This window comes from Streptomyces sp. NPDC052682 (genome assembly GCF_040678435.1).
Lineage (GTDB): Bacteria > Actinomycetota > Actinomycetes > Streptomycetales > Streptomycetaceae > Streptomyces.
On the sequence record NZ_JBFATS010000005.1, the window covers coordinates 169,897 to 387,959 of the forward strand.

The 218,063-nt window shown below is 72.1% G+C and carries 193 protein-coding genes, 1 tRNA gene, 1 pseudogene and 2 riboswitches (1 of these 197 running past the window's edge); of the genes and pseudogenes, 69 read left to right on the top strand and 126 right to left on the bottom strand.

Translation table 11 applies throughout. The features are described 5' to 3' along the window. The 3 genes from AB0K80_RS09605 to AB0K80_RS09615 all read right to left on the bottom strand — a co-directional run. Positions 1–1,044: the 5' portion of an FUSC family protein gene (locus tag AB0K80_RS09605; RefSeq protein ID WP_365667581.1), read on the bottom strand. It extends 852 nt beyond the left edge of the window; only the first 1,044 of its 1,896 coding nucleotides appear in the window; it begins with the start codon at positions 1,042–1,044; the stop codon falls past the left edge of the window. 200 nt (positions 1,045–1,244) lie between these two features. Continuing rightward, positions 1,245–2,651, bottom strand: a complete 1,407-nt coding sequence (locus AB0K80_RS09610) for a cytochrome P450 (RefSeq protein WP_365667583.1) — start codon at positions 2,649–2,651, stop codon at positions 1,245–1,247. A gap of 175 nt (positions 2,652–2,826) precedes the next feature. Further along, positions 2,827–3,603: a nucleotidyltransferase domain-containing protein gene (locus AB0K80_RS09615; RefSeq protein ID WP_365667585.1), complete on the bottom strand. Its 777-nt coding sequence runs from the start codon at positions 3,601–3,603 to the stop codon at positions 2,827–2,829. Between the two features lie 157 nt (positions 3,604–3,760). On the opposite strand from AB0K80_RS09615, the gene AB0K80_RS09620 reads away from it, so the two are divergent. Both AB0K80_RS09620 and AB0K80_RS09625 read left to right on the top strand, forming a co-directional pair. Next, positions 3,761–4,168: a RidA family protein gene (locus tag AB0K80_RS09620; RefSeq protein WP_365667587.1), complete on the top strand. Its 408-nt coding sequence runs from the start codon at positions 3,761–3,763 to the stop codon at positions 4,166–4,168. Beyond that, positions 4,165–4,683, top strand: a complete 519-nt coding sequence (locus tag AB0K80_RS09625) for a GNAT family N-acetyltransferase (RefSeq protein WP_365667589.1) — start codon at positions 4,165–4,167, stop codon at positions 4,681–4,683. Before AB0K80_RS09620 ends, AB0K80_RS09625 begins: the two co-directional genes overlap by 4 nt. On the opposite strand, the gene AB0K80_RS09630 is transcribed toward AB0K80_RS09625, so the two are convergent. Together AB0K80_RS09630 and AB0K80_RS09635 are read right to left on the bottom strand one after the other, a co-directional pair. Continuing rightward, positions 4,629–5,351, bottom strand: coding sequence for an aspartate/glutamate racemase family protein (locus AB0K80_RS09630; RefSeq protein WP_365667591.1), 723 nt, complete (start codon positions 5,349–5,351; stop codon positions 4,629–4,631). The two genes, AB0K80_RS09625 and AB0K80_RS09630, sit on opposite strands and share 55 nt — an antisense overlap. Before the next feature lie 5 nt (positions 5,352–5,356). After that, a complete protein-coding gene (locus AB0K80_RS09635; protein ID WP_365667592.1) occupies positions 5,357–6,808 on the bottom strand; it encodes an NCS1 family nucleobase:cation symporter-1 in 1,452 nt (483 codons plus the stop codon). A 173-nt stretch (positions 6,809–6,981) separates the two neighbouring features. Between AB0K80_RS09635 and AB0K80_RS09640 the strand changes: the two genes are divergently transcribed. Further along, positions 6,982–7,653, top strand: coding sequence for a GntR family transcriptional regulator (locus AB0K80_RS09640; protein ID WP_365667594.1), 672 nt, complete (start codon positions 6,982–6,984; stop codon positions 7,651–7,653). Here the strand turns inward: AB0K80_RS09640 and pip are convergent. The 4 genes from pip to AB0K80_RS09660 are packed head-to-tail and all read right to left on the bottom strand — an operon-like array spanning position 7,650 to position 11,548. Beyond that, positions 7,650–8,627, bottom strand: a complete 978-nt coding sequence (gene pip / locus AB0K80_RS09645) for a prolyl aminopeptidase (RefSeq protein ID WP_365667595.1) — start codon at positions 8,625–8,627, stop codon at positions 7,650–7,652. The two genes, AB0K80_RS09640 and pip, sit on opposite strands and share 4 nt — an antisense overlap. A 32-nt stretch (positions 8,628–8,659) precedes the next feature. Then, the gene (locus tag AB0K80_RS09650; RefSeq protein WP_365667597.1) at positions 8,660–9,469 is read right to left on the bottom strand and encodes a uracil-DNA glycosylase; all 810 of its coding nucleotides are present in this window, start codon (positions 9,467–9,469) and stop codon (positions 8,660–8,662) included. Between the two features lie 34 nt (positions 9,470–9,503). Continuing rightward, a complete protein-coding gene (locus AB0K80_RS09655) occupies positions 9,504–10,838 on the bottom strand; it encodes an MFS transporter (protein WP_365667599.1) in 1,335 nt (444 codons plus the stop codon). Beyond that, positions 10,835–11,548 (bottom strand): helix-turn-helix domain-containing protein, encoded by a 714-nt coding sequence (locus AB0K80_RS09660; RefSeq protein ID WP_365667600.1) that lies wholly within the window; start codon positions 11,546–11,548, stop codon positions 10,835–10,837. The genes AB0K80_RS09655 and AB0K80_RS09660 overlap by 4 nt, the downstream gene beginning before the upstream one ends. 95 nt (positions 11,549–11,643) lie before the next feature. Between AB0K80_RS09660 and AB0K80_RS09665 the strand changes: the two genes are divergently transcribed. After that, the gene (locus tag AB0K80_RS09665; RefSeq protein ID WP_365667601.1) at positions 11,644–12,204 is read left to right on the top strand and encodes an RNA-binding S4 domain-containing protein; all 561 of its coding nucleotides are present in this window, start codon (positions 11,644–11,646) and stop codon (positions 12,202–12,204) included. Positions 12,205–12,380: 176 nt separating this feature from the next. Here AB0K80_RS09665 and AB0K80_RS09670 read toward each other — a convergent pair whose 3' ends face one another. From AB0K80_RS09670 to AB0K80_RS09680, 3 genes are all read right to left on the bottom strand, one after another. Next, positions 12,381–12,893, bottom strand: a complete 513-nt coding sequence (locus AB0K80_RS09670) for a DoxX family protein (RefSeq protein ID WP_365667603.1) — start codon at positions 12,891–12,893, stop codon at positions 12,381–12,383. 111 nt (positions 12,894–13,004) lie between these two features. Then, a complete protein-coding gene (locus AB0K80_RS09675) occupies positions 13,005–13,700 on the bottom strand; it encodes a class I SAM-dependent methyltransferase (protein WP_365667605.1) in 696 nt (231 codons plus the stop codon). Between the two features lie 80 nt (positions 13,701–13,780). Further along, a complete protein-coding gene (locus tag AB0K80_RS09680; RefSeq protein ID WP_365667606.1) occupies positions 13,781–14,707 on the bottom strand; it encodes an acyltransferase domain-containing protein in 927 nt (308 codons plus the stop codon). Positions 14,708–14,811: 104 nt separating this feature from the next. Here AB0K80_RS09680 and AB0K80_RS09685 point away from each other — a divergent pair, with 104 nt between their 5' ends. Further along, the gene (locus AB0K80_RS09685; RefSeq protein WP_365667926.1) at positions 14,812–15,117 is read left to right on the top strand and encodes a DUF6343 family protein; all 306 of its coding nucleotides are present in this window, start codon (positions 14,812–14,814) and stop codon (positions 15,115–15,117) included. A gap of 6 nt (positions 15,118–15,123) precedes the next feature. Here AB0K80_RS09685 and AB0K80_RS09690 read toward each other — a convergent pair whose 3' ends face one another. From AB0K80_RS09690 to rpsA, 4 genes are all read right to left on the bottom strand, one after another. Beyond that, entirely contained in the window at positions 15,124–15,504 is a 381-nt protein-coding gene (locus AB0K80_RS09690; protein ID WP_365667608.1) for a tetratricopeptide repeat protein, read from the bottom strand. Positions 15,505–15,554: 50 nt separating this feature from the next. Beyond that, positions 15,555–16,175: a dephospho-CoA kinase gene (gene coaE, locus AB0K80_RS09695; protein WP_365667609.1), complete on the bottom strand. Its 621-nt coding sequence runs from the start codon at positions 16,173–16,175 to the stop codon at positions 15,555–15,557. 51 nt (positions 16,176–16,226) lie between these two features. Then, a complete protein-coding gene (locus AB0K80_RS09700) occupies positions 16,227–17,165 on the bottom strand; it encodes a PAC2 family protein (protein ID WP_365667611.1) in 939 nt (312 codons plus the stop codon). A gap of 174 nt (positions 17,166–17,339) precedes the next feature. Beyond that, entirely contained in the window at positions 17,340–18,830 is a 1,491-nt protein-coding gene (gene rpsA / locus AB0K80_RS09705; RefSeq protein WP_365667613.1) for a 30S ribosomal protein S1, read from the bottom strand. A gap of 220 nt (positions 18,831–19,050) precedes the next feature. Here rpsA and AB0K80_RS09710 point away from each other — a divergent pair, with 220 nt between their 5' ends. Then, positions 19,051–19,968: a class I SAM-dependent methyltransferase gene (locus tag AB0K80_RS09710; protein WP_365667615.1), complete on the top strand. Its 918-nt coding sequence runs from the start codon at positions 19,051–19,053 to the stop codon at positions 19,966–19,968. Between the two features lie 75 nt (positions 19,969–20,043). Next, positions 20,044–22,572: an ATP-dependent helicase HrpB gene (hrpB, locus tag AB0K80_RS09715; protein WP_365667617.1), complete on the top strand. Its 2,529-nt coding sequence runs from the start codon at positions 20,044–20,046 to the stop codon at positions 22,570–22,572. 118 nt (positions 22,573–22,690) lie between these two features. Here hrpB and AB0K80_RS09720 read toward each other — a convergent pair whose 3' ends face one another. Next, positions 22,691–24,457, bottom strand: coding sequence for a lytic transglycosylase domain-containing protein (locus tag AB0K80_RS09720; RefSeq protein WP_365667619.1), 1,767 nt, complete (start codon positions 24,455–24,457; stop codon positions 22,691–22,693). A 340-nt stretch (positions 24,458–24,797) separates the two neighbouring features. Here AB0K80_RS09720 and AB0K80_RS09725 point away from each other — a divergent pair, with 340 nt between their 5' ends. Next, complete coding sequence (locus AB0K80_RS09725) at positions 24,798–25,661, top strand: DUF4184 family protein (RefSeq protein WP_365667621.1); 864 nt, start codon at positions 24,798–24,800, stop codon at positions 25,659–25,661. A 129-nt stretch (positions 25,662–25,790) separates the two neighbouring features. Here AB0K80_RS09725 and polA read toward each other — a convergent pair whose 3' ends face one another. Then, positions 25,791–28,517, bottom strand: coding sequence for a DNA polymerase I (polA, locus tag AB0K80_RS09730; RefSeq protein WP_365667623.1), 2,727 nt, complete (start codon positions 28,515–28,517; stop codon positions 25,791–25,793). Between the two features lie 1,103 nt (positions 28,518–29,620). Here polA and AB0K80_RS09735 point away from each other — a divergent pair. The 10 genes from AB0K80_RS09735 to AB0K80_RS09780 all read left to right on the top strand — a co-directional run bounded on the left by AB0K80_RS09735 (position 29,621) and on the right by AB0K80_RS09780 (position 40,668). Continuing rightward, positions 29,621–31,900, top strand: a complete 2,280-nt coding sequence (locus tag AB0K80_RS09735; RefSeq protein ID WP_365667928.1) for an FdhF/YdeP family oxidoreductase — start codon at positions 29,621–29,623, stop codon at positions 31,898–31,900. A gap of 57 nt (positions 31,901–31,957) precedes the next feature. Then, a complete protein-coding gene (locus tag AB0K80_RS09740; RefSeq protein ID WP_365667625.1) occupies positions 31,958–32,443 on the top strand; it encodes a hotdog fold thioesterase in 486 nt (161 codons plus the stop codon). 155 nt (positions 32,444–32,598) lie between these two features. Continuing rightward, positions 32,599–33,546: a trypsin-like serine protease gene (locus tag AB0K80_RS09745; protein WP_365667627.1), complete on the top strand. Its 948-nt coding sequence runs from the start codon at positions 32,599–32,601 to the stop codon at positions 33,544–33,546. 67 nt (positions 33,547–33,613) lie between these two features. After that, positions 33,614–34,024: a hypothetical protein gene (locus AB0K80_RS09750; protein ID WP_365667629.1), complete on the top strand. Its 411-nt coding sequence runs from the start codon at positions 33,614–33,616 to the stop codon at positions 34,022–34,024. Continuing rightward, the gene (locus AB0K80_RS09755; protein ID WP_365667631.1) at positions 34,021–34,677 is read left to right on the top strand and encodes a Tat pathway signal sequence domain protein; all 657 of its coding nucleotides are present in this window, start codon (positions 34,021–34,023) and stop codon (positions 34,675–34,677) included. The genes AB0K80_RS09750 and AB0K80_RS09755 overlap by 4 nt, the downstream gene beginning before the upstream one ends. Before the next feature lie 249 nt (positions 34,678–34,926). Next, on the top strand, positions 34,927–36,162 hold the full coding sequence (locus AB0K80_RS09760) for a branched-chain amino acid ABC transporter substrate-binding protein (RefSeq protein WP_365667633.1): 1,236 nt from the start codon (positions 34,927–34,929) through the stop codon (positions 36,160–36,162). Positions 36,163–36,273: 111 nt separating this feature from the next. Next, entirely contained in the window at positions 36,274–37,206 is a 933-nt protein-coding gene (locus AB0K80_RS09765; RefSeq protein WP_365667634.1) for a branched-chain amino acid ABC transporter permease, read from the top strand. 5 nt (positions 37,207–37,211) lie between these two features. After that, on the top strand, positions 37,212–39,041 hold the full coding sequence (locus AB0K80_RS09770; RefSeq protein WP_365667636.1) for a branched-chain amino acid ABC transporter permease: 1,830 nt from the start codon (positions 37,212–37,214) through the stop codon (positions 39,039–39,041). Positions 39,042–39,046: 5 nt separating this feature from the next. Next, positions 39,047–39,955 (top strand): ABC transporter ATP-binding protein, encoded by a 909-nt coding sequence (locus tag AB0K80_RS09775; RefSeq protein WP_365667638.1) that lies wholly within the window; start codon positions 39,047–39,049, stop codon positions 39,953–39,955. Beyond that, the gene (locus tag AB0K80_RS09780; RefSeq protein ID WP_365667640.1) at positions 39,952–40,668 is read left to right on the top strand and encodes an ABC transporter ATP-binding protein; all 717 of its coding nucleotides are present in this window, start codon (positions 39,952–39,954) and stop codon (positions 40,666–40,668) included. The genes AB0K80_RS09775 and AB0K80_RS09780 overlap by 4 nt, the downstream gene beginning before the upstream one ends. Before the next feature lie 75 nt (positions 40,669–40,743). On the opposite strand, the gene AB0K80_RS09785 is transcribed toward AB0K80_RS09780, so the two are convergent. Then, positions 40,744–41,400: a response regulator gene (locus AB0K80_RS09785; RefSeq protein ID WP_365667642.1), complete on the bottom strand. Its 657-nt coding sequence runs from the start codon at positions 41,398–41,400 to the stop codon at positions 40,744–40,746. Between the two features lie 97 nt (positions 41,401–41,497). On the opposite strand from AB0K80_RS09785, the gene AB0K80_RS09790 reads away from it, so the two are divergent. After that, positions 41,498–41,581: transfer RNA gene (locus tag AB0K80_RS09790), tRNA-Leu, on the top strand. 84 nt (positions 41,582–41,665) lie between these two features. Beyond that, positions 41,666–42,454 carry a helix-turn-helix domain-containing protein gene (locus tag AB0K80_RS09795; protein ID WP_365667644.1) on the top strand — a complete coding sequence of 263 codons (789 nt, stop codon included), beginning with the start codon at positions 41,666–41,668 and terminating at the stop codon, positions 42,452–42,454. Between the two features lie 39 nt (positions 42,455–42,493). On the opposite strand, the gene pyk is transcribed toward AB0K80_RS09795, so the two are convergent. Then, the gene (pyk, locus tag AB0K80_RS09800) at positions 42,494–43,930 is read right to left on the bottom strand and encodes a pyruvate kinase (RefSeq protein WP_365667646.1); all 1,437 of its coding nucleotides are present in this window, start codon (positions 43,928–43,930) and stop codon (positions 42,494–42,496) included. A 353-nt stretch (positions 43,931–44,283) separates the two neighbouring features. Here pyk and AB0K80_RS09805 point away from each other — a divergent pair, with 353 nt between their 5' ends. Further along, positions 44,284–46,089: a 5'-nucleotidase C-terminal domain-containing protein gene (locus AB0K80_RS09805; protein ID WP_365667648.1), complete on the top strand. Its 1,806-nt coding sequence runs from the start codon at positions 44,284–44,286 to the stop codon at positions 46,087–46,089. 112 nt (positions 46,090–46,201) lie between these two features. Here AB0K80_RS09805 and AB0K80_RS09810 read toward each other — a convergent pair whose 3' ends face one another. The 6 genes and pseudogenes from AB0K80_RS09810 to AB0K80_RS09835 all read right to left on the bottom strand — a co-directional run bounded on the left by AB0K80_RS09810 (position 46,202) and on the right by AB0K80_RS09835 (position 53,002). Further along, positions 46,202–47,620, bottom strand: a complete 1,419-nt coding sequence (locus tag AB0K80_RS09810) for a SidA/IucD/PvdA family monooxygenase (RefSeq protein ID WP_365667649.1) — start codon at positions 47,618–47,620, stop codon at positions 46,202–46,204. Further along, on the bottom strand, positions 47,617–49,011 hold the full coding sequence (locus AB0K80_RS09815; protein WP_365667651.1) for an aminotransferase class V-fold PLP-dependent enzyme: 1,395 nt from the start codon (positions 49,009–49,011) through the stop codon (positions 47,617–47,619). The genes AB0K80_RS09810 and AB0K80_RS09815 overlap by 4 nt, the downstream gene beginning before the upstream one ends. 258 nt (positions 49,012–49,269) lie before the next feature. Further along, positions 49,270–51,756, bottom strand: coding sequence for an aminopeptidase N (gene pepN / locus AB0K80_RS09820; RefSeq protein WP_365667653.1), 2,487 nt, complete (start codon positions 51,754–51,756; stop codon positions 49,270–49,272). Positions 51,757–51,929: 173 nt separating this feature from the next. Continuing rightward, a pseudogene (locus AB0K80_RS09825) lies at positions 51,930–52,166 on the bottom strand (response regulator); the annotation flags it as partial. After that, entirely contained in the window at positions 52,163–52,513 is a 351-nt protein-coding gene (locus tag AB0K80_RS09830; RefSeq protein ID WP_365667655.1) for a chorismate mutase, read from the bottom strand. The gene AB0K80_RS09830 and the pseudogene AB0K80_RS09825, both read right to left, overlap by 4 nt. A gap of 6 nt (positions 52,514–52,519) precedes the next feature. Further along, positions 52,520–53,002, bottom strand: coding sequence for a GNAT family N-acetyltransferase (locus AB0K80_RS09835; protein ID WP_365667656.1), 483 nt, complete (start codon positions 53,000–53,002; stop codon positions 52,520–52,522). Between the two features lie 121 nt (positions 53,003–53,123). Between AB0K80_RS09835 and AB0K80_RS09840 the strand changes: the two genes are divergently transcribed. Beyond that, positions 53,124–54,020: a hypothetical protein gene (locus AB0K80_RS09840; RefSeq protein WP_365667658.1), complete on the top strand. Its 897-nt coding sequence runs from the start codon at positions 53,124–53,126 to the stop codon at positions 54,018–54,020. A 9-nt stretch (positions 54,021–54,029) separates the two neighbouring features. Here AB0K80_RS09840 and AB0K80_RS09845 read toward each other — a convergent pair whose 3' ends face one another. Continuing rightward, positions 54,030–55,499 (bottom strand): MFS transporter, encoded by a 1,470-nt coding sequence (locus tag AB0K80_RS09845; RefSeq protein ID WP_365667660.1) that lies wholly within the window; start codon positions 55,497–55,499, stop codon positions 54,030–54,032. A gap of 123 nt (positions 55,500–55,622) precedes the next feature. Between AB0K80_RS09845 and AB0K80_RS09850 the strand changes: the two genes are divergently transcribed. Next, positions 55,623–56,123, top strand: a complete 501-nt coding sequence (locus tag AB0K80_RS09850) for a MarR family transcriptional regulator (protein ID WP_365667662.1) — start codon at positions 55,623–55,625, stop codon at positions 56,121–56,123. Positions 56,124–56,157: 34 nt separating this feature from the next. Here AB0K80_RS09850 and AB0K80_RS09855 read toward each other — a convergent pair whose 3' ends face one another. From AB0K80_RS09855 to hisI, 14 genes are all read right to left on the bottom strand, one after another. Further along, positions 56,158–57,810, bottom strand: a complete 1,653-nt coding sequence (locus tag AB0K80_RS09855; RefSeq protein WP_365667664.1) for a cytochrome bc complex cytochrome b subunit — start codon at positions 57,808–57,810, stop codon at positions 56,158–56,160. Between the two features lie 229 nt (positions 57,811–58,039). Further along, positions 58,040–59,503: a glutamate synthase subunit beta gene (locus AB0K80_RS09860; RefSeq protein WP_365667666.1), complete on the bottom strand. Its 1,464-nt coding sequence runs from the start codon at positions 59,501–59,503 to the stop codon at positions 58,040–58,042. Then, positions 59,496–64,088, bottom strand: coding sequence for a glutamate synthase large subunit (gene gltB / locus AB0K80_RS09865; protein ID WP_365667930.1), 4,593 nt, complete (start codon positions 64,086–64,088; stop codon positions 59,496–59,498). The genes AB0K80_RS09860 and gltB overlap by 8 nt, the downstream gene beginning before the upstream one ends. Before the next feature lie 376 nt (positions 64,089–64,464). Continuing rightward, on the bottom strand, positions 64,465–65,196 hold the full coding sequence (locus AB0K80_RS09870; protein WP_365667667.1) for a VIT1/CCC1 transporter family protein: 732 nt from the start codon (positions 65,194–65,196) through the stop codon (positions 64,465–64,467). A gap of 188 nt (positions 65,197–65,384) precedes the next feature. Next, positions 65,385–66,332 (bottom strand): prolipoprotein diacylglyceryl transferase, encoded by a 948-nt coding sequence (gene lgt / locus AB0K80_RS09875; protein ID WP_365667669.1) that lies wholly within the window; start codon positions 66,330–66,332, stop codon positions 65,385–65,387. A gap of 83 nt (positions 66,333–66,415) precedes the next feature. After that, positions 66,416–67,189: a thioredoxin domain-containing protein gene (locus AB0K80_RS09880; protein ID WP_365667671.1), complete on the bottom strand. Its 774-nt coding sequence runs from the start codon at positions 67,187–67,189 to the stop codon at positions 66,416–66,418. Positions 67,190–67,274: 85 nt separating this feature from the next. After that, positions 67,275–68,093 carry a tryptophan synthase subunit alpha gene (gene trpA / locus AB0K80_RS09885; RefSeq protein WP_365667673.1) on the bottom strand — a complete coding sequence of 273 codons (819 nt, stop codon included), beginning with the start codon at positions 68,091–68,093 and terminating at the stop codon, positions 67,275–67,277. After that, the gene (trpB, locus tag AB0K80_RS09890; protein WP_365667675.1) at positions 68,090–69,373 is read right to left on the bottom strand and encodes a tryptophan synthase subunit beta; all 1,284 of its coding nucleotides are present in this window, start codon (positions 69,371–69,373) and stop codon (positions 68,090–68,092) included. Before trpB ends, trpA begins: the two co-directional genes overlap by 4 nt. Positions 69,374–69,692: 319 nt before the next feature. Next, positions 69,693–70,502 carry an indole-3-glycerol phosphate synthase TrpC gene (gene trpC, locus AB0K80_RS09895; protein WP_365667677.1) on the bottom strand — a complete coding sequence of 270 codons (810 nt, stop codon included), beginning with the start codon at positions 70,500–70,502 and terminating at the stop codon, positions 69,693–69,695. 175 nt (positions 70,503–70,677) lie between these two features. Then, positions 70,678–71,112 (bottom strand): DUF2752 domain-containing protein, encoded by a 435-nt coding sequence (locus AB0K80_RS09900; protein WP_365667679.1) that lies wholly within the window; start codon positions 71,110–71,112, stop codon positions 70,678–70,680. Positions 71,113–71,201: 89 nt separating this feature from the next. Beyond that, positions 71,202–71,453, bottom strand: a complete 252-nt coding sequence (locus tag AB0K80_RS09905; RefSeq protein WP_365667681.1) for an HGxxPAAW family protein — start codon at positions 71,451–71,453, stop codon at positions 71,202–71,204. 142 nt (positions 71,454–71,595) lie between these two features. Then, positions 71,596–72,234, bottom strand: coding sequence for a TIGR02234 family membrane protein (locus AB0K80_RS09910; RefSeq protein WP_365667683.1), 639 nt, complete (start codon positions 72,232–72,234; stop codon positions 71,596–71,598). Positions 72,235–72,285: 51 nt separating this feature from the next. Beyond that, on the bottom strand, positions 72,286–73,797 hold the full coding sequence (locus AB0K80_RS09915; protein ID WP_365667685.1) for an anthranilate synthase component I: 1,512 nt from the start codon (positions 73,795–73,797) through the stop codon (positions 72,286–72,288). A 9-nt stretch (positions 73,798–73,806) separates the two neighbouring features. Then, positions 73,807–74,208: a phosphoribosyl-AMP cyclohydrolase gene (gene hisI, locus AB0K80_RS09920; RefSeq protein WP_365667687.1), complete on the bottom strand. Its 402-nt coding sequence runs from the start codon at positions 74,206–74,208 to the stop codon at positions 73,807–73,809. Between the two features lie 83 nt (positions 74,209–74,291). Here hisI and AB0K80_RS09925 point away from each other — a divergent pair, with 83 nt between their 5' ends. Beyond that, a complete protein-coding gene (locus AB0K80_RS09925; protein WP_365667689.1) occupies positions 74,292–74,927 on the top strand; it encodes a TIGR03085 family metal-binding protein in 636 nt (211 codons plus the stop codon). Between the two features lie 612 nt (positions 74,928–75,539). Here AB0K80_RS09925 and AB0K80_RS09930 read toward each other — a convergent pair. From AB0K80_RS09930 to hisD, 10 genes are all read right to left on the bottom strand, one after another. Then, complete coding sequence (locus AB0K80_RS09930; RefSeq protein WP_365667932.1) at positions 75,540–76,769, bottom strand: MFS transporter; 1,230 nt, start codon at positions 76,767–76,769, stop codon at positions 75,540–75,542. Positions 76,770–76,795: 26 nt separating this feature from the next. Continuing rightward, the gene (locus tag AB0K80_RS09935) at positions 76,796–77,386 is read right to left on the bottom strand and encodes a helix-turn-helix domain-containing protein (protein ID WP_365667691.1); all 591 of its coding nucleotides are present in this window, start codon (positions 77,384–77,386) and stop codon (positions 76,796–76,798) included. A 113-nt stretch (positions 77,387–77,499) separates the two neighbouring features. After that, positions 77,500–78,255 (bottom strand): imidazole glycerol phosphate synthase subunit HisF, encoded by a 756-nt coding sequence (gene hisF / locus AB0K80_RS09940; RefSeq protein ID WP_365667693.1) that lies wholly within the window; start codon positions 78,253–78,255, stop codon positions 77,500–77,502. Next, on the bottom strand, positions 78,252–78,653 hold the full coding sequence (locus AB0K80_RS09945) for a RidA family protein (protein WP_365667695.1): 402 nt from the start codon (positions 78,651–78,653) through the stop codon (positions 78,252–78,254). The genes hisF and AB0K80_RS09945 overlap by 4 nt, the downstream gene beginning before the upstream one ends. Further along, positions 78,650–79,375 carry a bifunctional 1-(5-phosphoribosyl)-5-((5-phosphoribosylamino)methylideneamino)imidazole-4-carboxamide isomerase/phosphoribosylanthranilate isomerase PriA gene (gene priA / locus AB0K80_RS09950; RefSeq protein WP_365667697.1) on the bottom strand — a complete coding sequence of 242 codons (726 nt, stop codon included), beginning with the start codon at positions 79,373–79,375 and terminating at the stop codon, positions 78,650–78,652. The genes AB0K80_RS09945 and priA overlap by 4 nt, the downstream gene beginning before the upstream one ends. Beyond that, positions 79,372–80,022 (bottom strand): imidazole glycerol phosphate synthase subunit HisH, encoded by a 651-nt coding sequence (gene hisH, locus AB0K80_RS09955; RefSeq protein WP_365667699.1) that lies wholly within the window; start codon positions 80,020–80,022, stop codon positions 79,372–79,374. Before hisH ends, priA begins: the two co-directional genes overlap by 4 nt. Next, positions 80,022–80,186 carry a hypothetical protein gene (locus tag AB0K80_RS09960; RefSeq protein ID WP_365667701.1) on the bottom strand — a complete coding sequence of 55 codons (165 nt, stop codon included), beginning with the start codon at positions 80,184–80,186 and terminating at the stop codon, positions 80,022–80,024. The genes hisH and AB0K80_RS09960 overlap by 1 nt, the downstream gene beginning before the upstream one ends. Continuing rightward, entirely contained in the window at positions 80,183–80,776 is a 594-nt protein-coding gene (gene hisB, locus AB0K80_RS09965) for an imidazoleglycerol-phosphate dehydratase HisB (protein WP_365667703.1), read from the bottom strand. The genes AB0K80_RS09960 and hisB overlap by 4 nt, the downstream gene beginning before the upstream one ends. Further along, the gene (locus tag AB0K80_RS09970) at positions 80,773–81,882 is read right to left on the bottom strand and encodes a histidinol-phosphate transaminase (protein WP_365667705.1); all 1,110 of its coding nucleotides are present in this window, start codon (positions 81,880–81,882) and stop codon (positions 80,773–80,775) included. Before AB0K80_RS09970 ends, hisB begins: the two co-directional genes overlap by 4 nt. Beyond that, positions 81,879–83,198: a histidinol dehydrogenase gene (hisD, locus tag AB0K80_RS09975; RefSeq protein ID WP_365667933.1), complete on the bottom strand. Its 1,320-nt coding sequence runs from the start codon at positions 83,196–83,198 to the stop codon at positions 81,879–81,881. Before hisD ends, AB0K80_RS09970 begins: the two co-directional genes overlap by 4 nt. 200 nt (positions 83,199–83,398) lie before the next feature. Between hisD and AB0K80_RS09980 the strand changes: the two genes are divergently transcribed. From AB0K80_RS09980 to ybaK, 4 genes are all read left to right on the top strand, one after another. Continuing rightward, positions 83,399–84,976, top strand: coding sequence for an oxidoreductase (locus tag AB0K80_RS09980; RefSeq protein WP_365667707.1), 1,578 nt, complete (start codon positions 83,399–83,401; stop codon positions 84,974–84,976). 122 nt (positions 84,977–85,098) lie between these two features. Next, positions 85,099–86,139, top strand: a complete 1,041-nt coding sequence (locus tag AB0K80_RS09985; protein WP_365667708.1) for a hypothetical protein — start codon at positions 85,099–85,101, stop codon at positions 86,137–86,139. Positions 86,140–86,150: 11 nt separating this feature from the next. Then, on the top strand, positions 86,151–86,891 hold the full coding sequence (locus tag AB0K80_RS09990) for an LON peptidase substrate-binding domain-containing protein (RefSeq protein ID WP_365667710.1): 741 nt from the start codon (positions 86,151–86,153) through the stop codon (positions 86,889–86,891). 11 nt (positions 86,892–86,902) lie between these two features. Next, the gene (ybaK, locus tag AB0K80_RS09995; RefSeq protein ID WP_365667712.1) at positions 86,903–87,403 is read left to right on the top strand and encodes a Cys-tRNA(Pro) deacylase; all 501 of its coding nucleotides are present in this window, start codon (positions 86,903–86,905) and stop codon (positions 87,401–87,403) included. Positions 87,404–87,475: 72 nt separating this feature from the next. On the opposite strand, the gene AB0K80_RS10000 is transcribed toward ybaK, so the two are convergent. The 4 genes from AB0K80_RS10000 to AB0K80_RS10015 form a co-directional block, all read right to left on the bottom strand. Further along, positions 87,476–88,135 (bottom strand): AAA family ATPase, encoded by a 660-nt coding sequence (locus AB0K80_RS10000; RefSeq protein WP_365667714.1) that lies wholly within the window; start codon positions 88,133–88,135, stop codon positions 87,476–87,478. A gap of 56 nt (positions 88,136–88,191) precedes the next feature. Further along, positions 88,192–89,013, bottom strand: coding sequence for an ABC transporter permease (locus tag AB0K80_RS10005; protein ID WP_365667716.1), 822 nt, complete (start codon positions 89,011–89,013; stop codon positions 88,192–88,194). 68 nt (positions 89,014–89,081) lie between these two features. Then, complete coding sequence (locus AB0K80_RS10010; RefSeq protein ID WP_365667935.1) at positions 89,082–90,056, bottom strand: ABC transporter ATP-binding protein; 975 nt, start codon at positions 90,054–90,056, stop codon at positions 89,082–89,084. A 135-nt stretch (positions 90,057–90,191) separates the two neighbouring features. Then, positions 90,192–91,400 carry an NYN domain-containing protein gene (locus AB0K80_RS10015; protein WP_365667718.1) on the bottom strand — a complete coding sequence of 403 codons (1,209 nt, stop codon included), beginning with the start codon at positions 91,398–91,400 and terminating at the stop codon, positions 90,192–90,194. 230 nt (positions 91,401–91,630) lie between these two features. On the opposite strand from AB0K80_RS10015, the gene AB0K80_RS10020 reads away from it, so the two are divergent. Further along, on the top strand, positions 91,631–91,792 hold the full coding sequence (locus AB0K80_RS10020; RefSeq protein WP_365667719.1) for a hypothetical protein: 162 nt from the start codon (positions 91,631–91,633) through the stop codon (positions 91,790–91,792). 132 nt (positions 91,793–91,924) lie between these two features. On the opposite strand, the gene dnaE is transcribed toward AB0K80_RS10020, so the two are convergent. Next, positions 91,925–95,464, bottom strand: coding sequence for a DNA polymerase III subunit alpha (gene dnaE / locus AB0K80_RS10025; RefSeq protein WP_365667721.1), 3,540 nt, complete (start codon positions 95,462–95,464; stop codon positions 91,925–91,927). 272 nt (positions 95,465–95,736) lie between these two features. Here dnaE and AB0K80_RS10030 point away from each other — a divergent pair, with 272 nt between their 5' ends. From AB0K80_RS10030 to AB0K80_RS10050, 5 genes are all read left to right on the top strand, one after another. Beyond that, positions 95,737–97,062, top strand: a complete 1,326-nt coding sequence (locus AB0K80_RS10030; RefSeq protein WP_365667723.1) for a DUF2252 domain-containing protein — start codon at positions 95,737–95,739, stop codon at positions 97,060–97,062. 82 nt (positions 97,063–97,144) lie between these two features. Then, positions 97,145–97,855 carry a hypothetical protein gene (locus AB0K80_RS10035; RefSeq protein ID WP_365667725.1) on the top strand — a complete coding sequence of 237 codons (711 nt, stop codon included), beginning with the start codon at positions 97,145–97,147 and terminating at the stop codon, positions 97,853–97,855. A gap of 98 nt (positions 97,856–97,953) precedes the next feature. Further along, positions 97,954–98,763 carry a DsbA family protein gene (locus tag AB0K80_RS10040; RefSeq protein ID WP_365667727.1) on the top strand — a complete coding sequence of 270 codons (810 nt, stop codon included), beginning with the start codon at positions 97,954–97,956 and terminating at the stop codon, positions 98,761–98,763. Between the two features lie 91 nt (positions 98,764–98,854). Then, a complete protein-coding gene (locus AB0K80_RS10045) occupies positions 98,855–100,537 on the top strand; it encodes an alkaline phosphatase D family protein (protein WP_365667729.1) in 1,683 nt (560 codons plus the stop codon). Positions 100,538–100,856: 319 nt separating this feature from the next. Beyond that, the gene (locus tag AB0K80_RS10050; RefSeq protein WP_365667731.1) at positions 100,857–101,846 is read left to right on the top strand and encodes a zinc metalloprotease; all 990 of its coding nucleotides are present in this window, start codon (positions 100,857–100,859) and stop codon (positions 101,844–101,846) included. 2 nt (positions 101,847–101,848) lie between these two features. Here AB0K80_RS10050 and AB0K80_RS10055 read toward each other — a convergent pair whose 3' ends face one another. Then, positions 101,849–102,472, bottom strand: coding sequence for a dienelactone hydrolase family protein (locus tag AB0K80_RS10055; protein WP_365667733.1), 624 nt, complete (start codon positions 102,470–102,472; stop codon positions 101,849–101,851). A gap of 62 nt (positions 102,473–102,534) precedes the next feature. Between AB0K80_RS10055 and AB0K80_RS10060 the strand changes: the two genes are divergently transcribed. Further along, positions 102,535–103,656, top strand: coding sequence for a mechanosensitive ion channel domain-containing protein (locus AB0K80_RS10060; RefSeq protein ID WP_365667735.1), 1,122 nt, complete (start codon positions 102,535–102,537; stop codon positions 103,654–103,656). Between the two features lie 112 nt (positions 103,657–103,768). On the opposite strand, the gene AB0K80_RS10065 is transcribed toward AB0K80_RS10060, so the two are convergent. The 6 genes from AB0K80_RS10065 to AB0K80_RS10090 form a co-directional block, all read right to left on the bottom strand. After that, entirely contained in the window at positions 103,769–104,509 is a 741-nt protein-coding gene (locus tag AB0K80_RS10065) for an SDR family oxidoreductase (protein WP_365667737.1), read from the bottom strand. Positions 104,510–104,570: 61 nt separating this feature from the next. After that, complete coding sequence (locus AB0K80_RS10070) at positions 104,571–106,154, bottom strand: Na+/H+ antiporter (protein ID WP_365667739.1); 1,584 nt, start codon at positions 106,152–106,154, stop codon at positions 104,571–104,573. A gap of 132 nt (positions 106,155–106,286) precedes the next feature. Further along, positions 106,287–106,781: a GNAT family N-acetyltransferase gene (locus tag AB0K80_RS10075; RefSeq protein WP_365667741.1), complete on the bottom strand. Its 495-nt coding sequence runs from the start codon at positions 106,779–106,781 to the stop codon at positions 106,287–106,289. Beyond that, positions 106,778–107,722: an RluA family pseudouridine synthase gene (locus tag AB0K80_RS10080; RefSeq protein ID WP_365667742.1), complete on the bottom strand. Its 945-nt coding sequence runs from the start codon at positions 107,720–107,722 to the stop codon at positions 106,778–106,780. The genes AB0K80_RS10075 and AB0K80_RS10080 overlap by 4 nt, the downstream gene beginning before the upstream one ends. 63 nt (positions 107,723–107,785) lie before the next feature. Continuing rightward, on the bottom strand, positions 107,786–108,424 hold the full coding sequence (lspA, locus tag AB0K80_RS10085; RefSeq protein WP_365667744.1) for a signal peptidase II: 639 nt from the start codon (positions 108,422–108,424) through the stop codon (positions 107,786–107,788). A 110-nt stretch (positions 108,425–108,534) separates the two neighbouring features. Then, positions 108,535–110,139 (bottom strand): TraR/DksA C4-type zinc finger protein, encoded by a 1,605-nt coding sequence (locus AB0K80_RS10090; RefSeq protein ID WP_365667746.1) that lies wholly within the window; start codon positions 110,137–110,139, stop codon positions 108,535–108,537. 603 nt (positions 110,140–110,742) lie between these two features. Between AB0K80_RS10090 and ileS the strand changes: the two genes are divergently transcribed. After that, positions 110,743–113,898 carry an isoleucine--tRNA ligase gene (ileS, locus tag AB0K80_RS10095; RefSeq protein ID WP_365667747.1) on the top strand — a complete coding sequence of 1,052 codons (3,156 nt, stop codon included), beginning with the start codon at positions 110,743–110,745 and terminating at the stop codon, positions 113,896–113,898. Positions 113,899–114,077: 179 nt separating this feature from the next. Here the strand turns inward: ileS and AB0K80_RS10100 are convergent, their stop codons facing one another. The 16 genes from AB0K80_RS10100 to rsmH form a co-directional block, all read right to left on the bottom strand. Continuing rightward, complete coding sequence (locus AB0K80_RS10100; RefSeq protein WP_365667749.1) at positions 114,078–115,178, bottom strand: DivIVA domain-containing protein; 1,101 nt, start codon at positions 115,176–115,178, stop codon at positions 114,078–114,080. A 53-nt stretch (positions 115,179–115,231) separates the two neighbouring features. After that, entirely contained in the window at positions 115,232–115,516 is a 285-nt protein-coding gene (locus tag AB0K80_RS10105) for a YggT family protein (RefSeq protein ID WP_115908676.1), read from the bottom strand. Positions 115,517–115,576: 60 nt separating this feature from the next. Continuing rightward, a complete protein-coding gene (gene sepF, locus AB0K80_RS10110) occupies positions 115,577–116,218 on the bottom strand; it encodes a cell division protein SepF (protein ID WP_365667751.1) in 642 nt (213 codons plus the stop codon). Positions 116,219–116,346: 128 nt separating this feature from the next. Next, positions 116,347–117,066, bottom strand: coding sequence for a YggS family pyridoxal phosphate-dependent enzyme (locus AB0K80_RS10115; RefSeq protein WP_365667753.1), 720 nt, complete (start codon positions 117,064–117,066; stop codon positions 116,347–116,349). Between the two features lie 5 nt (positions 117,067–117,071). Further along, positions 117,072–117,803 carry a peptidoglycan editing factor PgeF gene (gene pgeF, locus AB0K80_RS10120; RefSeq protein ID WP_365667755.1) on the bottom strand — a complete coding sequence of 244 codons (732 nt, stop codon included), beginning with the start codon at positions 117,801–117,803 and terminating at the stop codon, positions 117,072–117,074. Positions 117,804–117,813: 10 nt separating this feature from the next. Further along, entirely contained in the window at positions 117,814–119,007 is a 1,194-nt protein-coding gene (ftsZ, locus tag AB0K80_RS10125; protein WP_365667757.1) for a cell division protein FtsZ, read from the bottom strand. 289 nt (positions 119,008–119,296) lie between these two features. Then, entirely contained in the window at positions 119,297–120,091 is a 795-nt protein-coding gene (locus AB0K80_RS10130; RefSeq protein WP_365667759.1) for an FtsQ-type POTRA domain-containing protein, read from the bottom strand. 25 nt (positions 120,092–120,116) lie between these two features. Next, positions 120,117–121,214, bottom strand: coding sequence for an undecaprenyldiphospho-muramoylpentapeptide beta-N-acetylglucosaminyltransferase (gene murG, locus AB0K80_RS10135; protein ID WP_365667761.1), 1,098 nt, complete (start codon positions 121,212–121,214; stop codon positions 120,117–120,119). 6 nt (positions 121,215–121,220) lie between these two features. Next, positions 121,221–122,582 (bottom strand): putative lipid II flippase FtsW, encoded by a 1,362-nt coding sequence (ftsW, locus tag AB0K80_RS10140; protein WP_365667763.1) that lies wholly within the window; start codon positions 122,580–122,582, stop codon positions 121,221–121,223. Positions 122,583–122,665: 83 nt separating this feature from the next. After that, positions 122,666–124,108, bottom strand: coding sequence for a UDP-N-acetylmuramoyl-L-alanine--D-glutamate ligase (murD, locus tag AB0K80_RS10145; protein WP_365667765.1), 1,443 nt, complete (start codon positions 124,106–124,108; stop codon positions 122,666–122,668). Next, positions 124,090–125,181, bottom strand: coding sequence for a phospho-N-acetylmuramoyl-pentapeptide-transferase (gene mraY, locus AB0K80_RS10150; RefSeq protein ID WP_365667937.1), 1,092 nt, complete (start codon positions 125,179–125,181; stop codon positions 124,090–124,092). Before mraY ends, murD begins: the two co-directional genes overlap by 19 nt. Next, entirely contained in the window at positions 125,181–126,587 is a 1,407-nt protein-coding gene (gene murF, locus AB0K80_RS10155) for a UDP-N-acetylmuramoyl-tripeptide--D-alanyl-D-alanine ligase (RefSeq protein ID WP_365667767.1), read from the bottom strand. The genes mraY and murF overlap by 1 nt, the downstream gene beginning before the upstream one ends. A gap of 28 nt (positions 126,588–126,615) precedes the next feature. Further along, positions 126,616–128,136 (bottom strand): UDP-N-acetylmuramoyl-L-alanyl-D-glutamate--2,6-diaminopimelate ligase, encoded by a 1,521-nt coding sequence (locus AB0K80_RS10160; protein ID WP_365667769.1) that lies wholly within the window; start codon positions 128,134–128,136, stop codon positions 126,616–126,618. Positions 128,137–128,355: 219 nt separating this feature from the next. Beyond that, a complete protein-coding gene (locus AB0K80_RS10165) occupies positions 128,356–130,317 on the bottom strand; it encodes a penicillin-binding protein 2 (protein WP_365667771.1) in 1,962 nt (653 codons plus the stop codon). Between the two features lie 5 nt (positions 130,318–130,322). Continuing rightward, positions 130,323–130,805: a septum formation initiator family protein gene (locus AB0K80_RS10170; protein WP_365667773.1), complete on the bottom strand. Its 483-nt coding sequence runs from the start codon at positions 130,803–130,805 to the stop codon at positions 130,323–130,325. A 21-nt stretch (positions 130,806–130,826) separates the two neighbouring features. After that, entirely contained in the window at positions 130,827–131,783 is a 957-nt protein-coding gene (rsmH, locus tag AB0K80_RS10175) for a 16S rRNA (cytosine(1402)-N(4))-methyltransferase RsmH (protein WP_365667774.1), read from the bottom strand. Positions 131,784–132,106: 323 nt separating this feature from the next. Between rsmH and AB0K80_RS10180 the strand changes: the two genes are divergently transcribed. The 4 genes from AB0K80_RS10180 to AB0K80_RS10195 all read left to right on the top strand — a co-directional run bounded on the left by AB0K80_RS10180 (position 132,107) and on the right by AB0K80_RS10195 (position 137,827). Beyond that, positions 132,107–132,715, top strand: a complete 609-nt coding sequence (locus tag AB0K80_RS10180; protein ID WP_365667776.1) for a carbonic anhydrase — start codon at positions 132,107–132,109, stop codon at positions 132,713–132,715. Positions 132,716–133,056: 341 nt separating this feature from the next. Next, positions 133,057–134,073: a MoxR family ATPase gene (locus AB0K80_RS10185; protein WP_365667778.1), complete on the top strand. Its 1,017-nt coding sequence runs from the start codon at positions 133,057–133,059 to the stop codon at positions 134,071–134,073. Beyond that, the gene (locus AB0K80_RS10190) at positions 134,070–135,434 is read left to right on the top strand and encodes a DUF58 domain-containing protein (protein WP_365667780.1); all 1,365 of its coding nucleotides are present in this window, start codon (positions 134,070–134,072) and stop codon (positions 135,432–135,434) included. The genes AB0K80_RS10185 and AB0K80_RS10190 overlap by 4 nt, the downstream gene beginning before the upstream one ends. Beyond that, the gene (locus tag AB0K80_RS10195) at positions 135,431–137,827 is read left to right on the top strand and encodes a DUF3488 and transglutaminase-like domain-containing protein (protein WP_365667782.1); all 2,397 of its coding nucleotides are present in this window, start codon (positions 135,431–135,433) and stop codon (positions 137,825–137,827) included. The genes AB0K80_RS10190 and AB0K80_RS10195 overlap by 4 nt, the downstream gene beginning before the upstream one ends. A gap of 231 nt (positions 137,828–138,058) precedes the next feature. Here the strand turns inward: AB0K80_RS10195 and AB0K80_RS10200 are convergent, their stop codons facing one another. The 3 genes from AB0K80_RS10200 to AB0K80_RS10210 all read right to left on the bottom strand — a co-directional run bounded on the left by AB0K80_RS10200 (position 138,059) and on the right by AB0K80_RS10210 (position 140,324). Further along, complete coding sequence (locus tag AB0K80_RS10200; protein WP_365667784.1) at positions 138,059–138,448, bottom strand: DUF3040 domain-containing protein; 390 nt, start codon at positions 138,446–138,448, stop codon at positions 138,059–138,061. Positions 138,449–138,747: 299 nt separating this feature from the next. After that, positions 138,748–139,518: a methyltransferase gene (locus AB0K80_RS10205; RefSeq protein ID WP_365667785.1), complete on the bottom strand. Its 771-nt coding sequence runs from the start codon at positions 139,516–139,518 to the stop codon at positions 138,748–138,750. A 242-nt stretch (positions 139,519–139,760) separates the two neighbouring features. Then, positions 139,761–140,324: an SAV_6107 family HEPN domain-containing protein gene (locus tag AB0K80_RS10210; protein ID WP_365667787.1), complete on the bottom strand. Its 564-nt coding sequence runs from the start codon at positions 140,322–140,324 to the stop codon at positions 139,761–139,763. 187 nt (positions 140,325–140,511) lie between these two features. Between AB0K80_RS10210 and AB0K80_RS10215 the strand changes: the two genes are divergently transcribed. The 4 genes from AB0K80_RS10215 to AB0K80_RS10230 all read left to right on the top strand — a co-directional run bounded on the left by AB0K80_RS10215 (position 140,512) and on the right by AB0K80_RS10230 (position 146,101). Beyond that, positions 140,512–141,387 carry an ATP-binding cassette domain-containing protein gene (locus AB0K80_RS10215; protein WP_365667789.1) on the top strand — a complete coding sequence of 292 codons (876 nt, stop codon included), beginning with the start codon at positions 140,512–140,514 and terminating at the stop codon, positions 141,385–141,387. Next, a complete protein-coding gene (locus AB0K80_RS10220) occupies positions 141,359–143,443 on the top strand; it encodes a YhgE/Pip domain-containing protein (protein ID WP_365667790.1) in 2,085 nt (694 codons plus the stop codon). Before AB0K80_RS10215 ends, AB0K80_RS10220 begins: the two co-directional genes overlap by 29 nt. A 44-nt stretch (positions 143,444–143,487) precedes the next feature. Next, positions 143,488–144,117: a TetR/AcrR family transcriptional regulator gene (locus AB0K80_RS10225; RefSeq protein WP_365667792.1), complete on the top strand. Its 630-nt coding sequence runs from the start codon at positions 143,488–143,490 to the stop codon at positions 144,115–144,117. 490 nt (positions 144,118–144,607) lie between these two features. After that, positions 144,608–146,101: an NAD(P)/FAD-dependent oxidoreductase gene (locus tag AB0K80_RS10230; protein WP_365667794.1), complete on the top strand. Its 1,494-nt coding sequence runs from the start codon at positions 144,608–144,610 to the stop codon at positions 146,099–146,101. 50 nt (positions 146,102–146,151) lie between these two features. On the opposite strand, the gene AB0K80_RS10235 is transcribed toward AB0K80_RS10230, so the two are convergent. The 5 genes from AB0K80_RS10235 to AB0K80_RS10255 form a co-directional block, all read right to left on the bottom strand. Continuing rightward, positions 146,152–147,084, bottom strand: coding sequence for a hypothetical protein (locus AB0K80_RS10235; RefSeq protein ID WP_365667796.1), 933 nt, complete (start codon positions 147,082–147,084; stop codon positions 146,152–146,154). A gap of 56 nt (positions 147,085–147,140) precedes the next feature. After that, a complete protein-coding gene (gene metF / locus AB0K80_RS10240) occupies positions 147,141–148,064 on the bottom strand; it encodes a methylenetetrahydrofolate reductase [NAD(P)H] (RefSeq protein WP_365667798.1) in 924 nt (307 codons plus the stop codon). A 136-nt stretch (positions 148,065–148,200) separates the two neighbouring features. After that, on the bottom strand, positions 148,201–148,863 hold the full coding sequence (gene thiE / locus AB0K80_RS10245; protein ID WP_365667800.1) for a thiamine phosphate synthase: 663 nt from the start codon (positions 148,861–148,863) through the stop codon (positions 148,201–148,203). A gap of 410 nt (positions 148,864–149,273) precedes the next feature. Then, positions 149,274–149,639 carry an Rv2175c family DNA-binding protein gene (locus AB0K80_RS10250; RefSeq protein ID WP_365667801.1) on the bottom strand — a complete coding sequence of 122 codons (366 nt, stop codon included), beginning with the start codon at positions 149,637–149,639 and terminating at the stop codon, positions 149,274–149,276. 76 nt (positions 149,640–149,715) lie between these two features. Continuing rightward, positions 149,716–150,969 (bottom strand): FAD-dependent oxidoreductase, encoded by a 1,254-nt coding sequence (locus AB0K80_RS10255; RefSeq protein WP_365667803.1) that lies wholly within the window; start codon positions 150,967–150,969, stop codon positions 149,716–149,718. 158 nt (positions 150,970–151,127) lie between these two features. Next, positions 151,128–151,239: riboswitch (TPP riboswitch) on the top strand. Here AB0K80_RS10255 and thiO point away from each other — a divergent pair. The 5 genes from thiO to AB0K80_RS10280 all read left to right on the top strand — a co-directional run bounded on the left by thiO (position 151,237) and on the right by AB0K80_RS10280 (position 156,426). Next, positions 151,237–152,433: a glycine oxidase ThiO gene (thiO, locus tag AB0K80_RS10260; RefSeq protein WP_365667805.1), complete on the top strand. Its 1,197-nt coding sequence runs from the start codon at positions 151,237–151,239 to the stop codon at positions 152,431–152,433. Its footprint overlaps the riboswitch before it by 3 nt. Further along, positions 152,430–152,630, top strand: coding sequence for a sulfur carrier protein ThiS (gene thiS / locus AB0K80_RS10265; RefSeq protein WP_365667806.1), 201 nt, complete (start codon positions 152,430–152,432; stop codon positions 152,628–152,630). The genes thiO and thiS overlap by 4 nt, the downstream gene beginning before the upstream one ends. 2 nt (positions 152,631–152,632) lie before the next feature. Continuing rightward, positions 152,633–153,427 (top strand): thiazole synthase, encoded by a 795-nt coding sequence (locus AB0K80_RS10270; RefSeq protein WP_365667808.1) that lies wholly within the window; start codon positions 152,633–152,635, stop codon positions 153,425–153,427. A 98-nt stretch (positions 153,428–153,525) separates the two neighbouring features. After that, complete coding sequence (gene pknB / locus AB0K80_RS10275) at positions 153,526–155,475, top strand: Stk1 family PASTA domain-containing Ser/Thr kinase (protein WP_365667810.1); 1,950 nt, start codon at positions 153,526–153,528, stop codon at positions 155,473–155,475. 72 nt (positions 155,476–155,547) lie between these two features. Continuing rightward, the gene (locus AB0K80_RS10280) at positions 155,548–156,426 is read left to right on the top strand and encodes a deoxyribonuclease IV (RefSeq protein ID WP_365667812.1); all 879 of its coding nucleotides are present in this window, start codon (positions 155,548–155,550) and stop codon (positions 156,424–156,426) included. 2 nt (positions 156,427–156,428) lie between these two features. On the opposite strand, the gene AB0K80_RS10285 is transcribed toward AB0K80_RS10280, so the two are convergent. Next, positions 156,429–157,076, bottom strand: coding sequence for a sulfite oxidase-like oxidoreductase (locus tag AB0K80_RS10285; protein WP_365667814.1), 648 nt, complete (start codon positions 157,074–157,076; stop codon positions 156,429–156,431). A gap of 203 nt (positions 157,077–157,279) precedes the next feature. Between AB0K80_RS10285 and bfr the strand changes: the two genes are divergently transcribed. Then, entirely contained in the window at positions 157,280–157,756 is a 477-nt protein-coding gene (bfr, locus tag AB0K80_RS10290) for a bacterioferritin (protein WP_365667816.1), read from the top strand. Here bfr and AB0K80_RS10295 read toward each other — a convergent pair. Together AB0K80_RS10295 and AB0K80_RS10300 are read right to left on the bottom strand one after the other, a co-directional pair. Continuing rightward, the gene (locus AB0K80_RS10295) at positions 157,753–157,977 is read right to left on the bottom strand and encodes a (2Fe-2S)-binding protein (RefSeq protein ID WP_365667818.1); all 225 of its coding nucleotides are present in this window, start codon (positions 157,975–157,977) and stop codon (positions 157,753–157,755) included. The genes bfr and AB0K80_RS10295 overlap by 4 nt on opposite strands. Positions 157,978–158,147: 170 nt before the next feature. Next, complete coding sequence (locus tag AB0K80_RS10300) at positions 158,148–159,500, bottom strand: class II 3-deoxy-7-phosphoheptulonate synthase (protein ID WP_365667820.1); 1,353 nt, start codon at positions 159,498–159,500, stop codon at positions 158,148–158,150. A 112-nt stretch (positions 159,501–159,612) separates the two neighbouring features. On the opposite strand from AB0K80_RS10300, the gene AB0K80_RS10305 reads away from it, so the two are divergent. Both AB0K80_RS10305 and AB0K80_RS10310 read left to right on the top strand, forming a co-directional pair. After that, complete coding sequence (locus tag AB0K80_RS10305) at positions 159,613–159,669, top strand: trp operon leader peptide (RefSeq protein ID WP_365667939.1); 57 nt, start codon at positions 159,613–159,615, stop codon at positions 159,667–159,669. A 97-nt stretch (positions 159,670–159,766) separates the two neighbouring features. Then, a complete protein-coding gene (locus tag AB0K80_RS10310) occupies positions 159,767–161,644 on the top strand; it encodes an anthranilate synthase family protein (RefSeq protein WP_365667822.1) in 1,878 nt (625 codons plus the stop codon). Here the strand turns inward: AB0K80_RS10310 and AB0K80_RS10315 are convergent. From AB0K80_RS10315 to AB0K80_RS10330, 4 genes are all read right to left on the bottom strand, one after another. Continuing rightward, positions 161,614–162,642, bottom strand: a complete 1,029-nt coding sequence (locus AB0K80_RS10315; RefSeq protein WP_365667824.1) for a 6-phosphofructokinase — start codon at positions 162,640–162,642, stop codon at positions 161,614–161,616. The two genes, AB0K80_RS10310 and AB0K80_RS10315, sit on opposite strands and share 31 nt — an antisense overlap. A gap of 82 nt (positions 162,643–162,724) precedes the next feature. Next, positions 162,725–163,414 carry a response regulator transcription factor gene (locus tag AB0K80_RS10320; RefSeq protein ID WP_365667826.1) on the bottom strand — a complete coding sequence of 230 codons (690 nt, stop codon included), beginning with the start codon at positions 163,412–163,414 and terminating at the stop codon, positions 162,725–162,727. Then, entirely contained in the window at positions 163,411–164,655 is a 1,245-nt protein-coding gene (locus tag AB0K80_RS10325) for a DUF5931 domain-containing protein (protein WP_365667828.1), read from the bottom strand. The genes AB0K80_RS10320 and AB0K80_RS10325 overlap by 4 nt, the downstream gene beginning before the upstream one ends. 29 nt (positions 164,656–164,684) lie before the next feature. After that, positions 164,685–165,461, bottom strand: a complete 777-nt coding sequence (locus AB0K80_RS10330; protein ID WP_365667941.1) for a lysophospholipid acyltransferase family protein — start codon at positions 165,459–165,461, stop codon at positions 164,685–164,687. Positions 165,462–165,622: 161 nt separating this feature from the next. On the opposite strand from AB0K80_RS10330, the gene AB0K80_RS10335 reads away from it, so the two are divergent. Together AB0K80_RS10335 and AB0K80_RS10340 are read left to right on the top strand one after the other, a co-directional pair. Continuing rightward, positions 165,623–166,420, top strand: coding sequence for an alpha/beta fold hydrolase (locus tag AB0K80_RS10335; protein WP_365667830.1), 798 nt, complete (start codon positions 165,623–165,625; stop codon positions 166,418–166,420). Continuing rightward, positions 166,413–167,108, top strand: a complete 696-nt coding sequence (locus tag AB0K80_RS10340) for a hypothetical protein (RefSeq protein WP_365667832.1) — start codon at positions 166,413–166,415, stop codon at positions 167,106–167,108. The genes AB0K80_RS10335 and AB0K80_RS10340 overlap by 8 nt, the downstream gene beginning before the upstream one ends. 18 nt (positions 167,109–167,126) lie before the next feature. Here the strand turns inward: AB0K80_RS10340 and AB0K80_RS10345 are convergent, their stop codons facing one another. The 6 genes from AB0K80_RS10345 to AB0K80_RS10370 all read right to left on the bottom strand — a co-directional run bounded on the left by AB0K80_RS10345 (position 167,127) and on the right by AB0K80_RS10370 (position 172,276). Further along, positions 167,127–167,879, bottom strand: a complete 753-nt coding sequence (locus AB0K80_RS10345; RefSeq protein ID WP_365667834.1) for an endonuclease/exonuclease/phosphatase family protein — start codon at positions 167,877–167,879, stop codon at positions 167,127–167,129. 142 nt (positions 167,880–168,021) lie between these two features. Continuing rightward, positions 168,022–168,975 (bottom strand): ROK family glucokinase, encoded by a 954-nt coding sequence (locus tag AB0K80_RS10350; protein WP_365667836.1) that lies wholly within the window; start codon positions 168,973–168,975, stop codon positions 168,022–168,024. Positions 168,976–169,103: 128 nt separating this feature from the next. Further along, the gene (locus AB0K80_RS10355; RefSeq protein ID WP_365667838.1) at positions 169,104–169,604 is read right to left on the bottom strand and encodes a DUF5304 domain-containing protein; all 501 of its coding nucleotides are present in this window, start codon (positions 169,602–169,604) and stop codon (positions 169,104–169,106) included. A gap of 71 nt (positions 169,605–169,675) precedes the next feature. Continuing rightward, positions 169,676–170,845 (bottom strand): ArsA-related P-loop ATPase, encoded by a 1,170-nt coding sequence (locus tag AB0K80_RS10360; protein ID WP_365667839.1) that lies wholly within the window; start codon positions 170,843–170,845, stop codon positions 169,676–169,678. Between the two features lie 98 nt (positions 170,846–170,943). Further along, positions 170,944–171,387 (bottom strand): SRPBCC family protein, encoded by a 444-nt coding sequence (locus AB0K80_RS10365; RefSeq protein WP_365667841.1) that lies wholly within the window; start codon positions 171,385–171,387, stop codon positions 170,944–170,946. A gap of 133 nt (positions 171,388–171,520) precedes the next feature. Next, entirely contained in the window at positions 171,521–172,276 is a 756-nt protein-coding gene (locus AB0K80_RS10370) for a metallophosphoesterase (RefSeq protein WP_365667943.1), read from the bottom strand. Positions 172,277–172,628: 352 nt separating this feature from the next. On the opposite strand from AB0K80_RS10370, the gene AB0K80_RS10375 reads away from it, so the two are divergent. After that, complete coding sequence (locus AB0K80_RS10375; protein ID WP_365667842.1) at positions 172,629–174,425, top strand: AMP-dependent synthetase/ligase; 1,797 nt, start codon at positions 172,629–172,631, stop codon at positions 174,423–174,425. A 37-nt stretch (positions 174,426–174,462) separates the two neighbouring features. On the opposite strand, the gene AB0K80_RS10380 is transcribed toward AB0K80_RS10375, so the two are convergent. Continuing rightward, positions 174,463–175,608, bottom strand: coding sequence for a glycosyltransferase family 4 protein (locus AB0K80_RS10380; protein WP_365667845.1), 1,146 nt, complete (start codon positions 175,606–175,608; stop codon positions 174,463–174,465). Between the two features lie 120 nt (positions 175,609–175,728). Here AB0K80_RS10380 and AB0K80_RS10385 point away from each other — a divergent pair, with 120 nt between their 5' ends. Then, positions 175,729–176,964 carry a glycosyltransferase family 87 protein gene (locus AB0K80_RS10385; protein ID WP_365667847.1) on the top strand — a complete coding sequence of 412 codons (1,236 nt, stop codon included), beginning with the start codon at positions 175,729–175,731 and terminating at the stop codon, positions 176,962–176,964. A 29-nt stretch (positions 176,965–176,993) separates the two neighbouring features. On the opposite strand, the gene AB0K80_RS10390 is transcribed toward AB0K80_RS10385, so the two are convergent. From AB0K80_RS10390 to AB0K80_RS10410, 5 genes are all read right to left on the bottom strand, one after another. Continuing rightward, the gene (locus tag AB0K80_RS10390) at positions 176,994–178,202 is read right to left on the bottom strand and encodes a hypothetical protein (protein WP_365667849.1); all 1,209 of its coding nucleotides are present in this window, start codon (positions 178,200–178,202) and stop codon (positions 176,994–176,996) included. A 21-nt stretch (positions 178,203–178,223) separates the two neighbouring features. Further along, the gene (locus tag AB0K80_RS10395; protein WP_365667851.1) at positions 178,224–179,243 is read right to left on the bottom strand and encodes an NlpC/P60 family protein; all 1,020 of its coding nucleotides are present in this window, start codon (positions 179,241–179,243) and stop codon (positions 178,224–178,226) included. 223 nt (positions 179,244–179,466) lie between these two features. Continuing rightward, positions 179,467–180,507, bottom strand: coding sequence for an NlpC/P60 family protein (locus AB0K80_RS10400; protein WP_365667853.1), 1,041 nt, complete (start codon positions 180,505–180,507; stop codon positions 179,467–179,469). A gap of 301 nt (positions 180,508–180,808) precedes the next feature. Further along, the gene (locus AB0K80_RS10405; protein ID WP_365667855.1) at positions 180,809–182,158 is read right to left on the bottom strand and encodes an NYN domain-containing protein; all 1,350 of its coding nucleotides are present in this window, start codon (positions 182,156–182,158) and stop codon (positions 180,809–180,811) included. Positions 182,159–182,195: 37 nt separating this feature from the next. After that, positions 182,196–182,435, bottom strand: a complete 240-nt coding sequence (locus AB0K80_RS10410) for a hypothetical protein (protein WP_365667857.1) — start codon at positions 182,433–182,435, stop codon at positions 182,196–182,198. Positions 182,436–182,592: 157 nt separating this feature from the next. Here AB0K80_RS10410 and AB0K80_RS10415 point away from each other — a divergent pair, with 157 nt between their 5' ends. Together AB0K80_RS10415 and AB0K80_RS10420 are read left to right on the top strand one after the other, a co-directional pair. Continuing rightward, the gene (locus tag AB0K80_RS10415; protein WP_365667858.1) at positions 182,593–183,357 is read left to right on the top strand and encodes a rhomboid family intramembrane serine protease; all 765 of its coding nucleotides are present in this window, start codon (positions 182,593–182,595) and stop codon (positions 183,355–183,357) included. Beyond that, positions 183,354–183,635 carry an Lrp/AsnC ligand binding domain-containing protein gene (locus AB0K80_RS10420; protein WP_365667860.1) on the top strand — a complete coding sequence of 94 codons (282 nt, stop codon included), beginning with the start codon at positions 183,354–183,356 and terminating at the stop codon, positions 183,633–183,635. The genes AB0K80_RS10415 and AB0K80_RS10420 overlap by 4 nt, the downstream gene beginning before the upstream one ends. Positions 183,636–183,639: 4 nt before the next feature. Here the strand turns inward: AB0K80_RS10420 and AB0K80_RS10425 are convergent, their stop codons facing one another. The 6 genes from AB0K80_RS10425 to AB0K80_RS10450 all read right to left on the bottom strand — a co-directional run bounded on the left by AB0K80_RS10425 (position 183,640) and on the right by AB0K80_RS10450 (position 190,745). Continuing rightward, complete coding sequence (locus tag AB0K80_RS10425) at positions 183,640–185,007, bottom strand: aminotransferase class V-fold PLP-dependent enzyme (protein WP_365667864.1); 1,368 nt, start codon at positions 185,005–185,007, stop codon at positions 183,640–183,642. A 163-nt stretch (positions 185,008–185,170) separates the two neighbouring features. Continuing rightward, a riboswitch (SAM riboswitch) is annotated at positions 185,171–185,287 on the bottom strand. A 73-nt stretch (positions 185,288–185,360) separates the two neighbouring features. Further along, a complete protein-coding gene (trpD, locus tag AB0K80_RS10430; protein ID WP_365667866.1) occupies positions 185,361–186,425 on the bottom strand; it encodes an anthranilate phosphoribosyltransferase in 1,065 nt (354 codons plus the stop codon). Positions 186,426–186,547: 122 nt separating this feature from the next. Continuing rightward, complete coding sequence (locus AB0K80_RS10435) at positions 186,548–188,185, bottom strand: cytochrome bc complex cytochrome b subunit (RefSeq protein ID WP_365667868.1); 1,638 nt, start codon at positions 188,183–188,185, stop codon at positions 186,548–186,550. After that, positions 188,182–189,240, bottom strand: a complete 1,059-nt coding sequence (locus AB0K80_RS10440) for a Rieske 2Fe-2S domain-containing protein (RefSeq protein WP_365667870.1) — start codon at positions 189,238–189,240, stop codon at positions 188,182–188,184. The genes AB0K80_RS10435 and AB0K80_RS10440 overlap by 4 nt, the downstream gene beginning before the upstream one ends. Further along, on the bottom strand, positions 189,237–190,043 hold the full coding sequence (locus tag AB0K80_RS10445; protein WP_365667872.1) for a c-type cytochrome: 807 nt from the start codon (positions 190,041–190,043) through the stop codon (positions 189,237–189,239). Before AB0K80_RS10445 ends, AB0K80_RS10440 begins: the two co-directional genes overlap by 4 nt. A gap of 81 nt (positions 190,044–190,124) precedes the next feature. Continuing rightward, positions 190,125–190,745 carry a heme-copper oxidase subunit III gene (locus tag AB0K80_RS10450; protein ID WP_365667874.1) on the bottom strand — a complete coding sequence of 207 codons (621 nt, stop codon included), beginning with the start codon at positions 190,743–190,745 and terminating at the stop codon, positions 190,125–190,127. Positions 190,746–190,891: 146 nt separating this feature from the next. On the opposite strand from AB0K80_RS10450, the gene AB0K80_RS10455 reads away from it, so the two are divergent. Then, complete coding sequence (locus AB0K80_RS10455) at positions 190,892–191,293, top strand: hypothetical protein (RefSeq protein ID WP_365667876.1); 402 nt, start codon at positions 190,892–190,894, stop codon at positions 191,291–191,293. A gap of 43 nt (positions 191,294–191,336) precedes the next feature. Here the strand turns inward: AB0K80_RS10455 and AB0K80_RS10460 are convergent, their stop codons facing one another. The 4 genes from AB0K80_RS10460 to coxB form a co-directional block, all read right to left on the bottom strand. Next, positions 191,337–192,593, bottom strand: coding sequence for an Ig-like domain-containing protein (locus AB0K80_RS10460; protein ID WP_365667878.1), 1,257 nt, complete (start codon positions 192,591–192,593; stop codon positions 191,337–191,339). Between the two features lie 130 nt (positions 192,594–192,723). Beyond that, positions 192,724–193,122, bottom strand: coding sequence for a cytochrome c oxidase subunit 4 (locus AB0K80_RS10465; RefSeq protein WP_365667880.1), 399 nt, complete (start codon positions 193,120–193,122; stop codon positions 192,724–192,726). Continuing rightward, positions 193,119–194,855, bottom strand: coding sequence for a cytochrome c oxidase subunit I (gene ctaD, locus AB0K80_RS10470; RefSeq protein WP_365667882.1), 1,737 nt, complete (start codon positions 194,853–194,855; stop codon positions 193,119–193,121). Before ctaD ends, AB0K80_RS10465 begins: the two co-directional genes overlap by 4 nt. Next, positions 194,852–195,817: a cytochrome c oxidase subunit II gene (gene coxB, locus AB0K80_RS10475; protein ID WP_365667884.1), complete on the bottom strand. Its 966-nt coding sequence runs from the start codon at positions 195,815–195,817 to the stop codon at positions 194,852–194,854. The genes ctaD and coxB overlap by 4 nt, the downstream gene beginning before the upstream one ends. Positions 195,818–196,101: 284 nt before the next feature. On the opposite strand from coxB, the gene AB0K80_RS10480 reads away from it, so the two are divergent. Then, the gene (locus AB0K80_RS10480) at positions 196,102–197,481 is read left to right on the top strand and encodes an aminotransferase class V-fold PLP-dependent enzyme (RefSeq protein WP_365667886.1); all 1,380 of its coding nucleotides are present in this window, start codon (positions 196,102–196,104) and stop codon (positions 197,479–197,481) included. Between the two features lies 1 nt (position 197,482). Here AB0K80_RS10480 and AB0K80_RS10485 read toward each other — a convergent pair whose 3' ends face one another. Next, positions 197,483–198,457 carry a carbohydrate kinase family protein gene (locus AB0K80_RS10485; RefSeq protein ID WP_365667888.1) on the bottom strand — a complete coding sequence of 325 codons (975 nt, stop codon included), beginning with the start codon at positions 198,455–198,457 and terminating at the stop codon, positions 197,483–197,485. 132 nt (positions 198,458–198,589) lie between these two features. On the opposite strand from AB0K80_RS10485, the gene AB0K80_RS10490 reads away from it, so the two are divergent. Both AB0K80_RS10490 and AB0K80_RS10495 read left to right on the top strand, forming a co-directional pair. Then, positions 198,590–198,799, top strand: a complete 210-nt coding sequence (locus AB0K80_RS10490) for a hypothetical protein (RefSeq protein WP_365667890.1) — start codon at positions 198,590–198,592, stop codon at positions 198,797–198,799. A gap of 816 nt (positions 198,800–199,615) precedes the next feature. After that, complete coding sequence (locus AB0K80_RS10495) at positions 199,616–201,199, top strand: hypothetical protein (protein ID WP_365667945.1); 1,584 nt, start codon at positions 199,616–199,618, stop codon at positions 201,197–201,199. 94 nt (positions 201,200–201,293) lie between these two features. On the opposite strand, the gene AB0K80_RS10500 is transcribed toward AB0K80_RS10495, so the two are convergent. Continuing rightward, the gene (locus AB0K80_RS10500; protein ID WP_365667892.1) at positions 201,294–201,650 is read right to left on the bottom strand and encodes an iron-sulfur cluster assembly accessory protein; all 357 of its coding nucleotides are present in this window, start codon (positions 201,648–201,650) and stop codon (positions 201,294–201,296) included. Between the two features lie 332 nt (positions 201,651–201,982). Between AB0K80_RS10500 and nadA the strand changes: the two genes are divergently transcribed. Next, the gene (nadA, locus tag AB0K80_RS10505) at positions 201,983–203,167 is read left to right on the top strand and encodes a quinolinate synthase NadA (protein ID WP_365667893.1); all 1,185 of its coding nucleotides are present in this window, start codon (positions 201,983–201,985) and stop codon (positions 203,165–203,167) included. 216 nt (positions 203,168–203,383) lie between these two features. Here nadA and AB0K80_RS10510 read toward each other — a convergent pair whose 3' ends face one another. From AB0K80_RS10510 to AB0K80_RS10530, 5 genes are all read right to left on the bottom strand, one after another. Then, complete coding sequence (locus AB0K80_RS10510; protein WP_365667895.1) at positions 203,384–206,488, bottom strand: efflux RND transporter permease subunit; 3,105 nt, start codon at positions 206,486–206,488, stop codon at positions 203,384–203,386. Between the two features lie 168 nt (positions 206,489–206,656). Beyond that, the gene (locus AB0K80_RS10515) at positions 206,657–207,337 is read right to left on the bottom strand and encodes a response regulator transcription factor (RefSeq protein WP_365667897.1); all 681 of its coding nucleotides are present in this window, start codon (positions 207,335–207,337) and stop codon (positions 206,657–206,659) included. Next, positions 207,334–208,554, bottom strand: a complete 1,221-nt coding sequence (locus AB0K80_RS10520) for a sensor histidine kinase (protein ID WP_365667899.1) — start codon at positions 208,552–208,554, stop codon at positions 207,334–207,336. Before AB0K80_RS10520 ends, AB0K80_RS10515 begins: the two co-directional genes overlap by 4 nt. An 89-nt stretch (positions 208,555–208,643) precedes the next feature. Continuing rightward, complete coding sequence (locus AB0K80_RS10525) at positions 208,644–208,943, bottom strand: hypothetical protein (RefSeq protein WP_365667901.1); 300 nt, start codon at positions 208,941–208,943, stop codon at positions 208,644–208,646. Positions 208,944–208,965: 22 nt separating this feature from the next. Beyond that, the gene (locus tag AB0K80_RS10530) at positions 208,966–209,736 is read right to left on the bottom strand and encodes a PspA/IM30 family protein (protein ID WP_365667947.1); all 771 of its coding nucleotides are present in this window, start codon (positions 209,734–209,736) and stop codon (positions 208,966–208,968) included. Positions 209,737–210,029: 293 nt separating this feature from the next. Between AB0K80_RS10530 and AB0K80_RS10535 the strand changes: the two genes are divergently transcribed. Together AB0K80_RS10535 and AB0K80_RS10540 are read left to right on the top strand one after the other, a co-directional pair. After that, positions 210,030–210,629: a DUF3043 domain-containing protein gene (locus AB0K80_RS10535; RefSeq protein WP_365667903.1), complete on the top strand. Its 600-nt coding sequence runs from the start codon at positions 210,030–210,032 to the stop codon at positions 210,627–210,629. A gap of 83 nt (positions 210,630–210,712) precedes the next feature. Next, positions 210,713–211,414 (top strand): methyltransferase domain-containing protein, encoded by a 702-nt coding sequence (locus AB0K80_RS10540; protein WP_365667905.1) that lies wholly within the window; start codon positions 210,713–210,715, stop codon positions 211,412–211,414. A 91-nt stretch (positions 211,415–211,505) separates the two neighbouring features. Here the strand turns inward: AB0K80_RS10540 and AB0K80_RS10545 are convergent, their stop codons facing one another. Then, positions 211,506–211,718 carry a hypothetical protein gene (locus tag AB0K80_RS10545; protein ID WP_365667906.1) on the bottom strand — a complete coding sequence of 71 codons (213 nt, stop codon included), beginning with the start codon at positions 211,716–211,718 and terminating at the stop codon, positions 211,506–211,508. A gap of 557 nt (positions 211,719–212,275) precedes the next feature. Between AB0K80_RS10545 and AB0K80_RS10550 the strand changes: the two genes are divergently transcribed. Then, complete coding sequence (locus tag AB0K80_RS10550) at positions 212,276–213,475, top strand: bifunctional adenosylcobinamide kinase/adenosylcobinamide-phosphate guanylyltransferase (RefSeq protein ID WP_365667908.1); 1,200 nt, start codon at positions 212,276–212,278, stop codon at positions 213,473–213,475. Positions 213,476–213,486: 11 nt separating this feature from the next. Here AB0K80_RS10550 and AB0K80_RS10555 read toward each other — a convergent pair whose 3' ends face one another. Then, positions 213,487–214,554: a class I SAM-dependent methyltransferase gene (locus AB0K80_RS10555; RefSeq protein ID WP_365667910.1), complete on the bottom strand. Its 1,068-nt coding sequence runs from the start codon at positions 214,552–214,554 to the stop codon at positions 213,487–213,489. Positions 214,555–214,748: 194 nt separating this feature from the next. Here AB0K80_RS10555 and cobT point away from each other — a divergent pair, with 194 nt between their 5' ends. Both cobT and AB0K80_RS10565 read left to right on the top strand, forming a co-directional pair. Further along, positions 214,749–215,861, top strand: coding sequence for a nicotinate-nucleotide--dimethylbenzimidazole phosphoribosyltransferase (gene cobT, locus AB0K80_RS10560; protein ID WP_365667912.1), 1,113 nt, complete (start codon positions 214,749–214,751; stop codon positions 215,859–215,861). 141 nt (positions 215,862–216,002) lie between these two features. Further along, positions 216,003–216,746, top strand: coding sequence for a hypothetical protein (locus AB0K80_RS10565; protein WP_365667914.1), 744 nt, complete (start codon positions 216,003–216,005; stop codon positions 216,744–216,746). On the opposite strand, the gene AB0K80_RS10570 is transcribed toward AB0K80_RS10565, so the two are convergent. Next, positions 216,644–217,408 carry a hypothetical protein gene (locus AB0K80_RS10570; protein WP_365667915.1) on the bottom strand — a complete coding sequence of 255 codons (765 nt, stop codon included), beginning with the start codon at positions 217,406–217,408 and terminating at the stop codon, positions 216,644–216,646. The two genes, AB0K80_RS10565 and AB0K80_RS10570, sit on opposite strands and share 103 nt — an antisense overlap. A 60-nt stretch (positions 217,409–217,468) precedes the next feature. On the opposite strand from AB0K80_RS10570, the gene AB0K80_RS10575 reads away from it, so the two are divergent. Next, a partial coding sequence (locus AB0K80_RS10575; protein ID WP_365667917.1) for an adenosylcobinamide-GDP ribazoletransferase occupies positions 217,469–218,063 on the top strand: 595 nt, incomplete at its 3' end.

Genomic DNA, 218,063 nt, shown 5'->3' on the forward strand with positions numbered 1-218,063 from the left:
GACCCGCAGCCCGTACTCGCGCCCGGCGCTGCCGAAGGCGGTGCGCAGCAGGTCGCGGGCGGTGCGCCGCCGGGTGTGCAGGTCGCCGCCCCTGCCCCGGTCGAAGACCTCGGCGGCGTGCAGCAGGGCGTCGTCCAGGGCCCGCAGGGCGGGCGCGGACCGGGAGGGTGCGGGCAGCGGACCGGTGTGACCGTTCTCCCGTACGGCGGCGGCGAGCCGGCGGGGGCCTTCCGACGCCCGGGCGGAGACGGCCTCGCCGGCCCAGGCCAGGGCGGTGGCGGCCTCGGCGAGGGGCAGTGCGGCGGCGTACTGGGCGTGCAGGCGCCGCTCGGCGGCAGAAGAGGCGTACCGCCGCAGCCGGGGACCGGCGAGCGCGTCCTGGGCGTGGTCGAGGGCGGCGGTGAGCGCGGCGCGGCGGGCGGTGGCGTCGGGCCCGCCGGCCGCGTCGAGCAGCGCGGCGACGGCGTCGTAGACACCGGCGACGGCCTCCCGCTCCCCGTCGAACCGGAAGTCTCCGGCGAGGGAGCCGGGCGTGGGCAGCACCAGCCGCAGCACGAGCAGCCAGCCGGCCCCGGCGAGGAAGGCGAGGGCGCGCTGCCATCCGCTCTCCGGCAGCGGCATCCCGGCGCCGACGGCGGTGGCGACCAGCAGGTGCGTCCCGGCGCTGGAGGAGACGGGCCCGATGGCGCTGATGCCGCCGGCGACGAGACCGAGCGCGGTGCACAGGACCGTCAGCGCGAGGGGCCCCATGCTCTGCCCGGCGTACGTCCCGACGAGCAGTCCCGCGGCCCCGGCCAGCGCGGGGGCGCCGAGCCGCTTGACGGAGACCCGGCGGCTGCCCGGCCGGTCGTTGATCCCGGCGAGCATGGCGGCGATGGCGGCGACGACCCCGAGGGAGGTGCGGCCGGCGAGCACGGCGGCGAGCAGCAGCGGTCCGGCGGCGAGGGCCCCTCGGGTGACCGCGTTCCAGGGCACCGGTCCGCGCTGGGCGCGGAGCGCGTGGGCGAGCCAGGGCGGCGGTGCGAGGGTGACGCGGCGGGACACGGGGCTCCTGTCGTCTGGGGCAGGGTGAGCCTTCGGGCGACGGTGGCCGGGCTGGGGTGTGTCCACGGTAGGGCGCGCAGGGCCCGGGACGGGAACGGCTGTGTTGCCGGGATGTGACGAACTGGCCTGAGAACCGCGTTCTTTATGAACGCAATCGGTGCACGGGCAGGCTCAGGGTCCTGCCCGTGCACCGGGAGGGCTCAGCCGGCGGGTCGGGCCTGGTGGAACGTCATGGTCAGGGCGTCGGGTTTGACGGTGACCACGGCCTGCGGGCGCGGCGGGCGGGACGAGACGGGGGTGAACACCGGCCAGGTCCGCAGCACGGTCGCGAGGATGATCTGCAGCTCGGCCCAGGCGAAGTTCTCACCGATGCACTTGCGACGCCCGTCACCGAAGGCGAGGAAGGATCCGCGGGCGGCCGAGACGGTCTCGGGGGTCCAGCGGTCCGGATCGAAGGCGTCCGGGTCGGTGAACACCTCGGGGTCGTGCTGGTGGAGGTAGGGGCTCCAGACCACGTCGGCACCCCGCGGAATGCGGTGTCCGCCGAGGTCCATGTCGCGGGTGGCGGTACGGGTCACCAGCCAGGCCGGGCCGTACTTGCGGATGGCCTCCTGCAGCACCTTGCGCGCGTACGGCAGGTGCTCCAGGTCGGCGTAGCGCAGCGGGCGGTCGCCGCACACGGAGTCGAGCTCCTCCAGCAGCCGCCGTCTGATCTGCGGGTGGCGGGCGATCTCGCACAGCGTCCAGGCCAGGGTGGTGCCGGTGGTCTCGATGGCCCCGGTCAGCAGGGTGATCGCCTCGTCCTGGAGCTGCTGGCGGGTCAGCGGGTCCTCGGCGGTGAGCAGGGTGTCGAAAAGGCCGGCCTGCCGCTCCTGCCCCGCGGCGTGCGGGCATCCGGCGGCGGCCGCTTCCGTGCCGGGCGCCTGGGGGCGGGTCACCCGGCTCAGCCGGTGGTCGATGGCCTCGTCGATGAGGGAGCGCAGCCGGGCGACGCGCTGGGCGTGGGCCCGGTTGGCGGGCAGCGGCAGGCGGGTGACCCACGGCGGCAGGATGGTCTGCCGGATCGTGCCCTTCATGATGTCCGGCATGAGCGAGGTGAACTCGCCGGCGAGGTGCTCGGGCAGGTCCGCGCCGAACAGCGCGACGAGGAAGGCCGCGAGGGTGACCTCGTTCATGTCCGCGTACACGTCCCGGGGCTGCCCCTCGGTCCAGGCGCCGACCAGCGTCCGCACCTGGTCGATCATCGCGTCGCCGCGTTCGGCGATGTGCGCCTTGTTGAACATCGGCTGCATCAGCCGCCGGTTGCGCAGGTGGGCCTCGCCGTCGGCGATGGTGGCGAGGCCGTCCCCGAAGAACACCCGCAACGCGTCGATGATCTTGCCGCCCTTGGCGTAGTGCGCGGCGTCGGTGACCAGGACCTTGCGGGTCAGGGCCGGGTCGGTGACGACGTAGGCGGGGGTGGGGCCGATGCGTATGCACACCACGCTGCCGTGGGCGCGCAGGGAGTCGATGAACGGCAGCGGGTTGCGGGCGAGCTGGAGACCGTGCCCGATCAGCGGGAGACCTCCGGGGGCGGTGGGGGTGGACGGTGTCGCGAGAGCGCTCATGGCGCGCATCCTCCTTGTCGGGGGCCGTCGCCGAACGCCCGATGCATGCCCATGCCATATGGCTGGAATGCCGCCCCGCGGTGATCACTGCGTCACACCGGCGATGCCGGCCCGGCAGGTGCTCCGGGGCCCCGAGAATGTGCTGGGCTTCAGCCGCCAGCGGCGGATGAGCCGGTCACCGGCGGGCTTCCGCGACCGCCCGCGCGAGGAGTGCCTCGCTGTGCGTGACCGCCCGGGCGAGAACGCTCGGGTCCGGCGTCAGCGTGGCCGGCACGGCGTCCATGTCGCTCAGCCCGGCCCGCGCGACGATCCCCTTCTCGTTGGTGACCCACTCCCCACGTGCCGCCAGCACCGCGTGTGCGGTCTGGGTCGTGGCCAGCGCGATCGCGCCCGCGACCTGGGTGAGGGCGCCCTTCGGGGCGTGCCCGGCCCTGGCGTAGGCGAGGGTGGCGGCGGCCATGCCGTGCCAGTGCCCGGGGGCGGTCCGGCGCAGCGCCGGCGGATAGGCGGTGGGGCGCGGCAGGTGGCCCCGCAGCACCTTGTTGACGGCGAGTTCGGCGACGACCAGGTAGCTGGGTATGCCGGCCATGTGGAACATCAGCGGCTCGACCCGGAAGCGCCCCTGTTCCGCCTCGGCCAGCTCGTGCTCGACGACGTCGAGGTCGCGGTAGTGGACGTCCACGCGCCGCCCCTCGATCGTCAGCCACGCGCCGCCGTTGAAGACCCCGCCGCCCCAGGCCCCGATCTCGCAGACCTCGCCCTCCCAGCCGACGGCGCGCAGGTCGTCCGGGTCGAAGGCGCCCCGGTAGTAGACCGCCAGATCCCAGTCGCTGTCGGGCCGTTCGGTGCCCTGCGCCCGTGATCCGCCGAGGGTGACGGCCCGTACGGCGGGGAGCGCGGCGAGACGGTCGGCGGTGCGGTCGAGGAAGGCCTGGTCCGAGGGCACGGGCACGGGTGGGGCTCCTGGTGGTCGGGGGTCGTCGGCAGGGTACGTGGACGGGCCCGGCCCTCGCGAGGCATTAACCGGCGGCCCCTGTTATTCGGGTGCGCGAGCGGGCCGTGGCCCGCATGATCAGTGGGTTGTGCCTCCCCGCAGATCGGAGCCGTTCGTGGTGCAGCGCGTCACCGTCCCGGGTCTCTTCCCGCCGCCCACCTACTCGCACGCGTCGGTGGTCGAGGCGGGCACGAAGCTCGCCTTCCTCGCCGGGTCCGTCCCGCTCGACGCCGACGGAAACCTGGTCGGACCGGGCGATCCCGTCCGGCAGGCCGAGCAGGTGCTCGCCAACCTCGGTGCGCAACTGCGCGCGGCCGGCAGCGACTTCACCCATGTCGTGGCGACGGACGTGTACGTGGTGAGCGATGAGCCGGCGGTGCTGTCGGCCGTCTGGGAGGTGGTGGAGGCCTCCGGCCTGAGTACCGGCCCGCACTCCTCGACGCTGATCGGCGTGGCCTGCCTCGGCTACACCGGCCAGCTGGTGGAGATCACGGCGACGGCCGTCGTACCGGAGGGCACGTGACCGTCGGCACCCCGGAGGCCGGGCTGCGCCGGGCCGCCGGCGAGGCCGACGCCGACGCCGCGGCGGACGTCTGGCTGCGGTCCTTCGCCGCCGCCCTGCCGGGCGTGGTCCGGCCCCGGCCGGACGACGAGGTGCGGGCCTACTTCCGTCAGGTGCTGGTGCCGCTGCGCGAGACGTGGGTCGCGGACGCGGCGGGCGGCGTCGTGGGCGTGCTGGTGCTCGATGGCGAGGAGCTGTCCCAGCTGTATCTCGCCCCCGAGTGGCGCGGGCGCGGCCTCGGTGACCGGTTCGTCGCCCTCGCCAAGGACCGCCGCCCGCACGGGCTGAGCCTGTGGACCTTCCAGGTCAACGGGCCGGCCCGCCGCTTCTACGAGCGGCACGGCTTCGCCGCCGCCGAGTGGACGGACGGCAGCCGCAACGAGGAGCGCGAGCCGGACGTCCGGTACCTGTGGCGTCCGGATCACCCGGCGGACGGCGGCCCCCACATCCGGCGCTTGGGCAGCGGCTTGGCGTAACTCCCGGCGCGGCTGGTGGTCAGGCCCAGCGCCACCAGCGACTCGGCGAGCCGTACGGCCGCCGCGACCCCGTCGACGACCGGCAGCCCCAGCTTCTCCCCCACCGCCCGCCGCATGCCGGTCATCCCGGCGCAGCCCAGCACCAGCACCTCTGCCCCGGCCGCGCGGGCCCGTTCGGCGGCGGCCAGGAACGCCGCCTCGGTGCGCTCGTCGTCCCCCAGGTCGAGCACGCCCAGCCCCGTGCCGACGACGGCGGCACAGTTGCGGCCGACCCCGGCCGTCTCCAGGCTGTCCTCGATCTGCCCGCGGGACCGCTCCAGCGTGGTGACGACCCCGTAGCGCCGCCCGAGCAGGCAGGCCAGATGGGCGGCGGCCTCCGTGATGTCGACGACCGGTACGTCCACCAGCTCCCGGACGCCCTCGCGCCCGTGCTCCCCGAAACCGGCCAGGACCACGGCGTCGTACGGCGGCCCCTGGTACGTCCGCAGCACGTCCAGCACCGCCGCCGCGGACAGGTAGCTGTCCAGCCAGCCCTCCGCAGACTCGGGGCCCCACTTCGGGGTCAGCCCGGTCACGGTGGTGCCCGGGCCTGCGGCGGCCCGGGCACCTCGCACGATCTCCTCGGTCATCTCCCGCGTGGTGTTGCAGTTGGTGACGACGATCCGCACGCTGCTCAGCCCTCCGTGGCGGTGCGCTCGCCCCGGCACAGGACCAGGTAGAGGCCGGCCGCCAGGGCCGTGCCGATGAACCAGGAGTACGGCGCCACGTCGCTGAAGGTCTTCACCAGCGCGAGCACCGCCGCGACCCCCGCCGCCGGCAGGAACGCCCACAGGGCCTTCGGGTTGACGCCCTTGCGGTAGTGGTAGCGGGAGCCGGGCTCGGCGTTGAACAGCTGGCCGACGTCGATCCGGCCGCGCTTGATCAGGAAGTAGTCGACCATGATCACGCCGAACAGCGGGCCCAGGAAGGCGCCGAGGCCGCCGAGGAAGTAGTTGACGACGGTGGGGTTGGAGAAGAGGTTCCAGGGCGTCACCACCAGCGCCGCCACCGTGCTGATCATGCCGCCGACCCGGAAGCTGATCTTCTGCGGCCAGACGTTGGCGAGGTCGTACGCCGGGGAGACGAAGTTGGCGACGATGTTGACGCCCATGGTGGCGATGGCGAAGGTCAGCGCGCTCAGCACCAGAACCCAGGTGTTGCCGGTCTCGGCGACGAGGTAGGCGGGGTCGGTGATCTCCTTGCCGAACACCTCGTACGCCCCGGCGGTCACGATGACCGACACGATGACGAAGGCCGTGGAGTTGACGGGCAGGCCCCAGAAGTTGCCGCGCCTGACGCTGCGGTAGTCGGGCGCGAAGCGGGAGAAGTCGCAGAAGTTGAGCATCAGCGTGCCGTACGTGGCCAGCACCAGGCCGATCGCGCCGAACCACTGGCGCCACTGCTCGCCCACGGAGACCGGGTGCGGGGTGCTGGTCAGGGAGATGGTCCAGCCGGCCTTGGCGAGGATCCAGACGGCCAGCGCGATCATGACGAGCCAGATGGCCGGGCCGCAGAAGTCCTGGAACTTGCGGACCGACTCCATGCCCCGGCTGATGATCGCCGCCTGGACCAGCCACAGCGCGACGAAGGAGACCCAGCCGAGCGTGTCGAGGCCCAGGAAGGAGCTGTGCGTCCACGACTCAAGGCCCGGCCAGGCCGCCAGCAGCATAACGTTCACGGCGACGGAGGCCAGGTAGGTCTGGATGCCGTACCACATGATGGCGATGACGGCCCTGATCAGCGCGGGGATGTTGGCGCCCCAGACGCCGAAGCTGATGCGGCTGACGACCGGGAAGGGCACCCCGTGGCGCTGCCCGATCCTGCCCATCCAGTTCATCCCGACGTAGATGAGCACGAAGCCGGCGAGCAGGGAGGTGAAGATCTGCCAGACGTTCATACCAAGGAAGAGCAACCCGGCGGCGAAGGTGTAGTTGCCGAGGTTGTGGACGTCGGACATCCACATGGCGAAGAGGTCGAAGACCTTCCAGTTGCGCTTCTCGGCGGGCGCGAGGTCCTCGTTGGTGAGCCGGGGATCGGGGGCGAGGACGGGGACGCCGGTGACTTCGGCGCGGTCGGCGAGGGACACGGGGGCCTCCATGAGCAAGGGGACGACGGAGGAGTGCTCGGTGGGGGGCGGCAGGGGCTGGCAGGGGTTTGGTATACCAAACTGCCGACATGGTCCCGCCGTCAACCGTTCCGGCCGATATCGCCGCTGTTAACGCTCGGTAAAAGACTCCCGGAGTCGGCGAAGATGGCCCCATGAGCCCCTCGGCGAAGAGCGAACCCCTCGGAGCGGTACGCGAACGGGTCCTGGCCGCCCTGCGCCAGGAGATCATCGCGGGCCGCCTCCGTCCCGGCGACCGCCTGGTCGAACGGGAACTGGCGGACCGCTTCCAGGTCTCCCGCGTGCCGGTCCGGGAGGCGATCCGCGCCCTGGTCGCCGAGGGCTTCGTCCACTTCGAGACCCCGCGCAGGACGGTCGTACGCCGTCTGACGCCGACGGACGTGAAGGAACTCTTCGAGCTGCGCGAGGCGTTGGAGGTGTACGCGGCGGGGCTGGCCGCGTCCCGTGCGACGCCGCAGGACCTGGCGGAGGCCGCGGACCTGCTCGACCAGGCGGCCGCCGCGACCCGGGCGGGAGACGCGGAGGTGATCACGGACGTCAACAGCCGTCTGCACGACCGGATCATGGCCATGGCGGGCAACAGCCTGCTGACGGCCGCCCTGGAACCGGTCGCCGGCCGCCTGCGCTGGATGACCCGGCGGAACGAGGAGTGGCCCCACCTACTGGTGGAGCACCGGGAGTTGTTCGAGGCGATCGCCTCGGGCGACCCGGAGCGGGCCCGCGCGCACGCGCGCACGCACGTACGGACCAACTACCGCTCGACGGTGCGGCACCTGTTCGGCGAGGAGGCCGCCGAACTCCCCTAGCTCCTGCCCGCCCGGCGTTGTGCGTACCGGTCCGTGGCCGCCACCAGCGCCTCGGTCACCCCGGGCGCCCCCGCGTCGTGCCCGGCGTCGTCGACGACGACCAGCTCACTGCCGGGCCAGGCGTGGTGGAGCCGCCAGACGATGCCGAGGAGGTTGCCGAAGTCGAGGCTGCCCTGCACCAGCGTCCCCGGGATGCCCCGGAGCAGGTGCGCGTCGCGCAGCACGACGCCCTCGTCGTTGCCCTCGCCGAGGAAATGGTCCTGGTCCCAGTAGTGCGTGACGGTGCGGGCGAAGCCCATCCGGAAGACCGGGTCCTCGAACCGCTCCACCGAGCGCGGCGGCGCCGGGATGGTCGCCGTCTCCCAGTCGGTCCAGGCCCGCGCGGCCCGCTCCCGCACCTCCGGGTCGGGCGACTCCAGCAGCCGGTGGTACGCGGCGGCGAGATTGCCCTCCCGCTCGCCGTCCGGGAGTTCGGCGAGGAACCGCCGGAAGGCCTCCGGGAAGATCCGCCCCAGGCCCCTGGTCAGCAGGGCCACTTCGGCGTTCGACCCGGTGGCCACGCCGGTCAGCACCAGCTCGGACACCACCTCCGGATGCGTCTGCGCGTAGCGCAGCCCGAGCACCGACCCCCACGACACGCCCCACACCAGCCACCGTTCGATCCCCAGCTGCGCACGCAGCCGCTCCAGGTCGGCCATGAGGTGGGCGGTCGTGTTGACGCTCATGTCGGTGTCGTACGCGCTCGCGTGCGGGGTGGACCGCCCGCAGCCGCGCTGGTCGAGCAGCACGATCCGGTAGGCGGCCGGATCGAAGAGGCGCCGGAAGTACGGGGTGCAGCCGGAGCCCGGCCCGCCGTGCAGCACCAGCGCGGGCTTGCCGTGCGGGTTGCCGCAGGTCTCCCAGTACACGCGGTTGCCGTCACCGGCCTCGAGCATGCCGTGGTCGTACGGTTCGATCTCCGGATACAGGGCCATCCGGGCACCGTAGCGGCGGTTCGGCGGTCCGCTCACCTCATTTCGCGGGCGGCGGGCGTGGGTGGCAGCCCCGCCGCCCGCGCCGCCGTGCGCAGGACCTCTCGGAGCATGGCGGGGGTGAGGCGGCCGGTGAAGGTGTTGCGCTGGCTGACGTGGAAACAGCCGAAGAGGTCCAGGCCGTGGGTGCCGTCCAGGCCGTTCTTGCCGTGGGTGCCCTCCGTGCCGCCCGTGCTGTCCGTACCGTCCGTGCCGTCCGCTCCTTCGGTGCCGGTGAGGTGCACGTGCGTGCCGTGCGCGAAGGGCGGTCGAGGGCGCGGGACGGTCCAGCCGGCCTCCGTGAACGCGGGCAGCGCGGCCTGCCAGCCGAAGGCGCCGAGCACCACCGCGGCCCGCAACGTCGGCCGCAGCAGCCGCAGTTCCCGCACGAGCCAGGAACGGCAGGTGTCCCGCTCTGCGGGGGTGGGTTTGTTGGCGGGCGGGGCACAGTGCACGGGCGCGGTGACGCGCACGCCGTACAGCTCCAGACCGTCGCCCGCGTGCACGGAGGTGGGCTGGGAGGCGAGGCCGACGTCGTACAGCGCCTGGTAGAGCACGTCGCCGGAGCGGTCCCCGGTGAACATCCGGCCGGTACGGTTGCCGCCGTGGGCGGCCGGGGCGAGCCCGACGATCAGCAGCCGGGCGTCGGGCGGCCCGAAGCCCGGCACCGGCCTGCCCCAGTACGTCCAGTCGGCGAAGGCGGCGCGCCTGGTCCTGGCCACCTCCTCCCGCCAGGCGACCAGCCGCGGGCAGGCCCGGCAGTCCGCGATGCGCCGGTCGAGACCGGTCAGGCCGGTGGAGTCCATGCCTCCACGGTAGGGCCCGGCCCCGGTGCGTTCGTCAACGGACCTCGGGAACGCGGCCGGTGACCCCCGGCCCGGTGAGCTCCGGCTCGGCGTCCGCCGCGGGCCTGCGCAGCCACAGCAGGGCCCCCGACAGCAGTACGGCGGCTGCCGCCAGCCAGGGCACGGGGCCGGACCGCAGTCCACCGAGCACCAGGCCGGTGAGCGCTCCGGCCAGTTGCAGAGCGAGGGACTGCACGGACAGGGCGGTGGCGCGGCCGCCGCTCGGCACCCTGCGGTGCAGCAGCTCGTTCTCGCTCGGGCCCGCCACGCCGAGCCCGAGGTACACCAGGCAGAAACCGGCACCCGCGAGCACCATGACGTACGGCTGCGCGGCCTGCGCGGTGACGCCGAGCAGCAGCAGGCCGGCCGCGCCCGCGCCGAGCCCGGCCAGGACCGCCCGCTCACCGCTGCCCGCGGCCCGGGCGGCGAACGACCCCAGGTGGCTGCCGGCCCCGGCGCAGACGAAGCCCGCGCAGGCGAGCGCGGCGTAGAGCACCGCTCCCGACTCCGAGGTGCCGGTCAGGGCCACGGCCCGGGCGGGGGTGAGCAGTTCGAGCGCGGCGAGGGCGCTGCCGGTGGCGGCCGCACTGAGCAGGACCCGGCGCACCAGCGCGTCGCGCGTGCCCAGGCGCAGCCCGCCCGCGACGGTGGCCGGAATACCCCGCAGTACCGAGCGCCGTCCGGTCCGCGGCCGGGGCGGCTCGCGGAGGGCGGCCAGGACGTAGCCGACGAAGACGGCCTCGACCACCGCACCCAGCAGCACAGGTACGGCCAGCGGCGGCACCGCCCCGGATGTCGCCTCGCGCAGACCGGCACCGAGGCCGGGGACCACGCCCAGCAGCCACGGCAGGGCACCGCCGAGCAGGATGCCGGCCGCGAGCGCGCCGGAGGTCGCGGTGCTGCCGCGGGCCAGGCCGGTACGCAGCTCGGCGCCGGGACCGGCGTGGGCATGGACCGTGTCGACGTACCAGGCCTCGGCGGGGCCGCTGGCCAGGGCCCGGCCCGCCCCCTTGAGGACCATGCCGAGCGTCAGCACCCAGGCGGTGGTGCCCAGGCCGACCATGATCAGGGCCACCGTGCTCAGCGCGCCCCCCGCCGCCAGGACGGCACGGCGGCCCAGGACGTCGGAGAGCCCGCCCGTGGGCAGCTCCAGCGCGGCAGCGGTGAGCGAGTGGGCCGCGAAGAAGCCGGCGACGGCGGCGAGGGACATTCCGCGGTCGGTGCACAGGGGGATCATCGGCGCCAGTCCCAGCCCCGGCGGGAGCCAGAACAGGACGCAGACGGTGACATAGCGACGGCGGGCGGCCCGCACCTGCGGGGACTCGCTCACGGGCGGTCGCCGCCGTCGGCCGCGCCACCGGCCACATCGGTCTCCTCAGTCATCCGGCTTCCTGTCGCTTCGGCAGTCATCCGGCTTCCCGTCGCTCCGGTCACGTCGGTCACACATGCCTCTGAGGAACGGGCGGCGACGGGAAGACCGGCCCAGACGAGGACGACCCGCTCGGCGCGCCGGTCCCCGGCGTCCCGGGCGGTGAGGTCCGCCAGCTTCCCGGCGAACGCGTCCCACAGCTCCGCGAGCGACTCGGGCGTCAGACGGGCCATGTGGTCACTGATGCCGGACGGCTCCACCCACTCCCGGCCCAGCCGCCCGGCGGCGAGGTCCTCCTCGTGCCGGGCGAGGGACTCCTCCAGGTGCTCGATCTGGCGCCGCCGCGACAGGGTGACCCAGGCGCGCCCCGCAGCCGAGGACTCCATGGCCTCGTTGCTCCAGGACGTCACCGCGTGCACCGCCCGCCAGCGCCGCTCCCGCCCGTCGCGGTGCTCGGCCTCGGTGAGGAACCCGTACTTGGCCAGCACCCGCAGGTGGTAGCTGGTCGAGGCCGAGGACTCCCCCGTCCGGACGGCGAGTTCACTGGCGGTGGCGGGACCGTCCTGCCGCAGCAGACCGAGAAGCTGGATACGCAACGGGTGGGTGAGGGCCTTCAGGGCGGCGGTGTCCCGCTCGGGGTCGAGCACGCGCCTGGAGTCGTCGCTGTCCATGCGGGGAGCGTAGACAGCCGACCGATTCCGCAAAAGAGTTTTTGCAGAATATTTTTTGCGGAGTCCTGCCGCCGGGGAGGACTAAGGTCGGAGGCATGGCTGCTGAGGGTGCCGAGCACGAGGAGACACAGGGGAACGGGACCGGTCCCGGGGGCGACGGGAGCGCCACCGGCGAACAGCCCCTGGATCCGAAGATCGCCGCTGCCGTTGCCGCCGCCGAGGCGGCCGGTCCCCAGAACGGCGAAACCGTCCGCATCGACAGTTGGATCTGGTCCGTGCGCCTGGTCAAGACCCGGTCCCTCGGCGCCGCCGCCTGCCGCGGCGGCCATGTGCGGATCAACGGCGAGCGCGTGAAGCCCGCGCACGCCGTGCGCGTCGGCGACGAGGTGCGCCTGCGGCACGAGGGCCGGGAGCGGATCGTCGTCGTCACCCGCCTGATCCGCAAGCGGGTCGGTGCCCCGGTGGCCGCCCAGTGCTACATCGACAACTCCCCGCCGCCCCCGCCGCGCGAGGCCGTCGCCCCCGTGGCCATCCGGGACCGCGGCGCGGGCCGCCCCACCAAGCGGGACCGCCGCGAACTGGAACGCCTGCGCGGCCTGGCCGGACCCGGACCCGGTATCGGCCCCGGCGGAGGCGCCGGCAAGCCAAGGCCCTGACCCCGTGCCCCGCAGTCCCCGGGCCCCCGCCTGACACACGAGACGTGCGCAGGGCCGCGTCCGGGACGGCCCCTCGGCCCGCCCGGACGCCGCCGACGCCGCAGCGCCGCCGTGCTGCCGTGCCACCGCTCCGCCATATGAGGCAGTGGCGAACACCGTCGGCCCCGCGCAAGCCATCACCCCCGTCGTCGCACCAGCCGCAGCAGGTCCGTGTTGTGCCCCCGCCGCGCCCAGGCGATGAGGGCGAGCGGCACCATGAGGATCAGCGGCGTCGCCGCGTACTGCCCGTCGAAGACGGTGACCTGGACGACGAACGCCCCCACCATCAGCGCGCTCAGCCCCAGGGCCGCCACCGACTGGAGCACGGGAACCAACAGGGCGACCGCTCCGGCCAGTTCGAGCCCCCCGATGGCGTACATCCCCGCGCTGCCCCAGCCGATCTTGTCGAAGGACTCCACGGCTGACGCGTGCGCGATCAGCTTGGGCAGGGCGCTGGCGAGGCCGAAGAACAAGGCGAGCAGCACCTGAAGCCCCCGCAGCGCGATCCGGGCCCACCGCCCGCGCACGCTCACCGCCCCGGCGGCGGCACTGCCGGAGGAGGCGGACGAGACGGACGGCGGCGAGCCGACCGGAGAGGAGACAGCGGCCGTGGACGCGACGGAGGCGACGTGAGCGGTGGTCTCGGACATGGCGTTCTCCTGTGCGATGTGATCCGTGATGCGGTCACACAGGAAGACCGGCCTCCGCCGTGGAACTCATCGCTCGCCGACAGGTTTCCTCACCTGACCGCATCCACCGGCCTAGCCGTCCGTGGCCACCGCGCGCACCCATATCCGGTCCTCCGTCAGATAGCGGTCCACTCTCAGCCCCGTCTCCGCGAGGGCCTCCTCGAACTGCCCCTTCGTCAACGGCCGGGAGCGGAACGTCTGCGTCCACGTCGCGTCCGGGAACTCGTACTCCACGTGCACCGAGTTGACCCCGTCGCCGGCGGGTTCCGCCGACCGGACCCGCACGGTGAAGCCGCTGGGGTCGACCCGCTCGCGCGGCACGTTCGTGTGGTAGTCCTCCCCCTCCCGCTGGATCAGGACGCAGCCGCCGTCGGCGACGTGCCGCACGCAGGTGCGCAGCAGCCCGCGCCGCACCTCCACGTCCCCCGCGTGCACGAGGAACGACGCGAGCAGCACCACGTCGAACGTCTCGTCGAGCTCCAGGTCCTCGATCGGACTGCACACCGTGCGCGCTGCGTGCACCCGTTCCAGCATCTCGGCGGACTCGTCGACCGCCGTGACCGTGAATCCGCGTTCCAGCAGCGCGTGTGTCATGCGGCCGACGCCGCAGCCCAGTTCCAGAATCCGTGCCCCGGCCGGAACGGCCGCGGCGATGATGTCCGGTTCGTCTCCCACAGGCAGCCGCGCGTACAGCTCCACCGCGCAGCCGTCCGGGGTGATCGCCCCGGGTCCCGTTCCTTCGTACCCCGCACGCATTTTCAGCTCCATGCCCGTCCAACGGCCCGTTCCCGCACGCCCGTTCCCCTGCGCCGGGTATTCACCCGACCGAGTGAACCGGTCTCGGCCTGCTACAGCGGAAACCAGCCGTGGCCCAGGTACCAGTGGCCGCCCGCCCGCAGGTGGTCCCCCACGGCCCGTTCCAGCATGGTCCGCCTCGGCAGGGTCGCCACCGGCCGGTAGGGATCCCCGAAGACGAACCGGACGGGTTCGGTGTCGGCCGGCTCCGGGGCCTCGTAGGCGACCCGGAAGCGCTCCTGGAACCGGAGGATGTTGGAGTCGGCGGCGAGGTACCGCTGCAGTTGCGGGTCGAGCAGCCAGGAGTGGCACGCGGCGATCCGGTAGGGCTCCTGCGGGAAGTGCCGGGCGAAGAACGCGCGGGCCAGGGTCAGCGACCGGTCGCAGGCCTGCGGGGTCAGCGGTCCGTGGAAGTCGGGGATGTGCAGGTTCAGGCACGGATCGCCCGGGGCCGCGTCCAGCCCGGCCGCCGCGACCGCCTGCCCGGTGCGCTGCCCGAGCCGTGCCCGTTCGAACTGCAGCCGGCCCAGCTGGTACAGCTCCCCACGGAAGTGCTGCGCGAGCCACCGCGGGGCCTGGACCCCGGCCCTGCCGTGCCGCCGGCGGTGGCCCGCCATGTTCCGCCCGAGGTCGGCCAGGGTGCGCCGGGTGACGTCGGCCGGGATGCCACGCTCGCGGTGGTACGCGCGCGTGTGCGGCAGCGCGGCGACGAACACGTACACGGGAAAGCAGGGACCCAAGGCCGCCGGCGCCTCGGCAAGGAGCTCCACCAGGCGCTGGCCACGGCCACCGCCCTCGCGCCCGTCCCCGCCGGTCTCCCCGCCGCCGTCCAGCAACGCGTCGACGCACGCGCGCAGCAACCGCAGGGCACCGGGGTCCGCGACGAGTGTGCGCCGCAGGGCGACCAGATCGTTGATGTCCTCGTGGGGCACCGCGAGGTCGAGCAGGACCTCGGGCAACTCCTCGGCGTCCGGAACCACGGATCGTCCCCCTTGGTCGCAGCGATCAGTCTGGGCCCTCTCAGGGAGTGCCCGCGCCTTTGAGGAACGTGCGCGGCGAGGAGTACGTTTCCCACAGGAGTGTGATTCCCGTGCCGAGGCGTACAGGCAGTGAACCGGTGACCGCCCGCAGCGCGCTGCGGACGCGTTTCTGGCTGAGCGTCTGGGGACTGGTCTGGGCGGTCTTCGGAACGGTGGCGTTCGCGCTCGTCGGCCGGCCCGGGTGGGCGATCGCTTGCGGCGTGCTGTGGCTGGTCGTCACCGTCGACATGGCGGTGGTCCTCAGGCACATCCGGCAGGGCCCGCACTACCAGCCGGGCCCCGACATCCCGCCGTACCGCCCACCGGACACCCGGGGCACACCCCCGTACCGCCCGCCGGATCAGCCGTAGCCGAGCTCAGGAGTCGAACCGGGCCGCCTCGAGGTACTGGGGGTTCGGATCGAGGGCCGCGGCCAGGCGGAAGTGGCGTCTGGCCTGGTCGGGACGCCCCTGGCGCTGATAGGTACGGGCGAGCGCGAAGTGCGCGAAGGCGTTGTCCGGCTCGCGCTCCAGCACGATCGAGAACTCCAGTTCGGCGGGGCGCAGCTGCGCCGCCGCGAAGAAGGCACGCGCGCGCAACAGCCGTGCGGCGGTGTTCTCGGGGTGGGCCGCGATGACCCCGTCGAGCAGCTTCACCGCCCCCCGCGGATCCCGCGCGGCGAGCAGCTGCTCAGCGGCACGGAAGTCGATGACGTGCGTCTCCGGAGTACGTGCGTTCCATCCGCTGGTCTCGGGCACGGCACAGTCCTTCCCTCGCTGGAGCCGTTCAACGCCCCGCAAAGGGCGCGCTATTCCCGGGGCGGCTGAGACGTGGCGTGGGCCCGGCGGAGGAGTTCGGCCCAGACCTCCTTGACGCGGCGCTCGAGGTCGGCCAGGGGAACGTCGTTGTCGATGACGATGTCGGCGATCTCCCGGCGCTGCTCACGGGTCGCCTGGGCGGCCATCCGCGCGCGGGCGTCCTGCTCGGTCATGCCGCGCAGCCGGACGAGCCGGTCGAGCTGGGTCTCGGGGCGCGCCTCGACGACGATCACCACGTCGTACAGCGGTGCCAGGCCGTTCTCCGTGAGGAGCGGGACGTCGTGGACGACGACGGCGTCCTCGGCGGCGGCCTGTTCCAGCTCGCGGGAACGGGCACCCACCAGGGGGTGCACGATCCCGTTGAGGACGGCCAGCTTCTCCGGGTCGGAGAAGACGAGGGAGCCGAGCTTGGGCCGGTTCAGACTGCCGTCCTCGGCGAGCACGTCTTCGCCGAACGCGTCCACGACCGCCGCGAGCCCGGGGGTGCCGGGCGCCACGACCTCGCGCGCGATCCGGTCCGCGTCGATCAGTACGGCCCCGCACTCGACGAGCAGCCGCGACACCTCGCTCTTGCCGGCGCCGATCCCGCCGGTCAGGCCCACCTTCAGCATGGCCCGAAGCCTATGCCCTGCCTCTGACGCGCGACGGCCCGGCCTCCCGGCTCAGCCGTCGCCCTCCCGCTCCGCCAGGAACTTCTCGAACTCCCGCCCGATCTCGTCGGCCGACGGGATCTCCACGGGTTCGGCGAGCATGTTGCCGCGGGTCTCGGCCCCGGCGGCGGCGTCGTACTGGTGCTCCAGGCCCTGCACGAGCGCGGTGAGCTCCTCGTCGCCCTCCCGGATCTGCCGGTCGATCTCGGTCTGGGTGCGGTGGGCGTCGGTGCGCAGGGCGTGCGCGATCCCAGGCAGTACCAGCCCGGTCGCCGCCGTGATGGCCTCCAGGACGGTCAGGGCCGCGTCCGGGTACGGGGAGCGGGCGATGTAGTGCGGGACGTGCGCGGCGACGCCCAGCACGTCGTGCCCGGCCTGCATCAGCCGGTACTCGACTAGGGCCTCGGCGCTGCCCGGCACCTGCGCCTCCTCGAAGGGGCTGCGGTGGCCCGGGACGAGGTCGGTGCGGTTGCCGTGCGGGGTGAGGCCGACCGGGCGGGTGTGCGGGACGCCCATGGGGATGCCGTGGAAGTTCACGGACAGGCGCACGCCGAGCCGCTCCACGATCTGCTGGACGGCGGCGGCGAAGCGCTCCCACTCCACGTCCGGCTCGGGGCCGGACAGCAGCAGGAAGGGCGCGCCGGTGGTGTCCTGGACGAGCCGCACCTCGATGGCGGGCTCCTCGTAGTCGGTCCAGCGGTCGCGCTGGAAGGTCAGCAGCGGGCGGCGGGCGCGGTAGTCGACGAGCCGGTCGTGGTCGAAACGGGCGACGAGTTGGTGGGGCAGCGAGTCGAGCAGCCGGTCGACGATCTGGTCGCCGGTCTCACCCGCGTCGATGTATCCGTCGAAGTGGTAGAGCATGACAAGGCCGGCCGACTCCTGGGCGAGTGCCATGTCCACCACGGCCAGGCCCTTCGGCTCCCATGCGTACAAACCCTGCGGATCAAGCACAGTGACCGCTCCTCCTTGTGTCCGTACGTCACAACGTGATGCAGGGCACCCGCATTCCCGGCCGACGTGATCTTCGTCCGTCCGCGGCGTCGAGCGAGGGGGCCGGGAACGCGACTGTGGGCCCACCCCAGGGGGTGGGCCCACAGTTGTCAGCTAGTGCCTAGCGGTGAGCGTTCAGCTCTGGCCGCCGGCCAGCTTCTCGCGCAGGGCGGCCAGCGCCTCGTCCGAGGCCAGCGCACCGGAGTTGTCCGGGCCCTCGGAGGAGTACGAACCACCGGACGCGGCCGGAGCGGCGGCCTCGCCACCCTCGGCAGCGGCCTGGGCGTCCGCCTCGCGGGACTTGATGACCTGCTGCTGGTGCTGCTCGAAGCGGGCCTGCGCCTCGGCGTACTGGCGCTCCCACTCCTCGCGCTGCTTCTCGTAGCCCGGCAGCCAGTCGTTGGTCTCCGGGTCGAAGCCCTCGGGGTAGATGTAGTTGCCCTGGTCGTCGTAGGACGCGGCCATGCCGTACAGGGTCGGGTCGAACTCGACGGCGGTCGGGTCGGCACCGAAGGACTCGTTGGCCTGCTTCAGCGAGAGGCTGATGCGGCGGCGCTCGAGGTCGATGTCGATGACCTTGACGAAGATCTCGTCGTTGACCTGGACGACCTGCTCCGGGATCTCCACGTGGCGCTCGGCCAGCTCGGAGATGTGGACCAGACCCTCGATGCCCTCGTCCACGCGGACGAACGCACCGAACGGAACCAGCTTCGTGACCTTGCCGGGCACGACCTGGCCGATCTGGTGGGTGCGGGCGAACTGCTGCCACGGGTCTTCCTGCGTCGCCTTCAGCGACAGGGAGACACGCTCACGGTCCATGTCGACGTCGAGAACCTCGACGGTGACCTCCTGGCCCACCTCGACGACCTCGGACGGGTGGTCGATGTGCTTCCAGGAGAGCTCGGAGACGTGGACCAGACCGTCGACGCCACCCAGGTCCACGAACGCACCGAAGTTGACGATCGAGGAGACGACGCCGGAGCGGACCTGACCCTTCTGCAGGGTGGTGAGGAAGGTCTGACGGACCTCGGACTGGGTCTGCTCGAGCCAGGCGCGGCGGGACAGGACCACGTTGTTGCGGTTCTTGTCCAGCTCGATGATCTTCGCCTCGAGCTCCTTGCCGACGTACGGCTGGAGGTCGCGGACGCGGCGCATCTCGACGAGGGAGGCCGGCAGGAAGCCACGGAGGCCGATGTCGAGGATGAGACCACCCTTGACGACCTCGATGACGGTGCCGGTGACGATGCCGTCCTCTTCCTTGATCTTCTCGATGGTGCCCCAGGCACGCTCGTACTGGGCGCGCTTCTTCGAGAGGATCAGGCGGCCTTCCTTGTCCTCCTTCTGGAGGACCAGGGCCTCGATCTCGTCGCCGACGGCGACGACCTCGTTCGGGTCGACGTCGTGCTTGATCGAGAGCTCGCGGCTCGGGATGACACCTTCGGTCTTGTAACCGATGTCGAGCAGGACCTCGTCCCGGTCGACCTTCACGATGACGCCGTCGACGATGTCGCCGTCGTTGAAGTACTTGATCGTCTCGTCGATCGCTGCGAGGAACGCTTCCTCGTTACCGATGTCGTTGACCGCTACCTGCGGGGTGGAAGCGGTGGTCTCGGTGCTGCTCGTCATGTGGAAAAGGGCTCCGGTACGGACATTGAGTCGTAGGTACTGCTCACGCTGGAGCCCGTTTCGCTCTGCAGAAGCCGGACAGCCAAGGAAGCGCCCCACCAGCGAACCGGTGATGGCGCCTCGACAACCGAGGGGACATACAACAGATGCGAGCGCAGCCTGCTACGTCTGAGGTGCGCAGGCCCGCAGCGCAACTTGTAGCATACGGGGGCAGCCGGGCATGGTCAATGCGCGAAGCCGCACACCCGGGACGGATCACCGCAATCCCGGCACAGGAGTTTCTTCCCCCGCGTCGGATGGACGGAAGAGTACGACGAAGGAGCCGATCATCCAAGAGCCCGAAGCGCCCGAACCGGAGGCCACCCGCCGTGCCGCGGACGTCGCGGAGAGCGCCCGGGCCAACCGGGGCTGGTGGGACCGCAACGCCGACGAGTACCAGGTCGAACACGGCACGTTCCTCGGCGACGACCGCTTCGTGTGGGGCCCGGAGGGCCTGGACGAGGTGGAGGCCGAGCTGCTCGGCCCGCCGGAGGAACTGAAGGGCCGGGACGTGCTGGAGATCGGCGCCGGCGCCGCCCAGTGCGCGCGCTGGCTGGCCGCCCAGGGTGCCCGCCCGGTCGCCCTCGACATCTCGCACCGGCAGCTGCAGCACGCGCTGCGCATCGGCGGATCCTTCCCTCTGGTGTGTGCAGACGCGGGCGCGCTGCCCTTCGCGGACGGCTCCTTCGACGTGGCCTGCTCGGCCTACGGGGCGCTGCCCTTCGTCGCCGACCCGCGCCTGGTGCTGCGGGAGGTGCGCCGGGTGCTGCGCCCGGGCGGCCGTTTCGTCTTCTCGGTGACCCATCCGATCCGCTGGGCGTTCCCGGACGAGCCGGGCCCGGAGGGACTGAGCGTCTCCTCCTCCTACTTCGACCGCACGCCGTACGTCGAGCAGGACGAGCAGGGCCGGGCGGTGTACGTGGAGCACCACAGGACCCTCGGCGACCGCGTCCGCGACATCGTGGCCTCGGGGTTCCGGCTGGTGGACCTGGTGGAGCCGGAGTGGCCGGAGTGGAACACCTCCGAGTGGGGCGGCTGGTCGCCGCTGCGCGGGAACCTGATCCCGGGGACCGCCATCTTCGTGTGCGAGCGGGACTGACGCGGGCGGGACTGACGCGGGCGGGACTGAACCGGCGGGACTGAGGCACACGAAGGGGCGTACGACACTGGGGGCGTGATCCGTTACGACGCTCTGGACGCCCTGCCCGTACGCGGTGCTCTGCCGGCGCTGAACGACGCCCTGGAGGCTCACGGCACCGCCGTGCTCGTGGCGCCGCCCGGCACCGGCAAGACGACCCTGGTGCCCCCGGCGCTCGCCGGTCTGCTCGGGGACGGGCCGAAGCGGCGGGTGGTGGTCGCCGAGCCGCGCAGGATCGCCGCGCGGGCGGCGGCCCGGCGGATGGCGTGGCTGCTGGGTGAGAAGCCCGGCGAGAGCGTCGGCTACACCGTGCGCGGCGAGCGGGTCGTCGGGCGGCACACGCGCGTGGAGGTCGTCACGACCGGTGTCCTGGTGCAGCGCCTGCAGCGCGATGAGGAGCTGAGCGGGGTGGACGTCGTCCTCCTCGACGAGTGCCATGAACGGCATCTGGACGCGGACACCGCGGCGGCGTTCCTGTGGGACGTGCGGCAGGCGCTGCGGCCGGAGCTGCGGCTGGTGGCCGCCTCGGCGACGACGGACGCGGAGGGCTGGGCACGGCTGCTGGGCGGGGCGCCGGTGGTCGAGGCGCGGGGGGCCTCGTACCCCGTGGAGGTGGTGTGGGCGCCGCCGGCGCGCCCGGTGCGGCCACCGCACGGGATGCGGGTCGATCCTGCGCTGCTGGCGCATGTGGCGTCGGTGGTGCGGCGGGCCCTGGCCGAGCGGGACGGTGACGTGCTGTGCTTCCTGCCCGGGGTGGGCGAGATCGGCCGTGTCGCGGGGCAGCTCGGGGAACCGGACGGCGTCGAGGTCCTCCAGGTGCACGGGCGGGCCCCGGCGGCCGTGCAGGACGCCGTGCTGGCTCCCGGGGAGCGGCGCCGGGTGGTGCTGGCCACCTCCGTGGCCGAGTCGTCGCTGACCGTGCCCGGGGTGCGGGTCGTGGTGGACTCGGGGCTGGCCCGTGAGCCGCGGGTCGATCACGCGCGCGGGCTGAGCGCCCTGACCACGGTGCGGGCGTCGCAGGCGGCCGGGCGGCAGCGGGCGGGGCGGGCCGGGCGTGAGGCGCCGGGGGCGGTGTACCGGTGCTGGGCGGAGGCCGAGGACGCGCGTCTGCCGCGGTTCCCCTCCCCGGAGATCAAGGTGGCCGACCTGACGGCGTTCGCCCTCCAGGTGGCCTGCTGGGGGGATCCGGACGCGTCGGGGCTGGCGTTGCTGGATCCGCCGCCGGCCGGGGCGATGGCGGCGGCCAGGAGCGTGCTGACGGCGATCGGGGCGGTGGACCCCGCCGGGCGGGTCACGGAGCGGGGCGCGCGGCTGGCTCGGCTGGGGGTGCACCCGCGGTTGGGGCGGGCACTGCTCGATGCCTCCGGTGCGGCCGCCGACGTGGTCGCCCTGCTCAGTGAGGAGCCCCCGCGGGAGTACGGGGACGACCTGGCGGCTGCTCTGCGGGCGGCGCGGCGCGGGGGTGACGCCTACGCCGGGCGGTGGCGGGCGGAGGCGCGGCGGCTGCGGGCCGCCGCATCGGAGGTGTCCGATGCGTCCGCCCGCGCCTCCGTTCCGGCGCAGGCCGAGGCCGCAGGGGCGGGCGGCGGCTCCGATGACCGGCTGGCCGGGCTCGTCGCCGCGCTCGCCTTCCCCGAGCGGCTCGCCAAGGGCGACGGCGGGTCGTACCTCATGGTGTCCGGGACCCGGGCCGAGCTCGGGGAGGGGAGCGGGCTGCGCGGGGCGCCCTGGGTCGCGGTCGCCGTGGCCGACCGGCCCGTCGGCAGGGGGCACGCGCGTGTGCAGCTCGGGGCGGTCGTCGACGAGGAGGTGGCCCGGCTCGCGGCGGGGACGCTGCTGGAGCAGCGGGACGAGGTGCGCTGGAGTGACGGGGACGTGGTGGCCCGGCGCGTCGAACGGCTGGGCGCCGTCGAGCTCGCGGTGCGTCCGCTGAAGGATGCCGACCCCGAGCTCGTACGCGCCGCGCTGCTCGACGGGCTCCGGCAGGAGGGGCTGGGACTGCTGCGCTGGACGCCGGAGGCGGTGGGGCTGCGGCAGCGGCTCGCCTTCCTGCACCTCCACCTGGGCGAGCCCTGGCCGGACGTTTCCGACGGCGCCCTGTACGCGCGCGTGGAGGAGTGGCTGGAGCCGGAGCTCGGCAGGGCCCGGCGGCGCGCCGACCTCGGGCGGATCGATGCCGGTCAGGCGCTGGGGCGGCTGCTGCCCTGGGCCTCGGGTCAGGCCGCGCGGCTCGACGAGCTCGCCCCGGAGCGGATCATTGTGCCCAGCGGGTCACGGATCCGGGTCGACTACGCCGCCCCGGAGCAGCCCGTGCTGGCGGTGAAGCTCCAGGAGATGTTCGGCCTGCAGGAGTCGCCGCGGATCGCCGGGGTGCCGGTGCTCGTCCACCTCCTCTCCCCCGCCGGGCGTCCGGCCGCGGTCACCGCCGACCTCGCCTCTTTCTGGAAGGACGGCTACCGGGCCGTACGGGCGGAGCTGCGGGGCCGTTATCCGAAGCACCCCTGGCCCGAGGACGCGGCCGGCGCGGAGCCGACCCGGCACACCAACGCCCGGCTCAGACGGTGACCGGCGTCGGTGCGGCGGTCTGCGCGGGAGCCCGTCCCCGGCGGCGAGAACCGGCCGTTCACGCGGCGGCGCCCCCCCGCGGGGGGGGGGGGGGCCCCCGCCGCTGTCGTACGACGGACTAGGCGCTGGGGCTGGGGCTGGTGCTGGGGGACGGGGTGGTGGACGGGCTGGGCGAGGAGGTCCCGGCCGCCGCCACGGTCAGTTCCAGGGTGAGCACCGCGCCGCCCTCGGTGGTGATGCGGAGCAGGAACGTGCCGGTGGTGTCGTCCGCGTACAGCTGCGGCAGCTTCAGCAGGCCGTTCGCGTCGGTCCGCAGGCCCGTCAGGGTGCGCAGGGGCTTGCCGTCGGCGTCCTTGAAGTAGGGGCCCTTGTCGTTGGCGGTCGCGTCCTCGGCCGACTTGACGAGGGTGGCGGTGGCGGCGACCTTGTCCGCGACGGCGCCCTTGTACGTGGCCTTCACCTCGACGGCGGTGGCGAACTGGCCGCCCGGGACGCAGGTCAGCGGGGCGTCGCCGGTGCGGACGAGGGTGTCGGCGGCGCGTTCGGTGACGGTGGCCGTGTAGTCCAGGCCCCGCACCGTACGGCCCACCACGGTGGCGCGGACGACGAACTCGCCCGTCTTCTCCCCCGCTTGCAGGGCGGGCGCGACGGCCACGCCGGAGGCGTTGGTGAGGGCCGTGGCCACCTTCTCGCCGCCGGTGAAGGTGGCGTCGGTGGGGCCGACGATGGTGAAGCGGATCCGCACCTTCCCGACCGCCTTGCCGGCCTCCGTCTCCGCCCGGGTGCTGATCTTGGAGGTGAAGGCGTCGCCCGCCATGGCGGTGAGCTTGGCGGTGCCCGCGTCCTCGAGGTGGTGGACCGTGTCGGTCGGGGTGGAGGGCGCCGGGGTGGGCGGCTCGGGGCTCGGCGAGCCGGTCCCGGGCGGCGTGGGCCTGGGGCTCGGGGAGCTGCCGCCCGGGTCCTTGGGCTTGTCGCTGCTCGGCGGCTTGCTGCCCGGTGTCCTGGGCGCCTGCGGCGACGGCCTGGGGTTGGCCCTGTCCGTGTCGCCCCTGCCGTCGCTGCGCCCCACGGGGATGCTGCCGGTGCCGTCCGGGATCTCGTGGGAGCCCTTGCGGTAGAACTCCAGCCACGACAGGACCGTGTGCAGGTAGTCCTGGGAGTTGTTGTAGCTGAGGATCGCGCGGTTGAGGTCGGCCTGGACGGACAGGTCCCAGCCGTTGCGGCACAGGTAGTGGCCGGCGGCGAGCGCGGCGTCGTAGATGTTGTTGGGGTCGTCCTTGCCGTCGCCGTTGCCGTCGCGGCCCGCCCACTCCCAGGTGGACGGGATGAACTGCATCGGCCCCACGGCACGGTCGTACCGGCTGTCCCCGTCGTAGGCGCCGCCGTCGGTGTCCCTGATGCTCGCGAAGCCGTTGCCGTTGAGCTGCGGGCCGAGGATCGGGGAGAGCGTCCTGCCCTCGGCGTCGACCCGGCCGCCGCGGGCCTGACCGGACTCCACCTTGCCGATGGCGGCGAGGAGTTGCCAGGGCAGGTTGCAGCCGGGCTTGGAGGAGCGCAGTTCGGCCTCGGCCTTCTTGTAGGCGTCGAGCACGGTCGCCGGGATGCCCGCCTCCGAGGCGCCCGGGGACGTGGGGGTGGCGCCGGTCGTGGGTGACGGGTTCGGGCTGTTCAGTGGCGGCAGGTCCGTGTAGTACGGCGAGTTGCCGGTGGCGCTGCCGTCGGCGTCGGTCTCGGGTGCGGGCGTGGCGTCCGAGGCGGCCTGTCTGCCGTGACTGTCGGCCGTCACCTCCGGAGCCTGGGACGCGGACAGGGCCGCCACCGCGACCGCTGCCACGGCGGTGGTAGCCGCCCCCTTGCGCAGCCTCCTGCCGAAATGCGCCGCCATAGAGTGAACCCCTCCCGTGGACGCCCGGGCGTCCGTCTCCGTCTGCTGTTCCGACCTGTTGTGACGATCGACCCGCCGGTGGGGTTGCCCTCGGCGGGCACGTCTTTGTTCTGTTGCGTGGTGTTCCCGCGATATGCCGGGACAGCACGGCGCCGGCCGGCACATCGATCCTCGCGACCCTACGACAACTTTCTTTGCTCGGGCACCCGTTCGGGCCCGGATTTCACCCGTGGGTCACGCTCGGCCGGCGCGGACCGCGGGAGGGCGGTGTCGCGCATACTGGGCCGGGTGTTCCGCCCCGGGCGGGACGGCCCGTCAATGACCGTCGCGAGGAGCCGAGTTGCCGTTCACACTGAGTCATGCGGCAGCCGTCCTGCCCGCCGTGCGCGCCGACGGGACCGGCCGGGGCGCGCTGGTGCCGGCCGTGCTCGTAGCCGGGTCCTTCTCGCCCGACATGACCTACTACGCGGCGAGTGTCCTGTCCGGAGCGATGGAGTTCGGCGACGTCACGCACTCCTTCCCGGGGGTGTTCACGGTCGATGTGCTCGTCGCCTGGGCACTGGTGGGACTGTGGCTGCTGGTGCGCGAGCCGCTGGTGGCCCTGCTGCCGCGTAACCGGCAGGGACGGGTGGCGTGGTGGCTGCGCTGCGGTACGCCACGCGCGCGCCTCCGCCCGTCGCTGGTCGCACGCTGGTACGTGTCCGCCGCGCTGGGGGCGCTGACGCATGTCGTCTGGGACGCGTTCACCCACCTCGACCGGTGGGGAATGCGGCTTTTTCCCGTTCTGGGGCGGGAGGTGGCGGGCTCACCGCTCTACTGGTACCTGCAGTACGGCGGTTCGGCGGTGGCCGCCGTGGTCATCGCAGGGTTCGTGACGTACGCGCTGCGGCGGGCGCCCCGGGTGGAGCCCGCCGGGGTCGCGGCGCTGTCGGTGCGGGACAGGTGGGGGGCCGGTGTGCTGATCGGCGGCTGCGCGCTTCTGGCGGCGGCGCGGCGGGCGGCGGGCTGGTGGGAGTACTGGGGGGCGTCCGCGAAGCCGTGGGAGCTGATCCCGACGGTGTGCTTCGGGGCCGGCGCGGGCCTCGTCCTGGGGGTGCCGCTGTACGCGGTGGCGGTCCGGGTGTGGCGCCCGGCTCCGGCTCCCGCACCACCCGAAGGCCCTTCGGGCGCCGACGCGGAGCCGAGCCGGCCGGCCCTGCGCTGAGGGGGCCGGCCGCCGCACGCGAGTGCGCGTCGGCCGGGGCACCGGCCGGCCGCCCTGCCGAGCGGGAGGCCGTCCCCGGGACGGGACTGCCCGACGTACGCCGCCGCAGCGCCCCCGCCCCGCGAACGGCTAGTGCGCCGCCGACTCCCAGTCCGGCCCCACCCCCACCGACACGCCCAGCGGCACGCGCAGCTGGACCGCGTTCGCCATCTCGCGGCGGACGAGTTCCTCTGCCGCCTCCCGCTCGCCGGGGGCGATCTCCAGGACGATCTCGTCGTGGACCTGGAGGAGCATGCGGGATTTGAGGCCCGCCGTGCGCAGGGCCTGGTCCACCTTGAGCATGGCGATCTTCACGATGTCGGCCGCCGTGCCTTGGATGGGCGCGTTGAGGGCCATCCGCTCCGCCGCCTCACGGCGCTGGCGGTTGTCGCTGTTGAGGTCGGGCAGGTAGCGGCGGCGCCCGAAGAGGGTCGCCGTGTAGCCGGTCGCCCGGGCCTCGTCGACCGCGCGGCGCAGATAGTCCCGTACGCCGCCGAACCGCTCGAAGTAGGCGTCCATCAGGGCGCGCGCCTCGGCCGCCTCGATGTTCAGCTGCTGGGACAGGCCGAACGCGGACAGGCCGTAGGCCAGGCCGTACGACATGGCCTTGATCTTGCGGCGCATCTCGGCGTCCACCCCCGAGGGGTCGACGGAGAACACCTGCGCCGCCGCCGTGGTGTGCAGGTCCTCCCCGGAGGTGAACGCCTCGATCAGGCCCGCGTCCTCGGACAGGTGGGCCATCACCCGCAGCTCGATCTGGCTGTAGTCGGCGGTCATGAGGGACTCGAAGCCGTCGCCGACCACGAACCCGCGGCGGATGGCCCGGCCCTCGTCGGTGCGGACGGGGATGTTCTGCAGGTTCGGGTCGGTCGACGACAGGCGGCCGGTGGCGGCCACGGTCTGGTTGAACGTGGTGTGGATACGGCCGTCCCCGGCGATCGTCTTGATCAGGCCCTCCACGGTGACCCGCAGCTTGGCCTGCTCACGGTGCCGGAGCATGATCACCGGCAGCTCGTTGTCGGTCTGGGTGGCGAGCCACGCGAGCGCGTCGGCGTCCGTGGTGTAGCCCGTCTTGGTCTTCTTGGTCCTGGGCAGGCCCAGCTCGCCGAAGAGGACCTCCTGCAGTTGCTTGGGCGAACCGAGGTTGAACTCGTGCCCGGCCGCCGCGTGCGCCTCCTTCACCGCCTGCTGCACGGCTCCGGCGAACATCTGCTCCATGGCCTCCAGATGGGCCCGGTCGGCGGCGATGCCGTGCCGCTCCATACGGGCCAGCAGCGCGGACGTGGGCAGCTCCATGTCGCGCAGCAGGTCGGCCGCTCCCACCTCCGCCAGGCGGTCCTCGAAGACCTGGCCGAGGTCCAGGACGGCCCGGGCCTGGACCATCAGGGCCTCGGCCTCGGCGCCCTCGTCCGTGCCGAAGGCGAGCTGGCCGTCGGCCGTGGCGGCCGGGGCAAGCTCGCGGTGCAGGTACTCCAGGGACAGTGCGTCGAGGTCGAAGGAGCGGCGGCCCGGCTTGACCAGGTAGGCGGCCAGTGCGGTGTCCATGGTGACGCCCTCGACGCTCCAGCCGTGCTCGGCGAAGACGCGCATCGCGCCCTTGGCGTCATGGAGGATCTTGGGCCGGTCCGCGTCGGCGAGCCAGGCCGCGAAGGCCGTCTCGTCGGCCTCGTCCAGCTGGGACGGGTCGAACCAGGCGGCGGCCCCGCCCGGCGCGGCGAGCGCGACCTCGGCGACCGAGCCGGTGCCCAGCGCCCAGGCGTCGACCGTGGCGACACCGAGCACCTCCGTGCCGTGCTCGGCGAGCCAGGGAGCCAGCTCGCCGGTGCCGAGCACGGTGCCGTCCAGCTCCACGCCGTCCGTCGCGATCGGGGTGGTCTCGGCCTGCTCGGCGCCCGGGTCCACGGCGAAGAGCCGCTCGCGCAGCGAGGGGTTCCTGATCTCCAGGGTGTCCAGGACCATCGCCACGGCCTTGCGGTCGTACGGCGTGCGCGCCAGGTCGGCGACCCCCTTGGGCAGCTCCACGTTCCGCTCCAGCTCGGTGAGGCGGCGGTTGAGCTTCACGGACTCCAGGTGGTCGCGCAGGTTCTGCCCGGCCTTGCCCTTGACCTCGTCGACGCGCTCCACGAGTTCGGCGAAGGAGCCGAACTGGTTGATCCACTTCGCGGCCGTCTTCTCGCCGACGCCGGGGATGCCCGGCAGGTTGTCCGACGGGTCGCCGCGCAGCGCCGCGAAGTCCGGGTACTGCGCGGGCGTCAACCCGTACTTCTCGAAGACCTTCTCCGGGGTGAACCGGGTCAGCTCCGAGACGCCCTTGGTCGGGTACAGCACCGTGGTGTGCTCGCTGACCAGCTGGAAGGAGTCCCGGTCGCCGGTGACGATCAGCACCTCGAAGCCCTCGGCCTCCGCCTGGGTGGCGAGGGTGGCGATGACGTCGTCGGCCTCGTAGCCCTCGACGGCGAAGCGGGCGGCGTTCATCGCGTCGAGCAGCTCGCAGATCAGCTCGACCTGGCCCTTGAACTCGTCGGGGGTCTTGGAGCGGTTCGCCTTGTACTCCGTGAACTCCTCCGACCGCCAGGTCTTGCGGGAGACGTCGAAGGCGACCGCGAAGTGGGTGGGCGCCTCGTCGCGCAGCGTGTTGGCGAGCATCGACGCGAAGCCGTAGATCGCGTTCGTCGGCTGGCCCGTCGCGGTGGTGAAGTTCTCCGCGGGCAGCGCGAAGAACGCGCGGTAGGCCAGCGAGTGCCCGTCCATGAGCATCAGGCGCGGGCGGCTGCCGCCGGAGGTCTTGTCGGTCGTCTTCGATGCTGTCTCTGCCACGCCCCCGATCCTGCCACGCCCCACTGACAGCCCGCCCCGCCCCCGCGTGCCGCACCGGCCGGCCGGTGGCGATCAGGCGGCGGGGGCGTACGACGCGGGCCTCCCTGGCCGCGACGGCGGGACTCCGGCCGTGGTCCGCGTCACGTACGCGTGCACCGGCCGGGGCCCGCGCGCCACTGGTGGGCGGCCCGGGCATGGTGCTGGTGCGCTGATGGATGGAGTACATGGCTGATAGATGGAGTGCTGGGGCGTACGGCCGCCCGGACGTCCGCGCCGGGCCGTACGCGAGGAGCCGCCGCCGGCCCTGCACGGCACCCTCGTGAGCGCCCCGGGCGCCCGGCCTCACCCCTCGCCACCAGCTCCCAGCACCCTGCCCCGGCACGCGGATCTGGCACCGACGCCCAACCCGCGGCCCGGTGCCCCCAGCCCCGGTATCCGGCTTTCGGCCCTTGGCCCCCGCCCGACTTCCGGCACCCACCCCGGCCTCAGCCACCCCCGCCACCCAAGCCCCAGCACCCGGCATCTGGCACCCCCGCGCAGCCCGCGGCCTGGCGCCCCAACCCCGGTACCCGACCCTCGGCTCCTGGCCCCGCCCGACTTCCGGCACCCACCCCGGCCTCAGCCGCCCCGCCACCCGGCATTCGGCACCGACGCCCAACCCGCGGCCTGGCGCCCCCAACCCCGGTACCCGACCCTCGGCCCCCGGCCCCCGGCCCCGCACCCTCAGCACCCGCCCCGGCACCCGGCACCGACGCCCAACCCGCGTCCCGGTGCCTCCAGCCTCGGTATCCGGCCTTCGACCCCTGGCCCCCGCCCGACTTCCGACACCCGCCCCAGCCCCAGCCCCAGCCCCAGCCCCAGGCTCACCGGCCCCACCCCTCGCCCACCAGCCTCACCCCCGGCACCCGACCCGCTCCCCCAAACCCCACACCGACCCCAGCTCCAGACACCCGCGCCGGGCACCCAGCCCCCGACTCACCCCCCTCGCCTCCAGCCAAAGCCAGCCGCCCGGCACCCCCACCCCAGCCCGACCCCCTCGTTGTCACCGCTCCGTGCGAGGATCGGAGATGTACCTCACATACGCGGTCGAAGGGGAGTGTGTGATGGCGACCAAGCCGCCCAAGGGTGACCCGGTGCAGGACGCGCCGCAGGTCGCCGGGCCGAAGCACGCGGCGGCGGGGCTCCCGGCCATCGGGCACAGCCTGCGCGTCGCCCAGCGGCAGATGGGCGTCAAGCGCACCGCGCTGACGCTGCTGAGCGTGAACCAGAAGGACGGCTTCGACTGCCCGGGCTGCGCCTGGCCCGAGCCGGAGCACCGGCACAGGGCGGAGTTCTGCGAGAACGGCGCGAAGGCGGTGGCCGAGGAGGCCACGCTGCGCCGGGTCACCCCCGAGTTCTTCGCCGCCCACCCCGTCGCCGACCTGGCGACCAGGAGCGGCTACTGGCTCGGCCAGCAGGGCCGGCTCACGCACCCCGTGTACCTCCCCGAGGGCGGTGAGCACTACGAGCCGGTCACCTGGGAGCGCGCCTTCGACATCATCGCCGAGGAGATCGCCGCCCTGGACTCCCCCGACCAGGCCGTCTTCTACACCTCCGGGCGCACCAGCAACGAGGCCGCCTTCCTCTACCAGCTCTTCGCCCGCGAGTTCGGCACGAACAACCTGCCCGACTGCTCGAACATGTGCCACGAGTCGTCCGGCTCGGCCCTGTCCGAGACGATCGGCATCGGCAAGGGCAGCGTCCTGCTGGAGGACCTGTACAAGGCCGACCTGATCATCGTCGCCGGCCAGAACCCCGGCACCAACCACCCGCGCATGCTGTCCGCCCTGGAGAGGGCCAAGGCGAACGGCGCGCGGATCATCAGCGTCAACCCGCTGCCCGAGGCGGGCCTGGAGCGGTTCAAGAACCCGCAGACCCCCAAGGGCCTGACCACCGGCTCCGCCCTGGCCGACCTGTTCCTGCAGATCCGCATCGGCGGCGACCAGGCCCTCTTCCGTCTCCTCAACAAGCTGATCATCGAGACGGAGGGCGCGGTCGACGAGGAGTTCGTGCGCGAGCACACCCACGGCTACGAGGAGTTCGCGAAGGCCGCCCGCGCCGCCGACTGGGACGAGACGCTCACGGCGACCGGACTGACCCGCGCGGAGATCGGACAAGCCCTGCGCATGGTGCTGGCGTCCAAGCGCACCATCGTGTGCTGGGCGATGGGCCTGACCCAGCACAAGCACGCCGTGCCGACCATCAAGGAAGTGGTCAACTTCCTCCTGCTGCGCGGCAACATCGGCCGCCCGGGCGCCGGTGTGTGCCCGGTGCGCGGTCACTCCAACGTGCAGGGCGACCGCACCATGGGCATCTTCGAGCGGCCCGCCCCCGCCTTCCTGGACGCCCTGGAGAAGGAGTTCGGCTTCGCGCCGCCGCGCGAGCACGGCTACGACGTCGTCCGCGCCATCCGCGCGCTGCGCGACGGCGAGGCGAAGGTCTTCTTCGCCCTGGGCGGCAACTTCGTCTCCGCCTCCCCCGACACGGACGTCACCGAGGCCGCCATGCGCCGCGCCCGGCTGACCGTGCACGTGTCGACGAAGCTGAACCGCTCGCACGCCGTCACGGGCGCGCGTGCGCTGATCCTGCCCACGCTCGGCCGTACCGAGCGCGACCTGCAGGACAGCGGCGAGCAGTTCGTGACGGTCGAGGACTCCATGGGGATGGTGCACGCCTCGCGCGGCCGCCTGGAGCCGGCGAGTGAGCACCTGCTGTCCGAGCCGGCCATCGTCTGCCGGCTGGCGCGCCGAGTGCTCGGCGAGCGCAGCACGGTGCCGTGGGAGGCGTTCGAGAAGGACTACGCGACGATCCGGGACCGCATCGCGCGGGTGATCCCCGGCTTCGAGGACTTCAACGCGCGCGTGGCCCGCCCCGGCGGCTTCGCCCTCCCCCACGCACCGCGCGACGAACGCCGCTTCCCGACCGCCACCGGCAAGGCCAACTTCACCGCCGAACCCGTGGAGTATCCGCAGCTGCCCGAGGGGCGGCTGCTGCTGCAGACGCTGCGCTCGCACGACCAGTACAACACCACCATCTACGGCCTGGACGACCGTTACCGGGGCATCAGGAACGGCCGCCGGGTGGTGCTGGTCAACCCCGAGGACGCCGCCGCCCTGCGTCTGGCCGACGGTGCGTACGTCGACCTGGTCAGCGAGTGGAAGGACGGCGTGGAGCGGCGTGCCCCCGGCTTCCGGGTGGTGCATTACCCGACGGCCCGTGGCTGCGCCGCCGCCTACTACCCGGAGACCAATGTCCTGGTCCCGCTGGACGCCACCGCCGACACCAGCAACACCCCGGCCAGCAAGTCCGTCGTCGTCCGTCTGGAACAATCGGCGACCGACTGAGCGTTTGCTCAGCCTGAGTGATCGCTGTGTGACCGACGACGAACGGAGCCGGGCCCGATGGGCGAACAGCAGACCGTGAAGTTCCCGCAAGAGGTGATCGACGAGTACGCGGCGCTCGGCGTCGACCTGGTCGCCCTGTTCTCCGCCGGGCACCTCGGCACCCGCATGGGCGTGCAGATAGTGGAGGCCTCGCCCGACCGCGTCGTCGGCACCATGCCCGTCGAGGGCAACACCCAGCCGTACGGGCTGCTGCACGGCGGGGCGTCCGCCGTCCTGGCGGAGACCCTCGGCTCGGTCGGCGCCATGCTGCACGGCGGCAGCTCCAAGATCGCCGTGGGCGTCGACCTGAACTGCACCCACCACCGGGGCGTGCGCTCCGGACTGGTGACGGGCGTGGCCACCCCCGTGCACCGGGGCCGCACGACCGCCACGTACGAGATCGTCATCACCGGCGAGGACGACAAGAGGGTCTGCACCGCCCGCCTGACCTGCCTGCTGCGGGACGTGCGGCCCGGCGACGAGGAGCCCGTCCGCGCGAGCTGACCGGGCGAGCCGGGCAGACGTGCGGCGCGGCGGCCGCACAGAGGGAAAACCCTGGAGGGCGGGCGCGCTCTTGTCGCGGCCGCCCCCAGGCGCTTCACTGGCGCTGCTCACCCCCCACAGGAGAACCCCCGTCCCACATCCGAGAAGGGTTTCTCTTGACCGCCCTACGCGCCACCGCCGTACGCGGCCTCGCCGCCCGCACCACCGCCTCACGCCGCCCCGCCCCCCGCGCCACCGCGCTCCGCGCCACCGCCGTCACCGCCGCGGCCTGCGCCGCCGTGCTCGCCGGCGCGCTGCCGTCCTCGGCGATCAACTCCTACAACGCCACCCCGGCGCCCGAACGCACCGAGGTCGGCGCGCTCGTGGCCACCTGGGACAACGACGCGAACCCCGCCACCCCGGACCGGGTCGACTGGGTCTGCTCGGGCACCATGATCGACGCGGACACCTTCCTGACCGCGGCGCACTGCACCACCGACTGGCCCGACAACGTCAGGTTCTACGTGTCGCTCGACCAGGACGTGCAGGCCGGTCTGGACGCCGCCGCGAAGAAGTACCCGGGCGACCCGGCCGCGCAGGCGAACGCCGTCGCCGTCCAGGGCACCGCCCACAGCCACCCGGACTACCCCGGGCCCGCGTCCGACACCCACGACATCTCGGTGATCGAACTGCCCGCCGCGAAGATGAAGGCCCGCTGGACCTTCACCCCGGCCACCCTGCCCACCGCCGACCAGCTCGGCCGGCTCGGCCCGCGGGGCCTGAACACCACCGACTGGACCGTCGCCGGATACGGCACGCAGGAAGCGGCCAACGGCCCCGGCGGCCAGACCCACCCGGGCGGCGGCGTCCGGATGAAGGCACCCGTCACCTTCGACGCCCTGAACGACTCCTGGGTGCGCCTGGCCATGACCGCGCCCCAGGGCAACGGCGGTGCCTGCTACGGCGATTCGGGCGGACCGAACTTCGCGGTGATCGGCGGCAAGCGGATCCTCGCCTCGACCACCATCACCGGCGACACCCCGTGCTACGCCACCAACGTGACCTACCGTCTGGACACCCCGGGCGCCCGGGCCTTCCTGGCCCCGTTCGTCGCCCTGCCGTAGCGGGAGACCGCCACCGGAGAGCTCCTCACCCTGGCCTGAACCACCGTCCAGCGCCTACCGTCAGGGCATGGCAACGGGAGGAGCTCTCCGGCCGCGGGCGGCCCTGGGTCCCGTACTGCTCGCGAGCCTGCTGCTCGCGGCGCCGGCCACCGGATGCGGACCGCCGGACACGGCACGGACCCCCGCCACGGCCCCCGCCGCCCCCGCGCCCCGCACCACCTCCCCGGCGGACCTGTGCGCCCGCGTCGTCGCCTACTGGTCCCGCAGGACCCTGGACAGCGGCACCTACGGGGACTACCAGTCGATGGGGCTGTCCAACCGCCAGTACGAGATCCTCCGCGAGGTCGTGGAGGCCGCCCGGGCCGAACGCGAACGCCAGGGCCCCCAGGCCGCCGACGCTCTGGTGGGCCGTGAGGCGCGGGAGCGCTGCGCCGGCCGGCACCGCGACGGCGGACCGGGCAAGGGCCCCTGGCAGTGAGCGGCGTCGGGCCCGTCGAGCCGGGCGAGGGCACGCACGCGTGGGACACTCCGGCCCGGCACACCCCACCGCTGTCCGGCCCCCGGCACGGCCGCCTCGCGCGTGTGTACACCGGGCACCGCCGGGCCGTCCTCGGCGCCGCGACGGCCGCCGCCCTGCTGGCGGGCGGCGCCTACCTGTACGCGACCAGGCCCCAGGAACCGCCCCCGCCGCCCCCGCCGTACCCCTCCCAGGTCGTCACCCTCACCTACCTGGCCGCCCGGTCCACGCCTCGAGACGCCCCGGCACGCAGCTTCCGCTTCGACGTGCTCGTCAGCGTGGCCTCCGGCCCGCCCGTCACCGTGACCCGGATCGACCAGCCGTACGCCGGCGTCCGGATGACCTCTACGCCGCCCGCGCCCTTCCGGACCACGGCCGGCAGCCCCCGCAGGATCACCGTCACCGCGCAGGTGACGGAATGCGGAAAAGTACCGGGCGATGCCGGACTGCCATTCCTGGACGTGACTCTACGTAATGCGCGCGCAATACAAGTACACAGTTTCATCCTGGGCCCGCGCTACGCACAGCACCTCTCCAAGGCCCTGGAAGTCGCCTGTAGCAACGATTCCGCGTCATCACCAAAACCCCGGACGCACCTGAATACGCCCCGGTGAATCCTGCGAGTTCTCACTATGTGGACCGGGCGAATCGGCAAGAATTCTGCCGTTCCCCCCACTCAGTACCGCTCTGCAATACGTCGTGTCATAACAAGAGCGTCACAGCCTTCGTCAGACCCTCCTCCACGTTCCCCACACACGCTTAGAGTCACGCCCAGTCACCGCGCCGTCCGATAGTCACGTCGGCCCAGCGCTCGACTCGGCTGTTTCCGTCCGGAAACCGGCTGCCACGGGAAAGGACTGATCGTGCGTCAACGTTCGCTCATCGCCATCACCGCCGCGCTGGCGGCGGGAGCACTGACCCTCACCGCCTGCGGCTCGCGCGACGAGAGCGGCGGCGGCTCGGACAAGGGCAACGGTGGCGGCACCACCGTCGTCATCGGCGTCGACGCGCCGCTGACCGGCGACCTGTCCGCGCTGGGCCTCGGCATCAAGAACTCGGTGGACCTCGCGGCCAAGACCGCCAACAAGCAGAACTACGTCAAGGGCGTCAAGTTCGAGGTCCAGGCCCTCGACGACCAGGCCCAGCCCTCCTCCGGCCAGCAGAACGCCACCAAGCTCGTCGCCAACAAGGACGTCCTCGGTGTCGTCGGCCCGCTGAACTCCTCCGTCGCCGAGTCCATGCAGAAGGTCTTCGACGACGCCAAGCTGGTCCAGGTCTCGCCCGCCAACACCAACCCGGCCCTCACCCAGGGCCCGGACTGGCAGACCAAGAAGGTCCGCACGTACAAGTCATACTTCCGCACCGCGACCACGGACGCCATCCAGGGCCCGTTCGCCGCGCAGTACCTCTACAACGACGCCAAGAAGAAGAAGGTCTTCGTCATCGACGACAAGAAGACCTACGGCGCCGGCCTCGCCGCGACCTTCAGCGCCGAGTTCAAGAAGCTCGGCGGCAAGGTCGTCGGCACCGAGCACATCAACCCCGACACCAAGGACTTCTCCGCGGTCGCCACCAAGGTCAAGAACTCCGGCGCCGACGTCGTCTACTACGGCGGTGAATACCCGCAGGCCGGCCCGCTCAGCAAGCAGATCAAGGCCGCCGGCGCCAAGGTCCCGCTGGTCGGCGGCGACGGCATCTACAGCGCCGACTTCATCAAGCTCGCCGGTGCCGGCGGCACGGGCGACCTCGCCACCTCCGTGGGCGCCCCGGTCGAGGAGCTCGCCTCCGCCAAGGAGTTCGTCGCCAACTACAAGGCCCAGGGCTACAAGGAGGCCTACGAGGCCTACGGCGGCTACTCCTACGACTCCGGCTGGGCGATCATCGAGGCCGTCAAGAAGGTCGTCGACGACAACGGCGGCAAGCTGCCCGACGACGCCCGCGCCAAGGTCACCGAGGCCATGCAGAACGTCTCCTTCGACGGTGTGACCGGCAAGGTCTCCTTCGACGAGTACGGCGACGCCACCAACAAGCAGCTCACCGTGTACGCCGTCAAGGACGGTGCCTGGAAGCCGGTCAAGTCCGGTACCTACACCGGCTGACCCACCGCGCACCACCAGAGCCGCGCGGGGCGCTGTTCCACTGGCGCCCCGCGCGGACTCGCATCCGGCCCCATCCGTCGAACATATCCGAAACGTCTCGGAGGACATGCGGTGAACGAACTGCCGCAGCAGCTGGTCAACGGCCTGCTACTGGGATCCATGTACGGGCTGGTCGCCATCGGCTACACGATGGTCTATGGCATCGTCCAGCTCATCAACTTCGCCCACGGCGAGATCTTCATGGTGGGAGGCTTCGGCGCCCTCACCGTCTACCTGTACGTACTGCCCGACGGCACCTCCATGTGGGTAGCACTCCCCCTGATGCTCATCGGAGGCATCATCGTCGCCGTCCTCGTCGCCGTGGGAGCGGAACGATTCGCCTACCGCCCCCTGCGAGACGCACCACGCCTCGCCCCCCTCATCACCGCCATCGGTCTCTCCCTCGCCCTCCAGCAGGCGGTGTGGGCCTGGTACCCCAACGCACGCTCCGCGGTCACCTTCCCGCAGATCGAGGGCGGCCCCTTCAACATCGGCAGCGTCACCATCCAGACCGGTGACATCTTCCTGCTCATCGCCGCCCCCATCAGCATGGCCGTCCTCGCCTGGTTCGTCATGAAGACCCGCACCGGACGCGGCATGCAGGCCACCGCCCAGGACCCCGACACCGCCAAGCTCATGGGCATCAACACCGACCGCATCATCGTGATCGCGTTCGCCCTCGGCGCCGCCTTCGCCGCCGTCGGAGCCGTCGCCTACGGCCTGAAGTACGGCGAAGTCCAGTTCCGCATGGGCTTCATCCTCGGCCTGAAGGCCTTCACCGCAGCCGTCCTCGGCGGCATCGGCAACATCTACGGAGCCATGATCGGCGGCGTCGTCCTCGGCATCGCCGAAGCACTGTCCACGGCCTACATCGCCGACATCCCCGGCATGGACAAGTTCGGCAGCCAGTCCTGGGCAGACGTCTGGGCCTTCGTTCTCCTCATCCTCGTGCTCCTCTTCCGGCCCCAGGGCCTGCTCGGCGAGCGCGTCGCGGACAGGGCGTGACACCGATGACGACACAGACCACAGCACACAGCACCCCCAGCATCCCGGCCGACGGCACCCCCAAGGGCCTGATCGGCATCCCCGAGAACCTCGGCCGCGCCCTCGCCACCGGCGGCGGAGTCCTCGCGGTGATATCCACCTTCCTCGCCTGGACCTGGACCGCCGAATTCCCCGGCGACCTCACCGTCTACGGCTACCCCGGCGGCCTCCAGGTACTCGTCCTCGTCGGCGGCGCCCTGACCGCCCTGTTCGGACTCGCCTCCTACGGCGTCAAGGGCCTGCGCTGGCTGACCCCCGCCGGAGCCGACAGCGCCCTCAAGCTCGCCGCCCTCGGCACCTTCGCCACCGCCTGGTACACCGTCCTCGCCATCAGCGTGGAACTCGGCGGCCTGGTCAACCTCGAACCCGGCGGCTGGATCGTCGCCCTGGTCACCCTCGCCGGCCTGCTCGGCGCCCTCGCGCTGCCGTTCGAGCACCCGGAGCCCGAACCCCACGACCCGGACGACACCGGCTGGGAGCACGTCCGCCACGGACTGCGCACCAAGGGCGCCCTCATCAAAGCCGCCTTCGCCACCGGCCCCGTCGCCCCGGTGACCCGCAAGCTCCCCGCCTACGCCGAGATCCTCGTCATCGTCGCCACCCTCGCCGTCGGCCTGACCGTCTTCACCTACGGCATCGGCACCGAGTACGACGAACTCTTCGTCGGGTTCCTCATCACCGCCGGCTTCGGCTTCGCCGCCGTCGCCAAGGCCGGGCTCGTCAGCCGCATCTCCGCGATCACCGCCAAGCACCGCGTCATCACCATGACCGGCGCCTTCGTCGCGGCCGCCGCCTTCCCCTTCACCCAGTCCGACGACCAGTACGCCACCATCGGCGTCTACATCCTCATCTTCGCCACCGTCGCCCTCGGCCTGAACATCGTCGTCGGCCTCGCCGGCCTCCTCGACCTCGGATACGTCGCCTTCCTCGGCGTCGGCGCCTACACCGCGGCCATGGTCTCCGGCTCCCCCTCCTCCCCCTTCCACCTCCAGCTGCCGTTCTGGCTCTCCGCCCTCCTCGGCGCGGCCGTCGCCATGGTCTTCGGCGTCATCATCGGCGCCCCCACCCTCCGGCTGCGCGGCGACTACCTCGCCATCGTCACCCTCGGCTTCGGTGAGATCTTCCGCATCACCGTCCTCAACATGGACGGCACCTCCGGACCCGACATCACCAACGGATCCAACGGCATCTCCTCCATCCCCAACCTCGAGATCCTCGGCTTCGACTTCGGCCAGGAACACACCATCGCCGGCTTCACCATCGCCCGGTTCGCCAACTACTTCCTGCTGATGCTGCTCATCACGCTGGTCGTCGTCATCGTCTTCCGGCGCAGCAGCGACAGCCGCATCGGCCGCGCCTGGGTCGCCATCCGCGAGGACGAGACCGCCGCACTCGCCATGGGCATCAACGGCTTCCGCGTCAAGCTCATCGCCTTCGCCCTCGGCGCCTGCCTCGCCGGCCTCGCCGGCACCGTCCAGGCCCACGTCACCTACACCGTGACTCCCGAGCAGTACCAGTTCGCCCACGTCGTCCCGCCCAACTCCGCCTTCCTCCTGGCGGCAGTCGTCCTCGGCGGCATGGGCACCATCCTCGGCCCCCTCGTCGGCGCCTCCCTGCTCTACCTCATCCCCGCCAAGCTCCAGTTCCTCGGCGACTACCAGCTCTTCGCCTTCGGACTCGCACTGGTCCTGCTCATGCGCTTCCGTCCGGAAGGCCTCATCCCGAACAAGCGCCGCCAGCTCGAATTCCACGAAGAAGCCGAAGCGCCCACAGTCCTCAGCAAGGCAGGGGTCTGACCACCATGACCACCCACACCACCACCCAGGACGCCGCCGCGGGCACCGCCCCCGGCCAGACCGTCCTCGACGCACGCGGCGTCACCATGCGCTTCGGCGGCCTCACCGCCGTCCGAGGCGTCGACCTGCAGGTCAACAGCGGCGAGATCGTCGGTCTCATCGGACCCAACGGCGCCGGCAAGACCACCTTCTTCAACTGCCTGACCGGCCTGTACATCCCCACCGAGGGCGAAGTCCGGTACAAGGGCCAGGTCCTGCCCCCCAAGTCGTTCAAGGTCACCGCCGCCGGCATCGCCCGCACCTTCCAGAACATCCGGCTGTTCGCCAACATGACGGTCCTGGAGAACGTCCTCGTCGGCGGCCACACCCGCACCAAGGAAGGCCTCTGGTCCGCCCTCCTGCGCGGCCCCGGCTTCCACAAGGCCGAAGCCGCCTCCCGCGCACGGGCCATGGAACTCCTCGAGTTCGTCGGCCTCGCGAGCAAGGCCGAACACCTCGCCCGCAACCTGCCCTACGGCGAACAGCGCAAGCTCGAAATCGCCCGGGCACTCGCGAGCGAGCCGGGGCTGCTGCTCCTGGACGAGCCGACCGCCGGCATGAACCCCCAGGAGACCCGCGCCACCGAAGAACTCGTCTTCGCCATCCGCGACCAGGGCACCGCCGTCCTCGTCATCGAGCACGACATGCGGTTCATCTTCAACCTCTGCGACCGCGTCGCCGTCCTCGTCCAGGGCGAAAAACTCATCGAAGGCGACAGCGCCACCGTCCAGGGCGACGAACGCGTCGTCGCCGCCTACCTCGGCGAACCCTTCGAAGACGCACCCGGCAAGGAAGAAATCGCCGAGGTCGAGGCGGCGGAGGCACAGGCCGAGGCCACCACGGACGCCGCGCCCGGCAAGGAGAACGACCGATGACCGCACTGCTCGAAGTCGAGGACCTCCGCGTCGCCTACGGGAAGATCGAAGCCGTCAAGGGCATCTCCTTCCAGGTCGACGCGGGCGAGGTCGTCACCCTCATCGGCACCAACGGCGCCGGCAAGACCACCACCCTGCGCACCCTGTCGGGCCTGCTCAAGCCGGTCGGCGGCCAGATCAGGTTCAACGGCAAGTCGCTGAAGAAGATCCCCGCCCACCAGATCGTCTCGCTGGGACTGGCCCACTCCCCCGAGGGGCGGCACATCTTCCCCCGCATGACGATCGAGGACAACCTCCGCCTCGGCGCCTTCCTCCGCAGCGACAAACCCGGCATCGAGAAGGACATCCAGCGCGCCTACGACCTCTTCCCCATCCTCGGGGAACGCAGGAAGCAGGCCGCCGGCACCCTCTCCGGCGGTGAGCAGCAGATGCTCGCCATGGGCCGCGCCCTGATGTCCCAGCCCAAACTGCTCATGCTCGACGAACCCTCCATGGGCCTCTCCCCGATCATGATGCAGAAGATCATGGCCACCATCGCCGAGCTCAAGGCGCAGGGCACGACCATCCTCCTGGTCGAACAGAACGCCCAGGCCGCCCTGTCCCTCGCCGACCACGGCCACGTCATGGAGGTCGGCAAGATCGTCCTGTCCGGCAGCGGCCAGGACCTCCTCCACGACGAGTCGGTCCGCAAGGCCTACCTCGGCGAGGACTGAGTCCCCGCCACCGGCCGTACGACGAGGCCCGCGCCCCCTGCTCCGGGGACGCGGGCCTCACGTACGGGGCGGGACTCAGCCCTTGGACGCCTTCTTCTCCTCGGCGTCGTCGATCACGGCCTGCGCGACCTGCTGCATCGACATACGCCGGTCCATCGACGTCTTCTGGATCCACCGGAACGCGGCCGGCTCGGTCAGCCCGTACTCGGTCTGCAGAATCGACTTCGCCCGGTCGACCAGCTTGCGGGTCTCCAGCCGCTGGCTGAGGTCCGCGATCTCCTTCTCCAGCTCCTTCAGCTCCGTGAACCGGGACACCGCCATCTCGATCGCCGGCACCACATCGCTCTTGCTGAACGGCTTCACCAGGTACGCCATCGCGCCGGCGTCCCTCGCCCGCTCCACCAGATCACGCTGCGAGAACGCAGTCAGCATCAGCACCGGGGCGATCCGCTCCTCGGCGATCTTCTCAGCGGCCGAGATGCCATCCAGCTTGGGCATCTTCACGTCCAGAATCACCAGGTCGGGCCGGTGCTCACGCGCCAGCTCCACCGCCTGCTCCCCGTCCCCGGCCTCACCGACGACCGTGTAGCCCTCCTCCTCCAGCATCTCTTTGAGGTCGAGCCGGATCAGGGCCTCGTCCTCGGCGATCACGACCCGGGTCGTCATCGGAGGCACGTGCGACTTGTCGTCGTCGGGCACGTCAACAGGCTTGGGCGACTCGGCGGCGCTCACGTGGGCTCCTTGGTGCAGGGCAGGACGGTACTGCTCCCAAGAGCGTACCTAGCTGCGTCTGCCTACGGTGAACGGGTACACTCCTCTGGGCTGACCAGCCGGGTTGGCGGAACTGGCTTACGCGGATGTCTCAAACACATCTGTCCGAGAGGACATACGGGTTCGAATCCCGTACCCGGCACCTCAGATAAGCGGAGGCTCACGTTCGCGTGATCTTCCGCTTTTTTCATGCCCCCAGTCACAGCCGGTGACCGACAGTGACCGTATGAACGTCCACGGCACTGAAGTACGCCAGAAGGCCCTCACACTGCTGCGCGGCGGAGCAAAGAACGCGGAGGTGGCCCGTAGACTCAACGTCCCTCTGGGAACGATCGGCTACTGGAAACACGTGGACAGGGCGAAACGCGGCGAGTGTTCCGGCAGGCACGATCCGCAATGCCCGCGATGCGATGGGCGGCACCTGGATGAGCCCGCTTATGCCTACCTGTTGGGCCTGTACCTCGGCGATGGCCACATCAGTCACTACTCCGAGCACCGCGTGCCCGACCTCATGATCACCTGCAGCGAAGCCTGGCCCGGGCTCATGGACAGATGCGAAGAGGCCATGCGCACGGTCTTCCCCGAGAACTCCGTCTGCCGTGTGCGCAAGACAGGCTGCCGCAACGTGAAGGTCTACTCGAAGCATCTGCGCTGCCTGTTCCCCCAGCACGGCCCCGGCAAGAAGCACGAGCGGCGGATCGTGCTGGAGCCCTGGCAGCAGGAGATCGTCGACGCTCACCCCTGGGAGTTCATCCGCGGGCTCATCCACTCGGACGGCTGCCGCATCACCAACTGGACGACGCGGATGGTCGCCGGTGAGCGCAAGCGTTACGAATATCCTCGGTACTTCTTCTCCAACAAGTCGGCCGACATTCGGCAGCTCTTCACGGACACCCTCGACAAGGTCGGCGTCGAATGGGCCGTCTACGCCCGCAACGGCGACGCGTTCAACATCTCCGTCGCCCGCAAAGCCTCCGTAGCCCTCATGGACCTTCACGTAGGCCCCAAACACTGAGAGAGGGCCCCTCCCTCAGGGACCCTGCCCCACCGCCCCCTACTCGGGGCTGTCGTCCTCGCCGATGTGGTGGACGCGGACCAGGTTCGTCGAGCCGGACACCCCGGGAGGTGAGCCGGCCGTGATGACCACCGTGTCGCCCTTCCGGCAGCGGCCGTACCTCAGCAGGAGTTCGTCCACCTGGTCCACCATCGCGTCGGTGGAGCCGACGTGCGGTCCCAGGAACGTCTCCACGCCCCACGTCAGGCTCAACTGCGAACGCGTCGCCGGGTCGGGGGTGAAGGCCAGCAGGGGAATCGGGGAGCGGTAGCGCGACAGGCGGCGTGCCGTGTCGCCCGACTGGGTGAAGGCGACCAGGAACCGGGCGCCGAGGAAGTCACCCATCTCCGCTGCGGCCCGGGCGACCGCGCCGCCCTGGGTGCGGGGCTTGGTGCGTTCGGTCAGGGGCGGGAGTCCCTTGGCGAGGATGTCCTCCTCGGCCGCCTCGACGATCCGGGCCATCGTCCGCACGGTTTCCACCGCGTAGGTGCCCACGCTGGTCTCGCCCGACAGCATCACCGCGTCCGTGCCGTCGATGACCGCGTTGGCGACGTCCGAGGCCTCCGCCCGCGTGGGGCGTGAGTGGTCGATCATCGAGTCGAGCATCTGGGTCGCGACGATCACCGGTTTGGCGTTGCGCTTGGCGAGTTTGATCGCGCGTTTCTGGACGATCGGGACCTGTTCGAGGGGCATTTCGACGCCGAGGTCTCCGCGGGCGACCATGATGCCGTCGAACGCGGCGACGATGTCGTCGAGGTTGTCGACGGCCTGCGGTTTCTCCACTTTGGCGATGACCGGGAGGCGGCGGCCCTCCTCGTCCATGATGCGGTGGACGTCCTTGATGTCGCGTCCGCTGCGGACGAAGGAGAGGGCGATGACGTCGAAGCCGGTGCGCAGGGCCCAGCGCAGGTCGTCCTCGTCCTTCTTGGACAGGGCGGGGACGGAGACGGCGACGCCGGGGAGGTTCAGGCCCTTGTGGTCGGAGACCATGCCGCCCTCGACGACGGTCGTGTGGACGCGGGGGCCGTCGACCTCGGTGACCTCGAGGCAGACCCTGCCGTCGTCGATGAGGACGCGTTCGCCGGGGGTGACGTCGTCGGCGAGGCCGGCGTAGGTGGTGCCGCAGATGTCGCGGTCGCCTTCGACTCCTTCTTCGACGGTGATGGTGAAGGAGTCGCCGCGTTCCAGGAGTACGGGACCTTCGGCGAAGCGGCCGAGCCGGATTTTCGGGCCCTGGAGGTCGGCGAGGATTCCGACACTGCGGCCGGTTTCGTCGGCGGCCTTGCGGACTCGCTGGTAGCGCTCCTCGTGTTCGGCGTGGCTGCCGTGGCTGAGGTTGAATCGGGCGACGTCCATTCCGGCGTCGACCAGGGCCTTGATCTGGTCGTACGCGTCGGTGGCGGGGCCCAGGGTACAGACGATCTTTGCTCGGCGCATGGGGCGAGCCTATGCCGTACCGGTGGGTAATTGATTGGCCGTATGCGACTGCTCAACAGACCTTTGATGAAGCGTTATTGACAAGCGTTGAATTGCGCGTCGCCGTGCTCGGATGAGCATTTAGAGAGTTCGTGACCGCGACTCTCGGATGAGTTTTCGAGAATGCGGATCCGCGATCCCTCGCGATCCGGGTGGGCGGGTACGCCCCGCTCCGTCGCCTCCGTCCTGCGTGCGGCTCTGTCAGGGTCACCAGATCGCAACCTCGCAGGCCTGTTCCGGAACGACATGCTCAGGTCAGAATCTACGCGCGTTATCTACGCGCGTCGTTGTCCCGTTCCCGAGGAGAGCCAGAGATGCCGCTGAACCGCCGGAAGTTTCTGAAGAGGTCCGCTGTGACGGGGGCGGGGGTGGCGCTGGCGGGTGCGGCGGCCGCTCCGGCGGCCGAGGCCGCGGAGGGTGCGGCGGCGGCCGCGCCGGTGAAGCGGTACGCGTTCACCGTGATGGGCACGACGGACCTGCACGGGAACGTCTTCAACTGGGACTACTTCACGGACGCGGAGTTCGACGACAAGGCGCACAACGACGTCGGTCTGGCGAAGATCTCCACGCTGGTGAACCAGGTGCGGGCCGAGAAGGGCCGGAGGAACACGCTGCTGATCGACGCGGGTGACACGATCCAGGGCACCCAGCTGTCGTACTACTACGCCAAGGTCGACCCGATCACCGCGCAGGGTGGTCCCGTGCACCCGATGGCGCAGGCGATGAACGCCATCGGCTACGACGCCGCGGCGCTGGGCAACCACGAGTTCAACTACGGCATTCCGGTGCTGCGGAAGTTCGAGGAGCAGTGCCGTTTCCCGCTGCTGGGGGCGAACGCGCTGGACGCGAAGACGCTGCGGCCCGCGTTCCCGCCGTACAGCATGCACCGGTTGCCCACGCCGTGCGGGCGGGATGTGAAGGTGGCGGTGCTGGGGCTGACGAACCCGGGTATCGCGATCTGGGACAAGGCGAACGTGCAGGGGAAGATGACGTTCCCGGGTCTGGAGGAGCAGGCGGCGAAGTGGGTGCCGAAGCTGCGGTCGATGGGGGCGGACGTCGTCATCGTGTCGGCGCACAGCGGCTCCTCGGGCACGTCGTCGTACGGTGATCAGCTGCCGTACGTCGAGAACGCGGCGGGGCTGGTGGCGGAGCAGGTGCCGGGGATCGACGCGATCCTGGTCGGGCACGCGCACACCGAGATCCCCGAGTACTTCGTCACCAACAAGGAGACCGGCAAGCAGGTGGTGCTGTCGGAGCCGTTGAAGTGGGGGCAGCGGCTGACGCTGTTCGACTTCGAACTGGTGTGGGACAAGGGCCGCTGGACGGTCGAGAAGGTGGGAGCGAAGGTCCTCAACTCCAACACGGTGGAGGAGGACCCGAAGATCGTGCGGCTGCTGTCGGACGAGCACCGGAAGGTGGTGGCGTACGTCAACCAGGTCATCGGCACGAACGCCGTGGAGATGACGTCCGCCGAGGCGCCGTACAAGGACGTGCCGATCATCGATCTGATCAACCACATCCAGGCGGACACGGTGCGGCAGGCGCTGGCGGGGACGGAGTACGGGTCGCTGCCGGTGCTGTCGCAGGCGGCGTGTTTCTCGCGCACCGCGCGGATCCCGGCGGGTGAGGTGACGATCCGCGATGTGGCGGGTCTGTACGTGTTCGAGAACACGCTGGAGGCGCGCCTGATGACGGGTGCGCAGATGAAGGCGTATCTGGAGTACTCGGCGAACTACTACGTGCAGACGCCTGCGGGTGCCGCGGTGGATCCGGCGAAGCTGACGAACGCGAACGGCACGCCGGACTACAACTACGACGTGGTGAGCGGTCTGACGTACGAGATCGACATCGCGCAGCCGGCGGGGTCGCGTGTGAGGGACGTGCGGTTCGCGGGTGCACCGCTGGCGGACGACGCGCGGTTCGTGTTCGCGGTGAACAACTACCGGGCGAACGGTGGCGGCAACTTCCCGCATGTGGCGTCGGCGCCGCTGCTGTGGTCGAACTCGGACGAGATCCGCAACACGATGATCGCCTGGGTGAAGGCGAAGGGGGCCCTGGACCCGGCCGAGTTCGCGTCGGTGGACTGGAAGCTGACGCGGGACGGTACGCCGGTCTTCTAGAGCTCCAGGCGGGTGAGGTCGACGGCGTCGGCGGGGCTTTGGCGCCGGCGCCGTCGACGTGGAGGTGTTTCGGACGGCCGTCATCACCCCGCCCCGGCTTTTTTGCCTTCCCCTACCTGTGGTCTGCGAGCGGGGTGAGGACCGGGGCCTGCCGGGCGGGCGGGATCAGGGGTGGCTGGTCGAGGCCGAAGGTGGTGAAGGCGGTGCGGCGGGGCAGGGGGTAGGTCTCCTTGCCGGTGAGGTGGTTGAGGATGGTGGCGCTGCGCCAGGCGGCGAGGCCGAGGTCGGGGGCGCCGACGCCGTGGGTGTGGGTTCCGGCGTTCTGGACGTAGACCGTGCCGGTGACCGACGGGTCGAGGACGAGCCGGAAGTGGGCGTCGACGCGGGGGCGGTCGCGGCTGTCGCGGCGCAGGTAGGGGTCGAGGCCGGCCAGAACGTGATCGAGGGGGCGTTCGCGGTAGCCGGTGGCGAGGACCACGGCGTCGGTGGTGAGCCGGGAGCGGGTGTCCTGCTGGATGTGTTCCAGGTGGAGTTCGACCTTGGTGGTGGCGATGCGGCCGGCGGTGCGGACGCGGACGCCGGGGGTGAGGACGGTGTCGGGCCAGCCGCCGCCGAGGGTGCGGTGGTAGAGCTCGTCGTGGATGGCGGCGATGGTGTCGGCGCTGATGCCTTTGTGCAGTTGCCACTGCTGGGTGACGAGCCGGTCGCGCACAGGTTCGGCGAGGCCGTGGAAGTAACGGGTGTAGTCGGGGGTGAAGTGCTCCAGGCCCAGTTTGGAGTACTCCATGGGCGCGAAGGCTTCGGTGCGGCCGAGCCAGTGGAGTTTCTCGCGGCCGGGTGGGCGGTGGCGCAGCAGGTCGAGGAAGATCTCGGCGCCGGACTGTCCGGTGCCGACGACGGTGACGTGTTCGGCGGCGAGGATCGTCGCGCGGTGGTCCAGGTAGTCGGCGGCGTGGACGACGGGTACGCCGGGGTCCTCGGTGAGGGGTTTGAGCGGTTCGGGCACGTACGGTTCGGTGCCGATGCCGAGGGCGACGGTGCGGGCATAGGTGCGGCCGGGTGCCTCGGTCTGCCCGTCGAGGCCGAGCCGGGTGAACTCGATCTCGAACAGGTCGCGTTCGGGGTTCCAGTGGACGGCGTCGACGCGATGGCCGAACTGCAGGCCGGGGAGGTGGTCGGCGACCCAGCGGCAGTAGGCGTCGTACTCGGCGCGCCGGATGTGGAAGCGCTCGGCGAAGTAGAAGGGATAGAGCCGGTCGCGGGCCTTGAGGTGGTTGAGGAAGGTCCAGGGGCTGGCGGGGTCGGCGAGGGTGACGAGGTCCGCGAGGAAGGGGACCTGGAGGGTGGTGCCCTCCAGGAGCAGGCCGGGGTGCCAGCCGAAGGCGGGGCGCTGGTCGTAGAAGGCGGTGTCGAGTTCGGTGAGGGGGTGGGCGAGGGCGGCGAGGGAGAGGTTGAACGGTCCGATGCCGATGCCGACGAGGTCGCGGGGGGCGTCCGCGGCGGGGCGCGTGGGGGGTGCTGGGAGGTTCATGCGGGGGTGTTTCCTTCCGCGAGGGTCGCTTCCACGAGGGTCAGCAGGGTGGTGAGGTCGGCGGGGCGGGTGGCGGGGTTGAGGAGGGTGGCCTTGAGCCAGAGCCGGCCGTCGGGGCGGGCCCGGCCGAGGACGGCGCGGCCCTGGGTGAGCAGGGTGCGGCGTACGGCGGCGACGGTGTCGTCGCTCGCGCCGGCGGGCCGGAACAGGACCGTGCTGAGGGTGGGCCGGTCGTGGAGGTCGAAGGCGGGGTGGCTGTCGACGAGGGCCGCGAACTCCTCGGCGAGGGCGCACACCTGGTCGACGAGCCGGCCGAGGCCGGTGCGGCCGAGGGTCTTCAGGGTGACGGCGATCTTGAGGATGTCGGGGCGGCGGGAGGTGCGGGGGGAACGGCCGAGGAGGTCGGGGAGGCCGGCGTCGGTGTCGTCGTCGGCGTTGAGGTAGTCGGCGCGCTGGTGGAGTGCGCTCAGGTCGTCGGGGTTCTTGACGGCGAGGAGGCCGGCGGCGATCGGCTGCCAGCCGAGTTTGTGCAGGTCGAGGGTGACGGTGTCGGCGGTGTCGAGTCCGGTGAGCCGGTCGCGGTGCCGGTCGCTGAAGAGCAGTCCGGCGCCGTAGGCGGCGTCGATGTGGAGGCGGGCGCCGTGGGCGGCGCAGCGGGCGGCGATCTCGGGCAGCGGGTCGATGAGGCCGGCGTCGGTGGTGCCGGCGGTGGCGGCGACGAGCACGGGGCCGGGCAGGCCGGTGAGGGCCTGGTCGAGGGCCGCGGGGTCGAGGGTGCCGGCGGGGGTGGGCAGCACGACGGGCGCGGGCAGGCCGAGCAGCCAGGCGGCGCGGGGCAGCGAGTGGTGGGCGTTGGCGCCGCAGACGAGCTGTACGGGGCCGCCGGCGCCGGTGTGCGGTGGGGTCTGTTCCCGTGCCAGGAGGACGGCGAGCTGGTTGGCTTCGGTGCCGCCGGTGGTGACGAGGGCGTCGGCGAGGCCGGCCTGCTGGGCGAGGGCCCGGGTGACGAGGGCTTCGAGGGCGGAGGCGGCCGGGGCCTGGTCCCAGGAGTCGAGGGACGGGTTGAGGACGGAGGCGGCCAGGTCGGCGGCGGTGGCGACGGCCAGGGGCGGGCAGTGCAGGTGGGCGGCGCACAGCGGGTCGGCGGGGTCGGCGCTGCCCTCGGCGAGCAGGTGCACCAGGGTGTGCAGGGCGTGCGGGTCGCCGTGGTCGGGCAGGACGTCGCCCGCGGTGTCCCGCACGCGCGCGGCGACCGTTTCGGGCCCGCCGGAGGGCAGCGGCCCGCCGCGTGCGCGTCTGCCGCCGTCCAGGGCGTCGAGCACGGTGTCGAGCAACGGCCGCAGGGCGTCGGGGCCGAGAGGGCCTGAGGCGAGGGGCGGGGGCGTGGGCATGGCGTCCTCCGGGCGGGCGCGGGGCCGCGGTCCGCCGGGTGGTTCCGGCGAGTGCCGGGATGCGCGGCCGCGCCCGAAGGGCCCAACGAGCGGAACCGGGAAGGGGTACGTCGGTGCGGGGAGTACGCTCCGCGCATCCAGACGCCGGGTCCGTCCGGGGACCTGCCCTCATCGAGGAACCGGGCCTCGAGGCGCCTACCGAGGGGCCGGGCCCGGGCCCTGCGCCCCCTCGTCTCGGGTGCAGCGGTGACGCCGGTTCTACGACGCCCCCCGCACCCGCAACGCACGCGCCAGGTCGTCCAGTTGGTCGGCGAGTTTGCGGCGCAGCGCGGGGATCGGGTCGGCCTCGCGCAGGCACTGCTCGCCCAGGCGGAGGTTCTCGGCGTCGACGGCGTGGGCGGGGAAGGCCCGGCCGGCCGCGGCGGCGATGGCGGGGCCGCGGCGGGCGGCGACGGCGACCGCGTCCTCGTAGTAGCGGGGGACGTACTCCCGTACCAGGTCGGCCTGTTCGGGCTGCCAGAAGCCCTCGGCGGTGGCGGCGAAGAGGTAGTTGGACAGGTCGTCGGTGGCGAACATGGCCTGCCACGCCTTCGCCTTGGCGTCCGGGTCGGGCAGGGCGGCGCGGCAGCGGGCGGCGCCCTCCTGGCCGCTGGCGCTGGGGTCGCGGTCCAGTTCGGCGGCGATGGCGGCCTCGTCGGTGGCGCCGAGGACGGCGAGGCGGGCGAGGATGCGCCAGCGCAGCTCGGGGTCGAGCTCGGGACCGCCGGGCACGGTGCCGTCGGCGAGCCAGGCTGCGATGGTGTCGGGGTGGGCGGCGACGTCGATGAAGTGGCGTACGGCGATCAGGCGCAGCCCGGGGTGGTCGCCGTCCTCGGTGCGGCGGATGAGGTCGCGGCACAGGGCGGACAGGGTGCTCAGGGCGGCCGGCCGCTGCTCGGGGGTGAGGAAACGGTCGGCGATGGGCACGGCGGCGAAGGCGAGGACGCCCTGGACGAGGGAGAGGTCTCTCTCGTGCGGGAGGTGGGTGCGGGCGGTGTCGAGGTAGGCGGTGGCGGGGAGTTCGCCGTCGCGGACGGCGTCCCGCAGGGCGTTCCACACGACCGCGCGGGTGAGGGGTTCGGGCAGTCCGGACAGACCGGTGCGGACCGCGGCGAAGGACTCGGGGTCGAAGCGGATCTTGGCGTAGGTGAGGTCGCCGTCGTTGAGGAGGAGCAGCGCGGGCCGCTTGCCGACGGGCTGGGGGGCGCTTTGCGGGAGGTCGAGGTCGAGGCGCTCGCGCAGGGTGAAGCGGCCCTCGTCGGTGAGGTCGTGGTCGTACAGGCCGACGGCGATGCGGTGCGGGCGGGTGCCGTCGTGGTCGACGGTGAGGGTGTAGGTGCCGGTGCTGTCGCCGTTGGTGAGGCGGGGGGTGAGGGTGTCGACGCCGGTGGTGCGCAGCCAGGCGTCGGCCCAGGCGGGCACGTCGCGGTCGGTGGCGGCGGCGAGGGAGTCGATGAAGTCGGCGAGGGTGGCGTTGGCGAACTTGTGGCGGGCGAAGTGGGTGTTGATGCCGGCCAGGAAGTCCTTCTCGCCGAGCCAGGTGACGAGCTGGCGCAGGGCGGAGGCGCCCTTGGCGTAGGAGATGCCGTCGAAGTTGAGCAGCGCCGAGGCGGTGTCGGGGACGGCTTCGGGGGCGACGGGGTGGGTGGTGGGGCGCTGGTCGGCCTCGTAGCCCCAGGCCTTGCGGGCCACGCCGAAGTCGGTCCAGGTGTCGGTGAAGCGGGTGGCTTCGGTGAGGGTCTGGTAGCCCATGTACTCGGCGAAGGACTCGTTGAGCCAGATGTCGTCCCACCACTTGAGGGTGACGAGGTCGCCGAACCACATGTGGGCCATCTCGTGGGCGATGACCACGGCGCGGGTCTGGCGTTCGGCGTCGGTGACGGCGGAGCGGTAGACGAACTCGTCGCGGAAGGTGACCAGGCCCGGGTTCTCCATGGCTCCGGCGTTGAACTCGGGGACGAAGGCCTGGTCGTAGGAGTCGAAGGGGTAGGGCTCGTCGAACTTCTCGTGGTAGCGGTCGAAGCAGGCGCGGGTGATGCCGAGGATCTCGTCGGCGTCGGCGTCGAGGTGGCGGGCGAGCGAGCGGCGGCAGTGGATGCCGAAGGGCAGGCCGCGGTGTTCGGTGCGCACCGAGTGCCAGGGGCCGGCGGCGACGGCGACGAGGTAGGTGGAGATCAGGGGGGTGGGGGCGGCCTGCCAGCGGCCCTGGCCGAGGTGTTCGGTGCGGCTGTTGGCGAGGACGGTCCAGCCTTCGGGGGCCTTGACGGACAGGTCGAAGACGGCCTTGAGGTCGGGCTGGTCGAAGGCGGCGAAGACGCGCTGCACGTCGTCGAGGAACAGCTGGGTGTAGACGTAGGTCTCGTCGTCGGTGGGGTCGGTGAAGCGGTGCATGCCCTCGCCGGTGCGGGAGTAGCGCATGGCCGCGTCGACGCGCAGTTCGTGTTCGCCCGCGGTGAGGTTCTTCAGGGGCAGCCGGTTGCCGTCCAGGGTCTCGGGGTCCAGGGGCTGTCCGTCGAGGGTGACGGAGCGCAGCTCGGCGGGCTTGACCTCGACGAAGGTGTCCGCGTCCGCCCGTGTGGTGAACCTGATCAGGGTGCGGGAGTCGAACGTCTCGTCCCCGGTGGTCAGATCGAGTTCGATCGTGTAGCGGTGGACGTCGAGGAGCTCTGCTCGGGTCTGCGCTTCGTAGCGCGTCAGTACGGACATGCAGGACATGCTGCCTGATGGCACCGGCACGGCACAGAGGCGGATCGGTATGCGGCCGATGTCCGGTCTACGGGCGGCCGCGTTCGAGCTCCCCGGCGTGCGCCCCTGGGGTCGCTGGAGCGGTACGCGCGTGTGCGGGTGGGGCAGGGCGGGGCGTGGGAGTCCTCGATGCCGGGGATGTGCCGGGTCTGTTCCAGGCGGCGCATGTAGCGCACGACGTCGAGCCCGCTGACGCCGGGCGTGCGGACGTCGAGCAGGAGCAGGCCGGCCTGGCCGCGCAGCACCTGTTTGAGCGCCTCGTCGCCGCTGGTGGCCCGGCCGAGCCGGTGGCCGAGCGGGGCGAGGGCGCTCTCCAGCGCGTACCGGGTGTCCTCGTGATCGTCGACGACGAGGATCGTGGCATCCGTCAGTTCACCGTGGGCGTAGCGTCGTGCACGGTGTCCTCGGCGATGCGTTCGTGGTGGCGGATCACCTCGGCGATGATGAAGTTCAGGAACTTCTCGGCGAACGCGGGGTCGAGTCTGGCGTTCTCGGCCAGGGCGCGCAGCCGGGCGATCTGGCGGGCCTCGCGGGCCGGGTCGGCGGGCGGCAGCTGGTGGCGGGCCTTGAGGTGGCCGACCTGCTGGGTGCACTTGAAGCGCTCGGCGAGCATGTGGATGACGGCCGCGTCGATGTTGTCGATGCTCTCGCGCAGCCGGGCGAGCTCCTCGCGCACGGCGGGGTCGACGTCGTGGGTGCCGGTGTTGCTGGTGGTCATGAGTGGTCAGCCTACGGGGCGTGCGCGGGGCGGATCATCCGGCTTGGGCTCGGGCGTGATGACCTTGTGGAAGGACACGTCGGCGTGCCCGCCGGGGACACCGTCGATCCGGCCCACCTCCCGGAAGCCGAGCTTCCGGTAGAAGCCGGGGGCCTGGAAGGTGTACGAGGAGACGGTGATGCTGGTGCAGCCGCGCCGGACGCTCTCCTCCTCGGCGGCCCGCACCAGCCGGCGTCCCCAGCCGGCGTGCCGCTGGTCCTCGCGCACCCACAGCATGTCGATGGAGCACTGCCTGCCCCACACCCAGGCGGTGAGGCCTCCGATCAGGCGGCCGGTGCCGTCGGTGGCGCGGACGGTGAGCGGTGCGGGCTCGCCGGCACCGGTCGCCCGGGCGTTGAAGGCGGTCAGTTCGTCGTCGAGCCACCGCTCGAGGCCGTCGTCCCGGCCGCCGACCCGGAGGGTGGCGGAGGAGGGCTGGTCGCTGGTCACGGTGGGGATTCTGGCAGCGGCGGGGCGCGTACGCCGAGCGGGTTTCCGGCCTCGGCGCGGGCCCACCGCCCGGGACATCCCCGTACAGTGGAATCGGGTTCAGGCGTCTTGGGGGTCGGGCGTGGCGAACGACGGGCCGGTCGAGCACGGCTACCCGCATCTGGAGACGGTGCGGGCCGCCATCACCGCGCTGTACCGGCGGCTGTCGTACGACACGATCCAGACGTTCTCGGCCAGTGTGGCCCCGGCCGACGTGGCGTTCTGCGACACCGACGACCTGTACCTGGGGGCGCAGCGGGTGGCCCGCGAGCTGGTGCGGCACTACCGGTTGCCGGACGCGCGGCTGATCGTGTCGTTCCGGGCGATGACGCACGCGGCGAACGTCGAACTCGCGGCGGGCCCGGAGTACTTCGTGGAACTGAACGACCGGTTCCGTACGCATCGCCGGGACATCGGCGCGGCCCTGGCGCACGAGATCATGCACGTGTACCTCCACCGGCTGGACCTGTCGTTCCCGGGGGTCCGGGAGAACGAGATCCTCACCGACACGGTGACGACGTACCTGGGGGCGGGCTGGCTGCTGCTGGACGCCTACCGGGAGGACGCCACGTCGTCGCAGAAGCTCGGGTATCTCACGCCGGAGGAGTTCGGGTACGTGCTGGCCAAGCGGGCGCTGCTGTTCGGTGAGGACCCGTCGGTGTGGTTCACCAGCCCGCAGGCGTACACGGCGTATGTCAAGGGCCTGGCGCGGGCCCGCCGTGACGAGCAGCAGCCGCCGCTGACGGCCGCGGGCTGGGCCGGGCGCCGCCGGTACGCGCGGGACCGGCGGCACGCCCAGGAGCACGCGCGCGTGCCGGTGGAGGCCGGCACGCCCTACAGCTTCACCCCCGACGGGCACGGTCCGCTGCGGGTCAGCTTTCCGTGCCCGACCTGTCATCAGCGGATCAGGGTGCCGGTGCGGGGGCGGGTGCGCGCGCGGTGCGGGCTGTGCAGGACGGTGCTGGAGTGCGACACATAGGGTCCGCCCTCAGGTGTGAGCGGTCCTGCTGCCGGGCGCGGACGCGGCGGCCGGGTCCACCGCCCGCCGGGGCAGGGCGGCGCACAGGGCGGCGCAGAGCAGGAAGCCGCCCGTGACCCAGGGCATCGCCGCGGTCAGCGCCTCGGTCAGCCCTTGCTCGGCGTGCGCGAAGAACACCGTGCCGACGACCGCGGCCCCCAGCGCTCCCCCGAACTGCTGAGCGGTGGAGAAGATCCCGGACGCCCCGCCCGCCAGATCGGCGGGTACGGCGGACAGGACGACGTTGACGAGCGGTACGACGAGGAATCCCAGCCCGGCTCCGGCGGTCACCAGCCCGGGCACGAGCGGCCAGGCGCCGGTGTGCGTGCCGCCGGCCTGGGTGACCTCGGCCCACACCCAGCCCGACCCGCCGGCCATCAGCAGGGCGCCGGCCGCGAGCACCGTACGCCCGTACCGGACGGCGAGCCGGTCGGCGGCGGGCGCGGTGAGGAATCCGCCGGCGGAGAAGGCCGCCGTCAGCACCCCTGCCTGCATCGGCGTGTAGCCCTGGCCGGCCTGCAGCCAGATCGCGAAGACCAGGAAGAAGCCCTGCATGCCGACGGAGAACAGCAGTTGGACCAGGACGCCCACCGAGAAGGCCGGCAGCCGGAAGGCCCGTACGGGCAGCAGCGGTACGGTTCCGGCCCTGCGCCGCCGCGCCTCGAACACGCCGAGCCCGGCGACGGCGCACACCCCGGCGGCCAGGCAGGTCCAGCCCCACAGCGGCCAGCCGTGCTCCCGGCCCTGCACCAGCGGCAGCACGATGGCGACCAGGCCGGCCGCCAGCAGCGCGCTGCCGAGCACGTCGGGGCGCCCGGCCGACCGTTCCCGGGTGGCGGGCACCAGCATCAGCCCCGCGAGGAAAGTCGCCGCGGCGACCGGCACGTTCACCAGGAACACCGGCCGCCAGCCCCATCCGAACAGGTCGGCGTCGGTGAGCAGCCCGCCCAGCAGCAGGCCGGCCGCGGAGGCGAACCCGGCGACCGCGCCGTACACCCCGAAGACGGCTCCGCGCTCCCTGCCCTGGAACAGGGTGCGGAAGGAGCCGAGGACCTGCGGCATCAGCACCGCCGCCGTCACGCCCTGCACGGCCCGGGCGGCGATGAGCTGCCCGGGTGACTGGGCCATCCCGCAGGCGAGGCTGGCCAGTCCGAACCCGGCCGTGCCGGCCAGGAACAGTCCCCGGCGTCCGAACCGGTCCCCGAGGTGCCCGGCGACGATCAGGGTGGCGGAGAAGCCCAGCAGGTAGGCGGAGACCAGCCACTGCAACGCGCTGTCCGAGGCGTGCAGATCGCGCCCGATGGACGGGATCGCGACGTTGACGATGGTCACGTCCAGCAGGTCCATGAGGGCCGCGATCATCATGACCACGGCGGCCGCCCAGCGGCGGGGGTGGGGCCCGGTGGTGGTGGGCGGGGGCGCGGTGAGGGAAGCGGGCATGGCTGACTCCCGGTCGGCTTGAGTGGGCAAGTATTTCGTTCGGCCTAACGAAATACTTGCACCCGGTCAGCCGACTCCGCAAGTAGTTCGTTCGACCGAACGAACTATTGCTAGGCTGGGTCCATGAGCGCGGCAGAAAACAGGGACGCCGAGGACGGCACCACGCAGCAGACGCGCCGGGCACAGGCGCTGGAGCGGCTCATGGCCGTCGGGCGGGCGCACAGCGCGGTCACGATCATGTTCCACTCGGCGGTCGCTGCCCGGCAGGGCCTGAACGCGACCGAGGAGAAGACCCTCGACTACCTGGAGCGCAACGGCCCGCTCACCGCCAAGGAGCTCGCCGAGCTGACCGGCCTGGCCCCGGCCTCCGTCACGGGCCTGCTCGACCGCCTGGAGGCCAAGGGCTTCGTCCGCAGGACCAGGCACCCGACGGACAAGCGCCGGGTGCTCGTCGAGCTGAACCAGGACAAGGTCGCCGAGCTCGCGGTGTTCTTCGAGGACTGGGCTCGTGATGTCTTCGAGGTGTGCGAACAGTTCAGCACGGACGAGCTGGAGACCGTCATCCGGTTCCTGACCGTCGTCACCGACCGGCAGCAGAAGGCCGCCGCCCGCCTGTCAGGCTGACGCGCCTTCCGCCGTGCGCCCCGAGCCCCGTACGTCAGTGCCGGTGCTCGCCCCCGGTGAGCTCCCGGAACTCCTCCGCCGTCGGCTTCGCGATCTGTGTGCCGGGCCCGAACATGGCCCGGGACAGCCGGGCGCGCAGCCGCTGCGCCCGCCTGACCCGGCGCTCGACGCCGTGTGCGTCGACGACCGGCCCGATCTCGTACGGCCGGGGCTGCTCGTGCTGGGTGAGGGTGAACAGCTGCGCCTGTGACAGCGGCGCGTGGGCCTCGGTGTACTCGCCGTTCGGGAGCCGTTTGATGGTGCCGGTCTCCCGGCCGTGCAGCACCTGGTCCCGGTCGCGGCGTTGCAGGCCGAGGCAGATCCGCTTGGTGACGTAGAAGGCGAGGACCGGGACGACGAAGACGGCGATCCGCACGAACCAGGTGATCGCGTTGATGGAGAGGTTGAGGTGGGTGGCGATGATGTCGTTGCCGCCGCCGATCAGCAGCACCACGTACAGGCTCAGCCAGGCCACGCCCAGCCCCGTGCGCACGGGCGCGTTGCGCGGCCGGTCCAGGATGTGGTGCTCGCGCTTGTCCCCGGTGATCCACGCCTCGATGAAGGGGTACGCCCCGATGGCGATCATGATGAGCGGGAAGAGGGAGAACGGGATGAACACGCCCAGCACGAGCGTGTGGCCCCACAGGTGGATCTCCCATCCCGGCATCACCCGGATCAGTCCCTCGGAGAAGCCGAGGTACCAGTCGGGCTGGGCGCCGGTGGTGACCAGGTCGGGCCGGTAGGGGCCGAAGGCCCACACGGGGTTGATCTGCGCGACGGCGCCGAGCACCGCCAGCACGCCGAAGACGAGGAAGAAGAAGCCGCCCGCCTTGGCCATGTACACCGGCAGGAACGGCATCCCGACCACCGACTTCTCCTGGCGTCCTGGCCCGGGGAACTGGGTGTGCTTGTGGTAGAAGACCAGGATCAGGTGCGCGGCGACCAGGCCCAGCATGATGCCGGGCAGCAGCAGGATGTGGATCGGGTACAGCCGGGCGATGAAGTCCTCCCCCGGGAACTCCCCGCCGAACAGGAAGAACGCCAGGTAGGTTCCGACGATCGGGACGGACAGGATCGCGCCGTGCGCGAAGCGCAGGCCGGTGCCGGAGAGCAGGTCGTCGGGCAGGGAGTAGCCGGTCAGTCCGGTGATGATGCCGAGCATCAGCAGGGTCCAGCCGAACAGCCAGTTCACCTCGCGCGGCTTGCGGAAGGCGCCGGTGAAGAACACCCGCATCATGTGCACGAACATGCCGGCGACGAAGACCACCGCCGCCCAGTGGTGGATCTGCCGGATCAGCAGCCCGCCGCGCACGTCGAAGCTGATGTCGAGCGCGGACTCGTAGGCACGGGTCATGAGGACGCCGTTGAGCGGGGTGTAGGTGCCGTTGTAGACGACCTCGGCGCTGCTCGGTTCGAAGAACAGGGTGAGGTAGACGCCGGTGAGGATCAGCACGAGGAAGCTGTAGAGGCTGACCTCGCCCAGCATGAAGGACCAGTGGTCCGGGAAGACCTTGCGCATGTTGGCCTTGGCCAGCGCGAACACGCCGAGCCGTCCGTCGGCCCACACCGCGGCCCGCTCGCCCCTGCCGGGGGTCCTCGCGCGGTCGGAACCCGCCGTCACACCCACTGATCGCGCGCCGTCGCCCATACGTCGTCGCCTCCCCGTCGGTCCTCCCAGCGTGACACGCGACCGCGGGCACGCCAACGGGTGGAACGCCCGGCTAGGCCGACCGGGGCGGGCAGCCGGCTCGCGGGGCGCGGCCGGGACGCGGCACCCGCACAGGCGACGGCGCCTGCCCGTTCGTCCGGTCGGGGACAGGGGGCAGGCGCCGTCTGTGTTCCGTACGCCGTTGTACGGGACGTTCTCGTGGGCCGGGTCAGACCGTCAGGGCACGGTCCGTCGGCCGGATCGGGGCCGGCAGGTCGCTGGCGCCGGTGAGGTAGCGGTCCACCCCGCGGGCCGCCGAGCGGCCCTCGGCGATGGCCCACACGATGAGGGACTGGCCGCGGCCCGCGTCACCGGCGACGAAGACGCCCGGGACGTTGGTCTGGAAGTCGGCGTCGCGGGCGATGTTGCCGCGCTCGTCGAGTTCCAGGCCGAGCTGCTCGACCAGGCCGTTCTCCCGGTCGGTGCCGGTGAAGCCCATCGCGAGGGTGACCAGCTGGGCCGGGATCTTGCGCTCGGTGCCCGGCTTCTGGGTGAGCTTGCCGTCGACGAACTCGACCTCGGTCATGTGCAGCCACTGCACGTTGCCGTCCTCGTCGCCCTCGAAGTGGGTGGTGGAGACGGAGTAGATCCGCTCGCCGCCCTCCTCGTGGGCCGAGGTGACCTTGTACAGCATCGGGAAGGTCGGCCAGGGCTGGGTGACCGGGTTCCGCTCGTCGTTCGGGCGGGGCATGATCTCCAGCTGCGTGACGGAGGCCGCGCCCTGGCGGTGGGCGGTGCCCACGCAGTCGGCGCCGGTGTCGCCGCCGCCGATGACCACGACGTGCTTGCCCTCGGCCGAGATCGGCGCGGTGACGTAGTCGCCCTCCTGGACCTTGTTGGCCAGCGGCAGGTACTCCATGGCCTGGTAGATGCCCTTGAGCTCGCGGCCCGGGACCGGCAGGTCGCGCGCCGTGGTGGCACCGACGGCCAGGACGATCGCGTCGTACCGCTTGCGCAGGTCCGTCGCCTTCAGGTCGCGGCCGATCTCGATGCCGGTGCGGAAGCGGGTGCCCTCCGCGCGCATCTGCTCGATACGACGGTTGATGTGCCGCTTCTCCATCTTGAACTCGGGGATGCCGTAGCGCAGGAGGCCTCCGATGCGGTCCGCGCGCTCGTAGACGGCGACGGTGTGACCGGCGCGGGTCAGCTGCTGTGCGGCGGCCAGGCCGGCCGGGCCGGAGCCGATGACGGCGACCGTCTTGCCGGACAGGCGCTCGGGGACCTGCGGGGCCACGTCCCCGGTCTCCCACGCCTTGTCGATGATGGAGACCTCGACGTTCTTGATGGTGACCGGCGGCTGGTTGATGCCGAGCACACACGCCGACTCGCACGGGGCGGGGCACAGGCGGCCGGTGAACTCCGGGAAGTTGTTCGTGGCGTGCAGCCGCTCGGAGGCGGCCGCCCAGTCCTCGCGGTAGGCGTAGTCGTTCCACTCGGGGATCAGGTTCCCGAGCGGACAGCCGTTGTGGCAGAACGGGATGCCGCAGTCCATGCAGCGGCTGGCCTGCTTGCTGATGATCGGCAGCAGGGAGCCGGGGACGTAGACCTCGTTCCAGTCCTTGACGCGCTCTTCGACGGGACGGGTCTTGGCGACCTCACGGCCGTGGTTCAGGAAGCCCTTCGGGTCAGCCATTGATCGCCGCCTCCATCATCTTCTCGTGGATCTCGGACTCGGGCAGACCGGCTCGCTCGGCGGCGTCCTTGGCGGCGAGCACTGCCTTGTACGTGCTGGGGATGATCTTGCTGAAGCGCTCGACGGCCGTGTCCCACTCCGCCAGGAGCTTCTCGGCGACCGTGGAGCCGGTCTCCTCCTGGTGGCGGCGGACCACGTCGTGCAACCACTGCTTGTCGGCGTCGTCGAGGGCCTCGATGGCGTCCAGGTTGCCGACGTTGACGTTGTCGCGGTCCAGGTCGATGACGTACGCGACGCCGCCCGACATGCCGGCCGCGAAGTTGCGGCCCGTCTCGCCGAGCACCACCGCGTGACCGCCGGTCATGTACTCGCAGCCGTGGTCGCCCACGCCCTCGGAGACGACCAGCGCGCCGGAGTTGCGGACGCAGAAGCGTTCGCCGACCTTGCCGCGCAGGAACATCTCGCCGCTGGTGGCGCCGTAGGCGAGGGTGTTGCCCGCGATGACGCTGTACTCGGCGAGGTGGTCGGCGGCCCGGTCCGGGCGGACGATGATCCGGCCGCCGGACAGGCCCTTGCCGACGTAGTCGTTGGCGTCGCCCTCCAGGCGCAGCGTCACACCGCGCGGGACGAAGGCGCCGAAGGACTGGCCGGCGGAGCCGGTGAAGGTGATGTCGATGGTGTCGTCGGGCAGGCCCGCGCCACCGAACTTCTTCGTCACCTCGTGGCCGAGCATGGTGCCGACGGTGCGGTTGATGTTGCGGATGGCGACCTGGGCGCGCACCGGCTGGGCCTCGGTCGCGTCGTTCGCGGCGAGCGCGTCCGCGGCCAGCCTGATCAGCTCGTTGTCCAGGGCCTTCTCCAGGCCGTGGTCCTGCGGGACGGCCGCGTGGCGGACCGCGCCCTCGGGCAGCTCGGGCACGTGGAACAGCGGCTGAAGGTCCAGGCCCTGCGCCTTCCAGTGGTTCACGGCACGCGTGACGTCGAGGACCTCGGCGTGGCCGACGGCCTCCTCGATGGAGCGGAAGCCCAGCTCGGCCAGCAGCTCGCGGACCTCCTCGGCGATGAACTGGAAGAAGTTCACCACGTACTCGGCCTTGCCGGAGAACCGGTCGCGCAGGGTCGGGTTCTGGGTGGCGATGCCGACCGGGCAGGTGTCCAGGTGGCAGACACGCATCATCACGCAGCCGGAGACGACCAGCGGCGCGGTGGCGAAACCGAACTCCTCGGCGCCGAGCAGCGCGGCGACGACCACGTCACGGCCGGTCTTGAGCTGGCCGTCGGTCTGCACGACGATCCGGTCGCGCAGGCCGTTGAGCAGCAGCGTCTGCTGGGTCTCGGCCAGGCCGAGCTCCCAGGGGCCGCCGGCGTGCTTGAGCGAGGTCAGCGGGGACGCGCCCGTGCCGCCGTCGTGACCCGAGATGAGCACGACGTCCGCGTGGGCCTTGGACACACCCGCGGCGACCGTGCCGACGCCGACCTCGGAGACCAGCTTGACGTGAATCCGCGCCTGCGGGTTCGCGTTCTTCAGGTCGTGGATCAGCTGGGCCAGGTCCTCGATGGAGTAGATGTCGTGGTGCGGCGGCGGCGAAATGAGGCCCACGCCCGGCGTGGAGTGACGGGTCTTGGCCACCCACGGGTACACCTTGTGGCCGGGCAGCTGGCCGCCCTCGCCGGGCTTGGCGCCCTGGGCCATCTTGATCTGGATGTCGTCGGAGTTGACCAGGTACTCGGAGGTCACGCCGAAGCGGCCCGACGCCACCTGCTTGATGGCCGACCGGCGCGCCGGGTCGTACAGACGCTCCGGGTCCTCGCCGCCCTCACCGGTGTTGGACTTGCCGCCCAGCTGGTTCATGGCGATGGCGAGGGTCTCGTGCGCCTCCTGGGAGATGGAGCCGTACGACATGGCGCCCGTGGAGAACCGCTTGACGATCTCGGAGGCCGGCTCGACCTCCTCGACCGGGATCGGCTTGCGGTCGGACTTGAAGCCGAACAGGCCGCGCAGCGTCATCAGGCGCTCGGACTGCTCGTTCACGCGCTCGGTGTACTTCTTGAAGATGTCGTAGCGGCCGGTGCGCGTGGAGTGCTGGAGGCGGAAGACCGTCTCCGGGTCGAACAGGTGCGGCTCGCCCTCGCGGCGCCACTGGTACTCGCCGCCGATCTCCAGCGCACGGTGCGCCGGGGCGATGCCGGAGGCCGGGTAGGCCTTGGCGTGGCGGGCGGCGACCTCCTTGGCGATGACGTCGATGCCGACGCCGCCGATCTTGGTGGCGGTGCCGCTGAAGTACTTGTTGACGAACTCCTCGTCGAGACCGACGGCCTCGAAGACCTGCGCGCCGCGGTAGGAGGCGACCGTGGAGATGCCCATCTTGGACATGACCTTCAGTACGCCCTTGCCGAGGGCGTAGATCAGGTTGCGGATGGCCTTCTCCGGCTCGACACCGGGCAGGAAGGTGCCCGCGCGGACCAGGTCCTCGACGGACTCCATCGCCAGGTACGGGTTGACGGCGGCGGCGCCGTAGCCGATGAGCAGGGCGACGTGGTGGACCTCGCGGACGTCGCCGGCCTCGACCAGCAGGCCCACCTGGGTGCGCTGCTTGGTGCGGATGAGGTGGTGGTGGACGGCCGCGGTGAGCAGCAGCGACGGGATCGGGGCGTGCTCGGCGTCCGAGTGGCGGTCCGACAGGACGATCAGGCGGGCGCCGTTGTCTATGGCGGCGTCGGCCTCGGCGCAGATCTCCTCGATCCGCGCGGCCAGCGCCTCGCCGCCGCCGTGCACCCGGTACAGGCCGGACAGCGTCGCGGCCTTGAAGCCCGGCATGTCGCCGTCGGCGTTGATGTGGATGAGCTTGGCCAGCTCGTCGTTGTCGATCACCGGGAAGGGCAGGGTGACGCTGCGGCACGACGCGGCGGTCGGCTCCAGCAGGTTGCCCTCGGGGCCCAGCGACGAGCGCAGGGAGGTGACCAGCTCTTCCCGGATGGCGTCCAGCGGCGGGTTGGTGACCTGCGCGAACAGCTGGGTGAAGTAGTCGAAGAGCAGGCGCGGGCGCTCGCTCAGCGCGGCGATCGGCGAGTCGGTGCCCATCGAGCCGATCGGCTCGGCGCCGGTCTTGGCCATCGGCGCGAGGATGACGCGCAGCTCCTCCTCGGTGTAGCCGAAGGTCTGCTGGCGGCGGGTGACCGAGGCGTGCGTGTGCACGATGTGCTCGCGCTCGGGCAGGTCGGACAGCTCGATCTCGCCGGCCTCCAGCCACTCCGCGTACGGGTGCTCGGCGGCGAGGGCGCCCTTGATCTCGTCGTCCTCGATGATGCGGTGCTCGGCGGTGTCCACGAGGAACATGCGGCCGGGCTGCAGGCGGCCCTTGCGGACGACCTTGGCCGGGTCGATGTCCAGGACGCCGACCTCGGAGCCGAGCACGACCAGGCCGTCGTCGGTGACCCAGTAGCGGCCGGGGCGCAGGCCGTTGCGGTCGAGCACCGCGCCGACCTGGGTGCCGTCGGTGAAGCAGACGCAGGCGGGGCCGTCCCAGGGCTCCATCATCGTGGAGTGGTACTGGTAGAAGGCGCGCCGGGCCGGGTCCATGGAGTCGTGGTTCTCCCACGCCTCCGGGATCATCATCAGCACGGAGTGCGGCAGGGAACGGCCGCCCAGGTGCAGCAGCTCCAGCACCTCGTCGAAGGAGGCCGAGTCGGAGGCCTCCGGCGTACAGACGGGGAAGATCCGCTCCAGATCCTTGTCGCCGAACAGGTCGGAGACCAGCTGGGACTCGCGGGCGCGCATCCAGTTGCGGTTGCCCTTGACCGTGTTGATCTCGCCGTTGTGCGCGACGAAGCGGTAGGGGTGCGCCAGCGGCCACGACGGGAAGGTGTTCGTGGAGAACCGGGAGTGCACGAGCGCGATCGCGGAGGCGAACCGGCGGTCGGACAGGTCCGGGAAGAACGGCTCCAGCTGGCCGGTGGTCAGCATGCCCTTGTAGACGATGGTCCGCGCGGACAGCGAAGGGAAGTAGACCCCGGCCTCGCGCTCGGCGCGCTTGCGCAGCACGAACGCCTTGCGGTCGAGGTCGATGCCCGTGCTGACGCCGTCGCTGACGAAGATCTGGCGGAAGGCGGGCATGGTCGACCGGGCGGTGGCACCGAGCAGCTCGGGCGCGACCGGCACCTCGCGCCAGCCGAGGACGGTCAGGCCCTCGTCGGCGGCGATGCCCTCGATCTGCGCGACCGCGTCGGCGGCGGAGTCCTCCGGCAGGAAGGCGATGCCGACCGCGTAGGCCCCGGCCTCGGGCAGTTCGAATCCGGCCACCTCGCGGAAGAAGGCGTCCGGCACCTGCGCCAGCAGACCCGCACCGTCGCCGGAGTCCGGCTCGGAGCCGGTGGCGCCGCGGTGCTCCAGGTTGCGCAGGACGGTGAGTGCCTGTTCGACCAGAGTGTGGGACGCCTCGCCGGTGAGGGTGGCGACGAAGCCGACGCCGCAGGCGTCGTGCTCGTTGCGGGGGTCGTACATACCCTGCGCAGCAGGGCGAGCATCCATGAACGACCAGTTCTGGCCATTCGCGGAGTGCTGGGACGGCTGGCGCGGCGTACGCATCGGCTCTCCCGTCGTCGTCATGTGGCATATGCAGATTGCCGAGGGACGACGTTGGCCCTCTGCGTGATCGCAAAATTTCGTGCAGGTTACATGATGGAGCGGTTCTCGGGAACCGGGATAACCCGTTCCACCATGCGGACGCCGTGGGGGTGCACGGCGGAGCTGCCGCCGCGTGGCGGCCGAAGTATGCGGGGGCCGGCGCGGACAGATCCATGTCCGGCGGCCCGGAGGAGCGGGGGGAGCGTCCTCGCCCACCCCGCGGGTGCGCGGCAGGCCTCATTGCCCACAGCGCTTACGGCTCATGCCCGGTGGTCACCCGGTCGAAACCAGCGAGTAACGGCTACTTATGCGGCCCAACGCATAAGTGCGAGCCGAGCTATCCTACGGCCGTTCCGAACAGGCTGCCCAGGGCGTACGTCACACCGGCCGCCGCACCGCCCAGGGCGAGCTGCCGCAGCCCGCTGAACCACCAGGTCCGCGCCGTCACCTTGGCCACCACCGCGCCGCACAGGAACAGCCCGAGCAGCGCCAGCAGCACGGCCGGCCACAGGCTGCCCGCCCCCAGCAGGTACGGCAGTACGGGGATCAGGGCGCCCAGCGCGAAAGAGGCGAAGCTCGACACCGCGGCGACGGTCGGCGAGGGCAGGTCGCCCGGGTCGATGCCCAGCTCCTCGCGGGCGTGGATCTCCAGGGCCTGCTCGGGATCCCTGGACAGCTGCCGGGCCACCTCGCGGGCCAGCTCGGGCTCGACCCCGCGCGCCTGGTACAGCGCGGCGAGCTCGGCTTCCTCGTCCGCCGGGTGCTTGCGCAGCTCGCGCCGCTCGACGTCCAGTTCCGCCTCGACGAGCTCGCGCTGGGAGGCAACGGAGGTGTACTCGCCGGCGGCCATGGAGAAGGCGCCGGCGGCAAGGCCGGCGAGGCCGCTGAGGACGACGGTGTGGTGGCTGACCGAGCCGCCGGCGACGCCGGTCATCAGCGCCAGGTTGGAGACCAGGCCGTCCATCGCGCCGAAGACGGCGGGGCGCAGCCAGCCGCCGTTGACGTCCCGGTGGGTGTGGTTGTCGCGGTGGGCCTCGTGCAGCGCCGCCTCGGTCTCGATGATGGCCATCCGGATCCCCCAGAGTAGCTAAGCCAAAGCTAACTTTGGACACGTTCTATTCTTCGACAACGAAGAATGTACGCCACGCCATTCCTGCCCGCCAGCAAGGAAAGGCTCCGCTAACCTGCGGTTTTGTGCCCCACACGCACCGAGGGCGCCCGGAAACCCGGGCGCCCTCGGTGTCGTACGACCGTCGGTCAGCTCTTCTTCGCCGACTCGGCCTCGTCCTTCACGTCTGCCTCGTCCGCTGCCTCGGCCACGGACGCCGCGTCGGCCTTCTTCCGGTCCTCGCCGTCCGTCTCGGCCGCCTCCTCGGATGCTCCGTCGGAGGCGCCCGGCTCCACCACCTCTTCCCGGCCCGGCCGCTTCTTCGCGGACAGCACCAGGTAGACCACGGCGAGCAGGAACACCAGCATCGCGGTCCAGTTGTTCAGCCGCAGGCCGAGGATGTGGTGGGCGTCGTCGACGCGCATGTACTCGATCCAGAAGCGGCCCACGCAGTACGCGGCGACGTACAGCGCGAACGCCCGGCCATGCCCCAGCCGGAAGCGGCGGTCGGCCCAGATGACCAGCAGGGCGACGCCGACGCACCACAGCGACTCGTACAGGAACGTCGGGTGGTAGAGGCCCGGGACCCGCCCGTCCGCCGAGGAGGTGATCTTCAGGGCCCAGGGCAGGTCGGTGGGCCGCCCGTACAGCTCCTGGTTGAACCAGTTGCCCCAGCGCCCGATCGCCTGCGCTAGGGCGATGCCCGGCGCGACGGCGTCGGCGTACGCGGGCAATGGGATGCCCCGGCGCCGGCAGCCGATCCACGCGCCCAGCGCGCCGAGCGCGATCGCACCCCAGATGCCGAGCCCGCCCTCCCAGATCTTGAAGGCGTCCACCCAGTCCCGGCCCTCGCTGAAGTACAGCTCGTAGTCCGTGATCACGTGGTAGAGCCGGCCGCCGACGAGGCCGAAGGGCACCGCCCAGACCGCGATGTCGGCCACCGTGCCGGCCCGCCCGCCCCGGGCGATCCAGCGCTTGTTGCCGAGCCAGACGGCAACGAAGACACCGATGATGATGCAGAACGCGTAGCCGCGCAGCGGAATGGGGCCGAGGTGGATCACCCCGCGCGACGGGCTGGGAATGTAGGCAAGTTCCATGGCAAGGTCGACGCTACCGTGCCGGACCGCGCGCACGGCAGGCAGCCCGGCAACGGCTCCGTAACGGGCGGGTGAGAGCGCCCTTACCCCTGGGCCGCCTCCTGCACCATCCGCTTCAGCTTGGCCGGGGTCATGGTGCGGTCCTGGTAGATGTTCTTCCCGTCGAACAGCACGGTCGGTGTGCCGGAGAAGCCGCCCTTGCCGAAGGCCGCGTGGGACTTGTCGACCCAGCTGTCGTGCGTGCCGTTCTTGACGCACCTGCGGAAGGCGGGGGTGTCGAGGCCGTCGACCTTACCGGCCAGCTCAAGGAGCTTGTCGTTCTTGGCGTAGGCGTCGTCGACTTCCTGGGGCTGGTTGTCGAACAGCACGTCGTGGTACGCGGCGAACTTCCCGGCGTCCTGGGCGCAGGCCGCGGCGTTGGCGGCCGTGCGGGAGCCGGTGCCGCCCAGGTTGCCGTCGATCAGCCGGACCAGGTGGTACTCCACCTTCAGCTGCCCGGCGTCGGTCAGCTCGTGGATGACCGGGCGGTAGGCCTGCTCGAAGGCCTTGCAGGCGGGGCAGCGGAAGTCCTCCCACACCGTGAGGGTGGCCGGGGCGCTCTCCTTGCCGACCGGGATGGCCAGGGCGTCCTTGCCCCGCGCCCCGGACGGCGCGGAGACCGGTCCCGCCACCTCGCTGTCGTCCTTGTCGGCGTTGGCGGCGACGACGCCGATCACCGCCGCGAGACCCAGGACGGCGACGACGGACGCGCCCACGACCAGCGCGCGCCGGCGCTTGTCCGCGGCCTCCTGCTTCTCACGCTCGACCGCCAGCCGCTCCCGGGCCGTGCGCTTTCCCTCACGGTTCTTCTCGCTCACACCCCGGAAACGAACCGGGGAGGCGCAGCGCGCCTCCCCGGCCTCAGGTCCACCCGTACGAGGGACCCGTATGACGACCCTGCGGTTACGCCTGCCGGCGTACGCCCTGGGCGAGGTCGGCGGCGAGCGCGCGGACCCCCTCGATGCCGGCCGCGTAGTCCGGGGCGTCCAGCATCCGCTTGACGAACGCGGAGCCGACGATCACGCCGTCGGCGAAGCCGGCCACCTCGGCGGCCTGGGTGGCGTCGGAGACGCCCAGGCCGACGCACACCGGCAGGTCCGTGCCCGTGGCGCGGGTGCGGGCCACCAGGTCCTGGGCCTGCGAGCTGACCGTCGCGCGGGTGCCGGTGACGCCCATGAGGGAGGCGGCGTAGACGAAGCCGCTGCCCGCCGCGGTGATCTGGGCGAGCCGGGCATCCTTGCTGCTGGGGGCGACGACGAAGACGGTGGCGAGCTGGTGCTTCTCGGCGTGCTCCCGCCACAGCGCCGACTCCTGCACCGGCAGGTCGGGCAGGATGCACCCGGCGCCGCCCGCCTCGGCGAGTTCCGCGGTGAACCGCTCGACGCCGTAGCGGTCGATGGGGTTCCAGTACGTCATGACGAGGACCGGCTTCCCGGTGGCCTGGTGGGCCTCCCGGACCGTGCGCATGACGTCGGCGATCCGCACCCCGCCGCGCAGGGCGATGTCGTCGGCGGTCTGGATGACGGGGCCGTCGAGGACGGGGTCGCTGTGCGGCAGGCCGACCTCGACGATGTCGGCGCCGCCGTCGAGGACGGCCTTGATCGCCTCGATGCCGCCGTCCACGGTCGGGAACCCGGCCGGGAGGTAGGCGATGAGCGCCGCGCGGCCCTCGGACTTCGCCGTGGCGAGGGTGTCCGTCAACAGCTGGATGGTGCCGCTCACTTGGCGTCCCCCTCGATCTCGGCGGTGCCGGAGGCGTCCTCGGCGACCTCGGCGTCGGTGTCGTACAGGCCGAAGTACCGGGCCGCGGTGTCCATGTCCTTGTCGCCGCGGCCGGAGAGGTTGACCACGATCAGCCCGTCCTCGCCGAGCTCCCGGCCGACCTCCAGGGCGCCGGCCAGCGCGTGGGCGCTCTCGATGGCCGGGATGATGCCCTCGGTCCGCGACAGCAGGCGCAGGGCCTGCATGGCCGCGTCGTCGGTGATGGCGCGGTACTCGCCGCGGCCGGAGTCCTTGAGGTAGGAGTGCTCCGGGCCGATGCCCGGGTAGTCCAGGCCGGCCGAGATGGAGTACGGCTCGGTGATCTGGCCCTCCTCGTCCTGGAGGACGTAGGAGCGTGAGCCGTGCAGGATGCCGGGCTCGCCCGCGGTCAGGGTCGCCGCGTGCTCGCCGGTGTCGATGCCGTGCCCGGCGGGTTCGCAGCCGATGAGGCGGACGGACTCGTCGGGGATGAAGGCGTGGAAGAGGCCGATGGCGTTGGAGCCGCCGCCGACGCAGGCGACGGCCGCGTCGGGCAGGCGCCCGGCGCGCTCCAGGAGCTGGCGGCGGGCCTCGACGCCGATGACCCGGTGGAAGTCGCGGACCATGGCCGGGAAGGGGTGGGGTCCGGCGACGGTGCCGAAGAGGTAGTGGGTGTGGTCGACGTTGGCGACCCAGTCGCGGAAGGCCTCGTTGATGGCGTCCTTCAGCGTGCGGCTGCCGGACTTCACGGCGATGACCTCGGCGCCCAGCATGCGCATCCGGGCCACGTTGAGCGCCTGGCGCTGGGTGTCGATCTCGCCCATGTAGATGGTGCAGTCGAGGCCGAACAGGGCGCAGGCGGTGGCGGTGGCCACGCCGTGCTGGCCGGCGCCGGTCTCGGCGATGACGCGGGTCTTGCCCATGCGCTTGGTGAGCAGGGCCTGGCCGAGCACGTTGTTGATCTTGTGGGAGCCGGTGTGGTTGAGGTCCTCGCGCTTGAGGAAGACGCGGGCGCCTCCGGCGTGTTCGGCGAACCTCGGCACCTCGGTGAGGGCGCTGGGGCGGCCGGTGTAGTGGACCAGCAGGTCGTCGAGCTCGCGGGCGAACTCGGGGTCGTTCTTGGCCTTGTCGTAGGCGACGGCGACCTCGTCGACGGCGGCGACGAGGGCCTCCGGGATGAACTTGCCGCCGAACGCGCCGAAGTAGCCCTCGGCGCTGGGGAGGTGACCCTCCGGGTCGGGGATGAAGAACTGGCTGGGCATGCGGAAACCTCACGGTGAGTGTGTGGACACTGTTCGCCGTGGGGGCGGGGCCGGCCGGCCTCAGGTCATCTGTGGCTGTGCGCGCTCACGCGGCACAGCCGCGTGGTGTCGACGCCCCGCGCCCCTGAGGGACGCGCTGCCATCGACGGCCGTTCACCTGCCCGGGTTCGTCACCGATGACGTACCTCACTCGGCGCCCGTGCACCCGGCGGGCCGGGGCACGGCAGCCCCGGGGCCGGCAGCCGCGCGCGAGGCGGGCGTACGGGTCCCTGGTCGGCAGGGCGATCGTGAGGGTCATCGGGGCCAGCTTATCGGGTGATCAGCCCCGGCCGTGCCGCAGAGCGGGATGGGCGCCGGCCGCCACCAGGTCGGAGACCGCCGTCCTGGGGTCCTTGCCGGTGACCAGCGACTCGCCGACCAGGACCGCGTCGGCGCCGGCGTTGGCGTACGCGATGAGGTCGTGCGGGCCGCGGATGCCGGACTCGGCGATCTTGACGATGCCGTCGGGGATCTCGGGGGCGACCCGCTCGAACGTGGAGCGGTCGACCTCCAGGGTCTTGAGATTGCGCGCGTTGACGCCGATGACCTTGGCGCCCGCGTCCACCGCCCGCTCCACCTCGTCCTCGTCGTGGACCTCGACGAGCGGGGTGAGCCCGATGGACACCGCGCGCTCGATCAGCGACTCCAGGGCCGGCTGGTCGAGGGCGGCAACGATCAGCAGCGCCAGGTCGGCGCCGTACGCGCGGGCCTCCCACAGCTGGTACGAGGTGACGATGAAGTCCTTGCGCAGCACGGGGATGTCCACCCGCGCGCGGACCGCCTCCAGGTCGGCCAGCGAGCCGCCGAAGCGGCGCTGTTCGGTGAGGACGGAGATGACGGCGGCGCCGCCCGCCTCGTAGTCGGCGGCGAGCCCGGCCGGGTCGGCGATCGCAGCCAGCGCGCCCTTGGACGGGCTGGAGCGCTTGACCTCGCAGATGACCTTGACGCCGTCGCCCTTGAGCGCGGCGATGCCGTCCTTGGCCGCCGGAGCCTTGGCCGCGCGCTCCTTGAGCTCGTCGAGGCTGACGCGCGCCTGCCGCTCCGCGAGGTCGGCACGGACTCCGTCGATGATCTCGTCGAGCACACTCACGCGAGCGGCCCCCTTCCAGACGGTTGGCTGTCGAAGCGGTCGGTTCCGTCGCCGGTCCGCCTCCTCGGGCGAACACCAGGCGGGATCCGATGGTCCCTGCGATGGTATCCGGAGCGGGGCGCGGGCCTCGCATCCGGTGCGCGCCGGTCCCACTACCTGGACGTCCGCCGTTCGATCAAGGATGCAGCCAGCCACCGAACGGCAGGTTCCGGACGACCGTGAAGACCAGGACCAGCGCGCCCACGCTCCACAGGTGCGCCGGCCGCGGCTCGATCCGCAGCGGCCGGCCACGCACCGCGTGGACCACCCATACGGCCCACAGCACGGCGCAACCCAGATAGCCGAGGACCGCCGCGGCGTTGTCGTGGAGCGCCGCCAGGAGGTCCCCGTGGACGACGGCGTGCGCGCTGCGCAGTCCGCCGCAGCCCGGGCAGTACAGGCCGGTGAGGCGCAGCAGCGGGCAGGCGGGGTAGTGGCCGGGCTCGTTGGGGTCCACCGCCCCCACGTACGCGAAGGCTCCGGCGACGGCCGCGAGCACGGCGGCGGGGGCGGCCAGGCGGCGCGGCAGGCTCCGTGTCGCGCCGGGGTGGTGGGTGTTCACGACAGGCATTGTGCCCGGCACGCGCGTGAGGGGCGGGTGCGGCACCGGTGTGCCGTCCGCCCCTCGACGAGGTCGTCCGCGGGTTTCCGCCGCGGGGATCAGCTCTCCGCGCGCGCCGGCTCGAGGTCCTCGGTCTTCTTGTGGACCGGGTGGAGGTCCTTCGGCTGCCCGAGGCCCATGGCCTTCATGATGCCGCCGACGACAGCGCCGAGGAGCGTGAGCCCCATGCCGGCCCAGAAGCCCACCGGCTGGTTCATCACCATGAAGGCGCCCGCGACGCAGAAACCGATGAAGGCGATGATGACACCGGTCCAGGCGGCCGGGGTGTGACCGTGGCTGCTGCCCGCCATTGCTTGCTCCTCGTTGCTGTGTGCGTGTCTGAGCAGGACGCTCGGGGTCATTGTCCCGCACGCGCGCGTGTGCCGTGAGCGGGGGTGGGCCCGGCGCGCGAACGGGCCGGCGGGGATGACGGCAACGGGCCGCAGGGGAGGCTTACGCCCCGGTGGGGTCCTCGCCCCGGTCCAGCGCCTTCCACAGTTCCTCCGGCCGGTCGGGGTCCACGGCGGGGGCGCGGCGGCGGGGCCTGGGGGCCGTGCCGCGTTCGTAGCGGCCGGACATGGCGGGCCACAGCCGGCCGTAGCGCAGGGCGAGCAGGCCGGCCAGCAGGATCAGGGCACCGCCCACGGCGGCGACGTACGGCCAGGCGGTGTGGGTGAGGGCGTCCACGGCGGCGGAGGTGTCGCCGGAGGCCTGCGCGGCCTTCTCGTCGAGCGCGGAGCTGTCGGAGGCGCCGAGCAGGGCCGCGATGACGGTGCCCGCGCCGGACAGGGCGAGCAGCGCGGCGACCACGAGGCGTCCGGCGCGGCGGACGGCGAAGACGGCGACGAGCGCGGCGAGGCCGACGATCGCCAGGGCCGCGGGCACGCCCGTGACGTCGCTGCCCTTGGCGGTCAGGGGGAAGGCGCCGCCGGCCACCGTCGCGGTGCCCTGCGACCAGCGCTGCCGGGTGGCGAGCAGCGCCACGGCCGCGCCCAGCGCGCCGCACAGCAGCGCGACGGCGAGGCTCAGACGGCTGGCCCGGGCGGAGCCGGACGGGGAACGGGGGTCAGGTGCGGCAGTCACGTACTCCACTATCGCCCGGGCCCCGGGCGATTCCTCACCCGGGGCGGCGTGAGAAGCGTCCTACCGTGCCGGGGAGGCGCCCTGCTGCCCCAGCCGGTTCGCGGTGTGCACGGCCCGCAGCACCGCCGCCGCCTTGTTGCGGCACTCGGTGTCCTCGGCGACCGGGTCGGAGTCGGCGACGATGCCGGCGCCGGCCTGGACGTACGCGGTGCCCTCCCGCAGCAGGGCCGTACGGATGGCGATGGCGGTGTCGGAGTCGCCGGCGAAGTCGAGATAGCCGACGCAGCCGCCGTACAGCCCGCGCCGGGACGGCTCGAGTTCGTCGATGATCTGCATGGCGCGGGGCTTGGGGGCGCCGGAGAGGGTGCCGGCCGGGAAGCAGGCCGTGAGCACGTCGAACGCCGTACGGCCCGCCGCGACCCGGCCCGTCACCGTGGAGACGATGTGCATCACGTGCGAGTACCGCTCGATGGACATGAAGTCGACGACCTCGACCGAGCCCGGCTCGCAGACCCGCCCCAGGTCGTTGCGGCCCAGGTCGACGAGCATGAGGTGCTCGGCGCGCTCCTTGGGGTCGGCGAGGAGTTCCTCGGCGAGGGCCTGGTCCTCCTGCGGGGTGGCGCCGCGCCACCGGGTGCCGGCGATGGGGTGGACCATGGCCTGCCCGTCCTCGACCTTGACCAGGGCCTCGGGAGAGGAGCCGACGACGTCGAAGCCGTCGAAGCGGAACAGGTACATGTACGGGGAGGGGTTGGTGGCCCGCAGCACCCGGTAGACGTCCAGCGCGCTCGCCGTGCACGGTGTCTCGAACCGCTGGGAGGGGACGACCTGGAAGGCCTCGCCGGCCCGGATGCGCTCCTTGATGTCCTCGACGGCCGCCTGGAAGTCGGGGCCGCCCCACAGTGCGGTGTACTCGGGCAGTTCCGAGGGCGGCAGCACGGCCGGCGGCTGGGCGAGCGCGCGGGACAGGTCGGCCTCCATGGCGTCGAGGCGGGCGACCGCGTCCGCGTAGGCCTCGTCGACGCCGGTGTCGAGGTCGTTGTGGTTGATCGCGTTGGCGATCAGCAGGACCGAGCCCTCCCAGTGGTCCATGACGGCCAGGTCGCTGGTCAGCAGCATGGTGAGCTCGGGAAGCCCGAGGTCGTCCCGCTCCCCCGGCCCGATCTTCTCCAGGCGGCGCACGATGTCGTAGCCGAGGTAGCCGACCATGCCGCCGGTGAAGGGCGGCAGGCCCAGGTCGTGGGCGAGGTCGCGGGGGGTGTGCAGGGCCTGGAGGGTGGCGCGCAGCACGGCGAGCGGGTCGCCGTCGACCGGGACACCGACGGGCGGGGAGCCCACCCAGTGGGCCCGGCCGTCGCGCTCGGTCAGCGTGGCGGCGCTGCGCACGCCGACGAACGAGTACCGGGACCAGGAGCGTCCGTTCTCGGCGGATTCCAGCAGGAAGGTGCCGGGGCGCTCGGCGGCGAGCTTGCGGTAGAGCGCGACGGGGGTGTCGCCGTCGGCGAGGAGCTTGCGGGTGACCGGGATGACCCGCCGGTCGCCGGCGAGCTTGCGGAACGTCTCGAGGTCCATGCGGCGACCTTACTGATCCGCGGCGGGGGCGCCGGAGTCAGCGGTGTCCTTCAGCAGCACGTCGGTGTCGAAACAGGTGCGCGCTCCGGTGTGGCAGGCGGCGCCGACCTGGTCGACCTTCACCAGCACGGTGTCGGCGTCGCAGTCCAGGGCGACGGACTTGACCCACTGGACGTGCCCCGAGGTGTCGCCCTTCACCCAGTACTCCTGGCGGCTGCGCGACCAGTAGGTGCAGCGGCCGGTGGTCAGGGTGCGGTGCAGCGCCTCGTCGTCCATCCAGCCGAGCATCAGCACCTCTCCGGTGTCGTACTGCTGGGCGATGGCGGGCAGGAGGCCGTCGGCGCTGCGCTTGAGGCGCGCGGCGATCTCCGGGTCGAGGCGGCCGGGCCGCGGGGAGGACGTGCTGGTCATGCCGACCATTGTGCCGCGCGCCACGGACCGGGCCGGTGCGGTGTCCACTGTCCGGACCGGATACGCGGTCGTAGGCTGACTCCATGTCGACCCATGCCAAGCGTGAACGACTCCTCCTCGCCGACCTGTTGGAGACCGCCGGTCCGGACGCGCCCACCCTGTGCGAGGGCTGGACGACCCGGGACCTGGCCGCGCACGTGGTGGTGCGCGAGCGCCGCCCCGACGCCGCCGGCGGCATCCTGATCAAGCAGCTCGCGCCGCGCCTGGAGAAGGTGATGGCGGAGTACACCGCGAAGCCGTACGAGGAGCTGATCCAGCTGATCCGTACCGGCCCGCCGCGTTTCTCGCCCTTCTCGTTCAAGCCGGTCGACGAGTTGTCGAACATCGTCGAGTACTACGTCCACACGGAGGACATCCGGCGTGCCCAGCCCGACTGGGCTCCGCGCGAGCTGGACTCGGTGTTCCAGGACGCCCTGTGGTCCCGTCTGGAGCGCAGCGCCCGCCTGATGGGCCGGGGCGCCCCGACCGGTCTGGTGCTGCGCCGCCCGAACGGGCAGACGGCGGTCGCCCAGCGCGGCACCCCGGTGGTGACGGTCACCGGCGAGCCGTCCGAGCTGGTGCTGTTCCTGTACGGCCGGCAGAGCGCGGCGAAGGTCGACCTGGAGGGCGACAAGGACGCGATCGCGAAGCTGCACGAGACCAAGCAGCTCGGTATCTGACCCCGGGGTTCAGCGAGGGAGACCGGCCTGGGCGGCCGGTTCCGGCGCCCAGGGTGACAGCGCGGCAGACCGCCGGGATTCGGCGCCCCGGGTGGGAACGGGCGCAGGCCGCGACGATCCGGCGCCCGGAACGCCAGCGCGGCGCAAGCCGCGCAAGACCCGGCCCCGGGGCGGCAGCACGGCGCAGGCCGCTCAAGACCCGGCCCCCGGAACGGCAGCACGGCGCAAGCCGCGAGGCACGGGCCAGTGCCCGGCCAAGCGCGCCGCACAGGGGCCAGGCCCCGCACCAGAGGTGCGGTGGGCAGCAGGCCGGCTCAAGATCAGCCGGGCAGCTCGGCGCGGTGCACCGGAGCCGCGCACAGCGCGACCAGCGCACCCACCACGCACAGCACGGCGCAAGCCGCGCAAGACCCGGCCCCGGGGCGGCAGCACGGCGCAGGCCGCTGAAGACCCGGCCCCCGGAACGGCAGCACGGCGCAGGCCGCTCAAGACCCGGCGCCCGGAACGGCAGCACGGCGCAAGCCGCGAGGCACGGGCCAGTGCCCGGCCAAGCGCGCCGCACGGGGCCAGGCCCCGCACCGGAGGTGCGGTGGGCAGCCGGTCGGCTCATGGTCAGCCGGGCAGCTCGGCGCGGCGGACCCGAGCCGCGCACAGCGCGACCAGCGCACCCACCGCGGACAGCGCGGCGCAGGCCGCGAAGACCGGGCCGGTGCCCCACCGGCCGGCCGCCCAGCCGACCAGCGGAAAGGTGAGCGGGGCGACGCCGAAGCCGACCAGGGTGGAGACCGCCGTGACGCGGCCGGCGAAGGCGGGGCCCGCCTGGGCCAGCGTCAGGGCCCCGCTCAGCGCTCCGCCCAGGCCGCACAGGAGCCCGACGATGAGGGCCACGCAGGTCGCCGCGGCCACGGACCCAGCCTGGGCGAGCCCGGCGATGGCCACGCTGCCGCCGAGTTCCGCCAGCGCCAAGACCAGCCCGGCCCGGGGCACCCGCCCGCGCAGGGTCAGCAGCAGCGAGGCGGCTCCTGCCCCGGTGCCGAACCCGGCGAGCACCCAGCCCATACCGGACGAACCCCAGCCGCGCTCCTGGGACAGCAGGGTCAGCCCCAGGTTCATCGGGCCGACGAAGCCCAGGTCGGCGAGGGCCACGGCGAGCATCAGCGGGCGCAGCACCGGATCGTGGGCCAGGTGGCGCAAGCCGTCCTTCAGCTCGCCCAGGACGGCCCTGCGCGGCTGCCGCTCGTCCGGCGGCAGCGGCCCGACCCGTACGGCCCACAGCACCGGCAGCGACACCCCGATCAGCAGCGCGGCGAGCCCGAAGGCCCCGGCCGTTCCGCCGAAGGCGATCCCGAGACCCCCGAGCGGCCCGCCGAGGACGGTGGCGAGCCGGGTCGCGAGTCCTCGCATGCCCTGGACCCGGGCGAGCTGGTCCCGGCCGGTGATGCGGGCGGGCAACGCCCCCGCGGCCGGCAGGAACACCGCGTCGACGACCCCGAAGAGCACCGCCACCGCCCCCAGCGCCCACAGCCCGGGGCGCGTCGCGAGCAGCAGCCCGGCCGCGGTGACGACGAGCAGGCAGCGCACCGCACTGCTGCCGAGCACCACCCGGCGCGGCCCGTACCGGTCGGCGACCACGCCCCCGCCCAGCATCAGCAGGGCCCGGGGCACGGCACCGACGGCCGTCACCAGTCCGGCCTGCGCGGGCGTCCCGGCCTGGACGGCCGCCCACGACAGGGCGATGTAGTAGACGCTGTCCCCGATCGCGGACGAGGTGTAGGCGCTGAGCCAGCGCAGGACGCCGGGGTCCCGGTGTGCGGGTCTCGCCGCGTCGGACACCACCGGCATGTCAGTCGTGACCACGACAATCCCCCTCAGGTGCGGAACGGAAAGGCGGCCGTGTGCAGCGCGACGTTCTCCCGCCCCGCGGTGTCCCCGGCCGCCTCGGCGGCCCGGGCCCTCTCCTGGTACCTCCGCGCCAGGGCCCGCAACTCCGCGGTGAGCTCGGCGAGTTCACCCGCCGTCAGGCGCAGCACCGTCTCGGAGGACTCGGCCGCGGCGTTCCACTCGGGACCCCAGTGGGCCCGCTCGTCGAGGTACCGGCGGTACAGGTCGGCGCGCTGCTCGAAGAAGAGCCTGCTCGCCGCGGCGTGCGCGGCGGCCTTCTCCGGGGCGTCGCGAAAGTCCTCGTCGTGGATGCTCACCCCGTCCGAGGCCGGCTGCCACCAGCGCTCCCGCCCGTCCGCGCTGCGCGGCTCGGCCTGCTCGATCAGCCCGTGTTCGGCGAGCTTGCGCAGGTGGTAGCTGACCAGCGACACGGCCTCGTCGACCTGCTCCGCGAGCTGGGAGGCGGTGGCGACCTGGGCCATCAGCAGTCCGCGGTACAGCCTCGACCTCAGGGGGTGGGCGAGCGCCTTTAGCGTGCCCAGGTCGGTGATCCGGCGGTCTCTCTCCTTGCCTTCCATGCCACCGACGCTAGATGCGAAAGAAAACTTGCACAATGGATATTGCGCAACTTTCCTTTCGCACTACCCCAGCAGAAAGCCCCGGCCGCGCACGGCCGGGGCTCACCACGAGGTCACCTGACGGGGTGTCCCGCCTCCCGCAGCGCTTGCTTCACCTGTCCGATCCGCAGGTCCCCGAAGTGGAAGACAGAAGCCGCCAGCACCGCGTCCGCGCCCGCCTCGATCGCCGGCGGGAAGTCCGCCAGCCTGCCCGCCCCGCCGGAGGCGATCACGGGAACCGTGACGTGCTTGCGGACGGCCGCGATCATCTCCAGGTCGTAGCCGTCCTTGGTGCCGTCCGCGTCCATGGAGTTGAGCAGGATCTCCCCCGCGCCGAGCTCGGCCGCCCGGTGGGCCCACTCCACGGCGTCGATCCCGGTGCCGCGACGGCCGCCGTGGGTGGTGACCTCGAAGGAGCCGGACTCGGTGCGCCGGGCGTCCACCGACAACACCAGCACCTGCCGGCCGAAGCGCTCCGCGATCTCCCGGATCAGGTCGGGCCGGGCGATCGCGGCGGTGTTGACGCCCACCTTGTCGGCGCCCGCCCGCAGCAGCTTGTCCACGTCCTCGGCCGTACGGACCCCGCCGCCGACCGTGAGCGGGATGAACACCTGCTCGGCGGTGCGGCGCACCACGTCGTAGGTGGTCTCGCGGTTGCCGGAGGACGCGGTGATGTCCAGGAACGTCAGCTCGTCGGCGCCCTCGGCGTCGTACACCTTGGCCATCTCGACCGGGTCGCCCGCGTCGCGCAGGTTCTGGAAGTTGACGCCCTTGACGACCCGGCCGTTGTCCACGTCCAGGCAGGGGATGACTCGGACCGCCAGGGTCATGAATCCACGGCTCCTCTGTATGCCTCTAGTTCCACTTCCACCAGGATGCGGGGGTCGACGAAGCCCTCGACGACCAGCAGGGTCGACACCGGCCGCACCGCGCCGAAGAACTCCTTGTGGGCGCGGCCCACATCCTCGACATCCCGCGCATGGGTCAGGAACATACGCGTACGGATCACGGAGTCGACGCCGAGCCCGTACTCGCCGATCGCCTCCAGCGCGCTGGTGAAGGCCACCTTGGCCTGCTCGTACGGGTCGCCCTCCCCGTAGAGCACACTGCCCTTGAAGGACGTGGTGCCCGCCACCAGCACACGGTCGCCCGCCGCCACGGCGCGTGCGAAACCGAAGGACTCTTCCCAGGGACTCCCGCTCTGCACACGCCGCACGGCTTCGCTCATCTCGACACAGCCTCCAAGGCCTCTTCCAGGGTGAACGCCTTCGCGTACAGCGCCTTCCCTACGATCGCCCCCTCGACACCGAGCGGAACCAGCTCGGCGATGGCCCTGAGGTCGTCCAGCGAGGAGACGCCGCCGGAGGCGACCACCGGGCGGTCGGTCGCCGCGCACACGTTCTTCAGCAGCTCCAGGTTGGGGCCCTGCAGGGTGCCGTCCTTGGCGATGTCCGTGACGACGTACCGGGCACAGCCCTCCTGGTTGAGCCGCTCCAGCGTCTCGTAGAGGTCGCCGCCGTCGCGGGTCCAGCCGCGGCCGCGCAGGGTGGTGCCCCGTACGTCGAGACCGACCGCGATCTTGTCGCCGTGCTCGGCGATGACCTTGGCGACCCACTCGGGGGTCTCCAGGGCGGCCGTGCCGAGGTTCACGCGCGTGCAGCCGGTGGCGAGGGCCGCGGCCAGGGTGTCGTCGTCCCGGATGCCGCCGGAGAGCTCGACCTTGATGTCCATGGCCCGGGTGACCTCGGCGATCAGCTCCCGGTTGTTCCCGGTGCCGAACGCGGCGTCCAGGTCCACCAGGTGCAGCCACTCGGCGCCCGAGCGCTGCCAGGCGAGGGCGGCCTCCAGCGGGGAGCCGTAGGAGGTCTCGGTGCCGGACTCGCCGTGCACCAGGCGGACGGCCTGCCCGTCGCGGACGTCGACGGCGGGGAGGAGTTCGAGCGTGCTCACAGTGTTCCGATCCAGTTGGTGAGGAGCTGGGCTCCGGCGTCGCCGGACTTCTCGGGGTGGAACTGGGTCGCCCACAGGGCGCCGTTCTCGACGGCGGCGACGAACGGCTTGCCGTGGGTGGACCAGGTGACGAGCGGGGCCCGCATCGCCGGGTTGTGCGCCTCGAGCGACCAGTCGTGGACGGCGTAGGAGTGCACGAAGTAGAAGCGGGCGTCCGCGTCGAGGCCCGCGAACAGCTCCGAGCCGGCCGGCGCGTCCACCGTGTTCCAGCCCATGTGGGGCACGACGTCGGCCTGGAGCGGCTCCACCGAGCCGGGCCACTCGGCGAGGCCCTCGCTCTCCACGCCGTGCTCGATGCCGCGCGCGAAGAGGATCTGCATGCCGACGCAGATGCCCATCACCGGGCGGCCGCCGGACAGCCGGCGCTCGATGATCCAGTCGCCGCGCGCCTCCTTCAGCCCCTTCATGCAGGCGGCGAAGGCGCCGACGCCGGGCACCAGCAGCCCGTCGGCGTTCATGGCCGTGTCGTAGTCGCGGGTGATCTCCACGTCGGCTCCCGCGCGCGCCAGGGCGCGTTCGGCGGAGCGGACGTTGCCGAAGCCGTAGTCGAAGACCACGACCTTCTTGGCGGTCCCGGTGGTGCTCATCAGTTCCACACCTCCAGCCTCATGACACCGGCGACGAGACAGAGCGCGGCACCGATCGAGAGCAGCACGATGAGGCTCGTCGGCATCTTCTGCTTGACGAAGGAGATGATCCCGCCGACCAGGAAGAGGCCGACGACGATCAGCAGGGTCGAGATGCCGTTCACAGCGCGCCCTTCGTGGAGGGCAGGATGCCCGCGGCGCGCGGGTCCCGCTCGGAGGCGTACCGCAGAGCCCGGGCCAGCGCCTTGAACTGGCACTCGACGATGTGGTGCGCGTTGCGCCCGTAGGGCACGTGCACGTGCAGCGCGATCTGCGCCTGGGCGACGAAGGACTCCAGGATGTGCCGGGTCATGGTGGTGTCGTACTGGCCGATCATCGGCGCCATGTTCTCCGGCTCGGTGTGCACCAGGTACGGCCGGCCCGACAGGTCGACGGTGACCTGGGCGAGGGACTCGTCCAGCGGCACCGTGCAGTTGCCGAAGCGGTAGATGCCCACCTTGTCGCCGAGGGCCTGCCTGAAGGCGGCGCCCAGCGCCAGGGCGGTGTCCTCGATGGTGTGGTGCGAGTCGATGTGCAGGTCGCCCTCGGTCTTCACGGTCAGGTCGAACAGACCGTGCCGGCCGAGCTGGTCGAGCATGTGGTCGTAGAAGCCGACGCCGGTGGAGATGTCGGTCTTGCCGGTGCCGTCGAGGTCGATCTCGACGACCACCGAGGTCTCCTTGGTGGTGCGCTCCACGCGTCCTACGCGGCTCATGAACTTGGCTCCTTCTTCAACTGACGGACCGCGTCGAGGAACGCGTCGTTCTCCTCCGGTGTTCCGGCGGTGACCCGCAGCCACCCCGGTACGCCGTTGTCCCGGACCAGCACGCCCCGGTCGAGGATCCGCTGCCAGGCCTCGTGGGCGTCGGGGAAGCGGCCGAACTGCACGAAGTTGGCGTCCGACTCGGTCACCTCGTAGCCGATCGCGCGCAGTTCGGCGACCAGCCGGTCGCGCTCGGCCTTGAGCTGCTCGACGTAGCCCAGCAGCGTGTCGGTGTGCTCCAGGGCGGCCAGGGCGGTCGCCTGGGTGACGGCCGACAGGTGGTAGGGCAGCCGTACGAGCTGGACGGCGTCCACGACGGCCGGGTGCGCGGCGAGGTAGCCCAGGCGCAGGCCGGCGGCGCCGAACGCCTTGGACATGGTGCGCGAGACGACGAGGTGCGGCCGCCCCTCGAGCAGCGGCAGCAGCGAGTTCCCGTGGCTGAACTCGATGTACGCCTCGTCGACCACCACCATCGACGGTTTGGCCGCCTGGGCGGCCTCGTACAGCGCGAGGACGGTCTCGCGCGGGACCGCGTTGCCGGTGGGGTTGTTGGGGGTGGTGATGAAGACGACGTCCGGCCGGTGCTCGGCGATGGCCCGCCGGGCCGCGGGCAGGTCGATGGTGAAGTCGTCGCCCCGGGGGCCGGAGATCCAGCCGGTGCCGGTGCCGCGGGCGATCAGGCCGTGCATCGAGTACGACGGCTCGAAGCCGATCGCCGTGCGGCCCGGGCCGCCGAAGGTCTGCAGCAGCTGCTGGAGGACCTCGTTGGAGCCGTTGGCGGCCCAGACGTTGGCCGGGCCGACCTGGTGGCCGGAGGTCCGGGTGAGGTACTCGGCCAGCTTGGTGCGCAGTTCGACCGCGTCCCGGTCGGGGTAGCGGTTGAGGCTGCGGGCCGCCTCGCGGACCCGCTCGGCGATCCGCTCGACCAGCGGCTCGGGCAGCGGGTAGGGATTCTCGTTGGTGTTCAGCCGGACGGGGACGTCCAGTTGGGGCGCGCCGTAGGGGGACTTGCCGCGCAACTCGTCCCGTACGGGGAGATCGTCGATACCGAACGTCACTGACCGGGCACCTTCCAGCCGAACCTCGCCTTGATCGCCGCGCCGTGCGCGGGCAGGTCCTCCGCCTCCGCCAGCGTGACCACGTGGTGCGCCACCTCGGCCAGCGCGTCCCGCGTGTAGTCCACGATGTGGATGCCGCGCAGGAACGACTGGACGGACAGGCCGGAGGAGTGGCAGGCGCAGCCGCCGGTGGGCAGGACGTGGTTGGAGCCCGCCGCGTAGTCGCCGAGCGAGACGGGCGCCCAGGGGCCGACGAAGATCGCGCCGGCGTTCTTGACGCGGCCGGCGACCGCGGCGGCGTCGGCCGTCTGGATCTCCAGGTGCTCGGCGCCGTACGCGTCGACGACCCTCAGGCCCCCGTCGATGCCGTCGACCAGGACGATCGCGGACTGCCTGCCGGAGAGCGCCGGGCGGATGCGGTCCTCGACGTGCTTGGTGGCGGCGATCTGCGCCTGGAGCTCCTTTTCCACCGCGTCCGCGAGCTCCACGGAGTCGGTGACCAGGACGGCGGCGGCCAGCGGGTCGTGCTCGGCCTGGCTGATCAGGTCGGCGGCGACGTGCACCGGGTCGGCCGTGGAGTCCGCGAGGATCGCGATCTCGGTCGGGCCGGCCTCGGCGTCGATGCCGATCCTGCCGGTGAAGTAGCGCTTGGCGGCGGCGACCCAGATGTTGCCCGGGCCGGTGACCATGTTCGCGGGCGGGCAGGACTCGGTGCCGTAGGCGAACATCGCCACCGCGGTGGCACCGCCGGCGGCGTAGACCTCGTCGACGCCGAGCAGGGCGCAGGCCGCCAGGATGGTCGGGTGCGGCAGGCCGCCGAACTCGGCCTGGGCCGGGGAGGCGAGCGCGATGGACCCGACGCCGGCCTCCTGGGCCGGCACGACGTTCATGACGACGGAGGACGGGTACACCGACCGGCCGCCGGGCGCGTACAGCCCGACCCGCTCGACCGGCACCCACTTCTCGGTCACCGAGCCGCCGGGCACCACCTGGGTGGTGTGGGTGGAGCGGCGCTGGGCGCGGTGCACCAGGCGGGCGCGGCGGATGGACTCCTCCAGCGCCGCGCGCACGGCCGGGTCCAGTTCCTCCAGGGCGCGGGTGAGCGCCGCCGCCGGGACCCGCACCTGGTCGAGCTTCACTCCGTCGAACTTCTCGGCGAAGTCGATCAGCGCCGCGTCGCCCCGATGATGCACGGCCTCGCAGATCGGACGCACCTTCTCCAGGGCGGCCGCCACGTCGAAGTCGGCTCGGGGCAGCAGGTCGCGCAGGGCGGGGCCCTCCGGAAGGGCGTCGCCGCGCAGATCGATTCGGGCCAGGAAGGAATAGTGCAGCACGGGCTCAATTCTCTCAGACCCCGTCGGCGCGCCGTCGCCGCGTTCCAGTGGCTGATACAGGTCGCTTCAGGAACTCGGCCCCCACGATCTCCGTCACTTTCGGTGTTCAGGGAGTCACACAGTGGGCATGAACGGGTGTACGAGGCACTGACCCGCGAGTAGCCGGGGAGGAAGGGAGAGCTGTGACCGAAGGGGCCCGCCTGCGTGCCGGGGATCCGCCGGCCGACCTGACCGCCGCGGAGGCCGGCATGTGGCAGGCCTTCCGCAACGGCAGTGTGTACGACCTGAGCAGCGGGGACGCGGTCGTCGACGATCCCCACGGCGGACACCCCTGGGGGCCGGAGCGGACCGTGCGGGCCCGGATCGTGTGCTGGCTGCTGCTGGACGGGCCTTCCCCGCTGGCGGGCCGGGTGTCGTCGCTGAAGCTGGTGGGCGTGCAGATCAGCGGCACCGTCGACCTCGCGGGCGGCACGGTGGAGCCGTACGTCGAGATGCGCGGCTGCCGCTTCGAGCGGGAGATCCTGCTGCCGGAGTCCCGCTTCACGACCGTGCGGCTGGTGGACTGCTCCGTTCCGCGGCTGGAGGCGGCCCGCCTGCACACCGAGGGCGACCTGCACCTGCCCCGCTGCCGGTTCCACGGCGGCATACGGCTCACCGACGCGCAGATCGGCACGGATCTGCTGCTCAACCAGGCGATCGTGTACCGGGACCGCGGCGGCCGCTCGATCGCGGCGGACGGCATGACCGTCGGGCAGGACTTACAGGCGGAGCTGCTGGAGTCGCACGGCGAGCTGAGCCTGCGCGCCGCCACCATCGGCGTGTCGCTGAGCCTGCGCGGCGCCCGGCTGGCCAACCCCTCCGCGCGGCTCGCGCTGAACGCCCCGCAGCTGACCGTCGAGCGGACCCTGTACCTCACCCCTGCGGGCCTGGGCGGCCAGGCGCTCAGCGGTGCGACGCCGGCGCGTGGCACGCGCGTGCAGCGGTTCGAGTGCCGGGGCGGGATTCGGCTGGACGACGGGCGGTTCGGGGACGCGGTCGACCTGGAGTCGGCGCGGTTCACCCTCACGGACGAACAGGAGCTGTCGCTGCGCCGGGTGCAGACGCCGGAGCTGCGCTTCCTCGGGGAGCGGCCCGCACGCGGGCACGTGGTGCTGTCGGGGGCGCGGATCGTCAACCTGATGGACCGCGCGGACAGCTGGCCGGGCCCGGGCCGGCTGCACATGGGCGGTTTCAGCTACGAGAACCTCGTGCCGCGCGGCCCGTTCACGCTGGCCCAGCGGCTGGACTGGGTGGCCGCCGCGACGGCCGAGTACAACCCGGAGCCCTACGAGCGGCTGGCCGCCGTGCTGCGGGCCGGGGGCGAGGACGAGGACGCCCGCGAGGTGCTGCTCGCCAAGCAGCGCCGGCGCCGCGAGAGCCTGCCGCTCGCCGCCAAGCTGTGGGGGTACGCCCAGGACTGGACGGTCGCCTACGGTTACCGGCCGGGCCGGGCGGCGGTGTGGATGGCGGTGCTGTGGGCGGCGGGTTCGTTCGCCTTCGCGCACGCCGACCATCCGCCGCTCAAGAGCGGTGAGCATCCGGACTGGAACGCCGCCCTGTTCGCCCTCGACCTGCTGCTGCCGGTCATCGACCTGGGGCAGGTGGGCTTCTGGCAGCTGCGCGGCGGCTGGCAGTGGCTGGCCACGGTCATGATCCTGCTGGGCTGGGTGCTGGCGACGACGGTGGCGGCGGGGGCGACGCGGCTGCTGCGGCGCGGCTGAGTGTGGTTCTTGTGACCAAGGTTGTTGAACGGTCACCTTTTTGCCGTGCCTTGACCGGGTGACGTACAACCTTTGGCGAGTATCGTGAAGACTCTGGCGCCGTCATGACCTGCGGTCTTTCAATGGTCGGCACCATGGCTCTGCTGCCCCCGTTCATCCGCACGACCCGGATGGCAAGGACCGTCTCCCGCCCCGCCGCCGCACCGCCCGCCGACGACGAGGTGGTGCTCGACGCGCCCGACGACCGCCTGTCCCCCGCGCTGGTCGGCGCCGCCGACGGCACGTACGAGGCCGCCGCCGAGCTGCTCGCCGCCACCCGCGCGGCAGCCGAGTGGGAGCGCCGCGACCGGTACGCGACCCGGCTGGCCGCCTTCGCGCGCTCCCGCCCCGAGTGGCTGGAGGCCTGGCACGCCGCCGCCCCGCAGGATCCCGACGCCCTGCTGGTCCTGGCCCAGCTGGCGGTGGACCGCGCCTGGCAGTCCCCGGCCCGGGCCGAGCTGCTGCGCGAGGTGAGCCCGCTGATCACGGCCGCCGCCCGGGCCGAGGACCGGGACCCGGTGCCGTGGCGGGTCGCGCTGGACCACGCGCGGGGCGCGCAGGCCGGGCACACGTACTTCGAGGAGCTCTGGGCGGCCGCCGTCCGCCGGGCCCCGCACCACTACGGCTGCCATGTCGCGGCCCTGCGCTACCTGGCCGAGTCCTGGCACGGTTCGCACCGCGAGTGCTTCGACTTCGCCGACCGGGCCGCGCAGGACGCCCCGGCCGACTCGCTCGTGCAGGCGCTGCCGCTGCACGCCGCGTTCGCCTACCTCACCGACGGCTGCGGACCCGAGGTGCCGCGCGCGCGGCTGGACGCGGCCGCCGACCGGGCGGTCGCGCTGTCCCCCCTGCTCCCGCAGGCCGACCCGTGGCCCGCGCGGATGCGCAATCTGCTGCTGTTCGTCCTGGTGCGCCTGGAGCGCTGGGGCGACGCGGCCGAGCAGCTGCGCCTGAACGGCCCGTACGCCACGTCCTTCCCCTGGGACCGGCTGTCGGACGACCCGCTCGGCGACTTCCTGCGGGTGCGCGAGGACATCCGGGCCGCGGTGGCCGGGCGGCCGCCGTCGCGTCCGTGGCAGCCACCAGGCGGGCACGGCGAACGCAACCGGTCCGGCGACCATTAGGCTTCTGCGTCGTGACCACCGTCCGGCTGCCGCTCTTCCCCCTGAACTCGGTGCTCTTCCCAGGGCTCGTGCTCCCGCTCAACGTCTTCGAGGAGCGCTATCGCGCCATGATGCGCGAGTTGCTGAAGACCCCGGAGGACGAACCGCGCCGGTTCGCCGTCGTGGCGATCCGCGACGGCCACGAGGTGGCGCCGAGCGCCCCGGGCATGCCCGACCCGACAGCGCTGCCCGAGCGGGGCCCCGCGGCCGGCTTCGGCCCCGACCCGCTGAAGTCCTTCCACAAGGTGGGCTGCATCGCGGACGCGGCCACCATCCGGGAGGGCACCGACGGCACCTTCGAGGTGCTGGCCACCGGCACGACCCGGGTGCGGCTGCTGTCGGTGGACGCCTCCGGGCCGTTCCTGACCGCGGAACTGGCGCCGCTGGCCGAGGAGCCCGGCGACGAGGCGGGCCCGCTGGCCGAGGGCGTGCTGCGGTCCTTCCGGCAGTACCAGAAGCGGCTCGCGGGAGCCCGGGAGCGGTCGCTGGCGACCGGCGCGGACCTGCCGGACGAGCCGGGCGTCGTCTCCTACCTGGTGGCCGCCGCGATGATGCTGGACACGCCGACCAAGCAGCGCCTGCTGCAGGCTCCGGACACCGCCTCCCGCCTGCGCGACGAACTGAAACTCCTTCGCTCGGAGACGGCCATCATCCGTAGTCTGCCGTCGTTGCCGGCGTCGGAGCTGACGCGCGGCCCGACGAGTCTCAACTGAAGCGGATCCGCATGGCGAAGAAGGCGAAGAAGCAGCAGTCCGGGGGCACGCCCGCGACGGTGGCCCTGACAGCCGCCGAAGTCCACTACACGGTCCACGCCTACGACCACGACCCCTCCCACCCGTCCTACGGCCAGGAGGCGGCCGAGGCGATGGGCGTCTCGCCGGACCGGGTCTTCAAGACCCTGGTGGCGGACGTCGACGGCACCCTGACGGTGGCCGTGGTCCCGGTCGCGGGCCAGCTGGACCTGAAGGCCCTGGCCTCGGCGGTGGGCGGCAAACGCGCCACGATGGCGGACCCGGCCCTGGCGGAACGCACCACGGGCTACGTCCGCGGCGGCATCTCCCCCCTGGGACAGCGCAAGAAGCTCCCGACGGTCATCGACGCATCGGCCTCGTCACACGAGACGATCTGCGTCTCGGCGGGCCGCCGGGGCCTGGAGGTGGAGCTCTCCCCACAGGACCTGGCGAAGCTGACGGACGCGGTCCTGGCGCCCATCGGCCGGGCCTGACACGGCCGCCCGGGCCCGCGTGCCTCCCCCCAGCGCCTCGAAAGCCTGGGGGGAGCGCCCGACACCGCGCCGCTATACCCCGGCAGGTCCCTGGTACGCCCCGTCGGCATACCCCGGCTCGGGATCCCGGGGGCCGAACAGCGCCGTGAGCCCCAGGTGCACCACCAGCCCGGCGAGCGGCCAGGCCAGCAACGCCCCCTTGGCGCCCAGCTTCATCGGCGCCGAGAAGGTGACCCCCTTGCCGGCCTGCTTGGCATGGGCGATCACATCCTGCGCGGGCCCGAGCCAGACGCCGAGCCGCCAGGCCAGCAACGACCCGAGCAGCCCTCCGACGCCCAGCGCCACCACCAGCGGCACGCCCCCGCGCCGCCGCAGCGCGAAGACGGCCACCGCGCTCACCAGCCCGAAGGCCAGCGCGAGCAGCGTGAACGTGCCGTCCACCCCGACCGCCTGCTCCCCCTCGGTGTCCTTGAGGTAGACGACCCAGTTGCCGTCCACCACGTCACCGACCAGCGGCACCCGCGGCGCCAGCCACCACCACAGCAGTCCCAGCAGCGCACCGCCGAGCGCCACCGCCACCGTGATGACGGCTGCTTCCCGCACTTCGGCCTTCATCCCCGGGCCGTCCTGTCCGTATCCCCCGGCGTCGTGACCGTGGGGCGGCGGGGTCTGCCATCCCTGGTGCGTCGAGTGGTCATGCGGGGGCGGGGGTGGAGTAAGCGGTGCGGTCACTCTGCCATCGTGCCAGGTACCCCTGTGCGACGCGTCACCGGACGAGCGCCCCGCCGTCACCGGACGGCCGCCCGGCGGTAGGCCCAGGTGGCGACGGCCAGGGAGACGACGCCGACCATCCCGCACACCGCGAGGTCCCCGAGCACGAACGCCCAGTCCGGGTGCGGCCCGAACGTCCGCGCGAACGCCTCGACGCCGTACGTCGACGGCAGCAGGTCGCGCGCGAGCCGCACCACCTCCGGCATCCGGTCGGCCGGCAGCACGCCGAGCAGCAGCGCCGCCGACATGCCGAGCTGTCCGAGCAGCGTGGCCAGTTCCGGCCGGGGCGCGAGCAGCCCCAGGGCCGCCCCCAGCCCGGCGAGCGCGGCGCCCGCCAGCGGGATGACGGCGACGAGCACCCACAGGTGCGCCAGCGGCAGCCCGAACAGCACGCACCCGAAGACGGCGGTCACCACGGTCCCCGGCACGGTGAAGGAGGCGTACGCGCCCGCCGCCCCCAGCACCACGGCCGCCGGCGGCACCGGCAGCGTGGCGTAGTGGTCGAGCCCGCCGCTGGCCCGCAGCTGACCGAAGTACTGCGCGAGCAGGTTCAGCGCCACGAAGGCCACCACCAGTACCGACGCCCCGGCGACCACGGCGCGCGCCTCGCCCCCGCCGTCCACGACCCCGCGCATCAGGATCATGATCCCGATCGACTGGAAGGTCGCCACGAACAGCAGCGGAATGCGCGCGACCCGGGCCCGGGACAGCTGCGCCCGGTACACGGCCGCCAGCGACGGCCACAGCCGCGCCCGCGGCCCGAGCTCGGCCGGGCCCGGGGCGTTCTCCGGCGCGGCCAGGGCGCTGCCCGGCAGGACATCGGCGGGTACGACACTCACGTCGCGCTGCTTCCCTTCACCAGTTCCGGCCCTCGCCCTCTTGCGTACGGATCCGGCCGTCCATGTGCTCACGCTTTCACCAGCCCCTGCTGCGCGGCCCCGCCCAGCGCCAGGTACACGTCCTCCAGGCTGGGGGTGGCGAGCGTGAAGTCGTCCAGGGCGGCGAACGCGGCCCCGCCGGTGACGGTGGCGACGACCGCGCGGGCCTCCTCGGGCGCCAGCCGCAGGGTCCAGCGGCGGCCGGCCTCCGCGGCCCGGTCCCGCAGCGCGGCGACCTCGGGGACGTGGAGCGGGGCCGCCGCGCGCCACACCAGGTCGACGCGTACCTCTCCGGCGACCTTCTCCTTGAGTCCGGCCGGGGTGTCGCAGGCGATCACCCGGCCCCGGTCGAGGACGGCGACCCGGTCCAGGACGGTCTCGGCCTCGATCACGTTGTGGGTGACGAGCAGCACGGTCGTCCCGCGTTCGGCGCGTCGCCGGTCCACGGCGGACCACACCGCGCGCCGGGCCACGGGGTCCATGCCGGTGGTCGGCTCGTCGAGGACGAGCAGCGGCCGCTCCCCCACCAGCGCGGCGGCGAAGCAGGCGAGCCGCCGCTGGCCGCCGGACAGCTTCTTCAGCGGGCGTCCGGCGAGCGGGGCGAGGCCCAGTTCGTCGAGGACGGCGTCCCGCTCGGCCCGGGCCTGCCGCGCGTCCAGGCCGCGCAGCCGCCCGGTGGTCTCGGCGGCCAGGGACACGGTCAGCTCGTCGAGGGCGGTGGACTCCTGCCCGAGGTAGGCGAGGATCCGTGAGGCCCGTTCGGGGTGGCGCACGATGTCGTGCCCGAGGATCTCCACGCTGCCGTGGTCGGGCCGCATCAGGCCGGTGAGCTGCCTGACGAGGGTGGACTTGCCGGCCCCGTTCGGCCCGAGCAGCCCGAAGATCTCACCGCGCCGGATGTCCAGCCGTACGTCGTCGGTGGCCCGGACCTCAGGCGTCGCCGGGGCGCCGCGCCGCCCGCGCACGGCCGGATAGGTCTTGGTCAGTCCGCGCACCGCGCACACGACGTCACCACCGTGCCGAAGTGCCTGTGCCGCGCGCGTACTCACAAGGGACGAGCCTACGGGGTCCGGGACCCCGCTCTGTTCTCGGGTCGGTCCACAACGGGAAATCCGCCGGTAAAGATCTCGGGCCCCCGGTCAGTCGGCGGCCGGGGTGCGCTCGACGCCCGTACGGACGTCGATCTCCCGCCAGAACCCGGCCCGGATCGCGTACCGGTCCCGTTCGTCGATCTGGTCGTCCTTGTGCGCGAGCAGGCCGAAGCGGGCCGCGTAGCGCAGCAGCTCCCCGTCGATGCGGTGCGGGATGCGCGGGTACATCGTGGAGAGCTTCTGCAGGTGGCCGTGGTCGCCGAGGCGGTCCACCCAGCGCCGCGCGAAGACCTGCCCCACCTCGTAGGGGTCGCCGCCGACGGTGGTGATGTCCTCCTCGCGGTCGGCCCACCGCTGCTCGGCGGTGGTCAGCTGGGCGAGGGTGGGCATGGAGGCTGCCTCGGGGGGCTCGGTGACGGGCCGGTCGACCCAGCCCTTGTCGGAGGACCAGCGCAGGGTGGCGGTGGCCGGATGCTGGGCGGGCGGGGTGCCGGGGGCGCGCAGGGCGGCCAGGTCCTTGGGGGTGGGCACCCCTTTGGGCGCGGGGGTCCGGTCCGCGGTGCCGTTCTGCGCGGCGGCGGCCGGGTGCTGCGGCTGCGGGGCGGGGCGCTCGGTGGCCGTGGCGAGCGCGGACTCGGGCAGCGGCGCGGAGAGGATCGCGGCGATCTCGGGCCGGGGAGCGGGCGGCGGCGCGCACACCCCGGTGAGCTCCTTGGGGCGGACCGCCTTGGTGATCCACGTACGGTCCAGGACGCGCCGTTCGTCGGCTTCGGCGACCAGGTCCTCGGACTGGTTGTAGTCGCCGTCGGCGGCCTGGACGGCCCACAGGTGCACCGCGACGCCGTGTTCCTTGGCGGCCATCATGCCGGGCAGCAGGTCGCCGTCGCCGGTGACCAGGACGATGTCGGAGCAGGCGCGGTTGCGGGCCAGCTCGGTGAGCTCGGCGTGCATGGCGGCGTCCACGCCCTTCTGCGCCCAGCGGCCGTCGCTGCGGGTCAGCGCGCCGAGCCGGACGGTGACCCGGGGCATGACACGCAGCCGGCGGTGCTCGGGCTGCGGCACGCGGTCGGGGGCGCCGTCGAACCAGTAGATGCGCAGCAGGGGCTGCTGGGTGTCGGCTTCGGCGCGTTCGCGCAGGCCCTGGATGAGGGCGGCGTGGTCGACGGTGATCCGGGACCGCGAGGGCTCGCCGGCGAGGAGGCTCGCCGCGGCTCCCAGCAGATACCCGGCGTCCACCAGGACGATGCAGCGGTCCACGCGACTCACCCTCTTCCTGGGAGGTTTGCTTCGGGCTTGCTTCGAGTCTGCCCGACGACGCATCGGTTAACGGCCGGAACTCGATCTTCGGCGTGGCGTGTGCGGACTTCGGCTGCGACCGGTCCGGCCACCAACCCTGTCACAGACGGTAATTGTCCGACATGCGTGCGTTGTCGGGGTGTGTGAATCTGATCCCGGCCCTGGCCCCTAGATTCCCAGGAGGCAACACCATGGCCAAGAACAAGAACCGTGAGCGTAAGCAGCGTCCGACCGAGCGTGGTCAGCGGGCGGACCGGAACCCCGCGACCGAGTCGGAGCCCCAGTCCGACGTGGAGACGACGCCCGGCGAGGTGGCGTCCCGCAAGCGCAAGCGCAGCTTCGGCCACAACTGAATCTCCGTGACGGGCTGTTGCGGCCCAGGCACGTGACGAGGGGCGCACCCGGGCTCGGGAGCGCCCCTCACGCACGTCAGTTGCCCGCCCGGCTCGGCGGACGGCAGCGCCGGCGGTCCAGGCAGCCCTGGGTCAGCCCGCCAGGCAGGACGGCCCGAGCAGCACCTTCAGGTCGCCGAAGAGCGCCGGGTCCGGCTTGACCCGGTGCCGGTCCAGGCGCAGCACGGTCGTCTTGGTCGGCCCCTGGAGCTTGATCCGGACCTCGCTGTCGCCCTTGTGGTGGCTGAGGACCTCGCCGAGGCGGCTGACCAGCGGCGGGGTGACCTTGACGGCCGGGATGGTGAGGACCACGGGCGCGTTGGTGCCCGCGTTGGACAGGTCCGGCACCATCAGCTCCATGGCGACGAGCCGGGGCACGTCCTCGCGCTTGTCGAGCCGGCCCTTGACGAACACCACGGCGTCCTCGACGAGTTGCGTGGACACCAGCTGGTAGGTCGCCGGGAAGAACATGCACTCGATGGAGCCGGCGAGGTCCTCCACCGTGGCGATGGCCCAGGCGTTTCCCTGCTTGGTCATCTTGCGCTGCAGGCCGGAGATGATGCCGCCGATGGTCACCACCGCGCCGTCGCCGAAGTCGCCCCCGGTGAGCTGGGAGATGCCCGCGTCGGCCTTGTCGGACAGGATGTGTTCCAGCCCGAACAGCGGGTGGTCGGAGACGTACAGACCGAGCATCTCCCGCTCCTGGGCGAGCAGGTAGGTCTTGTCCCACTCCTCCGTGGAGAACTCGACGTCCAGTCCGAAGCCGGGCTCGCTGCTGGTCTCCTCGCCCATGCCGCCGAAGAGGTCGAACTGGCCCTCGGCCTCCTTGCGCTTGACCGCGACCACGTTGTCGATCATCGGCTCGTACTGCGCCATCAGGCCCTTGCGGGTGTGGCCGAGCGAGTCGAAGGCACCGGCCTTGATCAGCGACTCGGTGGTGCGCTTGTTGCAGACCACGGCCTCGACCTTGTCGAGGTAGTCGGGGAAGGAGGTGTACTTCCCCTTGGCCTTGCGGGTCTTGATGATCGAGTCGACGACGTTCTGGCCGACGTTGCGCACGGCGGACAGGCCGAAGAGGATCACGTCATCGCCCTGCGCGGCGAAGTTGGCCTCCGACTCGTTGACGTTGGGCGGCAGCACCCGGATGCCCATCCGGCGGCACTCGTTGAGGTAGACCGCCGACTTGTCCTTGTCGTCCTTGACGGAGGTCAGCAGCGCGGCCATGTACTCGGCGGGGTGGTTCGCCTTGAGGTAGGCCGTCCAGTAGGAGACCAGGCCGTACGCGGCGGAGTGGGCCTTGTTGAACGCGTAGCCGGCGAAGGGGACCAGCACGTCCCACAGCGCCTGGATGGCCTCGTCGCTGTAGCCGTTCTTCCGCGCGCCGGCCTGGAAGATGACGAAGTTCTTCTCCAGTTCCTCGGGCTTCTTCTTGCCCATCACGCGGCGGAGGATGTCGGCCTCGCCGAGCGAGTACCCGGCGATGATCTGGGCGGCCTTCTGCACCTGCTCCTGGTAGACGATCAGGCCGTAGGTGACGTCCAGGACCTCCTTGAGCGGCTCCTCCAGCTCTGGGTGGATGGGCGTGATCTCCTGCTGCCCGTTCTTGCGCAGCGCGTAGTTCGTGTGGGAGTTCATGCCCATCGGGCCCGGGCGGTACAGGGCCGACACGGCGGAGATGTCTTCGAAGTTGTCCGGCTTCATCAGCCGGAGCAGGGAGCGCATCGGGCCGCCGTCGAACTGGAAGACGCCGAGGGTGTCGCCGCGCTGGAGCAGCTCGAAGGTCGTCGGGTCGTCCAGGGGAAGGGAGAGGAGATCGATGTCGATCCCCTTGTTCGCCTTCACCATCTTGACGGCGTCGTCCATGATCGTGAGGTTGCGCAGGCCCAGGAAGTCCATCTTCAGCAGGCCGAGCGACTCACAGCTCGGGTAGTCCCACTGCGTGATGGTCACACCGTCGGTGTGCCTCACCCACACGGGGACGTGCTCGGTGATGGTCTCGCTGGACATGATCACGCCGGCGGCGTGCACACCCATCTGCCGGACCAGGCCCTCCACACCGCGGGCGGTGTCGATGACCTTCTTCACGTCCGGCTCGTTCTCGTACATCGCCCGGACCTCGGCGGCCTCCGAGTAGCGCGGGTGCTCGGGGTCGGTGATGCCGGACAGCGGGATGCCCTTGCCGAGGACGTCGGCGGGCATGGCCTTGGTGATGCGGTCGCCCATCGCGTACGGGTAGCCCAGCACGCGCGCGGCGTCCTTGATCGCGTTCTTGGCCTTGATGGTGCCGTACGTGCCGATCATGGCGACCTTGTCGGCGCCGTACTTCTCGGTCACGTAGCGGATCACCTCGACGCGCCGGCGCTCGTCGAAGTCGATGTCGACATCGGGCATCGAGATGCGCTCGGGGTTGAGGAACCGCTCGAAGATCAGGCCGTGCGGGATCGGGTCGAGGTCGGTGATGCCGAGGGCGTAGGCGACGATCGAGCCGGCCGCGGAGCCTCGGCCGGGGCCGACGGCGATGCCCTGCTTCTTGGCCCACATGATGAAGTCGGCGACCACGAGGAAGTAGCCGGGGAAGCCCATCGAGATGATGACGTCCATCTCGTACTCGGCCTGCTTCATGCGGTCCTCGGGGATGCCGCCCGGGTAGCGGCGCTCCATGCCGCGGCGGACCTCCTCCTGGAACCAGGTGACCTCGGTGTAGCCCTCCGGGATGTCGAACCTGGGCATCAGGTCGCGCTTTTCGAACATGCCCGTGGTGTCGACCATCTCGGCGATCAGCGCGGTGTTGGCGCAGCCCTCCTGCCAGGCGTCCGAGGAGTCGATGGCGTACATCTCCTCGGTGGACTTCAGGTAGTAGCCGGTGCCGTCGAACTTGAAGCGGTCGGGGTCGGAGAGGTTCTTGCCGGTCTGGATGCACAGCAGCGCGTCATGGGCGGCGGCCTCGTGCGCGTACGTGTAGTGCGAGTCGTTAGTGACCAGCGGCGGGATGCCGAGCTTCCGGCCGATCTCCAGCAGGCCGTCGCGGACCCGGCGCTCGATCTCGATGCCGTGGTCCATCAGCTCCAGGAAGTAGCGGTCCTTGCCGAAGATGTCCTGGTAGTCGGCGGCGGCCTTGAGCGCCTCGTCGAAGTGGCCGAGCCGCAGCCGGGTCTGCACCTCGCCCGAGGGGCAGCCGGTGGAGGCGACCAGCCCGTCGGACCACTGGGCGATGGTCTCCTTGTCCATGCGGGGCCACTTCTGCAGCCAGCCCTCGGCGTAGGCGTCGGAGGAGAGCCGGAAGAGGTTGTGCAGGCCCGTCTTGTTGTACGCCCAGATCGTCTTGTGGGTGTAGCCGCCCGAGCCGGAGACGTCGTCCTTCTTCTGGTGCGGCTGGCCCCACAGGATCTTGCGCTTGTTGCGCCGGGATTCGGGGGCGACATACGCCTCGATCCCGATGATCGGGGTGATCCCGGCCTTCTTCGCGGAGTGGAAGAAGTCGTACGCGCCGTGCAGGTTGCCGTGGTCGGACATGGCGATGTGCGTCATGCCCATCTCGTTGCAGGCGTTGAACATGTCCTTCAGCCGCGCGGCACCGTCCAGCAGCGAGTACTGGGTGTGGACGTGCAGGTGCGTGAACGGCGGCTTTGACACGGCTGGAGCCTCCAGGGAAAACGTACGTCGACGGGGGTCCGGCGGGCTGCGGGCAGTCCGGGGGACAGCGTCGAAGTCTATGCCTCGGGACTGACACCGGAGGTACGTACTGCGGCGCGTAGCGCCTCGATGAGGGGCGGCGGCCGGGCGACGGGTGGGCGCCTCTCCGCGTACCTTCATGCGGGGGTCGCGGGCACTCCCGCCGACCGTCACACGTTAGGGCAGGGGACGGACCAGCCGTCCCCGGATCACGCACCAGGAGGCACCCAGCGATGTCGGTCCCGCAGCTCAACGACGAGCACCGCGGCGAGGAGATCCTCGCCGTCTTCGACACCGCGTTCGGCGCGCTCCTGGCCGCCGACCCGGCCGCGTTCCGGGTGAAGTTCCGGAAGATGGCGGCCTCGGCTTTCGCGTTCTACCGGGGCACGGCGTGCCTCTTCTACCACGACCTCGACCGGGACGGGCACGGCGGACCGTACCTGGACGAGCGGACCTCCCGGGTGTGGATCCACGGCGACCTGCACGCCGAGAACTTCGGCACGTACATGGACGCCACCGGCCGCCTGATCTTCAACGTCAACGACTTCGACGAGGCGTACGTCGGCCCCTTCACCTGGGACCTGAAGCGCTTCGCCGCCTCCATCGCGCTCATCGGGTACGCCAAGGCGCTCAGCGACGAGCAGATCACCGAGCTGGTGCGGGTGTACGCGGGGGCGTACCGGGAGCGCATCCACGCCCTGGCCGCCGGCGCCAAGAGCGACGAGGTGCCGCCCTTCACGCTGGACACCGCGCAGGGCCCGCTGCTGGACGCGCTGCGTGACGCCCGCTCGCTGACCCGGTTCGGGCTGCTGGACTCGATGACGGAGATCCGCGACTTCGAGCGCCGCTTCGCACCGGGCGGCGGCTCGATCGAGCTGGACGCGGCCACGCGCTACAAGGTGCTGGCCGCCTTCGACGGCTATCTGGAGACACTGCCCGACAGCTCGCTGGCCCGCCCGGACTCCTACCGCGTGAAGGACGTCGTGGGCCGCCGCGGCATCGGCATCGGCTCGGCGGGGCTGCCGTCGTACAACATCCTCCTGGAGGGCCACAGCGACGCCCTGGAGAACGATGTCGTGATCTACATCAAGCAGGCCCAGACCCCGGCCGTCTCCCGGCACATCACCGACCAGGCGATCCGGGAGTACTTCCAGCACGAGGGCCACCGCACGGTGATCTCCCAGCGCGCCCTCCAGGCGCACGCCGACCCGTGGCTGGGCTGGACCGAGCTGGACGGCGCGGGCCAGCTGGTCGCGGAGGTCTCGCCGTACGCCGTGGACCTCGACTGGGGTGACATCGACGACCCGCAGGAGATCGCCCAGGTGGTCGCCGACCTCGGCCGGGCCACGGCCACCATGCACGCGGCGGCGGACGACCAGTCCGGGGAGTCCCTGGTGCCGTTCTCCACCGAGCGGGCCATCGACGCGGCGATCGCCGCCGACGAGGAGGGCTTCGCTCCCCTGCTCGTCGACTTCGCGCACAGCTACGGCGCACGCGCGCGTGCGGACCACCAGATCTTCGTCGACCTGTTCCGCAACGGCCGGATCCCCGGTCTGTAGACGCACGGCCCGCACGGCCCGCCGTCGCCCAGGCATCCTTTAGGGGTCCCTTACAGGTCCCCATGACACACTCTCTCCCGCCATGGACATATCCGGTACCCAGCTCAGAGCCGTCCGCGCGGCGCTGTTCACGGCCGTGGTCGTGACGCTCAGCACCGCGTCGCACGTGCTGCTGTCCCGGGTCCCGCTGCCGCTGAACACGGTGGCCGCGACCGCCGCCGCCGTGTTCTCGATCGCGTACGCCCTGGCGGGGCGGGAGCGCTCCTTCGGGCGGATCGCCGCCCTGCTGATCCCGCTGGAGCTGGCCGCCGACACGGTCTTCACCACCGGGCAGCACGTCTGCTACGGCCGCGCGGGCGGCCCGGTCACCGGCCCGCTGCGCTCGGTCGGCCTCGACGTGCTGTGCGGCGACGGCACCGGCGTGGGCGCCCCGCTCGCCCGGGTCGCCGGAACGGGCACCGGCGGCGAGCGGCTCGCGGCCGTCCTCGCCCATGCCGGCCCGGGCACCGCCTGGCTGCTGCTCGGCGCGCACATCGGCGTCGGCCTGGTCGCCGCCGCCTGGCTGCGCCGGGGCGAGCGGGCACTGGCCCAGCTGCTGCGGGCGGTGGCGGTGTCGGCTTCCGCGGCGGTCCGGCCGCTGCTGGTCGCCGTCTCGGCGGCCACAGCGGGGCGGACCCCGGCGGTGTGCCGCCCGGCGGTGCGCCCCGCCCGCCGGACCTCTGCCGCCCGCGAGCTGCTCCTCGCCCACTCCCTGGAGCGGCGTGGACCGCCCTGCTCGGCCGCCCGCGCGTGACGCGTCCCCGCTTCCCGCGCACCACGCCCTGAGCACGAGCAGTCCCCCCGTACGTATCCCGCACACGAGATGTGCGCGTCCCCATGGAGAACACCCCAATGAGCAAGCGGAACAGCCAGGCGGCGAAGACGGCGGCCCGTGAGCGGCTGCGCGCCGAACGCGAGCGCGAGGCCAGGCGCGCGAAGGTCAGGCGGCAGATCATCGTCGCCTGCTCCATCGTCGGCGTCCTGGCGATAGCCGGCGGCATCGGCTACGCGGTCGTCCAGGCGAGCAAGCCCAGCTACTGGGAGGCCGCCAAGGACGACAAGATCGTCAAGCCGGCGCACACCAGCGGCGCCGACGGCACGACGGTCGTCATCGGCAAGTCCAGCGCGAAGAAGACCCTGGAACTGTACGAGGACCCGCGCTGCCCGATCTGCGCCCAGTTCGAGCAGGCCGTCGGCAAGACCGTCGAGAAGGACGTCGAGGACGGCAAGTTCAAGGTCCAGTACATCGGCGCCACCTTCATCGACGACAAGGACAACGGCGAGGGCTCCAAGAACGCCCTCAGCGCCCTCGGCGCGGCGCTGAACGTCAGCCCCGAGGCGTTCCTCGAGTACAAGTACGCGCTGTACTCGGCGAAGTGGCACCCCGAGGAGACCGACGACAAGTTCAAGGACGACGCCTACCTGATCAAGGTGGCCGACACCGTCCCCGCCCTGAAGAACAACAAGGAGTTCCGGACGGCGGTGAAGAACGGCACCTACGACAAGTGGGCGCTGGTGATGTCCGAGAAGTTCGACAAGAGCGGGGTGCAGGGCACGCCGACCCTGAAGATGGACGGCAAGGTGCTCCAGACCGCGGCACAGAATCCGCCCATGACGGTGGCCGAGTTCAACCAGCTGGTCGACCAGGCGCTCAAGGGCTGAGCCGGCCTCCCGTCAACCCCTGGGAGAAGAGCGGGCGAACTTTGGCCAGTTCGCCCGCTCCGGCATATACCGATCAGTAACCTGATCGGCCGTGACCAGTCGATACAGATCTCCCGAGACCACGGACTCACCCGCCGCGAGAGCCACCGCGCTCGCGCCCCGCCGCCGTACGGTCGTCAAGGCCGCGGCGGCCACCGCCGTCCTGGCCGGTCCGCTCGCCGCGGCGCTGCCCGCACGTGCCGCGGCCGGCACCCCGGCCTTCCTGCACGGCGTGGCCTCCGGCGACCCGCTGCCCGACGGCGTCCTGCTGTGGACCCGTGTGACGCCGACGCCCGAGGCCATACCCGGTTCCGGGCTCGGCCCGGACACCGAGGTCAGCTGGGTCGTCGCCCGGGACAGGGCGTTCACCACCGTCGTCGCCAAGGGCTCCACGCTCGCCACCGCCGCCTCCGACCACACCGTCAAGGCGGACATCCGGGGCCTGGAGCCGGCCACCGACTACTGGTTCCGCTTCTCGGCCGGAGGCACCGACTCCCCCGTCGCGCGCACCCGCACCGCCCCGGCCCCCGACGCCGCCGTCGCGAACCTCCGCTTCGGCGTGGTCTCCTGCGCCAACTGGGAGGCCGGCTACTTCGCCGCCTACCGCCATCTCGCGGCCCGGGGCGACCTGGACGCCTGGCTGCACCTCGGCGACTACATCTACGAGTACGGCACCGGCCAGTACGCCACCCGCGGCACCGTCGTGCGGCCGCACTCCCCGGCCCACGAGATCCTCACCCTCGCCGACTACCGCGTGCGGCACGCCACCTACAAGACCGACCCCGACCTGCAGGCGCTGCACGCCAAGGCGCCCGTCATCGCCATCTGGGACGACCACGAGTTCGCCAACGACGCCTGGTCGGGCGGCGCCGAGAACCACACCGAGGGCGCCGAGGGCACCTGGGCCGCGCGCCAGGCCGCGGCCCGGCAGGCCTACTTCGAGTGGATGCCGGTCCGTCCGGCCGTCGCCGGCACCACCTACCGCCGGCTGCGCTTCGGCAAGCTCGCCGACCTCTCCCTGCTGGACCTGCGCTCCTTCCGCTCCCAGCAGGTCAAGGTGGGCAACGGCGAGGTGGACGACCCGGACCGCACCCTCACCGGCCGCGCTCAGCTGGACTGGCTCAAGGCGGGCCTGAAGGCGTCCGACACCACCTGGCGGCTGGTCGGCAACTCGGTGATGATCTCGCCGTTCGCGATCGGCTCCCTCTCCGCCGACCTGCTCAAGCCGCTCGCCAAGCTGCTGGGGCTGCCACAGGAGGGCCTGGCCCTCAACCCCGACCAGTGGGACGGCTACACCGACGACCGCCGGGAACTCCTCGCCCATCTGCGGGCGAACGCCATCCGCAACACCGTCTTCCTGACCGGCGACATCCACATGGCGTGGGCCAACGACGTACCGGTGGACGCCGGGACCTACCCGCTGTCCGCCTCCGCCGCCACGGAGTTCGTCGTCACCTCGGTCACCTCCGACAACCTCGACGACCTCGTGAAGGTCCCGCAGGGCACGGTCTCCGCGGTGGCCTCGCCGGTGATCCGCGCCGCCAACCGGCACGTCCACTGGGTCGACACCGACCGGCACGGCTACGGCGTGCTGGACCTCACCGCCGAGCGCGCGCAGATGGACTACTACGTCCTGTCCGACCGCACCAGGCCGGACGCCACCGCGGCGTGGACCCGTTCGTACCGCACGCGCAGCGGCACGCAGAAGGTGGAGCGCACCTACGACCCGGTGTGACAGCGTCGAGCAAGGGACGATTTCCGGCCAATGACGCGACGGCTATGAGTCGCTGAGGCGCGATCACATCGCTACGGCGGGTGGTGTCGGCCGTGCTCCGAATCAGGACACACCACCCGCCCCGGTCACGGAACTTGTGCGGCCGGGATCTCACACTCCGTTTGAAGAAACATTTCACCACCCCGATTCGCCCTCTTTGCCAGAGCTTTGATTGGGCCTGATCACTCCTCTTCCGTCATGAGCATGCCCACGTAATCTCCGGGCGGTGGCCAGGAAGACCCCTGTGCCCTTCTCCCCACCGCTTCCCACAGGAGCCCCTATGCGTGCGCTTGCCCGGATTTCCCCCTCTTCGCGCAAACGCCTTCTCGCCACCGGCGTGGTGGCCGGAACCCTGATGCTCTCCCCCCTTGCCGCGCCCACCGGCCTCGCGGCGGCCAAGGCTCCGGCCGCCGAGTGCCAGGAGGAGTCCGCTCACGCCGCGGCCCGCGAGGTCCGCCCGGGCAGCGGCGAGCACATCGCCGAGCCCAACGAGGTCAGCGCCGCCCGGGCCCAGGCGATGGACGCCGACCTGCGCAAGAGGCTCGACAAGCTGCGCACCAGCGGCCGGCTGAGCGCCTCGGCGGCCACCGGCACCACGATCCCGGTGTACTTCCACGTCATCCACGACGGCACCACCGGCAAGCTCACCGCCACGGACATCAACGCCCAGCTGAACGTGCTGAACGCGGCCTACGCGGGCCAGGGCACCGGCAACACCGACACCGGCTACCAGTTCACGCTGGCCGGCACCGACTACACCGACAACGCCGCCTGGTACAACGTCGGCTACGGCTCCCCCGAGGAGAAGGCCATGAAGTCCGCCCTGCGCAAGGGCGGCGCCAACGCGCTCAACATCTACACCGCCAACCTCGGCGATGGCCTGCTCGGCTGGGCCACCTTCCCCAGCTCCTACCGGTCCAGCCCCTCGATGGACGGTGTGGTGATCCTCGACGCCTCCCTGCCCGGCGGCTCGGCCGCGCACTACAACGAGGGCGACACCGCGACCCACGAGGTCGGCCACTGGATGGGGCTGTACCACACCTTCCAGGGCGGCTGTAACGGCAGCGGCGACTACGTCGACGACACCCCGGCCGAGAAGAGCGCCGCCTACCAGTGCCCCGAGGGCCGCGACACCTGCGCCCGCACGCCGGGGGCCGACCCCATCCACAACTTCATGGACTACACGTACGACTCCTGCATGTACCAGTTCACCGCGGGCCAGGTGACGCGCATGCAGCAGAACTGGGCCGCCTACCGCGCGGCCGGCTGAGCCTAGGCGGACGCGAGGGTCTCCAGGAAGCCGAGCGCCACCCGCCAGGTGGCCTCGGCGGCCTCCTCGTCGTAGTCCGGCAGGCCGGGGTCGGTGTAGAGGTGACCGGCCCCGGCGTACCGGTACACCTCCACGTCGGCGCCGATCCGGGTCATGCGGAGGTACCAGGCGTTCAGCCAGTCCTCCGTCTCGAACGGGTCCGGCTCGGCCATGTGCAGCTGCACCGGCAGGTCGTCCACCTGCGCGTTCGGCGCGATGTCCGAGGTGCCGTGCAGGAGCAGCAGCCCGCGCGCCTTGTCGTCGCCGAGCGCCAGGGTCTGCGCGAGGGACGCGCCGAGGGAGAACCCGGCGTACACCAGGCGGCGCTCGGAGTAGGGCGCGGCGGCGAGCACGGCCCGCTTGAGCAGCTCGTCCTTGCCGATCTCGTCCTGGTAGGCCATGCCCTCCTCGACCGACTCGAACGTCCGCCCCTCGAAGAGGTCGGGCGTGAACACCTCGTGTCCCGCCGCGCGCAGCCGGTCCGCGGCCTGCCGCACCGCGGGCCTGAGGCCATGGGTCGAGTGGAAGAGCATGATGTTCATGAGGCCATGGTGCCAGCCGGGTGTGACAACCCGGCTCGGTGGCACTACCCGGTTCGTTCCCGAAGTCACATGTTCGTGCCCGCCGGGTGCCGGTTAGGTTCCGAGGCATGGAAATCCTGCTACGACCGCTCATCGTGGTCGGTGGCTCGGTCGTGCTCACGCTGGTGATCGGCTGGGCCACCGACCTGCTGCTGCGCAAGGCGGACGAACGGCACCACGACACCCCGCTGTGGGGTCTGCTGCGCCGCGCCCGCATCCCCTACCAGCTCGTGCTGTGCGCTGCCCTGCTGAGAGGGTCCTACGACGAGGCGCAGCTGCTTCAGGAGCACCGGTCCGGCATCGGCCGCACACTGACGCTGGTGCTGATCGGGTCGGCCGCCTGGCTGGTGATCCGTATCACGGCGGCGATCGTCGAGACGTCGTACAGGCGGTACGCCAGCGCCCGCTCCCACCGGGACCCGGCCCGGGTGCGCCGGGTGCGCACCCAGGTGACGCTGATCATGCGGGTCGTCTCCGCGATCGTCGGCGTGGTCGCCGCGGCGGCGATGCTGCTGACGTTCCCGGCGTTCCGTGCGGCGGGTGCCTCGCTGCTGGCCTCGGCCGGCATCCTCGGCATCGTCGCCGGTGTGGCCGCGCAGTCCACGCTGAGCAACATGTTCGCCGGGCTGCAGATCGCCTTCGGCGACATGGTGCGCATCGGGGACACCGTCGTGGTCGACGGCGAGTGGGGCACGGTCGAGGAGATAACCCTGACGTTCCTGACCGTCCGCACCTGGGACGAGCGCCGGATCACGATGCCGGTGTCGTACTTCACGTCCAAGCCGTTCGAGAACTGGTCGCGCGGCACCCCGCAGATGACCGGCATCGTCTTCTGGCACCTGGACCACACGGCCCCGGTGGAGGCGATGCGCGAGAAGCTCCGCGACCTCCTGCGCGAGTGCCCGGCCTGGGACGGCCGCGCCTACGACCTGTCCGTCACGGACACCACCCCGAACACCATCCAGGTGCGGGGTCTGGTGACGGCGAAGGACGCGGACGACCTGTGGACGGTGCGGGTCGCGGTCCGCGAGCGGATGATCCGCTGGCTGGCCGACGAGCACCCGTACGCCCTGCCCCGGGTCAACACGGCCGACGCGGCACTGCCGCCGCGCCGCGACGGCGACCGCCGGCCCGTGGACGGCGTACCGGCCCAGCGCCGCTACCACGGGTCGTCACGGCCGGAGCGCTGAACCGCGATCCCATGACTCCCCACGGAAGACGGACACGGCCGAGCGGGCCGGGCGCTGCCCTCGCAGCAGCGCCCGGCCCGCCCTGACGAGAAGGTGAGAAGGCCGCCTGCGGTCAGTGGCCGCGTTCCGCCCCGCCGTTGACCTGGATGATCTGCGAGGTGACGTGGGAGGCCGCGTGGGACGCGAGCCAGTGCAGGGTGGCGGCGACATCGCCCGGCGTCCCGGCCCGCCCCGTCGAGGTCTCGGCGACCAGCCGGGCCCGCCGCTGTTCGTCCATCGTGTCCCCGAAGAACTCGGTGTCCTCGATGTAGCCGGGCGCGACCACGTTCACGGTGACCCCGCGCGGCCCCAGCTGCCGGGCCAGGTCGTGCGCGTACGGGTGCAGGGCCGCCTTGGACCCGGCGTACGCCCCGCTCCCGGAGCCCCGGTAGGCCGCGATGGAGCTGAGGAACAGCACCCGCCCGCCCGGGTCGGCGAGGCGGTCCTTGAGCGCCTCGGTGAGCAGCACCGCGGTCAGGGTGTTGAGCCCGAAGTTGAGGGTCCAGTTGTGCAGGACGACGTCGAGCGGTTCCTCGCTGTCCACCGTGGGCTCCCGGTATCCGGCGCCTCCGGCGCTGTGGATCAGGACGTCCACCGTGCCGAACTCGGCTGCCACGAACCGCTCCACCGCGCGCGCCCCGCTCGGCCGGCTGAGGTCCGCCGCGAAGGTGAGCGCTCCGGGCACCTGAGCCTGCTCCAGCACCTCCGGCCGCCGCCCGAGCAGCAGCACCCGATCCCCGTCCGCGGCGAAGGCCTGCGCTGCGGCAAGCCCGATCCCGGTACCGCCACCACTGATCACAACGTTACGAGCCATGATCGAACCCTACGGCCGGAGCACCGCCGACCGGCGGAGAAGTCACCAAGGCCCCCGCACGTCACCGCAGACTTCGCACATCGAGGTGCCGCAGCACCCGGTCCACCACCTCGGGATCGGCACCGGGCTCGTTGCGCGCGGCCAGCACCTCGTGCCGCGCGGCGCTGAGCATCTCCCCCTGGATCCGGCGCACCCGCTTCAACCGCCGCGCGCGCTGCCGGTACGCCTCGCGCCGCTCCTCCTCCGCCAGGTCCGGGCTGATCCGCAGCCCGATGTCGAAGGCCCGCCGCAGCATCTGCTCGGACAGCTCCTCCGGCAGCTCCTCCACCGCCTCGATCTCCCGCAGCTTCCGCTTCGCCGCCTTGGCCGCCCGCACCGCCAGCTCCTTCTCGAACTCCTTCTCCCGCTCGGTGTCGGCCCGCACGTCCAGCCGCCGCACCAGCCACGGCAGCGTCAGTCCCTGCACCACCAGCGTCGCCATGATCACCCCGAAGGCGATGAAGATGATCTCGTCCCGGTTGGGGAAGGCGCCTGCGTCCGTCTGCAGCGGAATGGCCAGCGCCAGGGCCACGGAGGCCACGCCGCGCATCCCGGACCACCACATCACCACGGTCTCGCGCCAGCTCACCGGGATGTCCTCGTCGTGGTCGCGGCGCGCGTGCAGCCGCCGGGTCAGCCAGGTCGCCGGCAGCAGCCACAGCAGCCGGACCAGGACCACGACACCCACGACCGCCGCCGCCCAGCCGAGCAGTTCGCCCCACCGCCCGGACGCGGTCCGCACCGCGTTGTGCAGTTCCAGTCCCACCAGGCCGAAGGCGACCCCGGTGACGAGGGTGTCGACGATGTCCCAGAAGGTGTGGCCGGCGAGCCGGGTCATGACGTCGTCGGGGTCGGTGGCGTAGTCCGTGAGGAACAGCGCGGTGGTGAGCACCGCGAGCACCCCCGAGCCGTGCAGTTCCTCCGCCATGACGTACGACGCGTACGGCACCAGCAGGGTCAGCCCGATCTGGAGGGTCGGGTCGCCGAGCAGGTCCATCAGCTTGTTCGTGCCCCACCCGAGTCCGAGCCCGACCGCCACCGCGACGACGGCCGACAGCACCAGGTCCAGCCCGGCCTGCCACGGCGAGAAGGAACCGCTCACCACGGCGGCGATCGCGACGTGGTACAGGACGATGGCCGTCACGTCGTTGAACAGCCCCTCGCCCTCCAGGATGGACACCAGCCGCCGGGGCAGCCCCAGTTGCCCGGCGACGGCGGTCGCCGCGACCGGGTCGGGCGGCGCGACCAGCGCGCCGAGGGCGACCGCGGCGGCGATCGGCAGCCCCGGCACGATCGCGTGCGCCATGACCGCCACGCACACCGTCGTGACGAAGACCAGTGCCACCGCCAGCAGGAAGATCGGCCGCTTGTTCGCCGTGAACTGCCGCCAGGAGGTGCGCCGCACCGCCGCGTACAGCAGGGGCGGCAGCACCAGCGGCAGGATGAGGTCCGGCGGGACGTCGACGTTCGGCACGAAGTCGAGCAGCGCGAGGACGATGCCGAGCAGTGTCATCAGCACCGGCGCCGGAAGCTTCAGCCGGTCCCCCACCGGCACACTCACCACGGCCCCGAGCAACAGCACGAACAACAGGGCCAACTGATCCACGGTCAGCGCTCCGGGAGGTCAGGCGTTCACAGGTCAGGTGTTCACAGAACTGAACTCAAGCCTGCCACGCCTCGCTGCTCACAGGCCTTCCGGCTTCCCCCCGCCTGTTCGCCACGGCTTACGGCGAACGCCTCACCGCGCTGACAGCGAACGTCTCATCGCCCGGTGCGCAATGCCCGCCTCCAGGTACTCCGGGCCGTAGGCCTCGTACCCGAGCCGCTCGTAGAACCCCAGCGCGTGCGTCTGCGCGTGCAGGTCCACCGCCGTCAGCCCCCGCGCCCGGGCCGCCTCCTCGATGGCCCGCACCAGCGCGGCCCCGACGCCGAGCCCGCGCGCGTCCTTCGTCACGGCGAGCCGCCCGAGGGACCCGACGGAGGGGTCGCCGCCGTTCTGCGCGGCCGCCGCCTGCCCGTACAGCAGCCGCCCGGTGCCGAGCGCCACTCCGTCGCTCTCCCGGACGGCGAGCACATGCACGGCGCCGGGGTCGTGGGCGTCGTACTCGATGTCCTCGGGCACGCCCTGCTCGCCGACGAAGACCTCCTTGCGCACGGCGAAGCACGCCTCGCGGTCGGCGGGGTCCTCGGCGACGCGCACCACGTAGGACGGTGCCGACGGCGGCAGGCTCATGCGTAGGTCTCCTCGCGGACCTGGTCGAGGGCTTTTTGCAGGTCCTCCGGGTAGTCGCAGCCGAACTCCACCCACGCGCCGCTGCCCGGGTGCTCGAAGCCGAGCCGTACGGCGTGCAGCCACTGGCGGGTCAGCCCGAGGCGCTTGGCGAGCGTCGGGTCGGCGCCGTACGTCAGGTCGCCGACACAGGGGTGCCGGTGGGCGGCCATGTGGACGCGGATCTGGTGGGTGCGGCCGGTCTCCAGCTTCACATCCAGCAGCGAGGCCGCGCGGAACGCCTCGATGAGGTCGTAGTGCGTGACGGACGGCTTGCCGTCGGCGGTGACCGCCCACTTGTAGTCGTGGTTCGGGTGCCGGCCGATGGGGGCGTCGATGGTGCCGCTGGTCGGGTCCGGGTGGCCCTGGACCAGCGTGTGGTACCGCTTGTCGACCGTGCGCTCCTTGAACTGGCGCTTGAGCGAGGTGTACGCGTACTCCGACTTGGCCACCACCATCAGCCCGGAGGTGCCCACGTCCAGCCGGTGCACGATGCCCTGCCGCTCGGCGGCACCGGAGGTGGAGATCCGGTACCCGGCGGCGGCGAGCCCGCCGATCACCGTCGGCCCGGTCCAGCCCGGCGACGGATGGGCGGCCACCCCGACCGGCTTGACGATCACGACCACGTCCTCGTCGTCGTGCACGATCTCCATGCCCTCGACCGGCTCGGCGACGACCTGCACCGGCGCGGGCGCCTGCGGCATCTCCACCTCCAGCCAGGCACCGCCGCGCACCCGCTCCGACTTGCCGACCACCGACCCGTCGACCGTGACCTTCCCCGCCGCCGCCAGCTCGGCGGCCTTGGTACGGGAGAAGCCGAACATGCGGGAGATGGCGGCGTCGACGCGCTCGCCCTCCAGGCCGTCGGGCACGGGCAGGGTACGGATCTCGGGAATCGTGCTCACCCGTCGAGTATGCCGGACGGCTCCCACCCGCCCGTACGGGCCTGTGGAAAACCCCGGGCCCGCTCAGTCCTTGTGGACGGTCCCGTCCGGGTCGAGCCCCTTGAACGACAGCAGCACGATCAGGATGCCGCCGCACACGATCGCCGAGTCGGCCAGGTTGAAGACGGCGAAGTGCTTCGGCGCGATGAAGTCGACGACCGCGCCCTCGAACACGCCCGGCGACCGGAAGATCCGGTCGGTGAGGTTACCGAGCGCACCGCCGAGCAGCAGGCCGAGCGCGATCGCCCAGGGCAGGCTGTACAGCTTGCGGGCGAGCCGGGCGATCACCACGATCACCACCGCCGCGATCATGGTGAAGATCACGGTGAAGGCCTCGCCGAAGCCGAACGCGGCGCCCGCGTTGCGGATCGCCTCGAACTTCAGCCAGTCCCCGATGATCTCGATGGGCGGGTGGTGCTCCAGCTTCTCGACCACGATGATCTTGCTGACCAGGTCGAGCAGGTACGCGAAGGCGGCGACCGCGAACAGCACGGCGATCCGGCGCCTGCCCCGGGGCCGGATGTCCGCGGCCTCCGGCGCGGTCGCCTCATCGGCGCCGGACCCGCCGGCCGGGGTCCGTGCCTGCCCGGCGCCGGGCCGCTCCTGCCCGGCCGCCGCGTCCGGGGTGTCCGGCGTACCGATGATGCGCTCCGCCTCTGCCACGTGAGTCCCTCAACCTAGGTACCTGACTGAGGACGAGGGTACGTCACGCCCCGCGCACCCCACGTGCTCAGGAGGCATACGGTGGGCATCCGGCCGGCGGACGCCGCCGGTCAGTACCGCCGCTCCTGCTTCTGCTTGCACTCCACGCAGAGCGTGGCCCTGGGGAAGGCCTGCATGCGGGCCTTGCCGATGGGGTTGCCGCAGCTCTCGCACAGGCCGTAGGTGCCCGCGTCGAGCCGTTCCAGGGCGCGTTCGATCTGGGTGAGCATCTCGCGGGCGTTGGCGGCGAGCGCCATCTCGTGCTCGCGCGTGATGTTCTTGGTGCCGGTGTCCGCCTGGTCGTCGCCCGCGCCGTCCCCGGAGTCCCGCATCAGACCGGCGAGCGACCGCTCCGACGACGTGATCTCCTCGCGCAGCCGCGCCTCCTCGGACAGCAGCTCGGACCGCGCCTCCTCGACCTCCTCCGTGGTCCAGGGGTCCTCCCCCGGGCGTACCGCGAGGTCACCCGGCTCCGCCGCGGCGATCCGTGCCTTCGGAACGGCGGTCGTCGCCGCCGTCGCCGTGCCAGGAGTCTTCTTCGCACCCACCGTCGTCGCTCCCGTCTGCTGCGCGGCCTCGGCCGCGCCCGCCTTCTTGGCCGTGCTGCTCCCGGCCGTGTCCTGTGTGACCGCGCTGGTCCTGGTGGTGCCCTTCCCGACCGCGCTCTTCCCGGCCGCCCCCTCCCGGACGGCCGCGCCTGTGCCTTTCCCCCTGACCCTTTCGCCGACCGCCCTCGTGGCCGGAGCGTCCGGAGCGTCCCGGCGGGCCGCGGCTTTCCCGGCCGCCTGCCTGCCGGCGCCCGTCTTCCTGGCCGAAGCCTTCCCCGTCGCCGCCTTTTCAGCGGCCTGCTCGACACCGACCGACCTCTTGGCCGCACCCTTTCCGGCAGAGGCGTCACGCGCCGCCTGATCCGTGGCGCCCGACTTCCTTGCCGGAGCCTTCCCGGCAGAGGCTTTACCCCCCACCTGGCCGACGGCAACCGACTTCCTTGCCGCAGCCTTCCCGGCAGGGGCTCTACCCGCCACCCGGCCGGCGGCAACCGACTTCCTCGGCGATGCCTTCCCCGCCACGGCCTCCTCGGCCGCCGACTCGCCGGCGACCGACTCCCTCGCCGAGACCTTCCCGGCCGAGACGTCCGCCACCTGATCAGCGGCAACCGACTTCCTGGACGAAGCCTTCCCCACTGCGGCCTTCTCAGCGGCCCGCTTGCCGCCGGCCGGCTTCTTCGCCGCCCCCTTCCCGGCCGGGGCGTCACCCGCCTGCGGCGGAGCCTTCCCCGCCACGGCCCCCTCGGCCGCCCGCGGAGCAGCACCCGACTTCCCGGCAGCCGTCTTGGCGGCGACCGGCCTCGCACCCGCGGCCTCCCCGACCGCGGTCTTGTCCGCCGCGGTCTTCCCGGCGGCCGTCCTGCGGGCAGGAGCCTTCCCAGCCGTCGCCTTCCCAGCAGCCGTTTTCCTCCCCCCGCCGCCCTTCGCCGCAGCCGCCTTGCGCCCCACCCCCGTGGCTTCCTTTCCCCTGGCCGCGCTCCGCACCGTCTTCACCGCTCCGGCCGACCCGGCCGCCCGGGCAGCCGTCTTCTTCCCCGCCGCAGCCTTCACCGCACCACCACCGGAGGCCCTGGCACTCGCGGACGTGCCGGACGCCGACTGCTGTACGGCGGTCTTCTTCGCCACCATGGCCGCGGCCCCTTCACATATTGTGATCTTGCTCGCGAATCGTGCTGGGACGATAAATCGACTCGAGTCCCGCAGCAACGGGGCACACCGCCCGATTCGCCCGCCTCGCGCATGCCGCGCGGCCAGCATGCATCCGTTGTGCCCAGCTCCCCGCCGGGTAATCCGCCGAGCCGGACGTCCCGGAAACCGAACAGCGGCACCGCGCCATTCGGGGCATCTCGGACCCGGGCCCGGCCCCGCCCGCACCCACCCGGAAACCGGTCGGTCGCTGTCCGCCCGGCGCCGTACACTGGGCGGAGCGAAAAGCGTGGATGGGGACGAGTAGCGGCGTACGCAGCCCAGAGCGACCCGGGGACGGTGTGAGCCCGGGGGCGAGCGCGACGTGAAGATCACCCCGGAGCCGCCGGAAGAAAACCAGGGCCACCCGGCCCCGGCGAGTAGAACCGGCATCGCGACCCCAATGAGGGGGCTCCCCGGTGCACACCCCGCACCGGAGGGCCAAGGAGGGTGGTACCGCGGGAGCGCGCCGCAGGCGGCGTAGGCATGACGTAGCTCTCGTCCCTCCGACGGAAGGCAGCACAATCCGCCGGAGGAAGATCGCTGATGACGACAGCGCCGACGTACCGCCAGGTGCCCGCCCAGGTCGACCTGCCCGCGCTCGAGCACGCGGTGCTCGACTTCTGGCGCGAGCAGAAGATCTTCGCCAAGAGCCTGGAGCAGTCCGCCGGGCGCCCCGAGTGGGTGTTCTACGAGGGCCCGCCCACCGCCAACGGCATGCCCGGCGCCCACCACATCGAGGCCCGTGTCTTCAAGGACGTCTTCCCCCGCTTCCGCACCATGCGCGGCTACCACGTGGCCCGCAAGGCCGGCTGGGACTGCCACGGCCTGCCCGTGGAGCTCGCGGTGGAGAAGGAGCTGGGCTTCTCCGGCAAGAAGGACATCGAGGCGTACGGCATCGCCGAGTTCAACGCCAAGTGCCGCGAGTCCGTGCTCCGCCACACCGACGCCTTCTCCGAGCTGACGACCCGCATGGGCTACTGGGTCGACCTCGACGAGGCGTACGTGACCATGGAGCCCGAGTACATCGAGTCGGTCTGGTGGTCGCTGAAGGAGATCTTCCGCAAGGGCCTGCTGGTCCAGGACCACCGCGTCGCCCCCTGGTGCCCGCGCTGCGGCACGGGCCTGTCGGACCACGAGCTGGCGCAGGGCTACGAGACGGTCGTCGACCCGTCCGTGTACGTCCGCTTCCCGCTCACCTCCGGTCCGCTCGCGGGCGAGGCCGCGCTCCTGGTGTGGACGACCACGCCCTGGACCCTGGTCTCCAACACGGCGGTCGCCGCCCACCCCGAGGTCACCTACGTCGTCGCGACGAACGGCGAGGAGAAGCTGGTCGTCGCCGAGCCGCTGGTCGGCAAGGCCCTCGGCGAGGGCTGGGAGACCACCGGCCAGACCTTCACCGGCGCCGAGATGGAGCGCTGGACGTACCAACGTCCGTTCGAGCTCGTGGAGTTCCCCGAGACGGAGGGCGGCACGCACTTCGTCGTGAACGCCGAGTACGTCACCACCGAGGACGGCACGGGCCTGGTCCACCAGTCCCCCGCCTTCGGTGAGGACGACCTGAAGGTCTGCCGCTCCTACGGTCTGCCGGTGGTGAACCCGGTCCGCCCGGACGGCACCTTCGAGGAGGACGTGCCCCTGGTCGGCGGCGTCTTCTTCAAGAAGGCGGACGAAAAGCTCACCGAGGACCTCCAGCAGCGCGGCCTGCTGTTCAAGCACATCCCGTACGAGCACAGCTACCCGCACTGCTGGCGCTGCCACACCGCGCTCCTCTACTACGCGCAGCCGTCCTGGTACATCCGCACGACGGCGATCAAGGACCGCCTCATCGAGGAGAACGAGAAGACCAACTGGTTCCCCGAGACGGTCAAGCACGGCCGGTACGGCGACTGGCTGAACAACAACATCGACTGGGCGCTGTCCCGCAACCGCTACTGGGGCACCCCGCTGCCGATCTGGCGCTGCGAGGACGACCACCTCACCTGCGTCGGCTCCCGCGCGGAGCTGACCGAGCTGACCGGCACCGACCAGTCGGGCCTCGACCCGCACCGCCCGTACATCGACGAGGTCACCTTCGCCTGCCGCCACGACGGCTGCGGGAAGACCGCCACGCGCGTGCCCGAGGTCATCGACGCGTGGTACGACTCCGGCTCGATGCCGTTCGCGCAGTGGGGCTACCCGTACAAGAACAAGGAACTGTTCGAGTCCCGCTACCCGGCGCAGTTCATCTCCGAGGCCATCGACCAGACCCGCGGCTGGTTCTACACGCTGATGGCGGTCGGCACGCTGGTCTTCGACAAGTCGTCGTACGAGAACGTGGTCTGCCTCGGTCACATCCTGGCCGAGGACGGCCGGAAGATGTCCAAGCACCTGGGCAACATCCTGCAGCCGATCCCGCTCATGGACCAGCACGGCGCGGACGCGGTCCGCTGGTTCATGGCGGCCGGCGGCTCCCCGTGGGCGGCCCGCCGCGTCGGCCACGGCACCATCCAGGAGGTCGTCCGCAAGACTCTGCTGACCTACTGGAACACGGTCGCCTTCCAGGCCCTGTACGCGCGTACCTCCGGCTGGGCGCCGAGCGAGGCCGACCCGGCCCCGGCCGACCGCCCGCTGCTGGACCGCTGGCTGCTGTCCGAACTGCACGCGCTGACCGACCAGGTCACCCAGGCGCTGGAGGGCTACGACACCCAGCGCGCCGGCAAGCTGCTGTCCGCGTTCGTCGACGACCTGTCCAACTGGTACGTCCGCCGCTCCCGACGCCGATTCTGGCAGGGCGACAAGGCCGCGCTGCGCACCCTGCACGAGGTGCTGGAGACCGTCACCAAGCTGATGGCGCCGATCACCCCGTTCATCACCGAGCGGGTGTGGCAGGACCTGATCGTCCCGGTCACCCCGGGCGCGCCCGAGTCGGTCCACCTGTCCTCCTGGCCCGAGGCGGACCTGTCGGCGATCGACCCGGAGCTGTCCCGGCAGATGGTCCTGGTCCGCCGCTTGGTGGAGCTGGGCCGTGCCACGCGCGCGGAGTCGGGCGTGAAGACGCGTCAGCCGCTGAAGCGCGCGCTGATCGCGGCGACGGGCTTCGACGCGCTGGACCCCGAGCTGCACACGCAGATCACGGAGGAGCTGAACGTCGAGTCGCTGGCGTCACTGAGCGAGGTGGGCGGCTCCCTGGTGGACACCACCGCCAAGGCCAACTTCCGTGCCCTGGGCAAGCGGTTCGGCAAGCGCGTCCAGGACGTGGCGAAGGCCATCGCCCACGCGGACGCCGCCGCACTGTCCCTGGCGCTGCGCGAGGGCACCGCGTCGGTCGAGGTCGACGGTGAGACGATCACGCTGGCCCCCGACGAGGTGATCATCACGGAAACCCCGCGCGAGGGCTGGTCGGTGGCCTCGGACGCGGGCGCGACGGTCGCCCTGGACCTGGAGATCACGGAGGAGCTGCGCCGGGCGGGCCTGGCCCGTGACGCGATCCGCCTGATCCAGGAGGCCCGCAAGAACAGCGGGCTGGACGTGGCCGACCGCATCGCCCTGCGCTGGACGGCCACGGAAGCGGCGACGGCCGCGGCCCTGACCGAACACGCCGGCCTGATCGCCGACGAGGTCCTGGCGACGGACTTCGCCGAGGGCGAGGCCGACGACACGTACGGCGAGCCCTTCACCGACGAGGGCCTGTCGCTGACGTTCCGCCTGCGCAAGGTGTGACCCTCTGCCACACCGGTGCCCGAAGGCCCGGTCCCACCAGAAATCCTGGTGGGACCGGGCCTTCGGCGTTGCGTGCGCCTCACCGAACGCGCGTGGCAAAGGGCGAGGCCCCGGGAACCACCCGGGGCCTCGCCCTGAACGCTGCCGACGTCTACGCCGTACTCATGGCCGTCAGGCCGTCAGTTGTCGTCCTCGTCGATGAGGAAACCGCGCATCGGGGAAGGAGCCTGCCCCATCGGCGACGGGCCCTGCGGCCGCACCGGCGCCATCGGCTGGGTCATCGCGGGAGACATCTGCTGCTGGCCGCCGTAGGACGGGCCGGACGGTGACGGGTTGCCCCCCATCGTCTGGTTGCCGCCGTACGACGGGGCGCTCGCGCCGGCCGGTGCCATGGAGGGCGCCGGGGACGGCGGGAGGGACGCCGTGGCCGGGGTGCGCGGCGGGGCGAGCGAGTCGTCCGCCTGCGTCTCCAGCTGGCGCAGCTGCGACTCCAGGTAGGACTTCAGCCGCGTGCGGTACTCGCGCTCGAAGCCGCGCAGGTCCTCGACCTTGCGCTCCAGCGTGGCGCGCGCGGACTCCAGGGAGCCCATCGCGACACGGTGCTTCTCCTGCGCGTCCCGCTCCAGCGCGTCCGCCTTGGCGCGGGCGTCACGCTCGAGACCCTCGGCACGCGAACGCGCCTCGCCCACGATCTTGTTGGCCTCGGAACGGGCCTCCGCGATCGCCTGGTCGGCGGTCTGCTGCGCCAGCGACAGCACGCGGGCGGCGCTGTCGCCGCCGGGACCCTGACCCATCGGACCGGGACCGCCCATGGGGCCGCCCATCGGACCGGGGCCCATCTGCCCCTGCATCGGACCCTGGCCCATCGGACCGGGACCCTGCCCCATAGGACCGCCGGGACCCTGCGGGCCCCCCTGACCGCCGGGGCCGGCGGGCAGCTGCGGTGCACCGCTCGGCAGCTGGGGCGGACCACCCATGGGGCCACCCATCTGCTGCTGCGGCGGGCCCGATATCCCGGCGGGAACGGGCGCCCCGGGACCGCGCATGCCCTGCTGCTGGTCCTGCTGCTCCGGCGGCTTGCGCATGTTCTGCTGGTTCTGCGCGGCGGCCCGCGTGGCGGCGGCCAGCTTGGCGCGCAGATCCTCGTTCTCGCGCAGCAGGCGGGTCAGTTCGGCTTCGACCTCGTCGAGGAAGGCATCGACCTCGTCCTCGTCATAGCCTTCTCGGAGGCGGACGGTCGTGAACTGCTTGTTCCGCACGTCCTCGGGGGTCAACGGCATCTCTTCACCTCAACGTAGTCGTCGGCATTCGGCAAGACCGTAGTTCACATCGCTCACAGCCGGCTCACGATCGAGATCAGGATGTAGACGATGATCATCAGTACGAAGAAGGACAGGTCGAGCGCCACGCCCCCGAGACGCAGCGGCGGGATGACCCGCCGCAGAAGCTTGAGCGGTGGATCGGTGACAGTGTAGGTGGCCTCCAGAACGACCACCATCGCCTTGCCGGGTTGCCACGAGCGGGCGAACTGGAAGACGTAGTCCATGACCAGCCGGAAGATGAGCACGATGAGGAAGCACATCAGCGCGATGTAGATGACATCCAGAACCACGCTCATGACGGTGCGCTTCCCTCTCCCCTGTGCCCTGCTGTGTACTTCTGTTTCCGGTGTTGCGTCTCAGCTCTGGTTGAAGAACCCGCCCTCTGCGATGCGGGCCTTGTCCTCCGCCGTGACATCGACGTTAGCAGGCGACAACAGGAACACCTTCTGCGTCACCCGCTCGATACTGCCGTGTAGACCAAACACCAAACCGGCAGCAAAGTCGACAAGTCGCTTCGCATCTGTGTCATCCATCTCAGTCAGATTCATGATCACCGGGGTGCCCTCACGGAAGTGTTCCCCGATGGTACGGGCCTCGTTGTAGGTCCGCGGGTGGAGCGTGGTGATCCGGTAAGGCTCCCGCTCGGACACGACCTTGGGCATGATCACCGGTGCGTTCTTCTCCAGACTTGCGCGTTCTTGTGTGATGGATGCCACGGGCGCGATGCGCGCGGGGCGGCCCGATTCCGCCGGGAGCGAAGCGGCGCGGGCGACCGCCTCGCGCGGCGCGGGCGGCTGCACGACTCGCACCTCTTCGTCCCTTTGGGGCTGATGTGAGGAATGCGACTGATGGGGCGACTCGTGCCGCCGGTGGTCCCGTTCGGGCTCCGGGTCCAGTTCCGGTTCGAAGTCGTCGTCGGGGTCGAATCCACGGCCGTCGTACCCATCGTCCTCCACGAGGCCGAGGTAGACCGCCATCTTGCGCATCGCGCCGGCCATTCTCTGAGTCCTCCGCTCTGTGGTGGATCGGCTGACGACTGCCAAGTCCCGCGATCCACGTGGTCGTTATGCCCGCCTTTCGACGGAATTGACCATATTTTCTGCTGTGGTCCGACTTCCTGGCGACGTTACCGGAGCCTCGGGCGGACTCCGAGTACCGCGCTGCCGACGCGTACGTGTGTCGCTCCGGCGGCCACGGCCTGTTCGAGGTCCGCGCTCATCCCTGCCGAGACCATGGTGGCAGTCGGATGGGCCTTGCGCAGGTCAGTCGACAAAACCATCAACCGCTCGAAGGCCGCCTGTTCGCGCCCCGCATACTGCCCGGTCAGCGGCGCGACGGTCATCAGTCCGCCGAGCCGCAGCCCCGGCGCCTCGGCCACGAGGTCGGCCAGCTCCGCGACTCCCTCGGGGGCCACACCTCCCCGCTCTCCTCGTCCGCTCACCCCGGCGTCGAACGCGACCTGGATGAGGCATCCGATCTCGCGCCCCGCCCGCACGGCCTCCTTCGACAAGGCCGCGACAAGCTTGGAACGATCGACGGACTGCACAAGATCCGCGTAACCGACCACGGAACGCACTTTGTTGGTCTGGAGTTGGCCAACAAAGTGCCAAGTAAGGGGCAGATCCGCGCAGGCGGCCGCCTTGGGGGCGGCGTCCTGGTCGCGGTTCTCGGCGACCTGGCGCACACCGAGCTCGGCGAGGATCCGCACATCGCTCGCCGGATAGGTCTTGGTGACCACGATCAGGGTCACCTCTTCCCGCTTGCGCCCGGCGTCCGCACACGCGGCCGCGATGCGCTCCTCCACTTTCGCCAGGTTTCTGGCGATTTCTTCCTTACGGTCCGTCATGCCCATCAGTCCAGCCACACATAGCCCGCGAGCCGCCCGGTGGTGCGGTCGCGACGGTACGAGAAGTGGTCGCGCGACTCCCGTGTGCACACCGGCGACTGCGCCCGGTCGCGCACCCCGAGCCGGTCCAGCTGCGCGTGCACCCCGGCGCTCACATCGACCGCCGGCGTGCCCCAGCTCGTCTCGGCGTACGCCGCCGGCTCGACGGCGGCCACCTCGGCGCGCATCGCCTCGGGCACCTCGTAGCACCGGCCGCACACGGCCGGTCCGGTCCGGGCGACGATCCGGGTCGGGTCGGCGCCCAGCTCCATCATCGCGCGTAGCGCGGCCGGGACGACTCCGGCGATCATGCCGGGCCGGCCCGCGTGCGCCGCTGCGGCGACCCCGGCGACGGGATCGGCGAGCAGCACGGGCACGCAGTCGGCGGTGAGCACGGCGAGGGCGAGCCCGCGCCGGGCGGTGACGATCGCGTCGACCGAAGGGATCTCGGAGGGCGCAGTCCAGGGTCCGTCGACCACGGCCACCTCGGCGCCGTGCACCTGGTTCATCCAGACCACCCGGCCCGGCTCGACGCCGAGCGACTTGGCGGCCAGCTCCCGGTTGGTCCGTACGGCGCCGGGGTCGTCGCCGACCGCACCGCCGAGATTGAGCTCCTCATACGGAGCGGCGCTCACCCCGCCCCACCGGTCGGTGAAGGCGAAGTGCGCGCCGCTCACGTTCTCGCGCTGTCCTATCACGTCAGGAGCATCACTTGAGGAAGTCCGGTACGTCCAGCTCCTCGGCCGCGCTGTCCGAGTAGGTGCGCGGCGCCGGGGTCACCGGCGGGGCGACCGGGATGTCGCTCACCGGTTCCGGAGCGGGCTCCGGGTCCTCCTTCGGGGTCACGCTGCCGAGCGAACCGAAGGAGGGACGGGACTCGGGCTGCCGGGCCGGGGCCGGCTCCTCGCGCTTGGCGGAGCTGGAACCGAGGACGTTGTCCCGGCGGGCCGGGGGGTGGCCGCCGTCGAAGCCGGCCGCGATCACGGTGACCCGGACCTCGTCGCCGAGGGCGTCGTCGATCACCGCGCCGAAGATGATGTTGGCCTCGGGGTGGGCGGCCTCGCTCACCAGCTGAGCGGCCTCGTTGATCTCGAACAGGCCGAGGTCGGAGCCGCCGGAGATGGACAGCAGCACCCCGCGGGCGCCGTCGATGGAGGCTTCCAGCAGCGGCGAGGAGATCGCCATCTCGGCCGCGGCCACCGCGCGGTCGTCGCCGCGGGCGGAGCCGATGCCCATCAGGGCCGAACCGGCCTCCGACATGACCGACTTCACGTCGGCGAAGTCGAGGTTGATCAGACCGGGCGTGGTGATCAGGTCGGTGATGCCCTGGACACCGGAGAGCAGGACCTGGTCGGCCGACTTGAAGGCGTCCAGGACGGACACCTGGCGGTCGGAGATGGACAGCAGGCGGTCGTTCGGAATGACGATGAGGGTGTCGACCTCTTCGCGGAGCTCGGCGATGCCCTCCTCGGCCTGGTTCGCACGGCGCCGTCCCTCGAAGGTGAACGGGCGCGTGACCACACCGATGGTCAGGGCACCCAGCGAGCGTGCGATGTTGGCCACGACGGGCGCGCCGCCGGTGCCGGTGCCGCCGCCTTCACCGGCTGTCACGAAGACCATGTCGGCCCCCTTGAGGACCTCCTCGATCTCCTCGCGGTGGTCCTCGGCGGCCTTGCGGCCGACGGCCGGGTTGGCTCCGGCGCCGAGTCCGCGGGTGAGTTCGCGGCCGACGTCCAGCTTGACGTCGGCGTCGCTCATCAACAGCGCCTGTGCGTCGGTGTTGATGGCGATGAACTCGACGCCCTTGAGACCGACCTCGATCATCCGGTTGATGGCATTGACACCACCGCCGCCGACACCGATGACTTTGATGACTGCGAGGTAGTTCTGCGGTGCTGCCACGTCGAAGGCCTCTCGCCTCGAGTTACGTGTCGCCGTATCACCGTGGCGCGCTGCGCCCCCGTGACCCGACGACTGATGCCGAATGGGACGGTCCGTATCGCCGACCCGAACCCTAACGCTGAAGTTTAGGGTTACCAGTGTGTCTGTTCCCTGGACTCTTCCGAACAGGACACTAAGTCGACAAGTGGCGCACGTTCAACGAACACGCCGAACCTCCCGTTTTTCTTTTCACCCTATGTGATCAGCCGTAGCGCTGCCCAACCAGGGTGCTGGCCTGCGCGGATGTGCGTCAACTCCCTGATGACGCCGGGGCGGTGGGGACGCTGACGTCGAAGTGCCGCGCACCCGGCGCCGCTTTCATCAGAGCGGTGAGGGTACGCGCCTTCGAGGCGCCCTGCTCCCCGCTTCCCCAGTCGACCGTGCGGCCGTCGCTCAACTCCAGCGAGATGGCGTCGTACGAGCGCACCTTGACGGTCCGTGTCCGCTGGGCGACCGCGGCCGGAACCGCGCGGGCGACCCGCACCGCCTCCCGCACCAGTCGCGCCTGCCCGAACCGGCGCAGGCTCGCGGCGGCGGAGCCGGACCGGGACACCCTCAGTTTCAGTGTCGGCACACCTTTCGGGGCGTCAGAAACCGTGGCGAACCGGACGCCCTCATCGTCCACTTCGACGAACTTCCGGCCCTTTTGGATCAGCAGAACCGGAGTACGCTCCGTCACTTTCAGGTCGATTCCGTGCGGCCAGGAACGGACCACCTCGACCGCGTCGATCCGGGGCAGTTTCCGCAGCAGACGGGACTCGATCGCGTCCGTGTCGACGGAGATCAGCGGCTTCCCGAGGGGCACCTCGGCGGCCCGGCGCACCTGAGCCTCCGTCAGCACCCGGGTACCGGACACCGAGGCGCGTTCGACGCGCAGCCAGCTGGAGCCGTACAGCAGCCACAGGGCCGGGATGCCGACGAACACCAGGGTCAGGGCCAGCAGGACGAGCCGGCGCAGCCGGCGGCGGTTCAACCTCCGTACGGGCCGCGGGCCGGACGACTCCCGCTGGCGTTCACCGCGCTCGGCGGTCGTCGATCCGGCCACACTCCCTGCCTTCCGTCATGCGGGCCTAGCGATGCGCACGGCCGGCGGCGATCGCCTCGTACACCATGCCGACGAGCAGGTCGTCGGCGTCCCGGCGGCCGAACTCGGCGGCGGCGCGGGACATCTCGTACAGCCGGTGCGGATCGGCGAGCACGGGCAGGACGTTGTGCTGGACCCACTCGGGGGTCAGTTCCGCGTCGTCGACCAGCAGACCGCCGCCGGCCTTGACCACCGGCTGGGCGTTCAGCCGCTGTTCGCCGTTGCCGATGGGCAGCGGGACGTAGGCGGCCGGGAGTCCGACGGCGGACAGCTCGGCGACGGTCATGGCGCCCGCGCGACAGAGCATCATGTCGGCCGCGGCGTACGCGAGGTCCATCCGGTCCAGGTAACTTACCGGGATGTACGGGGGCATCCCCGGCATCTGGTGCACCTGCGGCAGTTCGTTCTTCGGGCCGACCGCGTGCAGGATCTGGATGCCCGCCTGCTGCAGGTACGGCGCGACGGCCTGGGTGACCTCGTTCAGGCGGCGGGCGCCCTGCGAGCCGCCGGAGACCAGCAGGGTCGGCAGGTTCGGGTCGAGGCCGAAGGCGGCACGGGCCTCGGGACGCACGGCGGCCCGGTCCAGGGTGGCGATGGAGCGGCGCAGCGGGATGCCGATGTACCGGGCGCCTCGCAGCTTGCTGTCGGGGGTCGACACGGCGACCTGGCTGGCGTACCGCGAGCCGATCTTGTTGGCCAGGCCCGGGCGGGCGTTGGCCTCGTGGATCACGATCGGCACGCCGAGGCGCTTGGCCGCGAGGTAGCCGGGCAGCGCGACGTAGCCGCCGAAGCCGACCACGACGTCCGCCTTGGTGCGCTCCAGGATCTGCTCGGTCGCCTTGATCGTGCCGCGCAGCCGGCCCGGGACGGTGATCAGCTCGGGGGTGGGCTTGCGTGGCAGCGGGACCGCGGGGATCAGCGCGAGCTCGTACCCACGCTCGGGTACGAGACGGGTCTCCAGGCCGCGCTCCGTGCCCAGGGCCGTGATGCCCACGGTCGGATCCTGCCTGCGCAGGGCGTCCGCGAGGGCGAGCGCGGGCTCGATGTGGCCTGCGGTTCCTCCGCCGGCGAGTACGACATGCACCGAAATTCACCGCTCTCCGGACGAGCGCGCCGCCGAGGCGCGCCGTCGCATCGTGTTCCATCTCCCGGGACTCCGACTGGCCACGGAACCCCTGGCCCCCCGCTTTCTACCAAAGCGGGGTTGCCGCATCGCAAGCGCCGCCCGCGCAGCGGGCTCGTCGCGCGCGAAGGCGATCAGCAGCCCGATGGCGAACATGGTCGGCAGCAGGGCGGATCCTCCGTAGGAGAACAGCGGGAGGGGGACGCCGGCGATCGGCAGCAGGCCGAGCACCGCACCGATGTTGATCACGGCCTGGGCCGTGATCCAGGTGGTCACGCCTCCCGCGGCATACCTCACGAAGGGGTCCTCCGTGCGTCCGGCCACGCGGATACCCGCATAGCCTAGAGCCGCGAAGAGGGCGAGGACCGACAGCGTCCCCGCCAGGCCCAGTTCCTCACCGGTGACGGCGAAGATGAAGTCGGTGTGCGCTTCTGGGAGTTGGCCCCATTTTTCCACACTCGCCCCGAGGCCGGAACCGAAGATTCCGCCGGAGGCGAGGGCGTAGATGCCGTGCACGGCCTGCCAGCAGTCGACGGGCCCGGCCTGGGGTTCGGTCGCGCCGAGGCACTGCAGGCGGGCCATGCGGTTGGCGCTGGAGGTGATGAGGATCGTGCCGATCACCGCGGCGATCGACAGCACTCCGATGAACAGCCGGGTGGGAGCGCCCGCGAGCCACAGCAGGCCGAACAGGATCGCGGTGAGGATGATCGCCGTGCCCATGTCGCCGCCGAGCATGATCAGCCCGAGCAGCAGGAAGGAGAGCGGTACGAGCGGCACCAGCATGTGCTTCCACTGCGCCAGCAGGTTCCTGTCCTGCTTGCGGGCGAGCAGGTCGGCGCCCCACAGCACGAGCGCGAGCTTGCCGAACTCGCTGGGCTGGATCTGGAAGGAGCCGCCCAGCGAGATCCAGTTCTGGTTGCCGTTGACCGCCACGCCTATCCCGGGCACCTGCACCAGGATCATCAGGAAGACGGCGCCGGCGAGGATCGGGTAGGCCAGCGCCCGGTGCAGCTTCACCGGCATGCGGGAGGCGGCCCACAGCAGCCCCGCGCCGATCACGGCGGCGAGCAGCTGCTTGCGGAAGAAGTACGACCCCGGCAGCGACATCTGCAACGCGGTGATCTGGGAGGCCGAGTAGACCATCACCAGCCCGAGCACGGTGATCAGCGCACTGCCGCCGAAAATCAGGTAGTAGGCGGTCAGCGGCCGGTCCCAGGCTTTGCGCAGCCGGGTGTACGTCCGCAGGACCGGGTTCTCGCGCGGCCCCGGCACGGTGGGCCGCCGCACGGCCCGCTGTACGGGAGGCCGCCCGGTACGGCTACCGGGCATCGCGGCCTCCGCCCAAGGTCTGGCTCGACCTCACCGGTCCCACCGTCCCTTTCAAGGTCGCCCGGCGCAGGCGGCCGGGTCGGTCAGGCGCCGAGTTCGCGAACCGCCTGCGCGAACGCGTCACCGCGCTGGTTGTAGTTGGTGAACATGTCCATCGAGGCGCAGGCCGGGGCCAGCAGCACCGTGTCGCCGGGCCGTGCGAGCCGCCTCGCCTCCTGGACAGCCTGGAGCATCGCCCCAGTGTCGGTCCGGTCCAGGTCGACGACGGGTACTTCCGGGGCGTGTCGCGCGAGGGCTTCACGGATCAGCGCGCGGTCGGCGCCGATCAGCACCGCGCCCCGAAGCCGCTTCGCCGCGTCGGCGACGAGTTCGTCGAAGGTGGCGCCCTTCGCCAGTCCGCCGGCGATCCACACGATCGACTCGTACGCCGCCAGCGAGGCCTGCGCCGCGTGCGTGTTGGTGGCCTTGGAGTCGTCGACGTACGCGACCCCGTCGACGTCGGCCACGTGCGCGATGCGGTGGGCGTCCGGCCGGAAGGCCCGCAGCCCGTCCCGTACGGCCGCCGCGGGCACGCCGAAGGCGCGGGCCAGGGCCGCCGCGGCGAGGGCGTTGGCGATGTTGTGCGGGGCCGGCGGGTTGACGTCGGAGACCTCGGCGAGCTCCTGGGCGTTCTTGTGCCGGTTCTCGACGAAGGCGCGGTCGACCAGGATGCCGTCCACGACGCCGAGTTGGGACGGAGCCGGCGTACCCAGCGTGAAGCCGATGGCCCGGCAGCCCTCCTCGACATCGGCCTCGCGGACCAGGTCCTCGGTGGCCTTGTCGGCGACGTTGTAGACGCAGGCGACCTTGTTGCCCTCGTAGATACGGCCCTTGTCGCGCGCGTACGCCTCCATGGAGCCGTGCCAGTCGAGGTGGTCCGGGGCGAGGTTGAGCACTGCGGCCGAGTGGGCGCGCAGGGAGGGCGCCCAGTGCAGCTGGTAGCTGGACAGCTCCACGGCCAGGACGTCGTACGGCTCGTCGGCGAGGACCGCGTCCAGCAGGGAGACGCCGATGTTGCCGACGGCGGCGGTGCGCAGGCCCGCCGCCGTCAGGATCGACGCGAGCATCTGCACGGTGGTGGTCTTGCCGTTGGTGCCCGTCACGGCCAGCCAGGGGGCGGCGTCCGGGCCGCGCAGGCGCCAGGCCAGTTCGACGTCGCCCCAGACCGGGACACCGGCCTTCTCCGCCGCCTGGAACAGCGGTTTGGCCGGCTTCCAGCCGGGCGCCGTGACGATGAGCTCGGTGTCCTCGGGGAGCGTGTCGCCGTCGCCGAGGCGGACGGTGATGCCGAGTTCGGCCAGCTCGGCCGCCTGGGCCCGGGCGCGCTCGTCGTCGCCGTCGTTGACGACCGTGACGTGCGCGCCGAGGCCGTGCAGCACCTTGGCCGCCGGGACGCCGGAGACGCCGAGTCCGGCGACGGTGATGCGCTTGCCCTGGAAGTCCGGGCGGTCCGAAGACACCGAGGAGGTCACTTGTCCGCTGCCCATCCCGCGTAGAAGAGGCCGAGTCCGACAATTACACAGATGCCCTGGATGATCCAGAAGCGGACCACCACCAGCACTTCGGACCAGCCCTTGAGTTCGAAGTGGTGCTGCAGTGGCGCCATCCGGAAGACGCGCTTGCCGGTCAGGCGGAAGGAGCCGACCTGGATGACCACCGACATGGTGATCAGGACGAACAGGCCGCCCATGATGGCCAGCAGCAGCTCGGTGCGCGAGCAGATGGCCAGGCCCGTCAGCACACCGCCGAGCGCGAGCGAACCGGTGTCGCCCATGAAGATCTTGGCCGGCGAGGTGTTCCACCACAGGAAGCCGAGGCAGGCGCCCATCAGCGCCGCCGAGACCACCGCGAGGTCGAGTGGATCACGCACCTCGTAACAGGCGTGGGGGTTGGTGAGCGTCTCGCCGTTGGCGCAGGACTCCTGGAACTGCCAGACGCCGATGAAGGTGTAGGCACCGAAGACGAGGACGGAGGCGCCGGTGGCCAGACCGTCCAGACCGTCCGTGAGGTTCACGCCGTTCGACATCGCGAGGATCATGAACAGCGCCCAGACGACGAACAGCACCGGTCCGATGGACCAGCCGAAGTCCGTGATGAACGACAGCTTCGTGGACGCCGGGGTGTTGCCGCGGGCGTCGGCGAACTGCAGCGAGAGCACCGCGAAGGCGATGCCGACGATCAGCTGTCCGGCCATCTTCGCCTTGGCCCGCAGACCGAGCGAACGCCGCTTGACGATCTTGATGTAGTCGTCGAGGAAGCCGACCAGGCCCATGCCGACCATCAGGCCCAGCACCAGCAGACCCGAGAAGGTGGGCGTGGCCGAGACGTCCTCGGTGGTCCAGGTGGTGATCAGCTTGGACAGGAAGTAGGCGGCCACCGTCGCCAGGATGAAGGCGATACCACCCATGGTCGGCGTACCGCGCTTGCTGGCGTGCTCGCGCGGTCCGTCGTCGCGGATGTACTGGCCGTAGCCCTTGCGGGCCAGCAGCTTGATCAGCAGCGGGGTGCCGATCAGCGTCAGGAAGAGGCCAATGACTCCTGCGAACAGGATCTGCTTCATCATCGGGCGGCAACCTCACCCTCGGCACCGGTCTCGAGCAGCGCCTCCGCCACCTTCTCGAGCCCGACCGAACGGGACGCCTTCACGAGTACGACGTCCCCCGGGCGCAACTCGCTGCGCAACAGGTCGATCGCCGCCTGTGCGTCGGACACGTGCACCGACTCCTCACCCCACGAACCCTCGTTATATGCGCCCAGTTGCAGCCAGGCGGCTTCCCTGCCGCCGACCGCGACGAGCTTGCTGACGTTGAGCCGGACGGCGAGCCGCCCGACCGCGTCGTGCTCGGCGAGCGCCTCGTCCCCGAGCTCGGCCATCTTGCCGAGCACCGCCCACGTACGACGCCCCTTGCCGATGGCCGCCAGCGCGCGCAGAGCGGCCTTCATGGACTCGGGGTTCGCGTTGTAGGCGTCGTTGACGACCGTCACGCCGTCCGGGCGCTCGGTGACCTCCATCCGCCAGCGGGAGAGGGAGCCCGCCTCGGAGAGCGCGACGGCGATCTCGTCTGCGGACATGCCCAGCTCGTGGGCGACGGCGGCCGCGGCGAGCGCGTTCGACACGTGGTGCTCACCGTACAGGCGCATCGTCACATCGCTTGCACCGGAGGGTGTGTGAAGCCTGAACGAGGGCTGTCCGCTGTCCGTGAGTCGCACGTTCTCGGCGCGAACGTCCGCTTCGCCGGACTCTCCGAAGAAGATCACCTTCGCCTTGGTACGGGAGGCCATGGCCCGGACGTAGGGGTCGTCCAGGTTGAGGATCGCGGCCCCGTCCTGCGGAAGTGCCTCCACGAGCTCGCCCTTGGCCTGGGCGATCTGCTCGCGGCCGCCGAACTCGCCGATGTGGGCGGAGCCGACGTTGAGGACGGCACCGATCTTCGGGGGCGTCAGTTCGGTGAGGTACCGGATGTGCCCGATGCCGCGGGCGCCCATCTCCAGGACCAGGAACCGGGTTTCCCCGGTGGCCTTGAGCGCGGTGAGCGGCAGCCCGATCTCGTTGTTCTGCGAGCCGGGGGTGAAGACGGTCGGCGCCTTGCGCTGCAGGACCTGGGCGATCAGGTCCTTGGTGCTCGTCTTGCCCGCCGAGCCGGTCAGGGCCACGAGGGTGGCGCCGAGGCGCTGGACGACGTGCCGGGCGAGGGCGCCGAGGGCCGCCTGGACGTCCTCGACGACGATCGCGGGCACGCCGACCGGGCGGGTACCGAGCACGGCGACGGCGCCGGCGGCCACCACCTGACGGGCGAAGTCGTGGCCGTCCACGCGCTCGCCGGCGAAGGCGGCGAAGAGGCTGCCGGGCTCCACCTCGCGGGAGTCCCGGACGACCGGTCCGGTCACCTGGACGGACGGATCCGGTATGTCGTGCGTCTGCCCGCCGACGACGTCTGCGATCTCGGCGAGGGAGAGGGCGATCACAAGTTCATCCCCTGGGTCTTCTGGATTTTCATCCCTGGGTCTTCTGGATGGCTTCCCGCAGCACCTGGCGGTCGTCGAAGGGGCGGACCACTCCGGCGATGTCCTGGCCCTGCTCGTGGCCCTTGCCCGCGACGAGCACGGTGTCGCCGGGCTGTGCGCGGGCGACGGCGGCGGCGATCGCGGCGGCCCGGTCCTCGAAGACCTGCACCTCGCCGCGCTCGTGCGCGGGCACGGAGGCCGCGCCCTGGAGCATGGTGGCCAGGATCGCGAGGGGGTCCTCGGAGCGGGGGTTGTCGGAGGTCAGTACGGCGGTGTCGGCGAGCCGGGCCGCGGCGGCGCCCATCGGCGCGCGCTTGGTCCGGTCGCGGTCGCCGCCGCAGCCGAGGACGACGTGCAGCTTGCCCTCGGTGACCTTGCGCAGCGCCCGCAGGACGGACTCCACGGCGTCGGTCTTGTGGGCGTAGTCGACGACCGCGAGGTACGGCTGCCCGGCGTCCACGCGCTCCAGACGGCCCGGCACGCCCGGTACGGCGGCGACGCCGTCGGCGGCGGCCTGCGGGTCGAGACCGGCGGCGGCGAGGGCGACGATCGCGGCCAGGGTGTTGGCCACGTTGAACGGCCCCGGCAGCGGCGACTTGGCGCTGATCCGCTCGCCCTTGGGGCCGAGGACGGTGAACGCCGACTCCAGCTGCCCGATCCGGACGTCCTCGGCACGCCAGTCGGCGTCGGGGTGGCCCTCCGCCGAGTAGGTGACGACCGGGACGGTGGCCTCCTTGGCGAGCCGGCGGCCGTACTCGTCGTCGACGTTGACCACACCGAGCCTGCTGCGCCGCGGCGTGAACAGCTGCGCCTTGGCCCGGAAGTAGTCCTCCATGTCGGAGTGGAACTCCATGTGTTCCGGGCTGAGGTTGGTGAAGACGCCGATGTCGAAGACGCAGCCGTCGACGCGGCCGAGGACCAGGGCGTGGCTGGAGACCTCCATGGCGACCGCCTCGACCCCGCGCTCGCGCATGACCGCGAACAGGGCCTGCAGGTCGGTGGCCTCGGGGGTGGTGCGCTCGGACTTGATGCGTTCGTCGCCGATGCGCATCTCCACCGTGCCGATCAACCCGGTCGACCTGGCGGTCTTCAGGCCGCCCTCGACGAGGTAGGCGGTGGTGGTCTTGCCGGACGTGCCGGTGATGCCGATCTGCAGCAGGTCGCGGCCCGGGTGGCCGTAGATGGTGGCCGCCAGCTCGCCCATCCGGCCGCGCGGGTCGTCGACGACCAGGACCGGCAGGCCGGTCGCGGCGGCACGTTCGGCGCCCGTCGGGTCGGTGAGCACGGCGACCGCGCCCAGGCCGGCGGCCTGGGTGACGAAGTCCGCGCCGTGCGCGCGGGAGCCGGGCAGGGCGGCGTACAGGTCGCCGGGGCGGACGGCGCGCGAGTCGTGGGTGATGCCCGTGACCTCGGCGGCGCGCTCCGGCGGCTCGGCACCCAGCTGACCGGCGAGTTCCGCGAGAGGGGTGGCGGTGACCCGCGCCGGCCGGGGCGGTCCCGGATATGTCACGGGTTGGCCCTTCTGGGTGGTTTGGGACTGATCAGCGTGTGGCACGGCGGTGAGCGTACCGGGCGTACCCGCCTGGGAGCGAAGCGAGGGGCCGGGGGTGCTCTGGTTCCCGGGGTCGGGGGTGATCGTCGTCACGGCGGCGGGTCCTGGTGGCTCGGTGGTGCTCGGGGCTGACGGGACGTGGTCGGGGGTGGTCGGGGGCGTGGTCGTCGGGGACGGTCAGGGCTTGAAGGTGACCGGGAAGCTGTCGGGCTTGGCGCCGGTCGGCGGGATCTGGAGGGTCTTCAGGGCGAACTCCATGACCTGTTTGTAGACGGGTCCGCAGATCTGGCCGCCGAAGTAGCTGCCCCGGGTGGCGTTCTGGATGGCGCAGTAGACCGTGATGCGGGGCTGGTCGGCGGGCGCGAACCCGGCGAACGAGGAGGTGTAGCCGTGGTACTTGCCGGTGGCCGGATCCACGCGGTTGGCCGTACCCGTCTTGCCCGCGACGCGGTAGCCGGGGATGCGTGCCTTGGTGCCGGTGCCTTCCTCGTCGTCCACCACCGACTCCAGCATCCGGGCGAGGGTCTTCGCCGTCTTCTTGCTGATCACACGGGTCTTCTTGGGTTTCGGGGCGGGGGTGAAGCGCCCGTCGGGGCCCTTGGTGCCGCGTACCAGCGTGGGTTCGATCCGGACGCCGCCGTTGGCGATGGTCGAGTAGACCGATGCCGCCTGCATGGCGTTGAGGGACACGCCCTGGCCGAAAGGAATCGTGTACTGCTGCGACGTCGACCACTGGGCGGGCGGGGCCAGGATGCCCTTGGTCTCGCCGGGGAAGCCGAGCCCGGTGTAACTGCCGAGGCCGAACCTGCGCAGGTAGTCGTAGAGCACCTTGTTGGCCTGCGCCTGGGTCTTGCCGAGCTGGCCCGTGGCCAGGATGGTGCCGATGTTGCTGGACTTGGCGAGCACGCCGTTGAGCGTGAGGTACCAGGTGGGGTGGTCGATGTCGTCCTTGAAGAGCCGGTCGCCGCGGTGCAGCCGGTTGGGCACCACGACGTGCGTCAGCGGGGTGGCGGCGTTCTCCTCGAGGACGGCGGCCATGGACATGACCTTGGCGGTGGAGCCGGGCTCGTAGGCGTCCTGGAGGGCCGCGTTGCCGAGCGCGTCGGGGTCGGCGTCGGACAGGTCGTTGGGGTCGAAGCCGGGCGAGTTGGCCATGGCGAGGATCTGGCCGGTGCGGGTGTCCTGGACGATGACGTAGCCGCGGTCCGCCGCGGACTTCTTCACCTGCTCGCTGATGGCGTTCTGCGCCGCCCACTGGATGTCGCGGTCGATGGTGAGCTCGACGTTGCTGCCCGGCACGGCGGGCGTCTCGGTGGCGCCGCCCGCGGTCGGGACCAGCCGGCCGCCGGACTGGGCGTAGCGGATCTTGCCGTCCTTGCCGGCCAGTTGCCGGTTCAGCTGGAGTTCGATGCCGCCGCCGGCCTTGTCCTCGCCGTTGACCCAGCCCAGTATCCCGGCGGCGAGGTCGCCGTTGGGGTACACGCGCTTGCTGGTGGGGACGGCGAAGACGCCCCCGAGGACGTTGACGGCGGTTTTGTCCTGCCCCGACTTGGCGGTGAGCGCGCTCTTGAGGTCCTTGATCTGCTTCCAGACCTGCGGGGTCTGGCGTCCGGCGAGCTTGACGTAGCGGAGGTTCTTGTTCGCGGGCCGCAGCTTCCTGACCAGCGTGTCCTGGTCCTGGCCGAGGATGGGCGCGAGCAGGGCGGCCGCCTGTTCGGGGCCGTCGTGGATCTTCAGCTCGTCCGGGGCGAACATCGTCGGGTCGGCGGTGATGTCGTAGGCGTCCTCGCTGGTGGCCAGCGCGATGCCGTTGCGGTCGGTGATCTCGCCGCGTTCGGCGGCCAGCACCTGACCGACGTACCGGTTCGCCTCGGCCTTGGCGGCGTAGGTGCCGGCGTCGACGGCCTGGACCTGGAACAGGCGTACGACGAAGGCGATCATCACCAGGGTCAGGGCGAGGCCGACCAGGCGCAGCCGGGGCCGGGGGCTGCCCAGCTTGATGACGCGGGGCGGTGCCGGGCGGCGCGGGCCGGGCCGGCGGGCCGGGCGGGCTGAGGGGCCGGGGCGGCGAGCGCCGCCGGAGCGGGCGGGGCCGGGCACCCGGCGGCGCGGCGGCTGCCTGCGGGAAGGGTCGACCACGTCCGTCACCTGCCGGGGGTCTTGGGCGCGGCGGGGGCCGACGGCGCCAGGGGCGGGCGCGTGGCGGTGATCATCGACTCGGGCGCGAGGAACAGGGGGTTGCGCGCGGCGGTCCGCCGGACGGCCGAGGCGGGGCCGGGGACGCCCTTGACCGTGCCGTCGGGGTCGAGGAAGGCCGGGTCGCCGCCGGGCACCATGCCGAGCTCACGGGCGCGCCGCTGGAGGGCCTCGGGGGCGGAGTAGGCGTCGATGTCCCGCTGCAGGGCCTGCTCCTCGTCGGTGAGGTTCTTCGTCTCCCGCTGGAGGTCGTCGAGCTTGAAGGCGCCCTCGCTGAGCGCCGAGTTCAGCACCAGCAGACCGATCAGACCGCCGCCCAGGAGGAGCACCACGAGGAGCACGAAGGGGGTGCGGGCCGCCTGTCCTGGTCCCGTCGGGAAGAGCTGCGCGAGACGCGCCGCCCTGCCCTTGAGTTCGGGTTTGCTACTCACTCACGCTCCCCTTCGCGGACCTCACTCGACGTCCTCCCTGACGCGCTCCGCGCCGCGCAGCCGCGCGGGGGCCGCCCGCCGGTTCTCGGCGATCTCCTGCTCGGTGGGAAGTTCGGCACCGCGCGTGAGCAGCTTGAGCCGGGGCTGGTAGCGCTCGGGCACGACCGGCAGCCCGGGCGGCGCGGTGCTGGCGGCGCCCGCCGCGAACACCTGCTTGACCAGCCGGTCCTCCAGGGAGTGGTACGACAGCACGGCGATGCGTCCGCCCACGGCCAGCGCCTTCACGGCGGCCGGAACGGCCCGCTCCAGCACGGCGAGCTCACCGTTGACCTCGATGCGCAGGGCCTGGAAGGTGCGCTTGGCCGGGTTTCCGCCGGTGCGCTTGGCGGCCTGCGGCAGGGCGTCGCGGATCACCTCGACGAGGCGGGCGCTGGTGGTGAACGGCTCCTTCTCGCGCTCGCGCACGACGGCGGCCACGATCCGCTTGGCCTGCTTCTCCTCGCCGTACGCCCGCAGGATCCGCACGAGCTCGCCGGGCGGGTAGGTGTTGAGGACCTCGGCGGCGCTGATGCCGGTGGTCTGGTCCATGCGCATGTCGAGCGGGGCGTCCTGGGCGTAGGCGAAGCCGCGGTCGGCCTCGTCCAGCTGCATGGAGGAGACGCCGAGGTCGAAGAGCACGCCCTGTACGCCCGCGTGGCCGAGCCGCTGCAGGACCTCGGGGAGTTCGTCGTACACGGCGTGCACCAGGGTGGCGCGCTCGCCGTACGGGGCGAGCCGCTCGCCGGACAGGCGCAGGGCCTCCTTGTCGCGGTCCAGGCCGATGAGCCGGACCTCGCCGAACCGCCGCAGCAGGGCCTCGCTGTGTCCGCCCAGGCCGAGCGTGCAGTCGACGACCACGGCCCCCGGCCGCTCCAGGGCGGGCGCCAGCAGGTCCAGGCACCGCTGGAGCATCACCGGGACGTGTCGACTCTGACTCAAGGGGGCCTCTCAGGTCCGGCGCGGCGCGACGCACCGCCGGGTCCCCGCCCGCTCGTGAAGGGGAGGCCTGCCGGCGCCGGAAGCGTCAGCCGACCGGGAGCGGGAGGAGGCCGAGCCGTACGTACGCGCCGCGCACGTGGGGAGAACTCCGGAACGTCGCCCAGGTCTCCGGGGGGAAATCGTCAGCGGGGAGCGTCTCCGCGGAGAGCCTCGCCTCCCGCTTCGCGTCACTTTAGTCCACGGGGTCTCGCGGTCAATCAACCGGCCTGCGCGTCGCGACCCGCGGCACACCACCCCTGTGGGGTGCCTCACTACAAGGTCCGATGGCGTTCTTTGTCCCCTCTCACAGCCGGACGCGGACGCCGGTGACCAGTACCTTCATGATTATGACGACCTCTGCATCGGTACCCGCAGCCTCCGAAGCCGCCATAGCCGGCGGCACCGTCACCGACCGGCTGGTCGAGGCCAACCAGCGCTACGCGGCGGACTTCACCGACCCCGGCATGGACGCCCGCCCCGTGCTGCGCGTGGCCGTCGTGGCCTGCATGGACGCCCGGCTCGACCTGCACGCCGCGCTGGGCCTGCAGCTCGGCGACTGCCACACCATCCGCAACGCGGGCGGTGTCGTCACCGACGACGTGATCCGCTCGCTGACCATCAGCCAGCGCAAGCTGGGCACGCGCAGCGTGGTGCTCATCCACCACACCGGCTGCGGCCTGGAGGCGATCACCGAGGACTTCCGCACCGAACTGGAGGAGGAGGTCGGGCAGCGCCCGGTGTGGGCCGTGGAGGCCTTCCGGGACGTCGACCAGGACGTACGGCAGTCGATGCAGCGGGTGCGGACTTCGCCGTTCCTGCTGCACACCGACGACGTGCGTGGTTTCGTCTTCGACGTGAAGACGGGTCTGCTGCGCGAGGTCGACCCGGCCTGAGCGCCCGCCCGCTCACGTCCGCTGAGCGCGGCATCAGCCCGCCCCGAAACGGCTTGCTGTCGCATTCCTGTCATTGCCGCGGCGAAAGGCCGTAAGACCGGACATGTCGTCGCCAGTTGTCCACAGGCGAGTGACACGAATCGGTAACGGCAGGAAGAATGCGGGAGTGGCGTCACGCGGACCTTGCGGAACTTTTCCCGCGTGCTGTCCGTGTTTCGGGGTGGGCCGGCGGCGCAGACAGTGCGTCGGCCCGGAGAAAGTAAAGGGCCGAGGAGGGCCGGGTGCCGACCTATGACGATCGAGCGAACCATGGGGGTACCCCCGCCCGAGCGTATTCGAGGGTGGGGGATGAACTGACCGCCGTCGTGGAACGCGTGCGGGAATCGGTGGAAGGCGTGATCGAGGGCAAGCCCGAGGTCGTACGGCTTTCGCTGACCGTGCTGCTCGCCGAGGGACATCTGCTCATCGAGGACGTCCCCGGGGTCGGCAAGACCATGCTCGCCAAGGCGCTGGCGCGGTCCATCGACTGTTCGGTGCGGCGTATCCAGTTCACGCCGGACCTGCTGCCGTCGGACATCACCGGTGTGTCCATCTGGGACCAGCAGCGCCAGGACTTCGAGTTCAAGCCGGGCGCGATCTTCGCGCAGGTGGTGATCGGCGACGAGATCAACCGGGCCTCGCCGAAGACGCAGTCCGCGCTGCTGGAGTCGATGGAGGAACGCCAGGTCACCATCGACGGCAAGACCTACGAGCTGCCCAGCCCCTTCCTGGTGGTGGCGACGCAGAACCCGGTCGAGATGGAGGGCACCTACCCGCTGCCGGAGGCCCAGCGCGACCGTTTCATGGCCCGGGTCTCGGTCGGCTATCCCAGCCCCGAGGCCGAGCTGCGGATGCTGGACGTGCACGGCGGCGTCTCGCCGCTGGAGGACCTCCAGCCGGTGGCGCACGCGGACGAGATCGTGAAGCTGATCGAGACGGTGCGCGGGGTGCACGTCTCCGACGCGGTGCGGCGGTACGCGGTGGACCTGGTCGCCGCCACGCGCAGCCACCCCGACCTCAGACTCGGCGCCTCCCCGCGCGCGACGCTGCACCTGCTGCGCGCGGCGAAGGCGTCCGCCGCCCTCAGCGGCCGGGAGTACGCGCTCCCCGACGACGTGCAGGCTCTCGCCGTGGCCGTCCTCGCCCACCGTCTGCTGCCCACCGCGCAGGCCCAGCTCAACCGCCGCACCGCGGAGCAGGTCGTCCAGGAGATCCTGCAGAGCACCCCGGTCCCCGCGACGCCCCAGCAGAGCGCCTTCGGCGGCCTGGGCCGCGGCGCACCGGCCTATCCCCAGCAGCCGCCGCGGAGGCTTGGATGACCACCCCGGGTCCGGGTCCGGTGGACGGCGACCGCGGCGACAGGAGCGGCGTGCGCACCGCCCTGGCCGGCCTGACCACCCGTGGGCGCTCCTTCCTGGCCGCCGGTGTCGCCGCGGGCATCTGCGCCTATGTGCTCGGCCAGAGCGACCTGCTGCGGGTCGGACTGCTGCTGGCGGTGCTGCCGCTGGTGTGCGCGGGCGTGCTGTACCGCACGCGGTACCGGGTCGCGGGCAGCCGCCGCCTGTCCCCCGCGCGCGTGCCGGCCGGTTCCGAGGCCCGGGTGCATCTGCGGATGGAGAACGTCTCGCGGCTGCCCACGGGCCTGCTGATGCTCCAGGACCGGGTGCCGTACGTGCTCGGCCCGCGCCCCCGGTTCGTGCTGGACCGGGTCGAGGCGGGCGGGCGCCGCGAGGTGTCCTACCGGGTCCGCTCCGACCTGCGCGGACGCTATCCGCTCGGGCCGCTCCAGCTGCGCCTGAGCGACCCGTTCGGCATGTGCGAGCTGACCCGGTCCTTCTCCACGTACGACACCCTGACGGTGATCCCGCGCACCGAGCCGCTGCCGCCGGTGCGGCTGAGCGGCGAGGCGAAGGGGTACGGCGAGGGACGGCAGCGCTCGCTGGCGCTGGCCGGCGAGGACGACGTGATCCCGCGCGGTTACCGCTACGGCGACGACCTGCGCCGGGTGCACTGGCGCTCCACCGCCCGCTACGGCGAGCTGATGGTGCGCCGCGAGGAGCAGCCGCAGCGGGCCCGCTGCACGGTGCTTCTGGACACGCGGGCCATCGCCTTCGAGGGCGCGGGCCCGGACTCGGCCTTCGAGTGGGCCGTCTCGGCCGCCGCGTCCGTGCTGGTGCACATGCTCGAGCGCGGTTTTTCGGTGCGGCTGCTGACGGACACCGGCAACGCGGTGCCGGGCGAGGGCGGCGACGGGTTCGCGGGCGCGAGCCAGGAGTCGGCCGACGCGGCCGGGCTGATGATGGACACCCTCGCGGTGATCGACCACTCCGACGGGGCGGGCCTGTCCCGGGCGTATGACGTGCTGCGCGGCGGGAGCGAGGGGCTGCTGGTGGCCTTCCTCGGCGACCTGGACGAGGAGCAGGCGGCGGTGCTGGCCCGGATGCGGCAGCGCAGCTCGGGCGCGGTGGCCTTCCTCCTGGACAGCGCCGCCTGGGTGCGGGAACCGACGGATGTGCCCGGCCGCTCGGACGGGAACGGGGAGCGGCTGCGGATGCTGCGCGAGGCGGGCTGGACGGCCCTGAGCGTGCCACGGGGTGCCTCCCTGAACGAGCTGTGGCGGCAGGCGGACCGGGAGCGGTCCGGCCTGGTGACGGCGAGCGGCGGGGAGGGACGGGCATGAGCGGGCGAGCCCGGCTGACGCTGTGCGCGTGGGCGGCCACGCTGATGGCGGCCTCGGCCCTGCTGCCCCTGGTCGAACCGGCGAGCTGGATCCTGCAGGCGGCGTTCCTGCTGGCGGTGCAGTCGGGCGTGGGTGCGGCGGCCCGCCGCGTCCCGCTGGCCCGGGTGCTGACGGTGGCGGCGCAGAGCGTCGTCACGGTGCTGCTGCTGACGCTGGCATTCGCCCGCAGGCAGGCCCTGTTCGGGCTGATCCCGGGCCCGGACGCGCTGCGCCACTTCGCGGATCTGCTCCAGCAGGGCGCGGACGACATCGCGCGGTACGCGATCCCGGCGCCGCTGTCCTCCGACGGCATCCGGCTGATGCTGCTCGGCGGGGTGCTGGTGATCGGGCTGCTGGTGGACACCCTGGCGGTGACGCTGCGCACCGCGGCCCCGGCAGGACTGCCCCTGCTCGCGCTGTACTCGGTCGCCGCGGGGCTGTCCGACGGCGGCGCCGACTGGCTGTGGTTCCTGGTGGCGGCGGGCGGCTATCTGATGCTGCTGCTGGCCGAGGGCCGCGAGCGGCTCTCCCAGTGGGGCCGGGTCTTCGGCGGGGCACCGCGCACCCCGGGCGGCGAGCCGAGCGGGGCTCTCGCCCCGGTGCGCACCGGGCGGCGCATCGGTGTGGTCGCGCTGGGCATCGCCCTGGTGGTTCCGCTCGGGCTGCCCGCGATGCACGGCGGCCTGCTGGACGCCGCCGGCAGGGGCGTGGGCTCCGGCACCGGGGGCGGCGGCACGATCTCCGCGGTCAACCCGCTGGTGTCCCTGCGCGACAGCCTCAACGTGGACCAGGACCGCCAGGTCCTGACGCTGCGGACGAAGAACAACAACGACGTCTCCGACCTGTACATCCGGATCGTGTCCCTGGACGACTTCGACGGCACCACGTGGAAGCCGTCCAAGCGGCGCATCGAGCCCGTACCGGACGGACAGTTCCCCACGCCGGTGGGGCTCGGCCCGGCCGTCAAGCGCGACCAGTACGAGACCACGATCACGGCGGCCGACTGGTACGCCCAGGACTGGCTGCCGATGCCCTACCCGCCGAGCGGCGTCACCATCCAGGGCAACTGGCGCTACGAACCGGTGGGCATGACACTGGTCGGCGACCACGGCCAGAACACCCGCGGCCTGACGTACCAGGTGAGGAGCCTGGACGTGCAGCCGACGCCGGAGCAGCTGGCCTCGGCGCCGAAGCCTCCCCCGGCCATCGAGCGTGAGTACACCCAGCTGCCGGACTCCCTGCCGCCCGTGGTGGGCAGGACCGCCCGGCAGGTCACCGAAGGAGCGACGAACCCGTACGACAAGGCGGTCAAGCTTCAGGACTACTTCGCGGTGACCGGCGGCTTCCAGTACGACACCCGGGTGGAGGTCGGCAGCGGCTCGGAGGGGATCGCCCGCTTCCTGCGCGACAAGCAGGGCTTTTGTGTGCACTTCTCCTTCGCGATGGCGGCGATGGCACGTGAGCTGGGCATACCGGCCCGGGTGGCGGTGGGCTTCGCGCCGGGCACCCCGCAGGGGGACGGTTCGGTCGCGGTGGGGCTGCGCGACGCGCACGCCTGGCCGGAGCTGTACTTCGAGGGCGTGGGCTGGACCCGCTTCGAGCCGACCCCGACGCGCGGGTCGATCCCGTCGTACACGGTGCCCGACTCGCCCGGCGGTTCGCTGCCGAACCCGGCGCAGCCGTCCCAGAGCGCCTCACAGGCGCCGTCCGCCGCGCCCTCGGCGAGCGAGAGCTGCACGGTGGAGCAGCGGAAGCTGGACGGCGGGTGCGCCGGCGAGTCCCCGCAGGCGGCGCTGTCCACGGACGACGACGGCCCCGAGTGGTACGCGCTCCTGCTCTGGGTCCTCGGCGGCCTGGCGGTCCTGCTGGTCCCCCTGGCACCGATGCTGTGGCGGCTGCGGACGCGGGCCGTGCGGCTCGGGGCACACGGCCGGACGGACGCGGACGCCGCGGTGCACACCCTGGCGGTCTGGCAGGAGCTGACCGACACGGCGTGGGACTTCGGCATCGCGCCGGACGAGTCGCTGACCCCGCGCAAGGCGGCGGACCGCATCGTCCGGCTGGGCGATCTGGACGCGGTGACGGCGGCGTCGGTGCACCGGGTGGCGGACGCGGTGGAGCAGGTCCTGTACGCGCCTCGGCCCCGCCCGGCCGCGGGCCTCACCGAGGACGTCCACCGTGCCACCGCGGGCCTGCGCACGACGGCCGGCCGGGCGGCCCGGCTCCGCGCGGTGCTCGCACCCCGCTCGACGGTGCGGGTGGTGTGGACGGCCTCGGCCTGGTGGTCGGGCATCCGGGAGCGCGCCCTGGCCCTCCGTCCGAGGTGGACCAGGCCGTCGGGGCAGCGGGGCTGATGCCGTCCCGGGCTGATTCCGTCCCCGGGGCTGAGCCTCTGCCCCGGGGGTGAGCCCCAGCTCCTGGGGTGAGCCCCAGCTCCTGGGGCTGATGCCCGGGGCGCCGAGGGGTCCCACCGCTCGGCTCGGCCCCTGCAGCCGGAGGCGCTCCCGTGCATGCGTCAGGGGGTGACCACCCTGGTGGGTGGTCACCCCCTGACGTGCGTCTTCAGTCGGCGGCGCGTGGACCGGCTAATGACCCTGTTCGTCGCGGCGGCGCTGCCACCGCTCTTCGATCCTGTCCATCATGGAGCGCCGCGGCCGGCCCTGACGGCGGGCATGCGGCGCACCGACGGCCTGTTCACCCGGCTTGGGCGCCTTGCGCCAGCCGGTCACGGCGAGCACCGCGCACCCCAGCATGACGAGGAAGCCCACCACACTGAGCCAGACCTGCTTGGCGACCATACCGGCCATGAGGAGCGCAATACCCACGAGGAAGCCCGCGACCGCCTGGTAGACCCGCCGCCGGGTGTACGTACGCAGCCCGCTTCCCTCAAGCGCCGACGCGAACTTGGGATCTTCGGCGTACAGCGCTCGCTCCATCTGCTCGAGCATGCGCTGCTCGTGCTCCGAGAGCGGCACGGAGTCCTCCTCATCGTGCAGTCGCCTGGGCGACCCTGGGGGGTCTCTTCAGGATAGGCAGGGAATCGCCCCCGTGAAACCCGCCCCTCTGCGCCAATTGGCCAACCGGATTCCGCCATGGAGGTCCGGTCCGCTGAGGCTTCCATTCCCCGGCGGCCGACCCGTCATGCCGAAGCGGTCTCCCTCGATCATACGGCGCCAAGCCCCCGTTCGGGGGGCCTGTGGCGTACTCCATCCGCAGCCGAGGCGCTGATCAGCGGTGCCGTACCAGCAGACGACGGAAGACGACAGGAACCTGCTCAGGCCTCGGCAGCCCCGTCCGTCTCGGCGAGCACATGCAGCTGTGTGGCCACGGAGTGGAAGGCGGGCAGCTCGGCCGCCGCCTCCTCCAGTTTCAGCAGCGCCTCCAGCGCTCCGGGCTCGGTGTCCACCAGCACGCCGGGGACGAGGTCGGCGAAGACCCGCACGCCGTGCACGGCGGTGACCCGCAGACCGGCCTCCTCCACCAGTTCGGTGAGCTGGCCGGCGGTGAAACGGCGCGGGACGGGGTCACCCGTACCCCATCGTCCGTTCGGGTCCTCGAGCGCCTGCTTGGCCTCCTTGAAGTGCCCTGCGAGGGCCCGCGCGAGCACGGCCCCGCCCAGGCCGGCGGCGAGCAGGCTGAGGACGCCCTCGGCGCGCAGCGCGGCCACCGCGTTGCGGACGCCCTCGGCCGGGTCGTCCACGTACTCCAGGACGCCGTGGCACAGGACGGCGTCGTAGCCGCCGCGCTCGGCCACGTCGAACAGGCCGTGGGCGTCGCCCTGGACGCCCTGGACACGGTCGGCGACACCGGCCTCGGCGGCCCGGCGCTCCAGCGCGAACAGCGCGTTGGGGCTGGGGTCGACGACGGTGACCCGGTGCCCGAGCCGGGCGACCGGCACCGCGAAGTTGCCGCTGCCGCCCCCGGTGTCGAGGACGTCCAGCGCCTGACGGCCCGTGGCCTTGACCCGGCGCTCCAGGGCGTCCTGGAGAACCTCCCAGACCACGGCGGTACGGAGAGAAGCGCGGGGGCGCATCGGGTCCGACACGGCAGTTGACTCCTCGGCGCGGCACCGCCCTGGACGGCGGAGCGAACGGTTGGCCTCCCCACCGGCTGCGGAGGGCAAGGCTTCAGGCGTCCTCCACCCTATTGCCTCCGGTCCCCGGCCCGGTCACTGCGGGTAGGCGAGCCCCCGGGACCGGCCCACCCCCGTGCCCGCTCGTCCCTGTCCCGGCCCACCCCTGCTCAACTCGCCGCGACCGGCCCGGCTCGGCACCGGCGGTATGCCGATCAGCCCGCGTCCGGCATCCCGCGCCCCCGCGCACCGTCCTGCGGCTGGTCCGGCTCCGGGCGCGGCTGGGGCAGCACCGGCTGGAGGACCAGCATGCGCTCGACCAGGCGGATGAACATCGCCACGTCCCGTATCAGGTCGTCGGCGTCCCGGCTGCCGGCCGCGCCCTGGATGCCCGCCTCGGCCCGGGCGCGACGCCGGGCGCCGGAGGCGAACAGGGCGCTCCACTCGGTGAGTTCGGGCGCGATCTCCGGGAGCACTTCCCAAGCGCTCCTGATCTTGGCCCGGGCTCGGGGCGAGGCCTCCGGCCGCCCCCGGGCGGCGAGCACGGCGGCGGCCGTGCGCAGCGCGGCGAGGTGGGCGGTGGCGTAGCGCTCGTTGGGCGTCTGGAGGCCGCCGGCCTCGTCGAGCCCGGCACGGGCCTGGGCGAGCAGGTCGAGAGCGGCGGGCGGGGCCGTGGCCCGGCGCAGCACGGGGTGCACGTCGCTCGCCGGGCCGGTCAGTGAGGGGGCAGGGCCGGTGGCGCGGCGCCGACGGGCGGCTGCTGCGTGGTAGCTGGCCATGACGAACCTCCTGTCGTCTGCGTGACGGCACGCCCAGCCACGAGGTGCCGTATGTGCCCATCGTGAGGTATGGCACTGACAATCCGTTCTGACCTGCGAGATTGCCTCGCTCGCAAGTTCGGAGTACTTTTTGCACTGACCAGTCAGTTCAAAAAGTGCGAAGTCAAGTACAGGGGGTGGGTGTGCCGTGGGCGGAGTCGCCGTCTCGGCCCGGAACCTCGGGCTCGAGGGGCCCCGCGGGTGGGCGTTCCGCGGGGTCCGTCTCGACGCGGAGCCCGGGGCGCTGATCGCGATCGAGGGACCGTCCGGCTCGGGCCGTACGTGTCTGCTGCTGGCGTTGACCGGGCGGATGAAGGCCACCGAGGGTACGGCTGTCGTGGGTGAGTCCCCGCTGCCGAAGCGGATGGCGGCCGTGCGCCGCGTCAGCGCGCTGGCCAACGTGGCCGGTGTCACCGAGCTCGATCCGGCCCTGACCGTCGGGGAGCACCTGCGTGAGCGGGCCCTGCTGCAACGCCGGTTCGCGGACTCGCTGCGGGGCCTGCTGCGGCCGCGCGCCGAGCGGCGCGGCGAGGAGCGGCGGCGCATCGACACCGCACTGGCCGCGGCCGGCCTCGACCTGGAGACCCTGCCCAAGGGGCCCCGCACGGCCGTACGGGACCTGGAGCGCCTGGAGGCGCTGCGGCTGTCCCTCGCCCTGGCTTTGCTCGGACGCCCCAGGCTGCTCGGTGTGGACGACACCGACCTGAAGCTGTCGACGGCCGAGCGGGCCGAGGTGTGGGCCCAGCTGCGGTCGATCGCCGAGGCGGGCACGACGGTGCTGGCCGTGTGCAGCGAGGCCCCCGAAGGCGCGGTGGCCGTGACCACCGGCACCGGCCGGGACTCCCAGGGCTCCCCTGACGTCGAGGGCGAAGCCGAAGCGGCCGCCGAAGCACCCGAAGCCGGCCAGGACACCCAGAACCAGCACACCCAGAACGCCCGGAACGCCCAGAACGCACAGAACGCCCAGAACGCTGACGCACCGAAGGAGGCGGCCGATGCGCTCGCCGAAACTGGCCGCTCTTGAGCTCCGCCGCTTCGGCCGGGGCAAGCTCCCGCGCGCCGCTCTGGTCGCGCTGCTGGTGCTGCCGCTGCTGTACGGCGCGCTGTACCTGTGGTCGTTCTGGGACCCCTACGGGCGGCTGGACCGCATCCCGGTGGCGCTGGTGAACGACGACAAGGGCGCCACCGTCGACGGCAAGCGGCTCGACGCCGGCGACGACATCACCGAGGGGCTGCGCGACAGCCGCACCTTCGACTGGCACGAGGTGAGCGCCGCCGAGGCCCGGCGGGGTGTCGAGGACGGCACCTACTACCTGTCGCTGACGATGCCCAGCGACTTCAGCGAGCGGATCGCCTCCAGCTCGGGCGACTCCCCGCAGACCGGGGCGCTTCAGGTGCGCACCAACGACGCGAACAACTACATCGTCGGGCAGATCTCCCGGACGGTCTTCAGCGAGGTGCGCCAGGCGGCGTCCACCAAGACCTCGCGGTCCTTCCTGGACAAGATCTTCGTGTCCTTCTCGGACATCCACGGCAAGACCGTCAAGGCCGCCAAGGGCGCGGACGACCTCAAGGGCGGCCTCGGCAAGGCGGAGAAGGGTTCCAAGGACCTCGCCGCCGGGCTGAAGGACGCCAAGGACGGCAGCGGCAAGCTCGCCAAGGGGCTCAAGACGCTCGACAAGGGCGCGGGCGACCTTCAGGACGGCTCGCGTCGGGTCGCGGACGGCACGCAGAAGCTCGCCGACAAGGTCAACGGGATCAACGCCAAGGTGGGCCCGTACGTCAAGGACAACGAGAAGACCATCGGCGACACCGCCCGGCTCGTCGCGGACGGCTCGAAGGCGGTCCGCGACAACCTCGGCACCCTGGTGAAGCGGGCCCCGGCCGCCGCCAAGGGCGCCCACACGGCGTCCGACACGCTCGACGCGGTCTACGACAAGCGCTGCGTGGACCCGGTCCTGCCGGACACCGCCTGCGCCGACCTGAAGAAGGCCAAGGACGCCGCCGCCGATGTGGCGGTCATCGCCGACGACCTCAACACGCTGGTCGCCGACCACGACGGCGACCTCGCAAAGCTCGACCGGAACCTGGCCACCCTCCAGAAGCAGGCCCGGGCGCTCGCCGACCGCGCCCCGCACCTGTCGGAGGACCTCGACGACGCCGTCAGGAAGATCAACCAGCTGAACGACGGAGCCGCCAAGGTCGCCGCGGGCGCCAGGAAGCTCCACAAGGGCCTCGGCACCGCCAAGACCGGCGCCCAGGACCTCGACAAGGGCATCGACCAGCTCAAGACGGGCGCCGACGACCTCACCGGCGGCATGTACAAGCTCGTCGACGGCTCCGGCAGGCTCGCCGGCGGACTGCACGACGGCGCGAAGAAGATCCCCGACTACGACAAGCAGGACCGCGACCGGCGCACCGAGGTCATGGCGGACCCCGTGCACCTCGTCTCCCGGGACCTGCACAAGGCGCCCAACTACGGCACCGGATTCGCCCCGTACTTCATCCCGCTGTCCCTGTGGGTGGGCGCCATGGTGGCCTACATGCTGATCGCGCCGATGAACCGGCGCGCGCTCGCCGCGGGCGCCTCGGCGTGGCGGATCGCCCTGGCGGGCTGGCTGCCGGTGGTGGCGATCGGGGTGCTCCAGACGGCGGCCCTGACGGCGGTCCTGCACTGGGCGGTCGGTCTGCAGATGGTCCGGGCCGCCGGGACGGTCGGCTTCCTGTTCCTGGTGACGGCCTGCTTCGCGGCGATCGTGCAGTGGCTGAACGCGCGCTTCGGCGCGGCCGGCCGGATCCTCGTGCTGGCGCTGCTGATGCTCCAGCTGACGTCGGCGGGCGGCACCTACCCGGTGCAGACGAGCCCCGGCTTCTTCAACGCGCTGCACCCGTTCCTGCCGATGAGCTACGTCGTCGAGGCCTTGCGCAGGCTCATCACGGGCGGCGGCCTGGACCCGGTGTGGCACGCGTGCGTGGTGCTCGCCGCGTTCACCGCGGGCGCGCTCGCGCTGACCGCGGTGGCGGCCCGCCGCCGGCAGGTGTGGACGCTGGACCGGCTGCACCCGGAGCTGAGCCTGTGATCGCGCGGACATCCGAGGAGGCGGTACCTGTGACAATCAGGGCCATGGAACGCAGCAGTGCCGCGTCGGGCGGCAGCACCCGCCGTGAGGCCACCCGGCAAAAGCTCTACGAGGCGGCCGTCACGCTCATCGCCGAGCAGGGCTTCTCCGCCACCACCGTCGACGAGATCGCCGAGCGGGCCGGGGTGGCGAAGGGCACCGTCTACTACAACTTCGCCAGCAAGTCCGTCCTCTTCGAGGAGCTGCTGCGCCACGGCGTGGGCCTGCTGACGGCCTCCCTGAGGGAGGCGGCCGAGCGGACCGCCGAGGAGGGCGGCAGCAAGGTCGACGCCCTGGACGCGATGGTCCGCGCGGGGCTGGTCTTCATCGACCGCTACCCGGCCTTCACCCAGCTGTACGTGGCCGAGCTGTGGCGTACCAACCGGGCCTGGCAGTCCACGCTGATGGTGGTGCGGCAGGAGGCCGTCGCGGTCGTCGAGGACGTGCTGCGCGAGGGCGTGGCCAACGGCGAGTTCAGCGAGGAGATCGACATTCCGCTGACGGCGGCGGCGCTGGTCGGCATGGTGCTGGTGGCCGCGCTGGACTGGAAGTCCTTCCAGCCGGAGCGCTCACTGGACGATGTGCACGCGGCACTGTCCCGGCTGCTCCAGGGGCGGGTGAGCGGCCGCCCCTAGGCGGGCCCCCGGCCTGGCACGGCGAAAGCGCCGGTCCGGTGTGGCCGCGTCCCCCGCGGGCCACCGCCGAACCGGCGCTTCCCTTTCCCCCGTACTTCCCCCGTTCTTCCCCCGTGTGTTCCCCCGTACGTCCCCCCGTCGGACCCCCGTTGCGGTCGTCCCCCGGGATCCCCCGTGCCTCGCTCCCACCGGCTGCGCCGACGGAAGGAGCGGATCGCGGGCCGCTCCGTTCCGGCGCCCCGTGTCGCCGGTGCCGGAGCCGTGCCCCTCTCCGTGCCTCCACTCTCTCGTTCCCGCAGGTGCGGCCCCATCCGCGCGCGTACTCATCTCGTCGGCTAGGTACGGATACTCACCCCTGCGCACCGGCCCTCAGCAGCGCCCGCCGCCGCCTGGTCACCACCGCCTCCGCCGCCGTACTCCGCACGCCCGCGAAGCCGCTGGTCACCGGCCCGCCCGTGGAGTGTCAGCGGTGGCCGATAAAGTCGCGGGCATGGCACGGATTGCGGTGATCGGCGCCGGGATGGGCGCGCTGGCGGCCGCCGCCCGGCTCGCTGTCGCGGGCCACCGGGTGGTGGTGTACGAGCGGACGGAGACGTACGGCGGAGCGGTGCGCCGCTTCGAGCGGGACGGCTTCCGCTTCGACACCGGCCCCGGAGTGCTGCCGCTGCCCGCGGTCTACCGGGACCTGTTCGTCAAGACGGGCAAGGAGCCTCTGGAGGCGTGCGTCGAACTGGTCCAGGTCGACCCGTCGGCGCGTCACGTGTTCCCGGACGGCACCGAGGCCGCGCTGCCCAACGCCTCCCGAGCGGGCGTCGTCGCGGCCCTGGACGCGGCGCTCGGGGCAGGCGCCGGGCAGCGCTGGGGCGCGTTCCTGGTGCGGGCCCGCGAGGCGTGGGACCGCACCCGCCGGCCGCTGCTGGAGGAGCCGCTGTGGCCGAACTGGCAGGTGCTGGCCGAGCGCGAGCCCTACCCGGCGGTCCCCCACCGGCGGCTGCTGCGCACCCGCCGGGCGGGCACGCTCGCCGAGATCGGCGAGTGGGAGCTGCGCGACCCCCGGCTCACCGCGCTGCTGGAGAGCCACGCGCTCGCGTACGGCCTGGATCCCCGGGTCACCCCGGCGAGCGCGGCCGTGCTGCCGTACATGGAGCACGCCTTCGGCACCTGGTACGTCCGCGGTGGTCTGCGGGAGCTGGCGCGTGCGGTGTACGAGCGGTGCGTCGCCCGGAAGGTCGAGTTCCGTTTCGGCGCCGAGGTCACCGCGGTCCTGGAGAAGGACGGCCGGGTGGCGGGCGTGGAGCTGGCCGACGGGACGGTGGACCAGGCGGACTTCGTCGTCGCCGGAGTGGCACCCGCCGCGCTGGACCGTCTCACCCGGGGGGCGGCGGTGCGGGGTGACGGCGAGGTGCCGGCGCAGCGCGGGGCGGCGAGCCGGCTCACGGTGCTGCTGGCGCTGCGCGGCGGGCGTCCCGAGGGGACGGCGCACCGGACGGTGGTGCACGCACAGGACCGGCAGGCCGAGCTGGACGCCCTGTTCGGCCCGGTCCCAGGGGTGACCGCGCGCCCCACGGTCACGGTCCTGCGGCCGGACGACCCGGCGCTGGTCGCGGACCCGGGCCATGAGGCCGTCACGCTGACCGCGGTGGTGCCCGCCGGGGCGCGGGTCGGCGAACAGCACGCCGAGCACCTGATCACGGCGGCCGAGCGCGCGATACCCGGCCTGCGCGACCGCCTCCTGTGGCACGAGGTCCGCACCCCGGCCGACCTCGCGGAGGTGACGGGCGCGGAGGGCGGCGCGGTGCCGGCACCGGCCTTGGCCGCGGCCGGCGGACGTCTGCTGCACCCGTCGAACACCACACGCACCGAGGGCCTGTTCACCGTCGGCGGCTGGGCCCACCCCGGCGGCGGTCTGCCCCACGCGGGCATGTCGGGTGCCCTGGTGGCGGGGCTGATCGTGGAGGGGCCGGAGTTCCGGGGCTCCCAGTGACCCCGCGCTCGCCCTGAGCCCGCGCTCGCCCTGAGCCGCGGGGCCCTCCCTCAGAATCGATACTGCTCGTCGAACCCGTGCCCGTGCCCCTGCTGCCCGTTGCCCTGGTACGGATACGGCTGCTCGGCGGGCAGCTCCCCGCCGTACGGGTCGTCGGTGGTGCGCTGCTGCGGGACCCAGACACCGCCCGGCGGGGTCTCGCCGTAGCCGCCGGTGGCGTACGGGTCCTGCCCGTAGCCCTGCTGCGCGTAGTGCTGCTGGTCGCCGTAGCCGGTGTCGTACGAGCCGCCGCCGTAGGACTGGGTGCCGATGTACGGGTCGGAGTAGGCGGCGTACTGCTGCTGGCCCGTGGTGTCGTAGCCGTAGCCCTGCTGGCCGTAGCCGGAGTAGTCGTACGAGTACGACTGGTCGGTGCCCTGGGCGGCCGTCGCGTGCGGGTCGTGGGCGTAGCCGGAGTCGGCGTACACGCCGTAGGTGCCGCTGTCGTCGGGCAGGGGCTGCGGCTCGTAGACGGCGGTGGTCCCGGCGTCCGCCGTCCGGCCGGGCCGGGCGGGTGTGAAGACGTCGTCGCGGTCGTAGTCGTCGTCGTACGCCACGCTGTCCTGCGCCCGCGTACGGTCGTCGCCGTAGGTGTCCTCTCCGGCCTCGAGGCCGGAGACCTCCAGGGTGGGCTCCTGGCGGGTCCGCTCGCCGCGGCGGCGCTTGCTGCCGCCCAGGCCCGCCAGGGCCGGCGCGTTCACCGCCCAGCCGGCCGAGAAGCCGCGCCGGAACGACAGCGTGACGTAGGTCTGGCCGACCGCGAAGGCGGCCGCGCCGAGGCCGATCACGACGACGGACGGGATGAGCACGCCGACCACGACGCCGAGGAAGCCGACGAAGGCGAGCAGCCGCCAGCGCAGGCGCGCCTTGTACTGCAGGAGCACCTCGCCCAGCAGCCACAGCGCGACGATGCCGAACGCGATGTAGAGGACCGTCCAGCCCATGTACGCCCCTCTCCCAGTGGCCGCTACGGAGTGTGTCGTATACCGGTGCGACCGGTCTAGGCCCGCGGGGGGTGGTGCAGGCCCAGGTTCTCGTGGATTTCCAGCGTCGCCGTGGAGTTGTTGAGCGTGATGAAGTGCAGTCCGGGCACTCCCTCGGCCAGCAGCCGAGCGCAGAACTCCGTGGCGAAGTCGATACCAATGGAGCGTACCGCCGCCGGATCGTCCTTCGCTGTGAGGATCCGCTCTTTCAGGCTGTCGGGGAACGAGGCGTTACTGAGCTTCGGCAACCGTTCCAGCATCTTCACGCTGGTGACCGGCATGACCTCGGGGATGATCGGGGTCTCGCAGCCGGCCGCGGCGACCCGGTCACGCAGCCGCAGATAGGACTCGGGGTGGAAGAACATCTGCGTGATCGCGTAGTCGGCGCCGGCCCGGCACTTGTCCACGAAGTGGGCGACGTCGGTGTCCCAGTCGGCGGAGCGCGGATGCATCTCGGGGAAGGCCGCGACGCCGACGCAGAAGTCGCCCGACTCCTTGATGAGCCGGACGAGTTCGGCGGCGTAGGTCAGGCCCCGGGGGTGCGGGACCCACTCGGCCATCGGGTCGCCGGGCGGGTCGCCGCGCACGGCGAGCATGTTGCGGATCCCGGCGTCGGCGTACTGGCCGATGATGTTGCGCAGCTCGGCGACGGAGTGGTCGACCGCGGTGAGGTGCGCCACGGGGGTGAGGGTGGTGTCGGCGGCGATCTGCTCGGTCGCCCGGACGGTGCCCGCGCGCGTGGAGCCGCCCGCGCCGTAGGTCACGGAGACGAAGTCGGGGCCGACGGCCTCGACCCTGCGGAGCGCGTTCCAGAGGTTCCGCTCGCCCTTCTCGGTCTTGGGAGCCCAGAACTCGAACGAGTACGTCGTCTTCCCGGCGGCGAGCATGTCGCGCACGGTGCGTGCGCGATCAGTCCTGGTGGATGCGGTTCCGAGGGCCATACCGGCAGGTTAGTCAGGGGGCGGCGGTCCCCCAACCGGACCGCGGCGATTCGCCCGGATTGCCGGACTGCTGTCCACCCCTTGGACATCCCCCCTTGGACATCCACCCCTTGGGCATCCTCGCGCCGGTCCCGCCTCACCCCGCCTGCCGCAGCCGCTTGGCGAACTGTGCCGCCGCCGCACCCGGGTCGTCCGCCTCCGTGATCGCCCGTACGACGACGACCCGGCGGGCCCCGGCCTCCAGGACCTGGTCGAGGTTGCCGAGGTCGATGCCGCCGATGGCGAACCAGGGGCGGTCGGTACCCAGGGCGGCGGTGTAGCGCACCAGGTCCAGGCCCGGGGCGTGGCGGCCGGGCTTGGTGGGGGTCGGCCAGCACGGGCCGGTGCAGAAGTAGTCCACGCCCTCCTGGACGGCGGCAGCGGCGGCCTCGGACTCGGCGTGGGTCGAGCGGCCGATCACGACGGCATCGCCGAGGATCGCCCGGGCCGCGGGGACCGGGAGGTCGCCTTGGCCGAGGTGCAGGACGTCGGAGCGGGCGGCGTGGGCGACGTCCGCGCGGTCGTTGACCGCGAGGAGCTTGCCGTGCCGGGCGCAGGCGTCGGCGAAGACCTCCAGGTGTTCCAGTTCCTCGGCGGCCTCCATGCCCTTGTCGCGCAACTGCACGATGTCCACGCCGTTCGCGAGGACCGCGTCCAGGAACTCCGCCAGATCGCCCTGGCGCTTGCGGGCGTCGGTGCACAGGTAGAGGCGGGCGTCGGCGAGCCGGGCCGTGCGGGCGGTGGTGACGGTGTCGGGCATGGACGATCCCCCGGTATCGGTGGTGTACGGGTGCGCGCGGGCCGCGCCCGGGGGCACGGGCCGCGGAAGGCTCCCGGTGTCGCCGTGCGGGCGGGGACGGCCGCGGCCGGCACACGGGCCTCGGGCCGGCCCTGACCCAGCGTACGGGCCGTGCCGGCACGTCCGGTGCGGGCACGGAGGGCGGGCACCCGGAGCCGCCCGTGGCGGGCACGCCCGGGCCTACAGAGGGGACCGGGGCCCGCTCCCTGGCAGCGGCCGTGGAAGCCGCCCCCGGCCACGGGCCCTGGAGGCACGGCAGGCACGGCACGGCCCGAGGCCGTGGCCCGTGTGGCCGCGGCCCGGGCACCGGGCGGTGTGTTCAGGTCCGGCCCTGGTCGGACAGTGCCGGACGTTGTTCGAGTGGGCTTCGGTCAGACGGCGAGCGCCTGGGCGCGGCGCTTCACCTCCGTGCCGCGGTTCTCACGCAGTGCCTGCGCGGGCGTGCCGGGCAGGCTGGGGTCGGGCGTGAAGAGCCACTCGATCATCTCTTCGACCGTGAAGCCGTCGTCCCGCAGGAGCGTCAGGGTCCCGGACAGGCCCTTGACGACCCTGTCCCCGTCGATGAAGTCCGCGGGGACGTGCAGTGCCTTGTTCTCACCACGGCGTACGGCGATGAGCTGGCCCTCCTTGACCAGCTGCCGGACGCGTGTCACCTCCACGCCGAGCTTCTCGGCGATGTCGGGCAGGGTGAGCCAGGCGGGGACGAGAGCATCGATCTTCGCGTCAATCTCGGTCACGGGAACAAGCCTGCCATCCGGCACTGACAGTCGGAAGTCAGGCCGGTCCACCCGGGGCACGCGCCGGTGGCGCCGGCTACGCCGTGGCCGCCTTCAGGGGCCTCGCCGGGTCCGCCAGCAGCAGGGGATCCATCGGCACGCCCGACTCGATCAGGCGGCGCCCCTGGGCCAGGTCCCGGGGCCGGCCCACCGCCAGCAGCGCGGCCAGGCGGGTGTCGCGGAGCCAGCAGACCGTCCAGGCGGGACCGGACGGGTCGCCCCGCCACACCATCCGGTCGGCACCCGCGTGGTGACCGGCGTACTGGACGAACCGCCCGAACTGCTCGGACCAGAAGTACGGCACCGGGTCGTAGACCGCCGGGGCCTGCCCCGTGGCCCGCCCGACGATGTTCACGGCCACCGTGCGCGGCCCCTGCAGGGCGTTGTCCCAGTGGTGGACCAGCAGGCGCTCGCCGTACCGCGCCGACGGGAAGGAGGCGCAGTCGCCGACCGCGTAGACGTCCGGCACGGACGCGTGCAGGTGCTCGTCGGCGAGGATCTCCCCCTGGGCCCCCAGCACGATTCCCGAGCCGGCCAGCCAGGCCGTGGCGGGACGTGCCCCGATGCCGACGACGACCGCACCGGCGGGCAGCCGCGTGCCGTCGTCCAGCACCACCGCGCCGGACTCGACGCGCGCCACGCGCGTGTGCGTCCGCAGCTGAACACCCGCGTCGGCGTACCAGGCGGCCATGGGCGCGGCCACCTCGTCGGGCAGCGCGCCCGCGAGCGGCCGGTCGGCGGCCTCCACGACGGTGACGGCGCAGCCCGCCTCGCGCGCGGCGGTGGCGAACTCCGCGCCGATCCAGCCGGCCCCGACCACCACGATGTCGTGCTGCCGGGCGAGCACCGGCCGCAGCCGCTCGGCGTCGTCGAGGGTGCGCAGCAGATGCACCCCGGCGACGCCCTCGGCGCCCGGCAGCCGGACCGGCTCGGCGCCGGTGGCGACGACCAGGACGTCGTAGGGGACGGGCCCGGCCTCGGTGTCCAGCCGGTGGTCGGCGGGGTGCAGGCCCAGCACCTCGCAGCCGAGCCGCAGTTCGATGCCGAGCGCTTCGAAGTCCACGTCGAAGGCGGAGCCCTCCGCCTTGCCGAGCAGCACGGCCTTGGACAACGGCGGCCGGTCGTAGGGCTGGTGGGGCTCCGCGCCGATGAGGGTCACGGTGCCGGTGAAGCCCTGCTCCCGCAGGGCGACCGCCGTCTGCACCCCGGCCATGCCGGCGCCCGCCACGACCACGCGGCGCGGCGCGGGCCCACCCTGTCGGGGAGCGCTTTCCTGCGTCTGCTCGCTCACCTGATCACCATAGACAGCTGACATACCGTCAGTCAGGGCTCGTGCCCCGTGACCTGCTCCACAACGCCCGTGCCGTCGTCCTGCCCGACTCCCCTCCCGGGTACCCAGCGGGCGGCTCCCTTACAAGTGCGGAGCCCGGAGGGCTAGGGTGGCCACCGTAAAGCACTCGCGGGAGCCCGGACGCACCGGGCTGAGAGGGAGGCTGGCGGCCTCCGACCGTACGAACCTGATCCGGGTCATGCCGGCGAAGGGAGGGGCTGGACGCCCATGTCGTTCACGTCCGACACGTCTGTGTCGCCCAGGTCCGACACGTCAGACGTCCTTGTCGTGGGGGGCGGGATCATCGGCCTGGTCACGGCCTGGCGCGCCGCGCAGCGCGGGCTGGCCACGGCCGTGGTCGACCCCGAGCCGGGCGGCGGAGCCGCGCAGGTGGCCGCCGGGATGCTGGCCGCCGTCACGGAGCTGCACTACGGGGAGCAGACGCTGCTCGCCCTGAACCTGGCCTCGGCGCGGCGCTACCCGCACTTCGCGGCCGAGCTCGCCGACGTCACCGGCCGCGACCTCGGTTACCGCCGCAGCGGCACGCTCGCCGTCGCCCTGGACGCCGACGACCGCGCCCACCTGCGGGAACTGCACGCCCTGCAGCAGCAGTCGGGCCTTCAGTCGCAGTGGCTGTCCGGGCGGGAGTGCCGACGCCTGGAGCCGATGCTCGCGCCGGGCGTGCGCGGCGGGCTGCGGGTGGACGGGGACCACCAGATCGACCCGCGCCGGCTGGCCGGGGCGCTGGTGGCCGCGTGCGAGCGGGCGGGCGTGGTCTTCCACCGGGAGTGGGCCGAACGGCTCACCGTCCTGCGGGAGCGGGCCGCGGGGGTCGTCACGGCCGGCGGGACCGCGCTGAGCGCCGGGCAGGTGGTGCTCGCCGCGGGCAGCCTCAGCGGGCGGCTGGCGGGCGTTCCGCAGGACGTCCTGCCGCCCGTACGGCCCGTGAAGGGGCAGGTGGTCCGGCTGACCATGCCGGCGCACGGGACGCCGTTCTTGAACCGGACGGTCAGGGCCGTGGTGCGCGGCAGCCATGTCTACCTGGTGCCGCGCGAGAACGGCGAGCTGGTCATCGGCGCGACCAGCGAGGAGATGGGCTGGGACACCACGGTCACCGCGGGCGGCGTGTACGAGCTGCTGCGCGACGCGCACGAGCTGGTCCCGGGCCTCACCGAGCTGCCGCTCACCGAGACCCGGGCCGGACTGCGGCCCGGCTCCCCCGACAACGCGCCGCTGCTCGGCCCGACCGGGCTGGACGGGCTGCTGCTGGCGACCGGGCACTACCGCAACGGCGTGCTGCTCACCCCGGTCACCGGGGACGTCATGGCGCACGTCCTGACGACCGGTGAACTCCCGGACGAGGCCCGCCCCTTCACACCGAAGCGCTTCAGCGGCGCGGCGGCCCTCACGGAGCAGCCCGCATGAACATCCACGTCAACGGCGAGCCCCGCGAGATCGAGCCCGGCACGGCCCTCGACACCGTCGTGAAGTCCCTCACCCGGGCGCCCTCCGGGGTGGCCGCCGCCCTCAACGAAACCGTCGTCCCGCGCGCGCAGTGGTCCGCCACGCCCCTGTCCGAAGGGGACCGCGTGGAAGTCCTCACCGCCGTCCAAGGAGGCTGACCATGGCCGACGACCCCTTCGTCCTCGGCGGTACGTCCTTCACGTCCCGCCTGATCATGGGTACCGGCGGGGCACCCAGCCTCGAGGTGCTGGAACGCGCCCTGGTGGCCTCCGGGACGGAGCTGACGACCGTGGCGATGCGGCGGGTGAACCCCTCGGTGCACGGCTCCGTGCTGTCCGTCCTGGACAGGCTGGGCATCCGCGTCCTGCCCAACACGGCCGGCTGCTTCACCGCCGGGGAGGCCGTGCTGACCGCCCGCCTCGCCCGGGAGGCGCTCGGCACCGACCTGATCAAGCTGGAGGTCATCGCCGACGAGCGCACCCTGCTGCCCGACCCGATCGAGCTGCTGGAGGCGGCCGAGACGCTGGTCGACGACGGGTTCACCGTCCTGCCGTACACCAACGACGACCCCGTGCTGGCCCGCAGACTGGAGGATGTCGGCTGCGCGGCGATCATGCCGCTGGGCTCGCCGATCGGCTCCGGACTCGGCATCCGCAACCCGCACAACTTCCAGCTCATCGTGGAGCACGCGCGGGTGCCGGTGATCCTGGACGCGGGCGCCGGTACGGCGTCGGACGCGGCGCTGGCGATGGAGCTGGGCTGTGCGGGGGTGATGCTGGCCTCGGCGGTGACCCGGGCAAAGGAGCCGGTGCTGATGGCCGCCGCCATGCGCAGCGCGGTGGAGGCGGGCCGGCTGGCCTACCGGGCGGGGCGGATTCCCCGGCGGCACTTCGCTCAGGCGTCGTCCCCCGCGGAGGGCATGGCCGTTCTCGATCCCGAGCGTCCCGCGTTCTGAGCACGCGCCGGGCGGGAGACGTCACAGGTCCGCTGCAGTCCCGCAGCAACATCGGCAGGCGGGATGTGGTGTCGGTCGTGGCTCGTAGACTCACCTGCGTGGACACGACCCTTCAGGACCCTCTGGTCGGGCAGGTGCTCGACGGCCGGTACCGCGTCGACGCGCGGATCGCGGTCGGCGGGATGGCCACGGTCTACCGGGCCGTGGACACCCGCCTGGACCGCGTGCTCGCGCTCAAGGTGATGCACCCGACGCTCGCGGCCGACGGCTCGTTCGTGGAGCGGTTCATCCGCGAGGCGAAGTCCGTCGCCCGGCTGGCCCACCCCAACGTGGTGCAGGTCTTCGACCAGGGCACCGACGGGCCGTACGTCTATCTGGCCATGGAGTACGTCGCCGGCTGCACCCTGCGGGACGTGCTGCGCGAGCGCGGGGCGCTCCAGCCCCGGGCCGCGCTGGACATCCTGGAGCCGGTGCTGGCCGCGCTCGGCGCCGCGCACCGCGCCGGTTTCGTGCACCGGGACATGAAGCCCGAGAACGTCCTGATAGGGGACGACGGCCGGGTCAAGGTCGCCGACTTCGGGCTGGTCAGGGCCGTGGACACGGTGACCAACACCACCGGGACGGTCCTCGGCACGGTCTCCTACCTCGCGCCCGAGCAGATAGAGCACGGCACCGCCGACCCCCGGGTCGACGTGTACGCGTGCGGCGTCATGTTCTTCGAGATGCTGACCGGCGACAAGCCGCACGACGGGGACTCCCCCGCCACCGTCCTCTACAAGCATCTGCACGAGGACGTGCCGCCGCCGTCGGCGACCGTGCCCGGCCTGGCGTACGAGCTGGACGAGCTGGTCGCCTCGGCCACCGCGCGCACCCCGGACGTCCGCCCGCACGACGCGGTCGCGCTGCTCGCCCTGGTCCGCGAGGCGCACGGCCGGCTCAGCGCGGAGCAGCTGGACGCGATGCCGCCCCAGGCGCTGTCGGTACAGCACGACAACGCCGAGGACCGCACGAGCGTGATCCCGCGCGCGCTGACGGTGCCCCGCCCCCTGCCCGTCGACGGCGACGCGTACGGCGGGGACGACCCGGACGGCGCCCCGGCGCTCAACCGCACCAGCCGTCTGAGAACGCCTCCCCCTCCGCCGCCCCGGCGCCGCTCCGGTGTGCGGCGCGGCCCGCTGGCGATCGTCGTCGCCGTGCTGCTTGCGCTCGGCGTCGGCACGGGCATCTGGTACATCAACTCGGGCCAGTTCACCAAGGTGCCGCCGCTGCTGGAGAAGACCGAGTCGCAGGCCCGGGACCGGCTCGCGGAGGCCGGCCTGGAGCTCGGCACGGTCAAGGAGGCCTACAGCGACACCGTCAAGCGCGGCACGGTCATCAGCACCGACCCGGCGGCCGGTGCCCGGATCCGCAGCAACGACTCGGTGACGATCACCCTCTCGAAGGGCCCGCGGACCGTCCGCGTCCCCGACCTCCAGGGCTACCGCCTGGACAAGGCGCGGGAGGTCCTCAAGGACGAGGGCCTCGCGCCGGGCATGGTCACCCGGGAGTTCAGCGAGGACGTGACCAAGGGCCAGGTGATCTCCACCGGGCCGGAGCAGGGCACCAAGGTGCGGGCGGGCTCCGCCGTCGCGCTGACCGTCAGCAAGGGCCGCAGCGTGGACGTGCCGGACGTGACCGGTGAGGACCTGGCCGACGCGAAGGCCGACCTGGCTGAGGCCGGCCTCGAGGTAAAGGTCGCCGCGGAGCGGGTCACCTCCTCGGAGTACGACAAGGGCCAGGTCGTCCGGCAGTCCCCCGGCAAGGGCAGCCAGGTCGCCGAGGGCGACACGGTGACGCTGACGCTGTCCAAGGGCCCCGAGATGGTCGAGGTCCCGGACGTGGTCGGGGACAGCGTCGAGGACGCCACGCGCGCACTGGAGGCCGCCGGCTTCCAGGTGGACGAGGACCGCGGGCTGCTCGGCCTGTTCGGCGACACCGTCAAGGGCCAGTCGGTCGAGGGCGGGGACACCGCGCCCAAGGGATCGACGATCACGATCGAGATCCGCTGACACCCGCACCGCCGACGGACATCACACGGCTGACGGGCCCGGCGGCCCCCGGGCCCGTGACACCCTGAACGGGTGAACACCGAGCAGTCCGGCCGCCTGCGCAACCCCATAGGCGGCCACGTCCCCGTGGCCGGCGGTCTGCACTCCGTCGGCCTGTCCTACGCCCGCGACCTGGGCGCGGAGACCGTGCAGGTCTTCGTCGCCAACCCACGCGGCTGGGCCACCCCGCCCGGCAACCCCCAGCAGGACGAAGCGTTCCGCGCCGCGTGCGAGGCCGAGTCGATCCCGGCGTACGTCCACGCCCCGTACCTGATCAACTTCGGTTCGCACACCGAGGCGACCGTGGAGCGGTCGGTCGAGTCGCTGCGGCACTCACTGCGGCGCGGGCGGGAGATCGGCGCGCTGGGCGTGGTCGTGCACACGGGCAGCGCGACCGGCGGCCGGGACCGGGCGGTGGCCCTGAAGCAGGTACGGGAGCACCTGCTGCCGCTGCTGGACGAGCTGACCCGCGACGACGACCCGTACCTGCTGCTGGAGTCGACCGCCGGGCAGGGCGCCTCGCTGTGCTCGCGGACGTGGGACTTCGGGCCGTACTTCGAGGCGCTGGACGCCCATCCGAAGCTGGGGGTGTGCCTGGACACCTGCCATGTCTTCGCGGCCGGGCACGACCTGACCGGGCCGAACGGCATGCACCAGACGCTGGACCTGCTGGTGGACACGGTCGGCGAGGGCCGGCTGAAGCTGATCCACGCCAACGACTCCAAGGACGTGGCCGGCGCCCACAAGGACCGGCACGCCAACATCGGCGCCGGCCATATCGGCGAGGACCCGTTCCGGGCCCTGATGACGCACCCCGCGACCGAGGGCGTGCCGCTGGTCATCGAGACGCCCGGCGGCAAGGAGGGGCACGCCGCGGACGTGGAGCGGCTGAAGAAACTGCGCGAGAGGTGAGGTCAGAGCTCGGGGCCGTCCCCGGGCTCCTCCTGGTAGGAGTAGCGCTGTTCCTTCCACGGGTCGCCGATGTTGTGGTAGCCGCGCTCCTCCCAGAAGCCGCGCCGGTCGGTGGTCATGTACTCCACCCCGCGGACCCACTTGGGGCCCTTCCATGCATACAGGTGGGGGACGATCAGGCGCAGTGGGAAGCCGTGCTCGGCGGTGAGCAGTTCGCCGTCCTTGTGGGTGGCGAAGAGCGTGCGTTCGGAGGCGAAGTCGGACAGCCGCATGTTCGAGCTGAACCCGTACTCCGCCCACACCATCACATGGGTCACCTCGGGCGCGGGCGGCGCGATCTCGAGGATGGTCCGGGCCGGGATGCCGCCCCACTCGGCGCCGAGCATGCTGTACTTCGTGACGCAGTGCAGATCGGCCACGACCGTGGTGTACGGCAGGGCGGTGAACTCCTCGTGGGTCCAGCAGTGCTTCTCGCCGTCGGCGGTGGCGCCGAAGACCCGGAACTCCCAGCGCTCGGGGCGGAAGCGGGGAACCGGCCCGTAGTGCGTGACCGGCCAGCCCTTCTGCACCCGCTGACCCGGGGGAAGCCCGGGCTGCGCCGCTCCTCCTGAACCGCCCTCTCCCGACTCGCGTTCCACCGGCTGACCCATGACTCCATCCTGACAGACCCAGGGCTGTGCAAAGACCGGGACCCCATACATTCGGACAATCAACAACAATCAACGTCAAATGGCCGCAAGCAGAACTAAGCCTGCACTAACTTACTAAGTGCCGACTTACTGGACGATCTTCGGTGCCGGTGGAATCATGCGGCGCAACCCGCCAGATCCCCCGGTTGGAAGGAGCCTCTGCGATGCAGGGCGACCCCGAGGTCCTCGAATTCCTGAACGAGCAGCTGACCGGCGAGCTCACCGCGATCAACCAGTACTGGCTGCACTACCGGATCCAGGACAACAAGGGCTGGACCAAGCTCGCCAGGTACACGCGTGAAGAGTCCATCGACGAGATGAAGCACGCGGACAGGATCACCGAGCGCATCCTGATGCTGGACGGTCTGCCCAACTACCAGCGCCTGTTCCACGTCCGGGTCGGCCAGACGGTCACCGAGATGTTCCAGGCCGACCGGCAGATCGAGGTCGAGGCCATCGACCGCCTCAGGCGGGGCATCGAGGTGATGCGCGCCAAGGGGGACGTGACGTCCGCGAACCTCTTCGAGGAGATCCTCGCGGACGAGGAGCACCACATCGACTACCTGGACACGCAGCTGGAGCTCATCGACAAGCTCGGCGAGGCGCTGTACATCGCCCAGCAGATCGAGCAGCCCAGCTAGGCGGCCTCGTCCAGCCGGGCCAGCACCGGCTCGCCCTGGTCGGCCAGCTCACGGCGGGGGCACGCGCCCCTGCCCAGCAGGGCCTGGATCCGGCGTACGCACGAGCCGCAGTCGGTGCCCGCCTTGCAGGCCGAGGCGATCTGCCGGGGGGTGCAGGCGCCGTTCTCCGCGTGCTGCTTGACCTGCTGTTCGGTGATGCCGAAGCAAGAACAGACGTACACGCGGCTCACCTCCGGTCGGGATTCAGGGTCGTGCCATCCCGACCCTTGATCGGTGAGGCTAACCTAACCTTACCTGGCGCCGGTGAGACGCAAAAGCGGTGCGGGGCGCGGATCGTATGTGATCCGCGCCCCACTTCATGGCCGAAAAGAGCTGGTGACAGGCGAGGCCGTCACTGGTCCCGGTACATCTCGGCGACCAGGAACGCCAGGTCCAGCGACTGGCTGCGGTTCAGCCGCGGGTCGCAGGCCGTCTCGTAGCGCTGGTGCAGGTCGTCGACGAAGATCTCGTCGCCGCCGCCCACGCACTCGGTGACGTCGTCGCCGGTGAGCTCCACGTGGATGCCGCCCGGGTGGGTGCCGAGCTCCTTGTGGACCTCGAAGAAGCCCTTGACCTCGTCGAGCACGTCGTCGAAGCGGCGGGTCTTGTGACCGGAGGCCGCCTCGAAGGTGTTGCCGTGCATCGGGTCGGTCACCCAGGCCACCACCGCGCCGGACGCCGTGACCTTCTCGACCAGCTCGGGAAGCCGGTCGCGGATCTTGTCGGCGCCCATCCGGACGATGAAGGTCAGCCGGCCCGGCTCGCGCTCAGGGTCGAGGCGGTCGATGTACTGCAGGGCCTCCTCGGCCGTGGTCGTCGGGCCGAGCTTGATGCCGATCGGGTTGCGGATCTTCGAGGCGAACTCGATGTGCGCGTGGTCCAGCTGCCGGGTGCGCTCACCGATCCACACCATGTGCGCGGAGACGTCGTACAGCTGCCCGGTCCGCGAGTCCACCCGGGTGAGCGCCGACTCGTAGTCGAGCAGCAGCGCCTCGTGCGAGGAGTAGAACTCGACCGTCTTGAACTCCTCCGGGTCGGCCCCGCAGGCGTGCATGAAGTTCAGCGCGTTGTCGATCTCACGGGCGAGCTGCTCGTAACGCTGCCCGGACGGCGACGACTTCACGAAGTCCTGGTTCCAGGCGTGCACCTGGCGCAGGTCGGCGTAGCCGCCGGTGGTGAAGGCGCGCACCAGGTTCAGCGTGGAGGCCGACGCGTGGTACATGCGCTTGAGGCGCTCGGGGTCCGGGATGCGGGACTCGGGCGTGAACTCGAAGCCGTTGACGGAGTCACCGCGGTAGACGGGCAGCGTCACGCCGTCGCGGGTCTCGGTCGGCTTGGAGCGCGGCTTGGAGTACTGGCCGGCGATCCGGCCCACCTTCACCACGGGCACGGACGCGGCGTACGTCAGCACGGCGCCCATCTGGAGCAGCGTCTTGAGCTTGTTGCGGATGTGATCGGCGGACACCGCGTCGAACGCCTCGGCGCAGTCGCCGCCCTGGAGGAGGAACGCCTCTCCCTTGGCGACGGCCGCCATCCGGGCGCGCAGCTGGTCGCACTCGCCCGCGAAGACGAGCGGCGGATACGACTCGAGGTCCGCGATCACCTTGCGCAGAGCCTCGGGGTCGGGGTACTCGGGCTGCTGCGCCGCGGGCAGGTCTCGCCAGGTGTTGCCAGCGCTCGGGCTGGTCTTAGCGTTCACGGTCACGCCCTCAACATTACGGGGTCGTGTCGGGCCTCCCGGCCCCTGCCCAGCAAATGAGACACGGGGTACACGGTACGGACACCGGCCCGTGGGGATGTCGGGTACAGTGCGTCGCATGTTCGCGCACTCGACCCGTATGTGGTGGTGGACCGCTTCTCCGGCGGCCCACTGACTGCGCGTACCCACCGACTCGCGAAGGCCGCCCGAGGGGCGGCCTTCGGTGTGTCCGGCGGCCCGCTCCTCTCCCCGTCAGAGAAGGAGCACGGACCATGAACCTGCTCGGCTTGCTGGACGACCCCCGTCCGTTCGCCCTGCTGCGCCGCCGCACCCCGGGCCACGACCACGACCGGGTCGAGGTGCTGATCGGCCCCGTCACCTCCCGCGACCGCCTCGCCGACCTGCCCGGCGAGGGCCTCGCGCTCGTCCCCTTCCGGCAGATCCGCGAGCGCGGCTTCGACGTCCGCGACGACGGCACACCGCTGCTGGTGCTGACCCCCGAGGAGACCCACGAGATCGCGGTGGCCGACGCACTCGCCCAGCTCCCGGCACACGCCGTGCGGGTCGCCGGCGGCGGCTTCGACGTCGCCGACGAGGAGTACGCCGAGCTCGTCGGGCGGGTGCTGCGGGACGAGATCGGGCGGGGCGAGGGCGCGAACTTCGTCATCCGGCGGACCTACCAGGGGCAGATCCCGGGGTTCGCCCGGGCCGACGCGCTGGCGCTGTTCCGGCGGCTGCTCGCGGATGAGCGGGGCGCGTACTGGACGTTCGTGGTGCACACCGGGGACCGGACCCTGGTCGGCGCCAGCCCCGAGGTGCATGTGCGGATGTCGGGCGGGACGGTGGTGATGAACCCGATCAGCGGCACCTACCGCTACCCGGCCGACGGCCCGACGCCCGAGCACCTGCTGCGGTTCCTCGCCGACGGCAAGGAGATCGAGGAGCTGTCGATGGTCGTCGACGAGGAGCTGAAGATGATGTGCACCGTCGGCGACCGGGGCGGGGTGGTCGTCGGGCCCCGGCTGAAGGAGATGGCGCACCTCGCGCACACGGAGTACGAGCTGCGCGGCAAGTCCTCGCTGGACGTGCGGGAGGTGCTGAGGCAGACCCTGTTCGCGGCGACCGTCACCGGCTCGCCGGTGCAGAACGCGTGCCGGGTGATCGAGCGGTACGAGACCGGCGGCCGGGGCTACTACGCCGGTGCGCTGGCGCTGCTGGGCCGGGACGCGGGCGGCGCCCAGACGCTGGACTCCCCCATCCTCATCCGCACCGCCGACATCGACGCGGCCGGGCGGCTGCGGGTGCCGGTCGGCGCCACCCTGGTCCGGGGCTCCGACCCGGCCGGCGAGGTCGCGGAGACACACGCCAAGGCGGCCGGGGTGCTGGCCGCGCTCGGGGTGCGGGAGCAGCGGCCGCACCGGGAGGCCGTACGGCCCCGGCTCGCCGACGACCCGCGGGTGCGGGCGGCGCTGGACGGGCGCCGGGCGTCGCTGGCGCCGTTCTGGCTGCGGATGCAGGAGCGGTCCGGCGAGCTGGAGGGCCACGCCCTGGTCGTCGACGGGGAGGACACCTTCACCGCGATGCTCGCGCACATGCTGCGCTGCGGCGGCCTGGAGGTGACGGTCCGCCGCTACGACGAGCCGGGCCTGCGGGAGGCGGTGCTCGCGCACGCGGGACCGCTGGTGCTGGGGCCGGGGCCGGGCGACCCCTCCGACCTGGCCGACCCCAAGATGCGGTTCCTGCGGGCCCTGACCGCCGAGGTCCTCGGGGCACACCGGCACGGCGTGCTCGGCGTGTGTCTCGGGCACGAGCTTCTCGCGGCGGAGCTGGGGCTGGACATCGTACGCAAGGACGTGCCGCACCAGGGTGCGCAGACGGTGATCGATCTGTTCGGGCGGCAGGAGACCGTCGGTTTCTACAACAGTTTCGTGGCGCGCTGCGACGAGGAGGCCGCCGCCGAGCTGGCCGCGCACGGCGTGGAGGTCAGCCGGGCCGCGAACGGGGAGGTGCACGCGCTGCGGGGTACCGGGTTCGCGGGGGTGCAGTTCCACCCGGAGTCGGTGCTCACCCTGAACGGGGCGGCGATCGTGCGGGAGTTGACGGGGTACGTGCGGCGGCCTCAGCCGAAGAACACGCCGACTTCCTCGTAGAGCCGGGGGTCGACGGTCTTCAGGCGGGTGGTCGCCTCCGCGAGGGGCACGCGGACGACGTCCGTGCCGCGCAGGGCGACCATCGTGCCGAAGTCGCCGTCGCGGACACAGTCGACGGCGTGCAGGCCGAAGCGGGTGGCGAGCCAGCGGTCGAAGGGGCTGGGGGGTCCGCCGCGCTGGAGGTGGCCGAGGACCGTCGTCCGGGCCTCCTTGCCGGTGCGCGCCTCGATCTCCCTGGCGAGCCACTCGCCGACTCCGGACAGGGGGACCGGTGCGGAGCCGCCCGGCGAGTCGTGCCGGAGCACCAGGTCGGCGTTCTTCGGCCGGGCGCCGTCGGCGACCACGACGATGGGGGCGTAGGAGGCCTGGAAGCGGGACGTCACCCAGGCGCACACCTGGTCCATGTCGAAGGGCTGCTCGGGGATGAGGATGACGTTCGCCCCGCCGGCCAGGCCGGAGTGGACCGCGATCCAGCCGGCGTTGCGCCCCATCACCTCCACGACCAGGACGCGCATGTGCGACTCGGCGGTGGTGTGCAGCCGGTCGATCGCCGCGGTGGCCGTGTTGACGGCGGTGTCGAAGCCGAGGGTGCGGTCGGTGGCCTGCATGTCGTTGTCGATGGTCTTCGGCACGCCGACGCACGGCACCCCGTGCTCCCGCCCCAGGCGCACAGCCACGCCCAGGGTGTCCGCGCCGCCGATCACGACGAGCCCGTCGATTCCCCGCTGGGCGAGGTTGTCCTTGATGCGGCGGGCGCCGTCGGCCTCCTTGAGCGGATCGGTGCGCGAGGAGCCGAGGATGGTGCCGCCGCGCGGCAGGATGCCGCGCACCGCGCGGATGTCGAGCGGGACGGCGTCCCCCTCCAGGGCCCCGAGCCAGCCGTCCCGGAAACCGACGAAGTCGTAGCCGTACTCCTGGACGCCCTTGCGGACGATGGCCCGGATGACGGCGTTGAGACCGGGGCAGTCACGGCCTCCGGTCAGTACTCCGACCCGCATGGCTGTGTCCCTTCGCCGCGACGTCCTGCTCGAGGCCCACGCTAGCGGTGAGACAGGTCACCGCAAGGCCGCACCCGCCGGTTCACTCGTCGTCGAGCCCCCGCTCGATCGCGTAGCGGACGAGCTCCACGCGGTTGTGCAGCTGGAGCTTGCCGAGAGTGTTCTGGACGTGGTTCTGCACCGTGCGGTGGGAGATGACCAGGCGTTCGGCGATCTGCTTGTAGCTCAGGCCCTTGGCGACCAGGCGCAGCACCTCGGTCTCGCGGTCGGTGAGCCGGGGCGCGTCGGGTGCGCCGGTGTCGGGCGCGGGGGCGGGCTCGGAGGCCAGGCGGCGGTACTCGCCGAGCACCAGCCCGGCCAGGCCCGGGGTGAAGACCGGGTCGCCGGCGGCGGTGCGGCGCACCGCGTCCTGCAACTCCTCGGGGGACGCCGACTTCAGCAGGTAGCCGGTCGCGCCGGACTTGACCGCCTCCAGCACGTCGGCGTGCTCGCCGCTCGCCGACAGCACCAGCACCCGCAGCGCGGGGTTGGCGGCGACGACCTCCTTGCAGACCTGGACGCCGGGTTTGCCGGGCAGGTTGAGGTCGAGCACGAGGACATCGGGTACGGCGGCGGCCGCGCGGCGCACGGCCTGGTCGCCGTCGCCGGCGGTGGCGACCACCTCGAATCCGGACTCGGCCAGGTCGCGGGCGACGGCGTCGCGCCACATGGGGTGGTCGTCGACCACCATGACCTTGATCGGGTCCCGTCCGTCCGGTGCGGTGTCCGTCATCGGCTCCCTGTCCTCCCCCGTGCGTCCTGCGGGTCGTTCGCGTGCTTCGGTACCTTCAGTTCGACCTCCGTGCCCTGCCCGGGCACCGAGACGAGATCCGCGCTGCCGCCGAGGTCGCGCAGCCGTCCCCGGATCGACAGGGCGACACCCAGCCGCCCCTCGCCCTCGGCCTGCGCGAGCCGGCCCTCCGGGATGCCGGGGCCGTCGTCCCGTACGGTGACGATCACCTCGTCGGGTTCGTCCTCGACCAGGATCCACGCGCGCGCGTGCTCGCCCGCGTGCCGGCGGACGTTGTCCAGGGCGGCCCCGACGGCGGCCGCGAGCTCCCGGGCGGCGTGCGGCGCCAACGGCACGGGCGCGCCGGGCTCGGCGAGACTGACCTTCGCACCGGCGTACGGCGCGAGCAGCGTGCGCAGGTCCACCGGCCCGTCGTGCGGCGCGCCGTCCGGTTCCTCGTCCACGACCCGTACGACGGCCCCCTCGGCGGCGTCCTCCGACACCCGGGAGACCGGCACCAGTCCGCCGGAGACCAGGGTGCGCAGCGCCACCTCCTGCTCGCCGGCCAGCCGGCCCAGCTCGGCCGCCTCACCGCCCAGGGCGTCCCCGCGCCGCTTCACCATCGCCAGCACCTGGAGCACGCTGTCGTGGATGTCCCGGGCGAGCCGCTCCCGTTCCCTGGTCGCGGCCTCGATCTCCAGGGCGCGGGCGAGGGTGCGCTCGGAGGCGCGGGCGACCTCGACGACGTAGCCGATCGCGATGGAGGCGACCCAGACCAGGATCACGTTGTGCACGGTGTCGCGGGCGGGGCTGCCGCGTTCCGCCAGGTTGGCGACGGCGACCAGGGTGGAGGCGAGGGCCGCCCAGCGCCAGCCGCCCTTGAGGGCGAAGGCCAGCACGGAACCGGCCGTCCATATCGACGGCAGCGTCGGGCCGCCCGCCTGCACGCGCGCGGGTGCGTCGGCCAGGGGCGTGAGCAGGATGCCGGCCAGCGCGACGGTGAGGTCGGCGGCCAGGAACCGCTTGGTGCAGCGGGCCGCGTTGGCGACCCGGGGCAGGGTGGCCAGGGTCCACCCGCACAGCACGGCGTAGTAGGCGACGGCGAGCCAGGGGCGCGGGAACGCGTCGTACGCGGTGGCGAACAGCCCGATCGCATACAGCATCGTCAGCACCCGGTAGGCGGTGAGCGCGCGCCACAGCGGCAGCTCGACCGACATCCTGATGACCTTCTCGCGCCTGGGCACGTCGTCCCCCACCCCCCGAAAGCCCGGCTCTAGGGCTCGGACCGCCGCTTCGCGGCCTTCTCCTTCTCGGCCTGTTCCTTCTCCGCCCGCGCGAGCGCGGCCTTCGCCGCCTTCTCGGCCTCCCGCCCGGCCTTGGCCTGTTCCGCGAGCTGCCGCTTCATGGCGGTCGCGTACATGTCGACGTACTCCTGGCCGGAGAGCTTCATGATCTCGTACATGACCTCGTCGGTTACCGCGCGCAGCACGAACCGGTCGTGCTCCATGCCCTGGTAGCGGCTGAAGTCCAGGGGCTTGCCGATGCGGATGCCGGGCCGCATCAGCTTGGGCATGATCTTGCCGGGCGGCTGGATCTTCTCCGTGTCGATCATGGCGACCGGGATGACGGGCGCGCCGGTGGCCAGCGCCACGCGCGCCAGTCCGCCCGGCTTGCCGCGGTACAGGCGGCCGTCGGGCGAGCGGGTGCCCTCCGGATAGATGCCGAACAGCTCGCCGCGCTCCAGCACCTCGATGCCGCTCCTGATGGCGGCCTCACCGGCACCGCGCGCCCCGGAGCGGTCCACCGGGAGCTGGCCGACGCCCTTGAAGAAGGCAGCCGTCAGGCGGCCCTTCACACCGGGCGTGGTGAAGTACTCGGCCTTCGCGATGAAGGTGACCTTGCGGTCGAGGACGGCCGGCAGGAAGAACGAGTCGGAGAACGACAGGTGATTGCTCGCCAGGATCGCGGGCCCCTCGGCCGGAACGTTCTCCAGGCCCTCCACCCAGGGCCTGAAGGCGAGCTTCAGCGGCCCCCCGACGGTGACCTTCATCGCGCCGTACAACAACCGAGTGCCTCCTGTGTCTGTAGATCAGACCTTAACCCGGTACGCCGCCGAAGGCGCCGACGGCCCTGGTCGGTGTCCGTGCGGTCGCGTACGGTGAAGGTCCCGCACGCCTCCCCCGACCCTTTTCGACGAACAGGAGACCGAAGGTGCCGCTCCTCGCCGGAGCCGAGCCGCTGCGCCACGAGGGCGGCGAGGTCGCCGTCCTGCTCTGCCACGGCTTCACCGGTTCGCCGCAGTCGCTGCGCCCCTGGGCGGAGCATCTCGCCGCGCGCGGTCTGACCGTCTCGCTGCCGCTGCTGCCCGGGCATGGCACGCGCTGGCAGGACCTGCGGATCACCGGCTGGCAGGACTGGTACGCGGAGGTGGACCGCGAGATGCGCGCCCTGCGCCGGCGCTGCGCGACGGTGTTCGTGGCCGGGCTGTCCATGGGCGGCGCGCTCGCCCTGCGGCTGGCCGCGCGGCACGGCGACGCGGTCGCCGGTGTCCTGGTCGTCAACCCGGCGAACAAGGTGCACGGCCTGGCCGCGCACGCCCTTCCGGTGGTCCGGCACCTGGTGCCCGCGGTGAAGGGGATCGCCAGCGACATCGCCAAGCCGTCGGCGGCGGAGCTGGGCTACGACCGGGTGCCGCTGCACGCGGCGCACTCGCTGCGCGCCTTCCTGCGCCTCGTGGACCGCGAACTGCCGCAGGTCACCCAGCCGCTGCTGCTGATGCGCAGTCCGCAGGACCATGTGGTGCCGCCGGCCGACTCGGCCCGGATCCTCGGCCGGGTCTCCTCGGCGGACGTCACCGAGGTGCTGCTGGAACACAGCTACCACGTCGCCACGTTGGACCATGACGCGGACCGGATCTTCGAGGAGAGCCTCGCGTTCATCGGCCGGCTCGCACCCGGCTTCGGCACTGAGCCCGCTCTCGGCATGGAAGGGACGACCGCAGGTGGCTGAGCACGACTCCGACCGCGAGGACCGCGAGAACCGTGAGGACCGCGAGAACCGCGAGCCGGACGAGAAGGGCGTCCCGTTCGACGAGGAGGCCGCCTGGGCGGCGATCGTCGCCGGCTACGGCGAGGAACCACCGGACCCGCCGGGCATCAAGCCCTTCAAGCCGGTGGAGGACCTGGCGCTGCTGGAGGCCGCGACCAACGACCGGGACGACGAGGACGGCGGGGTCGTTCCCGCCGCCGGGACGGACGTCAGGGTCGACAAGGGCGACAAGGGCGACAGGGGCCCCGGGGGTGACGGGGGCGACGACAGCGACGCGGACGACAAGCCGGCCGCGGCCCCGGTCCGGCCACTGGGCGGCTCCGTGGCGTTCGCGCCCGGCGTCGGCCCCCGCGACTACTCCCCGGCCGAGCCGTCCGACGACGACTTCGCCGAGGACGACGAGGGGCACTTCGTCCCGCCGGAGCCGCCGCCGCTGCCCGAGGCCGACGCCACCGCCAAGTTCGCCTGGCTCGGGGTGCTCGGCGCGCCCGTGCTGCTGCTGCTCGCGGTGCTGCTCGGCTGGGACATGACCTGGTGGCTGGCGACGCTGTGCCTCGGCGGCTTCCTCGGCGGGATCGCCACGCTGGTGATGCGGATGAGGCCGGACGACGAGGACGAGGACGACCCGGGCCGGGGCGCGGTGGTCTGACCCCGGCCGGGCCCGGCGCTACACCGCGGGGACCTTGAGGGCGGCCAGCACCGGGAGGTGGTCCGTGGCCGCCTCGAGGTCCGTCTCCGTGACCCCTGGGTGGCCCAGCGGCACCCCGCAGCCGAGCACCTCGACGCCCTTGGTGGCGAAGACGGCGTCGATGCGCTGGTGGGGGTCGGCGGGCGTCGAGGTGTACTCGCCGCCCCAGGGCGCTGCGGCCCAGCAGTCCGTCAGGCCCTCGGTCAGGCGGCGGAAGGTGCGCCCGTCCGGGCGTTCGTTGAGGTCACCGCCCGCCACCGCGTGCTCCACGCCCATCCCCGCGAGGCGGTCGAGGAGCATGCCGCCCTGCTCGTACCGCTCGTCCTTCTGCAGCGACAGATGGCAGCTGAGCACGCCGAGCCGGGCGCCGCCGAACCGTACGACGGCCGTCGCGAAGCCGCGCCGGTGCAGGCCCGGGGTGAGCGGCAGCAGGACGTCCTCGGTGCGCTCGACGGTGGCCCGCAGCGAGCAGAGGATCGCCGGGCCCGCCGCCGTGGCCCCGCCGGTGAGGACGACGAGGTCGGCGGCGTGGGCCAGACGGGCCAGCTTCTTGCGCCAGCGGAAGAAGCGGGGGGCTTCCTGGAGCAGGACCAGGTCCGGGGCGCAGGCGTGGATCACCCGGGCGAGGGCGGCGGTGTCGTCGCGCATCGAACGGATGTTGTAGCTCAGGACGCGGATGACGGCGGAACCGTCGGCTTCCGTGCGGGAGTTGGGCAGCGGTGGGGTTGCCATGCCGTCAATGTACGCGGACCGGGGCGCCGGGGCGCCTCATGGCTCGGGGCGCGAGGAGCGTCGGCGACCACCGGTGCGTCGTGGTGGGCCGCGCCCACGCGGCGGAGCCGCGTGGGGGTACCGCCTCGCGCCCCTCGGGGCGTCACATGATCGGGTCGGGCTCCCGGGCCAGGTCCGCCGCGCCCACCAGGCCCGCCTTGTTGCCGAGCTGGGCGGCGAGGACATCGGCGACCGGACGCCAGTTGCCGCCGACCAGCCAGCGCTTGTACGACTTGCGGATTGGGCCGAGGACCAGCTCGCCCTCGTCGGACAGGCCGCCGCCGACGATGAAGGCGGACGGGTCGAACAGGGAGGCCAGGTCGGCCAGGCCCGCGCCGACCCAGCGGGCCAGCTCGCGGTAGGAGTCGACGGCCACCCGGTCGCCCTGCCGGGCGGCCATGGAGATGTGCTTGCCCTCGATGCCCTCGGGCGTGCCGTCGCCGAGGCCGAGCAGGATCTCGGCGTTCTCGGGGGTGGCGTTGGCGCGCTGCTTGGCGTACCGCACCAGGGCGCGGCCGGAGGCGTACTGCTCCCAGCAGCCCTGGGAGCCGCAGCCGCACAGCAGGCCGTCGGGCACCATGCGGATGTGGCCGAACTCGGCGGCCACGCCGAAGTGCCCGCGGCGCAGCTTGTTGCCGATGATGATGCCGCCGCCGAGGCCGGTGCCGAGCGTGATGCAGATGACGTTGCGGTGGCCCTTGCCGGCCCCGAACTTGTACTCGCCCCACGCCGCCGCGTTCGCGTCGTTCTCGACGACCACCGGGAGGCCCACGCGGGCCTCGACCTTCTCCTTGAGCGGCTCGTTGCGCCAGTCGATGTTGGGCGCGAAGTAGACCGTCGAGCGCTGGCGGTTGACATAGCCGGCGGCACCGATGCCCACGCCGACGATGTCGTGTCCCGCGCGCGCACCCTCCACGGCCGAGGCGATGGCGTCGATGATCGCCTCGGGCGTGCCCGGGGTCGGCACCTTGTGGGTCGAGAGGATGTTGCCTTCCTCGTCGACCACGCCGGCCGCGATCTTCGTGCCGCCGATGTCGACGCCGATGGTGAGTCCCATGAATCCCTCAGTTTCGGTCGAGCCCCGCTACGGCCAACGGTACCCGAGGCCCTGCCGTGGGGTTCCCGTCGTCCGCACCGTGGGCGGCCCCGGCGGCGCTCCGGGTGCCTGCCCTGCCGGTGGGGCCGTCAGTCGAGGTCGATGCGCTGCCCGGGGCCGGTTCCCTCGTCGCCCCGGTCGTCGCGCGGCTCCTCCTGGAACGCGCGGGCGGTCCAGCGCTTCTCCTGGGCCTGGACGGCGGAGCGGTAGGCGGCGAGCAGTTCGTTGCCGGCCGCCGCGAGGTGGTCGAAGACGTCCGGGTTGCGCTCGATGACCGGCTCGACGGCGGCCTTGGCCTGCTGGACGACCTGCCGCACCACCTGCTGCGCGGCGGGCCCGGCGACCCCGCCGAACAGCGGCGAGTCCGGCCCGGCCAACTGGTCGAGCTTGTCGGCGACCGCGTCGACGAGCTTCTTCAGCTCCTCGGCGGCCGAACCCGGGGGCGGTCCGTACCGGGCGCGGCGGCGGGCCTTCTCCGCCTCCAGGTCCTCGGCGCACGCGCCGGCCCAGGCGTCGGGATCGTTCGCCGCCCGCACCTCGTCGTCGGCCTCGTACCCGGCGGCGTCGGACGGAGGGAGCTGTTCGCTCATGACGGACTCCTGACTACGGTTCGTCCTTACGACGTTACCCGAACGGGCGTACCGGGTTCACCGGCCCGTCGTCAGCGGCCCTGGGGCCACAGTTCCGGGTCCGGTGCGAAACGGATGCGCAGCTCGCCGTCGCGCAGGGCGGCGCCGGCGACGGCACAGCGGCGCAGCGCGGACGGCAGCGGGACGACACGGCGGAACTGCCCGGCGGTGACGACCAGTTCCTCGCCGCGCCGGACGAGGTCGAGGTCCTCCCGGACGGCGCCGGGCAGCGGGAGGTGCCAGACGAGCACGCCGTCCTCGGCGAGCCGGTCGGTGACGGGCCACTGAAGGGGGGCGACCTCGTCCTGGACGCCGGGCACGGCGAGCGCGGCCAGGTCGTCGGCGCCCCGCGGGTCGCGCCCGAGGTGGGCGACGGGCTCCACGTCGTACGACAGCCGCCACTCTTCCAGGACCTTGCGCTGCTGGGCGAGGGGTCCGGCGAGCCAGCTGTCCGGGGCCTGGTCGGGCAGCACCCGGTTGGCGACCAGGCGCTCCACGGCCAGGCCGCGCAGGGCGAGGCCGAGGGCGGCGGTGCGCACGGCGTCGGCACCGGACGGGCCGGGCTCGGCGACCAGCCGGACGACGGTGTTCCGGTCGGCGACGACCGCCTCGACCGCGGCGAGTTCCACCTCCCAGCGGGCCGCCGTCTCGTACAGCCACTGCGCCGGCATGGGGACGCCGGCGAGCCGGCCGAGCACGGGGCGCAGGGCGCGGGCGGCCTGCCGTTCGGGCGGGAGCAGGCGGCGCAGGTAGCGGCGCAGTTCCTCGGGCAGGGCGAGGAGGGCCAGCGCCTGGGGGGCGGGCGGGAGGTCGACGACGAGCAGGTCGTACGCCTCCGACAGGGCCGCGTCGCGCAGCGCGCGCAGCAAAGAGAGCTCCTCCGCGCCGGGCAGCGGGGTGAGCTCCTCGGGGTCGAGGCGGGTGGCGCCGAGGAGGTCGAGGGCGGCGGTGGCGCGCTCCTGGAAGGCGGCGAGATCGGCGCGGAAGGCGGCGCCGGCGTCGGGCCGCCAGACCGTCAGGTGCTCGGCGGCGCGCACCGGGGCGGCACCCGACCCGACTCCCAGGGCCGCGCCCAGGGTGTCGGTGCGGTCGGCGGTCAGCACGAGGGTTCTCGTGCCCGCCCGGGCCGCCTGCAGGGCGGTGGCCGCCGCCACGGTCGTACGGCCGGAGCCGCCCGGGCCGGTGATCAGGAGGGTGCGCATGAGGCTGAACGCTACCCGCGCGCCCCACCACTGCCCGGCTCACCCCACCCGTCCCCCGTGAGACGGATCACCGCGAGCCCGGCCGTCACCCCCGGGCGCTACTTCGCGCCCGACTCCACCCGCTTCTTCAGCCCCGCCAGCGCGCGGTCGATGATGACCTTCTCGGCCTTGCGCTTGATCATGCCGAGCATGGGGATCTTGACGTCGACCGTCAGCCGGTAGGTGACCTCGGTCGCCCCCGTGCCCGTCGGCCTGAGGAGGTAGGAGCCGTCCAGGGAGCGCAGCATCTGGGACTTCACCAGCGTCCAGGACACCTCGTGCTCGCCGGTCCAGGTGTAGGCCAGCGTCTGGTCGTCCTTGATGGCGCCGGCGTCCATGACGAGCCGGACCTGCTCGGCGCGGCCCCGGTCGTCGGTCTTGAGGACCTCGGCCTCCTTCACCTCACCGGTCCACTCGGGGTAGCGGGCGAAGTCGGAGATCACCCCCATGACCTGGGCCGGTGCCGCCTCGATGGTGATGCTCGAGCTGGTGTGTTCCGCCATCGCCGTGGCTCCTCCAGATGCGGGCCGGTAAGGGGTCGTGGTGCACGCGTGCGTGCGCGTGGGAACGCGCCTGCGTGCAGCGTGAAGGCTACCGCGCACGTGACCGGCCGACTTCACCCCCACCTGCGGGGCGTCACCACTCCAGTGCCCAGGGTGTGCCGGTCGCCGCGAAGTGCCCGACGTTCACGCACTCGGTGGCGCCGATCCGCATCCGCCGCACCAGCGGCTGGTGGACGTGCCCGAACAGGGCGTAGCGGGGCCGGGTGCGGCGGATGGCGTCCAGCAGCGCGCGGCTGCCCCGCTCGAAGCGGCGCGCGACCGTGTCGTACACCAGCTCCGGGACCTCCGGCGGAATGTGGGTGCACAGCACGTCCACCTCGCCGACCGCCTCGATCTTCGCCGCGTACTCCTCGTCGCTGATCTCGTAGGGCGTGCGCATCGGGGTGCGCAGCCCGCCGCCGACGAAGCCGAAGACCCGGCCGCCGATCTCCACCCGATCCCCGTCCAGGACGGTCGTGCCGCGCCCGGCGTACTCCGGCCACAGCCGCGGGATGTCGACGTTGCCGTAGGTGGCGTACGTCGGGGTGGGGAACGCGGCGAACAGCTCGGCGTACTGCCTGCGGACGGCCTTCTCGATGACGGCGGCCCGGTCCTGGCCGATGCCGGCCCACAGCCGGGCGCCGAACGCGCGGGCCTCCTCAAAGCGGCGTGCGGTGCGCAGCTCGACGATGCGGTCGGCGTTCTCCACGCCGAACAGGTCCGGGAAGATGCCGCGTGAGTGGTCGGCGTAGTCGAGGAAGAGGACGAGGTCGCCCAGGCAGATCAGGGCGTCGGCGCCGTCGCCTGCTCTGGCCAGGTCGCGGGCGTTGCCGTGCACGTCGCTGACCACGTGGACGCGGGTCCTGCGCCGTCCGGCGGGTGTGGGTGCCATGGCGATCAAGGGTAGGCGGGGCGCGGCCTGTGTGAACAGTGCCGCCCGGACCCGTGGTTACTGGCCAGTACGAAAGGCCCTGAACTACTGTGCACGCAGGAACACCCATCTGTGTGACGCAGCGAACATCTCGCCGGACCCCCCTGTCGAAGAAGCCATACCGGCGGGTAACGTCCGGGCAGTCCAGTCGTGCTCTGGTTTTCAACATGTGAAGGCGACATGTGAATCCCGGGGCACTTGCCCGAGCCTTGGACCGCACCGTCGCATCACACAACGTCGTGGCGCCGGCGCCCTATGAGGAGCAGCAGTCTTGCGCGAGTTCAGCCTTCCGGCTTTGTACGAGGTCCCTGCGGACGGGAATCTGACCGACATCGTCCGCAGAAACGCCGCGCAGCACCCGGACGTCGCCGTCATCGCCCGCAAGGTGGGCGGCAGCTGGCAGGACGTGACGGCCACCGCGTTCCTCGCGGAGGTGCGGGCGGCCGCCAAAGGCCTGATCGCCGCCGGGGTCCAGCCGGGCGACCGGGTGGGCCTGATGAGCCGTACCCGGTACGAGTGGACGCTGCTGGACTTCGCGATCTGGAGCGCGGGCGCGGTCACCGTCCCGGTGTACGAGACCAGTTCGCCGGAGCAGGTGCAGTGGATCCTCGGGGACTCCGGCGCGACCGCCTGTGTCGTGGAGTCGGCCGCGCACGCCGCCGCCGTGGAGTCGGTCCGCGACCGGCTGCCCGCGTTGAAGAACGTGTGGCAGATCGAGGCCGGCGCGGTGGACGAGCTCGGGCGGCTCGGCCAGGACGTCACCGAGGAGACGGTCGAGGAGCGCAGCAACATCGCCAAGGCCGACGACCCGGCCACCATCGTCTACACCTCGGGCACCACCGGCCGTCCCAAGGGCTGTGTGCTCACCCACCGCAGCTTCTTCGCCGAGTGCGGCAACATCGTGGAGCGGCTGCGTCCGCTGTTCCGCACGGGCGAGTGCTCGGTGCTGCTCTTCCTGCCGCTGGCCCACGTCTTCGGCCGGCTGGTGCAGATCGCGCCGATGATGGCGCCGATCAAGCTCGGCTGCGTCCCGGACATCAAGAACCTCACCGACGAGCTGGCCGCCTTCCGGCCGACGCTGATCCTCGGCGTGCCGCGCGTCTTCGAGAAGGTCTACAACTCGGCGCGCGCCAAGGCGCAGGCCGACGGCAAGGGCAGGATCTTCGACAAGGCCGCCGACACCGCCATCGCCTACAGCAAGGCGCTGGACAGCCCGGCGGGCCCCTCCTTCGGGCTGAAGATCAGGCACAAGGCGTTCGACAAGCTCGTCTACGGCAAGCTGCGCGCGGTGCTCGGCGGGCGCGGTGAGTACGCCATCTCCGGCGGCGCCCCGCTGGGCGAGCGCCTGGGTCACTTCTTCCGCGGCATCGGCTTCACGGTCCTGGAGGGCTACGGCCTGACCGAGTCCTGCGCGGCCACCGCCTTCAACCCCTGGGACCGGCAGAAGATCGGCACGGTCGGCCAGCCGCTGCCCGGCTCGGTGGTCCGCATCGCCGACGACGGCGAGGTGCTGCTGCACGGGGAGCACCTGTTCAAGGAGTACTGGAACAACCCGGGCGCGACCGCGGAGGCCCTGGCCGACGGCTGGTTCCACACGGGCGACATCGGCACCCTCGACGAGGACGGCTACCTGCGGATCACCGGCCGCAAGAAGGAGATCATCGTCACGGCGGGCGGCAAGAACGTCGCCCCCGCGGTGATCGAGGACCGCATCCGCGCCCACGCGCTGGTCGCGGAGTGCATGGTGGTCGGCGACGGGCGGCCGTTCGTGGGCGCGCTGGTCACCCTCGACGAGGAGTTCCTGGGCCGCTGGTGCGCCGAGCACGGCAAGCCGGCCGGCTCCACCGCGGCGTCGCTGCGCGAGGACCCGGATCTGCTCGCGGCGATCCAGGCGGCGGTGGACGACGGCAACGCGGCGGTGTCGAAGGCGGAGTCGGTGCGCAAGTTCCGCATCCTGTCCACCCAGTTCACCGAGGAGTCGGGCCATCTGACGCCGTCGCTGAAGCTGAAGCGGAACGTGGTGGCGAAGGACTTCGCGGACGAGATCGAGGCGATCTACGCGAAGTAGGCCGCCCGAGCCGCCCGAGGGGACCGGGCGTTCGCCCTCAGGACAGCAGCGTGCGCAGTCTCTCCGCCAGCAGGTCCCAGCGCCACTTCTCCTCGACCCACTCCCGGCCCCGCTCCCCCATGCGGCGGCGCAGCTCGGCATCGCCCAGGAGGGCGATGATCGGCTCGGCCGCCTCCTGCGGGGAGCCGCCGCGCACCACCCAGCCGGTCTCGCCGTCGAGCACCGCGTCCGGCGCCCCGCCCGAGTCGCCGGCGACCACCGGCAGGCCCGTGGCCGAGGCCTCCAGGTAGACGATCCCCAGTCCCTCGACGTCGAGGCCGCCCCGGCGGGTGCGGCACGGCATGGCGAAGACGTCCCCGGCGCCGTAGTGGGCGGGCAGCTCGGACCAGGGCACCGGGCCCGTGAAGCGTACGGAGGCCGCGACGCCGGTGTCGTGGGCGAGCCGGCGCAGCTCCTTCTCGTACGGCCCGCCGCCGACGATGAGCAGCACCGTGTCCGGCTCGGCCGCCAGGATGCGCGGCATGGCCTGGATGAGGGTGTCCTGCCCCTTGCGGCGCACCAGCCGGGAGACGCACACCACCACCGGCCGGTCGGTGAGACCGAGCCGGGCGCGGACCTCGGCGCCGCCCGACGCGGGGTGGAAGGTCTTCTCGTCGACCCCGGGCGGCAGCTGCGCCATCCGTGCGGCGGCCTCGGGGGTCAGCGCGCCGGCGATCCGGGAACGCGTGTACTCGCCGAGGTAGGTGATCGTGTCGGTGGACTCCCCGATGCGGCGCAGCAGGTGCCGCGCCGCGGGCAGTTGCGCCCAGCCGGCCTCGTGCCCGTGGGTCGTGGCCACGATCCGCTCGGCGCCCGCCTTCCTGAGCGCCGGTGCCATCAGCCCGAGCGGGGCCGCCGCCCCGAACCACACCGACGTGCAGCCGTGCTCGCGCAGCAGCCCGACGGCCCTGCGGGTGGCCTGCGGGGTGGGCAGCAGCATGGTCGTACGGTCGCGTACGACGGTGAAGGGCTGCTCGGCGTCGAAGGCGGCGGTCGCCTCGACGCCCTCGCGGGTCCGCTTCCAGGTGGAGGCGTAGACGACGAGCCTGTCCGCATCGAGGCGCAGCGCCATGTTGTGGAGGAAGGCCTGGATGCCGCCCGGCCGGGGCGGGAAGTCGTTGGTCACGATCAGCGTCTTGTGCATCGCCGCCGACCCTACCGAAACGGCGGCGCACCGCCCGTGCCGGTGGCCCTTGTGGCACGCGCACAGCCGCCCGGGACATCATGGCCCCATCAAGACGGCACACGGACGGGCAGGGATCACGTGAAGACGACGGGCGTGCGGCGGTCCCTGGCGGCCCTGCTGGTCACCTGGGTACTGACGAGACTGCTGCTCCTGCTGTGCGTGCTCAAGGTGTACGTCTTCCCCGGCCCGGACGTCACCAGCGACGTGTCGGTGATCTACCAGGGCTGGTACGGCGTCCTGCGCACCGGAACGTTCCCGCTGGACGACGTGACCTGGCAGTACCCGCCGGGCGCCGCCCTGGCGATCCTCTCCCCCGGGCTGCTGCCGTTCCTGGACTACGCGACGGCCTTCTTCGTCCTGTGCTGCCTGGCCGACCTGGTGACGCTGGCCCTGCTGCTGTACGCCGGCCGGCGCCCGGACCGGACGCTGCGCGGGGCCTGGGTGTGGGTGGTGGGCGTCCCGCTGCTCGGCCCGACCGTCTACGCCCGTTACGACGTGATGGTGACGGCGGTGGCGGTGGCCGCGCTGCTCGCCGGGGCCCGGCACCCCCGCGCGATGGGCGCGCTGGCGGCCTTCGGGGCGCTGCTGAAGGTGTGGCCGGCGATGCTGCTCCTCGGGGTCCGCCGGCGCGGTTCCTGGGCGGCGGCCCTGCTGACCGCGGCGGGGCTCGCCGCCCTGTTCGCGGTGGCCATGCCGGGCGGGTTCGCGTTCCTGACCTTCCAGCGGGACCGCGGCACCGAGGTGGAGTCGCTCGGCGCGCTCGTCTTCCACGTGGCCCGGCACCACGGCTGGGACGGCCAGGTGCTGCTGCACTACGGCTCGGTCGAGTTCCTCGGCCCGTACGTGGACGTGGTGAGCACGGCCGCGCTGTTCCTGACCGGGGCGGCGTGCGGCTGGCTGCTGCTGTGGCGGCTGCTGGCCGGCCGCTTCGAGGCGCACACGGTCGCCGACGCGGCGTTCGTGGCGGTGCTGATGTTCACCACCACGAGCCGGGTGATCAGCCCGCAGTACCTGGTGTGGCTGGTCGGCCTGGCGGCGGTCTGCCTGGGCTTCCGGGCCAGCCGGATGCGGCTGCCGGTCGCGCTGGTCCTGACGGCCGCGTTCGTGACAGTGCTGGAGTTCCCGGTCTACTTCGCGAACGTGGTGGCCAGCGACGCGCTCGGCATCACGCTCCTGGTCGTGCGCAACGGCCTGCTGGTGGCCGCCACCCTCACCGCCGCCCGCACACTGTGGCGCGCCACGGTCCCGCCCAGGACCCCCGCTCCCCTGCCGCCTCACACGGCCCGCTCCAGCGAGACCCCGGTCTCCTCCTGACGCACCGCCGCCGGCCCGGCCGCCCCGCCTCAAGCGGGCGGGCCGACTGACCCGAGCCGCTCCCGCAGGTACGCCCGCCACCGCGCGGTGAACGCCTCGGGTGTCGTCCCGAGCACCTCGCGCAGGGCGTCCTCGACCGCCCCGGCCCGCTTCTCGTGCGCCCCGACGGCCCGGTAGAACTCCGCCAGCCGGGCCTCGCCCCAGCGCTCGGCGATCAGCCGGCAGGCCGTCCAGCCGCTCTCGTAGGCCCGGGCGAGCCGGCCGGCGTCGCCGGAGAAGCCGAAGTCCGCGTCGTCCGGGAGCCGCTGCGGCACCTCGCCCCGGGCGAGGGCACGGGCCAGCTCGGGTGCGGCCTGGGCCGGGGTGCGTCCGCTGCCGCGGTAGCCGACCCAGTCGGCGTAGCCCTCGGAGAGCCACAGCGGGGTGGCGGGGCCGGTGTGGGCGCGGGTGGCGACATGGGTGGTCTCGTGAGTGAGGACGACCTGTCTGCCGAGCGCGCCGAGCAGCCCGTAGGCGTCCGGGTTGACGATGATCCGGTCCGCGGGCGCCCGGTCCGGGGTGCCGACCTCGCCGGTGGTGACCGCCGCGATCCCGCGGTAGGAGGAGGCCGGTGAGCCGAGCAGCGCCGCCATGCCCTGCAGCGACTTCGGCACGACGACCACGACCCGCCGGGGCCAGTCGGTGCCCCAGGCGTCCGACACGGCGGGCACCGCCCGGTCGGCCAGGTCCGCGTAGCCGCGCAGGGCCAGGCGGGACTGCCCGACGCCCAGGACGAGGCCGCGGGTGCCGTGGACGACCGTCACCTTCCCCTGGTCCCACAGTTGCTGGGCGGACGTGCGGGCGGGCCGGTCGGCGTCGACGTCCCACTGCCCGTCCGCGCCCCGGCTCAGGGTCAGCACGCGGCCGGCGGTGACCGGGGCCTTGTCGTAGCCCTGGATCCGGTAGCGCAGTTCGGCGTCGGCGGTGGCCCGGTCGCCGGTGCGGTGCAGGGCGGTCAGGCGGTAGGACCAGTCGGCGAACGGAATCTCGCGGAGGCGGTCGAACCAGCCCGGCGCGCCGGTGCGCAGGAAGGCCGCCCGGTCGTGGCCGAGGACGGCCGCCGCCCGCCGGTCCAGCGTGCGCTGCACGCCGGCGCCGGCGGCGTCGGCGCCGGGCCCGCCGCCGCAGGCGACCAGGGAGACGAGCAGCAGGCACACCGCCACCACCGCTGATCCCGGCACCCGCCCTCGCCCTGCCACCTTTCCGAGGGTACGGGCAGGTCAGACTCTGGTGACCGACGAGACCGGCATCATCCCGACCGGGTCGTAGCGCACCGGCGCGCCCGGGTAGGGCGCGTGGATCACCTGGCCGTTGCCCGCGTACATCCCGACATGGCTGGCATCGGAACGGTAGATGACCAGGTCACCCGGTTGCGCCTGGGACAGCGGGACCTGGCGGCCCGCGTACCGCTGGGCCTGCGAGGTGCGCGGCAGGAAGACCCCGGCCTGCGCGTACGACCACTGCATCAGGCCCGAACAGTCGAAGCCGCTCGGGCCGTTGGCGCCCCAGACGTACGGCTTTCCGAGCGCGGAGCGGGCCGCGGCGACGGCGGCGGCCGCACGGCCGGAGGCCGGGGCGCCGGTGTCCCCGAGGCCGGGCATGCCGAGGCGTCCGGCGGAGCGGGTTGCGCGCTCGTAGGCGGCGCGCTCGTCGTCCGGCAGGGAGTTCAACAGGCGCCGGGCCGCGGCGAGTTTGCGTTCGACGGTCTTCTTGTGGGCGGCGACCGTCCTGCGGCCGCGCTCCAGCTCGCGCAGTTTCCGGGCGGCCTCGGCGCGTTCCTGGCCGAGTTCGCGCAGGGCCGACTCGAGGTCCCTGAGCTCGCCGGCCTGGCGGGCGCTGATCTGGTCGAGGACCAAGGCCTTGTCGAGGTAGTCCTCCGGGTCGTCGGAGAAGAGCAGCGCGAGGGAGGGGTCGAGGCCGCCGGAGCGGTACTGGGCGCCGGCGAGAGAACCCAGCGCCTCCCGCATGGTGTTGACGCGCTGTTGCCGGCGGGCGATGCGGTCCTGGGCGGTGCCGATCTCCTCGCGCAGTGCGTCGGTGCGCTCGTCTGCCTTGTTGTAGGCCTCGGTCGCCTTCTCGGCCTCCTCGTAGAGGCGGTCCACCTCGGCACGGGTGTCGTCGTGCGGCGCGGCCTGCGCCGGTACGGCGCCCAGCAGGGCCGCCGCGAGGGACAGGACGCTGACCGCGACATGGGTGCCCCGGTCGAGACCGGATGCTGCAAGGCGGCGATGGGACCCCACGGGAAGCCGCTCTCCTTCCGCTGGCGGACTGGAAACGCGGCAGACAGTAGCCCCGCGGTGGGGTGCCGACCAACGACCGTCGTGGGTACACACGGTGACGCCCCGCCGCTGACGCAGGTCATCGGCGGGGCGTGGGGTCACGACGCCACGAGGGGAATCCCCCGAACGGCGGACACGGTGTCCTGATCTTGGAGTCGCCCGCAGGGGGCGGCCCGGCGGGGGGTCAGACGCGCACGCCCCACATGAAGGGGCCGCCGATGGTGCTCATCGACTCGTAGCGCACGACCGTGCCGGTGCGGGGGGCGTGCAGCACCTGGCCGTTGCCCGCGTACAGGCCCACGTGGTGCAGGTCGTTGAAGAAGAACACCAGGTCGCCGACCTTCAGGTCCTTGACCGAGTAGATCCTGGTGCCGATCTGGGACTGCGCCTCGGAGGTGCGCGGGATGGAGACGCCGGCCTGGGCGTAGGCCCAGGAGGTCAGGCCCGAGCAGTCGAAGGAGGACGGGCCGGTGGCGCCGTAGACGTACGGCGAGCCGATCTTGCTCTGGGCGGCGGCGAAGGCGGCGGCCGCGCGGCCCGAGCCGGGCGGGACGTCGTCGCTGAGGGCGTCGCGTTCGCTGGTGCGGCTGGCCCGGGCCTGCTCGGCGGCGAGTTCGGCCTTCTCCTTGGCGGTGAGGCTGTTGAGCAGCTTCTGCGCGGCGGCGAGCTTGCCCTGGACTTCCTTCTTCTTCTTGCCGAGTTCGGTCCGGGTGGAGGCGAGGTCCTTGAGCTTGTCGGCGGCCTCGGCGCGCTCCTGGGCGAGTTCGCGCTGCTTCTCCTGGATCTTCTTCAACGCCTCGACCTGCTGGCTGCTGAGCTGGTCGAGGGTGGAGGCCTTGTCCAGGTAGTCGTCGGGGTCAGAGGACAGGAAGAGCTGGAGGGACGAGTCGATCGTGCCGGTGCGGTACTGGGCGGCGGCCGCCAGGCCGATGCTGTCGCGCAGCTCGTTGAGTTCTTCCTGGCCGCGGGCGACGTTGTCCTGGATGGTGGAGATCTCCTTCTGGAGCTTCTCCTGCTTCTCCTTGGCCCCGTTGTACTTCTCGGTGGCCTGCTCTGCCTCTTCGTAGAGCTTGTCGACCTTGGCCTTGACCTCGTCCTTGCTCGGCTTCTCGCTGGGCGCGGCGTTGGCGGCCTGCGAACCAAGGGCGACGGCAGCGGCGGCAGCGGTGGACAGCACGGTCACACGTGCGCGGCTCGGCTGCTTGGGACGACGGTGGGACGCCACGAAGGCGAGCTCCTTCTTCCTCCAGCCGCCTACCGACACGCCGGCGGGCGGTTCCCTCCGCCGTCACTCACCCCTTGCGAGCGAACACCCGAGCGGAGGTTCGGAGGCAGACCCTAGTGACCCGGCTGTGATCAGATCAAATCCTCAGCGGAAAAAATGCCCTCGCTGGTCCCATTGTTTACACGCAACTCACACGACGTGAGACGGCTTTGACGCAACGTCGCCCACAGAGGGGGTGAATCCGGGCAAGAGCCCTGTACGTTGCGAACAGCTCCCCGGGGCGCTGACCGGGACGTAACCCTCAGGCCTTGGAGAACCGCTTCAACAGCACCGCCGACGCCACCGGACGGGCCCCTGCCCGGGCCACTCCGTCGGCGACCTCGCGGTCGGTGGAGGCGACGATGACCGGGCGGCCCGGCGGCTCGGCGCGCACCAGCTGGCGGATCAACTCGTCGGCGGTGACGCCCGGTTTGGAGAACAGCACACGCACCCCGCGCGGCGGCGCCAGCAGCACCGGCGCGGCCAGTTCCGCCCCGTCGAAGACACACGTCACCTCGGCGCCGGTCTGGGCGGCGAGCTGGGCGAGCTGGCCGAGAATGCGCAGGCGCTGCTTCTCCAGCGGCATCTGCGGATAGCCGGTCTTGGTGACGTTGTAGCCGTCGACGACCAGATGGGCCTGCGGCAGCGCCAGCAGCTGGTCGAGAATGGCCGGATCGTCCTCGGACAGGGCCCGGGCGGCGATGTCCTTCGGGGTCATCCGGCCCGGCTCCACGGCGTCCACGGTCTCGGCGGGCCGCATCGACACCGGCGGCAGCGCGAGCTCGCGGCGCAGCCCCTGGGCGGCGTCCAGCACGGTGTCCAGCAGCAGCCGTACCCGCATGTCCTCGACGCTGCGCCCCTCCCGGGCCGCCCGGCGCGCGGCCTCCAGGGCGGCCTCGGTCTCCCCGAGCCGCGCCTTCAGGCGCCGGGTCTCGCTCTCGGCCGCCGACACCTGGGCCTGCCCCTCGGCGCGGACGGCTTCGATCTCGCTCTGGACCTTGCGCAGCGCCGCCTCACCGCGCTTGACGTCACTGAGGGCGGCGCGGAGCTTGCGGTGCAGCGACTCCGCTTCCTTCCGGGCCGTCTCCAGCTCCCCGCGCAGCCGCTCGGTCTCGGCCTTGCCCTGCTCCCGGGCCCGGGCGAGTTCGGCGCGCAGCCGCTCCAGCTCGGCCCGGTTCTCCTCGTCGGCGCGCTCGGCGTCCGCCCGCTGGGCCTCCTCGCCGGCGGCGGTGACCAGCTTGACCCAATCGGCGGGCCGCAGCACATAGGCCGCGGCCGCCACGTCGAGCGGGTCCGCGGCCGGAGGCGGGGAGCCGGAGTCCAGGGCGCCGGCCAGTTCCGGCTGGGCCTCTCTGAGCTTCTCCCCGATGCGCTGCCGGAACAACGGGTCGGTCTCCAGCGCCGCGGCCATGGCGTTGCCGGCGAACTTGGCCCGGCGGTTCGGGGCGAACCGGGCGTACTGCCGAAGCTGCGCGGGCAGCTCGGCGACCGTCAGCGCGCCGAAGCCGTCCGAGACGATCTGCACGACCCTGCGGCGCACCCCGTCGGGCAGCGGACGGTCGAGCACCTCAGCGGCGCCGTCGCCCGGCCCCCCGCCTTGTGTCTCCGCCATCCGTCACACCCCAATACCGTGCGGGGCCCGCTCCCCGTCAGGAGCCGGCACCCGGCCTGTCCACGAGTTCCACCTGGTCCACCGCGTTGCACCACCGGCAGCGCACCGACTCGATGGTCTCACTGAGCACCTCGCGCTCCTCCACCTTCGGCTCGCCGGCCAGGTCGAGGTGGACGTACTCGACGACCTTCGCCGAGCGGGTCACGTCGAAGCGCGTGAGGTTGCCGCACAGGGTGCAGCGCCACCGCGTCGTGGCGGTCGGCAGGGGAACCGTCATCGTGACTGTTCGCTTTCTTCCAGTGTCCGTGACGCCACCGGCCTCCCCGGTGCGTGTGGCTCGTAACCCTACGGCCTGGCGGCTGCTCCCCGCCCGCCCGTCCACGGCGGCGAGGCGTTCTGTCGCCCTGCGTCCCGGTACGTCATGCTCTGTGTCCATGATCGGCAAGTGGAGCGCGTCACAGGTCCGGGTCCGGTTCGCCTCCGGCAGGGCGGCGGGGAAAGGCAGGGGGCCGTCGGCGCCCGTGACGTACGCGCTGATCGCCGCCTGCTGCCTGCTCTTCGTCCTCTCCCCGGCCTCCGGCCTCGGCGCGGAGCACGGCACCGGCGACGAGCTGCTCGCCGCCCAGCGCGCCTACTTCCGGCGCTGGGGTGTGATCCCCGCAGACCTGTTCGAGGGGTCCTCGGGGGCCGCCCTCACCCCCGCCACGGCGCTCTTCGTCCACGGCAGCTGGGTCCACCTGCTCGGCAACATGCTGTTCCTCTTCGTCTTCGGGGCGATGACCGAGGAGCGGATGGGCCGGCTGCGGTTCACCCTGTTCTACGTCGGCTGCGGCTACCTCGCCCTGCTGGGCTACGCCGTCGCCGACGCGGACTCCGAGCAGTCGCTGGTCGGTGCCTCCGGGGCGATCTCGGGGGTCCTCGGCGCGTTCCTGTACCTGTTCCCCCGGGCCCGGGTGACCAGTCTCCTGCCGTTCCTGTTCTTCCTGCCGGTGCGGTTCCCGGCGTGGCTCGTGCTGCCCTTCTGGGCGGTGCTGCAGTGGGTGGCGGCCGGGCGGGACTCCCAGGGGCCGGAGGTGGCGTACCTGGCGCACCTGGTGGGATTCGGCCTGGGCTTCGCCTACGCGTGGGTCCGCTTCGGCCCGGCGACTAGAGTGAGGCCCGCACCGGCCCCGGCGTCCGAGGGAGAGAACCAGCCGTGATCACCGCGATCGTCCTCATCAAGACCAGCGTGGACCGGATCCCCGAGATCGCGGAGCAGATCGCCGCGCTGGACAGCGTCAGCGAGGTCTTCTCCGTCACGGGGACGTACGACCTGATCGCCATGGTCCGGGTGCGGCGGCACGAGGACCTCGCCGAGGTGATCCCCGGCCGCATCAGCAAGATCCCGGGCGTGGAGGCGACGGACACCCACGTGGCGTTCCGCACCTACTCGCAGCACGACCTGGAGGCCGCGTTCGCCATCGGCCTGGACAGCTGAGGACTCAGGCGGAGGTGTCCGGCACGCACCGCCCGTCCTGCGTGCGGTAGGTCCACCGCGCCCCGTCGCGCACGAGCTCCCGCACGGCGGCCAGGAAGCGGTCGACGTGCTCGTCGGGGGTCCCCGCCCCGAAGCTCACCCGGATCGCGTTGAGCGACTTCTCGCCGGGCGCCGCCTCGGGGGCGCCGCACTCGCCCTGCGTCTGCGGGTCGCTGCCCAGCAGCGCGCGCACCAGCGGATGGGCGCAGAACAGGCCGTCCCGTACGCCGATGCCGTACTCGGCGGAGAGCGCGGCGGCGAAGTGGGAGCTGTTCCAGCCCTCGACGACGAAGGACAGCACACCGACGCGCGGGGCGTCGTCCCCGAACAGGGAGAGCACCCTGACCTCGGGCACCTCGGCGAGACCCGCGCGGACCTTGCCGATCAGGTACCGCTCGCGGGCGACGAGCGTGTCGAACCCGGCCTCGGTGAGGGCCTTGCAGGCCGAGGCGATGGCGTAGGCGCCGATGACGTTGGGCGAGCCGGCCTCGTGCCGGGCGGCGCCGTCGTGCCACTGCACCTCCACTCCCCCGTCCGCGCGCCGGGAGACCGTGCGGCTGGCGCCGCCGCCCGCGAGGTACGGCTCGGCCGCGCCCAGCCAGTCGGCCCGGCCGGCCAGCACCCCGGAGCCGAACGGGGCGTACAGCTTGTGCCCGGAGAAGGCGACCCAGTCGACGTCCAGGTCCCGGACGCTCACCGGGTGGTGCGGGGCGAGCTGGGCGGCGTCCAGCACGATCCGCGCGCCGTGCGCGTGGGCGGCCGCGGCCAGCTCCCGTACGGGCCACAGCTCGCCGGTGACGTTCGAGGCGCCGGTGACGCAGACCAGGGCCGGGCCGTAGGGGTCCCGGTCGGCCAGGGCGCGCTCCAGGATCTCCACGGCCTGCCGGGGGCTGCGCGGGGCGTCCAGGCAGGTGACCCGCGCGTGCTGCCAGGGCAGCAGTGCGGCGTGGTGCTCGGTCTCGAAGACGAACACCTGGCAGCCGGCCGGGAGCGCCCGGGCCAGCAGGTTGAGCGAGTCGGTGGTCGACCGGGTGAAGACCACCTGGTCCGTCTCCCGGCAGCCGAGGAACGCGGCGACCGTCTTCCGGGCGTTCTCGAACAGGTCGGTCGACAGCTGGGAGAGGTACCCGGCGCCGCGGTGGACGCTGCCGTAGTACGGCGCGTAGGCCGCCACGTCGTCCCAGACCCGCTGGAGCGCCGGCGCGCTGGCGGCGTAGTCGAGCGCGGCGTAGGTGACCTCGCCGCCGGTGACGAGCGGGACGGTGACATCCCGGCCCAGAACGGGCAGCGGGGCACAAACGGACGGGGCGACGGCAGCGGTGGAGACGGACATGGCTGAACTCCCGTGAAGGCAGGTGGAGATCACCACGCGAGCGCACCCGGCTCGAGCGTGGGACAAGGAGAAAGGAGATTGCGGAGGCGGGGCTCTGCGGCCCTAGCGCATTCGCTTGCTCACGGAAGACTCCTCGACGACCAGGACCCCTGGTGTCGCGAGGGGTCCGCGCTTGCCGTAGACCTCGCTGCCTACGGCCTGGTCTTCACCCGGGGCACCCCGCCACGGACGGAGGGTTGCCGGACAGCCGGCCGGGGCCTGATGGCTGTCACTCATGACCTGGACAGGAACGTACGCGAGGTGATCGCCGTCCCGCAACCCGAGTCCGGATGGCGGGACGGCGAGCTGCCCGCTCAGGCGTTGCTGACCGCGACCCAGCGCTCCAGGACGCCCCTGGCGGCCCCGGAATCGATGGACTGCGCCGCCTTCTCCATCCCGGCGCGGAGCTGCTCGGCCAGCGGCGCCGAGGTCGGCTCCAGGGCCACCAGCGCGGCGGCCGAGTTGAGCAGGACGGCGTCCCGCACCGGCCCCTGCTCGCCGTCCAGCAGACGCCGGGCGACTTCCGCGTTGTAGGAGGCGTCGGCGCCGCGCAGGGCCTCCACGGGGACGAGGTCGATGCCGACGTCCCGGGGGTCGAAGGCCTCCTCGGTCACCGTGCCGTCCCGCACGATCCACACCCGGGAGGTGGATGTGGTGGTCAGCTCGTCGAGGCCGTCGTCGCCGCGGAAGACCAGCGAGGAGCAGCCGCGTTCGGCGAAGACCCCCGCCATGATCGGCGCCATCCGGGCGTCGGCGACCCCGACCGCCTGCGCCTTGACCTTCGCCGGGTTGGCCAGCGGACCGAGGAAGTTGAACACCGTCCGGATGCCCAGCTGGCCGCGCGCGGCGGCCACATGGCGCAGGGCCGGGTGGAACTTCACGGCGAAGCAGAAGGTGATGCCGGCCTCCTCGGCGACCTCGGCGACCCGCTGCGGCGTCAGCTCCAGATTGACGCCGAGCTTCTCCAGGACGTCGGAGGCACCCGAGGCCGAGGAGGCGGCTCGGTTGCCGTGCTTGACCACCTTGGCGCCCGTGCCGGCGACCACGATCGACGACATCGTGGAGATGTTCACCGTCTTCGCGCCGTCACCGCCCGTCCCGACGATGTCGACGGTCGGCCCCGGCACCTCGATCACGTTGGCGTGCTCGTACAGGGCCCGGACGCAGCCGGCGATCTCCTCCACGGTCTCGCCCTTGGCCCGCAGCGCGACCACGAATCCGGCGATCTGCGCGTCGGTCATCTCGCCGCGCATGATCAGGTCCATCGCCCAGGCGGTGTCGTCCGCGGTGAGGTCCCGGCCGTCCAGCAGGCCGTTGAGCAGGGCGGGCCAGGAACGGCCCGCCGCGGTGTCGCCTCCAGCGGGGGTCACAGCGCTCATAGCCGCTCCTGGTCGTCGTAGGACAGTGGTGGGCCCACCCTATCCAGCCGGGAGCACGGCGAAGGGCCCCCGTCCGAACACCGGACGGGGGCCCTTCGGCCGTGGCGTGGCGACCGCGGTGATCAGTGGTGGCCGTGGCCGCTCGTGATCTCCTTGTACTCCTCGACGGTGGGCTTCGGGATCTGGGCGCCCTCGCCGTAGTAGGCGTTGCTGAGCTTGGCGCGCAGCTTCTCGGAGCCCTTCACCTTGCGCTCGACGCCGTTCTCGTCGACCGTCGGGCCGATCTCGGCCGGCTGGTACTGCTCGTGCGCCGTGAGGGTGTACAGCTGCTCCTGGCTGAGCGGCTCGTGCACCTCGATGAACTCACCGTGCGGCAGGCGCTTGATGATGCCGGCCTCCCGGCCGTGCAGCACCTTGTCCTTGTCCCGGCGCTGCAGGCCGAGGCAGATCCGCTTGGTGACGATGAACGCGAGGACCGGTCCGACGAAGAAGCCGATACGGACGAACCAGGTGACCGCGTTGATCGAGAGGTGGAAGTGGGTGGCGATGATGTCGTTGCCACCGCCGATCAGCATGATCATGTAGCCGGTGACCCAGGCGACGCCCAGGGCGGTCCGGGTCGGGGCGTTGCGCGGCCGGTCCAGGATGTGGTGCTCGCGCTTGTCCCCGGTGACCCAGGACTCGATGAACGGGTACAGGGCGATCACCGCGAGGAACAGGCCGAACAGCACCAGCGGGATGAACACGCCCAGGACGAGCGTGTGACCCCAGATGTTGATCTCCCAGCCGGGCATGGCACGGACCAGGCCCTCGGCGAAGCCCATGTACCAGTCGGGCTGCGCGCCGGTCGACACGTGGTCGGGACGGTAGGGGCCCATCGCCCAGATCGGGTTGACGGACGCGATGCCGGCCAGGGCCGCGATGACACCGAAGACCAGGAAGAAGAAGCCTCCGGCCTTGGCCATGTAGACCGGCAGCAGCGGCATGCCGACGACGTTCTTGTTGGTCCGGCCGGGACCCGCGAACTGGGTGTGCTTGTGGTAGAAGACCAGGATCAGGTGGCCCACCACGAGCCCGAGCATGATGCCCGGCAGCAGCAGGATGTGGATCGAGTAGAACCGGGCGACGAAGTCGTCGCCGGGGAACTCGCCGCCGAACAGGAACATCGAGATGTAGGTGCCGACGATCGGCATCGACAGGATCGCGCCCTGCGTGAAGCGGACACCGGTGCCGGAGAGCAGGTCGTCCGGGAGCGAGTAGCCGGTGAAGCCGGTGAACATGCCCAGGACGAACAGCAGGAAGCCGAACAGCCAGTTGATCTCGCGCGGCTTGCGGAACGCGCCGGTGAAGAAGACGCGCATCATGTGCACGAACATGCCGGCGAGGAAGATGATCGCCGCCCAGTGGTGGATCTGCCGGATCAGCAGACCGCCGCGCACGTCGAAGCTGATGTCCAGCGTCGACTTGTACGCCTCGCTCATCAGCTGGCCCTGCATCGGCACGTAGGTGCCGTGGTACTCCACCTCGTTCATCGACGGGTGGAAGAACAGGGTCAGGTACACACCCGTGAGGATGATGATGAGGAAGCTGTACAGGCAGATCTCGCCCAGCATGAAGGACCAGTGGTCCGGGAAGATCTTCCGCATGTTGGCCTTGGCCAGGGAGTAGATCCCCAGCCGGCCGTCGGCCCAGTCGGCGACGCGCTCGCCGGCCGGCGCCTTCCCGCGAGAGCGGGACTCGTTGGTGGCTGAAGTGCTCATCCGCGCTCCCAGAAAGCAGGACCGACGGGCTCGTCGAAGTCGCCGAGCGCTTCGAGGTAGCCCTCGTCGTTCACGCCGATGCGCAGCTGCGGCAGGGCGTGGCCGGCGGGACCGAAGATCACCCGGGCACCGTCGGACAGGTCGAAGGTGGACTGGTGGCAGGGGCAGAGCACGTGGTGCGTCTGCTGCTCGTACAGGGAGATCGGGCAACCGACGTGGGTGCAGATCTTCGAGAACGCGACGATGCCCTCGTGCGACCACTCGAGTTCGCGCTTGTCCTTGATGTCCTCCGGCTGGATCCGGACGATCATCAGGGCGGCCTTGGCGATCTCGTTCTGGAATCCGTGGTCGTGCTCCTCCAGGTCCTCGGGCTTGGCGAAGGTCAGCGAGCCGACCGCGATGTCGGACGGACGCAGCGGCTCGTTGGTGTTCATGTTGACGAGCAGCTTGCCCTTGCGCCACAGGGTGTGGAAGAGCTTGTCCTCCGGCAGCGGGCCGAGGTCCCGCAGCAGCACGAGACCGGACAGCGGCACCAGGCTCAGCGCGCCGACCATGGTGTTGCGGATCAGCTTCCGGCGGCCGAGCTGCGACTCCTTCGCGCCCTGCCGGAAGTCGGACATGACCTTGGCCTTGACCTCGGGGTCGGCCTCGATCGGGTGGCGGTCGTCGGCGATCTCCACGTCGGACATCAGGGTGCGGGCCCAGTGGACCGCGCCCGCGCCGATGGTGAACAGCGCGACACCCAGCGTCAGGCCGAGCGCGAAGTTCAGCGCGCTGATGTGGCCCAGCGGGAAGACGTAGATCGCCTTGTCGACCGGGATCGCCACGTACGAGGCGATGAAGCCGATGGTGGCCAGCATCGACACCGTGAACAGCAGGGCGACCGTGCGCTCGGACCGCTTTGCGGCCCGCTCGTCGACGTCCTGGATCCGGTGCTCGTGGGGCGGCAGGCCCGGGTCGGCGAACGGGTTCTTCTCGTCCGCGACGCCTACCGCACCGTGGGCGGTGTCCTGCTCTGCGGGCAGGTTCTCTTCGGGAATGTCTTGGCTACTCATGACTTCTTGGCCTTTGCGGTCCGAGCGGCGACCCACACGGCGACGGCGATCAGACCGCCCAGACCGGCGATCCAGCCGAACAGGCCCTCGCTGACCGGACCGAGTCCGCCCAGCTCCGTGCCGCCGGGGCTCACGGTGTCCTCACCGTTGACCGCGTTCAGGTACGCGATGATGTCCTTCTTGTTCTTCTCCGTCAGCGTGGTGTCGGGGAAGGACGGCATGTTCTGCGGGCCGGTCAGCATGGCCTCGTAGATGTGCTTGTTGCTGACGCCCTCGAGGCTCGGCGCGAACTTGCCGTGGGTCAGCGCCCCGCCCTTGCCGGTGAAGTTGTGGCACTGGGCGCAGTTCTCCCGGAACAGGTCACCGCCCGCGGCGATGTCCGCGCCCTGGGGACCGTACTGCTCCTCGGCCGGGATGGCCGGGCCGGCGCCCAGCGACGCGATGTACGCCGCCAGCTGGTCGATCTCGGCCTGCGAGTAGATGTTCTTCTTCTTCGGGACCTGCGCGCCGGGCTGCTGGGCCGGCATACGGCCGGTGCCCACCTGGAAGTCGACGGCCGCGGCGCCCACGCCGACCAGGCTCGGGCCGTCAGTGGTGCCCTGACCGCCGGTGCCGTGGCAGCTGGCGCAGCCGACCGCGTAGAGCTTCTTGCCCTCCTCGATGGTGAGGGACTGGGCGGTTTGGTCGGCCTCCGCCTTGCTCGGTGCGAGAAAGACGTACAGCCCCCCGGTGCATGCCAGCGCGAGGAGTAGGACGACGACCGCCGCCAACGGGTGGCGTCGTCGTGCGGAGAGCTTTTTCACGGATTACCCCGGTGTCAGGATCTTCTGCGTCGATGCTTCTGGGTTGTGCGCTTGCAAGAAGCGCGCGGGGATGCGACCCGGCTACTTGATCATGTAGATCGTGGCGAAGAGGCCGATCCAGACGACATCGACGAAGTGCCAGTAGTAGGACACGACGATGGCCGCGGTCGCCTGCTCATGGGTGAACCTCCGAGCCGCGTAGGTCCGGCCGAGGACCAGCAGGAAGGCGATGAGACCGCCCGTCACGTGCAGGCCGTGGAAGCCGGTGGTCAGGTAGAACACCGAGCCGTACGGGTCGGACGAGAGCGACAGGCCCTCGTGCTTGACCAGCTCCGTGTACTCGAAGACCTGACCGCCGATGAAGATCGCACCCATGATGAAGGTGACGATGAACCAGCCCCGGAGCTTCTTGACGTCACCGCGCTCGGCCGCGAACACGCCGAGCTGGCAGGTCAGGGAGGAGAGCACCAGGATCGTGGTGTTCGTCGCCGAGAACGGGAAGTTCAAGGCGCTGGCCTTCTCACTCCAGAACTCGGGCCCCGTCACCGATCGCAGGGTGAAGTACATCGCGAAGAGGGCCGCGAAGAACATCAGCTCGGAACTCAGCCAGATGATGGTTCCGACGCTGGTGAGGTTCGGCCGGTTGACCGACGGGTGCGCGTGCCCGGTATCTACTGTCGTTGCTGTCGCCACGACCGACATTATGTCGGTCGCTTATCCCGCCCTCACTCCGGGGGGTGCCGTTCGGAGTGTCCAAGGGGGTCGTACCGCTGTTGACGTGGTGTTCCAAGGGGTAGCATCCGCCCCACGCAGGCTTTTCCGTACGACGCTGACGTCCCGGAGGAAACATGCAGCCGACCGCCACGGTGCTGGTCTACAGCGACGACTCCCACACCCGCGAGCAGGTGCGGCTGGCCACCGGGCGGCGTCCGGCTCCGGACGTGCCGGTCGTGGAGTTCGTGGAGTGCGCGACTCCTGCTGCTGTTGTCAAGGAGTTGGACAAGGGCGGGATCGACGTCTGTGTGCTGGACGGGGAGGCCGTGCCGATGGGCGGCATGGGGCTCTGCCGGCAGATCAAGGACGAGGTCTTCCAGTGCCCGCCGGTGCTGCTGCTGATCGCGCGGCCTCAGGACGCGTGGCTGGCGACGTGGAGCCGGGCGGACGCGGCGGTGGCGTCGCCGGTCGAGCCGGTGGAGTTCGCCTCGGCGCTGGCGTCCCTGCTGCGGGAGCGCAAGGCGGTCACCGCGTAGCTCCTGGGGGCTCGGGCCCCGCGCCCCTGGGGCACTGCGGTCACTACGCCGCTGCCGGGGTGAGGCGTGCCGCTTCCTGCGTGCCCGGGTCCTGCTGGGCCACCAGGGCGCTGCCGGTGCGCCACTTGTCCCAGGGGAGGTTCCAGTCGCCGAAGCCGTTGCCGAAGGGCTCCATCGTGTCGCCGGCCGAGTTGACCACCTGGACCACGTCGCCCTCGCGGACCGTGTTGAAGAACCACTCGGCGTTCTCGGTGCTCATGCCGGTGCAGCCGTGGCTGACGTTGGCGGAGCCCTGGGAGCCGACGGACCAGGGGGCGGCGTGGACGTACTCGCCGCTCCAGGTGACCCGGGTGGCGAAGTAGACCGGCAGGTCGTACGACTCGGACGATCCCTCGGCTATGCCGATGGTGGTGCTGCGCATCCGTACGAAGCGTTCCTTGCCGAGGACGACCTTGACGCCGTTGCGGGTGTCGAAGCCGGGCTTGCCCGTGGTGACGGGGATCGTCTTGATCACCTCGCCGTTCTTGTAGACCGTCATGGAGTGCGCGGCGGCGTCCGTGACGGCTATGACCGCGTCCCCGGTGGTGATCGTCAGGGGCTTGGCCGTGCCGCCCCACAGGCGGTCGCCTATCTTGATGCCCTCCAGGTTGCTGCGCACCTGCACGGTGGCTCCCGCGGGCCAGTAGTCCTTGGGGCGGTAGTGGAGTTCCTTGTCGTCCACCCAGTGCCAGGCCCCCTCCGCCCAGGGCGTGGAGTCGACCTTCAGGCCGCGCTCCACGACGGCCCGCTGGGCAGGGTCCTTGATGGGCTTGCTGAGCGTGGCCGTGAGGGGCTGGCCGACGCCGTAGGTGCCCGCCTTGGGCCCGAAGGTGACGTCCAGGCGCTTCTTGGTGGTGGGCGTGCCGGTGACGAAGGTGAGGACCTTGCGGCCGGGCTCGCCGTCCTCGTTCTCCGTGCTCACCCGGATCGTGTAGCGGGTGCCCGCGGCCAGCGGTGAGGTGCTGTGCCAGCGGCTGCCGTCGGCGGACAGCTCGCCGGCGACGTACCGTCCGGTCGTGTCCGTCGCCGTGACGTCCGTGATGCGTCCGTCAGAGCCCTCGGCGACCACCTCCAGGGGCTTGTCCGGGTCGGCCTTCTTCTTGCCGTCCGTGGGACCGCTGAAGGAGATCTGGTCCGCGGCGTCGTACGGTGCGGCCGCGAGCGGGTTGTCGTCGCCTCCGCAGGCGGCCAGGCCCGCGCCCAGGGCGAACACCAGCAGGGTGCATCCCGCGACGGTGGTGGTACGCGTTGTGTGGCTCATGGCCTCACCGTAGGAAGCGGCGTCAACCAGGGCGCGCCGAGTGACGCGAACGGGGGACGGCGATTGCTGCGAAAGCACGAACCCGGACGCTCCTGTCGGAGTGTCCGGGCTCGTGCGGTGCCGGGATGTGCTACTGGGTGCGGTTCTCACCGCGGTAGTACTCGAAGACCCAGCCGTAGATGCCGATCAGGATGACCGGCAGCGAGAAGTACAGCAGCCACCAGCCGAGGGCGACGGCCAGGAAGGCGAGCGCGCCACCGATGGCCAGGGACAGCGGCTGCCAGCTGTGCGGGCTGAAGAACCCGACCTCGCCGGCGTCGTCGGCGACGTCCGCCTCCTTGTTGTCCTGCGCGCCCACGTCGACCCGCCGGGCCGTGAAGCCCAGGTAGAAGCCGATCATGATCGACAGGCCGAAGGCCAGGAAGAGAGCGGTGGTGCCGGCCGGCTCCTTCGACCACACGCCATAGACGATCGCCATGACGAGGATGAAGACGCTCAGCCACATGAACATCTTGCCCTGGATCTTCACTTGCCGGCCTCCTTGCCGCCGGCGAGGGCCTTGTCACCGTGGCCGACGTTCTCGAGCTGGTCCAGCGCCGCGATCTCCGGGTGGTGCAGGTCGAACGCCGGGGATTCGCTGCGGATCCGCGGCAGCGTGAGGAAGTTGTGCCGCGGCGGCGGGCAGGAGGTCGCCCACTCCAGGGAGCGGCCGTAGCCCCACGGGTCGTCGACGCCGACCGGCTTGCCGTACTTGGCCGTCTTCCACACGTTGTAGAAGAACGGCAGGATCGACATGCCGAGCAGGAACGAGCTGATCGTCGAGATCGTGTTCAGGGCGGTGAAGCCGTCGGCCGCGAGGTAGTCCGCGTACCGACGCGGCATGCCCTCGGCACCCAGCCAGTGCTGGACCAGGAAGGTGCCGTGGAAGCCGATGAACAGCGTCCAGAAGGTGATCTTGCCGAGGCGCTCGTCGAGCATCTTGCCGGTCCACTTCGGCCACCAGAAGTGGAAGCCGGAGAACATCGCGAAGACGACGGTGCCGAAGACGACGTAGTGGAAGTGCGCCACCACGAAGTACGAGTCGGACACGTGGAAGTCCATCGGCGGCGAGGCCAGGATGACACCGGTCAGACCACCGAAGGTGAAGGTGATCAGGAAGCCGGTCGCCCACAGCATCGGCGTCTCGAAGGACAGCGAGCCCTTCCACATGGTGCCGATCCAGTTGAAGAACTTCACACCGGTCGGGACCGCGATCAGGAAGGTCATGAAGGAGAAGAACGGCAGCAGCACACCGCCGGTGACGTACATGTGGTGCGCCCACACCGTCACGGACAGACCCGCGATCGCGATGGTCGCGCCGATCAGGCCCGTGTAGCCGAACATCGGCTTGCGGGAGAAGACCGGGATGACCTCACTGATGATGCCGAAGAACGGCAGGGCGATGATGTACACCTCTGGGTGTCCGAAGAACCAGAAGAGGTGCTGCCACAGCAGCGATCCGCCGTTGGCGGCGTCGAAGACGTGGGCGCCGAACTTGCGGTCCGCCTCCAGCGCGAACAGCGCCGCGGCCAGGACGGGGAAGGCGAGCAGGACCAGGACACCGGTCAGCAGCACGTTCCACGTGAAGATCGGCATGCGGAACATGGTCATGCCCGGCGCGCGCATGCAGATGATCGTGGTGATGAAGTTGACCGAGCCGAGGATGGTGCCGAAGCCGGAGAAGGCCAGACCCATGATCCACATGTCGGCGCCGACGCCCGGCGAGCGGACGGCGTCGGACAGCGGCGCGTAGGCGAACCAGCCGAAGTCGGCCGCGCCCTGCGGGGTCAGGAACCCGGCCACCGCGATGAGGGAGCCGAACAGGTACAGCCAGTAGGCGAACATGTTCAGCCGGGGGAAGGCCACGTCCGGCGCGCCGATCTGCAGCGGCATGATCCAGTTCGCGAAGCCGGCGAACAGCGGCGTCGCGAACATCAGCAGCATGATCGTGCCGTGCATCGTGAACGCCTGGTTGAACTGCTCGTTCGACATGATCTGCAGGCCCGGCCGGGCCAGCTCGGCGCGCATGAGCAGCGCCATGACGCCGCCGATCACGAAGAACGCGAAAGACGTGGCGAGGTACAGCGTGCCGATCGTCTTGTGGTCCGTGGTCGTCAGCCACTTGACCACGACGCTGCCGCGGTTCTGGCGCCGGACCGGCAGCTCGTCCTCATAGTGGGACCCTGCTGCCGCGGCACCCTGGGGTTCGTTGAGGATGCTCACAGGATGTTCGACTCCCGGTTCTTCTCGTGCCCAGCCTGCTCGATGCCGGCGGGAACGTAACCGGTCTGCCCCTTCTTCACGAGGTCCTTGAGGTGCTGCTCGTAGCGCTCAGGGGAGACGACCTTCACGTTGAACAGCATCCGGGAGTGGTCCACGCCGCACAGCTCGGCGCACTTGCCCCGGAAGGTGCCCTCCCGGTTGGGGGTCACCTCGAAGGCGTTGGTGTGGCCCGGGATGACGTCCTGCTTCATCAGGAACGGCACCACCCAGAAGGAGTGGATGACGTCCCGCGAGGTCAGGACGAAACGGACCCGCTTGCCCTCCGGCAGCCACAGCGTCGGGCCCGGGTCGCCCGTCTGCGGGTTCCGCGTGCCGGGAACACCGCAGTCGTAGACGCCGCCGGCGTTGGCCGGGAAGGCGTCCTTGTAGCGGTTCGGGATCGCGTCCAGATCCTTGGCCGTCTTGGCGTCACCGGTGGAACCGTCGACGCTCTCGATGTAGTTGAAGCACCAGCTCCACTGGAAGCCCACCACGTTGATCGTGACGTCGGGCTTCTTGTCGAGCTTGAGCAGCTCGGACTCGTCGCGGGCGGTGAAGTAGAACAGCACCGAGACGATGATGAGCGGTACCACCGTGTACAGCGCCTCGATGGGCATGTTGTACCGGGTCTGCGGAGGGATCTCGACCTTGGTGCGGCTGCGCCGGTGGAAGAAAGCACTCCACAGGATCAGGCCCCACACCAGCACGCCGACGGCGAGCGCAGCCGCCCAGGACCCCTGCCACAGGGAGAGGATCCGCGGAGCCTCTTCCGTGGTCGGGGTGGGCATACCAAGGCGGGGGAAGTCTTCCCAGTTGTACGAGCAACCGGTGGCTGTCGCCAAGACCAGGCCCGCGGTCAGTGCCTGCAGCAGCTTCCGCCGCATCGGGCGCCGCGGCGAGCGGTCGGAGCCGTTGGGACTCACGTAGCGCCTTCCCGAGAGTCTCGCCCGCGCGGTTGGCTGCGGCCTTCTCGCTGGTCGGTCGCCGCCCTGCGACGGGCAGGGGTTTGGATGTTTATGCGGACCAAACCCTAGCCGACGCCTTCCGGGGGGTCGCGGGGAGGGTGGGCATACGCGCCGGGGGTCAGTCCTACGGGGTGGGGATGGGCACCTGAGGGGACGGGGGGCGCGGCTTGTGAGGCGAGTTGCGGTGATATGTGCTTGGTCGCGCAGTTCCCCGCGCTCCTGAGGGCGCTTAGCGTTGCTGTGTGGCCTACTTCGACGCTGCTTCCAGTGCTCCCCTGCATCCCGTCGCCCGTCAGGCGCTGTTGGCGTCGCTCGACGAGGGATGGGCCGATCCCGCCCGGCTGTACCGGGAGGGGCGCGAGGCCCGGCTGCTGCTGGACGCGGCGCGGGAGGCGGCCGCCGAGGCGGTGGGATGCCGTCCGGACGAGCTGGTGTTCACCTCCTCCGGGACGCGGGCCGTGCACTCCGGGATCGCCGGGGCGCTGGCCGGGCGGCGGCGGGTCGGACATCACCTGATCGTGTCAGCGGTCGAGCACTCTTCCGTGCTGCACGCGGCGGAGGTGCACGAGGCCGGCGGCGGGACGGTCACCCAGGTCGCCGTGGACCGGGCGGGGCGGGTGGCGCCGTCGGCGTACGCGCATGCCCTGCGGCCGGACACCGCCCTGGCCTGCCTGCAGTCGGCCAACCACGAGGTGGGGACCGAGCAGCCGGTCGCCGAGGTGGCCGAGGTGTGCCGGGCGGCGGGGGTGCCGTTGCTGGTGGACGCCGCGCAGTCGCTGGCGTGGGGGTCGGTGGAGGGCGACTGGTCGCTGCTGGCCGCCAGCGCGCACAAGTGGGGCGGGCCCTCGGGGGTCGGACTGCTCGTGGTGCGCAAGGGGGTGCGGTTCGCGCCCCAGGGGCCGGTGGACGAACGGGAGTCGGGGCGCGCGGCCGGGTTCGAGAACATCCCGGCGGTCGTGGCGGCGGCGGCCTCCCTCAGGGCGGTCAGGGCGGAGGCGGCCCAGCAGGCCGTACGGCTGCGGGAGCTGACGGAGCGGATCCGGACCCGGGTGCCCCGGCTGGTGCCGGACGTGGAGGTGGTCGGCGACCCGGTGCGGCGGCTGCCGGGGATCGTCACCTTCTCCTGTCTCTATGTCGACGGGGAGACCCTGCTGCACGAGCTGGATCGCCAGGGTTTCTCCGTTTCGTCCGGATCGTCCTGCACCAGCAGCACGCTGACACCGAGCCATGTGCTCAAGGCGATGGGCGTGCTGAGTGAGGGAAACGTACGGCTGTCGCTGCCACCGGGGGCGGCGGAGGCAGACGTCGAACGGTTCCTGGAGGTCCTGCCGGGCGCGGTGGCCGCGGTGCGGGAGAAGCTCGGCGCGCCGGTCGCCGGCCAGGGCGCGGGAGAGCGGGAAGCGCTGGTCGTGGACGCGCTGGGCAGGCGCTGCCCGATCCCGGTGATCGAACTGGCCAAGATCATCGGGGACGTACCGGTGGGCGGCACCGTGCGCGTCCTGGCCGACGACGAGGCGGCACGGCTGGACATCCCGGCCTGGTGCGAGATGCGGGGGCAGGAGTACGTGGGTGAGGAGCCGGCGGACCGGGGCTCGGCCTATGTGGTCCGCCGGCTGGGGTAGGTCAGCCCAGGTGCTTCTTGACCTCGGCCGCGGCCTCCTCGCCGTAGGCCTTGGTGAAGCGCTCCATGAAGTGGGCGCGGCGCAGGCGGTACTCCTGGGTGCCGACCGTCTCGATGACGAGGGTGGCCAACATGCAGCCGACCTGGGAGGCGCGCTCCAGGGAGACGCCCCAGGCCAGGCCGGAGAGGAAGCCGGCGCGGAAGGCGTCGCCGACGCCGGTGGGGTCGGCCTTGCGCTCCTCCTCCGGGCAGCCGACCTCGATCGGGTCCTCGCCGGCCCGCTCGATGCGCACGCCCCGGGCGCCGAGGGTGGTGACGCGGTGGCCGACGCGGGAGAGGATCTCGGCGTCCGTCCAGCCCGTCTTGGACTCGATGAGGCCCTTCTCGTACTCGTTGGAGAAGAGGTACGTCGCCCCGTCGAGCAGGATGCGGATCTCCTCGCCGTCCATGCGGGCGATCTGCTGGGAGAAGTCGGCGGCGAAGGGGATGCCCCGCGAGCGGCACTCCTCGGTGTGCCGGAGCATCGCCTCCGGGTCGTCGGCGCCGATCAGCACCAGGTCGAGGCCGCCGACACGGTCGGCGACGGTCTTCAGCTCGATCAGGCGGGCCTCGCTCATGGCGCCCGTGTAGAAGGAGCCGATCTGGTTGTGGTCGGCGTCGGTGGTGCACACGAAGCGGGCCGTGTGCAGCGTGTCGGAGATGCGGACGGAGTCCGTGTCGACGCCGTGCCGGTCCAGCCAGGCCCGGTACTCGTCGAAGTCCGAGCCCGCGGCGCCGACCAGGACGGGCCGGGTCCCCAGCTGGCCCATGCCGAAGGCGATGTTCGCGCCGACGCCGCCCCGGCGCACGTCGAGCTTGTCGACCAGGAAGGAGAGCGAGACCGTGTGCAGCTGGTCCGCTACGAGCTGGTCGGAGAAGCGGCCGGGGAACGTCATGAGGTGGTCGGTGGCGATGGAGCCGGTGACTGCGATGCGCACGGCGTGGAATCTCTCCTGGAGGGCGGCAGACTGACAGTTCACGCTACCGGGTCGGGGCGGCCCGCTGAAGCGCGCGAAACTACCCGATAGTAGATCTTTCTTCGTACGCGTGAGCGTGCCTACGGTGCCGCTATGACGAACCTCAAGGTCCACTCCCCCGCCCCCGCCGACCTCGAAGGCGGCCTGACGTCGCTGCGCGGTGACTGCGCCCGGATGGCTCCCCACTGGACGGCTCCGGAGCGGGTGACCCCGGCACCGGTGCCGCTCTCCCTCATCCACGGCGTGACCGTGCCCCCGGCGTCGGCCCGGCTGCTGGACGCGATGTCGGACTACGGCGACTGATACGGCGACTGCGCGGACACCGCCCCGGCCCGGAAGGGAACCGGGTGCTCCCCTGCTGCGTCCCATCGCTGTCCCCCGTAAAGAGGATGCGGGATACGACCCTTCGACGGCCCGTGCGGGCACGGGCCGGGTCGTCCGGGACAGCTGTGCAGCCGAAGGAGCGATGCGGTGAACACCGAGCGACCCGACCACGACGACGCCGAGAGGGAGACCGGCGCCGCCGAGACCGCCGAGTACGCGGCCGCCTCCGGCGGGACGCGGGCCGCCGGCAGCGAGACCCGGGCTTCCAGGGCGGAGGCCAGGGCTTCCGGGGCTGAGGCCCGGGACGAAGAGGCCGGTGGGCCCCAGGGCGCCGATGCGGCGGGCGGCGATGAGCCCGCGGGTGACGCCGGCGGTGCCGACGGTGGTGAGCCCGTGGGCGAGCCCGTGCGTGACGCCGGCGCCGCGGGTCATGGCCAGCCCGCAGGACGTGCCGACGCGGCGGGCGAAGACGAGCCCGCGCGGGACGGCGACGCGGCGAGCCACAGCGAAACCGCAGGCGACACGGGCGCGGCGGGCCGGGACGAGCCCGCAGGGCGTACCGGCGTGGCGAGCGAAGGCGAGCCCGTACGGGAGGGTGACGCGGCAAGCCACAGCGACACCGCAGGCGACACGGGCGCGGCGGGCAGCGGCGAGCCCGCAGGGCGTACCGGCGTGGCGGGCGAAGGCAAGACCGCGCGGGACGGCGACGCAGCGGGCCGCGGCGAAGCCGCAGGCGACACGGACGCAGCAAACCACGGCACGCCCACAGCGGACGCCGACGCAACTAGCCACGGCATGCCAGGTCGCGGCGAACCCGCAGGGCGTGTCGGCGTGGCGGGTGGGGACACGATCGCTCGGGACGGCGACGCGGTGAGGCACGGCGAAGACGCGGGGGGCGGGCCTGGCGGCAGGGCCCGGCGGCGCAGTGCCGCCCTGGTCGCCTCGGTCGCGGCCGGGGTGCTGCTCGTCGGTGGGGGCGGGGCCTACCTGGCCACCAGTGCCTCCGGCGGCTCGGGCGGGCGTACGTCGTCCGCCGTACCCGGCGGAGACGGCACTCCTGCGCCGCTGCTGCTCGACGGCTACTCGGGCGGCGCGGGCGTGGCGCCCGGCGAGCCCAACCCGTACGGCGCCACCTACCGGGCCGACGGCACACTCCCGGACGGGCCCGGCTCGGCGCCGGTGTACCGGGCGGTGGGCCAGGTCACCAAGGACGAGGTGGCCCGGCTGGCGAAGGCCCTGGGCGTCGAGGGGACGCCGGTGGCCGAGGGACAGGCCTGGAAGGTGGGATCCGGCGGCAAGGACGGCCAGGGGCCGAGCCTGCAGGTGAACCGGCAGGCACCGGGCGCCTGGACGTTCAGCCGGTACGCCCCGGGCACGGACAACTGCCGGTCGGCCACGGTGTGCCACAAGGACCCGGCGTCCCCGGCCGCCGACCCGGTGAGCGAGGAGGCCGCGCGGAAGGCGGCGGCGCCGGTGCTGAAGGCGGTGGGTCAGGATGACGCGAAGAGCGACGCGAGCCAGGTGATGGGCGCCCAGCGGGTGGTCAACGCCGACCCGGTGGTCGGCGGGCTGCCGACGTACGGCTGGACGACCGGGATCGTCGTCGACGCGCGGGGCGAGGTGGTCGGCGGCAGCGGACAGCTGAAGGCGCCGGTGAAGGGGGCCACGTACCCGGTGGTGAGCGCCCGGAAGGCGCTGGACCTGATGAACGCCCAGCCGCAGGGGGACGACTCCCGCAAGGGCATCGGCGGCTGCGCCACCCCCGTACCGCTGAAGGACCGGCTGGAGGAGCCGTGCGGGACCTCCTCGGACGCCCCGGAGCCGCGGAAGGAGACGATCACGGTCGAGAAGGCCGTGTTCGGGCTGGCGGCCCACTCCGTGGACGGGCGGCAGGCGCTGGTGCCGTCCTGGCTGTTCGGGGTGCGCGCGGCGGGGGCGCAGGACGCCTTCACGGTGACGTATCCGGCCGTCGAGCCGGCGTACCTGAAGACCCCCGGGCCGGCCGAGGGGCCGACCGACCGGCCCAGCCCGCGGCCGACCGGGCCCGGCGACGAGCCGACCTCGGCGCCGGCGTCGCGGGACGTGAAGGTGGAGGGGTACACGGCCGAGGGCGCTGAGCTGACCGTGACGTTCACGGGCGGGGTGTGCGCCGACTACAAGGCGTCGGCGAGCGAGGCCGGGGACCGGGTGACGGTCAGGGTGACCGGAACGCCGTGGCCGGACAAGGTCTGCATCATGATCGCCAGGGAGTACCAGCTGACCGTGCCGCTGGACGAGCCGCTCGGTGACCGGAAGGTGGTCGGGTCGGACGGCGAGCCGGTCCCGCTGCGCAAGGACGGCGCCCGGCTGCCGGCCCCGCCCGTGTCGCCCTCGCGCTGACCGCAGGCGGGGACCATAGGGAACAACGCGAAGGCGGCGGCCCCCCTCGCAGGGGGCCGCCGCCTTCGTCACATCCGCCGCCGGCGGGCGAGGCTCAGCTGAAGGAGTCGCCGCAGGCGCAGGAGCCCGTCGCGTTCGGGTTGTCGATCGTGAAGCCCTGCTTCTCGATGGTGTCGACGAAGTCGATCGTGGCGCCGCCGAGGTACGGAGCGCTCATCCGGTCGGTGACGACCTTCACACCGCCGAAGTCCTTCTCCACGTCACCGTCGAGGGAACGCTCGTCGAAGAAGAGCTGGTAGCGCAGGCCGGAGCAGCCGCCGGGCTGGACGGCGACGCGCAGCGCGAGGTCGTCGCGGCCTTCCTGGTCGAGCAGGGCCTTGACCTTGGCCGCGGCGGCGTCGGTCAGGATGATGCCGTCGGTGACGGTGCTGGTCTCGTCCGATACGGACATCTACATCTCTCCCGGGTTGTACGGAGACTGCTTGCCGACGGTTGCAACCGGCGGGGCCGCGGATTCATTCCGGGCCGGGCGGGTGGTGTTCGCTTCCTTCGGGTCTTCTTCATGCTCGCACACGCCCCGCCGAGCGGAAAACGACCGCTTGGGCAACGGCCGGGATTCACGTCACACCGACGCTATGGCCATCGTCAAAGTGACGTGAAGCGGTTATGATAGATAGCGTCAAATCGACGAAAAGTCGAAACGGTGTCCCGCATTGTCCCGCCGGGTCCGGTCTGTACCGCAGGCCGCGCCCGGCGAGCCGCAGAACAGAAAGGGTGCGTGTCGTGACCACCGCCCAGACCCAGGAGCTCGACGTACAGCCGACGCCCCTCGCCCTGCTCCTCCTCGGCCGCGAGGCCGACCCCCGGAGCGAGCGCGGTGTGGAGTGTCCCGGCGACCTGCCCTCGCCGTCCGACCCGGACCTGGTGGAGCGCGCCCGCGCGGCGAAGGAGAAGCTCGGGGACAAGGTCTTCGTGCTCGGCCACCACTACCAGCGCGACGAGGTCATCCAGTTCGCCGACGTCACCGGGGACTCCTTCAAGCTGGCCCGGGACGCGGCGGCGCGGCCCGAGGCCGAGTACATCGTGTTCTGCGGCGTGCACTTCATGGCGGAGTCCGCGGACATCCTCACCTCCGACGACCAGAAGGTGGTCCTGCCGGACCTGGCCGCCGGCTGCTCGATGGCCGACATGGCCACCGCCGAGCAGGTCGCCGAGTGCTGGGACGTGCTGACCGAGGCCGGGATAGCCGAGCAGGTCGTGCCGGTGTCGTACATGAACTCCTCCGCCGACATCAAGGCGTTCACGGGCAAGCACGGCGGCACGATCTGCACGTCCTCCAACGCCCAGCGGGCCCTGGAGTGGGCGTTCCAGCAAGGCGAGAAGGTGCTGTTCCTGCCGGACCAGCACCTGGGCCGCAACACCGCCGTCCGCGACATGGGCATGTCGCTGGAGGACTGCGTGGTGTACAACCCGCACAAGCCGAACGGGGGCCTGACCGCCGACGAGCTGCGCGCGGCCAAGATGATCCTGTGGCGCGGCCACTGCTCGGTGCACGGCCGCTTCAGCCTCGACTCGGTCAACGACGTGCGCGAGCGCATCCCCGGCGTGAATGTCCTCGTCCACCCCGAGTGCCGCCACGAGGTCGTCGCGGCGGCCGACTACGTCGGTTCGACCGAGTACATCATCAAGACCCTGGAGGCCGCCCCGGCCGGCTCCAAGTGGGCCATCGGCACCGAGCTGAACCTGGTCCGCCGCCTGGCGAACCGTTTCGCGCCCGAGGGCAAGGAGATCGTCTTCCTCGACAAGACGGTCTGCTTCTGCTCGACCATGAACCGCATCGACCTGCCCCACCTGGTCTGGGCCCTGGAGTCCCTGGCCGAGGGCAAGCTGGTCAACCGCATCGAGGTCGACAAGGAGACCGAGGCGTTCGCGAAGCTGGCGCTGGAGCGGATGCTGGCGCTGCCGTAGCGGTGGCCGGTACGTGACCGAGGGGCGCCCTTCCACTTGGGGAGGGCGCCCCTCGTGCCGTACGTCCTCCACTTCGCGGGCCTCCGCCCTGCTTGGGCGGCGTGCTGACCCTGCTGCCCCTTTCCAACGGCTCCACCGTGGCCTGCGAAGAGGGGAAAGGAACAAGCAGGACGGCCGGGCCTCGTAAGAGGCCCGGCCGTCACTCTCAGGGCACCGTCACACCCCCGCCGGCTCCAAGCGCTTCTCCGCCTTCGCCTCCCTCTTCGCCGCCCGCTTCTTCGCCCGCCGCTCCTTGCGGAGCTCCAGCATCGCGTACAGCGTCGGGACGAGGAGCAGGGTCAGCAGCGTGGAGGTGATCAGGCCGCCGATCACGACCACCGCCAGCGGCTGGGCGATGAAGCCGCCCTCGCCGGTGATGCCCAGGGCCATCGGCAGCAGGGCGAAGATGGTCGCCAGGGCCGTCATCAGGATGGGGCGCAGACGGTGGCGGCCCCCCTCGATCACGGCCTCGACGACGCCGTAGCCCTGCCTGCGGTACTGGTTGATGAGGTCGATCAGCACGATCGCGTTGGTCACGACGATGCCGATCAGCATCAGCATGCCGATCATCGCGGGGACGCCCATCGGGGTGCCCGTGGCCACCAGCAGGCCGATCGCGCCCGTCGCGGCGAACGGGACGGACACCAACAGGATCAGCGGCTGGGCCAGCGAGCGGAAGGTGCTGACCAGCAGCATGAAGACGATGGCGATCGCGGCCAGCATCGCCAGGCCGAGGTTCTTGAACGCGTCGTCCTGGTCCTCGGACACCCCGCCGATCTGCGCGGTCGCGCCCGCCGGGAGCTTCAAGGCGTTGATCCTGGACTGGAGCTGGGTGCTCACCGCGCCCGTGTTGTCGCCGGTGGGCCGCGCGGTGATGGTGGCCGCGCGCTGACCGTCGATGCGGGTCATCGACACCGGGCCGTCCACCTGCCGGACCGTGGCGATGTCGCCGAGCTTCACCGCGCCCAGGCGCAGGTTCCTGAGCTGGTCGAGGGTCCGGGCTGGCTTGGCGGAGCGGATGACGATGTCGCGCTCGGTGTCGTCCAGGACCGCCTTGGCCGCCGTGGTGCCGCGTACGGCCTGGGCGACGGCCGCGCCGAGGGACTGGTCGTCGAAGCCGGCCTCGGCGGCCCGCGCGCCCGCCCGCACCGAGATGCGCGGCACGCTCGTGGCCAGGTCGCTGCGGACGTCGGTGACGTGGTCCAGCGAGGCGACCGCCTTGCGGACGTCCTCCGCGGCCCGGCGCAGCACATCGGCGTCGGCGGCCTTGACGACCACGCTGAGGTCCTGGTTGCCGAAGCCGTCACCGGCGGCGACGGTGGTCGTGCCGATGCCCTGGAGCTTCGCCAGTCCGTCCTCGATGCGGCTCTGCACGTCGGAGGAGGACGCGGAGTCGTCCAGCATCACCTGGTAGGAGGCCTGGTTGGTGTCCGTACCGCCGCCGAAGGCCGCCATGAAGCCCGACGAGCCGACGGTGACCTGGTAGTCCTTGACGCCCTTGGTGGCGGCCAGCAGCTTCTCGACCTTCTTCGCCTGGGCGTCGGTCGCCGCGAGGCTGGTGCCGGGCTTCAGCTTCTGCTTGACGGTGAGGACCTCGACCTCCCCCTGGTCGAAGAAGTTGGTCTTCAGCAGGGTGCCCATGCCGGCCGTGCCGATCAGGACGACGACCGCGATCGCGACACTCGTCAGCCGGCGCCGGGTCGCGAACCGCAGGACGGGGACGTAGATCCGCTGCAGACGGCTCCTGGCCTCCTTCTCCTCCGCCAGGCGGCGGGCCTCGGCCGCGTCCTCGGGGGTGCCCTTGGGAGGGCGCAGGAACCAGTACGACAGGACCGGGACGACCGTCAGGGAGACCAGCAGCGAGGCCAGCAGGGCGGCCGTGACCGTCAGGCTGAACGAGCCGAACAGTTCGCCGACCATGCCGCCGACCAGGCCGATCGGCAGGAACACCGCGACGGTGGTGAGGGTGGAGGACGTCACCGCGCCCGCGACCTCGCGGACGGCCTTGAGGATGGCGTCCCGGCGCTCCTCGCCGTAGCCGAGGTGCCGCTTGATGTTCTCCAGCACCACGATGGAGTCGTCGACGACCCGGCCGATGGCGATGGTGAGCGCGCCGAGCGTGAGCATGTTCAGCGACAGGTCGCGGGACCACAGCACGATCAGGGCGAGGACGACCGAAAGCGGGATGCTCACGGCCGTGACCAGCGTCGAGCGGATCGACGCCAGGAAGACGAGGATGACCAGGACCGCGAAGACCAGGCCGAGCGCGCCCTCGGTGGTCAGGCCCTCGATGGACTTCTTCACCGCCGGGCCCTGGTCGCTGACGACGGTCAGGTCCGCGCCGGAGCCGAGGTCCGCGCGCAGCTCGGGGAGCTTGTCCTGGACGGCGTCGGAGATGGCGACCGCGCTGCCGTCGTGGTCCATGGTGACGGCGACGGCGAGGCTGGGCCGGCCGTCGGTGCGGGTGATCGAGTCGGCCCGGGCCTCCTGCTGCCTCACCGTGGCGACATCGCCGAGGCGCACCGGCTTGCCCTTGCCGGGCTCGCCCGTGACCCGCAGGTCCTTGATCTGCTGCAGCGAGGTGAAGCCGCCGCCGACCTGGACGGTGCGGTTGGCGCCGCCCTCGTCGAAGGAGCCGGCCGGGACGGTGGCGCCGCCTGCCTGGAGGGCCTGGGCGAGGGACTGCGGGGTCAGACCGGCCTTGGCCAGCTTCGCGTCGTCCGGCGTGACGGTGACCTGGAGGTCCCGCACCCCGTCGACCGTGACCTGGCCGACGCCCTCGATGTCCTTCAGGGCCGGGACGACGGTCCGGTCCAGCTGGTCGGCCAGCGCCTGCTGGTCCCGGTCGGAGGTGACGGCGAGGACGACGGTCGGGATGTCGTCGGTCGAACCGGCCACGACCTGCGGGTCCACGGCGTCCGGCAGCTGGACGCGGGCCCGGTTGACGGCCTGCTGGACGTCGGCGACGAGCTGCTTGGTGTCGTTGCCGTAGTCGAAGGACGCCATGATCAGGGCGTTGCCCTCGCTGGCGGTGGAGGTGACGCCGGTGATGCCGTCGACCGCCTCCAGGCTGTCCTCGAGGGGTTCGACGACCTGCTTCTCGACCACGTCCGGGGACGCGCCCTGGTAGGGCGCCAGCACGGACACCACGGGCAGTTCGAGGGTGGGCAGCAGCTGCTGTTTGAGCTGGGGTATGGCGATCGCCCCGAAGACGAGCGCGACGATCGACATCAGCCCGATCAGGGCCCGTTGCGCGAGGCTGAATCTGGACAGCCAGGACATGGATGAAGGTCTCTCTTCTGTGAGCGGCAGAAGTGCGTGAGTCATGGCGCGGCGCACAGGTGAGCGCCCGCCCTTACACCCTGAGCCATCCGGGACCGCCGATCCGTAGGCCCCAAGTCCCGTTCCTTATACGGCGCATACTCCGGGCGCAGTACGCCCGGAGTGGCCTCACTCCACCCTTGGGCGGACCAGCCCCGACTCGTAGGCGATGACCACGAGCTGGGCCCGGTCCCGGGCTCCCAGCTTGGACATGGCCCGGTTGACGTGGGTCTTCACGGTGAGCGGGCTGACCTCCAGCCGCTCGGCGATCTCGTCGTTGGAGTGGCCGCCGGCCACCAGCACGAGCACCTCCCGCTCCCGTACGGTCAGCGAGCCGAGCCGCTCGGAGCGGGCCGGGTCGTGGTCCTCGGCCGTGCCGTCCTGGGCGAGGAAGCGGTCGATCAGGCCCTTGGTGGCGGCCGGGGACAGCAGTGCCTCACCGCCGGCCGCGATCCGGATGGCGTTCAGCAGTTCCTCCGGCTCGGAGCCCTTGCCGAGGAACCCGGAGGCGCCCGCGCGCAGCGAGCGCACCACGTAGTCGTCCACCTCGAACGTCGTGAGGATCACCACCCGGACGCCTGCGAGGTCCGGGTCGGCGCTGATCATGCGGGTGGCCGCCAGGCCGTCCGTGCCGGGCATCCGGATGTCCATCAGCACCACGTCGGCACGCTGTTCCCTGGCCAGCCGCACCGCCTCCGCCCCGTCGGACGCCTCGCCCACCACCTCCATGTCGGGCTCGGAGTCGACCAGGACGCGGAAGGCACTGCGCAGCAGCGCCTGGTCGTCGGCGAGCAGCACACGGATCGTCATGCGGGGTCCTTCTGGGTCGGGGCGGGGCCGGTGACGGGCAGGACCGCGTGGACGCGGAAGCCGCCGCCGTAGCGGGGGCCGGTGGTGAGGGTGCCGCGCAGGGCGGTGACGCGCTCCCGCATGCCGAGCAGCCCGTGCCCGCCGCCGGAGGCGGAGCTGCGGTCCTGCGCGGTGCCGTCGTCGAGGACGGTGATCTCGATGTGCGGCCCCACGCGGACGACGCTCACCTCCGCCTTCGCGTCGGGGCCGGCGTGCTTCTGCACGTTGGTGAGGGCCTCCTGGATCACCCGGTAGGCGGCCAGGTCGACGGCGGCGGGCAGGGTGGTGCCCTGGTCGGTGCGGGCGACCTCGACGTGCAGGCCGGCGCTGCGGAAGGTGCCGACCAGTTCGTCGAGACGGTCCAGGCCGGCGACGGGTTCGGTGGGGGCCTCCGGGTCGCCGGACTGGCGCAGCAGGCCGACGGTGGCGCGCAGCTCGTCGAGCGCGGAGCGGCTGGCCTCGCGGACGTGCGCGAGGGCCTCCTTGGCCTGGTCGGGGCGCTTGTCCATGACGTGCGCGGCGACACCGGCCTGGACGTTGACGAGCGCGATGTGGTGGGCGACGACGTCGTGCAGGTCGCGGGCGATGCGCAGGCGTTCCTCGGCGACCCGGCGCCGGGCCTCCTCCTCCCGGGTGCGTTCGGCCCGCTCGGCGCGTTCCCGGATGGCCCGGACGACGGCCCGGCGGCTGCGGACGGCGTCCCCGGCGGTCGCGCCGATACCCGTCCAGGCGAAGATCGCGAGGTTCTCCTGCGCGTACCAGGGCAGCGGGCCGCAGATCATGGCGGCGCCGGTCAGGACGGTCATGGTGAGCAGGCCGACACGCCAGGTGGTGGGGCGGTCGGTGGTGGAGGCGACGGTGTAGAGGGCGACGACCGCGGACATCGCGACGGGGGCGCGAGGGTCGCCGGTGACGGACTCCACGACGGAGCAGGTGCCGGTGAGGGCGAGGACCGTACGGGGGACGCGGCGGCGGAAGACCAGGGCGGCGGCGCCGAGGGCGATGAGGAGCAGGCTGAGCGGGTCGGGGGTGCGCAGGCCCCAGGTGACGCCGTCCGGGCTGTGCGGGTCGACGAAGGAACCGGCGACCATACAGGCCAGGACGGCGGCGGCCAGGGCCGCGTCGACGGCCAGGGGGTGTGCCTTGGCCCGGCATCTGGCCCGCTGCAGGGTGCTCACGGCTGTTTACGGTAGCCGGGCCGGACATCCGTGCGTACGGCGCGGGGTGGTGCGTGCAGCCGGGGCCGCGCCCCGGCTGCCCGTACGCCCTAGGTGCCGGGGGTGCCGGGGGTGCCGGGGATCAGCCCGTCGTCGCTCAGCAGGTCCCGGACCTCCTCCAGGGTCGCGTCCGGGGACGGCAGGATCAGCTCCGACGGCTCCAGGGAGTCGTCCGGCAACGGCTCGCCCAGTTCACGGACCTTGGACAGCAGGGCGGTCAGGGTGCGGCGGAACCCGGGGCCGTCGCCGTTGTTCATCTCGGCCAGGAGCTCGTCGTCCAGCGTGTTCAGCTCGGCGAAGTGGCGGTCCGCCAGCCTCACCTGCCCCTCCCCCATGATCCGTACGATCATGTCGCCCTCCTAGGCGTGGGCCCTACTGCTTGTCGAAGCGCGGGGTGTCCTGCGGCTGCTGCTGGGGCTGCGACCGGCTCGTGCCGCCTTCGATGGCCTGCTGCCCGGCGGACGATCCACCGGCCAGCTCGGCCTTCATGCGCTGCAGCTCCAGCTCTACATCCGTACCACCGGAGAGCCGGTCCAGCTCGGCCTGGATGTCGTCCTTGTGCATGCCGGACGGGTCGTCCAGGGCGCCGGAGGCCAGGAGTTCGTCGATCGCGCCGGCCCGGGCCTGGAGCTGGGCCGTCTTGTCCTCGGCGCGCTGGATCGCCAGGCCCACGTCGCCCATCTCCTCGGAGATGCCGGAGAACGCCTCGCCGATGCGGGTCTGGGCCTGGGCCGCCGTGTAGGTCGCCTTGATGGTCTCCTTCTTCGTACGGAAGGCGTCCACCTTGGCCTGGAGCCGCTGGGCCGCGAGAGTGAGCTTCTCCTCCTCGCCCTGCAGCGTGGCGTGCTGCGTCTCCAGGTCCGTCACCTGCTGCTGGAGCGCGGCCTTGCGGGACAGCGCCTCGCGGGCCAGGTCCTCCCGGCCGAGCGCCAGCGCCTTGCGGCCCTGGTCCTCCAGCTTCGAGGACTGCTGCTGGAGCTGGTTCAGCTGGAGCTCCAGGCGCTTGCGGGAGGTGGCCACGTCCGCGACGCCGCGGCGGACCTTCTGGAGCAGCTCGAGCTGCTTCTGGTACGAGTAATCGAGGGTCTCGCGCGGGTCCTCGGCCCGGTCCAGGGCCTTGTTCGCCTTCGCGCGGAAGATCATCCCCATACGCTTCATGACACCGCTCATGGGCTTCGCGCGCCCCCTTCTGACCGACTCCGGCTCCAGCTCTGCGACAGAACCCACAGTACGGGCCCTGCTTCCATTACCGCACTGTTCGGGGACGGATGCGCTCCTCCCCAAGGACGACTGTGCCCCCACCCCCTCCGGCGTAGGGAGTAGGTGATGCCCGGGGGCGCATCGTCCCCTCTGTCCCCTTACTGACGAACGGTGTTGCCGGATCGTTCCCCAGGCGGCTGGGGTCCATGCCCGCCAAGCGCTTACCCTTGGGTTTTGTGTTCCGTAGCCGTGCCAAGGAAGAGAAGGCACCGGCCGCCGGCAAGGCGCCCGTGACCGACTCCAAGCAGCCCCGTCACCCGGAGGCCCCCAAGGGCCGCCCCACGCCCAAGCGCAGCCAGGCCCAGTCGCAGCGCCGCAGCGTCGCCAACACGCAGCTGTCGCGCAAGGAGGCCGCCAAGCGCCAGCGCGAGGAGCGCCGTGCCGCGCTGGAGCGGCAGCGCCAGGCGCTGGCGAGTGGCGACGAGCGGTACCTGCCGGCCCGCGACAAGGGCCCGGTGCGCCGCTTCGCGCGCGACTTCGTGGACTCGCGGTTCAACATCGCGGAGTTCTTCCTGCCGATGGCCGTGGTCATCCTGGTGCTGAGCATGGTGCGGGTGCCCGCGCTGCAGAACATCGCGCTGCTGCTGTGGCTCGTGGTGATCGTGCTGATCGTGCTTGACTCGTTCGTCACGGGCTTGCGTCTGAGGAAGCGCCTGAGCGAGCGCTTCCCGGACGACAACAAGCGCGGCGCGGTCGCCTACGCGCTGATGCGCTCCCTGCAGATGCGCCGGCTCCGGCTGCCCAAGCCGCAGGTCAAGCGCGGAGAGCGGCCCTGAACACGACGCCGTTCACCGGGGGCGCGGCGGATGCCTGGCTGAACACGCTGGGGGGTCTGCGGGACGTCGTACGGCAGGAGCTGGTGGCCCGGCAACTCGACGAGCAGATCGCCGGGCGGTTCCCGGTCGGGCAGCGGCTGCGGGTGCTCGACGTGGGGATGGGCCAGGGCACGCAGGCGCTGCGCCTGGCCCGGCTCGGGCACCAGGTGACCGGGCTCGAGCAGGACCCGACGATGATCGCCACGGCCCGTGAGGCGCTCGCCGGGGAACCGGAGGGCATCCGGGAGCGGATGCGGATCATGGAGGGCGACGGCCGGGACACCGGCGTGCACTTCGTGCCCGGCAGCTTCGATGTGGTGCTGTGCCACGGCGTGCTGATGTACGTCGAGGAGCCCGACCCGCTGCTGGCCGGGCTGGCGCGGGTGCTGGCGCCCGGCGGGCTGCTGTCGCTGCTGGTGCGCAACGGCGACGCGCTCGCGATGCGGCCGGGGCTGGCCGGCGACTGGGCCGGGGCGCTGGCCGCCTTCGACACCACCGCCTACCGCAACAGGCTGGGGCTCGACGTACGGGCCGACCGGCTGGGCGCGCTGACGGACACCCTGGCGGGGATCGGGGCGCCGCTGAACGCGTGGTACGGCGTGCGGGTGTTCACGGACACGGCGGCCGACGGCGCGGAGGTTCCGGCCGACCTGGAGGCGCTGCTCGCGGTCGAGGAGAAGGCCGGGCGGACGGATCCCTACCGTGGGGTGGCGGCACTGCTGCATCTGTGCGGCGTACGCGGCTGAGTCCGCTTCGGTCCTTGCGGTGGCCGGGGGCGCGGGCTGAGCGCCGGGGGCGCGGGCTGGGCGGGGACCCGGTGGGCCCCCGCCCCGGGGCTCAGGCCTCGTCCGCGTGCAGGCTCATCGGCCCGTAGATCTCGCGGCCGTCCTCGAACAGCCGGACCTGGTCGGCACCGCCCTCCAGCAGCTTCTTCCAGTTCTCCCCGATCCAGGACTCGGCGTCCCCCTGGGTGGGGAACTCCTCCGGCGGCACCGCGGGCTCGACCTCCGTCCCGTCGGTCTTCTCGAACCGCCACGTCCATGCCGCCATGTACGCCTCCCTGTGTGTGAGCACACTGCACAGCGTGAGCCGGATCTTGGTCCGGCTCCTGCCCGAAGCCTATGCGCTCCGCTGGGTGGGTTGTGAGGGTGCGTGGGGTGATCGGTCGTGTGCGGGGGGTGGTGGGGCTGGGCGCGCAGTTCCCCGCGCCCCTTGCGGCGTTCCCGCATGGGTCCGTAGGTGAGGTGCTGGGGGTGGCGGTCCTCGGGTGCGGGAGGTGGTGGGCTGGGCGCGCAGTTCCCCGCGCCCCTTGGGGCGCGCCCGCTTGAGTCGCTCGTGAGGGTGCTGGGGGTGGCGGTCCTCGGGTGCGGGAGGTGGTGGGCTGGGCGCGCAGTTCCCCGCGCCCCTTGGGGCGCGCCCGCATGGGTCCGTAGGTGAGGTGCTGGGGGTGGCGGTCCTCGGGTGCGGGTGGGCGTGGGCTGGGCGCGCAGTTCCCCGCGCCCCTTGCGGCGTTCCCGCATGGGTCGTCCGTGAGGGTGCAGTTCTCCGCGCCCCTTGGAGGGGGTGTTCCCCGCGCCGGTGGCAGGGCCGCGGGTGAGAATCGGGCTGTGGAACTGACTTTGCTCGGCACTGGTGCTCCCGCGGGGGTGCCCCGCCCCGACTGTCCCTGTGCGGCGTGCGCCGCCGCTCTCGGTCCGGATGCGCGGGCGGCCACCGCGCTGCTCGTGGACGGGGCGCTGCTGCTGGACCTGACGCCGGGTGCGGCGTTCGCCGCCGCTCGGGCGGGGCGTTCCCTGGGGGGCGTGCGGCAGGTGCTGCTGTCGCACCCGCACGAAGGGCCGGCCGTGGAGGTGCCGGCCGGGGTGCCGCAGCCGGGACGGGTGCCGGACGGGCGGGAGCTGGCGCTGCTGACGGGGCATCGGGTGCGGGCCGTGGCGATGGACGCGCCGGGCACCGGGTACGCGGTGACCGGCCCGGAGGGGCAGCGGCTGCTGTATCTGCCGCCGGGCGGCGCCCCCGCGGGGCTGGAGGAGCCGGCCGAGACGTACGACATGGTCCTCGCGGACGTGGTGGGGCGGCCGGACGCGCTGGCCAAGCTGCGGGCGGTGGGCGCGGTGGGCCCGACGACCGATGTGGTCGCCGTCCACCTGGACCACGACGTGCCGCCCGGCCCGGAGCTGCGGCGCCGGCTCGCGGCGGCCGGGGCGCGTGCCGTGCCGGACGGGGCGACGCTGGTGGTGGGCGCGTACGAGGACGTCCCCGACGTGCCGCGCCGCACTCTCGTCCTGGGCGGGGCGCGGTCGGGCAAGTCGGTGGAGGCCGAGCGGCGCCTGGAGTCCTTCCCGCACGTGCTGTACGTGGCGACCGGCGGGTCCCGCAACGGGGACACCGAGTGGGCGGCCCGGGTCTTCGCCCACCGGGAGCGGCGGCCGGGCTCCTGGCAGACCGTGGAGACCTGCGACCTGGTGCCGCTGCTGAAGGACGACGGGCCGCCGCTGCTCATCGACTGCCTGTCGCTGTGGCTGACGGACGCGATGGACGCCGCCGGGGCGTGGGACGACGCGGAGTGGGCGGACGGCGGGGAGCGGCTGCTGCGGGAGCGGGTGCGCGAGCTGACGGAGGCGGTGCGGGCCACCCGGCGCACGGTGGTCGCCGTCTCCAACGAGGTGGGCTCGGGCATCGTGCCGGCCACCGCGTCCGGGCGGCGCTACCGGGACGAACTCGGGCGCCTGAACGCGGCGTTCGCGGACGAGTGCGAGCACGTGCTGCTGGTGGTGGCGGGGCAGGCGGTGGTGCTGCGGGGGTGAGCGCCCCCGCGTCACATCCCGGGTTTGCGGGCGATGACGCGGTACGTGTTCGCGCAGCGGGTGCGGCGCAGGACGGGGGCCAGGGCGTGGTCCGCCACCGCCGCCGCGGCGACCAGGGCGCCGCCCGCGCGCAGCACGACCGCGCGCAGGTGTTCCTGGAGCGGGGTGGGCGGGATGGCGCGCCAGGGGGAGTCCGGGCCGGGCAGCGCGTGGCAGAGGGCCAGGGCGGTGGCGCCGGCCAGGTCGTGGGGGACGTGGGCGGACCGGTGGTCGAGGGTGATGATCGCGCAGCCGTGGGCCTGGAGTTCGGCGCGCAGGTTGTGCGGGGGCAGCAGATGCAGGTGGCGGGGCTGGTCGTACGGGAGCCACCAGCGGCCGAGCAGATGGGCGAGGACGCTGCGCGGGTCGAGGCACTCGATCAGCAGGTGGCCGCCCGGGCGCAGGACCTCCAGGGCCGCCGCCAGTTCTGCGCGGGGGTCCTGGGCGCGTTCCAGGTGGTGGAACATGCTGACCACGTCGTAGCGGGCGCGCAGCCGGGCCGTGATCCGCGGGTCCGCGAGCCGGCCGACGTACGCCTCCTCCACCCGCCCCGCGGCCCGGGCGCGGTCGACGCGCGGGGTCGGGTCGAGGCCGTCGAAGGCGGTGTACGGGAAGAGCTCGCGGGCGGTCGCCGGGAAGCGGCCGTGGCCCGTGCCCACGTCCAGCCAGCTCTCCGGCTCGCCGAAGGGCAGCATCGCGCGGGCGGCCGAGCGGCGCCGGCGCGGGCCGCCGCGCTGGGCGAGGACGCGTTCGGTGGCGGGGTCGTGCGGTTCGCCGCGCACGGTGCGCAGGTACAGGGCCAGGCCCTCGGTCGTCAGGCGGGGGTTCTGGAAGGTGTGGCCGCAGTCCCCGCACACGTCCACGGTGAACATGCCCGGCTTGTACCGCCTGAGGTCCCCGCTGCGCAGCCGGGTGCGCAGCCGCCCGGAGCCGCACCAGGGGCAGTCGGCACGGCGGGGCTCGTGGACCCGGACGGTCGGGGGGTGCGGCACGACGGGCGTGGGGGCGGGGGCGGCGGTGGGGCGGGCCGGTGCGGGCATGGGCGGCTCCCGGAGAGGACGTACGGCACGGTGGACGCGGGCCGGCGGGACGAGGAACGGCGTATGACATTCAGCAGCAAAACGGTACGTACGGTGCGGGTCTGTGCGGCGCACCCGCGGTGGTACGGCGTGGTGGCGGACCCCGCCCCGATCTGGGCCCGTTCCGTTCGGCCGGTGCCGGTACTGTTCGGCGAATGAGCTCGCTTAATCTCGACGACTTCACCGATCTGATCGAGCGTCCGGACGGCGGGGTACGCCGTGACGCCGAGGCGCGCCGGGAGCGTCAGATCGTGCCGCCCGGGGCGCTGGGCCGCCTCGACGACCTGGGTGAGTGGCTGGCGGCGGCGCAGTCGGCCGTGCCGGTGCGGCCGATCGAACGGCCGCGGGTGGTGCTGTTCGCCGGTGACCACGGGATCGCGGAGCTGGGCGTCTCGGCGCGTCCGGCGGGCAGCGCCGGGGAGCTGGTGCGCGAGGTACTGGAGGGCGGCCGTCCCGTGTCGGTGCTCGCCCGGCGGCAGGGCGTGCCGCTGCGGGTCGTCGACATGGCGCTGGACTGCGACCCGGCCACGCTGCCGCCGGACGTCGTACGGCACCGGGTGCGGCGAGGCAGCGGGCGGATCGACGTCGAGGACGCGCTGACGCCCGAGGAGGCCGAGGCCGCGTTCCGGGCGGGCGTCGCCGTGGCCGACGAGGAGGCCGACGCCGGTACGGATCTGGTGGTGCTCGGCGATGTGAGCGTCGGCGGGACCACGGCCGCGGGCGTGCTGGTCGCGGCGCTGTGCGGGACGGACGCCTCGGTCGTCACCGGGCGGGGCGGCCTGGCGATCGACGACCTGGCGTGGATGCGCAAGTGCGCCGCGATCCGGGACGCGCTGCGGCGGGCCCGGCCCGTACTCGGGGACCAGCTGCGGCTGCTGGCGACGGTGGGCGGCGCCGACCTCGCCGCGATGACCGGGTTCCTGCTGCAGAGCGCGGTGCGCAAGATGCCGGTCGTGCTCGACGGTGTGGTCACGGCCGCCTGCGCGCTGGTCGCGCAGCGGGTCGCGTTCCGGGCGCCGGACTGGTGGCTGGCCTCCCACGACAGCGGTGAGCCCGGGCAGGCCAAGGCGCTGGACCGGATGGCGCTGGAGCCGCTGCTGTCCCAGGGCGTGCGCGTGGGCGAGGGCGCGGGGGGCCTGCTGGCGCTGCCGCTGGTGCAGGCGGCTGCCGCGCTGGCGGCGGAACTCCCCGAGAAGCCGAAGGACTCCGAGGCGTTGGCGGAGCAGGAGGGGGAACAGGCGCACCAGGCGCAGGAGGAACTGGGGTAGCGGGTTCCACGGTTTACCGGAGAGACGGATCACCGACGGATCCGTTCGGTCCGCTCAACTTCGTCCCGTCCCGTGCCGTCTTGGCAGGTGGCGCGCGTTTCGGCGCGCGCCACCGGGAGGCCGCACGGATGAGGACGCCGCATGGACACGCTCGCCCGCTGGGCCCGCGCCGAATGGGGGCCGCTGTACGCCGCGGTGCGCGGGCCGCTGGCCGGCGGACGCCTGCGGGCGGTGGTGATGACGCTCGGGGCGGTGTGCCTGACGGTGCTGCTGCACGTCGTGCACACCCGGCCCTGGGGCTACCGGGTCGTGGAGCACCTGGGAGCCGTGCGGGCCGAGGACCCGCTGTGGCTGGCGCTGCTGCGCACCCCGCTGTCGCTGTTCGTGCCGGCGCTGGACCTGCCGGTGTGGGGGGCGCTGGCGCAGATCCTGTGCGTGTTCGGCGTCGCGGAGATCTGCCTGGGCCGGCGGCGGACCCTCGCCGTCGCCTACCTCGCCACGCTCGCCGGCACGCTGTACGCGCGGGTGGGCATCTGGCTGGGCCCGGACGCCGTCCCGCTGGGGCTGCCCGCCTCGGACGCCCGGGTGGTGGACACCGGCCCGTCGGCGGCGGTGGTGGGCCTGGCCGTGTACCTCGGGTGGCGCTACGGCGCGTACCTGACGGCGGGGGCGGTGACGCTCGCGATGGTGGCCGAGGTCGTGGTGAAGGAGAACCTCGCGGGCAAGGAGCACCTGGCGGCGATCGTGGTGGTGCTGGCGGTGTGCGCGGCCGGCGAGCTGCGTCACCGGTGTTCCAGGGACCTGGCCGGCTCGTCGTCCGGCCGGCCCCCGATCCAGTCCTGGAAGGCGCGCCGCGGACCCGCCCAGCGGCGGTCGTGCCGGTAGGCGCGCAGGGTCGCCCGGGCGCGGGCGCGGTGCCGGTGGCGGTAGAAGCGCTTGGCCCAGGGTGAGCCGGGGCGGGCCAGCCGTACAGCGCCGATGAGGGCGACGACGGGGACGATCACCCCGAACACCGCCACCCTTGGTTTGCCCTTGACCAGGGCGATCAGGGCGAAGACGAAGTTCGTGACGATGTTGAGGATGACGCCGAACCGGTCCTGCTCCTCGTCCTGGGAGACGTCGTTGACGCCGAACGGCGAGAAGCCGATCAGGAACAGGCCGACGAGGGCGGCGGTGAGGACGACGGCCTCGACGCTCTTGCGGCCGGCCTCGGTCCAGTAGACGTCGGCGAGGTGCAGGATCAGCGCGAACTCGTCCAGGACCAGGCCCGCGCCGATGCCGAAGATCACCGCGGAGATGGCCGATCCGGCCTCGTGCCAGGCGCTGGCCGCGGCGCCGAAGCCCCCGACGATCGTCAGGATGACGCCGGGCACCACGTGGTGGATGTGCACCCCGCCCGACTCGACGTTGCCGAACGGCCCCTTGCCCGCCCGGATAAGCCGGGTGATGACACGGGTGACCAGGAAGGTCAGGACGAAGGCGGTGAGGGCGAGGAGCAGCGGCAGTTTGCCCGGCTCGATGATGTTCCGCTGCCACCAATCTCCCATATGTGCACTTTATCCACGGGCCCCGTCCGCCCTCTCCTGACCGCCGGGTAACCTGCGCCGGTGGCCCAGACCTCGCCGACCTCGCCCTTCGACGGCCTCCGTTTCGCCTTCGGCACCCTGACCGTGCTCCCGGTCCGGGTGACCCGCTGGGACCGGGCCGCCGCCCGCGGCGGCATGCTGTGCGCCCCGCTGGCCGGAGCGGTGGTGGGCGCCGCGGCCGCCGCCGCGGGCGCGCTGCTGCTGTTCCTCGGGGCCGGTGCGCTGCTCGCCGCCGTCGCGGCCACCGCCGTGCCCGCCGTCCTCACCCGGGGCCTGCACCTGGACGGACTCGCCGACACCGCCGACGGGCTGGGCAGCGGCAAGCCCGCCGAGGACGCCCTGCGGATCATGAAGCAGTCGGACATCGGCCCGTTCGGCGTGCTCACGCTCGTGCTGGTGCTGCTCGCCCAGGTGGCCGCGCTCGCGCAGGCGTACGGCGGCTCGTGGGCGCGGGGGGCGCTGGCGGCCGTCGTCGCGGCGACGGCCGCCCGGCTGGCCCTCACGCTGGCCGCCCGCGCCGGGGTGCCCGCCGCCCGGCCGGAGGGGCTGGGCGCGGCCGTCGCGGGCGTGGTGCCGGGGCGCGGCGCCCTGGCCGCCGCCGTCGCGGCCGGTGCGG

Excerpts from the sequence above, each read along its gene's own strand:
- AB0K80_RS10555 (WP_365667910.1), bottom strand. The coding sequence starts at position 214,554 with ATGCCCGCACCGGCCCGCCCCACCGCCGCCCCCGCCCCCACGCCCGTC.
- AB0K80_RS10075 (WP_365667741.1), bottom strand. The coding sequence starts at position 106,781 with ATGAGCCTGCCGCCGTCGGCACCGTCCTACGTGGTGCGCGTCGCCGAG.
- sepF (WP_365667751.1), bottom strand. The coding sequence starts at position 116,218 with ATGGCCGGCGCGATGCGCAAGATGGCGGTCTACCTCGGCCTCGTGGAG.
- AB0K80_RS09945 (WP_365667695.1), bottom strand. The coding sequence starts at position 78,653 with ATGAGCGAAGCCGTGCGGCGTGTGCAGAGCGGGAGTCCCTGGGAAGAG.
- AB0K80_RS09720 (WP_365667619.1), bottom strand. The coding sequence starts at position 24,457 with ATGGCGGCGCATTTCGGCAGGAGGCTGCGCAAGGGGGCGGCTACCACC.
- AB0K80_RS09850 (WP_365667662.1), top strand. The coding sequence starts at position 55,623 with ATGAGCGCGGCAGAAAACAGGGACGCCGAGGACGGCACCACGCAGCAG.
- AB0K80_RS10355 (WP_365667838.1), bottom strand. The coding sequence starts at position 169,604 with ATGAGCGAACAGCTCCCTCCGTCCGACGCCGCCGGGTACGAGGCCGAC.
- thiO (WP_365667805.1), top strand. The coding sequence starts at position 151,237 with ATGTCGTTCACGTCCGACACGTCTGTGTCGCCCAGGTCCGACACGTCA.
- AB0K80_RS10230 (WP_365667794.1), top strand. The coding sequence starts at position 144,608 with ATGGCACGGATTGCGGTGATCGGCGCCGGGATGGGCGCGCTGGCGGCC.
- AB0K80_RS10115 (WP_365667753.1), bottom strand. The coding sequence starts at position 117,066 with ATGACGGACCGTAAGGAAGAAATCGCCAGAAACCTGGCGAAAGTGGAG.
- AB0K80_RS09795 (WP_365667644.1), top strand. The coding sequence starts at position 41,666 with ATGAACGTCCACGGCACTGAAGTACGCCAGAAGGCCCTCACACTGCTG.
- AB0K80_RS10495 (WP_365667945.1), top strand. The coding sequence starts at position 199,616 with ATGCCAGGTCGCGGCGAACCCGCAGGGCGTGTCGGCGTGGCGGGTGGG.
- AB0K80_RS10210 (WP_365667787.1), bottom strand. The coding sequence starts at position 140,324 with ATGGCCAGCTACCACGCAGCAGCCGCCCGTCGGCGCCGCGCCACCGGC.
- AB0K80_RS10525 (WP_365667901.1), bottom strand. The coding sequence starts at position 208,943 with ATGATCGTACGGATCATGGGGGAGGGGCAGGTGAGGCTGGCGGACCGC.
- AB0K80_RS10220 (WP_365667790.1), top strand. The coding sequence starts at position 141,359 with ATGCGCTCGCCGAAACTGGCCGCTCTTGAGCTCCGCCGCTTCGGCCGG.
- AB0K80_RS10060 (WP_365667735.1), top strand. The coding sequence starts at position 102,535 with ATGGAAATCCTGCTACGACCGCTCATCGTGGTCGGTGGCTCGGTCGTG.
- AB0K80_RS10235 (WP_365667796.1), bottom strand. The coding sequence starts at position 147,084 with ATGGGCTGGACGGTCCTCTACATCGCGTTCGGCATCGTCGCGCTGTGG.
- pip (WP_365667595.1), bottom strand. The coding sequence starts at position 8,627 with ATGGCCCTGTATCCGGAGATCGAACCGTACGACCACGGCATGCTCGAG.
- mraY (WP_365667937.1), bottom strand. The coding sequence starts at position 125,181 with ATGAAGCAGATCCTGTTCGCAGGAGTCATTGGCCTCTTCCTGACGCTG.
- AB0K80_RS10450 (WP_365667874.1), bottom strand. The coding sequence starts at position 190,745 with ATGTCGGTCGTGGCGACAGCAACGACAGTAGATACCGGGCACGCGCAC.
- AB0K80_RS10455 (WP_365667876.1), top strand. The coding sequence starts at position 190,892 with ATGCAGCCGACCGCCACGGTGCTGGTCTACAGCGACGACTCCCACACC.
- AB0K80_RS09985 (WP_365667708.1), top strand. The coding sequence starts at position 85,099 with ATGGTCGGCACCATGGCTCTGCTGCCCCCGTTCATCCGCACGACCCGG.
- AB0K80_RS10425 (WP_365667864.1), bottom strand. The coding sequence starts at position 185,007 with ATGTCCGTCTCCACCGCTGCCGTCGCCCCGTCCGTTTGTGCCCCGCTG.
- AB0K80_RS09845 (WP_365667660.1), bottom strand. The coding sequence starts at position 55,499 with ATGCCCGCTTCCCTCACCGCGCCCCCGCCCACCACCACCGGGCCCCAC.
- metF (WP_365667798.1), bottom strand. The coding sequence starts at position 148,064 with ATGGCCCTCGGAACCGCATCCACCAGGACTGATCGCGCACGCACCGTG.
- AB0K80_RS10020 (WP_365667719.1), top strand. The coding sequence starts at position 91,631 with ATGGCCAAGAACAAGAACCGTGAGCGTAAGCAGCGTCCGACCGAGCGT.
- AB0K80_RS10065 (WP_365667737.1), bottom strand. The coding sequence starts at position 104,509 with ATGGCTCGTAACGTTGTGATCAGTGGTGGCGGTACCGGGATCGGGCTT.
- hisI (WP_365667687.1), bottom strand. The coding sequence starts at position 74,208 with ATGACCAGCACGTCCTCCCCGCGGCCCGGCCGCCTCGACCCGGAGATC.
- AB0K80_RS10030 (WP_365667723.1), top strand. The coding sequence starts at position 95,737 with ATGTCGGTCCCGCAGCTCAACGACGAGCACCGCGGCGAGGAGATCCTC.
- AB0K80_RS10405 (WP_365667855.1), bottom strand. The coding sequence starts at position 182,158 with ATGGCGGAGACACAAGGCGGGGGGCCGGGCGACGGCGCCGCTGAGGTG.
- coaE (WP_365667609.1), bottom strand. The coding sequence starts at position 16,175 with ATGCTGAAGGTGGGCCTGACCGGCGGGATCGGCGCCGGCAAGAGCGAG.
- AB0K80_RS10510 (WP_365667895.1), bottom strand. The coding sequence starts at position 206,488 with ATGTCCTGGCTGTCCAGATTCAGCCTCGCGCAACGGGCCCTGATCGGG.
- AB0K80_RS09650 (WP_365667597.1), bottom strand. The coding sequence starts at position 9,469 with ATGGACTCCACCGGCCTGACCGGTCTCGACCGGCGCATCGCGGACTGC.
- AB0K80_RS09925 (WP_365667689.1), top strand. The coding sequence starts at position 74,292 with ATGTCGACCCATGCCAAGCGTGAACGACTCCTCCTCGCCGACCTGTTG.
- AB0K80_RS10195 (WP_365667782.1), top strand. The coding sequence starts at position 135,431 with ATGAGCGGGCGAGCCCGGCTGACGCTGTGCGCGTGGGCGGCCACGCTG.
- AB0K80_RS10490 (WP_365667890.1), top strand. The coding sequence starts at position 198,590 with ATGACGAACCTCAAGGTCCACTCCCCCGCCCCCGCCGACCTCGAAGGC.
- AB0K80_RS09740 (WP_365667625.1), top strand. The coding sequence starts at position 31,958 with ATGGGCGAACAGCAGACCGTGAAGTTCCCGCAAGAGGTGATCGACGAG.
- AB0K80_RS10105 (WP_115908676.1), bottom strand. The coding sequence starts at position 115,516 with ATGAGCGTGGTTCTGGATGTCATCTACATCGCGCTGATGTGCTTCCTC.
- AB0K80_RS10100 (WP_365667749.1), bottom strand. The coding sequence starts at position 115,178 with ATGCCGTTGACCCCCGAGGACGTGCGGAACAAGCAGTTCACGACCGTC.
- AB0K80_RS10380 (WP_365667845.1), bottom strand. The coding sequence starts at position 175,608 with ATGCACAAGACGCTGATCGTGACCAACGACTTCCCGCCCCGGCCGGGC.
- AB0K80_RS10180 (WP_365667776.1), top strand. The coding sequence starts at position 132,107 with ATGGCGTTCTTTGTCCCCTCTCACAGCCGGACGCGGACGCCGGTGACC.
- AB0K80_RS09805 (WP_365667648.1), top strand. The coding sequence starts at position 44,284 with ATGCCGCTGAACCGCCGGAAGTTTCTGAAGAGGTCCGCTGTGACGGGG.
- thiS (WP_365667806.1), top strand. The coding sequence starts at position 152,430 with ATGAACATCCACGTCAACGGCGAGCCCCGCGAGATCGAGCCCGGCACG.
- rpsA (WP_365667613.1), bottom strand. The coding sequence starts at position 18,830 with ATGACGAGCAGCACCGAGACCACCGCTTCCACCCCGCAGGTAGCGGTC.
- gltB (WP_365667930.1), bottom strand. The coding sequence starts at position 64,088 with ATGCGTACGCCGCGCCAGCCGTCCCAGCACTCCGCGAATGGCCAGAAC.
- AB0K80_RS09855 (WP_365667664.1), bottom strand. The coding sequence starts at position 57,810 with ATGGGCGACGGCGCGCGATCAGTGGGTGTGACGGCGGGTTCCGACCGC.
- AB0K80_RS09830 (WP_365667655.1), bottom strand. The coding sequence starts at position 52,513 with ATGACCACCAGCAACACCGGCACCCACGACGTCGACCCCGCCGTGCGC.
- AB0K80_RS10360 (WP_365667839.1), bottom strand. The coding sequence starts at position 170,845 with ATGCGCACCCTCCTGATCACCGGCCCGGGCGGCTCCGGCCGTACGACC.
- AB0K80_RS10570 (WP_365667915.1), bottom strand. The coding sequence starts at position 217,408 with ATGGGAGATTGGTGGCAGCGGAACATCATCGAGCCGGGCAAACTGCCG.
- AB0K80_RS10225 (WP_365667792.1), top strand. The coding sequence starts at position 143,488 with ATGGAACGCAGCAGTGCCGCGTCGGGCGGCAGCACCCGCCGTGAGGCC.
- AB0K80_RS10090 (WP_365667746.1), bottom strand. The coding sequence starts at position 110,139 with ATGGTGGCGAAGAAGACCGCCGTACAGCAGTCGGCGTCCGGCACGTCC.
- AB0K80_RS10365 (WP_365667841.1), bottom strand. The coding sequence starts at position 171,387 with ATGGCGGAACACACCAGCTCGAGCATCACCATCGAGGCGGCACCGGCC.
- AB0K80_RS09905 (WP_365667681.1), bottom strand. The coding sequence starts at position 71,453 with ATGGCGGGCAGCAGCCACGGTCACACCCCGGCCGCCTGGACCGGTGTC.
- AB0K80_RS10460 (WP_365667878.1), bottom strand. The coding sequence starts at position 192,593 with ATGAGCCACACAACGCGTACCACCACCGTCGCGGGATGCACCCTGCTG.
- AB0K80_RS09935 (WP_365667691.1), bottom strand. The coding sequence starts at position 77,386 with ATGGAAGGCAAGGAGAGAGACCGCCGGATCACCGACCTGGGCACGCTA.
- AB0K80_RS10050 (WP_365667731.1), top strand. The coding sequence starts at position 100,857 with ATGCGTGCGCTTGCCCGGATTTCCCCCTCTTCGCGCAAACGCCTTCTC.
- AB0K80_RS10515 (WP_365667897.1), bottom strand. The coding sequence starts at position 207,337 with ATGACGATCCGTGTGCTGCTCGCCGACGACCAGGCGCTGCTGCGCAGT.
- trpD (WP_365667866.1), bottom strand. The coding sequence starts at position 186,425 with ATGAGCGCTGTGACCCCCGCTGGAGGCGACACCGCGGCGGGCCGTTCC.
- AB0K80_RS09860 (WP_365667666.1), bottom strand. The coding sequence starts at position 59,503 with ATGGCTGACCCGAAGGGCTTCCTGAACCACGGCCGTGAGGTCGCCAAG.
- AB0K80_RS09930 (WP_365667932.1), bottom strand. The coding sequence starts at position 76,769 with ATGCCGGTGGTGTCCGACGCGGCGAGACCCGCACACCGGGACCCCGGC.
- AB0K80_RS09775 (WP_365667638.1), top strand. The coding sequence starts at position 39,047 with ATGACCACCCACACCACCACCCAGGACGCCGCCGCGGGCACCGCCCCC.
- ftsW (WP_365667763.1), bottom strand. The coding sequence starts at position 122,582 with ATGCCCGGTAGCCGTACCGGGCGGCCTCCCGTACAGCGGGCCGTGCGG.
- pepN (WP_365667653.1), bottom strand. The coding sequence starts at position 51,756 with ATGTCCGTACTGACGCGCTACGAAGCGCAGACCCGAGCAGAGCTCCTC.
- AB0K80_RS09770 (WP_365667636.1), top strand. The coding sequence starts at position 37,212 with ATGACGACACAGACCACAGCACACAGCACCCCCAGCATCCCGGCCGAC.
- AB0K80_RS10190 (WP_365667780.1), top strand. The coding sequence starts at position 134,070 with ATGACCACCCCGGGTCCGGGTCCGGTGGACGGCGACCGCGGCGACAGG.
- AB0K80_RS10035 (WP_365667725.1), top strand. The coding sequence starts at position 97,145 with ATGGACATATCCGGTACCCAGCTCAGAGCCGTCCGCGCGGCGCTGTTC.
- AB0K80_RS09665 (WP_365667601.1), top strand. The coding sequence starts at position 11,644 with ATGGCTGCTGAGGGTGCCGAGCACGAGGAGACACAGGGGAACGGGACC.
- AB0K80_RS10500 (WP_365667892.1), bottom strand. The coding sequence starts at position 201,650 with ATGTCCGTATCGGACGAGACCAGCACCGTCACCGACGGCATCATCCTG.
- AB0K80_RS09900 (WP_365667679.1), bottom strand. The coding sequence starts at position 71,112 with ATGCCTGTCGTGAACACCCACCACCCCGGCGCGACACGGAGCCTGCCG.
- AB0K80_RS09670 (WP_365667603.1), bottom strand. The coding sequence starts at position 12,893 with ATGTCCGAGACCACCGCTCACGTCGCCTCCGTCGCGTCCACGGCCGCT.
- AB0K80_RS10330 (WP_365667941.1), bottom strand. The coding sequence starts at position 165,461 with ATGAAGGTCACCGTCGGGGGGCCGCTGAAGCTCGCCTTCAGGCCCTGG.
- AB0K80_RS10410 (WP_365667857.1), bottom strand. The coding sequence starts at position 182,435 with ATGACGGTTCCCCTGCCGACCGCCACGACGCGGTGGCGCTGCACCCTG.
- ileS (WP_365667747.1), top strand. The coding sequence starts at position 110,743 with ATGACGACAGCGCCGACGTACCGCCAGGTGCCCGCCCAGGTCGACCTG.
- AB0K80_RS10345 (WP_365667834.1), bottom strand. The coding sequence starts at position 167,879 with ATGGCAACCCCACCGCTGCCCAACTCCCGCACGGAAGCCGACGGTTCC.
- AB0K80_RS09735 (WP_365667928.1), top strand. The coding sequence starts at position 29,621 with ATGGCGACCAAGCCGCCCAAGGGTGACCCGGTGCAGGACGCGCCGCAG.
- AB0K80_RS09915 (WP_365667685.1), bottom strand. The coding sequence starts at position 73,797 with ATGGACCTCGAGACGTTCCGCAAGCTCGCCGGCGACCGGCGGGTCATC.
- trpB (WP_365667675.1), bottom strand. The coding sequence starts at position 69,373 with ATGCCCAGCCAGTTCTTCATCCCCGACCCGGAGGGTCACCTCCCCAGC.
- AB0K80_RS10285 (WP_365667814.1), bottom strand. The coding sequence starts at position 157,076 with ATGGGTCAGCCGGTGGAACGCGAGTCGGGAGAGGGCGGTTCAGGAGGA.
- AB0K80_RS10320 (WP_365667826.1), bottom strand. The coding sequence starts at position 163,414 with ATGACGGACACCGCACCGGACGGACGGGACCCGATCAAGGTCATGGTG.
- hisF (WP_365667693.1), bottom strand. The coding sequence starts at position 78,255 with ATGACCCTGGCGGTCCGAGTCATCCCCTGCCTGGACGTGGACAACGGC.
- AB0K80_RS09780 (WP_365667640.1), top strand. The coding sequence starts at position 39,952 with ATGACCGCACTGCTCGAAGTCGAGGACCTCCGCGTCGCCTACGGGAAG.
- AB0K80_RS10040 (WP_365667727.1), top strand. The coding sequence starts at position 97,954 with ATGAGCAAGCGGAACAGCCAGGCGGCGAAGACGGCGGCCCGTGAGCGG.
- AB0K80_RS10315 (WP_365667824.1), bottom strand. The coding sequence starts at position 162,642 with ATGCGGGTCGGAGTACTGACCGGAGGCCGTGACTGCCCCGGTCTCAAC.
- AB0K80_RS09870 (WP_365667667.1), bottom strand. The coding sequence starts at position 65,196 with ATGGCCATCATCGAGACCGAGGCGGCGCTGCACGAGGCCCACCGCGAC.
- AB0K80_RS10415 (WP_365667858.1), top strand. The coding sequence starts at position 182,593 with ATGATCGGCAAGTGGAGCGCGTCACAGGTCCGGGTCCGGTTCGCCTCC.
- AB0K80_RS10350 (WP_365667836.1), bottom strand. The coding sequence starts at position 168,975 with ATGGGACTCACCATCGGCGTCGACATCGGCGGCACGAAGATCGCGGCC.
- ybaK (WP_365667712.1), top strand. The coding sequence starts at position 86,903 with ATGGCGAAGAAGGCGAAGAAGCAGCAGTCCGGGGGCACGCCCGCGACG.
- AB0K80_RS09750 (WP_365667629.1), top strand. The coding sequence starts at position 33,614 with ATGGCAACGGGAGGAGCTCTCCGGCCGCGGGCGGCCCTGGGTCCCGTA.
- pyk (WP_365667646.1), bottom strand. The coding sequence starts at position 43,930 with ATGCGCCGAGCAAAGATCGTCTGTACCCTGGGCCCCGCCACCGACGCG.
- AB0K80_RS10310 (WP_365667822.1), top strand. The coding sequence starts at position 159,767 with ATGAACCTGCTCGGCTTGCTGGACGACCCCCGTCCGTTCGCCCTGCTG.
- murD (WP_365667765.1), bottom strand. The coding sequence starts at position 124,108 with ATGGGCAGCGGACAAGTGACCTCCTCGGTGTCTTCGGACCGCCCGGAC.
- AB0K80_RS10530 (WP_365667947.1), bottom strand. The coding sequence starts at position 209,736 with ATGATCTTCCGCGCGAAGGCGAACAAGGCCCTGGACCGGGCCGAGGAC.
- lgt (WP_365667669.1), bottom strand. The coding sequence starts at position 66,332 with ATGGAACTTGCCTACATTCCCAGCCCGTCGCGCGGGGTGATCCACCTC.
- AB0K80_RS09675 (WP_365667605.1), bottom strand. The coding sequence starts at position 13,700 with ATGGAGCTGAAAATGCGTGCGGGGTACGAAGGAACGGGACCCGGGGCG.
- thiE (WP_365667800.1), bottom strand. The coding sequence starts at position 148,863 with ATGCCCGACACCGTCACCACCGCCCGCACGGCCCGGCTCGCCGACGCC.
- AB0K80_RS09710 (WP_365667615.1), top strand. The coding sequence starts at position 19,051 with ATGGTCAATGCGCGAAGCCGCACACCCGGGACGGATCACCGCAATCCC.
- AB0K80_RS10440 (WP_365667870.1), bottom strand. The coding sequence starts at position 189,240 with ATGAGTAGCCAAGACATTCCCGAAGAGAACCTGCCCGCAGAGCAGGAC.
- AB0K80_RS09810 (WP_365667649.1), bottom strand. The coding sequence starts at position 47,620 with ATGAACCTCCCAGCACCCCCCACGCGCCCCGCCGCGGACGCCCCCCGC.
- bfr (WP_365667816.1), top strand. The coding sequence starts at position 157,280 with ATGCAGGGCGACCCCGAGGTCCTCGAATTCCTGAACGAGCAGCTGACC.
- AB0K80_RS09610 (WP_365667583.1), bottom strand. The coding sequence starts at position 2,651 with ATGAGCGCTCTCGCGACACCGTCCACCCCCACCGCCCCCGGAGGTCTC.
- cobT (WP_365667912.1), top strand. The coding sequence starts at position 214,749 with ATGAGCTCGCTTAATCTCGACGACTTCACCGATCTGATCGAGCGTCCG.
- AB0K80_RS10270 (WP_365667808.1), top strand. The coding sequence starts at position 152,633 with ATGGCCGACGACCCCTTCGTCCTCGGCGGTACGTCCTTCACGTCCCGC.
- AB0K80_RS10545 (WP_365667906.1), bottom strand. The coding sequence starts at position 211,718 with ATGGCGGCATGGACGTGGCGGTTCGAGAAGACCGACGGGACGGAGGTC.
- AB0K80_RS10435 (WP_365667868.1), bottom strand. The coding sequence starts at position 188,185 with ATGAGCACTTCAGCCACCAACGAGTCCCGCTCTCGCGGGAAGGCGCCG.
- AB0K80_RS09660 (WP_365667600.1), bottom strand. The coding sequence starts at position 11,548 with ATGGACAGCGACGACTCCAGGCGCGTGCTCGACCCCGAGCGGGACACC.
- AB0K80_RS09640 (WP_365667594.1), top strand. The coding sequence starts at position 6,982 with ATGAGCCCCTCGGCGAAGAGCGAACCCCTCGGAGCGGTACGCGAACGG.
- hisB (WP_365667703.1), bottom strand. The coding sequence starts at position 80,776 with ATGAGCCGCGTAGGACGCGTGGAGCGCACCACCAAGGAGACCTCGGTG.
- AB0K80_RS09815 (WP_365667651.1), bottom strand. The coding sequence starts at position 49,011 with ATGCCCACGCCCCCGCCCCTCGCCTCAGGCCCTCTCGGCCCCGACGCC.
- hisH (WP_365667699.1), bottom strand. The coding sequence starts at position 80,022 with ATGAGCACCACCGGGACCGCCAAGAAGGTCGTGGTCTTCGACTACGGC.
- AB0K80_RS10565 (WP_365667914.1), top strand. The coding sequence starts at position 216,003 with ATGGACACGCTCGCCCGCTGGGCCCGCGCCGAATGGGGGCCGCTGTAC.